This window comes from uncultured Duncaniella sp. (genome assembly GCF_910577345.1).
GTDB lineage: Bacteria > Bacteroidota > Bacteroidia > Bacteroidales > Muribaculaceae > Duncaniella.
Map to the genome: position 1 here is coordinate 1 of NZ_CAJTMT010000003.1, position 225,571 is coordinate 225,571.

158 protein-coding genes, 1 tRNA gene, 3 pseudogenes and 1 riboswitch are annotated in these 225,571 nt (G+C 49.7%); of the genes and pseudogenes, 86 read left to right on the top strand and 76 right to left on the bottom strand.

Annotated elements, in window-relative coordinates; genetic code table 11:
- Positions 1-735: 735 nt before the first annotated feature.
- Positions 736-1,950 carry a TlpA disulfide reductase family protein gene (locus QZ310_RS02000; RefSeq protein WP_297069839.1) on the top strand — a complete coding sequence of 405 codons (1,215 nt, stop codon included), beginning with the start codon at positions 736-738 and terminating at the stop codon, positions 1,948-1,950.
- Here QZ310_RS02000 and QZ310_RS02005 read toward each other — a convergent pair.
- From QZ310_RS02005 to QZ310_RS02025, 5 genes are all read right to left on the bottom strand, one after another.
- Positions 1,928-2,497: a hypothetical protein gene (locus tag QZ310_RS02005; RefSeq protein WP_297069841.1), complete on the bottom strand. Its 570-nt coding sequence runs from the start codon at positions 2,495-2,497 to the stop codon at positions 1,928-1,930. The two genes, QZ310_RS02000 and QZ310_RS02005, sit on opposite strands and share 23 nt — an antisense overlap.
- A 229-nt stretch (positions 2,498-2,726) precedes the next feature.
- Positions 2,727-4,745, bottom strand: coding sequence for an NAD-dependent DNA ligase LigA (gene ligA, locus QZ310_RS02010; protein WP_297069843.1), 2,019 nt, complete (start codon positions 4,743-4,745; stop codon positions 2,727-2,729).
- Between the two features lie 71 nt (positions 4,746-4,816).
- Positions 4,817-6,331 carry a glutamine synthetase family protein gene (locus QZ310_RS02015; RefSeq protein ID WP_297069845.1) on the bottom strand — a complete coding sequence of 505 codons (1,515 nt, stop codon included), beginning with the start codon at positions 6,329-6,331 and terminating at the stop codon, positions 4,817-4,819.
- 126 nt (positions 6,332-6,457) lie between these two features.
- Positions 6,458-7,369: an AraC family transcriptional regulator gene (locus tag QZ310_RS02020; RefSeq protein ID WP_297069847.1), complete on the bottom strand. Its 912-nt coding sequence runs from the start codon at positions 7,367-7,369 to the stop codon at positions 6,458-6,460.
- Between the two features lie 141 nt (positions 7,370-7,510).
- Positions 7,511-8,398 (bottom strand): helix-turn-helix transcriptional regulator, encoded by an 888-nt coding sequence (locus QZ310_RS02025; protein ID WP_297069849.1) that lies wholly within the window; start codon positions 8,396-8,398, stop codon positions 7,511-7,513.
- A 536-nt stretch (positions 8,399-8,934) separates the two neighbouring features.
- On the opposite strand from QZ310_RS02025, the gene QZ310_RS02030 reads away from it, so the two are divergent.
- The 8 genes from QZ310_RS02030 (at position 8,935) to QZ310_RS02065 (ending at position 17,254) form a co-directional block, all read left to right on the top strand.
- Positions 8,935-10,254 (top strand): TolC family protein, encoded by a 1,320-nt coding sequence (locus tag QZ310_RS02030; protein ID WP_297069851.1) that lies wholly within the window; start codon positions 8,935-8,937, stop codon positions 10,252-10,254.
- The gene (locus tag QZ310_RS02035; protein WP_297069853.1) at positions 10,251-11,285 is read left to right on the top strand and encodes an HlyD family secretion protein; all 1,035 of its coding nucleotides are present in this window, start codon (positions 10,251-10,253) and stop codon (positions 11,283-11,285) included. Before QZ310_RS02030 ends, QZ310_RS02035 begins: the two co-directional genes overlap by 4 nt.
- A 1-nt stretch (position 11,286) precedes the next feature.
- Positions 11,287-12,891, top strand: a complete 1,605-nt coding sequence (locus QZ310_RS02040; protein ID WP_297069855.1) for a hypothetical protein — start codon at positions 11,287-11,289, stop codon at positions 12,889-12,891.
- 427 nt (positions 12,892-13,318) lie between these two features.
- Positions 13,319-13,870: a UpxY family transcription antiterminator gene (locus tag QZ310_RS02045; protein WP_297069857.1), complete on the top strand. Its 552-nt coding sequence runs from the start codon at positions 13,319-13,321 to the stop codon at positions 13,868-13,870.
- A 91-nt stretch (positions 13,871-13,961) separates the two neighbouring features.
- A complete protein-coding gene (locus QZ310_RS02050) occupies positions 13,962-14,843 on the top strand; it encodes a Coenzyme F420 hydrogenase/dehydrogenase, beta subunit C-terminal domain (RefSeq protein ID WP_366141984.1) in 882 nt (293 codons plus the stop codon).
- On the top strand, positions 14,833-14,958 hold the full coding sequence (locus tag QZ310_RS02055) for a hypothetical protein (RefSeq protein ID WP_297069861.1): 126 nt from the start codon (positions 14,833-14,835) through the stop codon (positions 14,956-14,958). The genes QZ310_RS02050 and QZ310_RS02055 overlap by 11 nt, the downstream gene beginning before the upstream one ends.
- Before the next feature lie 84 nt (positions 14,959-15,042).
- Positions 15,043-15,444, top strand: coding sequence for a S24/S26 family peptidase (locus tag QZ310_RS02060; RefSeq protein WP_297069862.1), 402 nt, complete (start codon positions 15,043-15,045; stop codon positions 15,442-15,444).
- A gap of 55 nt (positions 15,445-15,499) precedes the next feature.
- Positions 15,500-17,254, top strand: a complete 1,755-nt coding sequence (locus tag QZ310_RS02065; protein WP_297069865.1) for an ABC transporter ATP-binding protein — start codon at positions 15,500-15,502, stop codon at positions 17,252-17,254.
- 110 nt (positions 17,255-17,364) lie between these two features.
- Here the strand turns inward: QZ310_RS02065 and QZ310_RS02070 are convergent, their stop codons facing one another.
- From QZ310_RS02070 to QZ310_RS02080, 3 genes are read right to left on the bottom strand one after another with little or no spacing between them, the layout of a single operon-like run.
- The gene (locus tag QZ310_RS02070; protein WP_297069867.1) at positions 17,365-18,333 is read right to left on the bottom strand and encodes a GNAT family N-acetyltransferase; all 969 of its coding nucleotides are present in this window, start codon (positions 18,331-18,333) and stop codon (positions 17,365-17,367) included.
- Positions 18,334-18,346: 13 nt separating this feature from the next.
- Entirely contained in the window at positions 18,347-18,973 is a 627-nt protein-coding gene (locus QZ310_RS02075; RefSeq protein WP_297069869.1) for an L-threonylcarbamoyladenylate synthase, read from the bottom strand.
- Between the two features lie 18 nt (positions 18,974-18,991).
- Entirely contained in the window at positions 18,992-19,663 is a 672-nt protein-coding gene (locus QZ310_RS02080; protein WP_297069872.1) for a phenylalanine--tRNA ligase beta subunit-related protein, read from the bottom strand.
- A gap of 161 nt (positions 19,664-19,824) precedes the next feature.
- Here QZ310_RS02080 and QZ310_RS02085 point away from each other — a divergent pair, with 161 nt between their 5' ends.
- From QZ310_RS02085 to QZ310_RS02120, 8 genes are all read left to right on the top strand, one after another.
- On the top strand, positions 19,825-21,102 hold the full coding sequence (locus QZ310_RS02085) for a glycosyltransferase N-terminal domain-containing protein (RefSeq protein WP_297069874.1): 1,278 nt from the start codon (positions 19,825-19,827) through the stop codon (positions 21,100-21,102).
- Entirely contained in the window at positions 21,087-21,959 is an 873-nt protein-coding gene (locus QZ310_RS02090) for a lysophospholipid acyltransferase family protein (protein ID WP_297069876.1), read from the top strand. The genes QZ310_RS02085 and QZ310_RS02090 overlap by 16 nt, the downstream gene beginning before the upstream one ends.
- Before the next feature lie 53 nt (positions 21,960-22,012).
- Positions 22,013-22,744, top strand: coding sequence for a 3-deoxy-manno-octulosonate cytidylyltransferase (locus QZ310_RS02095; protein ID WP_297069879.1), 732 nt, complete (start codon positions 22,013-22,015; stop codon positions 22,742-22,744).
- A 7-nt stretch (positions 22,745-22,751) separates the two neighbouring features.
- On the top strand, positions 22,752-23,738 hold the full coding sequence (locus tag QZ310_RS02100; RefSeq protein WP_297069881.1) for a glycosyl transferase family 90: 987 nt from the start codon (positions 22,752-22,754) through the stop codon (positions 23,736-23,738).
- Between the two features lie 140 nt (positions 23,739-23,878).
- Positions 23,879-24,892 (top strand): glycosyltransferase family 9 protein, encoded by a 1,014-nt coding sequence (locus QZ310_RS02105; RefSeq protein ID WP_297069883.1) that lies wholly within the window; start codon positions 23,879-23,881, stop codon positions 24,890-24,892.
- Between the two features lie 6 nt (positions 24,893-24,898).
- Positions 24,899-26,743 (top strand): LTA synthase family protein, encoded by a 1,845-nt coding sequence (locus QZ310_RS02110; RefSeq protein ID WP_297069885.1) that lies wholly within the window; start codon positions 24,899-24,901, stop codon positions 26,741-26,743.
- Positions 26,744-26,788: 45 nt separating this feature from the next.
- Positions 26,789-28,777, top strand: coding sequence for an LTA synthase family protein (locus QZ310_RS02115; RefSeq protein ID WP_297069887.1), 1,989 nt, complete (start codon positions 26,789-26,791; stop codon positions 28,775-28,777).
- 389 nt (positions 28,778-29,166) lie between these two features.
- Positions 29,167-30,063 carry a hypothetical protein gene (locus tag QZ310_RS02120; RefSeq protein ID WP_297069889.1) on the top strand — a complete coding sequence of 299 codons (897 nt, stop codon included), beginning with the start codon at positions 29,167-29,169 and terminating at the stop codon, positions 30,061-30,063.
- Here the strand turns inward: QZ310_RS02120 and QZ310_RS02125 are convergent.
- Positions 30,060-31,133, bottom strand: coding sequence for a GNAT family N-acetyltransferase (locus QZ310_RS02125; RefSeq protein ID WP_297069891.1), 1,074 nt, complete (start codon positions 31,131-31,133; stop codon positions 30,060-30,062). The genes QZ310_RS02120 and QZ310_RS02125 overlap by 4 nt on opposite strands.
- A gap of 148 nt (positions 31,134-31,281) precedes the next feature.
- Between QZ310_RS02125 and QZ310_RS02130 the strand changes: the two genes are divergently transcribed.
- Positions 31,282-31,521: a hypothetical protein gene (locus tag QZ310_RS02130; RefSeq protein WP_297069893.1), complete on the top strand. Its 240-nt coding sequence runs from the start codon at positions 31,282-31,284 to the stop codon at positions 31,519-31,521.
- 427 nt (positions 31,522-31,948) lie between these two features.
- Here QZ310_RS02130 and QZ310_RS02135 read toward each other — a convergent pair whose 3' ends face one another.
- The 4 genes from QZ310_RS02135 to QZ310_RS02150 form a co-directional block, all read right to left on the bottom strand.
- Entirely contained in the window at positions 31,949-33,439 is a 1,491-nt protein-coding gene (locus QZ310_RS02135) for a lipopolysaccharide biosynthesis protein (RefSeq protein WP_297069895.1), read from the bottom strand.
- Between the two features lie 32 nt (positions 33,440-33,471).
- A complete protein-coding gene (locus QZ310_RS02140; protein WP_297069897.1) occupies positions 33,472-34,173 on the bottom strand; it encodes a DUF2807 domain-containing protein in 702 nt (233 codons plus the stop codon).
- 2 nt (positions 34,174-34,175) lie between these two features.
- Positions 34,176-35,174: a tRNA dihydrouridine synthase DusB gene (gene dusB, locus QZ310_RS02145; protein WP_297069899.1), complete on the bottom strand. Its 999-nt coding sequence runs from the start codon at positions 35,172-35,174 to the stop codon at positions 34,176-34,178.
- 250 nt (positions 35,175-35,424) lie between these two features.
- Positions 35,425-35,622, bottom strand: coding sequence for an entericidin (locus QZ310_RS02150; protein WP_297069901.1), 198 nt, complete (start codon positions 35,620-35,622; stop codon positions 35,425-35,427).
- A gap of 300 nt (positions 35,623-35,922) precedes the next feature.
- Here QZ310_RS02150 and hisF point away from each other — a divergent pair, with 300 nt between their 5' ends.
- Entirely contained in the window at positions 35,923-36,681 is a 759-nt protein-coding gene (gene hisF / locus QZ310_RS02155; protein WP_297069903.1) for an imidazole glycerol phosphate synthase subunit HisF, read from the top strand.
- Positions 36,678-37,277, top strand: a complete 600-nt coding sequence (gene hisIE, locus QZ310_RS02160; RefSeq protein WP_297069905.1) for a bifunctional phosphoribosyl-AMP cyclohydrolase/phosphoribosyl-ATP diphosphatase HisIE — start codon at positions 36,678-36,680, stop codon at positions 37,275-37,277. Before hisF ends, hisIE begins: the two co-directional genes overlap by 4 nt.
- A 126-nt stretch (positions 37,278-37,403) precedes the next feature.
- Here hisIE and QZ310_RS02165 read toward each other — a convergent pair whose 3' ends face one another.
- From QZ310_RS02165 to QZ310_RS02195, 7 genes are all read right to left on the bottom strand, one after another.
- Positions 37,404-39,953, bottom strand: coding sequence for a hypothetical protein (locus QZ310_RS02165; RefSeq protein WP_297069907.1), 2,550 nt, complete (start codon positions 39,951-39,953; stop codon positions 37,404-37,406).
- 2 nt (positions 39,954-39,955) lie between these two features.
- A complete protein-coding gene (locus tag QZ310_RS02170; protein ID WP_297069908.1) occupies positions 39,956-40,615 on the bottom strand; it encodes a DUF4974 domain-containing protein in 660 nt (219 codons plus the stop codon).
- Entirely contained in the window at positions 40,608-41,096 is a 489-nt protein-coding gene (locus QZ310_RS02175) for a sigma-70 family RNA polymerase sigma factor (protein WP_297069909.1), read from the bottom strand. Before QZ310_RS02175 ends, QZ310_RS02170 begins: the two co-directional genes overlap by 8 nt.
- A 672-nt stretch (positions 41,097-41,768) precedes the next feature.
- On the bottom strand, positions 41,769-42,146 hold the full coding sequence (locus tag QZ310_RS02180) for a hypothetical protein (RefSeq protein ID WP_297069911.1): 378 nt from the start codon (positions 42,144-42,146) through the stop codon (positions 41,769-41,771).
- 246 nt (positions 42,147-42,392) lie between these two features.
- Entirely contained in the window at positions 42,393-43,820 is a 1,428-nt protein-coding gene (locus QZ310_RS02185) for a glutamate synthase subunit beta (protein ID WP_297069913.1), read from the bottom strand.
- Between the two features lie 108 nt (positions 43,821-43,928).
- Positions 43,929-48,437, bottom strand: coding sequence for a glutamate synthase large subunit (gene gltB, locus QZ310_RS02190; protein WP_297069915.1), 4,509 nt, complete (start codon positions 48,435-48,437; stop codon positions 43,929-43,931).
- Between the two features lie 38 nt (positions 48,438-48,475).
- A complete protein-coding gene (locus QZ310_RS02195; RefSeq protein ID WP_297069917.1) occupies positions 48,476-49,900 on the bottom strand; it encodes an ammonium transporter in 1,425 nt (474 codons plus the stop codon).
- A gap of 354 nt (positions 49,901-50,254) precedes the next feature.
- On the opposite strand from QZ310_RS02195, the gene QZ310_RS02200 reads away from it, so the two are divergent.
- The 4 genes from QZ310_RS02200 to QZ310_RS02215 all read left to right on the top strand — a co-directional run bounded on the left by QZ310_RS02200 (position 50,255) and on the right by QZ310_RS02215 (position 55,243).
- Entirely contained in the window at positions 50,255-51,424 is a 1,170-nt protein-coding gene (locus QZ310_RS02200; RefSeq protein ID WP_297069919.1) for an acyltransferase, read from the top strand.
- Between the two features lie 69 nt (positions 51,425-51,493).
- Positions 51,494-52,681 carry a metallophosphoesterase gene (locus QZ310_RS02205; protein ID WP_297069921.1) on the top strand — a complete coding sequence of 396 codons (1,188 nt, stop codon included), beginning with the start codon at positions 51,494-51,496 and terminating at the stop codon, positions 52,679-52,681.
- 12 nt (positions 52,682-52,693) lie between these two features.
- Positions 52,694-54,832: a Tex family protein gene (locus QZ310_RS02210; RefSeq protein WP_297069923.1), complete on the top strand. Its 2,139-nt coding sequence runs from the start codon at positions 52,694-52,696 to the stop codon at positions 54,830-54,832.
- A gap of 9 nt (positions 54,833-54,841) precedes the next feature.
- Positions 54,842-55,243: a 2-amino-4-hydroxy-6-hydroxymethyldihydropteridine diphosphokinase gene (locus tag QZ310_RS02215; protein ID WP_297069926.1), complete on the top strand. Its 402-nt coding sequence runs from the start codon at positions 54,842-54,844 to the stop codon at positions 55,241-55,243.
- A gap of 54 nt (positions 55,244-55,297) precedes the next feature.
- Here QZ310_RS02215 and QZ310_RS02220 read toward each other — a convergent pair whose 3' ends face one another.
- The 6 genes from QZ310_RS02220 to QZ310_RS02245 all read right to left on the bottom strand — a co-directional run bounded on the left by QZ310_RS02220 (position 55,298) and on the right by QZ310_RS02245 (position 61,164).
- A complete protein-coding gene (locus QZ310_RS02220) occupies positions 55,298-57,370 on the bottom strand; it encodes a ComEC/Rec2 family competence protein (RefSeq protein WP_297069927.1) in 2,073 nt (690 codons plus the stop codon).
- Positions 57,371-57,472: 102 nt separating this feature from the next.
- A complete protein-coding gene (locus tag QZ310_RS02225) occupies positions 57,473-58,231 on the bottom strand; it encodes a shikimate dehydrogenase (protein ID WP_297069929.1) in 759 nt (252 codons plus the stop codon).
- A gap of 100 nt (positions 58,232-58,331) precedes the next feature.
- Complete coding sequence (locus QZ310_RS02230) at positions 58,332-58,868, bottom strand: hypothetical protein (protein WP_297069931.1); 537 nt, start codon at positions 58,866-58,868, stop codon at positions 58,332-58,334.
- Between the two features lie 65 nt (positions 58,869-58,933).
- Positions 58,934-59,809 carry a carbon-nitrogen hydrolase gene (locus QZ310_RS02235; protein ID WP_297069933.1) on the bottom strand — a complete coding sequence of 292 codons (876 nt, stop codon included), beginning with the start codon at positions 59,807-59,809 and terminating at the stop codon, positions 58,934-58,936.
- A 34-nt stretch (positions 59,810-59,843) separates the two neighbouring features.
- Positions 59,844-60,932 carry an agmatine deiminase family protein gene (locus tag QZ310_RS02240; RefSeq protein ID WP_297069935.1) on the bottom strand — a complete coding sequence of 363 codons (1,089 nt, stop codon included), beginning with the start codon at positions 60,930-60,932 and terminating at the stop codon, positions 59,844-59,846.
- On the bottom strand, positions 60,925-61,164 hold the full coding sequence (locus QZ310_RS02245) for a hypothetical protein (RefSeq protein WP_297069937.1): 240 nt from the start codon (positions 61,162-61,164) through the stop codon (positions 60,925-60,927). The genes QZ310_RS02240 and QZ310_RS02245 overlap by 8 nt, the downstream gene beginning before the upstream one ends.
- Before the next feature lie 236 nt (positions 61,165-61,400).
- Here QZ310_RS02245 and QZ310_RS02250 point away from each other — a divergent pair, with 236 nt between their 5' ends.
- Positions 61,401-62,078, top strand: coding sequence for a DUF4136 domain-containing protein (locus QZ310_RS02250; protein ID WP_297069939.1), 678 nt, complete (start codon positions 61,401-61,403; stop codon positions 62,076-62,078).
- Positions 62,079-62,247: 169 nt separating this feature from the next.
- Here the strand turns inward: QZ310_RS02250 and QZ310_RS02255 are convergent, their stop codons facing one another.
- From QZ310_RS02255 to porV, 6 genes are all read right to left on the bottom strand, one after another.
- Positions 62,248-62,766 (bottom strand): dihydrofolate reductase, encoded by a 519-nt coding sequence (locus QZ310_RS02255; RefSeq protein ID WP_297069941.1) that lies wholly within the window; start codon positions 62,764-62,766, stop codon positions 62,248-62,250.
- Positions 62,763-63,557 (bottom strand): thymidylate synthase, encoded by a 795-nt coding sequence (locus QZ310_RS02260; RefSeq protein ID WP_297069944.1) that lies wholly within the window; start codon positions 63,555-63,557, stop codon positions 62,763-62,765. The genes QZ310_RS02255 and QZ310_RS02260 overlap by 4 nt, the downstream gene beginning before the upstream one ends.
- Before the next feature lie 63 nt (positions 63,558-63,620).
- Positions 63,621-65,183 (bottom strand): 4Fe-4S binding protein, encoded by a 1,563-nt coding sequence (locus tag QZ310_RS02265; RefSeq protein ID WP_297069946.1) that lies wholly within the window; start codon positions 65,181-65,183, stop codon positions 63,621-63,623.
- Positions 65,184-65,188: 5 nt separating this feature from the next.
- Positions 65,189-65,647: a 4Fe-4S dicluster domain-containing protein gene (locus QZ310_RS02270; protein ID WP_297069948.1), complete on the bottom strand. Its 459-nt coding sequence runs from the start codon at positions 65,645-65,647 to the stop codon at positions 65,189-65,191.
- A gap of 62 nt (positions 65,648-65,709) precedes the next feature.
- Complete coding sequence (gene ispF / locus QZ310_RS02275; RefSeq protein WP_297070138.1) at positions 65,710-66,195, bottom strand: 2-C-methyl-D-erythritol 2,4-cyclodiphosphate synthase; 486 nt, start codon at positions 66,193-66,195, stop codon at positions 65,710-65,712.
- Between the two features lie 12 nt (positions 66,196-66,207).
- A complete protein-coding gene (porV, locus tag QZ310_RS02280; RefSeq protein WP_297069949.1) occupies positions 66,208-67,401 on the bottom strand; it encodes a type IX secretion system outer membrane channel protein PorV in 1,194 nt (397 codons plus the stop codon).
- Positions 67,402-67,588: 187 nt separating this feature from the next.
- Between porV and feoB the strand changes: the two genes are divergently transcribed.
- The 4 genes from feoB to QZ310_RS02300 all read left to right on the top strand — a co-directional run bounded on the left by feoB (position 67,589) and on the right by QZ310_RS02300 (position 74,646).
- Complete coding sequence (gene feoB / locus QZ310_RS02285; protein WP_297069951.1) at positions 67,589-70,009, top strand: ferrous iron transport protein B; 2,421 nt, start codon at positions 67,589-67,591, stop codon at positions 70,007-70,009.
- 69 nt (positions 70,010-70,078) lie between these two features.
- Positions 70,079-71,326, top strand: a complete 1,248-nt coding sequence (locus QZ310_RS02290; RefSeq protein ID WP_297069954.1) for an FtsX-like permease family protein — start codon at positions 70,079-70,081, stop codon at positions 71,324-71,326.
- Positions 71,327-71,581: 255 nt separating this feature from the next.
- The gene (gene ppdK / locus QZ310_RS02295; protein ID WP_297069956.1) at positions 71,582-74,296 is read left to right on the top strand and encodes a pyruvate, phosphate dikinase; all 2,715 of its coding nucleotides are present in this window, start codon (positions 71,582-71,584) and stop codon (positions 74,294-74,296) included.
- 86 nt (positions 74,297-74,382) lie between these two features.
- Positions 74,383-74,646: a DUF3791 domain-containing protein gene (locus QZ310_RS02300; RefSeq protein ID WP_297069958.1), complete on the top strand. Its 264-nt coding sequence runs from the start codon at positions 74,383-74,385 to the stop codon at positions 74,644-74,646.
- Between the two features lie 341 nt (positions 74,647-74,987).
- Here the strand turns inward: QZ310_RS02300 and QZ310_RS02305 are convergent, their stop codons facing one another.
- The 3 genes from QZ310_RS02305 to QZ310_RS02315 form a co-directional block, all read right to left on the bottom strand.
- On the bottom strand, positions 74,988-75,260 hold the full coding sequence (locus tag QZ310_RS02305) for a type II toxin-antitoxin system YafQ family toxin (protein WP_297070139.1): 273 nt from the start codon (positions 75,258-75,260) through the stop codon (positions 74,988-74,990).
- Positions 75,253-75,471 carry a hypothetical protein gene (locus QZ310_RS02310; RefSeq protein ID WP_297069960.1) on the bottom strand — a complete coding sequence of 73 codons (219 nt, stop codon included), beginning with the start codon at positions 75,469-75,471 and terminating at the stop codon, positions 75,253-75,255. Before QZ310_RS02310 ends, QZ310_RS02305 begins: the two co-directional genes overlap by 8 nt.
- A gap of 300 nt (positions 75,472-75,771) precedes the next feature.
- Positions 75,772-76,593 carry a GLPGLI family protein gene (locus QZ310_RS02315; protein ID WP_297069962.1) on the bottom strand — a complete coding sequence of 274 codons (822 nt, stop codon included), beginning with the start codon at positions 76,591-76,593 and terminating at the stop codon, positions 75,772-75,774.
- 1,058 nt (positions 76,594-77,651) lie between these two features.
- On the opposite strand from QZ310_RS02315, the gene QZ310_RS02320 reads away from it, so the two are divergent.
- The 9 genes from QZ310_RS02320 (at position 77,652) to QZ310_RS02360 (ending at position 95,640) form a co-directional block, all read left to right on the top strand.
- Entirely contained in the window at positions 77,652-80,198 is a 2,547-nt protein-coding gene (locus QZ310_RS02320; protein ID WP_297069964.1) for a glycoside hydrolase family 2 TIM barrel-domain containing protein, read from the top strand.
- Between the two features lie 14 nt (positions 80,199-80,212).
- On the top strand, positions 80,213-82,576 hold the full coding sequence (locus QZ310_RS02325; protein WP_297069966.1) for an alginate lyase family protein: 2,364 nt from the start codon (positions 80,213-80,215) through the stop codon (positions 82,574-82,576).
- Positions 82,577-82,589: 13 nt separating this feature from the next.
- Complete coding sequence (locus QZ310_RS02330; protein WP_297069968.1) at positions 82,590-84,317, top strand: DUF6377 domain-containing protein; 1,728 nt, start codon at positions 82,590-82,592, stop codon at positions 84,315-84,317.
- A gap of 308 nt (positions 84,318-84,625) precedes the next feature.
- Positions 84,626-87,658 (top strand): TonB-dependent receptor, encoded by a 3,033-nt coding sequence (locus QZ310_RS02335; RefSeq protein ID WP_297069969.1) that lies wholly within the window; start codon positions 84,626-84,628, stop codon positions 87,656-87,658.
- A gap of 16 nt (positions 87,659-87,674) precedes the next feature.
- On the top strand, positions 87,675-89,354 hold the full coding sequence (locus QZ310_RS02340) for a RagB/SusD family nutrient uptake outer membrane protein (RefSeq protein WP_297069971.1): 1,680 nt from the start codon (positions 87,675-87,677) through the stop codon (positions 89,352-89,354).
- Positions 89,355-89,419: 65 nt separating this feature from the next.
- Complete coding sequence (locus QZ310_RS02345; RefSeq protein WP_297069974.1) at positions 89,420-90,064, top strand: hypothetical protein; 645 nt, start codon at positions 89,420-89,422, stop codon at positions 90,062-90,064.
- A gap of 266 nt (positions 90,065-90,330) precedes the next feature.
- A complete protein-coding gene (locus QZ310_RS02350; RefSeq protein ID WP_297069975.1) occupies positions 90,331-91,605 on the top strand; it encodes a glycoside hydrolase family 5 protein in 1,275 nt (424 codons plus the stop codon).
- A gap of 14 nt (positions 91,606-91,619) precedes the next feature.
- The gene (locus QZ310_RS02355) at positions 91,620-93,872 is read left to right on the top strand and encodes a glycoside hydrolase family 3 C-terminal domain-containing protein (RefSeq protein WP_297069977.1); all 2,253 of its coding nucleotides are present in this window, start codon (positions 91,620-91,622) and stop codon (positions 93,870-93,872) included.
- 4 nt (positions 93,873-93,876) lie between these two features.
- A complete protein-coding gene (locus QZ310_RS02360) occupies positions 93,877-95,640 on the top strand; it encodes a glycosyl hydrolase family 18 protein (protein WP_297069980.1) in 1,764 nt (587 codons plus the stop codon).
- Positions 95,641-95,791: 151 nt separating this feature from the next.
- Here the strand turns inward: QZ310_RS02360 and QZ310_RS02365 are convergent, their stop codons facing one another.
- Positions 95,792-97,453 (bottom strand): LuxR C-terminal-related transcriptional regulator, encoded by a 1,662-nt coding sequence (locus QZ310_RS02365; protein WP_297069982.1) that lies wholly within the window; start codon positions 97,451-97,453, stop codon positions 95,792-95,794.
- A 383-nt stretch (positions 97,454-97,836) separates the two neighbouring features.
- Here QZ310_RS02365 and QZ310_RS02370 point away from each other — a divergent pair, with 383 nt between their 5' ends.
- Together QZ310_RS02370 and QZ310_RS02375 are read left to right on the top strand one after the other, a co-directional pair.
- A complete protein-coding gene (locus QZ310_RS02370; RefSeq protein WP_297069984.1) occupies positions 97,837-98,880 on the top strand; it encodes an alpha/beta hydrolase-fold protein in 1,044 nt (347 codons plus the stop codon).
- 249 nt (positions 98,881-99,129) lie between these two features.
- Positions 99,130-100,491 (top strand): MFS transporter, encoded by a 1,362-nt coding sequence (locus QZ310_RS02375; RefSeq protein ID WP_297069986.1) that lies wholly within the window; start codon positions 99,130-99,132, stop codon positions 100,489-100,491.
- Positions 100,492-100,620: 129 nt separating this feature from the next.
- On the opposite strand, the gene QZ310_RS02380 is transcribed toward QZ310_RS02375, so the two are convergent.
- From QZ310_RS02380 to QZ310_RS02395, 4 genes are all read right to left on the bottom strand, one after another.
- Positions 100,621-102,036 (bottom strand): PepSY domain-containing protein, encoded by a 1,416-nt coding sequence (locus QZ310_RS02380; protein WP_297069988.1) that lies wholly within the window; start codon positions 102,034-102,036, stop codon positions 100,621-100,623.
- A gap of 156 nt (positions 102,037-102,192) precedes the next feature.
- Complete coding sequence (locus QZ310_RS02385) at positions 102,193-103,599, bottom strand: DUF4374 domain-containing protein (RefSeq protein WP_297069990.1); 1,407 nt, start codon at positions 103,597-103,599, stop codon at positions 102,193-102,195.
- A 32-nt stretch (positions 103,600-103,631) separates the two neighbouring features.
- Complete coding sequence (locus tag QZ310_RS02390) at positions 103,632-105,929, bottom strand: TonB-dependent receptor (RefSeq protein ID WP_297070141.1); 2,298 nt, start codon at positions 105,927-105,929, stop codon at positions 103,632-103,634.
- A 297-nt stretch (positions 105,930-106,226) separates the two neighbouring features.
- A complete protein-coding gene (locus QZ310_RS02395; RefSeq protein WP_297069992.1) occupies positions 106,227-109,373 on the bottom strand; it encodes an efflux RND transporter permease subunit in 3,147 nt (1,048 codons plus the stop codon).
- Between the two features lie 225 nt (positions 109,374-109,598).
- Between QZ310_RS02395 and QZ310_RS02400 the strand changes: the two genes are divergently transcribed.
- The 3 genes from QZ310_RS02400 to QZ310_RS02410 are packed head-to-tail and all read left to right on the top strand — an operon-like array spanning position 109,599 to position 111,746.
- Positions 109,599-110,558, top strand: coding sequence for a histidine kinase (locus tag QZ310_RS02400; RefSeq protein WP_297069994.1), 960 nt, complete (start codon positions 109,599-109,601; stop codon positions 110,556-110,558).
- Positions 110,555-111,259 carry a LytTR family DNA-binding domain-containing protein gene (locus QZ310_RS02405; protein ID WP_297069996.1) on the top strand — a complete coding sequence of 235 codons (705 nt, stop codon included), beginning with the start codon at positions 110,555-110,557 and terminating at the stop codon, positions 111,257-111,259. The genes QZ310_RS02400 and QZ310_RS02405 overlap by 4 nt, the downstream gene beginning before the upstream one ends.
- A gap of 16 nt (positions 111,260-111,275) precedes the next feature.
- The gene (locus QZ310_RS02410) at positions 111,276-111,746 is read left to right on the top strand and encodes a PepSY-like domain-containing protein (RefSeq protein ID WP_297069997.1); all 471 of its coding nucleotides are present in this window, start codon (positions 111,276-111,278) and stop codon (positions 111,744-111,746) included.
- 138 nt (positions 111,747-111,884) lie between these two features.
- Here the strand turns inward: QZ310_RS02410 and QZ310_RS02415 are convergent, their stop codons facing one another.
- Genes QZ310_RS02415 through QZ310_RS02425 form a run of 3 tightly spaced genes read right to left on the bottom strand, consistent with a single transcriptional unit; the run spans position 111,885 to position 117,570 of the window.
- Positions 111,885-113,255, bottom strand: a complete 1,371-nt coding sequence (locus QZ310_RS02415) for an efflux transporter outer membrane subunit (protein ID WP_297069999.1) — start codon at positions 113,253-113,255, stop codon at positions 111,885-111,887.
- A complete protein-coding gene (locus QZ310_RS02420) occupies positions 113,252-116,410 on the bottom strand; it encodes an efflux RND transporter permease subunit (RefSeq protein ID WP_297070001.1) in 3,159 nt (1,052 codons plus the stop codon). Before QZ310_RS02420 ends, QZ310_RS02415 begins: the two co-directional genes overlap by 4 nt.
- Positions 116,407-117,570: an efflux RND transporter periplasmic adaptor subunit gene (locus QZ310_RS02425; protein WP_297070003.1), complete on the bottom strand. Its 1,164-nt coding sequence runs from the start codon at positions 117,568-117,570 to the stop codon at positions 116,407-116,409. Before QZ310_RS02425 ends, QZ310_RS02420 begins: the two co-directional genes overlap by 4 nt.
- A gap of 225 nt (positions 117,571-117,795) precedes the next feature.
- On the opposite strand from QZ310_RS02425, the gene QZ310_RS02430 reads away from it, so the two are divergent.
- The gene (locus QZ310_RS02430; RefSeq protein ID WP_297070005.1) at positions 117,796-118,707 is read left to right on the top strand and encodes an AraC family transcriptional regulator; all 912 of its coding nucleotides are present in this window, start codon (positions 117,796-117,798) and stop codon (positions 118,705-118,707) included.
- 116 nt (positions 118,708-118,823) lie between these two features.
- Positions 118,824-119,717, top strand: a complete 894-nt coding sequence (locus QZ310_RS02435; protein ID WP_297070008.1) for a hypothetical protein — start codon at positions 118,824-118,826, stop codon at positions 119,715-119,717.
- A gap of 204 nt (positions 119,718-119,921) precedes the next feature.
- On the opposite strand, the gene QZ310_RS02440 is transcribed toward QZ310_RS02435, so the two are convergent.
- A complete protein-coding gene (locus QZ310_RS02440) occupies positions 119,922-120,296 on the bottom strand; it encodes a helix-turn-helix domain-containing protein (protein WP_297070010.1) in 375 nt (124 codons plus the stop codon).
- 312 nt (positions 120,297-120,608) lie between these two features.
- Between QZ310_RS02440 and QZ310_RS02445 the strand changes: the two genes are divergently transcribed.
- The 6 genes from QZ310_RS02445 (at position 120,609) to QZ310_RS02470 (ending at position 126,500) form a co-directional block, all read left to right on the top strand.
- The gene (locus QZ310_RS02445; protein WP_297070012.1) at positions 120,609-121,280 is read left to right on the top strand and encodes an NAD(P)-dependent oxidoreductase; all 672 of its coding nucleotides are present in this window, start codon (positions 120,609-120,611) and stop codon (positions 121,278-121,280) included.
- A gap of 147 nt (positions 121,281-121,427) precedes the next feature.
- Entirely contained in the window at positions 121,428-121,829 is a 402-nt protein-coding gene (locus tag QZ310_RS02450; protein WP_297070014.1) for a pyridoxamine 5'-phosphate oxidase family protein, read from the top strand.
- On the top strand, positions 121,819-122,616 hold the full coding sequence (locus QZ310_RS02455) for a protein-ADP-ribose hydrolase (protein WP_297070016.1): 798 nt from the start codon (positions 121,819-121,821) through the stop codon (positions 122,614-122,616). Before QZ310_RS02450 ends, QZ310_RS02455 begins: the two co-directional genes overlap by 11 nt.
- Positions 122,609-123,460, top strand: coding sequence for a Sir2 family NAD-dependent protein deacetylase (locus tag QZ310_RS02460; RefSeq protein ID WP_297070018.1), 852 nt, complete (start codon positions 122,609-122,611; stop codon positions 123,458-123,460). Before QZ310_RS02455 ends, QZ310_RS02460 begins: the two co-directional genes overlap by 8 nt.
- 14 nt (positions 123,461-123,474) lie before the next feature.
- Positions 123,475-125,025, top strand: a complete 1,551-nt coding sequence (locus tag QZ310_RS02465; protein ID WP_297070020.1) for an alpha/beta hydrolase — start codon at positions 123,475-123,477, stop codon at positions 125,023-125,025.
- 281 nt (positions 125,026-125,306) lie between these two features.
- Complete coding sequence (locus QZ310_RS02470) at positions 125,307-126,500, top strand: multidrug effflux MFS transporter (protein WP_300878124.1); 1,194 nt, start codon at positions 125,307-125,309, stop codon at positions 126,498-126,500.
- A 221-nt stretch (positions 126,501-126,721) separates the two neighbouring features.
- Here QZ310_RS02470 and QZ310_RS02475 read toward each other — a convergent pair whose 3' ends face one another.
- From QZ310_RS02475 to QZ310_RS02490, 4 genes are all read right to left on the bottom strand, one after another.
- On the bottom strand, positions 126,722-128,434 hold the full coding sequence (locus tag QZ310_RS02475; protein WP_297070022.1) for an alpha-amylase family glycosyl hydrolase: 1,713 nt from the start codon (positions 128,432-128,434) through the stop codon (positions 126,722-126,724).
- Positions 128,435-128,523: 89 nt separating this feature from the next.
- Positions 128,524-129,303: a LuxR C-terminal-related transcriptional regulator gene (locus QZ310_RS02480; RefSeq protein WP_297070024.1), complete on the bottom strand. Its 780-nt coding sequence runs from the start codon at positions 129,301-129,303 to the stop codon at positions 128,524-128,526.
- A 974-nt stretch (positions 129,304-130,277) separates the two neighbouring features.
- The gene (locus QZ310_RS02485; protein WP_297070026.1) at positions 130,278-131,726 is read right to left on the bottom strand and encodes an ATP-binding protein; all 1,449 of its coding nucleotides are present in this window, start codon (positions 131,724-131,726) and stop codon (positions 130,278-130,280) included.
- Positions 131,710-132,405 (bottom strand): response regulator transcription factor, encoded by a 696-nt coding sequence (locus QZ310_RS02490; RefSeq protein ID WP_297070028.1) that lies wholly within the window; start codon positions 132,403-132,405, stop codon positions 131,710-131,712. The genes QZ310_RS02485 and QZ310_RS02490 overlap by 17 nt, the downstream gene beginning before the upstream one ends.
- Positions 132,406-132,728: 323 nt before the next feature.
- On the opposite strand from QZ310_RS02490, the gene QZ310_RS02495 reads away from it, so the two are divergent.
- From QZ310_RS02495 to QZ310_RS02575, 17 genes are all read left to right on the top strand, one after another.
- A complete protein-coding gene (locus QZ310_RS02495) occupies positions 132,729-134,996 on the top strand; it encodes an inorganic phosphate transporter (protein WP_297070030.1) in 2,268 nt (755 codons plus the stop codon).
- Positions 134,997-136,166: 1,170 nt separating this feature from the next.
- On the top strand, positions 136,167-137,180 hold the full coding sequence (locus QZ310_RS02500) for a hypothetical protein (RefSeq protein ID WP_297070032.1): 1,014 nt from the start codon (positions 136,167-136,169) through the stop codon (positions 137,178-137,180).
- Between the two features lie 64 nt (positions 137,181-137,244).
- A complete protein-coding gene (locus QZ310_RS02505) occupies positions 137,245-138,681 on the top strand; it encodes a flippase (protein ID WP_297070034.1) in 1,437 nt (478 codons plus the stop codon).
- 1,236 nt (positions 138,682-139,917) lie between these two features.
- Positions 139,918-140,838 (top strand): glycosyltransferase family A protein, encoded by a 921-nt coding sequence (locus QZ310_RS02510; protein WP_297070036.1) that lies wholly within the window; start codon positions 139,918-139,920, stop codon positions 140,836-140,838.
- Entirely contained in the window at positions 140,828-142,021 is a 1,194-nt protein-coding gene (locus QZ310_RS02515) for a Coenzyme F420 hydrogenase/dehydrogenase, beta subunit C-terminal domain (RefSeq protein ID WP_297070039.1), read from the top strand. Before QZ310_RS02510 ends, QZ310_RS02515 begins: the two co-directional genes overlap by 11 nt.
- An 18-nt stretch (positions 142,022-142,039) precedes the next feature.
- A complete protein-coding gene (locus QZ310_RS02520) occupies positions 142,040-143,128 on the top strand; it encodes a polysaccharide pyruvyl transferase family protein (RefSeq protein WP_297070041.1) in 1,089 nt (362 codons plus the stop codon).
- Positions 143,076-144,299 (top strand): glycosyltransferase, encoded by a 1,224-nt coding sequence (locus tag QZ310_RS02525; RefSeq protein WP_297070042.1) that lies wholly within the window; start codon positions 143,076-143,078, stop codon positions 144,297-144,299. The genes QZ310_RS02520 and QZ310_RS02525 overlap by 53 nt, the downstream gene beginning before the upstream one ends.
- The gene (locus QZ310_RS02530) at positions 144,296-144,847 is read left to right on the top strand and encodes a serine acetyltransferase (protein WP_297070044.1); all 552 of its coding nucleotides are present in this window, start codon (positions 144,296-144,298) and stop codon (positions 144,845-144,847) included. The genes QZ310_RS02525 and QZ310_RS02530 overlap by 4 nt, the downstream gene beginning before the upstream one ends.
- 9 nt (positions 144,848-144,856) lie before the next feature.
- Positions 144,857-145,972: a glycosyltransferase gene (locus QZ310_RS02535; RefSeq protein WP_297070046.1), complete on the top strand. Its 1,116-nt coding sequence runs from the start codon at positions 144,857-144,859 to the stop codon at positions 145,970-145,972.
- Positions 145,969-146,826, top strand: coding sequence for a glycoside hydrolase family 16 protein (locus tag QZ310_RS02540; RefSeq protein ID WP_297070048.1), 858 nt, complete (start codon positions 145,969-145,971; stop codon positions 146,824-146,826). Before QZ310_RS02535 ends, QZ310_RS02540 begins: the two co-directional genes overlap by 4 nt.
- The gene (locus QZ310_RS02545; RefSeq protein ID WP_297070050.1) at positions 146,823-147,554 is read left to right on the top strand and encodes a WecB/TagA/CpsF family glycosyltransferase; all 732 of its coding nucleotides are present in this window, start codon (positions 146,823-146,825) and stop codon (positions 147,552-147,554) included. The genes QZ310_RS02540 and QZ310_RS02545 overlap by 4 nt, the downstream gene beginning before the upstream one ends.
- A 7-nt stretch (positions 147,555-147,561) precedes the next feature.
- Complete coding sequence (gene rfbA / locus QZ310_RS02550) at positions 147,562-148,467, top strand: glucose-1-phosphate thymidylyltransferase RfbA (RefSeq protein ID WP_297070052.1); 906 nt, start codon at positions 147,562-147,564, stop codon at positions 148,465-148,467.
- A gap of 125 nt (positions 148,468-148,592) precedes the next feature.
- Positions 148,593-148,979, top strand: a complete 387-nt coding sequence (locus QZ310_RS02555) for a GxxExxY protein (protein ID WP_297070054.1) — start codon at positions 148,593-148,595, stop codon at positions 148,977-148,979.
- Between the two features lie 76 nt (positions 148,980-149,055).
- Positions 149,056-149,625 (top strand): dTDP-4-dehydrorhamnose 3,5-epimerase, encoded by a 570-nt coding sequence (gene rfbC / locus QZ310_RS02560; RefSeq protein WP_297070055.1) that lies wholly within the window; start codon positions 149,056-149,058, stop codon positions 149,623-149,625.
- 56 nt (positions 149,626-149,681) lie between these two features.
- Positions 149,682-150,548: a dTDP-4-dehydrorhamnose reductase gene (gene rfbD, locus QZ310_RS02565; protein ID WP_297070057.1), complete on the top strand. Its 867-nt coding sequence runs from the start codon at positions 149,682-149,684 to the stop codon at positions 150,546-150,548.
- Between the two features lie 151 nt (positions 150,549-150,699).
- Positions 150,700-151,833, top strand: a complete 1,134-nt coding sequence (locus QZ310_RS02570) for a dTDP-glucose 4,6-dehydratase (protein WP_297070059.1) — start codon at positions 150,700-150,702, stop codon at positions 151,831-151,833.
- 146 nt (positions 151,834-151,979) lie between these two features.
- Positions 151,980-153,359, top strand: coding sequence for a UDP binding domain-containing protein (locus tag QZ310_RS02575; protein ID WP_297070147.1), 1,380 nt, complete (start codon positions 151,980-151,982; stop codon positions 153,357-153,359).
- Between the two features lie 322 nt (positions 153,360-153,681).
- On the opposite strand, the gene QZ310_RS02580 is transcribed toward QZ310_RS02575, so the two are convergent.
- The 8 genes from QZ310_RS02580 to gyrA form a co-directional block, all read right to left on the bottom strand.
- Entirely contained in the window at positions 153,682-154,263 is a 582-nt protein-coding gene (locus QZ310_RS02580; protein ID WP_297070062.1) for a cob(I)yrinic acid a,c-diamide adenosyltransferase, read from the bottom strand.
- Complete coding sequence (locus QZ310_RS02585; protein ID WP_297070149.1) at positions 154,260-155,261, bottom strand: ABC transporter ATP-binding protein; 1,002 nt, start codon at positions 155,259-155,261, stop codon at positions 154,260-154,262. The genes QZ310_RS02580 and QZ310_RS02585 overlap by 4 nt, the downstream gene beginning before the upstream one ends.
- A 165-nt stretch (positions 155,262-155,426) precedes the next feature.
- The gene (locus QZ310_RS02590) at positions 155,427-156,683 is read right to left on the bottom strand and encodes a phosphoglycerate kinase (RefSeq protein ID WP_297070064.1); all 1,257 of its coding nucleotides are present in this window, start codon (positions 156,681-156,683) and stop codon (positions 155,427-155,429) included.
- 155 nt (positions 156,684-156,838) lie between these two features.
- Positions 156,839-158,281: a Na+/H+ antiporter NhaA gene (nhaA, locus tag QZ310_RS02595; RefSeq protein ID WP_297070066.1), complete on the bottom strand. Its 1,443-nt coding sequence runs from the start codon at positions 158,279-158,281 to the stop codon at positions 156,839-156,841.
- A gap of 330 nt (positions 158,282-158,611) precedes the next feature.
- Entirely contained in the window at positions 158,612-159,976 is a 1,365-nt protein-coding gene (locus QZ310_RS02600; RefSeq protein WP_297070068.1) for a BT_3928 family protein, read from the bottom strand.
- Position 159,977: 1 nt separating this feature from the next.
- Positions 159,978-160,535, bottom strand: coding sequence for a DUF1599 domain-containing protein (locus QZ310_RS02605; protein ID WP_297070070.1), 558 nt, complete (start codon positions 160,533-160,535; stop codon positions 159,978-159,980).
- A gap of 137 nt (positions 160,536-160,672) precedes the next feature.
- A complete protein-coding gene (locus QZ310_RS02610) occupies positions 160,673-161,899 on the bottom strand; it encodes a tetratricopeptide repeat protein (RefSeq protein WP_297070072.1) in 1,227 nt (408 codons plus the stop codon).
- A 78-nt stretch (positions 161,900-161,977) separates the two neighbouring features.
- Complete coding sequence (gyrA, locus tag QZ310_RS02615; RefSeq protein ID WP_297070074.1) at positions 161,978-164,611, bottom strand: DNA gyrase subunit A; 2,634 nt, start codon at positions 164,609-164,611, stop codon at positions 161,978-161,980.
- 393 nt (positions 164,612-165,004) lie between these two features.
- On the opposite strand from gyrA, the gene QZ310_RS02620 reads away from it, so the two are divergent.
- The 4 genes from QZ310_RS02620 (at position 165,005) to QZ310_RS02635 (ending at position 169,033) form a co-directional block, all read left to right on the top strand.
- Positions 165,005-167,638, top strand: a complete 2,634-nt coding sequence (locus QZ310_RS02620) for an ATP-dependent Clp protease ATP-binding subunit (protein WP_297070150.1) — start codon at positions 165,005-165,007, stop codon at positions 167,636-167,638.
- Positions 167,639-167,896: 258 nt separating this feature from the next.
- Positions 167,897-167,984: transfer RNA gene (locus QZ310_RS02625), tRNA-Ser, on the top strand.
- Positions 167,985-168,119: 135 nt separating this feature from the next.
- Positions 168,120-168,518, top strand: a complete 399-nt coding sequence (locus QZ310_RS02630; RefSeq protein WP_297070075.1) for an FKBP-type peptidyl-prolyl cis-trans isomerase — start codon at positions 168,120-168,122, stop codon at positions 168,516-168,518.
- A gap of 14 nt (positions 168,519-168,532) precedes the next feature.
- Entirely contained in the window at positions 168,533-169,033 is a 501-nt protein-coding gene (locus QZ310_RS02635) for an NUDIX domain-containing protein (RefSeq protein WP_297070077.1), read from the top strand.
- A 250-nt stretch (positions 169,034-169,283) separates the two neighbouring features.
- On the opposite strand, the gene fldA is transcribed toward QZ310_RS02635, so the two are convergent.
- On the bottom strand, positions 169,284-169,787 hold the full coding sequence (gene fldA / locus QZ310_RS02640; RefSeq protein WP_297070078.1) for a flavodoxin FldA: 504 nt from the start codon (positions 169,785-169,787) through the stop codon (positions 169,284-169,286).
- Between the two features lie 187 nt (positions 169,788-169,974).
- On the opposite strand from fldA, the gene QZ310_RS02645 reads away from it, so the two are divergent.
- The gene (locus tag QZ310_RS02645) at positions 169,975-170,478 is read left to right on the top strand and encodes a hypothetical protein (RefSeq protein WP_297070080.1); all 504 of its coding nucleotides are present in this window, start codon (positions 169,975-169,977) and stop codon (positions 170,476-170,478) included.
- A 104-nt stretch (positions 170,479-170,582) separates the two neighbouring features.
- Complete coding sequence (locus QZ310_RS02650; RefSeq protein ID WP_297070083.1) at positions 170,583-171,578, top strand: class II fructose-bisphosphate aldolase; 996 nt, start codon at positions 170,583-170,585, stop codon at positions 171,576-171,578.
- A 131-nt stretch (positions 171,579-171,709) separates the two neighbouring features.
- Here QZ310_RS02650 and QZ310_RS02655 read toward each other — a convergent pair whose 3' ends face one another.
- The 4 genes and pseudogenes from QZ310_RS02655 to QZ310_RS02670 all read right to left on the bottom strand — a co-directional run bounded on the left by QZ310_RS02655 (position 171,710) and on the right by QZ310_RS02670 (position 177,614).
- On the bottom strand, positions 171,710-173,152 hold the full coding sequence (locus tag QZ310_RS02655) for a DEAD/DEAH box helicase (RefSeq protein WP_297070084.1): 1,443 nt from the start codon (positions 173,150-173,152) through the stop codon (positions 171,710-171,712).
- 184 nt (positions 173,153-173,336) lie between these two features.
- Positions 173,337-174,419, bottom strand: coding sequence for a hypothetical protein (locus QZ310_RS02660; protein ID WP_297070086.1), 1,083 nt, complete (start codon positions 174,417-174,419; stop codon positions 173,337-173,339).
- 24 nt (positions 174,420-174,443) lie between these two features.
- Positions 174,444-175,957 (bottom strand): annotated as a pseudogene (locus tag QZ310_RS02665) (SLC13 family permease).
- Between the two features lie 418 nt (positions 175,958-176,375).
- Positions 176,376-176,559, bottom strand: a riboswitch (cobalamin riboswitch).
- A gap of 254 nt (positions 176,560-176,813) precedes the next feature.
- Positions 176,814-177,614, bottom strand: coding sequence for a M48 family metallopeptidase (locus QZ310_RS02670; RefSeq protein WP_297070089.1), 801 nt, complete (start codon positions 177,612-177,614; stop codon positions 176,814-176,816).
- Positions 177,615-177,788: 174 nt separating this feature from the next.
- On the opposite strand from QZ310_RS02670, the gene QZ310_RS02675 reads away from it, so the two are divergent.
- Entirely contained in the window at positions 177,789-178,580 is a 792-nt protein-coding gene (locus tag QZ310_RS02675) for an alpha/beta hydrolase (protein ID WP_297070091.1), read from the top strand.
- Positions 178,581-179,160: 580 nt separating this feature from the next.
- Complete coding sequence (locus QZ310_RS02680) at positions 179,161-180,609, top strand: alpha-amylase family glycosyl hydrolase (protein ID WP_297070093.1); 1,449 nt, start codon at positions 179,161-179,163, stop codon at positions 180,607-180,609.
- Between the two features lie 873 nt (positions 180,610-181,482).
- On the opposite strand, the gene QZ310_RS02685 is transcribed toward QZ310_RS02680, so the two are convergent.
- From QZ310_RS02685 to QZ310_RS02745, 13 genes and pseudogenes are all read right to left on the bottom strand, one after another.
- The gene (locus QZ310_RS02685) at positions 181,483-182,259 is read right to left on the bottom strand and encodes a Rossmann-like and DUF2520 domain-containing protein (RefSeq protein ID WP_297070095.1); all 777 of its coding nucleotides are present in this window, start codon (positions 182,257-182,259) and stop codon (positions 181,483-181,485) included.
- 8 nt (positions 182,260-182,267) lie between these two features.
- Positions 182,268-182,792, bottom strand: a complete 525-nt coding sequence (locus tag QZ310_RS02690; protein WP_297070097.1) for a nitroreductase family protein — start codon at positions 182,790-182,792, stop codon at positions 182,268-182,270.
- 64 nt (positions 182,793-182,856) lie between these two features.
- Positions 182,857-183,810, bottom strand: a complete 954-nt coding sequence (locus tag QZ310_RS02695; protein ID WP_297070099.1) for an SPOR domain-containing protein — start codon at positions 183,808-183,810, stop codon at positions 182,857-182,859.
- Positions 183,811-184,148: 338 nt separating this feature from the next.
- Positions 184,149-185,510, bottom strand: a pseudogene (locus QZ310_RS02700) (glycoside hydrolase family 125 protein); the annotation flags it as partial.
- 98 nt (positions 185,511-185,608) lie between these two features.
- Positions 185,609-187,909: a GH92 family glycosyl hydrolase gene (locus tag QZ310_RS02705; protein WP_297070101.1), complete on the bottom strand. Its 2,301-nt coding sequence runs from the start codon at positions 187,907-187,909 to the stop codon at positions 185,609-185,611.
- Positions 187,909-190,404 carry a DUF4965 domain-containing protein gene (locus QZ310_RS02710; RefSeq protein WP_297070103.1) on the bottom strand — a complete coding sequence of 832 codons (2,496 nt, stop codon included), beginning with the start codon at positions 190,402-190,404 and terminating at the stop codon, positions 187,909-187,911. Before QZ310_RS02710 ends, QZ310_RS02705 begins: the two co-directional genes overlap by 1 nt.
- Positions 190,405-190,561: 157 nt before the next feature.
- Complete coding sequence (locus QZ310_RS02715; RefSeq protein ID WP_297070105.1) at positions 190,562-191,377, bottom strand: DUF3823 domain-containing protein; 816 nt, start codon at positions 191,375-191,377, stop codon at positions 190,562-190,564.
- A 36-nt stretch (positions 191,378-191,413) separates the two neighbouring features.
- The gene (locus QZ310_RS02720) at positions 191,414-193,495 is read right to left on the bottom strand and encodes a RagB/SusD family nutrient uptake outer membrane protein (RefSeq protein ID WP_297070107.1); all 2,082 of its coding nucleotides are present in this window, start codon (positions 193,493-193,495) and stop codon (positions 191,414-191,416) included.
- Between the two features lie 33 nt (positions 193,496-193,528).
- Positions 193,529-196,696: a TonB-dependent receptor gene (locus QZ310_RS02725; RefSeq protein WP_297070109.1), complete on the bottom strand. Its 3,168-nt coding sequence runs from the start codon at positions 196,694-196,696 to the stop codon at positions 193,529-193,531.
- A gap of 23 nt (positions 196,697-196,719) precedes the next feature.
- Positions 196,720-198,177 (bottom strand): glycoside hydrolase family 76 protein, encoded by a 1,458-nt coding sequence (locus tag QZ310_RS02730; protein ID WP_297070111.1) that lies wholly within the window; start codon positions 198,175-198,177, stop codon positions 196,720-196,722.
- Positions 198,178-198,296: 119 nt separating this feature from the next.
- Positions 198,297-200,105: a carboxypeptidase-like regulatory domain-containing protein gene (locus tag QZ310_RS02735; RefSeq protein ID WP_297070113.1), complete on the bottom strand. Its 1,809-nt coding sequence runs from the start codon at positions 200,103-200,105 to the stop codon at positions 198,297-198,299.
- A 568-nt stretch (positions 200,106-200,673) separates the two neighbouring features.
- Positions 200,674-202,410: a hypothetical protein gene (locus QZ310_RS02740; protein ID WP_297070115.1), complete on the bottom strand. Its 1,737-nt coding sequence runs from the start codon at positions 202,408-202,410 to the stop codon at positions 200,674-200,676.
- A 36-nt stretch (positions 202,411-202,446) separates the two neighbouring features.
- Complete coding sequence (locus QZ310_RS02745; RefSeq protein ID WP_297070118.1) at positions 202,447-203,280, bottom strand: hypothetical protein; 834 nt, start codon at positions 203,278-203,280, stop codon at positions 202,447-202,449.
- A gap of 444 nt (positions 203,281-203,724) precedes the next feature.
- Here QZ310_RS02745 and QZ310_RS02750 point away from each other — a divergent pair, with 444 nt between their 5' ends.
- Genes QZ310_RS02750 through QZ310_RS02765 form a run of 4 tightly spaced genes read left to right on the top strand, consistent with a single transcriptional unit; the run spans position 203,725 to position 209,382 of the window.
- Positions 203,725-204,831 carry an ROK family protein gene (locus tag QZ310_RS02750; protein ID WP_297070120.1) on the top strand — a complete coding sequence of 369 codons (1,107 nt, stop codon included), beginning with the start codon at positions 203,725-203,727 and terminating at the stop codon, positions 204,829-204,831.
- 43 nt (positions 204,832-204,874) lie between these two features.
- Positions 204,875-205,789, top strand: a complete 915-nt coding sequence (locus QZ310_RS02755; protein ID WP_297070121.1) for an endonuclease/exonuclease/phosphatase family protein — start codon at positions 204,875-204,877, stop codon at positions 205,787-205,789.
- 31 nt (positions 205,790-205,820) lie between these two features.
- Positions 205,821-208,379, top strand: coding sequence for an alpha-L-rhamnosidase (locus tag QZ310_RS02760; RefSeq protein WP_297070123.1), 2,559 nt, complete (start codon positions 205,821-205,823; stop codon positions 208,377-208,379).
- A 22-nt stretch (positions 208,380-208,401) separates the two neighbouring features.
- Positions 208,402-209,382, top strand: a complete 981-nt coding sequence (locus QZ310_RS02765) for a type I phosphomannose isomerase catalytic subunit (protein WP_297070125.1) — start codon at positions 208,402-208,404, stop codon at positions 209,380-209,382.
- Between the two features lie 218 nt (positions 209,383-209,600).
- On the opposite strand, the gene QZ310_RS02770 is transcribed toward QZ310_RS02765, so the two are convergent.
- On the bottom strand, positions 209,601-211,949 hold the full coding sequence (locus tag QZ310_RS02770) for a glycoside hydrolase family 31 protein (RefSeq protein WP_297070127.1): 2,349 nt from the start codon (positions 211,947-211,949) through the stop codon (positions 209,601-209,603).
- 465 nt (positions 211,950-212,414) lie between these two features.
- Here QZ310_RS02770 and QZ310_RS02775 point away from each other — a divergent pair, with 465 nt between their 5' ends.
- The 6 genes from QZ310_RS02775 (at position 212,415) to QZ310_RS02800 (ending at position 224,452) form a co-directional block, all read left to right on the top strand.
- A complete protein-coding gene (locus tag QZ310_RS02775; protein ID WP_297070129.1) occupies positions 212,415-214,025 on the top strand; it encodes a DUF6377 domain-containing protein in 1,611 nt (536 codons plus the stop codon).
- Positions 214,026-214,334: 309 nt separating this feature from the next.
- Positions 214,335-217,256 (top strand): SusC/RagA family TonB-linked outer membrane protein, encoded by a 2,922-nt coding sequence (locus QZ310_RS02780; RefSeq protein WP_297070131.1) that lies wholly within the window; start codon positions 214,335-214,337, stop codon positions 217,254-217,256.
- Between the two features lie 20 nt (positions 217,257-217,276).
- Entirely contained in the window at positions 217,277-219,007 is a 1,731-nt protein-coding gene (locus QZ310_RS02785; protein ID WP_297070133.1) for a RagB/SusD family nutrient uptake outer membrane protein, read from the top strand.
- Between the two features lie 25 nt (positions 219,008-219,032).
- Complete coding sequence (locus QZ310_RS02790) at positions 219,033-220,874, top strand: SusF/SusE family outer membrane protein (protein WP_297070135.1); 1,842 nt, start codon at positions 219,033-219,035, stop codon at positions 220,872-220,874.
- Between the two features lie 30 nt (positions 220,875-220,904).
- Positions 220,905-222,317 carry a glucan 1,6-alpha-isomaltosidase gene (locus QZ310_RS02795; protein ID WP_297070136.1) on the top strand — a complete coding sequence of 471 codons (1,413 nt, stop codon included), beginning with the start codon at positions 220,905-220,907 and terminating at the stop codon, positions 222,315-222,317.
- Positions 222,318-222,355: 38 nt separating this feature from the next.
- Entirely contained in the window at positions 222,356-224,452 is a 2,097-nt protein-coding gene (locus QZ310_RS02800) for a glycoside hydrolase family 97 protein (RefSeq protein WP_297070152.1), read from the top strand.
- A gap of 463 nt (positions 224,453-224,915) precedes the next feature.
- On the opposite strand, the pseudogene QZ310_RS02805 reads toward QZ310_RS02800, so the two are convergent.
- Positions 224,916-225,366, bottom strand: a pseudogene (locus QZ310_RS02805) (IS4 family transposase); the annotation flags it as partial.
- Between the last annotated feature and the right edge of the window lie 205 nt (positions 225,367-225,571).

The following is a 225,571-nucleotide window of genomic DNA, read 5'->3' on the forward strand; positions in this document are numbered from 1 at the left end:
CACCTTCGCGGAACGCAATTTCGCCCTACGGGCTTCATTGCGTTTCCGCTCGATGAGGGGCTACCACCGCATCGCTGCTACGCAGCTTACAGGCTGCCATCCGGCAAGGGAGATGACATAATACAGCTTTTCTGCTTACAAACTGCCATCCGGCAAGGTGATAACACAATGCTGCCTCTCTGCTTGCCGGTTGCCATCCGGCAAGGCTATGACATAACTTCGCCTCACTACTTGCCGGATGGCAGCTTACAGACTGCCATCCGGCAAGATGACATAATGCAACTTCACTGCTTACCGGTTGCCATACGGTATGATAATAAAATAATATTTCCAAAATTAAAGGTTCAATCCGAAAATCCGGTTCATGTAAGATGAAAAGAGATACAAAAGTCCCTATAACACGTTCTGCATTAGCTTAAAGCGATACAACAAATTGTTTTATGATAGAACAGAATAAACAAAAGTCCCTATAACGCGTTCTGCATTAGCTTGAAGCGATATAATAAATTTGTTATATGATAGCAACAGGAGTATAACTTATTGAAAATTAATCTTTTTGTATCTTCTGACCCTCTGTCTTTATGTACCCTTTTCAGATGTTGACGGATTTAATACACCATAATTACGACTTGCACTAAATCAAATTATAGTTGCAAAATTAAATCATATTTATTAATTTTACCGCGTAAATTTATTTCGTTTACACAATATTCCCGTCACATTATTAATTTCACCATGAAAAGAACTATTATTATTCTGGCCGTGCTGCTTGCAACCGCGCCATCGGTATTCAGCCGGACAGAAAGCGATCAGACCACGGCTATCCTGCAAAAAACCGCTGAGATTTTGAAAGGCATTCACACGGCAAGCTATGACTATTCCAGAGAAATGTATTATGAGCCTACCGATTCTTTCTACTATTCAAAAAAGTATTTCCATTGTCTCGAATGTGAGAATCCGGCCGATACCGCCCGCAACGCCATGATGGTCGAATATTATCCCAACGGAAATTTTTACCATGCGTATGACGGTGAATACAGCTACTATCTGCAACAAGATAAATATATTTCAAAATCCATTCCTATCGGATTTAACGGCATCAAAACCGCAAAACCACCATTCTTCAATTTTGCGACTTCATTGGTCGACTATTTTCTCTCGCCTAACCCCAAGCTTCAACTTGAATTGGAAGACGGTGGCGACTACTGGATTATCGACGGTAAAATCCGTGAATTCCAACAGATAGCATTCTTTGGAAAGCCATACCAAATGCCGTCATTGCCATACCCAACCTCTCATTTTCGCCTGCGGATTCAGAAATCAACCCATCTTCCCGATCGGATTTCCTACCTGATGGGACATCCGCAGCAACGCTGGGTGGATGAGTGTTACAACGTCAGTCTGAATCCATTCCCTGCGGAATCATTTTCCGTTGCAGACCATATCCCCGACTTGCCGGAACCCGACGGACAGGAAAAAAGTATGAGAACTCTGCTAAAGGAACAATTTGCAAGAATAAGCGGGCAGCCTGCTCCCTCCGACACCCTTCTCGTTTCAGACCGCACAACACTCTCACTGACTCAACATATCGGCCACCCGGTATTCCTGCTGTTCACCTCGACAAGCTGCGGTCCATGTATCACCTCTTATCCGGTAATCAATTCTTTTGCGAAAGATTATGCCGACAAGGGACTCCATGTTCTCGGTGTAATGAGGGAGGCCGACAGTCAGATTGAAGCAATCGAAAGATATAAGCAAAAACACAATCTTGAATTTCCTCTGATGCGCGACAACAACCATTTCCATGAATATTTCTCACTTGGAATCACGCCTGTTTTTGTCCTCATTGACCGTGACGGTATTGTCCGCAATGCTTATTCCGGATTCGACATCATCCAGCCGGAAAAGACGGAGAAAAAACTTCGTGCTATGATTGAGGAGGCGCTCTAAAATCTGACCGCCTTAAGTCCCCTTCACATAAACTGTTCTCCACTTCCGGGGGACAGTTTTTGTTCGTATTGATGGCAGAGGTAATCTCCGTTGAAGAGTTTGTGCATTCCTCAACAGGCGCTAACTGATTGCCGCCAATCGATTCGCCTTGCGATTGCCCGGAAAATGCCTTGGCGGCAGACTTCAACGCACGGCGTTCAGCCGCGCGTCGCCGACATTCGGCCGAGCGGTGAATGGCCGCATCAATGTCATGTTTCAGGCAATAGAATATCGCCAGAATCTGCTCCTCGCATCTCCATTGACGTGTCGGGCGCGTACCGTCACGAAGATACAAATCGACATATTCCATGATTTCCGAAGTCCATTGCGGCATATAGCCCAAGGACTTGTAGATGGCTGCAACCTTAAGTTTCAATTTCTCGTAAAAAGCCCGCGAAACAGGTTTATCCCACTTCGGTTTCGCCTCTTTACGCAGTTTGGCGGTTTTCGGCAAGGTTTTGCCTGCCGAGATAGCAAATTCTTTTACTGTCATCTCCTTCTTGTTCATGGCATTTTCAATTTTACAGATTATTAGAGGGTGTTTAATAATGCAAAATTAATCCGCGATTTCCCCAAAAAGGTGCGATAATGCAAAAGCATAGACACAAAAGAGCATAAGCGACAAAAGAATATAGTAAGGATTCCGAAGACAACTATCAGTCTTGCAGAAAACTATATATCTTTTGTCGCTTATGCTCTTTTGTGCTTTTGTATCAAAAAGACAAAAATACAGCGCCTTATTTTCCGATCATTGCCAAAAACTCATTCTCATCAATGACAGGAATTCCGAGCGAACGCGCTTTTTCGAGCTTGGAGGGACCCATATTGTCACCTGCAAGGACAAAACTTGTCTTCTTGGAAATCGAGCCGGAATTCTTGCCTCCGTTTTTCTCAATCATCTCCTTGTATTCCTCTCGCGAATGTTTGGAGAACACACCGCTTATCACGATTGTCTTACCACTCAAAAGGTCAGTGCGGTCCGACTTATCCTCCTCCGGAAGAGCCATCTGCAGCCCTGCCTCGCGCAAGCGTTCGACAATAACCTTGTTGGAAGGCACACAGAAATACTCGATTACAGCATCGGCAATACGCGGTCCGATGTCGTCGATAGCCACAAGCTCATCTCGGCTCATCGACATGAGTGTGTCAATGTCTCCAGTCCCTCTCGCAAGCTTACGGGCAACCGTCTCACCCACAAATGGAATTGACAATGAATAGATTACTCGGTCAAACGGCACCGACTTCGATGCCTCGACACCTTCGAGAATCCTCTGAGCCGTGCGCGGACCGACGCGTTCGAGCGCTTCAAGGTCGGCAGCCTTAAGAGTATAGAAATCAGCAATGTCACGCACAAGTCCTGCATCGTAGAGCAAGGCGGCATTCTCTTCGCCCACACCGTCGATGTCCATTGCGTGACGGCCAACATAATGCTCCAAACGGCCAATAATCTGCGGACGGCAACCATATTTGTTGGGACACTGCCATGCAGCTTCGCCGGGAATGCGCACCAAAGGTGTCCCGCAATCCGGACAGTGGGTGATGAACTTCACCGGAGCCGCATCGGGTTCGCGGGCTGCCGTATCCACTCCTGTAATCTTCGGGATAATCTCACCACCCTTTTCGACATAGAGCATATCCCCCTCATGAATGCCGAGAGTCTTGACAATATCCTCGTTGTGGAGCGACGCGCGTTTGACAATCGTGCCCGACAGCAAGACCGGTTCGAGATTCGCCACAGGAGTGACGATGCCCATGCGGCCCACTTCAAACGACACGAAGCGCAGACGGGTCAATGCCCTTTCGGCTGCAAACTTATAGGCAATCGCCCATCGGGGTGATTTCGACGTGTAACCGAGGTTGAGCTGCTGACGCAGATTGTTGACCTTGAACACAAGACCGTCTGTCGCCACCGGCAACTCCTTGCGCTCGACATCGAGGCGCTTGATGAACTCGTCGACTTCGGAAATGTCGTCCATGAGCGTCATCAGATGGCTCACCTTGAATCCCCACTTGCGCGCCATCAGCATATTGTCATAGTGATTGTCGCAAGGCAGTTCATCGGCAAGCAGATAGTAGAAATAAGCGTCCAGTCCGCGGCGCGAGACCTCGGCGGCATTCTGCATTTTCAGCGTACCGGCTGCGGCGTTGCGCGGATTGGCGAAAAGCGGCTCCTCATTGAAGGCACGCTCCTCGTTCAGACGGTCGAAAGCCTTCCAAGGAAGCACAATCTCTCCTCTGATTTCAAACCGCTCCGGGTATCCCTCGCCGTGAAGCACGAGAGGGATACTGCGGATGGTCTTGATGTTTTCCGTCACATCATCGCCCTTCTCTCCGTCGCCACGGGTCACTGCGCGCACCAGACGGCCGCCCTCATAGATGAGCGAGATGCTCGTGCCGTCGAATTTCATCTCCCCGACAATCGGGATGGACTTCAGTCCGTCGGGATTTCCGAGCGAATCATTGCAACGGCGCACCCACTCGTCGACCTCCTCGACACTGTATGTGTTGCTGAGCGAGAGCATCGGACGTTCGTGTGCCACCTGCTCGAAACCTTTCGTGATGTCGGAACCGACACGATGGGTTGGCGAAAACGGGTCGTCGAGTTCCGGATGTTCCGCCTCCAGTTTTTCAAGTTCCTTCATCAGCATGTCATAATCATAGTCGCTGATGACGGGACGGTTGTCGACATAGTAGGCGTGGTTGTGGCTGTTGAGCTCATCACGGAGCTGTTGGATGCGTTGTGCAGGTGAGGACATGGGCAAATTGATGTTACGTTAGTGGATTGGTAATTGTTCCGGAAGCATGGTGTATGCCTTCAGGCATACCCTTAGCCGCAATAGAAGTAACGGCTGACGAGCTTCTGGAGTTCTACGGGATCAGTTTTCAGTTGCTGTGCGAGATTCTTGTCATCGAATGCGCGCAACTGCTTGATGACATCGTCAATCATCGCGGGCGAGAACACATTGCGCGATTCATAGATGGCGCGCTGGCGTTCGAGACAATCGGCTGACTCGACACAGCATGTGGGGAGAGTTTCGAGACCGGCGAGACGCGAGGCGTTCTCCTTGGCGTGGATATTGACATCGACGTAAGTGCGTTTCGCAATGTCGAGCGCCTCTTTCTCGTCCATCTCGAAGCCGAGACGGGCACCGACACAGAGAGCGGCGAGAAGCTCATAGACATTGGCCGAGCAGTCGGGTGAACGCATTTCGAAGGTCTGCTTTGCGAATGTTTCCATTTCGCAGCGATCGGCGGGATTGACCTGCACACACATATCCTTGCCGGAGGTCCAGCCAAGCGGAACGCGGACAAGGACAGAGCGGTTGCGGTCGCCCCAGCAGATGTTGGTGGGCGCTTCCTGGTGAGGAACGAGGCGCATGTAGCTTGTCGGATTCTTGTTGCCGAAAGCAGTGATTGAGGGTGCGAGAATCATCAGACCGGCAATCACACGGCGAGCCTCGTCGCTGAGTTCGCGCTGCGCGTTCTGAGTGACGTTGTGACCGTCCTTCATCATGCGCATGTGGATATGGAAACCTGAACCGGCTTTTCCGACAGTGATTTTGGGTGCGAAGGTAATGTCAAGACCCTCTTTTGCAGCAAGTTCACGGATAATCCACTTCGCAAGCAAAAGCTGATCAGCAGCGCGGAGAGCGGGATTCGGGAGGAATTCAATCTCGTTCTGCTCATAGATGAGAGAGTTGTGTTTGAAATTGCCCACCTCGGAGTGTCCGTATTTAATCTGACCGCCAGTCGAAGCGATGAGCGACATGGCTTTTGTGCGGAAATCGTTGAACTTGGCGAAAGGAGCCGACTCATGATAGCCCTTCTGGTCAGTGGCAGGGAAGGTGCCGGGATCGGTACCGATGACATAAAATTCAAGCTCACCCATACACTCGAACTCCAGTCCGGACACCTCCTTGAACTCCTTGCAGGCACGTTCGAGAATCTGGCGGGGATCAGAGTCGAGGGGCATACCATCTTTGTCGAAGTAACTGCACAGAAGAGTCAGTGTAGGAATCTCGGCAAACGGGTCGCGGAATGCGGATGAATAGCGGGGAATGACATAGAGGTCGCTACGTCCGGCCTCGATGAAGGGGAAGAGGCTCGAGCCGTCGACGCGTTCACCTGTCGAGAGAATGGTCTCAAGATATTCGAGCGAATTGATGACGAAATTGAGGGTCTTCAGACGGCCGTCGGCGGCAACATACATGAAATTGACCATCTCAATTCCTTCGCGGCTGATATATTCGATGATGTCGGCCCGCGTAAAATCAGCGGAAGCCTTTCCAAGAGTCCGTTCAAGATGATTACGGCTCATGGCAAATGAATTCTTGCTTTCCATGTGGTAGATTTGTGCTATGTTCAGATATTAAAGTTAACTCCTGCAAATTTACAAAAAAACATGATTCTTGAATTCATTTATAATTAAAAATATCATAATTTGGGGATAAAGCAAGTGCCATCTGGATCAGTTGAGGTTCAACGACTCGCGGTAGGCGCTGGGGGTCTGGCCGGTCACCCGCTTGAACATGCGCGAAAAGTGGGCCGGGTAGTCAAAGCCGAGGGAATAGGCTATGAGGCTGACATCCTCGGCTGAAGCTGCGAGGCGCTGTTTTGCAACTCCGATCATGTGGAGGGTTATGATTTCCTTCGGTGTCTTTCCGGTCTCCTTGCGGATGAGATCGCCGAAATAGCCGGGCGAGAGGTTAGCCTGTTCGGCGAAATATGAGACGTTGGGCATCACTGTGACAGACTCACCGCTCTCATAATACTTTTTCAGACGCTGTTCGAACTGACGGACAACATCGGAATTGACCTTGTGGCGTGTGATGAACTGACGGTCGTAGAAGCGATGGAGATATTCGAGGAGAAGCTGGATGTTGGCCGACAGAAGCGAGGCCGAATGATGGTCGACGGGATGGTCAAGCTCGGCATCTATCTTCGCGAGGCAGTCAAGGAAGATGGCGCGTTCGTCCTCCGAGAGATGCAACGCCTCCATCTGGGAATAGTCGAAAAATGTGAACGATGAAATCTTATCGCCCAGAGGTGTGCCATAGATGAGGTCCGGATGAAACATGAGCCCGACAACATCGGGAGCGGTCTCGACCTTATCCATCGACACATCAATCACACGCCCCGGCGAGAAGCTGACAATCGAGCCTTCCTGATAGTCGTAATGCTTACGGCCATATTTGAGGGTGCAACTGATGCCATTTTTCAAAAAGAGCGCATAGACACCATAGTTTATCCTGACATTGTTGATCGACCGTGTAGCTTTCTTCAAATCAATGACTGTCACGAGAGGATGGCGTGTGGTCAGACCATAGATTTTGTTATAGGCATCTATCGAATCGAGATTAATGACTTTATTATTCTCCATGTGGGTGACGGGTAAATATTGATGAGTGTTGAATCTTTTACAAAGATAGTCCTTCTCATTCAATCCGCCGCAATATCAGACAATATTGGTAAGCAAGTCCGCAATTATGTGAAGTCCCCGCCTTCCCGACACAGTCAAAACCTATTGATGGGGATTGACATCCTTAAGCTCGACAAGATGATGGAGAATGGCGAAGATCGTGAGGCCGGCAGGGGAATGGATGCCGAGTTTGGCGCTAAGGTTGCGACGATGGGTGGTGATTGTGTGGATGGACAGACAGAGTTTATCAGCAATTTCCTTGTTTGACAATCCGTAGGCCACACACTTTATAATATCCTTCTCGCGGTCGCTCAGCGAATCAAGCTGAGAATCTTTTTCAGACTCGTCCTGCTGCTTCGGACTCTCCATGACGGCCAGTTGCGAACGCAAGCGTTTCTCAAGATCCTCGACAGCGGGGACAAAGAGATTTGTCTCAACCTCAAAATGAGCCATCAGATCGCGTTCGCAACCGATTATGTCGTGGAGGGCGCTGCTTAGGAGATCGTTGTCACGCTGATTGTAGGAATAGATGAATATATCCTTGAGTTCGTTAAGCTTCGAGGCCATGTGGCTGTGGTTCAACGAGAATTCCGATATGCTGAATTCCTCGTCAATCTTGCCTTCGAGGAGTTTGTCGACGTAGGAGAATATGTATTCATTCTCATAGTCCATGTGACGGCGCACCTCGACAACATAGTCATCATAGAATTTCATCAGAAGGAAAGCGACATCGTTTGTGTCGGAATAATTTATGGCCTCTATCAGCTTACGGCGTATGGCCGGAAGAATGAATTCGACAAACGATGAGTGGGCGTGACGGAGGTAGCCCATGAGCGTCGGGAGTGAAATCCCGAAATCAGAGAAGGGTTTACCGCTCAGGAGATTGGAGACAGCAAGGAATGTGTCGACATCAACGTTGTGTTTCTCACATATTTCCTTGATGGTCCCGTCGCCGAACCCGAACGCAATGTCGAAGCGGCTTATCGCCATAAGCAATAAGTTATTGTCAATGATTATTTCCCTCATCCTATGATGCGGACCGTATGCTCGCTGCTTTTCCATCTTAACATATTAAGGTGTCCTTTTTCACCTATGCAAAGGTAGTGCCATCCTGCCGTCCGCGCCATACCCAAAAATAATGAAATTCAAGGTTATCTGTAGACAAAATTTCACATTCTGAGTACAAATCCGTGACTTACACCCTACTTTTAGGTATTGGATTCAATCTCGATGACCCATTATCAAAAAAATTATTTTATGGTTTTTCAGCCAATTTTTTGTACCTTTGCACCACGGTCACACAGACCGCCGCTTATGAACCAGATATCACATTTCGCCGGTGAGATACCGGCAGCCGTCAGAAATTTCGCGTACAAAGAGAACTGGAAAAGTACGCAATAATCTCTACTTACATGAACCGGCCAAGAGGTCGGTTCGCCACCTTATATATCCAATAATCTATATGATGCAAGGTGGCTGAAAAACGCAACAATCACTAATCACATATTTTCTATCCAATCTACCTTATGAACAATCCAAGATTGCTCACAGGGCTGCTCGTGGCAACCCTGTTGAGCGGTGGAGTGTGCGCACGAGGTTCGTCTCCCGCTGTCATCACGCTTGATGAGATTTTCGCAGCGGCCGAGGCAAACAGCGCGCAACTGCGCCCGTCACTCACAGCCGTCGAGGAAGCTGAGAAAGAGATTTCAGTCGCTCAAAACGGCCGTCTTCCGGAAATCAACGCCAACCTCAACTTCAGCTATATCGGCGACGGATTCATCACAAAGCGCAATTTCTCAGGCTACGAAAAGGCACCTATCCCCCACTTCGGCAGCGGTGCAGGCGTCAACGTAAGCCAACCGGTCTACACAGGCGGCGCCGTGACCAACGCCATAAAGATGGCGGAACTCAAATCCACCGCCGCCCGCTATGCCGCAGAGTTCAAGCGCGACAATATCCGCTTTCAGCTCACAGGGTTCTACCTCGACATCTACAAATACACGAATCTGCGCAATGTGGTCGAACAAAACATTTCGCAGGCGCGTCAGGTGCTTGCGGAAATGAACGCACGCTATGAGCAAGGGACAGCGCTCCGCAACGACATCACCCGCTACGAACTCCTCGTGTCCAACCTCGAACTGCAACTCATCAAAATCAATAATGTCATCGACATCCTGAACCGCAACCTAGTCGTCACGGCCGGCTTGCCCGACGAAACCAAGGTTATCCCCGACAGCACCATCCTCTCGCGCTCACTCCCGACCGACGGCGAAGCATGGTGGCAACAGGAAGCAAGCTCCAACGCTCCGGCTCTGAAGCTTGCCCGGTCAGGAGAGGAGATAAGCAAGGTTGCAGAGTCGCTTGTAAAGGCCGACAAACTTCCCAAAATAGGCCTGCAGGCCGCATGGACCATCGACGGCCCGATTCTCGTTGAGATACCACCTATCAACCGCAATCTCAGCTACTGGTATGTCGGGGTAGGCGTGAGCTACAATCTGTCGTCACTTTATAAGACCAACAAATCGCTTGCCAAGAGCAAAATAGCCACACGCAAAGCCTCGGAAGAACTTGATGCCACACGCGAAAACATCCGTCTGGCCGTCAGCAGTGACTACGTCAGCTATCTCGAAGCATACGAGGAGCTGAAAACGCAGATGAAGAGCGTGGAACTCGCCGAACGTAACTATCACACCACCTCAACCCGTTATTCGGCTGACATGGCACTCATCACCGACATGCTCGACGCCGCCAATTCAAAACTTGATGCCGAGCAGCAGCTCGTCAATGCCCGCATCAACATCATCTACTATTATTACAAACTTCTATTCACTTCAGGAAAGATATGAACCACAGAGCAAAAAAAATCATCTCATACGTCATCGTTCTCATCATCATCGTCGCAGCCATCGCCTGGATATGCAGCAAATTCGTCCATCTCGGTAATGTAGAGTTCACTGACAACGCACAGGTGTGCCAGCAGATTGTTCCGGTCAACAGCCGTGTGCAAGGCTATATCAAAGAGATTCGTTTCAAGGAGTATGAACAGGTGAAGAAGGGTGACACACTCGTGATAATCGACGATGCCGACATGCGCCTGCGCGTGGCTCAGGCAAAGGCCGACTATCAGAATGCGCTTGCCGGACGTGATGTCGCCGACCGCAGCGTAGGGGTCGCTTCGGCCAACATGGCTGTCAGCGAAGCTTCGATTGCAGAGGCAAAAGTGCTGATGGACAATGCAGCCACCGATCTCAAACGCTATACAAAACTGCTTGAAAACGATGCCGTGACACGTCAGCAATACGACGGAGTCAAAACCGACTATGAGGCCAAGAAGGCCCGGTATGAGATGCTTGCACGTCAGCGGTCGGCAACCTCATCGGTAGTCACCGAGACACGCCAGCGCATTGCACAGAGCGATGCCGGAATCGAGTTGACAAAGGCCCTGCTCGAAACCGCCGAACTCAACCTCTCCTACACTGTCATCGTTGCTCCCTGCGACGGCTTCACCTCGCGCAAGGAGATTCAGGTTGGACAGCTCGTGCAACCCGGACAGACACTCCTCGACATCATTGACTCGACCGACGTATGGGTAACCGCCAACTATAAGGAGACCCAGACTGCGAATATCAAACCCGGAAATAAGGTGGAAATCAAGGTAGACGCAATTCCCGGTGTCATCTTCAACGGTCAGGTCGTATCGCTTTCAAAGGCAACCGGAGCAAGCCTCTCGCTCCTGCCGCAGGACAACTCGGCGGGAAATTTCGTGAAGGTGCAGCAGCGCATACCTGTAAGAATCGAGTTCACATCCGACAACAAGCCGGAAGATATGGCCCGTCTGAGCGCCGGAATGAACGTGGAATGTGAGGTGAAATACTGATATGGGTGACTGGCATGTTCCTCAGGGAAAATTTGACATCCCTGACATCCCGAACTACATTCCACGACGGCTGAAACCGTGGTTTTTCATCCTCTTCGTACTCATCATCCAGTTCTCGGGAGGTGTCTATCTCGCCGCCGCGACCGACATGGTCGGGACAACGGCACTGATGCAGGAGGACATACTCATGGCCGGATATGCGCAGCTCGTCGGCATGTCCATCAACTTCGCGGTGATGTTCAGGTTGAAATTCAGGTATTCCAACCGTTTCAGCCTGCTCCTCTGCTGCGCGGTGCTTATTGCAGCCAACATGATTTGTGCCCACACCCGTTGCGTGCCTCTCCTTGTCGCCACCTGCTTCGTGGCCGGATGGTTCCGCATGTGGGCAACCTTCGCCTGCAACTCGACCATACAGCTATGGCTCACACCGGTGCGCGACATGGCGATATTCTTCTGCTATGTCTACCTCGTTGTCGACGGAGCAATCCAGTTGAGCGGAGTCGTCACCATCTACACGGCCTTCTTCTCGCAGTGGGAATACATGCATCTGCTGATGACGGGACTGTTGCTGCTGATGATGCTTCTCGTGATTATCTTTGTGAAACCCTTCCACGGTATGCCCTTCATCCCCCTGCTCGGCATCGACTGGATAGGCGCCGGGCTCTGGAGCGTCACGATGCTATGCTTCACATTCATCTGTGTCTACGGCAACTTCTACGACTGGTGGGAAGCGCAGGAAATCATTCTTGCAGCAATCCTCGGCCTGGTCTGCTTCGGTCTGAACCTCTGGAGGGCAACCTTCCTTCACCATCCATACGTCTCGATCCGTGCGCTGACCAACCGCAATGTCGTGCGCGCCACTTGCATCTACCTTGTGTTCTTCACGCTCCTCGCAACCGAACATGTGTTTGAACACAGCTATGCGGCCGCTATCCTCGGTTTCGACGAGACAAACCTGATAGACCTCAACTGGTATGTGTTTGCCGGAATCATCGCAGGCGTTGCGCTGACCTATTTCACCTTCGCTACCCGGAAGTGGAGATACAAGACCATGACGGCCATCGGATTTTTCGGAGCCGTGGTCTATCTCGGTTATTTCTACTTTCTGATTGACTATGGAGTGGAAAAGGAGATGCTCTTCATCCCGCTTTTCGTGCGGGGCATGGCCTCGGTCATCATCTCGATTGTGTTCCTCACCTCAATCGTGCAGAGCGGATTGCCGTTTCAGGTATTCCCCCAAGCCTTGACCATCAATGGTTTCACCGGCGCAGTCATGGGCGCGACATTCGGACCTGCTGTCATCGGCGAGTTTCTGAGGCATGTAATGGCTAAAAACGCCGTGCTTCTGAGCGCCGGAATCACGGATTTCAATCCGGCCGTCAATCCGATGCGGCTCGGAGAAATCTACGGTATGGTCCAGATGCAGGCCCTCGTGGTATCCATGAAAGAAATCTATGGATGGCTGCTGATAGCTGGAATCATATCACTCGCTGTCATACTCGTCAGCTACGGCCCTGTCCGTCCCTCGGCCTTCATCCCCAAATGGAGCAAAATCCGCCGCATCTTCCGCCACAACGTCAGAATGCTCGAACGCGCGGAAGCATAGAACAAAAAACTTAAGGGGACAGATGGATTTTCATGAGCACAAAGCAAGGACGCTTATATTAAGTTGATTCCCTGGGCTTTTACCCACAGTCATTTCCATCTGTCCTCTTAACATTTACAAACTTATTTCCAACTATAGTACCGAGCGACAATCTTGTCCATCTCAGCATGAAAAGAGCCCTCTGTTAATATGTCAAAAAAGTCTTGGCCATTAGAGCGATTTTTAGTAATTTTGCAGCATTGGACGACTCCCTAAAAGCAGAGATAAGCCAACGCTTATGTCACAGTCCTGGGTTCAGGAATTTTGGCACGATTCGAAACTCATATATTAGATAGTAGACGAACAAGCGCTAATTGCTTGCCTTTCAAATGAATACACACAGGCAAGGAGGGAGAGTTATGCCCAATTAAAGTGAAGAGAACATCCCATGGCCGATAATACTCTTGAAAACAAACATAATTGGTACGTCTTTCGTGTCTTTGGGAACAGGGCCTTATCCTGTGAACAAAAATTGAAGGCTATTGGTTTTGAGACGTATGTTCCGGTGCTGACGCGTTGGAAAGAGGGAGAAAACGGCAAACCTGAAGCCAAAATAGTCCCTGCAATTTCCAATTTAATTTTCATTAACACAACTGAGGAGAAAATCCTTGAGCTTGAGCAAGACAAAAGCCTATCCGTCTATGCGTTCCGCACGCTTGAGTCAGACCCGTCAAAGCGTAAACTGACAGTCATTCCCCGCCAAGAGATGGAATCATTCATATTCATCTCGTCATCGGGAGAAAAAGGCCTGGAGTATTTTCCGGCAGACCAGTTGGCTTACAAAAGCGGAACCAAGGTGCGTGTCACAGCCGGATTACTCAAAGGATCAGTCGGTGAAATCAAACGCATAAAAGGCAACCGAAGATTTGTCGTTGAAATCCAAGGCATCTGCGCCATAGCCACCTCTTATATCCCATCAGAATTTCTACAGAAACTTTGAACTGTCTCTGCATTTATGACCTAATTTAGATGAATTGACAGTTCCAACACATCTTAATCATCAGAATAACACCGCCCTTAATTATTCCTATATGTCAGTTGCCTCTAAAAACAAACGTGACTGTTGTGGGTGCAATGCCTGTGCTGAAATTTGCCCTTGCAAATGCATAGAGATGAAATCAGATTCAACCGGATTCCTTTATCCTGTTGTAGATTCCACGATTTGCATTGAATGTGGAGCGTGTGAAAAAGTATGCCCGTTCCCGACTGAAAATTCCACGTTCAAATATCCACTACATGCCTACGCGGCCCGTATGAAGAACGCTTCCGAGCAAAGCGGAAGTTCTTCAGGAGGAGCCGCATTCGCTATCGGACGACAAGTCCTAAAGAACCAGGGTGTTGTGTATGGTTGTGCGGCCAATGGGCTTGACATACGCCATGTACGCATCGACGACATTGAACGCCTAAATATACTGCGTGGTTCCAAGTACGTACAAAGCAATGTCAACGGACTATTCTCGCAAGTAAAGTCAGATTTGAAAAATGGACGTAGTGTTGCTTTTATCGGGACGCCATGTCAAATTTCCGGCCTACGAAATTATCTTAGAAGAGATTATGACAATCTACTGACAATCGACCTCATCTGTCACGGGACCCCATCTCAAAAAATGCTGCGGGATCATGTGAAGTCAATAACAAACGGCGCGGATATTGACACTATATCTTTCCGGGCCGGGAATTCATTCATATTCAGTCTCAAATCCAAAGGTTGCGAAATATGGAAAGCTGATGTCTGGTCGGAACCATGGAAAGACATGTATTACCGTGCGTTTATGGATGGTATTTCATACCGTCCAAGTTGCAATATCTGTCCATTTGGACGACCTGAACGCACATCGGATATAACAATCGGGGATTTCTGGGGGCTTAAGGACAGCAACCTTTTCCCCTCTGGACAAAATCTTGGGAAATGAATTCGGTGTTCCCGCAAGCCGTCTCAATGTAAGCTGGAAGGGTGGCGTAGGCAACATGTTCTATAACGACCCCGCACTCTCTCGTGTTGCCATCATTACTCCCGACACCAAATAAACATTGTGATCTGACTCAACCACAAATCACAAATCACAATAATTTGAATTGAACTTATCAGTCAATCCGAAACAACTATATGAGATGGCCCGCTCCTCCACTGCGGAGGGCCGGGCCTTCTCTTTCATTGCTAAAGGTGACAGTATGCGTCCATTCATCAAGAACGGACAACAAGTTACCATAATCGCCAAGGATAGATATGCCCCCGGTGACATCGTTCTCGCCCACACATCCGATCCTGATGGCATTTTCCTCCACTACCTCACCGGAGAAACCATCAATAACGATCCTTCGGATTATCTGCTGATGGGTTCGGCCAATCTTAGGCAACGTGAAAAAGCATACCTATGTGACATAGCCGGAGCCGTTATCAATCCGACTTGCAACCGTCATCTTCTCATGCTATGGCATCGTCTGCTCCCACTTCGACCACTCCTCATCAGACTGATCAACATCGTCTCACGAGCACGACACAAATCACGCTGAGCTACAATAATGTAGAACCCATCTATAACCTGAATCACTCCTCACCAACAAACCAATGACAACATCAATATCCCGCAAATCAGATGAAGGCTTCTCGTTTTTCTCTACCATAGTCAATCTTTGGAGAAAAGCGGACGGTGTCCGTCGCGGAATCATTGGAAACATAGTCTGTGGCATTCTCGCAACCGCAGCCTCATTATCATTCGTCTGGCTTACACGCGAAGCTGTCGATATCGCAACCGGACGCAATTCAGACTACGAGCTCTTTTTAGTTGGCGTCTTACTGTGTTGTGCCCTCTTTCTTCAACTTTTGCTGACAAATATCTCACGACACATCGAAGCATGGAGCATCATCCGTTGCTCCTCATCAATGCGCTCACGGCTATTCAGACAGATGCTGTCAGCTCCATTCAGTGGCCGAAGGCAGACTCACTCGGCAGATGCTGTCAACCGTCTCTCATCTGACGTCTCCACCGCCTCTTCCGCTCTGTGCTCCACAATCCCTGGTGCCATCATCACGCTCATTCATCTCGCTGGAGCCTTCATATTTCTCAGTTTGATGGATTTTAGAATAGCGGTCATCGTCACAGCCGTCATGCCTGCCGCTCTCCTCTTAGGGAAAATCTTCATGCAGAAAAACCGTGCACTCACAAGGAAGATACGAAATGAGGAAACCAGTCTTCATAAAATCATGCAGGAGGACCTCCAGCACCGGTTGCTCATACTGACACTCGGACGACGCGAAGCTACAGCCGATGAATTCGACGAATGTCAGTCCAGATTCTTCAGCCTTTCCATGCGTCGTAATGACATATCAATCTTCACCGGAGGTGCAGTAACAGCCGGATTCATGACCGGCTATGCCGTGATGTTCCTGTGGTGTGTCGCAGGACTGCGCGACGGCACTGTCTCCTACGCAATGATGACGGCGTTCCTGCAACTTGTAGCTATGGTTCAGCGCCCTGCCGTAGACCTTTCCCGACGCTTCTCACCGATTGCCCAAGCAGGGGTAGCACTGGAACGTCTCGCTGACATAGACACTGACGCCGCTTCTGCAATGTGCAATAGCCATCTGCCTGCAAGCAACTTCCCGACTGCCGACAATAGCATTGACAAAACGACACCTGATGAACCGGACAAGAGTGGATCGTCCAAAAAAAATCTGAACGGGATTTCATTCGAAAACGTGACATTCCAATATCCCGATTCCACAGCTCCCACTTTAAAAAATTTTTTCCACACCTTCCCTCCCGACAGTATCACAGCCCTCTGTGGGGAAACCGGTGCAGGAAAGACAACCCTTACAATGCTTCTGACAGGAGCTTTTAAACCGAGTTCGGGTTCAATTCACCACCGTTGTTCCAATATCGTCTATGTCCCTCAAGGTAATAGTCTTATGAGTGGCACAATTCGCAGCAATCTACTTATGGGCGACAGCAATGCCACGGAAAATGACATGCGCAGAGCCCTCCGTATCTCCGCAGCTGAATTTGTCTACGATTTGCCGGATGGAGTTGACACGCCTTGCGGCGAACGCGGACATGGTCTGAGCGAAGGACAGGCTCAACGCATAGCTATTGCCCGGGCTGTCCTCAGGCTACACTACCTTTCCTCACGGACCTCTGCCAGTTCTTCAATGGGAATAATGGTAATTCTTGACGAGCCTACCTCCGCTCTTGACACAGAAACAGAATCAATACTGATGGACAGACTGATTCCCGTGCTTAAAGGGACGATAGCAATTATAATAACACATAATCCCCGGATAATACAGTACTGCACAGACAGTATTACGATTGATGCAAACTGACAAATTTTCACGTCCGTTTTGGACATGTCAGTAAAGATAGAGAGAATTCGTCCTTCCACATTGGAGGAATCAATGTCGGGAGGATTGATTGGGATCATCCATCCACATTGTCAAGCGGTCAGATCTATTTCAAATATATTATAGACGATTCCTCTGCCGCCGAAGCCGTTTTTCTGGAGGAGCAGACCTTCGTTGAGATACAAGCCGTGGTCTTCGTTGCATGTCCCGAAGTCGAAATACTTGGCTCCGCCACACTCCTGAGTGATAATGTGATGGAAAAGCAGCGACAAGGCCCCTGTCTTCCTGCCACTCTCGGATGCAGCTATGTATTGCGCATGTACGCATGTCGGCGTGTAGTAGAGCAATGAGCCTGCTATTATCTCCCCGCTACTGTCGGTAGCCGTAAACAGCCTTATATTTTCGGGGAAGCGGGCCTTCAGCAATTGGATTTCAGCCAGACTGTGGACTGGTTTCACAGAATGACGCGACATTAGCACTTCCTCAAGAATATGCCAGTATCCACCGAAATCTTCGCTCTCCTTTACGACGACACCTGCCCTCATGGCCTTTGACATGTTGCGTCTGCTGCGCTCATCAAAACGATAGGCGTTGTCAAGCTCTATCACCGACGACAGGTTCGTCTCAACCAATCCGGCCGAGGCTCTGAACAAGGCATAATAATCTTCGTCAGAAGGATAACGGTGATAGATATAAGGTATCATCTTGTAGCGCAACTTCTTCAGCCCCTTCCCACGATAGAAATCCACGGCAGCAGCCATGACATTGAGAAGTTTCCCGCCATCAAGGCCATCGGGAGGCATGATGAAGCCACCGTAGGTAAGACCTCCGTGTGACACGACAGTCTCCCCGCTGACAGATGCAGGGAGCAGACAGATTATCCTGCCGTTCTTGCGCTGTCTGAAGACAAGAGAGCAATCCGTGAACCGGTCCTTATGGTAGTCCATGTAAGGACGCTCGAACAAGAAGGTCCCATTACGCGACTTTCTGACAAACTCATCCCACTCCTGCGCACAGACATCGCTGTAGGATTCGACAATTATAGAGTCCTGCTCATCCATATCTTCGATTTGCTTATTGCAGTTCGCCCCTTCCCTCGCGGATGATTTCAGGCGATGAACTGTCGGTGAGGTCAACCACGGTCGACGGACCGGGCACCCAACCTGCATCACCGTTGCCGCTCTCGCCGTCGTCAATCAGCAGCGAAGCCACGCCCTCAAATGCGTTGGCAAGCTCATGAGCATCGAATTCAGGAACTTCATCGTCAACCTTCAACGACGAAGAAAGTATCGGATGACCGAGACGCTCGGCGATTGCACGCGTAATAGGATTGTCAGGCACTCGTATGCCCACCTCCTTGCGTCCCTTGAACACTTTCGGGAGGGATGTGGCAGCAGGAAGAATGAAGGTGAACGGTCCCGGAAGATTGGCACGGAGGATGCGGAATGCCTCATTGTCGATACGCGCATACTCGCTCGCCATTGATATTCCGTCGCACACCACCGACAGGGTCTGCTTCTGCGGGTTGACACCCTTTATCTTACACAGGCGCTCAATCGCCGAATTGTTGAGGGCATCGCAGCCGATGGCATAGAGCGTGTCGGTCGGATAGATGATGACACCGCCATCTTTCAGACAATCGACAGCCTCGTCAAGATAGCGTTCATTAATGCTGGTCGGATACATCCTTAGAGTCTTCATGGGCATGGAATTTGATGATTAAAGATTAGGCTTATACATATTGACCGAAATATCTGTCGCATCGGCATACTTCTCAAGAAGCGCGACAGTGAAGGCGACGACATCGTCGACAGGCATCTCAATGCCATAGATATTGATACAGATGAGCAGACGGGTGGTGTCGATGTCGAGTTTCGTGCGCTCATTATCGCTTGTCGGCGTACCGACCCCACCTGTGCCGTCGCGATAGACGGGCATGTTCGCGATGTTAAATTCACCGCGGCCTATACCCTCGAACGGTTCACCCTCGCGCCCTACGCCGAGAGTCATCACATCGCCATCAATCTTGCCGGCATCGAAACCTCCGATGGAATAGCCCGATTGCAGCGACACGAGATTGATGAGGTCAACAAGGGTGTTGATGCGATACAGCTCCATCCCCTTCACGGCACGACGCGAAAGCGCCTCGGCCGACGGACGGTAGCGATTAGGTTCCTTTCCACAAGCCTTGTAAGCCTCACGGGTGGCTTTGATTCCGGGACGTTTGTTTATGTCGGAAAGCTCCGTCACTTCGCGGAGATCCGATGCGGCGCGGTCAATGAGAGCCCAAAGTTCGTCAGGAGTGGGCTTATTTACCACTGTAGCCTCGATGGCAACAACCTGCAGTTCGGGCGCAATCTCGCCTATTATCGGTTCAAATCTGATTTCCATATAAGCATGTCGGTGATTCAGATGCAAAATTAGAACATTTTTATTGAATTAATTCAAACATTTATCGTAATTTTGCGCTCTAAAATGAGGCTTCTCTTCCGTTTTTCAATGCGAAAAGCGGCGAAAAGCCATACATTTCACTACCCTACCGACCGGACTCTATGCTTGAGATATACGATTTAGGAATGAGAATGGGACGTCGCGCACTGCTGACAATCGCCGGCACTGTACGAGGCGAGAAGCCGTCGAAGTTCATCCGCTTCGCGCGCGGGCAAAAACAAGCGTTGCGCGAAGCTGAAAGTATTCTCGGCAATCTTGACCGGAACCGGCCAACGGTATGGATCCACGCCGCTTCGTTGGGCGAATTCGGCATAGCCCGTCCCATCATCAACCTACTGAAGGAAAGCTGCGACTACAACATAGTCCTGACCTTCTTCTCCCCGACCGGCTATGAAGCACTGAAAAATAAACTTCCTGCCGGAGTTGACGCAGTGCTCTATCTTCCCTTCGACACCTCGGCCAATGTCAACCGTTTTCTCGACCTTCTGCGCCCCGACTGCGCAGTTTTCATGGTTTCCGAATACTGGCACTGCTATCTCAACGAGCTACACCGGCGCGCCATCCCCGCCTATCTCGTATCATCCGTCATCCGCAAGGACAGTGCATTCTTCAAATGGTATGGCAAGCTCTACCGCAAAAGCATCGGATGTTTCAAGGAGATTTTCGTTCTGAACGATGAATCACGCAAACTGCTCGAAAGTCTCGGAATTGAGAATGTGACAGTCAACGGCGACCCGCTCTTCGACAATGTCACCCTCGTCGCCTCCACGCCCTGGAAAGACAAGATTGTCGAGCAATTCACCGGCCACCACAAGGTCTTTATCGCAGGAAGCCTCCACGATGACGAGGACCTGGAGATGGTGACACAACTTGCCAACAGACACCGCGACACCCGCTTCATCATAGTCCCCCACGAAATCTCACCTTCAATCCTCCGTCACCTTGAAGAGAAACTGGAAGGCAAGACACTTTTCTACTCCAAATGTGACAAGCACACTGATTTCAAGGACGCACAGGTGTTGGTGATAGACTTCGTCGGAGCTTTGGCCTACATTTACCGCTACGCGACATGGGCCTACGTCGGGGGAGGCTTCACCAAGCTCCTCCACAGCGTCATCGAGCCTGCGGTCTACGGCTTGCCTGTCGCTTTCGGCCCAAACGTCAAGCGCAAGGTGGTCACACGCGAAATGATGGAACTTGGAATAGGCAACATCACCGCCACTCCCGAAGAGCTCAACAGATGGTTCAGCAGTCTTAAGGACAACGATGCCCGGCTCCGAGAAATCGCCGAGAAAGCCGCCTTCTATGTAAGCAAAAATGCCGGTGCCACCCGGCGAGTAGTCAATAAAATCAAAGAGGAACTATGCGCGAAAAACTGAAATATGCTCTCTACCGCGGGACATTCGGCGCACTCTCCCTGCTCCCCTTCCCCGTGCTTTACGGTATCAGTGACTTCCTGTATCTCATCCTTGCCAAAGGTCTGAAATACCGCCGCAAAATTGTCAGGCAGAATCTGCGCAATTCCTTCCCAGAAAAAGACGAGAAGGAACTCCGTGAGATTGAAAAGGATTTCTACCGTCAATTCACCGACAATATTGTCGAGACTGTCAAACTTCTCCATATAAGTGACCGTGAGGTCGACAAGCGCATAAAGGTCACAGGCGGAGAGATTGTCGACCGTCTCATCGAAGAGGGTCACCCCGTGGTCCTCTACCTCGGCCATTACGCAAACTGGGAGTGGGTACCGGCTATTGTCCGCCACTTCAATACCCCTGAATTCTGCGCTCAGGTCTACAAGCCTCAGCACGACAAAGCCTTCGACCGCCTGATGCTCAAAGTGCGCTCCCGATTCAACCCGGTCTCGGTGCCGCAGAAACAGGTGTTCCGCACACTGATACGATGGCGCAACGAAGGACGGAAATTCATCACCGGCTTCATCTCTGACCACCGCGCAAACATCTCCGTTTCCCATCACCGCACCACATTCCTCAACCAAGTCACTCCATTCAGCCCCGGTGGAGAGGAAATCGGCAACCGCATCAACGCCGCCTATCTCTACCTCGATGTCGAGAAACCAAAGCGCGGCCACTATCATTTCACGGTCAAGGAGATAAAGCCCTCCGACATGACAGAGGAATCGCCCTACACCCGCCGCTACATGGAGATGCTCGAGGAAACCATCCGCCGCCGTCCCGGCCTCTGGCTGTGGTCACATCGCCGATGGAAATATCAATAATCGTCAATCTAAATTTCAACAACTATACTTTTTTAACCCGTAACTCCTGCAAAATGAAAATAATCTGTGTGATTCCGGCCCGTGCCGAATCAAGCCGCTTCTTTGAAAAGCCCCTCGCACTCATCTGCGGAAAGCCCATGATTCAATGGGTCTATGACCACTGCAAGGAAGTGGAAATGTTTGAAGAGGTCTATGTCGCTACCGACAGCGAAAAGATCAAGGCCGCAGCCGAATCCTTCGGAGCAAAGGTTGTGATGACCCGCTCGGACCACGACACGGCCACCGAACGCCTCTACGAGGTTTCAACCCGCATCGACGCAGACCTCTATGTAATGGTAAACGGCGACGAGCCTCTGCTCACTCGCGATGCCATCATCCAGTGCATCCCTGCAGACCTGAAAGCCGACGACTTCTATGTCAGCAACCTCATGACCGACTTCACAAACCCCGTCGAGGTTGTCGATGCCACAAATCTGAAAATCGTCACCGCCAAGGATGACCGCTGCCTCTTCATCTCGCGCAGCCCCATCCCCTATCCCAAGGGAGCGATGGACTATGTGTTCCACAAATTCGTAGGTGTCGGAGCATTCACACGCAAGGCTCTTGACTTCTACCACAACACTCCGCGCGGTCCCATCGAGAAAATCGAGGAAAACGACTCATTCCGCTTCCTCGAAAACCACAAGCCCATTTACTACTACAACTGCCACTGCAAATCGCTCTCGGTCGACAACCGCAAGGACATTGACGGCGTCGAGGCATATCTGAAGGAACTTAACAAGTAGTCAGCCAATGAGAATCCGCACCGATTTCCGCTCCCTCATAAAAGGCTATCAGCGCATCTCGTTCTTCACGGGAAATTTCTCCCGCTACTTCATGCCTGATGTCCTTTTCCGCGCAATCTACCGCTTCGATGTCAAGCGTCTCAGCTCCAAGGAGCTTGAGGCGATTGACCGACGCGTGGACTACTATGCCCGCTGCGGAGAGGGTGCGAAAATCGATGAGTCGGAAGCCGTGAGAGTCGGCGACTTCCACTTCCCGTGGAAGGCCAAACACAAGCTGACCACATATTTCTTCGATCTCTACGAATGTGTGCGCTGCTTCCCCGACAGATGCCGTTTCACATACAAATTCGGAGATGTCGATTGGGACTTCCCAACCGTGACCTTTGCCAAAGCGCGCCCCATCACCAACGGCAAAAGCAACACCGTCCTGATGCCGCTCAATAAAGTGCGCCATTTCCGCTTCATCACCGACACCCGCCGTTTCAGGGACAAGAAGGACATGATGATTTTCCGCAACGTGGTCCGCTGTCAGCCCCAGCGCTCACTCATGCTCGAAAAATATATCGACCATCCGATGTGTGACATAGGCCAAATCAATAAGGATGCGGCCGACCCGCGTTTCATCAAACCCTACGTCCCGATGGAAGAGCAGCTCGACTACAAATTCATTGCAAGCATCGAAGGCCACGATGTGGCGACCAATCTGAAATGGGTGATGTCGTCCAACTCCGTGGCAGTCATGCCGCGTCCCCGCATAGAATCATGGTTCATGGAGGGAAAACTCATCCCGGATTACCATTACATCGAGATAAAACCGGACTACTCCGACCTCATTGAGAAACTGGAATACTACATCGCTCATCCTGAGAAAGCGGAGGCAATCATTGAACACGCCCACGCCTACGTTGATGAATTCCGTGACCGCGAACGCGAACTTCTGATAGCACGTCTGACCGCCGCCCGCTATTTCCGCCTCACCGGCCAGTTGCACTGATCATACAACCCATCAGCCCGATATATTTCACATCTTCCCGATATATTTGTAGGGACGCGCTGCAGCGCGTATGCCAAACCGCACCCACAATTGGTATGCGGAACTAAAAACTAAAAACTCAAAACTCACAACTCTCCCAAATGGCAAACGAAGATAAACGCATTCTGATAATCCGCCTGTCGGCTCTCGGCGACGTTGCAATGACCGTTCCGGCCATCTACTCCCTCGCCTTGCGCTATCCGGCTCTGAAAATCGACGTGGTGACACGCCCCTTCTTCGCACGTCTTTTCATAAATCCCCCTGCCAATGTCAATGTCATTGGCATTGATTTCAAGGGAGAGTACAAAGGTGTCCGGGGCACATTGAAACTCCTCAAACGCCTCGGCAAACTGAAACCGGACTATGTTGCCGACCTCCACAACGTGCTCCGTTCATGGATTATCGACAACTACTTCCGTCTGCGCGGCGTGAAAGTCGAGATGGTCGACAAGATGCGCGACAAGCGTAGGGAACTGTTCCGAACCGGAGAAACGCAACCGGCTTTCATCGACCGCTATGCCTCGGTGTTCGCACGCCTTGGCTATCCGATAGAACTGACGTTCAAGAGCCTTTACGAAAACTCCACTCCGACTTTGCCATTTGAACCGGCCCGTCCTGCCATAGGCATAGCCCCGTTCGCACGCTATTTCAACAAGACCTACCCGGCAGAAATGATGCAGGAAGTCATCAGCAAACTCAGTGCGGAGGGCTATCACACCTATCTTTTCGGCGGACGCGGAGCCGAAGCTGAAGAGTTGCAGAAATGGGCTGCAAAAGCTGAGAACTGCACATCACTCGCAGGCACCTATCCCCTCGAAGATGAAATCGCGCTCATGGGAGCCATGAGTGCAATGATAAGTATGGACTCGTCCAACCAACACATGGCCTCACTCGCCGGTACCCCGGTCATCAGCATCTGGGGGAGCACCATACCGGCCTGCGGATTCATGAGCTACGGACAGACGGCCGACCGCGCCGTATACCTCGACATCCCTTGTCAGCCATGCACTGTCGGCGGTTCACCGGAGTGTCCGAAGGGCCATTTCGACTGTATGCGCAAACTATCCCCCGACATCATTGTCGAAAAAGTCAGACAAGTCACCGGCAAAAAATAATCTTGCATGTTTGGATTCGCTCTTTTCACCATTATATATTTCGTTTTCTGCACTGCATTCTTCGAAATCGTGCAGAAACCGCTTTTCGGTCTTTACAACCGGAGTGTCAACCCCGAGAAAACCACATTCAAGGATGTCCGCCAGGTCTATTCCCACGGCCTTGTATCGGACCTCATCATAGCCTCATATCTCACGGCTCTCCCACTTCTCATCAGCGCGATCCACACCATGCTTCCCTGTTTCAACGTCGGGGTTGTACTGACCGTCTACAATGTCGTCATCTCTCTTGCCGTCGCGCTTATTTGTATCGCCGACACCCTGCTCTACCGATTCTGGAACTATAAGATAGATGCTTCGGTGTTTGTCTACCTGCGGTCGCTCAAAGGAGCCTTCGCAAGCGTATCGACGACATATCTCATCGTTGCATTCTCGGTGGTGTTTGTCTGCGCCGGAATTTTCTTTGCAGGAGCGGAATTCATATCCGCGAAATGCTCATCCGCCCTACTGTCAGGCTCTTGGCTCGAATGGTGGAAGTGTCTGCTTGTCTTTCTCGTCATGGCAGTGATGATTGGTTTGCTTTTCGCAATCATCCGCGGGTTGAAAATCCGCCCGAACAACCCGAGTGTGGTCTACTACAGCAAAACTCCGTTTTTCAACCACTGGGCATTGAATCCGGCCTACAACATGATTTACTCCCTCGGAACGAAGGATGAATTCAAAGGTAAATTCCGCTTCTTCGACGAAAAGGAATGTGAGGACATCCTCAATCCGCTCTTCCCGACCTCCGGCACTCCGGAAAGGAAACTGCTGCGCACCGACAGGCCAAACATCCTGCTTGTGGTCTGGGAAAGCCTCGGGGCGGAATTCGTCCCCTCGCTCGGAGGGAAGAAGGATGTGGCTGTCAACTTCGACCGCATCGCCGATGACGGGGGCGTCCTTTTCACCCGTTGCACAGCCGGAAGTTTCCGCACTGACCGTGGACTCGTCTGCATATTAAGCGGCTACCTCGGACAGCCGACAACGAGCGTCATACGCTACACCCGCAAACTCCCCAACCTCCCTGCCCTGCCACGCCGGTTAAAGGAGGAGGGCTATGTCACCACTGCCGTCCACGGAGGAGAACTGACGATAATGCATAAGTCGGACTATTATCTCGCGTCGGGCCACGACACTCTCGTCAGCCAGAAAGATTTCCCGACATCCGCACCGACATGCAAATGGGGCATTCAGGACGGCTACATGTTCGACTTTATCTATGACGACATAATGGAAAAGACCCGCAAGGGGGAGCGCTGGTTCACCACCTTCCAGACCCTCAGCTCCCACGAGCCTTTCACCGTCCCCTACAACCGCCTGCCCGACGATGAGGTCGGAAACTCATTCGCCTACACCGACCACTGCTTCGGCGAATTCGTCGACAGGATAAAGAAAACTCCCGCCTGGGACGACCTGCTCATCATCTGTGTGGCCGACCACGGCTACAATGCCTCCCACAATCCCGTGTCGCGTCAGAAATATGCCCATATCCCCATCCTCCTCACCGGAGGAGCCTTGGCTGAGAGCGGACGCATCGACACCATCATGAGCCAGACCGACCTCGCAGCCACACTGTTGGGACAGATGAACCTTCCGCACGATGAATTCATCTTCAGTCGCGACATTCTCGCCGACACATATAAGGAACCATTCTCTTTCCACACATACACCAACGGCTTCATGCTGACCGACGAACGCGGCTCGACGATTGTCGACAACGTATCCGACGAAGCCATCGAAGGAGCCGACCCCGGACGCGAACGCAAAGGACGCGCCATCCTCCAGAAACTATATGAAGATTTAGCGAACAGATAAGAGTGGGTCTAAACCGCAAAACAAGACAATCAAGTGAAAACAACAATGTATAATTCAGGTAACTATTACACAAGAAAAAACTACAGATTCATCCACTCCAACCCTGTCGGGCTGATTCTCAACCTGCTTTGGGTCTACATCTGTTATGAAGTGTGCCGTCTGTGTTTTCTTTTTGAAAACTGGAACCTCTTCAGCGCCAACATGTCATGGTCAACCTTCTACCATATCACCCTCGGAGGTTTCCGCTTCGACACCTCGGCGATTTTCTATACAAACGCAATCGTCATACTTCTCTATCTGTTTCCTTTGCACTTCAAGGAAACACGATGGTTTCAGATGTTGACCAAATGGCTCTATATCATCATCAACTCTATAGCCATTTTTGCCAATCTCGCTGATTCGGTATTCTTCGAGTTCCGAAAACACCGTTCGTCGATGGCACTCTTTCAGGAATTCCAGGGCGACAACAACATTGGCGGCATCGTCGGGGTCGAAATCGTAAGCCATTGGTATTTCGTCGTCATCGCCGCCCTGATGATTTTCTTCCTATGGAAATGCTACCGCTTCCCGGAAACTCCGGTCAAGCCACGAAAGCGCTATTACATCACTCAGATTGTCACATTGCTCCTGATTGCTCCAATAGCAATCTGCGGAATGCGCGGCAACACCTTCATGACAGCTACCCGCCCCATCTCGGTCAACTATGCCCACAAGTTCGTCACCGAACCTATCCAGACCGGTATTGTCCTCAACACTCCATTCTCGATGATACGCACGGTCAATCAGATTGCCGTACAGACACCACGACTGTTTGAGAGCGAGGAGGAACTGGAAGCAGTCTACAGTCCCTTGCATCTCCCCGCCGATTCGCTTACGCTCCGAAAGAAAAACATTGTAATCTTCATCGTCGAAAGCTTCGCACAAGAATTTGTCGGCGCACTCAACAAGGATCTCGACAACGGTACCTACAAGGGTTACACCCCCTTCACCGACTCGCTTCTCCAACAAAGTCTTTATTTCGACCAGACATTCGCCAACGGCGGTTTCAGCATCGACGCAATCCCATCGGTACTCGCATCCATCCCCCGAATGGACCGTCCCTTCGTCCTCTCGCCTCACTCCCTCAACCACATCAATTCACTCGCAAGCGAACTGAAGAACATGGGCTACTCCACAGCCTTCTTCCACGGAGCCGACAATGAATCGCTTGGCTTCAATGCCTTCGTGAAGCAGGCCGGTGTCGAGAAGTATTTCGGCAAAAACGAATTCGTGGCTGATTCCCGTTTCGGTGGCATGAAGGAGTTTGACGGCAAATGGGGAATCTGGGACGAACCTTTCCTACAGTTCTTCTGCGCTGAACTCAGCGAACTTCCGCAGCCGTTCATGGCAAGTGTGTTCACCCTGTCCTCACACCATCCCTTCGCTGTTCCGGAAAAATACAAGGATGTGTTTGTTGACGAAGGTCTCCACAAGCTACATAAGTGCATCCGCTACGCGGACTATTCAATCAAACGCTTCTTTGAGAGCGCACGCAAGCAGCCTTGGTTCGATAACACAATCTTCATAATCACAGCCGACCATGCCAGCAGCAAGCGTACCCACGATGTCTACATGGGTGAGGTTGGAGGCTTCCGCGTTCCCATCATCATCTATGACCCGTCCGGCGAACTCCCCACAGGCCGTCAACCCGGCATCATGCAGCAGATGGACATCATGCCCACCATGCTCAACTATGTCGGCTATGACCGTCCCTACATTGCATTCGGCAAAGACGTACTCAACACTCCTGCCGAGGAGACCTGGGCCTTCAACTGGGATTTCTATCCCCAGTTCTTCAAGGGCGACTATGTGATGCGCATGGAGAATGGACGCGACATTTCCGAAATCTACAACTACCGCGAGGACCCTCTCCTCAAAAATAATCTGAAAGACAAGCTTCCCGGTAATATCCAGCAGGATATGTACACTGAAATGTGCGCCATAATCCAAAGCTACATGGACCGCATGAACGCTGACAACGTATCAGTAAAATAAACTGACAACGTATCAGTAAAACAAGCTGACAACGTATCAGTGAAATAGATGGTGTCCGCAGGACACCGATTTACTCGTAACCCCGTACATCAAGCGCAGCGATGATGTGCGGGGAGAAGAAAGCAAGTGATGAAATGGTGTCCGCAGGACACCGATTTATTCGTAACCCCGTACATCGAGCGCAGCGATGATGTGCGGGGATATGAAAGCAAGCGATGAAATGGTGTCCGCAGGACACCGATTTATTCGTAACCCCGTACATCGAGCGCAGCGATGATGTGCGGGGATATGAAAGCAAGTGATGAAATGGTGTCCGCAAGGACACCGATTTACGATCCTGCACAGCAACGTAATTTTATAACACATACAGAAACATACGATTTGACACTATGGCACTAAAGCATGTTATCAAAGACATAAAAAACTTCTTTGGTATCGGCAAACTCCGAAAACGTATAAAAATTGACGATTACCGCATACTCCTTGACTCGGAAACCCTCTACTCAAAAGAACCCGGTACAAGCGAACAGATGTATTGCGACCATGAGATTGTAATATCTCTCACCACATACGGAAAGCGAATCGAAACCGCATATCTGGCCATCTCATCCCTCATGCGCCAATCCCGCAAAGCAAACCGTATCATCCTGTGGTTGAGCGAAGAGGAATTTTCAGGGAAAGAGCTACCCGCAACCCTCACACTTCTCGAAAAAAGAGGTCTTGAAATCCGTTTTTGTCAAGATCTACGTTCTTATACAAAACTGATTCCCACACTCAGACTTTGCCCCGAGGCAGCCATTATCACTGTAGATGATGACGTGATGTATGACATAAGCCTGATTGACCGCCTTGTAAGAGCACACTTGGCCGAGCCCGATGTAATATGGGGTAACCGTGTAACCAAAATTGCATTCGATAAAAATGGCAAACTCAAGCCATATAAAAAATGGCGGAATGCAAAACCGCTGGAGGAATCTGACAAAAATTTCGCTACAGGAGTAGGCGGCGTAATCTATCCGCCTAAGGTGTTCAATGATGAGATACTCGATGAAAGCAAGTTCCTGACCCTCGCACCTACCGCTGACGACCTTTGGTTCAAGGCCATGGCTTTGGTAAGCGATGCCAAGGTAAAACGAATACTGCCTCTGGATTCATCCGGAGAGGACGAACACCTCGGAGGAATTGTCGGATTCTCTGACGGACTTGCAGGCGAAAATGTCATTGGCGGAGGTAACGACCGTGCAATCGCCGCCCTTATGGACTATTTCAAAAAAATCCAACCTTAAGCCTTCACCACCACACGGCAGACCGGCTCATTGACGGCTCCCATCTGCTGTTTGTAAGGCTCCTCTCCACGGCATAGGTCGAAATCCTTTACACCGCGCTCATAGCACCATTTCATAATCTCCTTTAGCATGAGAATTCCGGGTGCGTGGGCGCGTTGTTCGGTATCTATGGCAAGCTTCGGGACGAGGATATAGCCGTCGTGGAGATAGAGGAAAGCGAAAGCCGCCGGCTCGCCGTTGATTTCGAACGAAAACAGGACTGTCTCATCAAGCTCCTTGAAACTCTCCATCTTCAATCCACCCGAGCATTCCTTGCGCACTTCCCATGCGCAGACAAGCTTGCGTAGAGCGGTAATCTCACGTTTGCGCCACACATTCTTGCGCATAAAGAAAAGCTTCCATATCTTCCTCCAATACTCTGCGGAAGGTGCTGAATGGCGGGTGAATACCTTCAGTTCACAGGTGAGGTCGCCATGCTTGAAATGATTGCTGCGCGTCTGGATATTGTGGCGCAGCTTTTTGTTGAGTGATGCATAGTAGGCATCGAAATTTTCAAATTCACACAGCGGGATATGATAACTGCCACGCTCCGAATAGGATGCACCGGGAAGAGCAGCCAACGCGCGGGTAAAATCAGTATCGGTCGGCATGTCAAACAATCTGAGTTTCTTCCCCTTGTATCGCGCACGGATAAAATCGGCAAGCGCGATGAATACCTCTTTCTTTTCAGCGACTCCGTGCCACGGAGAAACCACATTATTGACACCTGACGTGCGCCATGATGTCATCTCGACCTTCCCGGACGACACCATCAGAGGCATTATTGCCACAGGCTTACCATCCTGTTTTGCAAGGATGTATTCAATATGTTTGAGTCCTAACCTCACGGCAGCCTTCGGGCTATTGTAGCGCTCAACAAACTCATTCCATCTGTAGGTCTGATAGAATGTGTAGTCGATTTTAGGCATTCTGCTATCAGCGATTCTGATGTTGGCTAAAGCATCAAAATCGTTCCAAATTTCCTTAAGCGGTGCGATACTTTCGTGAATCTCGAAGGTTACTTCTCCCATAGCGGTCGGTTAGTGAATCATATCAATAATACTATGCAAATTTAGCCCAAAATAACCACACCGCCAAATCCAAATAACACCATCTCACAGGAGATAAGGGCAAGCTCCACACATGTGACCGCAGACATCCTGACTACACACTACACACATGCTGACGGCACACAGCCGACTCCACACTGCTGACTTCACACATGCTGACGGCACACTGCCGACTCCACACATGCTGACTCCACACATGCCGACTCCACACTGCCGACGCTACACTGCCGACTCCACACATGCTAACTCCACATATGCTGACGGCACACAGCCGATTCCACACTGCTCACGCTACACACATAGGATAGCAACACTCGCGGGTGTCCGCAGGACACCGATTTTTCCGTAACCCCGTACATCGGAGCGTAGCGCAGATGTGCGGGGATAGATAATATCTCAAAAAAGATGTCCGGAGGACATCGATTATCGTGGCAGCACGGCCAGCCAGAATGGTAAATCGGTGTCTTTCAGACACCTTTCAAAATAGAGCATGGACTTGCCCTGCACATCTCCGCTTCGCTTCGATGTACAGGGTTACGAAAAAATCGATGTCCTGCGGACATCCAATCCTGATCCACATTTCCTTGATTATAGTTAGCAGATAGCCCCAGCCACAAATCCTACCATACTTCACCCCATACATAGGCCCTACCATACCTCACCTCATTCATAGGCCATACCATGCATCACTCCATCCATAGACCCTACCATACATCACCCCATCTATAGCCATCACCATTCATCTCTTCCACCATCAAGCAGCCCAATGACACATTTCAAAGCCTACCCCGGAAATAGGCTATTGCGTCGCGCTGGATCTTGGAGCGCATCAGATAATTGCAGCCGAGATAGAGGGCCAGAGCCGTCAAGCCCTGCATCACGCAGATGGCAAGCGGATGGACATCAAGTTGTCCTATCAGCAAGCACGGCACCATTATCAATGCCGTCAACACGCAATAAGGCGCAAGGTCAAAAAGATAAGCCCACAGCGACCGGTGGGTAAGACGTATGACATAATAGAGCGTCGCTCCCCACGTCAGAGCCGACGCAATAAACTGGCCGAAAAGCAGGTATTTCAACCCCTCGACGGGCGACTCCGGAGTCTCCAAGCCAATGTAAGGCAGGACAAGAATAATCGCGACAACAGCCGTGACATCGCGCACCACCTCCGTCACGACAAGCAACTTCGCCTTGCCGAGCCCGAGAATGAAATTGCGGTAAAGGAGCATCAGCACAGTGAAAATACCCTGGCCGAGCAGAATCTGAAAGAGCGGTATCGACGGATCCCACTTCGTCCCGAAAAGAGTATGGAAAATCGGAGCAGCCATGACGACCAGCAGCCCCATTGCCGGAAACAGCAGATAGGCTGTGAAACGATGCGTCTTCGCACACATACGCGCATAGCGCTCCTCATCGTCCTGCACCTTTGAGAGAAGAGGGAGGAAGGAAGCCGTCAGCACCTGCGAGAGCGACATGACTCCCATTTTGCTCCACTTGTCGGCCTGACCGTAGTAGCCCAAAGGCGCGAGTCCGACTTTAAGACCGATAAAAAATCCGGAAATATTCTGGAAAGCGGTATTGAGAAACGATGTGACCATCACTCCACTACCTACGGCGAAACAGCTTCTCAGCGACTCCATCGAGAACGCATATAGAGGCCTCCAGCCACCTGTCAACCAAAGGATAAGCGACTTGACCGACGCGATGGCTATGTTCTGCCACACTATGGCCCATGCGCCCCACCCCGTGACGGCCATGTATATACCGATGACCGACCCCGCTATAAGCCCAACGGAATTGCTGACCGCAACCATCTTAACCTCCATCCGCTTCATCAGCATATTGGTCTGCACGATAGCGCTTGCATTGAGTATGAACGACAGAAACATCACCCTCGCAAGCGGAATCAGACGCTCATCCCCGCCAAAAAGCGTTGCAATCCACGGCGATGCGAAAAAGAGGATTATATAAAGCACAACGGCCGTGCCGAGGTTGAACCACAGCACGGTCGAGTAGTCGAGGCGGGTCGGATCCTTGCGCTGAATGAGCGCCGACGAGAACCCGCTGTCAATAAAAAGCGATGCAAATGCCTGAAAGACAAGAATGGCGGTGACGAGGCCGAAGTCCTCCTGCGAGAGCATCCTTGCGAGTACTATACCGGTGACGGCATAAAGCACCTGGGACGACACACGGTCAATCACGTTCCACTTTATGGTACGCGCGACCGCAGTCTTCAGATTCCCCTCCTCACCGGAATTTCCGCTCATCTGTCAAGTCAGTATGTATTCGGACGGAGGATTTATTTACCAAATGGGAAGGTCTTGATACCGACAGAACGGTTCTTGATTTCAGGCGATCCCTTGTAGTAGACCTTTGTGCTTCCGGCACCCATAACTGTGAACGATTTGGTTGCCCACAATCCGATTGAGCCCGTTCCACCGGCTTTCACGCTTGCAGTCTGAGCCTGCAGGTCGTCAGCTTGAATCACGCCGGTGCCCATGAAATTGAAATTGGCATGGTCACACACACCGGTGATGGCGAGAGTGCCGTTTCCGGTCGAGATGGCGGCGCTCACCTCGGTAGCTTTCACATCGTGGACTGAAATGCGGCCGTTGCCGATGAGTTTTGCAGAAAATTTCGGTCCTTGAGCCACATTCACCACCTTCACGAGCGAATCGCCCGAATTCTCGACCTTGGTGAGATAGGTCGAATAGACAGTGATTACGGGAAGATTGGCCACTCCGACATGCTCAGTCGAGACCTGCATGGAGAGTTTGCCTTTCTTGTTATTGAAAATGAAGGCCGAAGCCTGAGATGAAGGGCAGGTAAATACCGCCAGACCGGCAGAGTCGGGATGGCAGGAATAGACGACGTTGATACCGTCGACCACCTTGAGTTCATGGAATTCACCTACATTAAGCTCATACTTCACGAGGTCAGCTGAATATGCGCTCACGAAGCCAAGCAAGAGCAGAAGAGAGAAAAAAGCTTTCTTGTTCATTTTCATTCTTGGTTTGATTGGTTTTCTGTTACTATTTCTTCGACGCGGGCAAGCACGGCGAGAAGGTCGTCGAGCGTGGAGGCGCGGAGCATTTCAATTCGCGTGTTGCGGAAATTGGCAATCCCCTTGAAAAGAGGTGACGCGGCAAGATGACGGCGGATATGAAGTATGCCACGATATTCATCAATCCTGTCAACGCTTTCGCGTATCTGACGGCGGATAAGATCAAACTTCTCCTTCACACCAAGCGGCGCATTGCCGTCGGAGTCAATCAGACTGCGGATGTCGCGGAAAATCCAGGGGGCGCCTATCGACGCACGGCCAACCATCACACCGTCCACTCCGTAACGGTCAAAGGCATCGCGGGCAAGCTCAGGGGTAGTGATGTCGCCGTTGCCGATAAGTGGGATGGTCAGACGGGGGTTCTCCTTCACCCGTGCAATCATCTCCCAATCAGCGGAGCCGTTATACATCTGCGAGCGTGTCCTGCCGTGGACGGTCAAGGCGCGTATGCCGCAATCCTGAAGCTGTTCGGCAAGGGTGACGATAATTTTTGATTCATGGTCCCAGCCGAGGCGCGTCTTCACAGTCACCGGAAGCTTCACGGCATCCACCACGGCACGGGTGATCTCAAGCATCTTAGGAATATCGCGGAGCATACCGGCACCCGCACCCTTTCCGGCAACCTTCTTGACAGGACATCCGAAATTGATGTCGATTATGTCAGGCCCGGCTGCCTCGACAATCCGCGCAGCCTCAACCATAGGCTCGACCTCGCGTCCATATATCTGGATGGCCGTGGGACGTTCACCGGGGTCAATTGAAAGTTTCCGCGTTGTCGACGGGATGTCGCGCACAAGTGCATCGGCACTCACAAATTCAGTGTAGACCATGGAAGCCCCCTGCTCCTTACACATCAGGCGAAAAGAGCGGTCGGTCACATCTTCCATCGGAGCGAGCATCACCGGACGCTCCCCTAAATCTATATTTGCTATCTTCATGAGTGAAATGAAAAAAATCCTTTCCATCGAAGCCTGTCGCGACCGGTTCAAACCGCCCGGACCGACTTCAAGGACAAAATTAGCTATTTTTTCTTTATTTTAGCCGTTAATAATCGTCAAATGCCATCAATGTGGTCAAAAATACAAATTTCAATAGAAAACCGCACAAAAAAAGAAGCTGGTCGCTCTGTCTGAGCAATCAGCTTGATTTTTTCTTTTGTCTGTAAAAGTGCGACTATGTCGGCTGAAATTATTCAGCAGCAGCTACAGAGTCAGCGGGAGCAGCTACGCTGTCAGCGGGAACTGAATCAGCAACAACTACTTCTTCAACAGCAACTTCTTCTACTACAGCAGCAGAGTCAGCAGCAGCGGCAGCCTTGTCAGAAGAACCGCAAGAGAAAAGTGATGCGCTGAAAACAACAGCGAGTAATAAAACTAACTTTTTCATTTTTTCTTTTTGATTAAATTATAAAACAATTTTAAGCTTCAAAAACACCGCAAAGGTAAGACATTTTATTTACTTACCAAACTTTTTTTTAGAGTTTTTTCTTTCAGTCCCTATTTTTTAGCAAAAAAGTATAAAAATTTGTCATTTATCAAACCTTATTTTAACATTTGGCCACCGATATAGCCATTTTAACACTCTGTAGTCACGACAGCAAGCTTTTCGCAATTTCATGGAAAAACACTATATTTGTAGCTTCCAAACAGAAATTTCTACACATATTTTAAATAAACAATATTAATAATGCTTGCCAAACGCATAATCCCATGTCTTGACGTCAAGGACGGACGCACCGTGAAAGGTGTGAATTTTGTAGGGCTAACCGATGTCGGCGACCCGGTTGAACTCGGTGCGCGCTATGCCCGGGAAGGAGCCGACGAACTGGTGTTTCTCGACATCAGCGCAACCCTTGAGGGCCGTAACACCTTCGCTCAGCTCGTGGGCCGTATTGCCGACCGCCTCAACATCCCCTTCACAGTCGGTGGTGGCATTGCCTCGCTTGACGATGCCTCTCGCCTCCTCGATGCAGGCGCCGACAAGATCACCGTCAATTCTGCCGCCGTCCCCAATCCTAAACTGATTTCGGAAATCGCCACCCGCTACGGAAGCCAGTTTGTGGTCGTGGCGATAGACGCACGCCTGACCGACGACGGCATCTGGCACGTCACCACCCACGGAGGAAACCGGCTGAGCGACCGCGAGCTCTTCAGTTGGGCGCGCGAGGCCGAACAGAACGGCGCGGGAGAAATTATGTTTACATCCATGAACCATGACGGCACCCGCTCAGGCTACCCCTGCGATGTCTTTGCCCATCTCGCCGCAGAAGTCAATATCCCCATCATCGCCTCGGGAGGCGCCGGATCGGTGGACGACATTGCCGATGTGCTCACTGCCGGCAAAGCCGATGCCGCCCTCGCAGCATCCATCTTCCACTATGGTGAAATCTCCATCTCCGAACTCAAACAAGAACTCAACAAACGAAATATACCCGTTAGACTATGACTTTCGACGATTTCAAACTCGATAAATGTGCGGACGGCCTCCTACCCGTAATCATTCAGGACTCCGTCACACTCCGTGTGCTCATGCTCGGCTACATGAACCGCGAGGCATTTGACCTCACGCTATCATCCGGCCATGTGACATTCTACAGCCGCACCCGCTCCTGCCTCTGGACCAAAGGCGAAACGAGCGGCCACTTCCTTGACGTGGTCGACATGTATGCCGACTGCGACGGCGACACCTTATTAATAAAGGCCGTCCCCCACGGCCCGACCTGTCATCGCGGCACCATCTCTTGTTTCGACACCCCGGCGGAGGACGGCTTCATCCGTTCGCTCTCACGGCTCATCCAACAGCGCCACGCCGAGATGCCCGAGGACAGCTACACCACCAAACTTTTCATAAAAGGCGTGAAAAAAATCGCCCAGAAAGTCGGCGAGGAAGCGGTCGAGTCAGTCGTGGAAGCCGTCGACGGCAACAAGGACCGCTTCTCCTACGAAGCCTGCGACCTCATCTACCACCTCCTCGTCCTCATCGAACAGATGGGCCTCACCCTCCCCGACCTCGAAAAAGAACTCCTCCACCGCCACTCGTAATCACTTTCCTCAGGACTCATTATATGGAAATGCCTAGAAAGCCATAAAACGCTATGTTTGTCAGTGAACTCGGACGCCGGCAAAAATAGCGTTTTATGGCTTCTGGGCATTTCATACTTCAAAGGATTATTTGAGGATGGCGGAGGAGGGGCCTTTTTGTTCGCCGACTTCGTTGCCGCGCTTCACTTTCTTTCCGTAGCCGAAGGTGTAGACTACGGAAAGGTTGATGGAGGGGTGATAGGTCGGGGCATAGACTTCGCGGAATTCGGAATAGTAGGGTGATTCAAATTCGCGGGTGTATCTCAGCCATCCACGGTTGAAGATGTTGTTGGCTGCAAACCTTACATTCAAATCACCGTTGCTCCATCCTGCTGTGAAGGAATACTGCGGACGGTTTTTCTGGATAACATTGCTTGAAACGCCGTTGACTTCTTTGAAAGGCAACTTGTAGGCAGCCTGGAAATACCAATCCCTGACATAATAGGAAGCTGAAGAATTGAAATAGAACGACTGCAGGTCCACTCCATATCTGCCGGAGATTCTATAGTATAGGTATTCTGGATTTGCTGAAATCTGAAGATTTCGGTCAAGGAGGGCAAGATTGAAATTGAAACCGGCTGCGAGATAATTATAGTCTCCGTCGTTGAGATAGGTGCGAAGGAGGGCCTTGCCATCGTCATACGGAAGATAGGCCACCGTCATGCGGTCATGAAAACCACGGTAACTACCGTATATGCTCGTGTAGAACCGGTTGGTCGGAATCCATACGTATCCCAAGGCAAGCTCATAGACTCTGTAGTTGTCCAGACCCGGATTACCGCTGATATACAACAGCTCATTCTGCTTCAGCACCTCCGGAGTCTTCTCGCTTATCTCCGGAGTAAAACTCGCGAACTGCGAGAAGAGCGATACACGGTTCTTTTGGTTAAAGGCATAGCCAAGTTGAATATGAGCGGCAGGATAACAGTCATTCTTGCTCCGACCGTTGATTATATTTCTCTCCCAGACGAAATCCACATCAACGTCAAGCGACAGTGACTGCGTTTTCAACTTATAGCCAACCACTCCTGCCGCGCCTGAGAGGGTATAAGTATCATCCGAAGTGTTGGTGCCGTTGTAATCAATACTGTTGTAACGCCTGGTATACGAACCTCCAACAATCATGGAATTTTTCTTATCGAACTGCTTGGTCAACGTCACATTGACCTTCATGGCATAAGCTTTCTCATCGGCATTCCTTACGACAGGCGATGCTGCCGTTGTGCAGTAATCCATATTATCCTTTATCCTCGAATATGAGAAGGCCGGATTGGCATTGATGGAGAACTTATTTGGCAAAGCAAAGAAGTAGGCGCCGGAATATGAAAGGGAATTATCACGCTTGGAGTAAACACGCGAGAATTCATAGTCTGTCCCCAACGACGGATAATAGGAAAGAGAACCGTTCTCATTGTTTTCGGGTTTAGATAGATGGGTGAAACCTATGGTGTTGCGAATCTGAGCATTTTTCCCTGCGTAACTTGCACGGAAAGTGACAGGATACCGGTTCTGCTTCAAATGCGAATCTTCAAGGTTCTCGACACGTCTGACTGTTGTGGGATTGCCATCGTTATCCGTCAGCGAATATGTGGCCTCGACGCTATTGCCGTTGTGATGATCATTCTGATTGGTCGCTCCGACATAGAGGTCGTAGGTCATCTTCTTATATACGAACTTCGAAAACAGATTGGCATTGCTCGCAAGTCCGGTCAAGAACCCTTCTTTAATGGTAGCCTTTGTGTAGCCGCCATATTCGTACTCCTGGACTATGATGTTGATGACACTCCGGTCCCCTTGAAAACGCGGGTCGGTCGGGCCATAGATAAATTCCACGCGCTTTACGTCGGCAGTACGCAGTCCGGTCATATCTTGCAACGATGCCCGCATAAAATTGATATAGACCGGAACAGTCGCTCCGAAATTATCTGTAATAGCACCCGACATCGCATCCACCCTGAGTTCGGGAATAGCCATTACTTTCAGAAGATCGGTGGCATCCTGAGCCACGCGTTTCTGACGGTTGGTCGGAGTGTAGACCGAACGGTCAGAAGCAAGTGAGGCGTTCTGACCATTTACGGTTACACCTTTAAGTCCGATAGCGCTGGATTTGAGCAACAGATTACCGAGTGCGAAACCGGTGCATGGATAGACGACGGTCGTGTAGCCTACACCACTTATTTTAGCAAGAATATTCTTGCGGTCACAGGGAATGGAGAAGCGTCCGGCTTCATCGGTAATGCCGTAGGTAATCACCGTCGAATCCTTCGGTGCAAGGAGCATGACCGTGGCAAACGGAACCGTCTCGCCATGCTCGTCAATCACACGCCCGGTGTATTTGAACTTGCCCTGCTGCAGAGCCTCTATGTAGATTACATCACCGGTTTCGATAACCGAAATTGGATTGTAGGCAACAATCCGACGGATAGCATCGGCAAGATTATCGGTGTCGATGTCGGCACTGATTTTGTAATCCTCAAGCTGATTATATATGAAGCTGAGATTGACCTCGGGATGCTCTTTGCTGATAAGGGCCAAGGCCTGCGACACAGGGGTGTTTTTGAATGAGTAACGATAGTCGGATGCGTAGCTGTTAATCAACGCCACACCCGCAAGAAATGTGAGAAGTGAACGTTTCATGATCAGTCTACAGTTATAGTCTTTCCCTTAAGTGAAATTTTTATTTGCTCAAAATTATTAAGCTGGTCGATGGTTTCCTGTGGAGATTGAGCCGTATTCCACTTGAAGTACAGACGCAGAGTGGGGGCAGACGGATTGGCGAAACGTACCCGAAGATCCTTCACCGCTGCAATGTGGGTGAGAATGGTTTCAAGTGTCTCGTCTTCGAAAACAACGACCTCCTTTACGGTGCTTACAGAGTCATGACGGACAAGCATGTTGTCATGTGTAATTACCGATATTTCGTCACCGGCTTCGATGTTGACGGGAGATTGGACAACAGCATCATCATCGTCAGTGGACAAACCATAATGACCGATTCCAATTCCAATTGCGACGGCCACAAGAGAGCTGACAGCTATCCCCCCGATTGCTGCCGCGCGACTGCCAAACCAACGCAGGACAGTCGGACGGGAATCCAGCCGACGTTCCACCATCTTCCACTCCTTATCAATGTCAACCGGATGGAGGTCAGCATCATGCGCATTAAGTGCAGAAGCGGTTTCAGCCATAATGCCATACAACTCCTTAACCTCCCGATCAGCTAAGAGCTGTTCCAGGTCCTGCGGTGAATACTTTTCGGGATGCTCAACGATGTCAAGCACTAAATCATACTTATCCATGTAACTTGAATTTTTTACGCATTATTTCTATGGCATGACGCAGATGCTTATAGACAGTAGACTCACTGATGCCCAAGCCGGATGCAATCCCGGTATATGACAATCCATCGCGGTAGCGCATCTCCACCACCCTACGGCATTGTGGGGTGAGGGCGGAATCAAGCATTTCGGAGAGACGACGCAGTGTTTCCTCATCGGGCCAGTCTTCGCGCTCGGAATCCTGAAGTTCAAGCAGGTAAAGACTGCTGAGACGATCGTGAATACTAAGGTCGCGCAGGTGGTTAAGACAGCGGTTCCTTACTCCGGAGAGGAGATAAGACCCGGTAATCTTTCCGACGGAACCGTTATTGAATAGCGAGACAAACACATCTTGGACCACATCGCGTGCGATGTCATCGTCATGCAGCAACGCTCTGGCCAGTCGATACATGGCTGCATAATGAGTCCGGAAGAGCAGTTCTATGTCAGTTTTCTTTGTCATACATGGATAAGACACATGACTTTCCCAAAACATTACCTCTAAGCAGAAAAAAATTTAAAAAAGTTTTATGGAAGGGGGGTGATTGATGGGGTGGTACAGATGGTTGGATATTGATGGGGTGAGTGATGACAGGTGATTGATGACAGATGAGTGGTTGGTCATTGATGGGTGCTTACAGATAGGTACTTTGTTACAGATGGATGATTACAGACGGATTGGTCACTGATGGGCGGTTACGGATGGGGTGATTGATGACGGATGGGCGGTCACAGATGAGTGCTTGACTACTGATAGGCGGTTGCAGATAGGTTAGTCATAGATGGGTGGTTGCAGATGATTGGTTATAGATAGGGGGGATATCGCTAACTAAAATTATGGAAGAGCGGGGCAGGATTGGATGTCCGCAGGACATCGATTTTTTCGTAACCCTGTACATCGGAGCGAAGCGAAGATGTGCAGGGAAAGTTCATGCTCTATTTTGAAAGGTGTCTGCAAGACACCGATTTACCATGATGGATAGCATGGCTGATGCGATAATCGATGTCCTACGGACATCTTTTTGGAAGGGAGAGATGGACTTTCCCCGCACATCTTCGCTTCGCTCCGATGTTCGGGGTTACAGAAAAATCGGTGTCTATCGGACACCTGCGGCTGCACCTGTCCGTAGTGAGATCAACGGATGCGGTAGAGGTCGCCGTTGTCGAAACCGGTGGTTATGGCTCTGTCGCCAAAGAAATTGATTATTGCAGGATCGTTAGTTAATATATTCTTCAACGCTGCGAAGACATGATTCAGAGCATCCTGCCAATTCATTGCACTTACACTGTCCGCAGACAATGGGAAGTACTTGTCGACAGGTTGATAATCCTCATCACAAGCCCAATCATCGTCATCCGGGTCATATTCTTTTGAACCAATCATGTAGAGGCAGTATCCTCCACCCTCTTGTTCAAACAAGCCGAAATTTATTCCCTTGATGTCTGCCGGAATCGTCTCGGATTCGACTATTCCACGGAGCCAGCAGCTAATATTTTCTTCAGTGGTAACCATAATTTTTAAATCTTTGAGAGTAACTTATATAGATATGTCAAACGCCATGCGTTAATCCGGAGGTTGCAGATCTTTTACGGCAATAATTATGAATATGGCCTGCATATCTATCCGCAAAGATAGCATATACAGGCCATAATAAAAAAACAATAGCCGTTTTTATTGGTCACGCACAATTCATGCATGACTTGTTCCTATAAAAGTGACGTATACTTATAAAGACGTATCCTTATAAAATAGCACTTCCTATCTGCCGGTCAGGAAATTATGGATTCCTTGGGCGGATTTGCGGCCGGAAGCGATGCAGCGGACAACGAGTGAGGCTCCGGTGGAGACATCGCCCGCAGCAAACACTTTCGGATTGCTCGACTGTCCGTTCTCATTGACTTTGACATTTCCTCGCGCATCTTTTTCAAGCCCGAGAACGTCAATTACACCCTCTGCTACCGGTTGAGTGAAACCCATCGCCAGCAATACGAGGTCGGCCTTTATGGTCTCGGTGCGGCCGGTGTGGATGAGATTCATACGTCCGCTCTCCTCATCCTTCTCCCATTCAACCTCCTCGACCTCGACCTCCCTCACATGACCATCGGCATCCGCAACGAAGCGGCGCGTGTCGAGAAGCCAACGGCGCTCACATCCTTCAAGATGGCTGCTCGAAGTCTTCAGTACTACAGGCCAATAGGGCCACGGGGTGGCAGGGTTCTCCCCTACCGGCGGTTTCGGCATAATCTCAATCTGTGTGACAGACAATGCACCTTGACGGCGGGCTGTACCCACACAGTCACTACCGGTGTCACCACCTCCGATGACAAGCACATTCTTCTTTTTTGCAGAAATGCGTTCGTCACGGCTGATTTCCGCCCCGGCATTCACACGGTTTTGCTGCTGAAGAAGTTCCAAAGCGAAATGAACCCCTTTCAGCGTCCTACCCTCAACCTTAAGGTCGCGAGGCACCTCAGCACCCATCGCAAGACATACGGCATCGAACTCTTCGAGAATTTCCGAGGCGGAAATATCGGTCCCTACCTTCACTCCGCACCGAAACTCGATACCCTCCTCTTTCAGAAGCTCAAGACGACGGTCAATCACACTCTTGTTGAGCTTGAAATCCGGAATACCGAAACGGAGAAGTCCGCCGGGAGCCTCATTTTTCTCAAATACGGTCACACTATGCCCCCTACGGTTAAGCTGATTGGCGCAGGCAAGCCCTGCAGGACCTGAGCCTATGACCGCAACACGGAAACCGGTGCGTTTCTTCGGAGGACAGGCTATGACATAGCCCTCGCTGAAAGCACGTTCGACAATCGCTGCCTCATTCTCGCGGATGGTAACAGGCTCATGCTCCTTGTTGAGCACACAACCCTTCTCGCAAAGCGCGGGACAGACACGGCCTGTAAATTCAGGAAAATCATCCGTCATTGTCAAGAGCTGATAAGCCCCCTTGATGTCATTTTTATAAAGGCGGTCTTGCCATTCCGGCTGACGGTTGCCGAGCGGACAACTCCAGTGGCAGAAAGGCACGCCACACTCCATGCAGCGCGAGGCCTGCAGACGGCGGTCCTCAGTGTTGAGCGTCTGCTCAACCTCACCATAATCATTGACGCGGTCATGGACGGGACGATAACCCGCCTCCTTACGCGGTATATTCAGAAATGCTGTGGGATTTCCCATATCTATTTTAGTCTTAATACTTTATACTTAATACTTAGTACTTAACACTTGTGCGCAGCACTTAATACTTTATCCTTAGTGCTTAACACTTGCGAAGCAACGCTTCGCTCAGTCTGTCTGCATGGATGCGATTCGCTGCTGCAATTTTGCAACCTTCTCATCGTGAAGTACCTTCTTGTATTCGATAGGAATAACCTTGATGAACTGCCCGACATAGTTGTCCCAATCGTCAAGCATCGCGCCTGCAAGAGGGCTGTGGGTGTGGCGGAAATGATTGCCGATAAGGCGGTAAAGTTCACGGTTGTCGGCCATCTCTTCGATGAGTGAAAGTTCCACCATCTCCATGTTGCAGAAATAATCGAAATTACCATCCGGATTCCAGACGTAGGCTATACCACCGCTCATACCTGCGGCGAAGTTGCGACCGGTAGAGCCGAGCACGACCGTGCGGCCTCCTGTCATATACTCGCAGCAGTGGTCACCCACACCTTCGACGACGGCTGTCGCACCGGAATTGCGGACACAGAAACGCTCACCTACGCGACCGTTGATGTAGATTTCACCTGCAGTAGCACCATAGAGGATGGTATTGCCGGCAATGATGTTGGCTTCGGGAGCAAAAGTCGAACCGGTCGGGGGGACAATCACTATCTTACCGCCGGAAAGGCCCTTGCCTACATAGTCGTTGGCATCACCCTCAAGACGGAAACTGATACCGTGGGCAAGGAACGCGCCGAAACTCTGACCCGCTGCACCCTTGAACGTGCAGTTGATTGTATTGTCGGGCAGTCCGGCATCGCCGAACTTTTTGGCAACCACGCCTGAGAGCATAGCGCCGACCGAGCGGTCAGTGTTGCATATCGGGAACTCCAGTTCGACAGGCATGGCAGACTCTATGGCCGGATAGGCACGGCTGATTATCTCGCGGTCAAGCACATGGTCAATGTCGTGTTTCTGACGGGTGACATTAATAATCGCGTTGGTGTCACATTCCGCAGGCCGGTGAAGCAGACGGCTGAAATCAAGCCCTGAAGCCTTGGCATTCTCCATCCCTTCCTTCACGAAGAGCAAATCGGCACGTCCGATAATCTCGTCAAGTTTCCTGACACCCATCTCCGTCATTGTCTCACGGATTTCGCGCGCGAGGAAGCGGAAGAAGTTGACCACATACTCTGAACGGCCTTTGAAACGCTTGCGCAGTTCCTCATTCTGTGTGGCCACACCGACAGGACAGGTGTTCTTATGGCACTTGCGCATCATCACACATCCGAGGACAATGAGCGCACTCGTGGCAAAACCGTATTCCTCCGCGCCGAGCATCGCCATGATGATGACATCACGCGCGCTTTTGAGCTGACCGTCGGCCTGAAGTTTCACCTGTCCGCGCAGATTGTTGATGACGAGCGTCTGCTGAGTTTCGGCCAGTCCGATTTCTACCGGGACACCGGCATAGCGGATGGAACTTGCGGGAGAAGCACCGGTGCCTCCGTCACTACCACTGATGGTGATAAGGTCGCTCTTGGCTTTGGCAACACCGGCAGCGATTGTGCCGACACCGCTCTCAGAAACGAGCTTGACACTGACGTTGGCGGAAGGATTGACGTTTTTGAGGTCGAAAATGAGTTGTGCAAGGTCCTCAATCGAGTAGATATCGTGGTGCGGAGGAGGAGAAATGAGAGATATGCCGGGGATTGAATGACGGGTCTTTGCAATAATCTTGTCGACTTTGAAACCGGGGAGCTGACCACCCTCACCGGGTTTTGCACCCTGCGCAACCTTTATCTGGATTTCGTCGGCATTGACGAGATATTCGGTAGTCACTCCGAAACGACCGGAAGCGACCTGCTTGATTGCCGAACGGGCCGACGAACCGTCGGGACGCGCGGCGAAACGCTCCGGATCCTCACCACCCTCACCCGTGTTGCTTCGCGCACCGATGGCGTTCATGGCGATTCCGAGAGCCTCGTGAGCCTCACGGCTGATTGAGCCGAACGACATCGCTCCGGTCACGAAACGCTTCATGATTGCCTCCTCCGGTTCAACCTCATCGACTGGAATCGCCTCACCCTTGCGGAAATCAAGAAAATCGCGGATGAAGATGGGTTTAGGCTTGTTGTCGACAAGCGACGTGTATTCTTTGAATTTCTTATAGCTGCCAAGACGTGTGGCAAGCTGAAGAGTTGCGATTGTTTCGGGGTTCCATGCGTGTGACTCACCATCCTTGCGGAATGAATACTGTCCGATGAAAGGCAGTGGCGATTCAGTATCGAAATCCTCGTCAAAAGCCTGTGCATGAGGCCGGACAATATCCTCAGTCAGTTGCTCAATGTCCACACCACCAATCTTGCTGACAGTGTTGCCGAAATATTCACGGCAGACCGAATCGGCAAGTCCGACAGCCTCGAATAGCTGCGCGCCTTTATAGCTCGTGATGGTAGAGATACCCATCTTTGACATCACTTTCAGCAGACCCTTGTCAATGGCCTTGATGTAGTTCTTGGAAGCCGTGTCGAAGTCAAGCTGTATCTCATGGCGCTTCACGAGGTCGTCGATAACGGCAAATGCAAGATATGGGTTGATGGCACTTGCGCCGTAGCCGCTCAGAAGTGCGAAGTGCATCACCTCGCGCGCATCGGCGGTCTCGATGACGAGGGCTGTCTGGGTGCGCTTCTTGCAGTTGATGAGATGATGGTGGACAGCCGCAGTGGCAAGCAGCGAGGGAATCGGAGCGTTGGCAGCATCAACATCACGGTCGGAAAGCACTACATAGTTGCATCCCTCGTCGACAGCCTGCTCGGCTTCCCGGCAGAGGCGTTCGATTGCCTTGACCAGACCTTCATGACCATCGGCAGCGGGGAAAGTCATGGCAAGTTTGCGGGTATTGAAACCCTTGTAGCGAAGATTGCAGAGAAGGTCGAGCTCGCGGTTGGTGATGATGGGACGTTTCAGAAGCACCATCTTGCAAAGTTCCGGTGACGGGTCGAGAAGATTGAGCTTCACTGCACCGATATAGCTGTCGAGGCTCATGACGAGTTCCTCGCGCAGAGGGTCGATGGCAGGATTTGTCACCTGAGCGAAATGCTGACGGAAATAATTGAAGAGCAACTGCGGTTCCTCCGAAAGCACTGCGATTGGAGTATCCTTGCCCATCGAATTGACAGGCTCCTTGCCGTCGGTGAGCATCGGAGTGATGATTTTCTCAACCTCCTCACGATTGTAGAGGAAGGTGTGGAGCAGACGGCGGAAATCACTGACTGTATTCTCCACCTTTCGTCCCGAGATGATGTTGTCGAGGCTGATGCGGTTGCGGGATAGCCAGTCGCGGTAAGGAAATTCGCTTGCAAGCGCCTCCTTCAACTCCGCATCCTGATAGATTTTTCCCTCCTCCATGTCGACCATCATCATTTTTCCGGGGCGGAGACGCCCCTTCTCCTTGACTTCCGAAGCCTCGAAGGGAAGGACACCCATCTCGGAGGCGAGGACGACAGTGTCGTTGTTGGTGATGAGATAGCGCGCGGGACGAAGGCCGTTGCGGTCAAGCATACCTCCGGCATAACGGCCGTCGCTGAACAGAAGGGCCGCCGGACCGTCCCATGCTTCCATGAGGATGGAATTGTATTCGTAGAACGCCTTGAGTTCGGGCGAGATTGGATTCTTGTCGTTGAACGATTCAGGAATCAGCATCGAAAGTGCGCGCGGAAGACTCATACCCGACATGACAAAGAATTCAAGCACATTGTCGAGCGAGGCAGAATCGCTCATGCCCGGCTGGACGATGGGTGTCATGTCGCGGTCACCGAACGCTTCGGGACGGAGCATACATTCGCGCGCTTTCATCCAGAGGCGGTTGCCCTGAATGGTGTTGATTTCGCCGTTGTGGCCGAGCATACGGAAGGGCTGTGCGAGTGACCATGTCGGGAATGTGTTGGTGCTGAAACGGGAATGGACGAGCGCCATCGCCGTCGTGAAGCGCGGATTCATCAAGTCGGGGAAATAGTAGCGGAGCTGAAGGCTCGAAAGCATACCTTTATATATAATGATGCGCGACGAAAGCGACACGATGTAGAAATCATCCTTCCCTTCGAGCGACAATGAGCGCACTTTTTTCTCGACCGCCTTACGCAGTAGATAAAGACGAATCTCAACCGGACGGTCGCTCTCCTCGTCGGCCACGAAAATCTGCTTGATGACAGGTTCGGCAGCGCGGGCCACGGAACCGAGTTGCTCGTTGTTGGTGGGGACATCGCGCACGGCAATCAGTTTCAGCCCGAGTTCGATGGCCTCGCGCTCGATGATTCCGAGAATAATCTGAATGGTGTCCTCATTGCGGGGAAAGAATACGAGTCCTGTGCCGTAACGTCCCTTTTCGGGGACAGGGATACCTTGAAGCAGGATGAATTCATGAGGAATCTGCACCATGATACCGGCTCCGTCGCCGGTCTTGGGGTCGGCACCCTCGGCTCCACGGTGAACCATGTGTTCGAGAACTTGCAGACCTTTTTCCACGAGATGATGCGACTTGATGCCGCGCACGTTGACGAGAAGGCCCACGCCGCAAGCATCATGCTCGAAGCGCGGGTCATAGAGTCCTTGTTGTGTAGGGGTTAACATTTGCATATTATGTCTCTTTCAATTATATATTCCTAATTTGTCAATCAGTTTTCTTCCACTCCCTTGAACCAATCGCTTTCCGTAGGCAGACCAGGAGCGCTTTCATAGCCATATTCCTCGCCATGCTGTGAGGAGTCGAGCCCTACGCGCTCGTTCCAACCGGAAACTCGCATGGGAATGATTTTGTCGGTAAGCCAATATAGGCCATAGCTCATCACGAAGGTGTAGACAAACACCATTCCGAGGACAAGGATATGATTCCAGAAAAATTCACCGCGTGAAATCATGTCGGGATCGTTGCGGGCAAAGAAATCGTAGGCGAAAATTCCGGTAAGCACTGTGCCGATGATTCCTCCGAGACCGTGAGTCGGAAACACATCGAGGGCATCGTCGAGAAGATTGCTGTAGCCCTTCCATGCTACAGCCATATTGCAACACACGGTGATGAAAAGTGCAATGAAAATGCTCTGTCCGGCTGTGACCCATCCGGCGCAGGGAGTGATTGCGACAAGACCGACGACAGCACCGATGGCAGCACCCATTGCCGACGGTTTGTGGCCGCGTATGGCATCAAGAGCTATCCACGCAACCATTGCAGTGGCGGCGGCAGTGTTCGTGTTGAGGAAAGCGGAGACCGCAATGCCATCAGCAGCAAGCGAACTGCCACCGTTGAATCCGAACCAGCCGAGCCACAGAAGTGCGGCACCCAGCAGCACGAAGGGGACATTGGCAGGCTTGTTGGTCTCCCCTTTCACCTGACGGCGGCGTCCAAGGAACATGGCACCGGCGAGAGCAGCGACACCCGAGGCCGCATGAACCACGATACCTCCGGCATAGTCATGGACATGCATCATGCCGAAGAGTCCGTCGGGATGCCATGTGCAGTGGGCAAGCGGACAGTAGACAAGCACAGTCCAAAGCACCATGAACAGGAGATAGCCGGAGAAATGCACTCTCTCGGCGAAGGCTCCGGTGATGAGCGAGGGGGTGATAATGGCAAATTTCATCTGGAAGAGAGCGAAAAGAGCCAAAGGAATGGTCGTGGTGGCTATCCCAATTTGGGAGATGTCACCTTTGGCAGTCACATTGTTCACCCCGACATTCTTCATCATGAAAAAGTCGGCGGGATTTCCGATGACATGGGCAATATCATCGCCAAAGGCCAGACTGAATCCGAAGATTACCCAGATGACACTGACAAAGCCCATCACGATGAAACTCTGGAGCATCGTCGAGATGACATTTTTCGGACGGACCATGCCACCATAGAAGAAGGAGAGTCCCGGGGTCATCATCAACACGAAAATTGTGGCTGTAATCATCCATGCGACATTTGCCCAAAGGTGATCTCCGGGGAGGTCGAAAAGGGAGTCGGAGAACTCCGTCCTCAATCCGAGGACGCCCACTGCAACAAGTGCGACTAAAACAAGCAGCCAGCCTGCACTGACTTTTTTACCATTCAGAATCATACCTTAAAGTGCATTATTAAAAATAAAACGAAACAAAAACAATCTTAATTTTTATTTAGAACATCGCAAATGTAGCAGTTTGTTTGTTAAATGCAAAATATTTTAGCAATTTTCTTTATTTTACCGATAAAACGAAGCATTTTTCTACATTTTCACCACACATAGACGGTACAAATGACATTATGCATTGAAAATAGTATTGACTCCCCGCCATCAGGTTTAAAAATTTCTTAATTCTAAAGCCCCATATCCAATAAAACCTTAAATCATTTGCAAAATTTACTAAAATCACATACCTTTGAGCCAACTATTGTTTCATCTATTTGGTTTATCTAAATAAACCCGCAAAGCGTAATGGACGCAAATAATTTAGATTTCACTGATATAGCTCCCTACGACGACAGTCAATTCAAGGAAGTAATTAGCAAAATGGTGTTGGAACCCGGATTCGAACATGCGATCCGTTGGATTCTGCCCGATATAGACTATACCCAATTCACCGCATTGCTCACAAGCTGTAATTCCAAGCGTGAGTTCCAGTCACGTGTGATGCAGAATTTCCTGAACGAACTCGAGCGCAAGACAACAGCCGGAGTCACCGCTACAGGAGTGGAAAAAGTCGATCCCACCAAATCATATACTTTCATCACCAACCACCGCGACATTGTCCTTGACGCATCCTTCCTCAACCTCATCTTCCTGCGTCACGACATGAAAACATCCGAGGTGGCCATCGGCGACAATCTGCTCATCTATGAGTGGATTACCGACCTCGTGAAGCTCAACGGCAGTTTCATCGTCAAACGAAACCTCCCCACCCGTCAGGCACTCGAAGCCGCACGCGAACTTTCGGGCTACATCCATCATGCCATCTGCAACAAGAACGAGAGCATCTGGATCGCGCAGCGCCAAGGACGTGCGAAAGATTCGAGCGACCACACTCAGGAAAGTGTACTCAAGATGCTCGGGCTTGCCGGAGGGGGCTCACTGCCCGAAAATCTTGCCGAGATAAATATCTTCCCGGCTGCCATATCCTACGAGTTTGACCCCAACGATTATCTGAAAGCACGGGAATATCTCCTGCGCCACCGCGATCCCGAATTCAAGAAGTCGCAACACGACGATCTCTTCTCGATGGAGACAGGACTGATGCAATACAAGGGACGTGTCCACATCTCATTCGCCGGCTGCATAACTCCCCTCATCACCTCCATCCCCTCTACAGCCGACAAGCAGGAGACAATCCACCGGATATGTCATCACATCGACTGCGGAATCCACGGAGGATACAAAATCTATCCAATAAACTATGTGGCCTACGATCTGGCGTTCGAATCAGACATGTATCACGACCGTTACACCGATGCCGAGCTCCAAAACGTCAAGGACTATATCGAAGGTCAGCTCGACAAGATAGATATCCCCGACATCACGGCTCAGGAAAGAAATTTCATGCGCACATATATGTATATGATGTATGCAAATCCGCTGCGCAATAAACTCCTTGCCGCAGGTAGTTGTTGATATGAACAGATAGATGAATTCCAAATCCATCCGGACAACAATTAACAACTAAAGTCAATATCCACAGCTATGCGACTGCCACTCGTTCCACTCTTCGTTTTCCTTATTATAAATATATTTGTCGACACTTATATTTATAAGGCTTTGAAACGCAGATGCAGGAGTCTGTTGCCCCGAAGGGTACAGTTGTGGACAGCCATAGCGCTCTTCATCCTCATAATTGCCGTCATCTGTATGCCGAGGCGCAATTGCTCCAACGTGACACTGCTGGCAATAATGTGGATGCTTTTCACATACCTGTCGGTCTACATTTCAAAATACATCTTCGTCATCATCGACCTCATCGCAAAGATTCCCGTCCTCTTCAAGAAAAAACGCGTGAAGTGGCTTTCGGTCTGCGGAGCCACATTGGGAGTCATTGTATTCGGTGCGATGTGGTGGGGAGCGCTCATCAACCGCTTCCGCATAGATGTGAAGGAGGTGACAGTCGTCATTCCCGACCTGCCCGATGCCTACGACGGCTACCGCATAGCACAGTTCTCCGACATGCATGTGGGAACCTTTGGCAACGACACTACATTCGTGTCCACCTTCGTTGACCGAATCAACTCACTCAACCCCGACCTCATCGTATTCACCGGCGACATAGTGAATTCAAAGACTGAGGAACTTCCGCCACAAGTCGGTCCGTTCTCCCGCCTCGACGCGCCCGACGGTGTCTACTCCATCCTTGGGAACCACGATTACGGCGATTATTCCGAATGGCCTTCCACCGAGGCCAAAAAGGCCAACATGGACCGACTCAAGGAACTTCAGGCTGCTATGGGCTGGCGACTCCTGCTCAACGAGACAGCCATGCTCCACCACGAGGGTGACTCAATCGCGCTCATCGGAGTGGAAAATATCGGTGACCCGCCCTTCAAAGTCTACGGATCGCTCACCCGCGCCTATCCGCAACTTGGCGACAGCGTCACAAAAATACTCCTCACCCACAATCCGGCACACTGGGTAGACTCCATCGCCGACAATCCTGCAATGAGAGTACCCCTGTCGCTTTCCGGCCACACCCATGCGATGCAGATTGAACTGCTCGGATGGTCACCGGCCGAATACCGCTACCCGACCTGGGGCGGCCTGTATAATGACACTGACAACAAACATCAGCTATATGTCAATATCGGTGGTGGCACTGTTGGCTTTCCCGCCCGCATCGGAGCCACACCCGAAATCACACTCATAACACTCAAAAAGCATTAAACCACATCTTTAATGGCAAACGTACACGCCAACGTAATCACTGCCGAACTCGGCACGCACCTACGCAAACATGTAGCCGCCTGTCTCCGTCTGCTCGACGAGGGCGCGACAGTTCCATTCATCTCCCGTTACCGCAAGGAAGCAACAGGCGGGATGGACGAAGTGACAGTCCATGCCGTGCAAATGCGTCACCAAGAGCTTACTGAGCTTGACAAACGCAAGGAGTATATAATTGATGTGATAAAAGAGCGTGACATGCTCACTCCGGAACTTCAGGAAAGGATTATGGAGACCCTCGACCCTGTTGTCCTCGAAGATATTTACCTTCCCTATAAGCCCAAGCGCAACACCCGCGCACAGGCAGCCCGCGCTCTCGGTCTGGAACCGCTTGCCCGCATGATAATGGCACAGAACTCCTCCGACATTGAGAAGCAGGCCAAGAAATTCGCCAAAGAAGCCGGAGGCATTGAGGCCGCCATCGCAGGCGCATCGGATATCATCGCCGAATGGGTCAGCGAAAGCGAGAAGGCAAGAAACCTCGTGCGCTCACGCTATCAGCGTTCCGCAACCATCAAGTCAAAGGTGGTGGCAGGAAAAGAGGAGGAAGGAAAGAACTACCAGAACTATTTTGATTTCTCGGAACCATTGCGTCTCTGCAACTCCCACCGCTATCTCGCCATCCGCCGAGGTGAGGAGGAGGGAATCCTCAAAGTCGGCATCTCCATTGACGACGATGAGATGATTGACCGTCTGAGCCGCATGTTCGTGAAATCGACCGCCACTCCCGAAGCTGCAAATCTGGTGAAAACAGCCGTGAAAGATGGCTACCGCCGACTGATGCGACCCTCGATTGAAAATGAAATCGCGGCTGCGACCAAGGAGAAGAGCGACGAAGGTGCAATCCAGATGTTTGCCGACAATGTCCGTCAGCTTCTCATGTCGGCACCTCTCGGACGCAAACGTGTGCTTGCCATAGACCCCGGATTCCGCACAGGCTGCAAACTCGTCGTTCTCGACGAGCAGGGCAACCTTCTGCAGCACGATGTCATCTACCCCACTCCTCCCGCCAATGACTTCGTAGGGTCGGCAGACGCTGTCTGCTTCTACGTCGACCGCTACCGCATTGACGCAATCGCAATCGGCAACGGCACGGCAGGACGCGAGACCGAACGCTTCATCCGCGACGTGATGCTTCCGCGCAAAGTGCAGATATTCATGGTCAACGAAAACGGAGCTTCGATTTACTCAGCATCGGAAGTCGCCCGTGAGGAATTTCCGAATGAGGACGTGACGGTGCGCGGAGCCGTGTCAATTGGCCGTCGTCTTCTCGACCCGCTTGCCGAACTCGTGAAGATTGATCCGAAGTCGATTGGTGTCGGACAGTATCAACACGCCGTTAACCAGGCGAAACTCAAAGACGCACTCGACTATGTGGTTGAAAGCTGCGTTAACACCGTGGGCGTCAATATCAATACCGCTTCCAAACAGCTCCTCTCCTACGTCTCCGGCATCGGCCCATCGCTGGCTGCAAACATTGTCAAATACCGCGCGGAAAACGGTGATTTCACATCGCGCGATCAGCTTCTCGACGTGCCCCGCATGGGTGAGAAAGCCTTCCAGCAGTGCGCGGGCTTCCTCCGTATCCCCGGAGCCAAGAATCCGCTCGACAACACCGCCGTACACCCCGAGCGTTATGCCCTCGTAGAGCAGATTGCCGAGGATGCAAAGGCTGACATCGTGCGTCTGACACGCGACCGCAATCTTCTCCACAGCATCGAGCTTGACAAATATGTCACAAAAGAGGTCGGTCTGCCTACCCTCACCGACATCATTCTTGAACTTGAGAAGCCCGGACGCGACCCGCGCGAGACAGCCGAAGAGATACCCTACGATGATTCAGTAAGAAAAATCGATGACCTACACATCGGACAGGAACTGACAGGAAAGGTAAACAACATCACCGCGTTCGGAGTATTCGTAGACCTCGGAATGAAAGAGAACGGCCTTATCCATATCTCTCAGCTGAGCGAACGCTTCATCTCGTCGCCGGCCGACGTGGTGAGCATCGGACAAAACGTGAGAGTGCGCGTCATGGACATCGACATCTCACGCGGACGCATCGCACTCACAATGAAAGGAGTCACCCAATAAACATATATAATGGAAAATCACCACGCCTGCACCATCGGGCTCGGAAGCAACACACCCGACCGCGAGTATCAGATCACCCGGGCCATCGAGCATCTATGCGGCTATCTCCAAAAATGTTCGGTTTCGTCGGTCTATGAAACGGAAGCCATCAACGGAAAGGACGCATCCTACATGAATGCTGTGGTCCACGGCTATTCGCAACACGACTACGACACCACGGTCAAATTCCTAAAAGATTGGGAAGCTGAATGCGGACGGACACAGGTTGCAACGGTTGAAGGCATCATTCCCATTGACCTTGACCTCGTCATCTGGGATGAGCATATCAAACGCCCCAAGGACTTTGAACGCCATTACTTCAACCGTGGCTACAGAGAACTTCTTGCCAAAGGTGCATACGAAACAATGTAACGACAATCGACAGTCTTGACAGACTGTGTCTTCCGAACAGGACATTTCACATCATCAATTCTGACTCTCCGTTTGCATGACGAACGGAGAGTTTTTTAATGATCTGACATTGAAATTTCCCTCGGTCAACGCCTCATGGTAGCGGGAATGCAATCGGCTGTTCAAATCGGCTGAAAGGAGTATGGAATCAGCGCGGAGCAGTTCTGCAAGCCGGACAACATCCCCTCGGAAGCCGTCGCAGACAACGGCATAATCGAGGTGGCGACAAGAGGAATCAGCCGTCAAACCGCGTTCAAGAGCAGAAAGCTGACGGGAACTGCAGATAAGGGCAAAACGTCTGCCATCGACCTCAACAGCATCGACCATGTTGGAAGATGCGGTCCGGAACTGCAAGGAGTCAATCTTACGGGTCAAGAGATAGCGACGGTATCTGACGGTGTAGTCATCACGCAACTCTTCGTGCATCCGTTGGGGTGCGGAGGTCAGGACATGGAGCTTGCTTGCATCGCGGATGAGCAATGACGTGTGTTGGCGCGAACGTGGAATGAACATCTCCGTACCGGCGATATAATCGCTGTCGGCAAGTACGGAAGTCGACACGGTGAAAATCATGCAGACAAGGGTGGCAAGCATGTAGACCATCCGTTTTTTATACAGCCACAGCGCAAATGGAATCAAGGTCAGGAAGCAGGCAAAGAGAGTAAAGCCACTGACGTAGACATCCGTGAGAGAAGCCAATGGCAGACCGTTCAACCATCCGGCAGATGAATACAGAATATCAAACATACGGTCGATGCACACAGCCAGAAAGCCACAATGGAAACCGAACGCATTGAGGGCAAGCAGGATTACGGAACCGGCAAGTATGGGAGGGAGCAGCAATGCACCTATAAAATTAGCAGGGAGGAAAGTCAGCGGCACAATATTGAAATAGAAGGCGCTCACAACAGCCGTCCCCAACATCGCAGCCAATGTCACGGACGGATAAGCAGCAAAGCCGTAAAGCAGAGATTTCCGACGCGGGAAAGGATTGAGTTTTTCAGCAAACAGAAGTATCGAGGCCACGGCCAGAAATGACAATTGAAATCCGACTTCATAAATCGAGGACGGCGAGAAGACAAGAATGAGCAAGGCCGCGACACAAAGTGAATTGAGAGGCGAACGCTGACGTTGGATTGAGTATGTGATGAAGAAAATGGTTGCCATTACCACTGAGCGGACAACGGAAGGAGTCAGTCCGGTCATTACGGCGAAGCCCCAGAGAAAGATAATGGCCATAAGGGTCCTCAGCCACCGAAGTCTCAACAACACAAGAGGAAAAAGTATGACCGTTATGACTCCTGCGATAATGGCGACATGGAGTCCGCTCAAAGCAAGGAGATGCGACAAGCCCGTAGAGGAGAACAATTCGCGCATATCAGCCGTGAGCATGGAACGGTCGGCAGTAAGAGTGGCGTTGATAAATTCCCGTGTCTGTGATGAGACCGGCAAATCGATAATGGCAAGAGTGACATCCGTGCGGAAACGACGGATGGAATTCAAAATCCCCGGTTCGGGATATAGCACCCGCAGACTGTCGGGGTTGAGAAAGACTTCGGCAAGCACACCCTTCCGGCGCAAAGAAGCATTGAAATCCATCTCTCCCGGTAAATCGGCCGTTGACTGAATAGGCTCCAATATGGACGAAAACCGGATACGGTCTCGCTCATTGACCTCGGGAATTGAGGATGGTACTGTCAGCTTGACACGCAGAGGAGCGATTTCCATACCGTTGCAGGAATCAATCTCAGCGATAACAACCTGCGTTGGCTCGTAGGATTTCACATCAATCGCCACTGCCGAATAGCTCTGCTCGTGACTGTCGGACAGCCACGACGGGACGGCAGGTTCATGGGCATATCCGACAGCGTAACCGACAAGGACGCCGACGCACATCAATGCCGGATAATTCCGTCGGAACACAACCATCCCTCCTGCAAGCATTGCCACAGCAAGCATCCACCACGGAGCTACACCACTGCCGTGGAGCAGGACACCGATGATGAAGGTCACGGTGAATGGCAAGAGCGGGACGAGCGAGAGAGGAAACATCCGGATGAAGCGGGATTGGAATTTTAGAAAAAGCACACGTCATCCTGTAAACTTGATAAAGATTGCAGAACGACGTGTGTATGTGGAAATTCTTGTGAGGCTCACCCACTTGTCAGGCAGGCCTGCGGACATCTGAAATCAGAGATTCCAGATGTTCCAGGATTCGAATGCCTGAAGAAGAAGCATTTCAAGACCATTCTTGACCTCGGCACCGTTTGCACGTGACTTTCTCATGAATGTGGTCACATCGGGGTTGTAGATAAGGTCGTAGCAGAGATGCTCGGGAGTAAGAAGCTCGTAGGGAATATCGGGACAACGGTCAACGTTGGGATACATGCCAAGCGGAGTGCAATTGACAATCACCTTATGGGATGCCATAATCTCGGGAGTAAGATCGGCGTATGAAAGCTGACCTTCCGAGGGAGTGCGGGATACATAGACAGGCTCTACGCCAAGATTGATGAGCGCACGGCGGATGGCCTTGGATGCACCGCCGGTTCCGAGGATGAGCGCGCGGTTGCGCTTATCGTTGATGAGAGGTGCGATGGAGTTCTGGAAACCCATTGCATCGCTGTTGAACCCTTTGAGTTTGATGTCACCGTTCTTGCCCTTGATGAGCTTTATCACATTGACAGCTCCGATAAGAGCGGCTTCCTCGTCCATCTCGTCCATGTAGGGAATCACCTGCTCCTTGTAAGGAATGGTCACATTAAGACCGGCGAGATTGGGATTTTCGGAAACGACCTCCATGAGGTCACCGATTTCAGGGATTTCAAAATTGACATACTCGGCATCAATGTTTTCCGACTCGAACATATTGTTGAAATAGTTCATGGAGAAGGAATGAGTGAGAGGGAAGCCAATGAGGCCATATACTTTGCTATGCGGTATTGACATGACTTTTGAAATTAGAGAGTATGGATAAAATAAATAGTTTTGGTGCGTGATACGTGCAAAGGTAATAATTTTTTCCTTTGCCGGATGAAGTTTTTTATGCCTATACTTCCTTTGTAATCGCCGAATGTGGAATAAGCAGGAAATTAAGGCGCGGACCGCGGAGGAGATAGACAGTGAAACGGGAGGTGTATTTGACACCCACGACATCCTGCCATGCAATTTTCTCAGGTTTCGGCAGAGGTAGCGGAGGCAGAGGAGCCTTGTCCTCCTCCTTTGCTATCGGGAGGAGCATCCGTCCTGCACGGTCTGCCTTTTCATCGGCACTCTTCTTCTCCGGGTCAAGATAGGTCAGCTTCAGATAGTCACCTTCGGCAATTTCAACCTCCTTTCTGATGACAGCGCGGCGAGCTTCCGGCGCAAGCATATAGTAGGTGTAGAGAAAGGACATGAGCATCGGCACCACAATGAACAGTAGCATCAATGCCACGAGTAGCAGGCGCTCGTCAAAGACAAAGCCGGCCACTGCGCAGACAACAATCGGGAGGAGTACCAGCCAACCGTAGCGCGGAAGCCAAAGTGAGAGGAGGACCGACAGATAGTCGCCCGAGGTCGTGTCGAATGGAAGAGTTTTTTTCAAAATGCGATAAACAGGAGATTTTTCAACTTTACGGTTCTTATCATCCGATAGATGGAAACGGGAGGTCAATCGATGAAACGGCGGGTGATGTCGCCATAGTTCTCGATACGGCGGTCACGGAGGAAAGGCCACCAACGGCGGACCTGCTCGGAGCGTTTCATGTCAATATCGACGATTGTCTCGGCTTCCTCGGAATCAGGGGCAAGGTAGAGAAGCTCGCCCTGCGGTCCTGCGACAAAGCTCGAACCCCAGAAAGTGATGCCGTTAGTGACACCGGAGGGATCAGGCTCGTGGCCAACGCGGTTGACAGTGACGACCGGGAGACCGTTGGCAACGGCATGACCACGCTGGACAGTCATCCATGCCTCGCGCTGACGGGCTTTCTCATCGGGAGTGTCGCTGCTCTCCCACCCGATGGCAGTAGGATAAATCAGCATCTGCGCACCGTTCATCGCCATCAGTCGCGCTGCTTCGGGATACCACTGATCCCAGCAGACGAGAACACCAAGACGGCCAAGAGAAGTGTCGATCGGCTTGAAGCCGAGGTCGCCGGGAGTGAAATAGAATTTTTCGTAATAGGCCGGATCATCGGGAATGTGCATCTTGCGGTATTTTCCTGCAAGTGAGCCGTCCTTATCAAAGACAAGCGAAGTGTTGTGATACAGGCCTGCGGCACGACGCTCGAACAAGGAGGTCACAAGGACAACTCCTGCCTGTCGGGCAATGACAGAATAAAATTCAACAGACGGAGAATCCAACGACACTGCAAGGTCGAAATTGTCGACACTCTCCACCTGACAGAAGTAAAGCGAATCGTGAAGTTCCTGAAGAACGACAAGTTCCGCACCCTCAGCGACAAGATGAAGGATTTTTTCGCCAAGGCGAATGCGATTGTTTTCAATATCCGCAGTGTTGTGCTGCTGTATAATTCCTACTTTCATTTTTTTCTATCAGTCAAAAAATCAAGATAATTTCTCAATCGAGAGAGTTGTTTTCAATCCACACACCGTTTTCTATGCCTGCGACCGCACCGACGGGGAACTGCATGGTCACGCAATGGAGCGAACCGTGCTGACGGATGAGCGGAGTGCAGTCAATCGCCACGACCTCATGGTCGGGGAAAGCGATTTTCAATGTCTGCGCGGCAAGGAAATCCTTGCGGGGCTGACCGTAGACAGGCAGGAGGATGCGTGTAGGGGTGATGAGGAAATTCGCGTAGGTGGCGGGAAGCACCTCGCCGTCAATCTCTATTTTGTCGGGGAGAGGAAGCTCTATGAGATTGTAGGGCATACCGGCGGGAGTGCGCAGAGTCGTCAGTTCCTCCTGCATCTTCAACAATTCAGCATGATTGGGATTTTCAGGCTCACCGGCGCCACAGTAGAGGATGGTATCGTGGGGAGCGAGACGCGCAAGAGTGTCGATATGACTGTCGGTATCATCGCCGATAAGAGCGCCATGATAGAGGAAGAGCTGATGGGTGAAGCCGAAAGCCTCCGCAAGGTAAGCGGAGATTTCCTCTCGACCCCATTGACCGTTACGGTTTGGTGAGAGGAGACATTCGGCAGTGGTGAGGAGCGTCCCCTCCCCGTCCGATTCAATCGAACCCCCTTCAAGGACAAAATTCAGACGGTTTTCCATCGGAGCGGCGAAATGGCCGAGTCCGGCAAGACGTGAGGAAATGAGATTGTCCTTGTCGGCTGCAAATTTCAATCCCCAGCCATTGAATTTGAAATCCAGAAGACGCAGAGAGCCGTCGACTTCAACAGTAAGAGCGCCGAAATCACGCGCCCATGTGTCGTTAGTGGGCATATCCACAAACTTCACGCGCTTCGGGTCAAAACCCTGCTCACGGATGGAGGGCAGACAAAGTTCAGCCGGACCGACGAGCATAACGCACTCATCTACGGAAAGCGCCTTTACAATCTCCGCGATGCAACGGCGTGCATCCGGAAGAATATAGTTCCAATCCGTCTCCTCATGCGGCCACGCGAGCAGAACGCAATCATGACGCTCCCATTCGGCAGGGAAACGGCGGAGAGAGGGAAAGGAGTTTGATTCATTCATCTTCGTAATCATCTTTCAGATTGTCCCAGATCGAGTCCTGGGAATCAAAATACTCTTCACAATAATCGAGGAAACCCCGCTTTTCGGAACTGCCCACCTCATCGCACCATTCGCGATAGCGGGCCCTCAACTCAGGGTCCTCATGAATAAGTTTTTTAAATTCCGCCTCGGCAATGTCAGTGCTTCCACAATGGTGGAGCATGTCGTTAAAAAGGTCGGTAATAGAATCCATTATACATTAGGTTTAGGGTAAGAAGATTAGGTGTAACCGCTCCGGCTCATGCCGGTTGAATTTTACTTTGTTAAGTATCGTACAAACAAATTAACAAAACTGTAGTTTCGAAGTTCAAATTTAAAGTTTATGACCGAATTAAGCAAATTTTAGACGTTTAAAAAGCCAAATAACCAACCTTTTAGTAAAAAACAACGTTTTATTTACATATTCATTCTCTAATTAATGTTTTAACTATGAAAAAGTTAATAGGATTAATCGTGCTGATGGCAGCATTGCTGACGGCTTGCAGTCCGTACAATCTCGTCACAAGCACGACCTACAATGACGCAAATCTGAGAGCCTATACCACTTTCAGGATTGTCACGCCTGACGAGGGGAAACTGCCTCCCGGAATGGAGATGGTGACATACTACAACATCGCCGCCGCCATCCGCGAACAGATGGTGGAACGAGGATTCACCGAAGATCCGAATTCGCCCCTACTCATCAACATCGGCCTGACCATCAAGAAGGAACTTGCAACAGCGCCTCTGCTCCCGCCAACTCCTCCGGCTGCACCGCTTCCACCAGCACCCCCGATTCCACCGATGCATCACGGACCGGTCCCACCACCTGTAAACGTATGGGGACCTCCATATAACGGCATGTCGCCGTGGTTCATGTATCCGCGAAACAATTACTGGCCTGTGGACTATGCGAATGCCCAAGTCGTCACCGGTATATACCGCGAAGGAGTATTGACAATGGACATGGTCAATATTGACAGTAAAACTCCACTGTTCTCGGCTTCTGTCGGGACTATTCTGGACAATGGTGATTCACAGTTCAGGAATCTGAAAGGGATAGCTGAGGCTGTCCAGACACTTTTCTCGAAGTTCCCGGTGCCGATGCTGGCGCAGTATAGGAAATAGGGAGAATAAGGGAGAAGAAGGCTAATAGGACTAATAGGACTAATAGGGCTAATAGGACTAATAGGGCCAATAAGGCCAATAAGCCTAATAACTTTTACATTTTCCTTAACTATTATCCTATCCTTGTTTTCTATTTTATCCCTATATACTATTCTCTATCTTCTATTCCCTATCTTCTATTCAATGTAAGGAAGGTGTAGGGGGTGCCGGTTTGGGGATCGGTGCGGTCGAAGGAGGGTGTGAGTGGAAGAGTCCATTCATCCGACGACAGGACCGGGAAAAAGGTGTCGGCATCCTCCACACTACAGTCAATCAACGTCAATTCAATCTTAGAGGCAAGCGGGAGAGCTTGAGAATAGATCTCACCACCGCCTATCACAAAACATTCCGAGGAGGTCCCGCACATCGCGAGGGCCTCCTCTAATGATTTTGCGGTTTCAATGCCGGGGGCAGTATAATCCGGATTGCGGGTCACGACAATGTTACGACGGCCGGGAAGTGCGCCCTTCGGAAATGATTCGAATGTCTTGCGACCCATGATGATTGGATGTCCCATCGTCAAAGCTTTGAACCGCTTGAGATCGTCGCTGATATGAAACAGGAGGTCGCCTCTGCGGCCAATGGCAAAATTGCGTGTAGTGGCGACGATTATGGTCACCTGCGGATTCGTGGAGTGAGCTGTCGTCATACGGCTACTGTTGCTTTGATATGGGGCTGCGCCTCATAGTCGCGCAACTCGAAATCTTCATACTTGAAATCAAAAATATCCTTCACTTCCGGATTGAGGTGCATGACGGGGAGTTTGCCGGGAGTGCGGGCAAGCTGAGTCCTCACCTGGTCGAAATGATTGTGATAGATATGCGTATCGCCAAGGGTATGGATGAATTCACCCGGTTTCAAGCCTGTTACCTGCGCGACCATCATGAGAAGCAGAGCGTAGGAGGCAATATTGAATGGCACACCGAGGAAGCAGTCGGCGCTGCGCTGATAGAGCATCAGCGACAATCGGCCGTCGGCAACATAGAACTGAAACAACAGATGGCAGGGAGGAAGAGCCATGTCGGGAACTGAGGCTACATTCCATGCACTGACAATTATGCGACGCGACTCCGGATTCTCCTTGATGGTCTTTATGACCTCTGAAATCTGGTCGATATGGCCTCCGTTGTAATCCGGCCATGAACGCCACTGATAGCCGTACACCGGGCCAAGCTCACCTTCCGGAGATGCCCATTCGTTCCAGATACGGACACCGTTGTCCTGAAGATACTTCACATTGGTGTCACCCTTGAGAAACCAGAGGAGTTCATGGATGATTGATTTCAAATGAAGTTTCTTTGTGGTCAGCAAGGGGAAACCTTCGCTGAGATCAAAACGCATCTGATAGCCGAAAATGCTTCGTGTGCCGGTGCCGGTACGATCGCCTCGGTCCACGCCTTCGGTCATAATCTTGTCGAGCAGTTCAAGATATTGCTTCATCGAAATCCTGGAATATTTATGATTATAATGATGTTTTCTTTACGAGTGAGTCATCGGAATACGTCAGGCAAGTCCTCCGACCTTTATAGCTTTCGGTTTTGAGGGACAGACGTACTGACAGGCACCACAGCCAATACATTTCTTCGGGTCGACAACCGGATATGGCCCCTTGCCGTCACTGTCGGGAGCGGTCATGGTGATAGCTCCGGTGGGACAACGGCGCGAACAAGCACCGCACTTCACGCCCTGAGTATAGGATATGCAATATGACTTGTCGGTGTATGCCTGCCCAGTGGACGAACGGAGTTTCTCAGCGACGGTGAGCGGATGCAAGGCTCCTGTCGGGCAAAGGTTGGTGCAAAGAGTACAGTTATAGATACACCATGACTCATCATAGTCCATCACCGGATGGAGAGCGCGGAGCAAACCATATTCCTTCAGCGCGACCTTAATCACTTTCTGCGGACAGCGGTCAACACAAAGCCCGCAAGCCGTGCAACGGTCAAGAAACTCCCGACGGGAACGTATGCCCGGAGGAGTGACGGGAAGCAGACCGCGATGACGTGGGGAAGATTGCATCTTATCGAGCTTGTCGACAGCACCCGCGACCTGCGCGACAGCCGGTGCAGCTGCAACTACAGCTCCTGCCATGAGGAAACGGCGACGGTCAAGCGGCTTGCGGTCAGCCGAGGCTGATGCAGAGGAGGAATTTTTGGTGTGAGTGGCATCAAGGTGACCGCTACCCATTCCGGCAGCCGACCCGGCGACAGGGCCTTTGACCCTTTGCATAAGCGGGATAGAAAGCTGATGGCGGTTGTAGGTGTAGCTTATGGCATCATTGGGGCAATCGGTGAGGCAGTCGAAACAGACCACGCAACGCGACGTGTCGACCACATGGCTCGTCAGGTCAATGCACGAAGCCTTGCAGCGATGCTCACAGCGCCGACACTGGATGCAACGGTCGGTGTTAATGTCGATGCGGAAGATGGAATAACGGGAGATGAAACTGAGGGTCGTGCCAACCGGACATACGGTGTTGCAGAACGTGCGCCCGTTGCGGAAGGCGATTGCCCCGATTATCACCATTGTCAAAACCGAAACAAGCATTCCGGCCAGGGAGGCTACACCGAAACGCAACTGCGGTGTGGTTCCCCACAGATTCAATATTGAAGCCCAAAGAGGCTTTATGACATAGAGCCCGAAGCGTCCGAAGATACTATAAGGGTCAAGCAACGATGACAACGCCGAGATGCCAAGGACAATCGACAATGCCACAAGGAAAAGCATTATGGCACGAAGACGCGTGAATGGAGCGCTGTAGTGGTAATGCCAACGCGGACGCACACGACGGCCAAGACGCGGGAGACGGGCACATATATCCTGAAAAACTCCGAGCGGGCAGACAGTTGAACAATAGATACGGCCAAAAACAAGAGTGACAATCAGCCATATCACGAATGTGGCTATCGCAAACGACATCGCAGCCGGAAGGAACTGCACATGGACAAGCCATGCAGCCACCGACGGGATAGTCATGCCGAAATCTGCAAAAAGGCCTACAAAAACAGCGAGAACAACAATCGCCACCAGAATACGGACCAACCGCAAGAGGGAACCTACAGCCATAATCGTTACAATTGTTGACAACGTAAATCGCGCAACACGTCAGTGAGCGCCGTTATTTCCGACATCTGTTCAGGGATATTGATCCCGACAGGACAGGTCCCGAGACATTCACCGCAAGCGATGCAGCGCTGGGTCTGCGCGACATCTGGAATCGAATCCTCATAACGTGCAAGAAACTTCGTCCCTTTCTCTGAGAAATCAGGGTCGTCGAGCGCACCGGGCATCCAGTCCTCCTCATGAGCGCGGTCGACGAAAAGCAGGTTTGAGGGAATGTCGATATTATACGGACAGGGCATACAATTGTCGCAGGCCACACATCCGTTGGTCTTCACAGGGGTATAAGCATCGGCGAAACGCTTCCCGACAGCCTCGACATCGCGCGAGATTTCGGGACGACATGAAGAAAGGAATGCAGGCACAAGCGCCGCACTCCCCACTCTAAACAGCCATTGTCTACGGGTCATCTGTTGCATACAGATGCAAATTTAGGCATTTTTTTTCAAATGCCAAACGACTTTAACGCTCCTCAACGGGAGGGATCTGTCAAAGTTGCCACGGCCATGGCAGAGATACCCTCACCCCTACCCTCAAAGCCAAGCTTTTCGGTCGTGGTAGCCTTTACAGACACACAGTCCACAGGTATCTGCAAATCAGAGGCTATATTCTCGATCATCTGCGGAATAAAAGTGAGCAACTTCGGGCGCTGGGCGATGATGGTCACATCCACATTATTTATACTGTAGGACTTCCCGCCTATCAGCTCGACCACCCGGCGCAGAAGCACACGCGAATCGGCGCCTTTGTACTCCGCAGCGGTATCGGGGAAATGATAACCTATGTCACGCATGGCAGCAGCTCCGAGAAGCGCATCGGACAGAGCATGGAGAGCCACATCGGCATCGCTGTGACCGAGCAAACCTTTTTCGTAGGGGATTTTCACGCCGCAGAGAATCAGATCGCGATCCTCGACAAGACGATGGACATCATAGCCCAAACCGGTTCGTACCATAATATATATTAGGTGTTATTTGCGGCCGAAAATTTCTTTCAGGCCATCCATGTCAAATGTGAGTGTAAAGCGGAGAGTCTGGTCAAGCGGGGAATTCTGGGCGGTCGCCACCATATAGCTCGCATCGAGGCGCAGCACGTTAAGTGCAAAGCCGGCTCCAAGCGCGAAATACTGGAGATTGCCCTTGGTCGGATTCTGATAATAGTAACCGCCACGGAGGAAGAACTGGTCGTTGTAGTTATACTCGGCACCAAGCGAATAAGAAATTTCGCGCAGCTCCTCCTTCATGCCACCGGGAGCATCCGAAAAGGACTTGAATATACCGGTGATGGACGACATATTCTGCCAATCCTCGTAGGCTTTCAGATAATCAAACTCCCCTTCCGAGCCTTCTCCGTAGTCGACACGGCGTGGCATCGACGGAACAAGGAGCTTGTTGAGGTCAAGGTTGAGAGAGAGATTATGGTAATCGGCAAGCGGGAACGTGAACGAGGTACCGATACGGAGGTTGGTCGGGAGGAAGGCAGGATTGTCGCCGTGGTTGTAATTCACCTTAGATCCGATATTCGAGATGTCGAAACCCCACGACCATTGACACTCGTTCCGACCGATTATCGGATAAGTGGTATAGTAACCTGAAATGTCGGCAGAAAAGGCCGATGCACCGGTTGACTGATCACTCGCATAGCTGTCGCTGAAGCTGAGATCGGAATAGATGTAGCGGAACACAATACCCATCGAGAACTTTTCGGACAGCTTACGGGAATAGCCGATGTCGAAGCTCATCTCGTAGGGATTGACAGTCTGAATGCCAAGTCCACTGTTATCGTCAGTGACCTCGCCAAGTGAAAAATAACGGAGTGAGGCCGAGACTGCCTGATTGTCCTCAGAGCCGATTTTCCAGTATCCGGCAACATTCGCAAGAAAAATATCATTGACGAGCTTGCGGAGCCAAGGGGTATAGCTCAGCGACACCGCTCCACGGGAATAGGCAAAGGCGTATTTCGATGGATTCCAGAACTGGCTGTTCGCATCAGGATCAGTCGCGGCACCGAGATCGCCCATTGAAGCGCCACGCGCATCGGGGGCAATTCCGAGCGAGTTGACACCTGTCTGAATCGGATTGAATTCATTTTTTTGAGCGAAGGTTGCCAGAGAGCCACAGGATCCAACGACGGCCAAAGCTACGATATGCTTGATAGAAATCATGTATGTACAAGATTTTTAGGTGGTGGGTTACATTCATTATAACTTGAATAATCCGATAATATTGCCCACCGCAGCGAGATTTTGAAAGAGTCACAGAAACGCCTCGCAAAAAATCACTACTTTTAGGTATTTCCAATTATATAAATAATGTGTAAGTTTGCGGTCAAATTTTGCCTATAAAGAATCAATGCTAACGAGACTTTCAGATTTAAAACCGGGCCAGGAAGCCACAGTTGTCAAAATAGTAGGCCACGGAGCCTTCAGAAAAAGAATGCTCGAAATGGGATTTGTGAGAGGGCGCAAGATCCGCGTGTTGCTCGACGCCCCCCTCCGCGACCCTGTAAAATATCAGATTATGGACTACGAGGTCTCGCTGCGCCGTTCGGAAGCAGAGCTCGTCGAGGTTTCGGTCGATGAAGCGCCCGAAGAGGCCTCGCTCAACTCCAAACACACAAACAAGTCACCGGACTCAGACATATCCGCCCAGCCGGTAAATCAGGCAAAAGCCGATAGCGGTCACCAACGTACCATAAACGTGGCCCTCATCGGAAATCCGAACTGCGGAAAGACTTCGCTTTTCAACATCGTGTCAGGCGCCCGCGAACATGTCGGGAACTACAGCGGTGTGACTGTCGATGCCAAGGCCGGAAGTGTCAAATACAAAGGATTCAGGATTAATATAATTGACCTCCCCGGCACATATTCCCTCGCATCATATTCTCCGGAGGAGCTATATGTCCGCCGCTATCTGCAGGATGAGACTCCCGACGTGATAATAAATGTGGTCGACGGTTCAAATCTCGAACGCAACCTCTATCTCACTACCGAGCTTATCGATATGGACCGAAGCATGGTCATCGCCCTCAACATGGCTGATGAGCTTGAGCGCGCGGGCGTGGAACTTGATTGCAAAATGCTCGGCGAGATGATTGGTGTGCCCATCATCCCGACCGCCGCCCGTACAGGTCGCGGAGTCAACGAACTTCTCGACACGGTCATCCGCGTCTATGAGGGAACGGAGCCTTCGGTGCGCCACATCCATGTCAATCTCGGCAATGACATCGAGAAAGCCGTCACCCAAATCAAGGACATGCTGAAGGCGAATCCGCATGTCGGGCTGCACTTCTCGCCACGCTATCTTGCCATCAAACTACTCGAAAAGGACTCTCAGGTAGAGGAAAGCATCCGTGAGCTGCCGGAAGGAAAAGAGATTATCGAGCTCCGCGACAGCCTGCTCGAACACCAGCCCAAGTCCAACGACGACATAAACATGTCAATAGCGAACGCGAAATACGGCTTCATCGCCGGTGCGCTCGCTGAAACAATGGTGACAACCGAAAAGGAAGAGATAAATTCGACCAAAATAATCGACACCATCGTCACCAACCGCCTGTTTGGCTTCCCAATATTCCTTGGGATAATGTTCGTGATATTCTGGGCCACCTTCCAACTCGGCTCCTACCCGATGGAGTGGATTGAATCATTAGTCGGATGGCTCGGCGACCTGACCCGCGAATATCTGCCCGACGGAGCAGTGAAAGACCTCATTGCCGACGGTATCATCGGCGGTGTCGGCGGCGTCATCGTCTTCCTACCCAATATCCTTATATTATATCTGTGTATCTCCTTCATGGAGGACTCCGGCTACATGGCCCGTGCGGCTTTCATCATGGACAAGGTGATGCACCGTCTGGGACTTCACGGCAAATCCTTCATCCCGCTGGTGATGGGTTTCGGCTGCACCGTCCCCTCAATCATGGCGTCACGCTCAATTGAAAGCCGTTCGAGCCGTATAATCACCATACTTATAAATCCGTTCATCAGTTGTTCGGCCCGACTCCCGATATATGTATTGCTTATCGGCACCTTCTTCCCGGAACACGCCACATTGGTGTTCATGTGCATCTATCTGCTCGGAATCCTCATGGCAGGAGTCACGGCCCGTCTGCTGCGCAGATTCTACTTCGGTGAGGATGTGACCCCCTTCGTCATGGAGCTTCCGCCATACCGCGTCCCGACCCTCAAGGCAACCCTGCGCCACATGTGGGGCAAGGGTGAGCAATACCTTAAGAAGATGGGTGGAATCATACTCGTGGCAAGCGTCATCGTCTGGGCCCTCAACTACTTCCCGATGCACGACGAGGATGCCTCGGTTGAAGATACTGAAATCACCCTCGCGGACGACTCGGCAATCGATACTTCAAAGGACAGCTACCTTGAAATGGCCGGAAAGGCAATCAACCCTATTCTTGAACCTCTCGGTTTCCATTGGCGCGCATCGGTAGCCGCACTCGCAGGCGTTCCGGCTAAGGAAATCGTCGTGTCGACCCTCGGAGTGCTCTACACCGGAGATGAAGAGGCCTCGGAGCAGACACTCTCTGCCCGCCTGACAGCTCCCAACCCGATTACCGGCAAACCGGATTTCACAGCGGCTGCCGCACTCAGCTTCATGGTATTCGTGTTGCTCTACTGCCCGTGTATCGCCACAATCACGGCCATCATCAAGGAGACAGGCAATCCGCGCTACGGACTCTTCTCCATCATCTACAACACTCTGCTTGCATGGGTGGTGGCCTTTATCGTCTACCGCATAGCCCTGCTGTTCTGACAAACCCGATATGATGCAGGGACAAAAACGATGAAAAGTCAATAAAAATCCCTAACTTTGTCCCCCGTCATGTCACTTGCCCTTTTCATAGCCAACCGTCTCACGCTGCGGTCTGCATCCGGAAAGATGCAGACCGGCGTTGTGATAGCCGTCACCGGCATTGCGCTGTCGGTGGTCGTGATGCTAATATCAATAGCCGTAATGATGGGTTTCAAAGAGGAAATCCGGCGCAAAATCATGGGGTTCGACTCGCAGCTCACCGTCACGGTCCACGGTGCGGACAGCAATACCGGGACAAAGCTCGTGGAATTGAGCGAACTCCGGAATGCACTCAAAGTCCTTCCGCCGGAAGCCTCTTCGGCACTGACCATCCGTCAGCCCGTGATACTGAAAACCCCTGCGGATTTTTCAGGCGCGGTGGTCAAGGGAATGAGCCGCGACTATGACTGGGAATTCGTCAGGGAAAATCTCGTCGAGGGGGAAATCCCGGATTTCAGGGCCGATTCCACCCTCTATCATATCATCATTTCCCGCAATCTCGCCAAAGACCTTGATGCGAAACTCGGCGACAAGATTGATGCCTATTTTCTCGGAGACGGAAGCTACCGCACACGCAGGCTTAAAATCGCGGCTGTCTACGACACACATTTCGGAGAGTATGACGACAATTATATTTTCAGCACCCTCGGCCTCCTGTCGGGACTGGCAGGTCTTGACGAAAACGAAGGTACGCAACTTGAAATCTATGGGCTGAAGTCAGACCGTGAGATTGCCGATTGCGGAAGAGAACTGTCGGCAGCACTTCTCGAAGAACTGTATACCGGCAAAATCAGCACACTCTACTCAGTCACCGATGTCCATACGTCTGCCGCACTGTATTTCAACTGGCTTGCCCTGCTTGACACCAATGTGGTGGTCATCCTCACACTGATGGCACTGCTGACATGCCTGACACTCGTCTCCTCCCTATACATATTAATATTACGGAGAGTTAACATGATCGGCATACTCAAAGCCCTCGGAGCTACCGACGGCCTTATCCGCCGGGCGTTCATCTACCTCACATTGCGCATTCTTGCTGCAGGGCTTCTGATAGGCAACGCAGTCAGCGTGTGTCTGATCGTCATCCAGGACAGCACCCGCATCATTCCGCTCAATCCCGAGGCCTATTATCTTGACCATGTCCCGATGCTGCTTTCAATCCCGGCATTGCTCATCCTCAACATCTCTATCATAGTGGTAGCCTCACTGGTGCTTGTCCTCCCGTCGGCTATCATCACCTCTATCCCACCCTCCAAAGTCATTAACTATGATTAACCGGAGGGCAAAGAATCGCGCCCGAACGCAAAACAAGCATAATTTTGCTAAAAGAACAGCAAAAAGATTGGGATTGGCAAAAAAAATCCCTATCTTTGCATTAGTAACGTAGCAAGGACGACTGCCACTGACGCAATGTGGCGACAGATGTTAACCTTATACTTCTCATCCTCAAACACATCACCCCGGCCCATCGGGGAACTATGATACCTACAACGTAATTCACAGATTAAATTATCAATATCTAATTACAGAATGAAAAGAGTTTATACTTTTGGAGACGGCAAAGCAGAAGGCAATGCCTCAATGCGCAATCTCCTCGGCGGCAAGGGTGCGAACCTCGCCGAAATGAACCTTCTCGGTATGCCCGTACCTCCCGGTTTCACAATCACTACCGAAGTCTGCACCGAATACACCCAGTATGGTCGCGACAAAGTTGTCAAGGATCTTACCAAGGAAGTGCAGGAAGCTATCGCTCACGTTGAGCAGCTCACCGGCAAGAAATTCAACGATCCCGAAAATCCCCTTCTCGTTTCTGTACGTTCAGGCGCACGCGCTTCAATGCCCGGCATGATGGACACCGTCCTCAACCTCGGTATGAACGACGCCACCGTAGAGTCTCTCGCAAAGAAGAGCGGCAACGCCCGCTTCGCATGGGACAGCTACCGTCGTTTCGTGCAGATGTATGGCGACGTTGTTCTCGGCATGAAGCCCAAGAGCAAGGCCGACATCGATCCCTTCGAAGAAATCATGGACAAGGTGAAGGAAGAAAAGGGCGTGAAGCTTGATACCGAACTTACCGTCGAAGATCTTCAGAACCTCGTCAAGCTCTTCAAGGCTGCCGTAAAGGAATACACCGGCAAGGACTTCCCCAACGACGCTTGGGAACAGCTCTGGGGTGGCATCTGCGCTGTGTTTGACAGCTGGATGAACGAACGCGCTATCCTCTACCGCCGCATGAACCAGATTCCCGAAGAATGGGGAACTGCCGTCAACGTACAGGCTATGGTCTACGGTAACATGGGCGACAACTCCGCAACAGGTGTGGCCTTCAGCCGCGACGCAGCAACAGGCGAAAACATATTCAACGGCGAATACCTCATCAACGCTCAGGGCGAAGACGTGGTTGCCGGTATCCGCACTCCCCAGCAGATCACAGTGGAAGGCTCACGCCGTTGGGCTGCCCTCCAGGGTATCAGCGAGGAAGTACGCGCAGAAAAATATCCTTCACTTGAAGAGTCTATGCCGACTTGCGCTGCCGAACTTATCGCAATCGCAGGCCGTCTCGAAGACTACTACAAGGACATGCAGGACATGGAATTCACCATTCAGGACGGCAAGCTCTGGATGCTCCAGACCCGTAACGGCAAGCGCACCGGCGCTGCTATGGTGAAGATTGCCATGGACCTCCTCCGTGCAGGTGAAATCGACGAGAAGACTACCCTTCTCCGCATGGAGCCCCAGAAACTCGATGAGCTTCTCCACCCCGTATTCGACAAATCAGCCCTCAAGCGCGCTAAGGTCGTTGCCAAGGGTCTTCCCGCATCTCCCGGTGCAGCCGCAGGCCAGATCGTATTCTCAGCTGACGAAGCAGAAGCTTGGAGCGAAAAGAAGCGCAAAGTCGTTCTCGTGCGTATCGAGACTTCTCCCGAAGACCTCCGTGGTATGGCTGTTGCTCAGGGTATCCTCACAATGCGTGGCGGTATGACCTCTCACGCAGCCGTTGTTGCCCGTGGTATGGGTAAGTGCTGTGTGTCCGGCGCAGGCGAAATCCGCGTTGACTACAAGAACAAGACCGTTGAAATGGGTGGCAAGACCTACAACGAAGGTGACTGGATCTCACTCAACGGTTCAACAGGTGAAGTTTATGACGGCCAGGTGCCCACTACCGAACCCGAACTCGGCGGTGACTTCGGCGCAATCATGAACCTCGCAGCCAAATACACCAAGACCCTCGTCCGCACCAACGCCGACTCACCCCGCGACGCCAAGCAGGCTCGCCACTTCGGCGCACAGGGCATCGGTCTCTGCCGTACAGAACACATGTTCTTCGAAGGCGACCGCATCAAGGCCGTGCGCGAAATGATCCTCGCTTCTGACGAAGAAGGCCGTCGCGCAGCTCTCGCCAAGCTCCTCCCCATGCAGCGTGGCGACTTCGAAGGCATCTTCGAAGCTATGGACGGCTACGGAGTGACCATCCGTCTTCTCGATCCCCCTCTGCACGAATTCGTACCTCACCAGACCGCAACTCAGAAGGTCATGGCTGAAGAGATGGGCATCACCCTCGAAGAAGTTAAGGCTAAGGTTGACTCCCTCGAAGAATTCAACCCCATGCTCGGTCACCGTGGCTGCCGTCTCGGCATCACCTACCCCGAAATCACCGAAATGCAGACCCGCGCCATCATCGAGGCAGCTCTCGCTGTCAAGGAACGCGGCATCGACGTTCACCCCGAAATCATGATTCCCCTTGTAGGTTCACTCAAGGAAATCCAGAACCAGGCAGACGTCATCAACATCACTGCTGCAAAGGTATTCGAGGAAGCAGGCCGCAGCGTACCCTACAAGGTTGGTACAATGATTGAGGTGCCCCGTGCAGCTCTCGTTGCAAACCAGATTGCAGAGGTTGCTGACTTCTTCTCGTTCGGTACAAACGACCTTACCCAGATGACCTTCGGCTTCTCTCGCGACGACGCTCCCAAGTTCCTCAAGTTCTACAAGGAACATGGCATCATCAAGACCGATCCCTTCGAAGTACTCGATCAGGAAGGCGTTGGCCAGCTCGTGAAGATGGGTGTTGAAAAGGGTCGCGCAACCAAACCCGAACTCAAAGTAGGTATCTGCGGCGAGCACGGTGGCGAACCCTCATCTGTCAAGTTCTGCGCCCGTCTCGGCATGAACTATGTATCCTGCTCACCCTACCGCGTGCCCATCGCCCGCGTAGCTGCGGCTCAGGCTGCAATCGAAGAATAATTCTCTGAGAGTTAAATAATCAAATAGGTCGTAATTCTTTAGATACTTTCTATAGGAATTACGACCTTTTTCCAAATATACATTGGATGAAAGAGGAGATTGATCCCCATACAGGAGAGAAATGGATTGAACTTAGCAAGGAGGAAATCAAGATGGGTTTTCTTGCTCTGTGTGTGGAGGCTCTTGCTGAGATTGAGGGTTGCGACTACACAGATATGTTTAATCGTATGGAGGCGGCAGATATTACAGAAGGATATATCCTAAAGCATTACGAGCCGATTCACACGCAAAGTTGGGAAAACGTCATAAAGGAGCTAAAAGAGCTTCTCGCAAAACGGGAATCTAAATAATTAACGATATGTACATCCTCGTTAAAATAGGGACAAATGAGTGAAAAAGAGAAAGAGCTTCATCGCATATTGACCGCCTCGCAGACAGGGACAATAGTATGCCGCATTGCTAAATTGCTCGGTATACCCACTTATGAAGCATTCCGTCGCTTCATAATGAGCAAGACGTATGCAAACTTTCGTAAGCACGGATCCGTCCTCTCAATGTGTGGAGACCCTGCAATTGTGGAAGAATTTCTCAACGAAAGCAATTAAGCTATTAAAGCTTTGACATAATCTTTGATGCCCTACATTTTGTATTGTCATCAAGGCATCATAAATTATAAAATTGATTTCGCCTTCTAAAATAAGTCGGAATGCGTGCCGGTGCGCACAAGTGTCAAAAGATTAATACCATTGTCAACTGAATATACAAGAAGCCAGTCCGGAGTGATATGACATTCGCGACAACCTTTGTAATCGCCCGTAAGAGCGTGATCCTTGTTTTTTGCCGGAAGTGGTTTGCCCTGAATCAAAAATTGGATAATATAATCGAGTAGATTTTCATCAAGCCCGCGTTTACGAGCCAACTTGAGGTCTCGCTTGTATTGGTTAGTGATACTTAAATCAAACATCATCCAGATTCGCTACCATTTTTTTATAATTTTCAAATGACCCACAATGAATTGTTTCACCTTTGCGGGCAGCATCAATGGCTGCAACGGTAGCAGCATTGGGCTTTGGCTTCTCAGCCTTCACCGAAACCACGCCACGAATCATCATGATAGCCTTCTTGATGTCACGGAGCATGTCGGGGTTTTCTATTGAAACAGTCAGTTGGGTCATAAATCCGGATTTTTGTGATTTTCAGTCAGTCGCCTCATGGTGAGACTTTTTGTTTACTTTTGCAAAGTTATCAAAAGTGCTTTAAAGTAACAAATATGGAACAGAGGAATGTATCGGAAAGTTCATATTTTAAGCAGTTGCAATATGGCAAGTTTTCATGCCTCATAGAAGGCCGGAGATTCCGTTAACGAAAACAGCTTCCGACATTTGTGTCGAAAGCTGTCGAATACTTTATATAAAGGTAAAGCTGTCTTGTAAAATCAAAGCTGTACTATAACAGTCAAATTCTTCTAAAATATATCAGTAGTCAGTCTCGATGGAATCAATTTCTTTGCGAGATTTGTTCTTTGCAGAATTTGGAGCTGCCGAAATTGAAATGCCAAGGCCGCTTAATTGTGCATTCATCTGGGAAACCGTGTTGTCAATCATTTTTCTTTTGATTTTCAAATATTCCTTACGGTCAATTTTAGTGTAGGATTCGGATGAATACACCGGTTTGATTTCTCGCGATGTCTGCTTGAGGCCGGTTGCAACAAAATTATACAATCCGGTTGGTTCGGCTGCCTCCAATATAAGGCCGGGAAGTCCCCCGAGTTTCCAAGGGCCATTCGTTACAGGAATTTCCGGGGTGAACCATACTGTCCATTCCCGACCATTGAAAACCGTCGTTGCCATCTGACATTCATATCCCAAGATATTTCTTGTACTGTCGGCAAGCTGCCAGTCATAATCCGGCATCGATTCCTCCATGACATACTTATCAAGACCATTAACATCGTAAGTCTTAATAAAATTATCAGCAGTCGATTTCAAGACATAGTAACTACCGTCACGACGCGGAGCCTTGTCCAATTTGCCACTCGCGAAAGCACCACGCATTATATCCTTATATATAGCCTCTCCTTCCGGAGTTGACTCAAGCGAATCTATATACTCCGTCATCGGTGAGTAAAACTTAGAGTCTGTGGCATTTGCCACAAGAACATACTGATTCCCTTTTACTCGGCCGGTCTTAAGATTCGGCACAGAAGCCGTATAACTCACCTCTATGTCCGCCCTCACTTGCGCGAAAGAAGAGGCCGCAAAAATCCACAGACCTAACACAACCACTAATTTATTCATCTTACATCTTTTATTCATCTTACATCTACAATTATGAATTAACATCTCTTTGAATCATCATTTCGCCGATGATGATACCTTAATAAGCAATTCGAAATCCTACATTTTTATTATTGTGTTTATAAGTGTACAAGTTAAACTATAGAACCGTTCAACAACGGCATTCAAAGATCAATTTAGCTTATAGCCAATTAAAAATCGCATATTCTTCGTAGCACCAAATGCCATAATTCCTTAACTAAATGCCATAATCCCTAAAAAAGTAGATTCCCCTTAAAATTATGGCGAACTTTATTTTCAGAAAGTAAGCATAAAAACATAGGACTAAGAATACAGTATATAGGTTTCTTTATTATTCATAAATTTACTTCATTATTAATTTCGTAATTTCATATACAACTGTTTATTAAAGACTAAAGTAATTCAATATAGTAGATACAAGTATAGCAATGATAACTCAACATAACCTACATATAGAAATAGCCTAATTATTACCATAATACCAATAATTTATTATTTCTCCCATACCAAAATCTCAGTAATTATTATATATAGTCTGACATATCATGAGAGATGACATCCTATTAATGGCAAAGGTACGAAATTTTTGTCATATTCATCTCTCAATATAAATTAACATTAAAAAGTGAGCGTCTCTAAACAAAAAACGAATTGCGACCAACATGGAAGGACTGACTATATTTAATCACACTAATTTACTATTTTCACTGGTTATTCTCACACAAGTCTGTATGTGAGATTCAAATATAAAGTAGCGATATTAACAAACATTAAATCTATGAATATCAAATCAGGCATTTTATCTAAAGTAAATTTTTAAGGCAAAAATACGGTTAAAAAGTTTACTTTAAATAACGGTATGAAATATAATAAAACTCTTATTAACAATAATATAGTTAATTTTTGAGTTTACTTTTGAAAGTTACCGTGTCTTGTGTCCAAAATAAATAAACCATACCTTTGTAATATCACATTAATCTTCACCCATGAAAATAGAATTTGTCGTGAAAATTTGGTTATTCATATTACTGTTTTCTATGATTGGCAAAGTGACCTCTGCTCACGAGACAATCACCATGAATGACGGTTGGAGGTTCAGGTATGGAACCGACAGTGTGGCCGTGCCGGTCCATCTGCCCCACAGTTGGAACGGGGATGCGTATCATTCGAGAGATTACAAGCGCGGCTCCGGTGAGTACACGAAACAGATCCGTGTTCCTTCAAATTTCAACGGCAAGCGACTCTATCTGAAATTTGATGGCGCAGCAACAAAATCAGAGGTAAGGATTGATGGAAAATCTGTGGGTTCCCACATCGGGGCTTACTCATCACATATAATAGATGTTACTCCTTACCTTACTCCCGGTGCAACTCATGAACTGAACGTAAGGGTGGACAATGCTGACCGCAACATTCCTCCACATTCCGCTGACTTTACTTTCATGGGTGGTCTTTACCGTGATTCATGGTTGATTGCTGCCGCTCCCGTTCATTTTGCCATCCAAAGTAAGGCTTCCCATAAGGTCACAACTCGCGTTGGAAAGGACGGTGTAGGCAGTGCTGACATTCGCGGCACTATTGTCAACGCCACCGGCAAAAAGTGCCGTGCTGAAATCAGGGCATCGCTATATGCACCCGATGGAACATATCTGACATCTCGGGTAAAGAAAGTGACTCTAAACAATGGTTTGGAGCCTTATAGTCTCTCCTTTAATAATATATGTGGAGTAGATTTGTGGACACCCGAAACTCCGTCGTTGTATAGGTTGGTCCTCGACTTGTCGGTTGACGGTAGTGAGGTAGACTCTCTGCGCGAGAATATAGGTTTCCGTACCTTTAGCTTTGATGATCAAGGTCGCTTTACCCTTAATGGCAAGCCTTATAAGCTTCGCGGTCAATGTCGTCATCAGGACCAAAGCCCTATGGGAATAGCACTCACGGATGAGCAACATCGCCGTGACATTGGTATGATTAAGGAAATGGGGGCAAACTTCATCCGCATAAGCCACTATCCTCAGGATGATGCCGTGTTGGAGATGTGCGACCGCCTTGGCCTCATTGCATGGGAAGAGATTCCGGTCATAGACTATGTCCCTGAAAGCGGGAAATTTGCTGAAAACTGCGAAATAATGTTGCGCGAGATGATACGCGACCATTACAATCACCCATCCATAGCTATGTGGGGATACATGAACGAGATTCTTCTCCGTATGCCCGGCGAGAATAAAGACCTCACAAAGCAGCGCACACTTGCGCTTGCCAAGCGCTTGGAACAAGTTGTAGCTGAGGAGGATTCAACCCGTATGACCACAATGGCATTTCATGGGAGCGACGTGTATCATGGAGCAGGCCTCTCCGACATTACCGATGTGAAGGGGTGGAACCTTTATCAAGGGTGGTATGGCGGTCGTTTCGACGGCTTTGAAGAATTCCTGTCACGTCAGCACCGTGAACATCCTGACCATCGTCTGATTGTCAGCGAATACGGAGCCGGATCCGACCTGCGTATCCATTCGCTGAATCCCGAACCCTTTGATTTCAGCATGGAGTATCAGCAGAAGTATCTCGAACATTACCTCCCGGTGATTGAGGACTCGTCTTTTGTCGCAGGTGCATCACATTGGAATTTCATTGACTTCTCGTCGGCCAACCGCGCAGAGTCCATGCCTCACATCAACAATAAAGGTATTGTCACCAATGACCGTCTCAAAAAGGATGTGTCCTATTACTACAAATCTTTATGGCATGATGTCTCTTCCGACACCGTGGCCCACATCGCAGTGCGCGATTGGCCGGAGAGAACAGACATCCCGAATCGAAACGGACACGTGGAGCATCCTGTAAAAGTCTATACCAATCTCCCGGCTGTAGTGCTAAAAATCAACGGAATGGCCCTCGGCCGCAAAGAAGTGGATAATTGCCACGCTATTTTCAACGTACCGCTTACTCCGGGCCACAACCTGATAGAGATTGCATCTGACGAATCACCCGAAAAAATTCTCGATGCCGCGACTGTCACACTCCACACCATCGGGCGCACCGGTTCATCCATCGACCTGACAACAGAAGAACTTGCTGTCAATGTCGGCTCCGGATGCTATTTCCGTTCGGACGATAGCGGTCTCTCATGGATTCCGGACCGTGAATATACTCCCGGCGGTCTTTATGGCCACATCGGAGGCAAGCGTAGCGTAAGTCAGGACGAAATTTCTCTCACAGCGGATGGGCCGCTCTTCCAACGGTGTGTCACCGGACTGGAGGAATACCGTCTCGACGTTGCTCCGGGAGACTATGAGGTGGAACTGTTATTTGCCGAACTGGCCTCACCGTCGGCACAATCGGCCTATATGCTTGGACATAATGCCGGCTCTGACGGCAACAAATGGACAAGCATGGACATCCTCATCAACGGACGGAAAGTGGAGGAAGCCTTCTCGCCCGGCTCGACGGCGGGAGTCAAGACTATGGTAAGACGAAAATACACGGCTCACGTTGATGGCGAGCGGGGTATTTCTATCAGCTTTGCCCCTTCGACCGATGGTGTCACAACCTCTCTTTCAGCTATTAAGATAAGAAAAATCTAATCCCCATATCACTCATGAAGAAATCAATCATATCGGTAATGACCCTGTTGCTGACGACATTCGGCACCGCTTATGCTCAATCGGTCTGGAGCCGTCAGCATCTCGACATGGTCAAAACACAGCTCGAACGCCCGATGTACTCGCAGGCCTACTCCTCGCTCATCAATGAAGCCGACGGTCTGCTCGATGCCGCTCCGCTAAGCGTGATGATGAAAGAAAAACCATCGCCGAGCGGCAACAACCATGACTACACAAGTCTTGCCCGTTATTTCCACCCGGACCCATCGAAAGCTGACGGTCTTCCATACGTCAACCGCGACGGTGTGACCAATCCGGAAATCAATCTTTACGACCGTAACCGTCTCGGTCAGACTGCACATCGCATCAGCACTCTTGCACTTGCCTGGCATCTGAGCGGCGACGAACGCTATGCTGCCAAGGCCACCCAACTGCTTAAAGCATGGTTCCTCGACCGCGACACGCGCATGAACCCGCATTTTGAGTACGCACAGATGGTCCCCGGAATTAACGGAAACAAAGGACGGTCATACGGAGTGCTTGACGGTTACTCCTTTGTCGAGATGCTCGATGGCGTGGCACTGCTGTCCGGTTCGAAATCATGGACTAAGAAGAACGACAAGGAATTGAAACGCTGGATGGGATCTCTCCTTGACTGGATACTAACATCCGAACAAGGCATCGAGGAATCGCGCGCGGCCAATAATCACTCAACCGCATACGATGCACAGGGCATAGCAATCGCCATGTATGTCGGACGCAACGATCTTGCCCGTAAGATAATCAGCGAGGTGCCTGCCAAGCGCATCTTCACCCAGATTGCTCCGGATGGCACACAACCCCACGAAATGAGACGGACGCTCTCGTATCATTATTCCCATTACAACCTCACGCATTTTATCGACATATTCCAGATGGCCAATAAGTTGGGCGATGTGAAAATCGACAATGCCACTGATGCCGAAGGCCGCAATTTCTATAAGGCAATGGATTTCATGGCTGCATATCTCGGCAAGGATGTCACCGAATGGCCGGGACAGCAGCTCAACGGATGGGAAAGCAAGCAGCAGGATGTGGTGCGCGACCTTTGGAGAATCGCAACTATGGTCGACACCACACGCACCGATTATAAGACGCTTTACCGGACCCATCGGGTCTTCAATCCGACCGAACGTTTCACACTCCTTTACTATACCCCCGATGACATTGATGATGCTTTTGCCAACGCATCCGTCCAGCTCAAACATGCGATAAAGCGCACCAAGGCGGAAAAGAAAAACGAAGCCAATGCCTCAAAGCGTCGGGTGAGTCCGCGCACGCTTAATCCCGACGGCACACTTGCGTTGGTGCATCCCCACGACTGGACATCCGGTTTCTTCCCGGGAGAACTATGGATGATGTATCAGTTCACCAACGACCCCTACTGGCGGGAGCAAGCAGTCACATACACATGGCCCATCGAGGAAGCCAAAATGCACGGTGGTACCCATGACCTCGGATTCATGATTGGCGACAGTTTCGGTAAGGCATGGGAAATCACCGGCGAGAAGAGCTATTTTGATGTGGTCCATCAGGCTGCCAAGACCCTCTGCACACGTTTCAATCCGACAGTCGGTGCAATCCGCTCCTGGGACCACAATGCGCAGAGATGGAAATATCCCGTCATCATCGATAATATGATGAACCTTGAAATGCTCTTCAAGATGGCAGAAGCAACCGGCAACAAGCGCTTCCGCGACATTGCGGTGAGTCATGCCGACGTAACCCTTAAAAATCATTTCCGTCCCGACCGCTCATCATTCCATGTCGTTGACTACGACCCCGAGACCGGAGATATAAGGATGAAAGTCACAGCTCAGGGCTATGCTGATGATTCCTTCTGGAGCCGCGGTCAAGGGTGGGGGCTTTACGGCTACACAATGTGTTACCGCTACACGAAAGATCCGCGTTACCTCGAACATGCCAAGGGAATAGCCGACTGGTTCCTCTCGCTTCCCAACATGCCGGTCGACAATGTGCCTTACTGGGACATGAAGGCTCCCGGAACGGAGACCAACGATAATTCCGAAGTGCCACGCGATGCATCGGCAGCCTCACTCATCGCGTCCGGCCTTTATGAACTCGCTTCATACGTTAATTCCGACAGAGCTGCAAGCTACCGCACGACCGCCGACAGCATCCTCGCATCTCTTACCGAAAGATATACAGTGGCTCCGGGTGAAAAGGAAGGATTCCTTCTTGACCACTCTACCGGTCATCATCCGGCCGGAAGTGAGATAGACGTACCTCTCGTGTATGCCGATTACTATTATCTTGAAGCTCTGCTGCGCAAGCGTGATGGCGAGAAGTATTTTAAATAATAATAAGTTATATATGATGTCAATATACCGTATAATACTATTATTGGCTCTTCCGGCACTGGCAGGATTTCTCCTGCCGGTGTCGGCGCATAATTCCGAGACGGAGGCCATATTGCAGAAACTTGACGCCGCACTTGAAAAATCCGAGGAGTGGGAAGGGGTCAAGCGTCATCGGCTGTCCGAACTCCACAAGAAGGAATCCCAGGCCCGCACCATTGAAGAACGCTATTGGTCAAACAAAAATCTTTTTGACGAATATTCCGTCTACAATGCCGATTCCGCGATGGTCTACGCCAACCGCAACCATGCTATTGCCATCAGTCTCGGGGATAACTCCCGCCGGATAGAGTGGGACATAAACCGCTCCTTTATTCTTGCCGTGACAGGTCTGCTCAAAGAGGCGCAGGACGTGATTGATGGTATCGACCCGACGGAAATTCCGGCCGACCTCATGGCTGATTACTACAATCAGTTGGCATATCTGTATTCTCATTACGGGCAGTATCTCGGTCAGGATCTGACCGGAACCGTGGATTACTACATCCAGAGCCGTGCCTATCAGGACTCCACACTGCGCCATGCCTCTGCCGATGACCCGATGTATCTGTGGTACCGGGGTTGGGTGACCCTTAACGCATCGGAGGAGGAACGCCGCAACATGATTGAAGAACTGAAAGCCGATGTCGATTCTGCGGCGATGGATTCACGCGCGGATGCGATGAAAGCCTATGTCCTTGCCCGCCTCTATGAGCGTCAGAATGATCGGGACAACCGCATAAAATATCTTGCGGTATCAGCCATCTGCGATGCGCAGATTGCCAACAAGGATATTGCTTCGCTTGAAGAACTCGGCAAACTCATGCTTGCCGAGGACAATATCGACCGTGCTTACACATACGTCAACTATTGTCAGCAACAGGCACAGAGCTTTCATAACCGTGTGCGCGCTTTCACTCTTGCCAACCTTGAGAAAACCATCCGCGAGGAGTATGGCAAGCGTGATGTCTCGCAGCGTATGCGTCTGCATGTCTATCTTGTGATTCTCGCAGTGTTGTCGTTGGTACTTATTGTCGCCATATTAATAATCGTCCGAAAGAACAAGGGTCTCAACGAGTCGCGGACCCGCCTGTCGCGCCTCAACGAAGAGTTGAAGACCAATGTGGCCGAACTCACGGTGTTGCGCGAGTCGCAGGACGATACCAACCGCCGCCTTAAAGAGATAAATTCCGAACTCAGTAATGTCAATTTCCAACTGAAGGAGTCCAATCTCATCAAGGAGGAATATGTCGGACAGATGTTTTCGATATGCAGTGACTACATCAACAAACTGGAGTCGTTCCGCAAGGATGTGTCGCGCAAACTTAAGACCGGACAGATTGAAGCCCTTCGCAAGACTGTCGATTCCTCATCGATGGTCCAAAGCGAACTGAAAGAGTTCTACCACAGTTTCGACACTATCTTCCTTAATCTCTTCCCCGATTTTGTCAAGGAATTCAACAAACTCCTGCGCCCCGACGAACAGATTATCCTTGGGGAAGGGGAGTTGCTCAACACGCCTCTGCGCATCTATGCCCTCGTCCGCCTCGGCATCACCGACTCCGTCAAAATAGCCGCCCTCCTTCATTGTTCAGCCCAGACGGTCTACAACAACCGTCTCCGTATCCGCAACAAAGCCTGCATTCCTAAGGAGCATTTTGCAGAAACTGTCAGGACACTCGGTAAATTTGAACTCGGACAGTGAAATCCGATACCTTAAATCGTTCCACAACCCTTAATCAAGGTTGTCCGCACCCTTACTTTTTAAATCTTCAAAATATTAATTAACAGCTATTTGCTTTTGCAATGGCCTACTTTACCAAATTACTTGCATATCTGACTTACATTTATTAGATAGTAATTTTGCGGTGTGAACCTTAAACACCTACTTAAACAAATTCTCTTACATTTAAATCTAAGTATTGTATGAAAATTCAGTCGCAAAAACAGGATGCTCGGACCATAGCGCTCCTTCTTGGCTTATGGTTGTGCAGTTTCTGTCCTCTACTGTCGATGGCCCAAAGCCAATCTTTCCCGATTTCAGGTGATGTGGTCGACAAGACAACGGGCGAACCGTTGATTGGTGTGACAGTGATTGACAAGAATAATCCCACTGTCGGAACCTCCACCGACGTGGACGGTCGTTTCGATCTTAAGGTCAGCTCGGCCGATGCCATCATTCAGTTCTCCTACGTCGGTTATACTCCGGTTGAGATGCCGGCAAGAGATGTTAAGGGAACAATTACCATGGAAGAAACATCAACAATGCTCAATGAGGTTGTCGTTGTCGGCTATGGTACCCAGAAAAAAGTCAACCTTTCGGGAGCAGTATCGACTGTCGACGGTGATGCGCTTGCCAACCGTCCCGCATCCGATGCGCTTTCAGCTCTTCAGGGTCAGGTGCCCGGTCTGCAGGTGCTCCGCTCAAGCGGTCAGCCCGGCTCGGAAACTTCGGGTATGCGTATCCGCGGTTTCTCTTCAGCCAACTCGACTTCGACTCTCGTGCTTGTCGACGGAGTGGAGACAGACATCACACTCGTCAACCCCAACGACATTGAATCCGTTTCAGTCCTCAAAGACGCAGCCGCCTGTGCCATCTACGGAGCACGCGCAGCCGCCGGTGTCGTCCTCGTCACCACGAAGCGCGGCACCGAAGGCAAAGCCAAGGTCAGCTACAACGGTTATGTCGGTATGAACAAGCCCGGCCTGATGCCTGAGCGCGTAAGCGCATGGCAGGAGCAGGTGATGATCAATGAAGCACGTATCCAGGCAGGTGGCGGCACTGATGGCTCGCTTGAATTCGCATCATGGATTGGCAATCCTAACTTCAGCTACCGTCCCAATAACACCAACGGTCGCTGGGAATTCTTCGAAAGCACAAACTGGGTTGCAGAGGGCACACGCAAATACACCTTCCAGCAGAACCACAATGTGAGCATCACCGGAGGCAACAAGGCCACTAACTATCTTGTGTCAGGCGGCTACTTCTCAAAGAACGGTATCCTCAAATACGGTCCTGACAAGAACGAGCGCTATAATCTCCGCATCAACCTCAACACCGAGCTCAATCAGCACATCAATCTCGAAGTGCTCGCAAGCTACGACGGTAAATTCCTAAAGCAGAATCCCTACGGAGCTGCCAGCATCCTTTCGCGCCTCTATCGCGTGCGTGGCCGTCAGCCTATCTACAATCCTGAAGAGGATGAGCAGATCTACAACGGTGACCTTCAGGTCAACGCCATCGACATCATGAAGAACGGCGGCGAGAATGACACCCAGTATCAGTCATTCACCGGCAAGGGCTCGCTTATCATCAAAGACTACCTCCTCAAAGGTCTCGGACTCCGCCTGAGCGCAAGCCGTCACGCCGATTTCTACAGCGCGCGGAACTCAAAGCGTACACTTATATGGTATGACCGCCTCGGCATGGGTGTGCGTCAGTCAGCCAACAACCCCAACTCATATTACCGCCAGAAGAACAATGCATATCATGACAACGTGGAGGCATTGCTCACCTACAATGGCAAATTCGGCAAAAACCAGATTGACGTACTCGCAGGTACCTCTTACGAGCGTTACCGCAAGGACCAGATGGACGCCACCGTGAAGAATCTCAACAGCAACGATTTCTTTTCGTTCAACGCTTACAACAACGAAGAGGCAACCAACACCTCACTCTCCGACAATATTGAGACATGGGCCATGAGCTCCTATTTCGGACGTATAAACTATAATTTTGACGAACGTTACCTCTTCGAGGCCAATGTCCGCTACGACGGCAGCTCACGCCTCGCTCCCGGTCGCCGCTGGCACGCTTTCCCCTCCTTCTCGGCAGCTTGGCGTGTAAGTCAGGAGGAATGGTTCAATGTTGATCCCATCAACAACCTGAAGGTACGTGCATCATGGGGTCAGCTTGGCAACGGTGCCATCCTCGGTCTCTATGACTATATCGCAACCATCAACCGTGGCATCAACATGGGCGAGGCAAGCTACTATCAGAGCGCCATGGCTTCTGTCGACAAGACCTGGGAAATCATTACATCGACCAACATCGGTCTTGATCTCGGAATGTTCAACAACACCCTGACCCTTACAGCCGATTACTTCTGGAAGAAGAATGATAACATGCTTGCCAACGTCACCCTCCCGAATATCGTCGGTATCACCGTCCCGAAATCGAATGTCGGTACGCTCAAATCATGGGGTTGGGAAATCGAGCTTGGCTACCGCAACCGCTTCGGTGAAGTTGAGGTGAATGCAAGCGTGAGCCTCAGCGACGCCGACAACAAGGTGGTAAGCTACAAAGGTCAGAACACCATCACCGAGGGTTCGGTCGACATCCTCGAAGGTTATCCCCTCAACTCAATCTGGGGTTACAAGACCGACGGTATGTGGCAGAGCCGTCAGGAATATCTTGACTACAAGGCCGCTCATCCCGGCTACGAATCATTCAATGACGCGAAAGTGTCGGGCGGTGACATCAAATATATCGCACAGGGCAATCCTGACCACACTATTGGCCAGGGTGGCGCCACTCCCGAGAATCCCGGTGACCTCGTTTATCTCGGTTCATCCAACGGCCGTTACTTCTATACATTCAGCCTCGGCGCACAGTGGAGAGGTTTTGATGTCAACGTGATGTTCCAGGGAGTGGGTAAGCGCAGCGTGTATGTAGAGCCTGACCAGATCGCACCTCTCAAAAACACCTACGACATGCCTTGGTCAATCCATACTGACTATTGGACAGAGGACAACCCCAACGCCGCGTTCCCCCGTCTCTACAACGGCAACAACTTCAACTACAAGGCATCTGACCGCTGGATTCAGGATGGTTCCTATCTCCGTCTGAAGAACGTGACACTCGGCTACACCATTCCTATTCCGCGCAAGACCATCGAACGTCTCCGCGTCTACATCTCCGGCGACGACGTATGGGAACACACCAACATGCTGAAGGTCTTTGACCCCGAAGTAGGCAACAAGCCCTCGGCCAACTACTATCCTTTCTTCCGCACCTGGACATTCGGTGTAAACCTCACACTTTAATACCGTAAAAATCGCAATGAAAACATTTCATAAATACATACTTATCGGTGCGCTGACCTTGTCAGTGACCGCATGTGACCTCGACATGGTGCCTGAGACCACAATGACCGACAGCTCATACTGGAAAACCGAAGGCGACCTCCGCGGAGCCTGCAACCGCTTCTACGAGCAGATGAACGGCAACAATGACCTCGGCGACGGTTTCAAACATGACTACCGTTCGGATGAACTTACCACCGGCGGCGCGAATTCGATCAGCTCAGGAAATGTGCAGGTCCCTTCGACCAACGGCGCATGGACGGATGCCTACTGGCGCATCTTTATCGCCAACAATATCATCGAAAAGGCACCCCGTGCCGACGTGACACCCGAAGTCCTCAACAAGTATCTCGCCGAAGCCCGCTTCTTCCGTGGCTACTACTATTTCGAACTTACAAAGAAATATGGTGATGTGCCCCTGATGCTGAAGGCTGTCAACAATACCACCGACCCTGACATCATGATGCCCCGCTCACCGCGTGCCCAAGTGCTCGCGCAGGTCTATGATGACCTTGAATTCGCAGCCGAATGGCTTCCGGATATTGACAAGCTCGACAAATGGGGACATGTTGCACGTCAGGCTGCCATCGCTATGATTGCCCGTGTAGGTCTCTACGAGGGAACCCGCATGAAATACCACAGCGACCAAAGCTCTGACTACCGCACTCATCTGAAAAAGAGTATTGATGCTGCAGCCGAACTCATCGCGAGTGGCAAACACAGCCTCTATCCCGATTTCGAGAAGCTCTTCCAGGATGTGGCCGAAGGTCGTCAGAACCGTGAGAACATTTTCGTGAAGGAATACGGTCCCAACGGTTCGGCCGCCACTACCACCCACGGAACCATCCGCCAGATGGAAAACACTGTCAGCGTTACGCGCAACGTGGTGGATCTCTTCCTCTACACCGACGGTCTCCCACGTGAGAAATCTGCCTATACAATCACTCCCGAGACCAGCTATGATGACGTGTTCACCAACCGCGATCCCCGTCTGGGAATGACTTGCTATCAGATCGGCGAGGAGGCTTACAAAGGAGCCTTCACCCCCCACAACTTCCATCGTGGCTACAGCATCAAGAAGGGTTTTGACCTCAACCAGTGGTCGACCAATAGCAAGGAGTGGACCGACTGGATGGCCATCCGCTATGCCGAAGTCCTTATAACCTACGCCGAAGCCCTCTACGAGTACAACGGTTCCATCACTGACGATCAGCTCGACCAGACCGTCAACGCCCTCCGCAAGCGCGTCGGTATGCCGGCCATGCTCACCAACGCCTTCGCAAGTGCCAACGGCCTCGACATGCTTGAAGAAATCCGTCGCGAGCGCACTGTGGAGTTCATTGATGAGAACAAACGTTACGACGACATCATCCGTTGGAAAATTGCCGAGAAGGTTCTTCCCGTCGACATCATCGGAGCTCTCTGTCCCGCGGAAGAGGTGGCAAGCCAGAGCAAATATGACGAGCTCAAGGATCGTCTGACCGTCGGAGGTCAGCTCCGTGGCAAGCAGCGCTACGGAACTCAGGATGACCTCTATGTGATTGAGTTTGCCGAAGACCGTCGCTTCAACACCAAGAGAGACTATCTCTATCCGGTGCCCCTCTACGAAATCGCTCAGTCAGGCGGTGCGGTGACACAGAACCCCGGATGGGAATAATCACTTCCTCCCGTGACACAACAAATACATCAACACACTTAATCTCTACCTAAAAAACAACTACAATGAAAAAAGCAATATATACACTTGTCGCTCTCTTCGCTTCCATGTCGTTTGCTTCGTGCAGCGATGATGATTGGGATTATGACAAGTCCGTTGAACATGAATACTTCTACGGCCCTCAGGTCTGGGGCTATGACAAGCCCGGAACGGCCAACGGCATCGGAAACAACAACGTGGTTTTCTACAATGTCAACCAAGGCGAGACCGTAGCCGTCCCCATGCAGTTCTGGAGCGAGTTCAACCGCAGTTATGATGTGGTCACTTACTATTGGACCGCACCCAAACCCGAGGGTGAAAAGTATATCGTGGCTCTCAACAAGTACAGCAACGATGATATGATTGCCTACGACGGGCCCGAACTCGTCAGAGGTGTGGACTATGAGGTTGTCGATGAGAACGGCAACACTCTCGCCCCCGGTTCGACAGGCGCTTTCGAGATGCAGTGGCCAAACGCGCTCAAGGGAGTCAAGAATATCTATATCAAGGCTCTCAACGGCAAGAAAGGCACCTTCAATATCATGACTTGTTCCCCCGATGCAACCGTACCGTCAAGCTCCGACGTGAGCAGCACCTACCAGCACTCGGCCGGCAAGTATTCGGTGCGTATCTTCTCGCAGAACTACAGAGTGAGCGTCAATATCCTCTGATTCCGCGACGACATGCACTGTCGATGCCAAGCGATATAAAGACGCGATAATATATTTTTAAGGTAAGACAGGTTGATTTATCGTCCTCTCTTGCGACTCCTATCATTCCGTGTGCGTCAATCCGGATCGGTAATACCGCAAGCAGGACAAGCTGTTAGTGATAATGGCATTTTTAAGACAACCGGACATTCCCGGTATTGACTACGGTACCGGGAATGTCTTATTTCTCTCATATTTTTCCACATTATCATAAATATCAGAAACCAATGAACAGATATATGACTTTATGCACCTCTCTGGCAGTGGCCGGACTTGTCGCATTTTCCGGTTGCGGCGATTCAAAGTCTACAGCCGACGGGATTGCAAACCACAATTTCGTCAGGGTGGAGGGCAATGACCTCATCACCCCCGACGGGTCGAAATTATTGATTGTCGGGACTAACCTTGGCAATTGGCTCAATCCGGAGGGCTACATGTTCGGGTTCGGACGCACTAACGCTCCGCGTCAGATCAACGACCTCTTCTGCGAACTTGCCGGTCCGGATTTCGCAGCCGATTTCTGGAGCAAATTCAAAGATAACTATATTACCCGCAAGGATATTGAATTCATAGCCGGAACCGGAGCCAACACAATCCGTCTGCCGTTCCACTACAAGCTTTTCACCGATGAGGACTATATGGGCCTGACTTCGGCACAGGACGGTTTTGCCCGTGTTGACAGTGTGGTCACATGGTGTCGCGACAATGGGCTGTATCTCATCCTTGACATGCACGACGCACCCGGGGGACAGACCGGCGACAACATCGACGATTCCTACGGTTATCCCTGGCTCATGGAGAGCGAGGTGTCGCAGAAGCAGTTCGCTGATATTTGGAAGAGCATAGCGTCGCGCTATAAGGATGAACCTGTGATACTTGGCTATGAACTTATAAATGAGCCTGTCGCAACTCATTTTGAAAATCGCGATGAACTGAATGCCAAACTGGTTGACCTCTATAAGCGCACCATCCCCGTTATCCGCGAAGTTGACAAGAATCATATCATCCTCATCGGTTCCCCGCAATGGAACAGCAATTTCACGCCGCTCGAGGGGGTTGATTTCAATGACCCTCAGTTGATGTATACCTGCCATCGTTATGGTGGAGAGCCGACTGCCGAGGCCATCAAGAGCTATATTGATTTCCGCGATAATACCAACCGTCCTATGTATATGGGTGAAATCGGCCACAACACGGACCAATGGCAGGCCGATTTCGTCAAGGTGATGGTCGACAACAATATCGGCTATACTTTCTGGCCTTACAAGAAACGCGACAGCTCCTGCATGATGGGTATCGGTATGCCTGAAGAGTGGGCTGAGATTGTGAAATATTCCGAAGGTCCTCATGCCACGTTCTCCGAAATCCGTTCCAATATGCCTGACCGCGACAAGGTGCGCAAGGCTATGACTGAGTTTCTTGACAGTTGTCAGATTGCCAACTGCCATCCCCAGGCTACCTATATCGCATCGATGGGTCTGAAACCCATTGAAATTAAATAGAGAACAGACATCCTATGAAAAAAATATTCATTCCGCTTTTTGCCGCTGCTGTCTGCGTCCTGTCCGCGACAGCTTCCACTCCCGTCTATCTTGATGACACTCGCTCAATTGACGAACGTGTCGAGGATGCCCTCTCACGCATGACCGTGAAGGAGAAGGTGGCCATGCTCCATGCCCAGTCAAAATTTTCATCTGCCGGTGTTCCACGACTTGGCATACCGGAATTCTGGACCACTGACGGTCCTCACGGTATCCGTCCGGAAGTGTTGTGGGACGAATGGAACCAGGCCCACTGGACCAACGACTCCTGCGTGGCCTTTCCGGCTCTTACATGCCTCGCCGCAACGTGGAATCCTGACATAGCGATGCTCTATGGTAAGAGCATCGGCGAGGAGGCCCGCTACCGTGGCAAGGACATCCTGCTCGGTCCCGGTGTCAACATCTACCGTACTCCGCTCAACGGTCGCAATTTCGAATACATGGGTGAGGATCCCTATCTTGCTTCGAAAATGGTTGTGCCATATATAAAAGGTGTGCAGTCCAACGGTGTGGCCGCTTGCGTCAAACACTATGCCCTTAACAATCATGAGGTGAACCGCCATACGACCAATGTCATCATTGACGACCGCACTCTCCATGAAATCTATCTTCCAGCATTCAAAGCCGCTGTCAAGGATGGTGGGACATGGTCGATAATGGGCAGTTACAATCTCTACAAAAATCAGCACGCCTGCCACAATCAATATCTGCTCAACGACATCCTCAAAGGCGAGTGGGGTTTCGATGGTGTGGTAGTCTCTGACTGGGGCGGCACGCACGACACGGCTGAAGCCATCACCAACGGCCTTGACATGGAGTTTGGAAGCTGGACCAATGGCCTGTCAAACGGCGCAAGCAATGCCTACGACAACTATTATCTCGCCAATCCCTATCTTTCGCTTATCGAACAGGGAAAGGTGGGAACGAAAGAGCTTGACGACAAGGTGCGCCGCATCCTCCGTCTGGCATTCCGCACGAACATGGACCGCAATCGTCCTTATGGTTCCATCTGCTCTCCCGAGCATATTGAAGCTGCACGCACCATAGGCGAGGAGGGGATAGTGTTGCTGAAAAATTCCGGCAAAGTCCTTCCCATCAATCCGAAAACTGTCCGCCGTGTGGCCGTTGTCGGTGAGAATGCTTTGAAGATGATGACTGTGGGTGGTGGAAGCTCCTCGCTCAAAGTAAAGTATGAACTTTCTCCCCTCGACGGTCTCCGTGACAAGTTTGGTCCGGATGTAGAGGTGGTTTATGCCAGAGGCTATGTCGGAGACCCGACCGGTGAGTACAATGGAGTGGTCACCGGACAGAATCTCAAGGATGACCGTTCGGCTGAAGAACTGATTGCCGAAGCCGTGGATGTGGCTGCAAATGCCGACTGCGTCATCTTTGTAGGTGGTCTCAACAAATCCGCTCATCAGGACTGCGAGGATTCCGACAGGACCGCACTTGAACTTCCTTACGGACAGGATGATGTGATACGCGCTCTCGCACGTGCCAACCGCAATCTTGTTGTGGTCAACATTTCCGGCAATGCTGTGGCCATGCCTTGGGTGAATGATGTGCCTGCTATTCTTCAGGCCTGGTATCTCGGAACGGAAAGCGGAAATGCGATAGCAAACGTCATAACCGGAACTGTCAATCCATCCGGAAAGCTTCCGATGACCTTCCCCGCGAAACTTGGTGATGTCGGTGTCCACAGCCTCGGCCTCTATCCCGGTACTCCACGCAATGACGGAAGCAAGATTGTTGATTGCAAATATGACGAAGGTATCTTCGTGGGCTACCGTTGGGTTGACAGAAATAAAGTCAAACCGCTTTTCCCCTTCGGCCACGGCCTGAGCTATACCGATTTCAAATATGGCAAGGCAAAGGTTGACAAATCTTCCATTGGCACATCCGGAAAATTGACCCTTACAATACCGGTTACCAATACAGGAGACCGTGAAGGCTCGGAAGTGGTACAGCTCTACATATCTGACCTCAAGTCGTCGCTCCCTCGTCCGGTGAAGGAACTGAAAGGCTTCAAAAAGGTAAAACTGGCACCTTCGGAAACCGCAGAAATCAGTTTTGAGATTGACCGCGACGCCTTAAGCCACTTCGACCCCTCGCTTCATGCATGGGTCTGTGAGCCCGGCTCCTTCGAAGCCCTTGTCGGAACCTCCTCCGCCGACATCCGTTCGAAAGTACGCTTTGAAGTCTCAGACACCCTCGCCGACAATAAATGACAGTATGAATATTCTCGAAAGTCGGAAAATAATCGGGATGGAGTGTGCTTCGGCTCTCCTCCTGATTATTTTCTTTTTTATTACACCGCGCGCCGTCTACGGCTCCTCACGGGTTGTGGCATATATCACATCGTGGAGCGAAGATATTCCCGATCCGCGCCTGATGACAAACATAAACTATGCCTTCGGGCATGTCAACGACACTTTCAATGGTGTGAGGATTGATAATCCGTCGCGGCTTCGTCAGCTTGTCGACTTGAAGCGGCTTAATCCGGATCTTGAAGTTCAGCTCTCCATCGGTGGATGGGGAAGCGGCCGCTTCAGTGAGATGGCAGCCGACCCGAAACTTCGTGGTGATTTTGCCGCAGATTGCCGCCGTATAATGGAAGAGTATAATCTTGACGGGATTGACATTGATTGGGAATATCCGACAAGCAATTCTGCAGGAATTTCCTCCTCTGTAGATGACACGGATAACTTCACGCATCTGATGCGTAATCTCCGCGACTCCCTCCCTGAGCGTGCTCTCCTGACTCTCGCTTCTGTCCACAATGCATCCTTCATTGATTTCAAGGCGATATTGCCATACATCGATTTCGTCAATATCATGGCCTACGACATGGCCCGGCCTCCGCACCACCACAGTCCTCTCCATGCCTCCCGAATCTCAGGAAGCAATAGTGCCGAATCTGCGGTGAAAGCTCATATTGCAGCCGGATTGCCTCCCGGTAAGCTCACACTCGGTTTGCCATTCTATGGACGTGGGACAGATCCATATTCCGATTTCGTTGACTATAATTCAATAAACGTTCTGCCCGGTCTTCATGAATGTTGGGACTCTATAGCCTCAGCACCTTATATCGCGGACAAGGACGGCCAATTGGTAATAGGCTACGACAACATTCGTTCCATCACGGCCAAATGTGATTTCGTCAAGGCCAACGGGCTGCTTGGTGTGATGTATTGGGATTATTCCGGAGACAACGACTTGCATGATTTGAGTTCTGCAGTGGCCGGTAACATTCTTCATGATTCTTATCCGGCCAACTATGCCAAAGCTCCACGTTTCAATACTTTGATTTACTACAGTGACACTGCTGAGAGCGCGCATGTCGATTTTGCAAAAGATGCGATTGAATTTTTCCATCGTCTTTCCTATGGAGAAGGCTACACCTACAGCGTGACCACCTCTTTGTCGGGATATGTCGACCGGCTTTCTGATTACGACATAATAATCTCAATCAACGCCATGCCGACACACCGGAACGAACGGGAGGCGTTCGAGAAATACATGGAAAACGGAGGAGGATGGATGGGTTTCCATGCAGCTGCCTACAACGATAGTTCTACGGATTGGCCGTGGTTCAACCGCTTTCTCGGGGCGGGTACATTCTATTGCAACACATGGCCACCGCAACCGGCTCTCCTTGAAGTGGTATCATCGGCTTATCATCCTGTGACGGGAAATATTCCGTCAACATTTGTTGCGCCGGCTTGTGAATGGTATCAGTGGAAGCCTGCGCCCGGAGAGAACGATGACGTGGAAGTCCTGCTCAGTCTTTCTTCATCGAACTACCCGATAGGCTTGAAGGATGTCATCAGCCACGGAGATTTCCCGGTGGTATGGAGCAACCGTCGCTACCGCATGATATATCTCAATATGGGTCATGGCGATGAGGAATTCACTGATGCAACCCAAAATCTTCTGTTCGTCAATGCCTTCCGCTGGATTGTAAGCCAATCTCCTAAAGGCAATCCATTCAAATGACATTTAAAATTTGACATTCTATAAATTTCCACCAAAGCGCAGACTCCATAAGCGGATGTATCTCGTTAACATTGTGCTTTAACCTAAACGAATTCGAAGTCACAACATCATTACGAAAGATAGACGAATGTATTCCCATCAAATATGAGTTTCACGACAACTCTTTGCGGAGAAATGCTACTATGTCCTCCTTTTCAGGTGTGGAGAGTTTCTTTCTTATTGAGGATTTACGGACATAGATTGTCGAGGTTGTCTGGCCGGTTATGACGCTGATCTCTTTCGTTGAGAAACCCGCCATCATCAATACGATTATCTGCTCCTCCTTATTGTTGAGCACAGCGCCATATTGACTGTGAAGCTTATCATAGAACCCCGAATAAAGATTGTTGATTATCTCAAAGATATTTTCCCAATCAACGAGTCCACCATCGGTCTCGCCATCAATCGATGATATTCGTCGGAGCATCTCGCGGTTCTGTTCCGTTGGAGTCTCAGCCACCATCTTGATGACGCCCAACTGCTGGAGCATCGCACGCCGGAGGGAAGCGAGATGGTCAACAGCCCCCGCAGCACGGGAGGCAGAATCTGCATTGAACTCATCAACCATTTTCTGCAAAGCCTCTATGCGCTCTTCATTCTCACGTTCGCGATGACGGCGCATTCTTATCACCCACATAGCTCCGACAGCAATAAGGAAAGTCACGAAGGCAACGACGAGAATCACCACCGTCTTATGCTCATTTTCCGCTTTGAGTGCAAGCGCACGGCTCTGCTGCTGCAACGCTCCACGCTCTGACTCCCATTGCGAAGCTTTCATGCGGTTGAAACGCTCCCTCTGACGATTATTGAGACTATTGACATGTTCAAGCTTCATCCGTCCGGTCTCCTTGAAATCAATCATGACATGCAGAAGATTGCTGTAGCTTCTGTAATAGGTGTCGTCATCACTCCTGAGCCGTGAAGCAAAACTGTCGGCCAAAGCAAGTTCTCGGCTTGCCTGTTGTCTGTCACCGAGATTCAAAAAATTCATCGCACGTTGCAGATGCAGATAGTCGGCTGCACCATTGTCGGGTGACGACTTTCTGAATATCTCAGCCACGGCCTCGTTGCTCTCAATATTCCGGCCCATTTCAGCCAATATCTGAGCACGCTGGAATTCAAAGAGAAATTGCTTATCACCCCACCTATTAGCGCGGGCATAATCGATGAGTCCGTCTGTGAGCATGAGAGCGGAATCAGGGAGATAGACATTTTCGTAGGCACTGACGAGCATACATGTGGCTTCTATTTTCCTCATGGAATCAGTCTCAATCTCCACAAGTCTTTTGGCCAAAGGAATAAGCTCCCGTCCCTGATACTCGGCCGCTCCGAGCAATACGCGAATACGCAGAGTCTGCACCAAAAGCGAATCAGCCACACCTTTCAGCGCGACAATCGAATCAAACATACTGATGGCACCGGGTGTATCACCGACCCAGAATTTATACCACGCCGATGCCGTCGAACTCCTTACGTCCCTCACCATATCCTTACTGCGATAATACTTATATGCGAACGAAATGAGCGAATCACCTATCATCGAACGATTCTGCCTCAGATGCCCCCACCCCTTCAAGTAGTGGTATTTCGCCTTGAGAGAATCATTCTTCAAATCGTATGGGTCAATCCGGTCAAGCATCGAGAGAGCACTGTCCGTATCAGTATGCAGCAGCCCCTCCGCGATGGTCAACACCTCATCGTGTGACCGCGAACGCGAGCAAGAAACGATGCCCACGGAAACTGCCGCTAAAAGAATAAAAATTAAATTTCGCATTGCCATTAACCTCTAAACGGGTGTAGAAAGATCCACATCATTCCACTGAAAACTTCTATCACACACTTTCTGTCTACAAATCTTCTGGAAAGGAATAGGGTGAAACCATTGTTGCAAATTTAGTTATTATTCCTTGTAATGACAAATGCCAAAAGCCTGACATCTAAAATTTAACACTTACTCCACCTATCAGACTTAAGACTGACCATCTTCCTCCCTACTAACTTAATGACACCCCACCCGTCAGCCATCAATAGCCATTCACCCTCACTCCAAAGTAGTTTGCCAAGAAAATTAAACTTTCCGACATTGTAGAGTCTTATCATCATAGACACGCTGCCTTATCTCCGGCAACTGTCAAGAAAATTGAAGAAATAAAAATTATGCACATCAGGAAATTCACATTCAATGCAGTCATGACTCTCGCGGTGGCATGTTCGTTGCCATCACTCGCCTCATGCAACAGTGCTTCCAAGACATCCGAATCGACGGATTCAATACAGGAAAACGATTCCACTCCCGGCAGGCCCGAAAAGAATGGCAAACGCGTGGGCGGGCCCCAACTCGGCTCCCCCGGCGGCGGTCCCGTAATCGACAAGACCGGCGATGCCGTCCTCCAGGCCATGATAAAAGCTGAAGTCCCGGAATTCAAACAATTGGACTACACCGACGCGACTACCGGCAAGACGATGAAATACAATCTCTTCTCTCCCAAGAATGCCGATGCTTCACGCAACTATCCCCTCGTGCTCTTCATGGCCGATGCAAGCACCCCCGGTGAAGACCCCACCACTCCCCTCACCCAAGGCTACGGCGCCCTTGTCTGGGCCACAGATACATGGCAGGCGAAAAATCCATGCTACGTGCTCGTCCCGCAATATTCCGGTGTCGCCGTCAATGACGCATACGAACACACCGACGAAGTCGACATGGTCATCCGTCTTCTCAAAGGCATCGTGGCCGACAAAAACGTTGACGCGAACCGTCTCTACACCACCGGTCAGTCCATGGGAGGTATGATCTCGATGTACTACAACATCACCTACCCCGACCTCTTCGCTGCATCACTCTTCGTAGACTGCCACTGGGACACTGACAAATTCGGCGAACTCGCACGCCACAAGTTCACCTACGTCACCGCCGGAAAAAACGGCAGTTCATTCGGCAACATCAAGGCTCTCGAAGAAGCGGCAGAAAAAGATGGCATCAGATACGAATATGAAACCTGGAGTGCAAAACTCCCGCAAGCCGAGCAGGACTCTCTTGCAAGCGCAATGCTCGCAAAAGGTGCGCCCGTCAACATCATCAATTTCACTCCTAAGTCAGTACTTCCCGACGACGGAAAAGGAAGCGAGCACATGTATTCCTTCGACTATGCCTACAAATTGACTCCGGTGTGTGAATGGCTGTTCCTACAGACAAAATAAGAGGTTTCCGAAAATCACCTCTCAGAAATCACAGTCCTCACAGAAAGACTATATACATCAGGAATATATTCAGGTAAGAAAGATTCGTTTTATGATCATCTGTTCGAGACAGGATTGCCGCGTCAGCGCGCAATCTTGTCTTTTTAGATGAATTTATATACACCGCCACCGCAACACATTCCGATAAACGACGTTGTAAATAAGAGTGAGTATAAATGTACGCGTCTCAAATTATAATCATCATATTCTATGAGCGAATCCGTTTCAACTAAATTCTCAATCCGTAAATACACCGCGGTCATCGCAATCCTCATCGTGCTTGTCATGACCGTGCTTGATGTCACGGTTGTCAACGTGGCTCTGCCTGTCATGGCATCGAAATTCGGCATTTCCGACTCCTACGCCGTGTGGATCGTTACAATCTATCAATTGGTCATCACCATGCTCCTCCTTCCGATGTCGTCGTTCGGCGACCGCTACAGCTACCGCCGCTGCTTCATGGTCGGAGTGACAATATTCACACTTGCATCGGCTATGTGTGCAGCATCGACCAACTTCGCACTCATCATCGCCGCCCGAGCCTTGCAGGGTATCGGCGCAGCCTGCGTAATGGGCGTAAACATAGCGTTGACACGTCTGATCTATCCCCGCAATGTCCTCGGCCGCGGACTTGCCCTCAACGGAATGGTGATAGCCATCTCCACCGCTGCCGGTCCTACAATCGCCGGTGCCATCCTTTCAATTGCATCATGGCACTGGCTCTTCCTCATCAACGTCCCCTTCGGCATCATCGCCTTCTTCCTCGGCAAGAAACTCCTCCCGCAGAATCCTCCGCGCGAACAGACCGGAAAATTCGACTGGATTAGCGCCGTTGAAAACATGATTGTCTTCGGTCTCATCTTCATCGCCATCGGCAACTTCGCCCGCCATGGCGACCTTGGTCTCAATATCATTCTGCTCGTGGCAGGATTGGTGACAGGATATTTCTATGTCCGCCGTCAGTTCGGACGCCCGTCCCCGATGCTTCCCATCGACCTCTTCAAAATCAAAATCTACACCCTGAGCATCTTCACCTCCGTGTGCTCGTTCATCGCCCAGAACGTGGCCATGATTTCCATCCCCTTCCTCTTCCTCAACAGCTACGGATTCTCGGAAATCACCACCGGTCTGCTGATGACACCGTGGCCACTCGCCACAATGATCATCTCACCGATGGCTGCACGCTTCGTCGAGCGCCACAACGCAGGCGCGACCGCCGCTGTCGGCATGGTGGTCTATGCAGTCGGAGTCCTGCTCCTCCTGTTCGCGCCCACCGGAATTTCAGAATGGAACATCGCATGGCGCATGGCTGTCTGTGGTGTTGGTTTCGGACTCTTCCAGACCCCCAACAACATCGTGATGGTAACGTCGACACCCGTCCACCGCACCGGAGGTGCAGGCGGAATGCAGAGCACCGCACGCCTTGTCGGCCAGACCCTCGGTGCAACCCTCGTCACAATTGTCTTCGCACTCACAACCTCCGCCAATTCATCTGCCCCCGTCCACGTCTGTCTCTACATCGCTTTAGGTTTCGCCATCATGGCCGGCCTCTTCAGTGTCAGCCGCAGATAGGACCCTTCCATGATTAATTTCAACAGAAAAGCCTGAGGGCCGAAATCGCAGAAAATCAAATTTGAGATTCATGCGATTTCGGCCCTCAGGCTTTTTTGTATATTCCTGCACTAACGTCAGGAAACGGCATCAATGCTTATGATGGTCATGATGTCCATCCTTCTTCCTTTTGAGATGGCGAATCCAGATATAGTAACCGGTGAGAGGAAGCGATGCGCCGAGCAGTGCGCCAAGCAACCAAAGGATGCGGGTCACGATTCCGCCGAGACTGCCGGTGTGGATTGCATAAATCCATCCGCGAAGCTTATCAGCCTCCTTGGAATTAGCATAGAGAGTCGAGGGAGAAATCTCACCTGTACGACGGTTGAACTCATAGCGATCAGCTGCGCGACCGTTGCCGGTAGTGCCGAGTGTCACAGAAGCGCTTTCAGAGCTGATGGTAATCTGTGGAGCATCAGGATTCTGGGCTTTCAGCTCGTCATAGACCTGCTGCCAACGTCCGAATTCTGAACGACGGTGACCGCCACGTCCTCCACGACCTTCGCCACGTTCGCCGGAGTTTTCACCCTCACCGCGACCATGCCATTCGCCGCCTTCGCCACGGCCTTCACCGCGACCGCCGCGACCTTCACGACCCTCGCCGCCTTCGCCGCGACCTTTCCATTCGCCACCTTCGCCACGGCCTTCACCGCGACCACCGCGACCTTCACGACCTTCGCCGCCTTCGCCGCGACCTTTCCATTCGCCACCTTCGCCACGGCCTTCACCGCGACCGCCGCGACCTTCACGACCTTCGCCACGCTCGCCACCTTCATTTTTGGAAGCGGCAGGTGCACCCTGACCGAAATTGCGGGGAGTGTGCTCAACACCACACACAGCATAGAAGGCAGTGCGATACCAGCCAAACGAATAAGTCAGACCAGTCAAGGCCATCGCAAGTACAAAAATCAAGGCATACATGCCACCTGCGACATGCAATCCCTTCCAGAAACCTTTCCAACCTTTGTCAAAAGAGATGCTTAGACTCTTTTTCAGATTCTTGCGGGCACGGGGTACCCAGATAATCACACCTGTAATAAGAGCAATGACAAAAATAATGGTCGAGATGCCCACGAGGGTCTTACCGACCTTCACACCGTCGACATGAGGATTGGCGCTGTCGAGGAGCCAACGGTGAAGCTTGAACATTGTGGAGAAGAAACCAAGACGCTCATACTTACCTGTAATCTCACCCGAGTACTGGTCGATGAACATCGACGATCTGCGGGGCTTGGAGAGGCTCACCTGATAGGTGCGTTCATTGTCGTCAAACACTGTCACACCCGTGATGGAAACACTGTCGGGCAGACTTGCCTTGACAGTCTCCATCAGCTCCCCGAGGGGTAAAGGCTGATCCTTGACGGACGACACATAGTAGACATCGCTTTTGATAGCTCTGGTGATTTCAGGCTCAAAGATGAGCATACCACCGGAAAAACATACAAGCGTGATGAAGATTCCGAACGGAACGGAAAGCCATAAATGGATTTTTCTGAAAAATTTCATCGCTGCGGCGGATTGAGATGTTTTTTTAATATAATTTGCCCGAATACCTTAATCGAAAAGAGTAAAAGAGCATAAGGAACAGGATGTGATTAAACATCCTCTCCCTTATGCACTTCTGTGAATCTAAGGAATAATCGGCTCATTCACTCTCCGGTTTTATTTTGCTACTGTCATGAAACCGAAACCATTGATTTCAGCAGCCGAGGTGACAGTGATGCCCTTCTCAGCCTTGGCAGTTGCAGGATCAATACGATAGATTGCAGGAGAGCTGGATTCAGAATTGATGGCGATATAGACAGAACCGTTGTGTACATAGACTGTCTTGCCGATTGAAGTAACGTCAGCGGGACCGCCGGTCACATATTTCAGAGTCTTTGCATCAGCATCGAAAATTGCGAGCGAGGTAGCCGATGTAGTGGCTTTGAATTCAGCTGTGTCATACATGACAAGGATGAAGTAGTTTCCACCGGCACTCCAGCAGCGCATGAACGAACGGCCACCTGAAAGTGCCTCGATGTTGCAATAGTAGTCATCAAATTCAGTCTTTCCGGCAGGAATACGGGCCACACCTGCAGGGAGAGTGGTCTTCTGGCGCTTGTCGGTCTGAGTTTTGGCGAAGCTGGGCGAGAAGACATAGATGTCACCGTTTTCAGCTGCCCAGATGGTCTGATAGTACTGTGAACGGAAACGGCCGGCTGCATAGCTGATCTTGTCTGTCTTGGCAATTATGGGGTTGAGGAAATCGCCGTTGTCATAGATTGCAACCCAGCATGAATTGGGATACTGTGTGCCCGAAAGCGCACCCTTGGTGTAGCTGCTGCCACCGTCGGCGGTAGCGACGAGATCTTCGTTGCCGGGGAGGATGTATTTACCATTGTCCACGTTCGTACCGTAAGCGCTGAGACCCATGGGAATCACACCGCTGTAGAGATGACGGCCACTCTGCTCAGCACCTGAAAGAGTGACATACTCGCCGTTGCCGAGATAGTTCTCGACTGAGTATTTTCCGCTCTCAGTATCGTTGGCGGTTGAAGTCTCTTCCTTGACATTAATCTTGGTGAAGAGGAGTGTCTGGGGAAGATTACCGTTGGCATCGGCAAACTTAATGGGGCCGTTGCCCGACGACATCGAGAGGATGTTGTCATCGTATGCACCGTAGGAAGAGAAACGCGACACCTTGTATTCAAGGTCACGGGCACGTACCTGACCATCCTCGCCGAGAACATAGCTGCGGGTGGTGCCGGCGTTACCCTGATTGTATGTGAGACCATAGAGATATTCTGTTCCGTGGAATACCCACTGGGTAGCACCGTCGTTGGTGAGACCGTTGCGTTCGAGTGTCACGCTGCCCTCGTCAATCGACTCGGCTGTGACAATTACGGGAACACTGCCTGCCGAAGCGGTTGTTGTAGCGGCGATGACGAAACGGCCTTCAGTATTCTCGGAAGTGTTGTCGTCGTCATTACCCTTGTTACCCGGCTCATCATTATCAGAGCAAGAAGTGAAAACGAGCGCGGGGAGAACGAGCGCACCCAATACGCGCATGAGAAATCTTTTGTCCATTGTGATTTTTTAGATTGTATTTTTTGTTATGTTTAATTTCCGAAATACACCCTCACCTTGCCGTAGAATGCACGTCCGGCTTTCTGAAGACTGAAGTTGTCATAGAGGTTAGCGTTGGTGAAGTTGCGGCATTCAAACGAGAGGTTGTAACGTCCGTGAGCTATACTGTAGCTGAATGTCAGATTATTGGCAAACTGCGTCGGGACGATATAGTCATTGTTCGCAGCACCGATATTGGCGGGATAGTATGAAAAACTGTGGGTGTACTGGTTGTCGTAGGTGACAGTCAGAGTGTTACCCTTGCCTCCAAGTCCGACCCAATAGAAATTGACATCGGAGTCAGCGAACAGATAGGGAAGGTTGGGCATACGTTCGCGGTAGGCGATGTTGTCGGCCGTCGATCCCATCACATGAGGCATATTGTCGCGCACATTCATCTGCGAGAAATTGCCGCCGATGCTGAGCCACTTCGAGAAGGTGTAGCGGGCAGAGATATTGAATCCCTTTGTATCGACCTTACCGTAGTTGATATATGTCGCCGCAGATTTGCCTCCGCTGAGTGCGAGAATGTTGCGCTGGATATAGTCGCGGGTGTCGCGGTAGATGAAACCGGCTTCGACATAAATCGAGTTGACACCGAAATTCTTTGTGAAGCTGAGGTTAAAGTTGAGATTGTGGCTCGATTCAGGTTTCAGGTTCACCTGTCCTTGCTCAAGGTCTTCATCACCGAAAAGTTCCTCTATCGAGGGCAGACGGTAGGCTTTTTCGTAGGAAGCCTTCAACTGGAAGCCGAGAGGCATGAACCATGTTCCTGCAGCACCATATCCGATATAATCATCTGAGCGGCTTGTGAGAGTGTAGTCGGTCTGTGAAGAACTTCCTGAATTGCTTGTCACAGGGCCGGACACATACTGATGATACTCCTTGCCGAAAACGGAGAAATTGAGTTTCTCGTTGGGCATGTAGCGGTATGAGACACCGAGGATATTCTTGCTCGTCACCTTATTATACTCATCCTCGCTTCCGGTGATGAGATTGCGGTTGCTGCGGTCAAAACCGTTGAATACATCGTTGACAGTGAACACATGGTGATCCTTTAGTCGGTAATTGGCGGTAAGGGCAGCCGACCAAGTGTCGTTGTCGGCGCGGGCATACTGATATGATTGCTCACCCGGAGAGTTGAGCTTTTCAGTCTGGCCGAACCAATTGTATTTGACCGAAGCGGTGTCGACGTTGATGTTGGCGTTACGGCTGTAGTTGGCGTTGAACGAAACGTCAAGACCCTTGGTGAAAAGATTGCGCTTGCCATATTCGAGTGAGGGCATCAGAGTGTGGCCGTGGCGGTGTTTCTGACCATAGACAATCTCCTGACGGACACCGGTCTGCACATCTTTATAAACGTGCGAATAGTTGAACCCGAGAAGAAGGCGGTCGGCCCAGGGCTTGTTGACAAAACCGATTTTACCGATGACGGCTTCATTGTGATATGTGTCGTTGAAACGCTTGACATGCTCTTTCTTGCGACGGTTGATGGCTCCCGTCTCGAAATTCTCAACAGGGGTATCGACCCAGTAATCATTGTCCGAATAGTTCTGGAAAGCATTTATCTCATACTTGAAACCGTTTCTGAGGGTCTGGCCGAAGTTGACGTATGACTTGTGGGTGTTGAACGATCCGTAGGAGTACGATGCATCCACAAACCATTTGCGCTGACGTTTTGGAGTGACGATATTGATGATACCGCCGATTGCATCCGCGCCGAAACCGACGGGGACAACGCCACGGTAAATCTCGATGCGGTCAGCGAAGTTGACCGGAATATTGTTGAGGCCGAACGCGCTTCCGACACCTTCCTGCGGAACACCGTCGATAAACACCTTGACATGCTTTCCGCTGAAACCGTCCATCGTCACGGCCATGTCGGAACCGACACCCCCGCTCTCACGGATTTTCATGCCCGGAGCCTTTGCAAGCGCCTCGCTGAGTGTCTTGGTCGTGTTGACGAGATCCTGAGTGTTGACAGCCGTTGCATTGAAGGCCGAGTTCTTTACCTTGCTGAGCTGACTGCCGACCACTATCACCTCGCCGAGTTGGGTGACAGGTCTGAGCTTCACGTTGAGTTTCCGGCGTTCCGAGGCGGAAATCTTCACTTTGGCCTCCTGCTGTTCGTAGCCAACGCAGGTGAAGACCAATGTATAGTCACCCGCCGGTGCCGACAGATGATAGAGACCTTTTTCGTTAGTCGAACAGGAATAAGATGTCCCTTTGAGGAACACTGTGGCGAAGTCGATTGGCTCGCCATCCACTGAAATAACTTTTCCGGAAATCATCCCTTGAGCTTCCCGGGCAAATGCTGTGGCAGTGATAATCAGAAGAGAAATACTACACAATAAATACCTTTTCCAAATTGTCATGTCGAATTAACTTTTTGTAGTGCAAAGGTCGGTAGTTTATAATCCTAAAAAAATACTCAGAAATAGGTATTAAAACCGCAATATATTGACAATCAACAAAATAAACAACCAATATTTCATGCCATAATTGGCAAACGACATATTTTCAAGGGTAAACAAATTCGCTGTTACCCTAATGGGCAACAGCGAATCACAAGAAATCGTTATTTATAATTATTCTTTAATCGTTTTTTGTGAGTTAGGCAAGCGTTTTTTAGGAGTGATGCGCTCATGGAGATACTGAAACACAATGAAAAACACCGGTACCAGGAAGAGCAAGGCCAAAGTTCCGAAGAGAAGTCCTCCGACCGTACCGACTCCGACAGAGATATTACCGTTGGCACCCACACCGGAGGCAAACATCAGCGGAAGCATACCGAATATCATTGTAGCCGAGGTCATTATGATCGGGCGGAAACGCGCCTTGGCGGCTGAGATGGCCGCAGCTACCAATCCCATACCCTCCTTTCGTCGGGCCGTGGCATATTCCGTAAGCAGGATAGCCGTCTTGGCAAGAAGTCCGATAAGCATGATGAGACCAATCTGCATGTAGATATTGTTCTCGATCCCCCACCATCGCGCGAAGAGGAAACTTCCGGCCAATCCCATCGGGACTGCAGCGATGACGGCAAACGGGACTGTCAGACTCTCGTAGAGCGCACATAATATAAGGTATATGAAGGCAAGACAGATGCTGAAGACAAGGACAGTAGTGTTTCCGGCCGACGACTCCTCGCGCGACATGCCTCCGAACTCATATCCGAAGCCCGACGGCAGATACTTGTCGGCAACCTCCTTGATGGCATTGATCGCCTCGCCTGAACTGTAGCCCTCACCCTGCTCTCCGAAGACTGAAATCGAAGGGAAGAGATTGAAACGCGAGAGGCTTTCCGACCCGTAGACTCGCGTCAGTGTGATGAAGTGGTCGAGAGGAGCCATCTCTCCTGTCGACGAACGGACATACATGCTTTTCAGTGATTCAGGACTGAGGCGGTCATCCGGAGCGGCCTGGACCATCACTCGGTAAAGTTTTGTGAATCGGTTGAGGTTTGATGAATAACTTCCTCCGACATAACCCGCCAAAGTCGACAGCACATCGGCCGGCGAGACATTCATCTGAAGGCATTTGGCTGCATCGACCTCGACCATATACTGCGGATACTTGGTGTCGAATGTCGTATAGGCGCGTGAGATTTCCGGACGCTTGTTGAGAGAGTCGATGAACTCACGGGTCACCCTCAGAAGCTCGTCGGTTGTCGTTCCCGATCTGTCCTGGACATACAGTTCAAAACCGCTGCCGGTTCCGTAGCCCGAAATCATCGGCGACTGCGAGGCGCGTATCTGCGCCGAGGCTATCCCTTCGGTGCGTTTATAGATTTCCTTGATGACGGCATTGATGTCCTGCGAGGCATCCTTGCGTTCGCTCCAGTCGCGCAGCCTGATGTTGAACGAACCGGCCGAGGCCGACTGGTCATGACGCGCATTCTTGCCGGTCACACGCGAATAGATGTAGATTTCCGGAATATCCTTGATGGCATTCTCCACCTCATCCATTATCTCGCTTGTCTCCGCGAGGTTACTGCCGGGAGCGACCTGCACGTTGAGGCTGATGGTACCCATGTCCTCCTGCGGCACAAGACCGGTCTTCGTTGTCGAGACGAGCCACACAAGTCCACCTATCGAGAGAAGGAAGAGCACACCGACAATCCAGCGGTTCTTGAAAAGGAACATCACACCTGTGCGGTATTGCCCGACGACAGTCTCAAGCGACTTATCGAAAGCATAGTGGAAACGCTCGACATAGTTGAGCTTCTCCCCTGCCCCTTTGCCGGGACGCATGAGCAGAGCGCTGAGCGCGGGACAGAGAGTCATCGCATTGATGAGCGATATGCCCACCGCAACCGCCATCGTCAGACCGAACTGCTTGTAGAACGTTCCGGAGGTGCCACCCATGAAACATACCGGGATGAACACAGCCATGAATACGATGGTGGTCGTGATAAGTGCGGCCGAAAGCCCTCCCATAGCCGAGACAGTAGCCTCGTAGGGGTCCTTCTTTCCGGCTTCGAATTTCGCCTGCACTGCCTCGACGACAACAACGGAGTCATCCACCACCGTACCGATAACAAGCACTATCGCAAACAGTGTCAGCATGTTCAGAGTGAACCCGACAGCATAGATGAATGCGAATGTTCCGGTCAGCGACACGATGATGGAAAGGGCCGGAATCAATGTCGCACGCAAATCGTGGAGGAACACATAGACCACCATCACCACAAGGATGAGGGCGATGATAAGCGTCTCAATCACCTTCCATATCGATGCGTCGAGGAAGTCTTTGGTGCTTGAAATGTCGGTCAGCACCATGCCTGCGGGCAACTTTGCCCTTATCCCGTCGAGGGTCTTGTCAATCTCGATTATGACCTCGTTGGCATTCGAGCCTGCCGTCTGTGCAATCATCGCGTTAGCTCCTGGGTGGCCGCTCGTCTCGCTCAGCATCGCATAATTGACTGCTCCAAGCTCAACGGTGGCAATATCCTTCAGGCGCAACACGCTTCCGTCGGGGAGCGCACGGACAACAAGATTCTCATAGTCCTCAGCATCCTCATAGCGGCCACGGTATTTCAGCACATACTGGAAAGTGTTGAGCGACTCGGCTCCGAGCGTGCCCGTAGGCGACTCTATGTTCTGCTCCGAAAGCACCTTGTCGATGTCGGCCGGAACAAGCCCGTATTGCGACATTTTCGACGGATCAAGCCAGATGCGCATCGCATATTCCGCGCTGAAGATATTCACCTCGCCCACACCCGCAATTCGCGAAATCTGAGGCTCGATGTTAATCTTCATGTAATTGGTCAGGAAGTTGGCATCATAGCTGTCATCCGGACTGTAGAGGGTGATGGATTTCAGAGTACTGTTCTGACGCTTGCGCACTGTCACACCGCTCTTCGTCACTTCCGCAGGAAGAAGACCCTGTGCGGAAGCCACACGGTTCTGGACATTGACCACGGCCATGTCGGCATCCGTCCCCTGTTTGAAATATATCGTGATGGAAGCGGTGCCGGTGTTGGTCGCCGTGGATGTCATATACATCATGTCCTCCACGCCGTTGAGCGATTCCTCAAGCGGGACAATCACGCTTTTAAGCACCGTCTCGGCATTGGCGCCTGTGTAGGTCGCCGACACCCTTACTGTCGGAGGCGCGATATTAGGAAACTGTTCGATAGGTAGTTGAAGCAAGCCTAAAACGCCCAGAATCACAATCAGCACGGAGATTACACCGGCTAAAATCGGGCGGTCGATGAATGTTTTTACTGTCATGATGCTATTGTTTGGACGCAAAATTAAGTGATTAAACCTTTGCCCATGACAACTGTCCAAACAGATAGTGACAAAAGTCATTGAAGTAGTGGTCAACGGTCAAACCGAAGCTACATCTTTAACTACAAAATATTTAACTTTGCATCGGAATTCCAGCCAACACAGCAGATGAAGAATGTGTCCCTCTACATAGATCTCGTTTTTTGCATTATCGTATTGCCGGTAATGGCAATGATTTTTCCCATCGAGCGGTGGTTTCACAACTTCCAGGCCTACATGATTACTGTCACCGTATGGCTATATGCTGTCTACTTCATCAATCGTACCGTGACGGTACCCTTCTTGTTCCGCGGTGAGCGCAAACGCATCTTCGGCATCCTGCTGATAGTGACTTCGCTGGTAGCGACCTACCTTCTGTCGGATGTGATGCTGTATAATCCCAAGCCAAACATCCACGATTTCGGAATCACCCGCATCCTCCCTCACATCCAGCAATACCAGCAGGCCATCTGGTCACTGTTCATGATTGTCGAGGCCTTCAGTTTCGCTGTCGGACTGCTCACCGAGGTAAACTTACGAAAATCCTATCTCCGCGAAGTGGAAGCTGACCGCGACAAGGCTGAAATCGAGCTTTACAAAGCCCAGATAAAGCCTCACTTCATGTTCAACACCCTCAATTCGCTCTACGGCCTCTTCCTCACGCAAAACGGGAAAGCTCTCGAATCACTGGAGAAATTCATCTCCATGATGCGCTATATCCACACCACTTCCGGCCACGATCTCGTCCCGCTCTCCGACGAAACCGACTATATCCGCCAGTATGTGGGTCTCCAATCCCTCCGACTTAACGAGATGACCACCGTCACACTCGATATAGACATCGAGCACGATGCGATTGAAGTCCCTCCGATGCTGCTCGTCACCTTTGTCGAGAACTGCTTCAAACACGGAGTCTCACCTGTCGAGAAAAGCGACATCGTGATTTCCCTCACCGAGAAAGATGGCCAGCTCCTCTTCTCCACCTCCAACCGCATCTTCCCCATGAAGCGCATCGGCGAACACATGGGCATCGAGAACTGCCGTCGGCGTCTGCAGCTCCTCTATCCCGGCCAACACCGGATAGAAATCGACAACGACGGCCATAACTACAACGTCAAACTAATCATTAATCTCAACCGTATATGATCAAATGTGTCGCTATCGACGACGAACCGATAGCCCTCAGCATCATTCAGGAATATTGCAAGCGATACGGCGACATTGACCTCCAATGCTTCACATCGCCAATCGCAGGAATGGATTGCATCCGTTCAACCCGCCCCGACATCGTCTTTCTTGACATCGAGATGAATTCCCACAACGGCCTCACCCTCGCCAAGGAACTCCCGGCAGGAACCTGCCTGATTTTCACGACAGCCTTCTCCCACTATGCCATAGACGGCTTCAATGTCGATGCCGTCGATTTTCTCCATAAGCCGATTTTCTATCCGCGCTTCGAGAGAGCGATGGAAAAGGCGAAGAAGTATATGAAACTCTCGGCTGAAGCTGATGAGATGTCGGGCACAATCACCCTGAAGGTCGAACATAAGAATGTCATCGTCAATCTCAAGGACATCATTGTCATCGAGGCGATGGACAACTATGTGAAAATCTTCCGTAAGGATCTCCCGATGGTCCTTTCGCAGATAACCATGAAAGAGATGGAGACCATGTTGCCGCCGGATAAGTTCATCCGCATCCACCGCTCCTTCATCATCTCGGTCGCCTCAATCGAGAAATTCTCCAACCGCACTGTCTATCTTCAGAAATTTCCGCGCCACATCCCCGTCGGGCGTAAATATCTCCAGACATTCAATAATTTCTACAACACATTTTTAACCAGATAAAACACCCGTTTTTACAATGAAAAAATTTTTCTCACTGATGCTTGTAGGCCTCGCAGCCTCCATGTCGTCTGCCGCTTTTGCCGGCACCCCTATCAACCAGTCTGAACTTCCCAAGGCCGCACAGACCTTCATCACAAAGTATTTCGGCAAAGACCAAATCAAGAAAGTCGAGAAGGACAATGGCCGTCGCGGCGTTGAATACGATGTCGATTTCGTCAGCGGCGCTGAAGTTGAATTCATGTCGGAAGGCAACTGGAAGGAAGTCAAGGCCGCTCGCGGAACAGCCGTCCCCACAGCTATCGTACCTTCGGCAATCGCAAAATATGTCAGCACTAACTTCAATGGCCAGACCATCGTTGAAATCTCACGCAAACGTGGTGGCTATGAAGTTGAACTTTCCAACGGCTCAGAGCTTAAGCTCACCGAGGACGCCAAGCCCATGCCCGACCGTCAAGGTGGCAGAGGCGGCAACCGGCCCCGCCGATAAATGCTCAGGCGTTTCCAAAATGCACTCTTGAATTGAACAAAACCCCGGAGGGGCAAAAGAATCAGAAGTTATCGGAATCCAATCCTGACTTCTGATTCTTTTGCCCCTCCGGGATTTTGTACTTTTTGAGATTCAAGTTCACTCTGCGCCACCGCCGAGAGCCTTGTAGAGCGTCACGACCGACTGCAGCTGATTCAATTTGTCGACCACAAGATTCAGTCGTGAGTTCAGAAGATCCTGACGTGACGAAAGCAATTCGAGATAAGTGGCATTGTTCGTGCGGAAAAGAAGTTCGTTGGACTTCACCGCTTTTTCCAGAGCCTCACACTGCACACTGTGATATTCAAGGTTATTGCCGTAGGATTCGATGGCATAGAGGGCATCGTTCACCTCCTGTCCGGCATTGAGAAGAGTCTGCTTATAGTTGAGCATTGCAATCTGCTCCTCATCCTTGGATATTCTCAGATTCGAGATGAGTTTACCACGCTGGAATATCGGTTGTGTCAGAGAACCGAGCGCCGAGAGAATCCAGCCGCCGGGATTGGTCACACCCTGCCCGAGCGCATTGGTCCATCCGGCTGAACCGCCGATGGTCAACGACGGATAGAAAGCCGCGCGCGATTGATTGGTCGAATAATATGCTGCGGCGAGAGCCATCTCTGCCTGCACAACGTCCGGACGGGCCGACAGCAGTTGCAACGGCACACCGACGCTTATTTCCGACGGCATCGCCTGACTGTCGAGCTTACCGCGCTCGATGCTCCTGTAGGTTGTCCCGAGAAGGGTGCAGATCGAATTCTCTGTCTCCCGCTGCTGACGCAGGAGAGTGTTGTGGGTGGCGAGGAGCTGATTGAGATTTGCCTTGGCCTGACTGACGGCATTCTCCCTCACGTCGCCGACCTTGAGTTGCAGTTCCATCGTGCGCACCTGCTCCTTCCATATCTCGATGGTCTGATTGCTGATTTCAATCTGGTCGTCGAGCATCAGGAGCGAGAAATAGCTGTTGGCAATCGAGGCAATGAGTTCGGACTGCACCGCACGCGCATAGGCACCCTGCTGGAGCAGGAGTGCCTGCGCTTCCTGCTTTGCGTTGCGTAATTTCCCGAAAATATCCACCTCCCAGCTCATCGCCACGGGGATTTCATACGTCTTGCTGACTTTTGAACCCTCAGCTTTCGTGATTGCCCCGTTCGGCGAGAAGGTCAACGATGGAAGATAGGCCAATTTGGCAGCCGTAAGTCCTGCCTTTGCCTCGTCAATGCGCAGCAGTGCTATCTGCATATCGGTATTGCTGCCGAGCCCCTCACGGATGAGCGATTGCAGATGCCCGTCGGTAAAGAGGCTTTCCCACGGCATTGTGCCGAGCGATGCGAGCGTGTCGGCGTGCGCCATTGTGGATTCGTCGTAGAGACCCTCCACAGGCAGTCCCTCGGGACGGCTGTAATTCTTGTAGAGATTACAGCCTGTCAGTCCCAGGGAAAGTATTGCTATGATTGGTAGGAATTTCATTTTGTGGGTTCTTTTTCATTTTCACGTTCTTTGCGCCGACGCCACATCACCTTCTCTTCAATATACTGGAAGGTTATGAAGAAGGCCGGAGTCACAAACAGAAGGCCGATTGTTCCGATGATCATACCTCCGACCACACCGACACCGAGCGAGGTGTTGCCGTTGGCCCCCACACCGGTCGCGAACATCAGCGGGAGGAGACCGAAAATCATGGTGAGGGCAGTCATGAGAATCGGGCGCAGACGCACCGAAGCCGCCGACATTGCTGCCTGTGTGAGCGACATGCCTGCCTTTCGGCGCTCGGTTCCGTATTCCGTCAGAAGGATGGCGGTCTTGGCCAGAAGTCCGATAAGCATGATGAGACCGGTCTGCAGATAGATATTATTCTCGATGCCCCACAGTTTCGCGAACAGGAAGCTGCCCATCAGACCGAAGGGAACAGAAAGGATGACCGCAAGCGGAATGAAAAGGCTCTCGTAGAGCGCGCAGAGGATGAGATAGATGAACAGGACGCAGATACCGTAGATGATGACGGTGGTGTGGCTGTTGCCTGTCTGTTCCTCCTCACGGGTCATGCCGGAGAACTCGAAGCCGAAGCCTGTCGGCAGAGTCTCGGCGGCAACCTCATTGATGGCATTGATGACATCGCCCGAACTGTAGCCCTGGGCAGGCATACCCTGGACATTGATGGCGGCAAACATATTGAAGCGCATCAGCGACTCCGCGCCATAGGTCTTCGTCAGTTTCACGAACTGGCTGATAGGAGCCATGCCGTTCTTCGTCTTCACATATATATTATTGAGAGCCTCCATGCCGTCACGGTAGTTGTAGGGTGCCTGCACGATTACACGGTAAATCTTTGTGAAGCGGTTGAAGTTCGAGGCGTAGATACTGCCGAAGTAACCCGAGAGCACGTTGAGCACCTCGCTGGTGGTCGTACCGGCGCGCTGACACTGGGCCTCGTCGACATCAATCGTGTATTGAGGGAAATTGGCGCTGAACGAGGTCTGGGCCATTTCCACTTCCCGGCGTTTGTTGAGCGCTTCAAGGAAATCGGTGATCACCTTGCTCAGTTCGTCATATCCCTTGCCTGCACGGTCCTGGATATAGACATCGAAGCTGTTACCCGAACCGTAGCCCTGAATCATAGGGGGAGCGAAGATAAACAGACGCGCGTTCTTGATGTGGGCCGTGCGGCGGTATATCTCGCTTCGGATAGCATCGACATTGTCATTCTTGCCGGTTCGTTCCTCCCACGGTTTGAGTTTGATGATGAACATACCGTGTGAGGCTCCGTTGCCCGAGGCCATACCGAAGCCGGCCACCATATTGAAGTTGTCGACCTGCGGCATCTCCTTGAGTTCCGCCTGGATTTCCTGCATGATGGATTCTGATTCGGCAAGTGTGCTTCCTGCCGGAGAGTCAAAGCTCATGAAGATGGTACCTGTATCCTCGTTTGGCACAAGGCCGGTCTTCGTCGTTCCCATGAGCCATACGAGCAGGGCGCAAGCCGCTGCAAGCGCGGACCATCCGAGCCACTTGTGTTTGATGATGAAGAACACACCACCGACATATTTGCGCACTATTCTCTTGAACGTGGCATCGAAAGCCATGCGGAAGCGGGTCGAGAATTCAAGCTTGTCGCCCTCCTTGATTATCTGGTTTGGTCGGAGAAGGAGCGCACACAGTGCAGGCGAGAGCGTGAGGGCGTTGACAGCCGAGATACCCACGGCTACTGCCATTGTGATACCGAACTGGGTGTAGAACACACCCGAAGTGCCACCCATGAACGACACTGGGACAAACACCGCCATGAAGACAAGTGTCGAGGTGACGAGTGCCGAGGACACACCGCTCATCGCATCAACCGCAGCCTTGTAGGTCGAGCGGTAACCTTCGTCAAACTTTGTCTGGACCGCCTCCACGACGATGATGGCGTCATCCACAATCGTACCGATTGCGAGCACAAGCGCGAAGAGCGTGAGGAGGTTAATACTGAAACCGGCTATATAGAGCACGGCAAACGTACCGATGAGCGACACGAAGATACTGATTGTCGGAATCAGTGTCGAACGCGGATTCTGAAGGAAGAAATAGACCACGAGCACCACAAGCACGATGGCTTCGAGAAGCGTCTCGACAACCTTGTCGATTGAAGCGTCAAGGAAGGTCTTGGTACTCATGAGCTGCACGAGCTGAACATCGTCGGGCAGCGTCTTCTCAACCTGCGCGAGATACTTCTCGATATTGATGATGATTTCGTTGGCGTTGGAGCCTGAAATCTGGTTAATCATACAGGTCGCACCCGGCAGACCGTTCACAAATCCCTTGTAGGAATAGCTCTGTGCGCCAAGCTCGACATCAGCGATATCCTTGAGCTTCAACACACGGCCATCGTCAAAAGCCTTGATGATAATTTCCTCAAATTCGCTCTCCTCTTCGAGACGGCCACGGTATTTGAGCGTGTATTGGAACACATTTTCCGAATCCTCGCCGATAGCACCTGTCGAGGCCTCGATGTTCTGGCTCGAAAGGGCGGCTGTCACATCATCGGGGACAAGCTCATATTGCGCCATGACATCCGGTTTGAGCCATATACGCATCGCGTATGCGCCACCCATCACATTCACCTCACCGACACCCGAGATACGTTGGATGCCCGGCTTGATGTTGATGTTCATGTAGTTGGTGAGGAATGTCTCATCGTATGTGCCGTTGGGGCTGAAAAGGCCGAACACCATGAGCGTACTGTTCTGGCGCTTGCGCGTCGTCACACCGACCTTTGTCACCTCGGCGGGAAGAAGAGCCGTGGCGGTCGAGACGCTGTTCTGGACGTTGACCGCAGCCATGTCGCCGTTACTTCCCTGCTTGAAGTAGATGGTAATCTCACCGCTACCCGTATTACTTGCGGTGGAAGTCATGTAGGTCATGTTCTCCACACCGTTGATGGCCTCTTCAAGAGGCACGATGACGCTCTTCTGCACAGTCTCGGCATTCGCACCGCTATAGGTCGCCGAGACCCGGACAGTAGGCGGCGCAATATCGGGATACTGTTCGACGGCGAGGGCGAAGAGGCCGATGAGACCTGCGACGACAATCACCACGGAGATGACTATCGAGAGAATCGGCCTGTCTATGAATCGTTTTATATTCATTTCTCTTCCTCCTGCTTATCTTGCTTGGGTTGCTCCTGCTGCTTGGGTTGCTCTTTCATTGCTGTCACCTTGGTTCCGGCTTTGAGAAGTCCGGCACCCTCGGCCACGACGGTATCACCCTCGACGATACCGGAAGTCACGATATATTCCTTGCCGTCATTAATCTTGAACACCTCGATGGGGGTGGAGACGGTGGTTCCGTTGACAACCTTGTAGGTGAAGATTCTGTTCTGGATTTCGTAGGTGGCTCCCTGGGGAATCACAAGCGAGGCCGGACGGTCGTAGGAAAGGATGACATTGGCCGACCCTCCGCTGAGCAACTGCCCACCCCCATTGGGGAAATTGGCGCGCAGCGAGACTGTTCCGGTCGTCTTGTCCACCATACTGCTTATCACGTCAATCTGTCCCTTCTCGCCATAGATGGCTCCATCCTTCAGTTCGAGCGAGATCGGAGGGAACGACTTGATGGCTTCGTCGAGCGAACCGTATTTCGATGTCATCTCAAGCGCCTGTTTTTCGGCGAGCGAGAAGTAGGCATACATCTGCGAATTGTCCGAAACATTGATGAGGGGTTCGCTCATGGTGGGCCCGACGAGCGCACCGATACGGAAAGAAGTCATGCCGGCAACGCCGTCAACCGGACTCTTCACCTCCGTGTAGGAAAGATTGTTCTCAGCATCGCGCAACTCAGCCTTGGCCTGCATCAGCGCGGCTTCCGCACTCTTGTAGGCATTCTGCGATGTGCGTAGCTCGAAATCGGAAATCACCTTCTCCTTGAACAGTTCCTCCCTGCCCTCAAGCGACAGTTTGGCATTGGCAAGATTCGCCTCTGCAGTCGCAACAGCAGCCTGAGCCTTCTGCAAGGCTGCCCTGTAGGGAACCTGGTCGATTATGAAGAGCACTTGTCCTTTCCGGACCTTCGCTCCCTCTTCGATACATACTTTAGTAATCAGACCGGACACTTCAGGGCGGACTTCAACGTCCTGCCTGCCTTCGAGAACTGCTGAATACTTGACCGAAAGGCTCCTGTCTTCCGGTTTTACAGCAAGCAGAGGATACTCCTGGGGAGCCTCTGTTCGTTGTTCACCGTTTCCCCCTCCACAGGACGAGAGAGCAAGGCCGGTGACTGCCATTGCAATGAGATTTTTCCTGTATGACATAGAATGTGATAATAAATTTTGCGCAAATTTACTGCCCATCAACCCCGATTGGCTTATACTATAGGGACCTAATATTGTCCATTGTGCGCATTAATGTGAAATTATGTGAATATTTCGACCAAATTTATTTTCCAATCTACGCATTAGCATTATATTTGCAAATCCAAAAATTTCTTTAACGAAAGATAAAATATTGTTTAAAAAGCTCTTGAATCCCTCCAAAAAATGACCCAAGCAGAATTGATTTCCATATTTCCGCCACAAAACTCCATTGTCGAGAGGATCTTGCTCATCGGACCCGACCTTTTCAGACGGTTGGAAGGGCTGGCCGTGCATGAGTGCAGGATATTCCTGCTTCTGACCCGCGGGACCGCAACCCTCTCCGTAGGCAACGAGACCATCCGCATCCACGCCGGACATTTCATGGATCTCCTTGTCTGGGAACCAATTACTTTCATGGCCATGAGTGACGATATAGCCGGATGGTGCATCCTCCCGAACTACGAATTCACAAACGAAGCGCTCAACGACATGAAACCCGCCAATTCCGAATCGTTCAAAAACCGCCACTCTGTCCCGAGGCTTACTCTGAACGAAAACGAAGCGGCCGTCATAGAGGCCCAATTGAGCCTGTTCCGCAAGTGTCTGAATGACACCGACCATTTCTACCGATCGGAACTCTGTCAGACATATTTCCGCAGTTTCATGCTTGAAATCGGCAATCTGATGCTCCGCAAAGGTCAGGCCGAGGAGGAAAGCGACGGAGTGGTCACCCGTCAGGACATGATTATAATGGGATTCCTGAAACTCGTCTGGAAATACTACAAGGAGGAACACAACATCGATTTCTATGCCGGACGGCTCTGCGTATCAGCGAAACACCTTTCGCGTGTCGTCAAGGACAAACTCGGCAAGACACCCTACGCCGTCATCCGCGACGAGCTGGTCCAGCAGGCATGTTTCCTTCTGAAAGATACCACCATGTCCATTCAGGACATTTCTGCCGAACTCCACTTCTCGGAAATGGCGGCTTTCTGCAAATTTTTCAAGAAACACAACTCCGTCTCTCCAACCATGTTCCGCGCATCGGCCAAGAAAGCACACCAGTCGCTGTTAACAAACATTAACCAAATCTAATTTCCTGATTTCCACCATTAGTTTCATCAAGGTAAGTATCTGAGAAAAAGGTAACATATTGATTTTCAATTTTGCGCACCTTAACTTTGCCGAAGTTTACCATCACTATCACTCACATGAAGAAACTATTTATCATGAGTCTTGGCGCCCTCGCACTTGTTGCTTGTTCGCAACAGAAAAAGGAGGCTGCCACTGAAGAAGCAACTGAAGTTGCAAGCACTGATTCCGTTTCAACCGGTCGTTTTGACGTGCGCGAACTTGACGGCTGCAAGCTCCACATCTATCTCACCGAGGATCAGATGGGCGATGCAAGCTACATCATCGAAGGCCCTGATTCGCTCGTCACACTCGAACAGCCCCTCTTCAAGGTCAATGCACAAGCATTTGACGAATATCTTGCAACTCTCGGCAAACCTGTCGCTGAAAGAATTGCCGACTTCCATCTCGGAAACACCGGCGACGCAACCCTCGTGATGCCGGAAGGTATGCCCGCCGTCGTCAAAGGCCCTGCCTACAGCGGAATGATGAGCCATTTTGCCGAAGAATATGGCGACGCTATCGAACCCCTCCCCACAGGAGCCACTGAAGAGGTCGCTTTCAATACGACCGTGACTTTCGGAGGCGTCCCCTTCACTTTCTATAAAGGTGCTTCGAATGACTTCCCCGGTGCCAACATCCTTATCGGCAAAGATGCCGTCTACTCCCACTGGGCACCTGAAAAGTCCCACATCAATAATCTCTATGCCGGAAATATCGAAGGCGTGAATGACCGCATCGCCGAACTCGAACAGATTCTTGGCACAGGCGCTACCCTTTTTGTCGGAGGTCACGGCAATCCCGCCACAGCCGACGATGTGAAATTCCGCATCGCCTACCTCAACAAGGTAAAGGAACTGCGCGAATCCCAGCCTGATGCCGAAAAATTTGCCGCCGCCCTCATCGCAACCTATCCCGACCTTCCCGGAGAGGATGGAGTAAAGGGTCTGGCAGATTCCCTCTACGCAGAATAATCAAAGCCCTATGGCTGAATTAATGAGTAATAAAATTTTAACTGACAACCTTTCTCTTATCTCCTACTGATTTGTAACCATCCTACTCATATCTCGATAAAAGTTACTTACATATTATAGCACTGATTATATTATAGCACTGACACACACCTATGATCCGCCGCCGGTACATGATTGAATCATGCACCGGCGGTTCTTGTCTGATTATTCGGATTTCGACAAAGCCTTCGTCCTGTCGAGCAGGATTTCATCCATGTGCTCCTTGGCCCATTGAATCAATTGATTTATTATAGGGAAAAGCGAGTGGGAACGCTCCGTGAGCATGTACTCCACCCTCGGAGGCACCTCGGCATAGACCTTTCGCTTGACGAATCCGTCGGTTTCAAGGGTGCGCAGTGTCAACACCAGCATTTTCTGTGATATATCCTGAAGCTCTGCGGATAGATCCTTGAAACGCATGGACTCGTGTCCGTTGAGCGTGTAGAGCACAAGCAGCGTCCACTTGTCGCTGATGCGGTTGAGGATATTCCGGATAGGACAATCCGGATACAACTCATTTTTATTGAAATTTCGTTCCATATTCGTTTGAACATCAGTATTACTTTACAAAAGTAAGGAATTATATTTAAACATAAATCATAAATAAAGGAATTATATCAAAGTTTGCAATATACCGTGCCTGTCTTGGTGGTTTTACAAATTAATGATTGTTAAAAACTCCTCTCTCCTGTTGCGGCTTCCTTTTGAAAATCAGCAATACTAACCTCAAGGAAAGCAATGGAATTCTGCTTCCGTACGGGAAAGGTTAAAACTTTTTACCTAAATTTGGGGTATATAAAGTATAGTAATGTTGAAAGACAGACAAATATAACTATACAAAACAATAATATTATGGATAAAAAAGTTGCACTTATCGGTGCGAGCGGATTTGTAGGCTCGGCCATTCTCAATGAACTTCTCAATCGTGGTTATCAGGTAGAAGCACTTGTCAACCATCCCGATAAAATCAAAATCACCAATCCGAACCTTACAGTGAAGAAAGTCGATGTTTCAGATGAAAAAAGTCTTGAAAACGACCTCAAAGGTTTCGACAATGTCATCAGCGCATACAATCCCGGTTGGGCCAATCCCAATATCTATGAGGAGACCCTTACCAACTACCCCAAGATTCTCGAAGCTGCCAAGAAAGCCGGAGTGAAGCGTCTGCTCATCGTCGGTGGTGCCGGCACACTGTTCGTGAAACCCGGAGTACGTCTTGTCGACACAGGCACTCTTCCCGCAGAATGGCTCCCCGGCGTCAAATCGCTTGGTGAATTCTACCTCAACACCCTTATGCCCGAAAAGGACATCGACTGGATCTTCTTCTCGCCCGCAGGCAATCTCGGCGACATGGGCGCAAAAGGTCCCGGCAAGCGTACAGGTGTCTACCGTCTCGGCAAGGACGATATGATTTTCGACAAAGACGGCAACAGCTTCATCTCCGTCGAGGACTATGCAAAGGCAATGGTCGACGAGCTTGCAGAACCTGCCCACCACAAAGAGCGTTTCACCATCGGTTACTAAACCATATCAACCGACAGCGTGAAATTCCTCTCACGCCATATACTCTTCATGCACTCCCCTCTCTCCTCACTCTTTTCTCACGATTTCAATACCACTATATATAGTATAATAGCTCCGGTATATTAAACTTTTAGATTGTAAATCATTATGGATGCACAATTATTGGAAATTTTTCATAAAAACAAGGAAGTTGCCTTCGCCACTTCTGTGGACGGACGACCCCATGTCCGTATCTTCCAAATCATGAAGATTGACGGCAACGACATATATTTTGCCACCTCCCCTAAGAAAGAGGTCTATGCCCAACTGCAGGAAAATCCCCATGTGGCCATCCTCGACCTCAAGGGAGCATCGTTCGCACGCGTATCGGGAACCATCGACTTCAATATCCCCGACGAAGTCCAGCGTGAGATTTTCGACACCAATCCTGTCCTGCCCCACCTCTACAAGACATACAAGGATCTGGTCTATCTGCGTCTCCCGGCTGAATCCGCCGACTACTTTGATCTACGGACAACTCCCCCAACCCTCATTCACTATGATTTCTGAAAATGAAAGATTAGATATACTGCTCCGGTCGCTTCTCAGTGAGCGTCCGGAGTATTCCCGTATAAAAATCCCCGCCACGATAAAGGAAAAGCGGGATTTACTGCGGGCATTGATGAACGTGCGCACTCCCGCACCGGTCGCCGACGACATCATGAAGCTGCAGGACGAGGAACTCGCCTTGCAGCGCGAAGAGAAAGGCGTTGTCACCCTCGACTCCATCCCCGCCTCGCCCCTCGACCCGCGTCTGCGTCTATGGCAGGGCGACATTACCCGCCTTCAGGTCGATGCCATTGTCAATGCGGCCAATTCTCAGATGCTCGGATGCTTCGTCCCGCTCCACAAATGTATTGACAACGCCATTCACTCTGCCGCCGGAATGGAACTGCGGCATGAATGTGACAGAATCATGCATGAGCAGGGTCACGACGAGCCGACAGGTAAAGCCAAAATCACTCCGGGCTACAATCTCCCGGCCAAATGGGTCATCCATACAGTCGGCCCGATAGTCTATGGTCCTTATCCCACCGAGGAGGATTGCCGTCTGCTAGCCGACTGCTACCGCAACTGCCTCGCGCTTGCCGACGAGCATGGACTCTCGTCGATTGCATTCTGCTGCATATCGACCGGCGAATTCCGTTTCCCGCAGGCCAAAGCCGCTGAAATTGCAGTCGACACCGTCAGGAAATATCTCGGCGACCATCCCGACTGTCCGGTCAGTGCGGTGGTCTTCAATGTGTTCAAGGACGAGGACTATTCACTCTACAAAAAACTCTTACACTATGAATAATTACGAAGAAAAACTCGCGTTGGCGAGACAAAGGATTGCTGAAGCCGATGCGATTGTCATCGGTGCCGGTGCCGGACTCTCGGCTGCCGCCGGACTCGACTATTCGGGGCCGGCCTTCAAGAAAGAGTTTGCCGACTACATAAAGAAATACGGTTTCCCCGACCTCTATACATCGAGTTTCCATGACTTTCCGACCGAGGAAGAGCGCTGGGCTCGTTGGGCGCGCCATATCGACTACATCCGTTTCCGTCCCGGAGCCATGCCCCTCTACAAGGAACTCTACGACCTCGTGAAGGACAAAAACTATTTTGTCATCACCACAAACGTCGATGCCCAGTTCCGCAAAGCGGGCTTCAACCCCGAAAAGATTTTCGAGGTGCAGGGCGACTACGGACAGATGCAATGCGCCGTCGGTTGTCATCCCAAACTCTACTCCGACAAGGAGACCGTCGAGCAGATTCTCGCCCATTCCGAAAACCTCACCGTCCCGAAGGAATATGTCCCCGTGTGTCCCGTATGTGGCGGAAATATGGATGTTCATGTGCGTAAAAACCAATACTTCGTCCAGGACGAGGCATGGCACGCAGCCGCCGACCGCTACGAACGTTTCATGGACAAGTATGCCGACAGGAGCCGCGTGGTCCTTCTCGAACTCGGCATCGGCTACAACACCCCCGCCATCATCCGCTATCCATTCGAACGAATCACCTATCAGAATCCCGGGGCAACCCTCATACGCCTCAATGCCGACTATCCGCAGGGTCCTGCCGAAACTGCCTCCCGCACCATCTCATTCACTGAGAACATGGGAGAAGTCATTGACAATCTAAAAGAAACCAAGTAAAGAAACCAAACAAAATGAACCACAAACAATTAGTGGCCGGACTCGTGCTCGGTGCCGGAGCGCTGACAGCAATGGCACAGACCGACCCACTGAGATTCGACCCGTCGAAATTCACCAACGGCTCCATCACCATGCCCGATGGCCAGGAAGTGACCTACAAGGCATACGAAGGGATTTTTTATGTCAAAAACGTAGAGGATCCGACCTATCAGACCCTCAACATCTATGTCCCCGACAAGATGGCCGACATAGCCCGTGTGCCCATACTTCTGCGCACCTACGTCGGCGGCTATGCAGCCTCGACTGCCAAGTCACCCTCTCCGTCCGATGCCACCGGACGTGCCTTGCAGGAGGGCTACGTCGTCTGTATCCCCGGCTCGCGCGGATCAAACTCCACAATCGAGCGTGACGGCAAAACCATCTATACCGGCACCGCCCCCAACGGTCTGCTCGACCTCAAGGCCGCTGTCCGTTATCTCCGCTACAACGACGCCCTCATCCCCGGAGAATCGGAACTGATTTTCACCGACGGCACAAGTGCCGGAGGCGCAATGTCGTCGCTGCTCGGTGCGACAGGCAACAGCAAGGACTACGACAAGTACTTAAAAAAGATGGGTGCGGCTGACGCGCGCGACGATGTCTATGCCGCCATCTGCTACTGCCCAATCACCGACCTCAACCATGCCGACATGGAGTATGAATGGCTCTACGGATGCACCAACACCGGTGTGCGCCATCTCTCTGAGGCTCAGATTGCCATCTCCGACGAACTTGCTGCGGAATGTCCGGCCTACATCAATTCGCTCGGGCTCACTGAAAAGGACGGCACACCACTAACAGCCGACAACTACAAGGACTATATCAAGAGTTTCCTCATCGAATCAGCCCACCGCGCACTGCAGGAAGGCTGCGAGATTTCCGACACAATCGGATTCACCTTCTATCAGGACAAATTCGGTCCTATGGGTGGTGGTCCGGGTGCAGGACGTGGCGGCATGAGACCTGCAGGCGATCAGCGTCCACCAATGGGTGATGGCCGTCAGGCTCCGTCATTCGGTCCCGGAAATGCTCCCCGCTTCAACAAGACCTCTGATTTTGTGACCGGACTCGACCTTGACAAGTATCTCGGCTATGTCGCATCAGTCACACCTCTGAAAACTCCTCCGGCATTCGACCAGATGGGTGTACTCATCGACACTCCTTCACCTGAAAACAAGGTGTTCGGCAACGACAAGGGTGAGGCTGCCAACTTCACTGATTTCAGTCTACGCCATCGTCTCCACAATCCCAATGCAAAACTTGACAAGGATATGGTCGAGCGCGTAGCCATAATGAACCCAATGAACTACATCGGGTCAGGCAAATCGGATGTTGCTCCCAACTGGTATATCCGTCATGGAGCCAAGGACCGCGACACCTCGTTCCTCGTGCCCATCAATCTGGCAACAAAACTGCAGAACTCAGGCAAGAACGTGGACTTTGCACTCCCATGGAACCGTCCCCACTCCGGCGACTACAATCTCGACGACCTCTTCCGCTGGATTGCTTCCAACCTTGAAAAGTAGACCGACCATAAGAAACTGTATCAAACCGACATGAGAGATACAAAAGCACAAAAGAGCATAAGAAACAGAAGAATTTTATAATAAAAGGTATGGAGATAACCCTCAATCATACAGACACATATCTTCTGTCACTTATGCTCTTTTGTGCTTTTGTATCTCTCATGTCGGTTTGATACAGCTACGATGCCTAAGGTTGGTTTTCACCATCATTATTCCGATATTGGCCATAAAGATTTGTTGGGTTATATGGCATTTTTGGTAACTTTGCAAAAAATTTTGTTATGTCTGATTTTTCCAAAAAGTACTATTTCTTTCTTGTAATTTTTCTTGGAATGTTGTCGGCTTTCGGCCCCTTTGTAACCGACATGTATCTTCCGACTCTCCCCTCGATGGCCGACGTTTTCCACACCACCCCGTCACTTGTCCAGATGGGTCTCGCGACGAGCATGTTAGGACTGGCTGTAGGCCAGATATTTTTCGGCCCGCTCAGCGATAAATACGGACGCAAGGCCGTGCTCGTATCGGCAATGATACTTTTCGCGGTTTCCACTGTTGTGAGCATCTATTCCCCATCCATAGAATTTTTCAATATCTGCCGTTTCCTCCAAGGTCTCGGAGGTTCGGGCGGCATAGTCCTCTCGCGCTCAGTTGCAACCGACTGCTATTCAGGACGTGAACTGGCGAAGATGCTTGCCATCATCGGAGCTGTCAACGGTATCGCCCCTGTCACCGCCCCCGTCATCGGCGGTCTGGTTTCGGAAGCTGTCGGCTGGCAGGGAATTTTCTGGATTCTCTTCGGAATCGGAGCCGTGATTCTGCTGATGTGTCTGATTTTCAAAGAATCCCACGCAAAGGAAAAGCGCTACACCGGCAGTGTCATGAGCCTTCTGAGCAAATTTCCCGACATTTTCAAGTTGAAATATTTCGTGGTCTATACGCTCATGTATGCCTTCACCTGCGGCGTTCTATTCTCATATATCTCCTCCGCTTCATTCATCATCCAGAACCATTTCGGTTTCTCGGAACTTCAGTTTGCCATCATTTTCGGTGTCAACGCCCTCGGTATAGGCGTAGGTTCGGCCATGTCGCTTAAATTCCGCAAAATGCCCAACGCGGCGCTTTTTGGAGCCTCCGGCATTGCACTTTCAGCAATCTTGCAGGGAGTCGTCTATCTGCTTCTCCCCACTTTCTGGCCCTACGAGATCCTCACGTTCATCATGCTTGTCAGTATCGGTTTCATACTCACATCGGCAACCACGCTCGCTATGGATGAGGGACGTCAGATGGTCGGTACAGCCTCGGCTATTTTCGGTGCGTCAGGCTTCCTTTTCGGAGGTATCGTCTCGCCCCTCGTCGGTATCGGCAACATCCTGACCACCACACTCCTCCTCATCAGCATCTGCGCCTTCTTCGCCCTCATCTTCGCCTTCATCTCATTCCGCAGACGGACACCTCAGGCTCCGGCGTGTGCATAAACCGGAAAAATATAAGAATCCATCTATCAAAACATTTTAGGCACACAAAGACAAAATCTCAAAAGTGACAAAGGTTTATATTATCGCCGTCGCAAACGCCAACGGTCATAATATAAACCTTTGTCCTATTTACACTACCTGTTTGATTCTTACCCGCCCGCAGCTAACCAAGCTACAGAGATTGTCATTTTACAGAGATTGTGTGTGTTTGAGATATGGGATTAGCGGGAGATTACCGCAATCTTGTTTTTAAAAGTCGGGAAAGTCACGGTGCCATCTTTTACGATAGCTGTCTGACCCGTATACAGTTCCATGAGTTCCTCACCGTCCGAAAAATATGGTGAGACCCGTATGGGTTTGCCGGCGGAAGGCAAAAGCCTTAGAATCACAGTGTCGTCACCGGCTGTGCGGACACAGGTATGTGTATCGATTGTCACCTGACGGCCGACACCGATTGCAGGATGATGTTTGCGGATGGTTCCCAGACGACGGAAGTGATCAAGCAGGGCACTATCGGCGGTCAGCCAGTTCATGTCAGAGCGGAATGCCTGATTGCTGTCGACGTTGTAACGCGCATCGCTGAGTTCGCGTCCGGTCTCGTCGCCATAGAAAATCTGAGCCGTGCCCGGTGAGAGCAAGAGGGTTGTCGCACAGTCAGTCATATTGTCCATGTCGGCTTCGCGGTTATAGGAATTGTTGAGATAATTGAAAGGTGGCCATTGCGGATGAAGGGAAAGACTGTCGGCGTATGCCTGCCAAAGATACACGATGCCGTCAAGATCCCCGCGTTTCGGGAAAGTGCAGTTGACCATGCTTGCAAAGCCTGCATCAGCATAATCAGGCTTGAAATCAATTGAAGCACCATCGAAGTCACCTGTCATATAGAATTTTTCGGTCCATCGTGAAGCCGGGTCGGCCGGATGAGTCCGACGCCATTTTTCAAGAGCCGTGTTGCAAGCCTCGTTGAGTTCTTTCCAACGGTTGAGATGGACATTCTCGACAATGTCGCAGCGGAAACCGTCGATACCGAACTCCTCGACCCAAGATGCAATCCAAGCGATGACATACTGCATCGGACTCCACCGGCGGTTGACACGCAGTGAGCGAGCTGAAGGGTTGACCCAGGAATCATTGGCACTCCCCTCCTTCCGCCATTTCCGCATCAGGAAGTCGGGAATCTCAACCGGACTGTCACTCTCATCCTTATAGTCAGGCATACCATAAAGGGTTGCTTCAAGAGGATTTGACTCATCCCAACCCTCATCCGGCATACGGATCCAACCACGGTCATACCACCCGTTCCAACCGGCACGTCCTTCATAGAACTTGTCGAAACTCCATTCGCGTATGTGGTTTGCCGCTTCCTCTTCCGTGAGTCCTGTGTCGGCAAACCCATACTGCACGGCATCGAGCAGCACCGGATAGCCCGGGTCGTTGAGGTTGGCACCGAGCATCACACGGATACCCTGGGCATGGAGAGTGTCGACAAGCTCACGGAACTCATCAACAGTGCCATAGTTCTTGTCAATCTGCGTGTAGTCGAGCGGATAATACCCATGATAACCATAGTACGGGAAATCATTTATAGACCCGCTGCCCGACATCCAGCCATGAATCTGCTCGTAGACATCTGTCATCCACACAACATCCACGCCCATGTCCGTGAAATATCCTTCACGGGCCTTCCGGAGCATACCCTTGAAATCGCCACCGTGGAAGGTCGCGGCGTTAAGGCGCTCGGAGCCGTAGTCGACGATACGCCCATAGTTGACATCATTAGTGGAATCACCGTTGCAGAAACGGTCTGTGATAACAAAATAGACTGTGGCGTTTCCCCAGTCAAAATCGGTGCCTGACAGGCGGTTTTCACCCCATACAGAAACGGTCGGGAGAAATGCAATGATAATGGAAAGGAATAATACAAAAGTTTTCATCGTAAAAAAAAGAATTTACGACGAAATTACCAAAACGCTTTCTCACGCGCAATACTGATTTATAACCATCAGCAGTGCAATCAGCAGATTCACAGCAGTTTCATCGCGAGCGCCGCTCTCACCGCCTCTATGGAATTGCCGACGCTCAACTTCTCAAGTATGTTCTGGCGATGACGGTTTACGGTGTGTATGCTTATGCCGAGTTCATCCGCAATGCGCTTGCTGGCATATCCGTCACGGATAAGACGAAGCACTTCTTTCTCCCTGTCGGTCAGGATGTTTGCACGACAGTCAGCAAGTATTTCCCGGATTACCTCACCGGTGGCGTTGTTCAGGATGCGTGGAGAAATACCCTCGGCATCACTTTGATCCGACGAAAGGTCGTAGCAGCAGAGAATCAGCCATATTTTCCCACGCGGGGATGTGCGCAGGATTTGCGTGCTGTTGTCAACGCGGATATAGCGTCCGTTCCTATCCTTGATACGGAAATTGCATGTGGCCTTGTAACGGAGCTTTTCACCACCGGGAAGAGGGTCGACAAATTTGAAAAATTCGTATTCAAGCATACGTTTGTCAACGAGATCTTCCGGATGAATACGATTGTAGATCTCATCCTCGTCACTCGATGAGAAATCACGGCAATAATTGGATTCAGCGCTGTCGCTCAGACCGATAAGATAAGCGAAGCGTCCCCCGACGACCGTACACAAATCGGCAGAAGCATCTGTCAGGACACGGCAGTCGCCATCAGTCCCTGCACAGGTCAGCAACGCTTCCCTACAGCGGGCTGCGACTGCAGAATCAAGCGCCTCATCGTCAAGACACTGTGCTGCATAAATTCCGGTCAGCTCCTTACGCAATACGTCCATTATTGTTCAATTTTTTCGTCAATCAGAGTGCAAAGATAAGTAACTTAATGAATATTCAGACTATTTTGCGTCTCCATTTGCATTATCGCACCTTTTTGGGGTTGAAATGGATGTATATTTGCAGAAAAAAAGAATTTTTCAGACCAACTCTTGAGATATAATTTCAACATTCCACTGATAAATAACATTTTTTCCCAGTCCCACCATTACTCTCTCCAGCCATGATAACAGAAAATACACAGAATCCGGTAAATGTAGTCGCAAAAGCGCCACGCTCGACAAAGAAAGCGTGGGAGTTCCCCATATCCAAAGCGTATTATGAAAAAGTGCGTGTCCGTGGTGAGAAAATCATGGATGAATTGGGCTATGGGGCTGAGTGGATGAAGTATCTGATGCCACACATCGACCGCTATCTTCTCAAAGGGGAACGACTCGGAAATCACTATGCCTACGAATGTATGCTGATAGTATTCACCTGCCTGCGCTTCGACCTTGACCTCGCCATCGAACGTTCTGCCAAGGCCAAAGCCCGCGCAGCCGAACGTCGCGCCCTAAAAGAAGCACAAAAAGCCGGAAAAGCGCGAAAAGCTGAAGGAGTGCAGATGACAGAAGAAGTGCAGAAGGCAGAAGGAGCGCGCAAAAACGAGGGGAAATGCAAGATTGAGGAAGGCATTGTTGTGGAATTGAGGGTGCAGTCTGACGAAGTGCAAAAGCAGGAGTATGCAATGCGGTCGGAGAAAGTTGCAATGATTGGCAGTGCCGATTCCAACGCAGATTCGACTCAGAAACAAGGTGTGGAATCCACCCGCTCAACCGTAGAATATTCCTCAACCGAGAAATGTAATCCGGCAAAATGTAATCCGGCAAAATGCGATCCTGCGAAATGTGATTCTGCGAAATGTGATTCTGCAAAATGTGATTCTGCAAAATGCAATCTTGCGAAATGTCATCCTGCAAAATCATCACCATACCTCTCAACCTCCACACGGGAGGGTGATGGTGAATTCGAGGCCGCCGGAAGGGAGGTTGCGGACGGTGACGGTGCCGCCGTGGAGGAGGATGGCATTTTTCACAATCGAGAGGCCAAGTCCTGTTCCTCCGGCCACTCTCGAACGTCCCTTGTCGACACGGTAGAAGCGTTCGAATAGATGAGGCAGGTGTTCTGAAGCAACTCCACAGCCATTGTCGGCAAAGGTGATGACAATCTTACCATCTTTGCAGGATGGGGCAGGGTTGATGGTGATTTCATTTCCTCCGCTGTAGGCGATGGCATTGTCGATAAGATTCCGGAACACAGATTCGAGCAGTGATTGATTGCCGGTTATCGGGATGGGATGCATGACATTGTTGACAATGGAAATACCGCGTCTCGCAGCCACCGGATCCGAGTCCTCAACAACTTCACCGATGATGTCGGTCAGATCGAGGTTTTCCTTGGAGATTGAGGCCGGAGCATCGTCCATCCGTGTTATGAGAGATACATCCCGCAGGAGACTTTTCAATCTTTCCGTGTTGGCCAGACAGCGGTGGAGGAACTCATCTCGCTTCTCTTCGCTGAGGTTCGGGTGTGACAGCAGAGTCTCGACACAGACTTGAATCGAGGCGACGGGGGTCTTGAGTTCGTGGTTGATGTTGTTGGTGAGGCGTTTTTTGATGCGTTCCTTCTCGCGCTGTTCATGGAGAGCAGCCTTATGCTCGCGGTCGCGGTCGGCGATGGCTGTCTGGAGATTGGCATAGAGCCTTACGATATGGTTGGAGATGGCTCCCAGTTCATCTTTCGGAAAGGGGGCATTGTCGTAGATGCGCTCTCCTCTTTCAGCTCTCTCCGCGAAGCGGTTAAGTCGAAGGATGGTAAGGCCGAGTCGGCGGGTGGCGAAATAGCCGAGGACACACATGACCAATGTCACTCCTCCCATCATCCAAAGGAAGCCGAAGTCGGCTTTCAGAAGTTCGCTGAGCGAAAGTGAATATGGGACGGCTGTACGGACAATGTAGCCATCCTCACCGAGTGTTGCGGAGTAGAAATAGGTGTTGCCGGTGCTTTCGCTATGACGGCGGACGGTGTATCCGCTGCCACGCCGTAGGGCGGTCGCAATCTCCTCACGCGAGAGATGATTGGCGTAGGGGATTGAATCATGGCTGTTGTCGTAGACCACCCGTCCGTCACTATCAATGATGCTCACGCGCAGTTCCTCGAATGGATGAGGTTGAGACAACGAGACGCCTGCCACATCTTCGCCATCGGCTATATCGTCAAGGATATGACGGTTGAGAAGCTGCAACTGGGCGTTGAGTTCTCCCGCCTTGAATTCTTTCTCCCTGTGGTACTGGAAACCGACGAAACATCCCACCAGAAGCAATGAATAGCCAAGCAGCCAGAGGAAAAGACGGCGGGGGTATGAGAGTTTACTCCATGAAGCCATAACCGTAGCCTGAACGTGTCACAATATTCTTTCCATACTGTCCGATTTTCTGGCGGATGCGGGTGATGTTGACATCCACAACCCTGTCCAGCACCACAACTTCATCGGGCCATATCTCCCTCAGGAGTTCCTCGCGGGAGAATATACGTCCACGGTTGGAAATAAGTTTGAGAAGGATTTCAAACTCCTTGCGCGGCATTTTCACTTCCTGACCATCGACGATGCATTGCTTTTTCGCGGGGACGACCGTCAAGCCCTCATAGCTGATTTTGCCTGAGTCAGGACTGACAGAGGATTCGCGTCCCGAAGCTCTCCGCAGGACGGCGCGCACACGGGCTGAAAGCCCACGCAAGGAATAGGGTTTCATTATGTAGTCGTCGGCTCCGAGATCGAGTCCGGCTATCATGTCTTCTTCCGAATCCTTGGCTGTGCAGAAGATTATGGGGGTCGAGGCTGTCACTGGATTCGATTTGATGATTCGCGCAAGCTGCGTCCCGGAAATCTCTCCCATCATTATGTCGAGAAGGAAGAGATTGTAGCGTGTGAGGTCAAGACTGAGGGCTTCCTCTGCGCTATGGGCAGTGTCGACGACATAGCCCTCGGCTTCGAGATTGAACCGTAGAGCCTCGCAGATGGTCTCCTCGTCCTCTACCACCAGTATGCGTTCAGCAGTTTTCATCTTGATTGAAGTTTTTGGTCAATTAGTGCGGTAAAGATACACAATATAATGATATTACATCCATCTCGTCCGATATGTTTAATAAAAACTTAACAAGTGGTTTTGCCGATGGGTGATGAATGGCGGACTAATGTGGTCATTCGCACTACTCTGAGCCAATAAACGGGATTGGCCGACAAGGATGCCATTTCACAATAGCTTAATCATTATGATATATTTTTGAAACAGAATCTGTCGAAATTTGCAATGATTAAACACACGAATCAATTCGGACAAAACACATCAATTCGAACATAAACACAAGCACAGGATATATAAATAAAATGGAAATTCTATTCTTATGCATCGTCATCTTTCTCTTCCTTCTGGCCGTCTTTGACCTCTCAGTAGGAGTGAGCAATGACGCTGTCAACTTCCTCACCTCGGCAATCGGCTCGAAAGCGGCATCGTTCAAGCGGATCATTATCGTCGCATCTATCGGTGTCTTCATCGGAGCCGCTATGAGCAACGGCATGATGGATATTGCCCGACACGGGATTTTCCGGCCGGAGCACTTCTCGTTTTACGATCTGATGTGTATATTCATGGCCGTGATGGTCACTGATATAATACTCCTCGATTTGTTCAACTCACTCGGTATGCCGACGTCGACGACCGTCTCGATGGTGTTTGAATTGCTTGGTGCAACCTTCGTGGTGGCGCTTATCAAGATGGCCGGGGGGCTTGACATGGGGCTTAACGATCTGCTCAATACCGAAAAAGCGCTTTCAGTCATCCTCGGTATCTTCCTTTCGGTGGCTATAGCTTTCGTGTTTGGCACGATTGTGCAGTTTCTGTCGCGAATGATTTTCTCGTTCAACTACCGCAGCAAACTGAAATGGAAAATCGGTATTTTCGGGGGTATCTGCGCTACTGCCATCGTCTACTTTCTTCTCATCAAGGGTGCCAAGGACCTTACATTCATGACACCGGAGGTGAAAGGCTGGGTGGCAGGCCACACATGGCTCATTATCGCAGGTTGTTTCGCCTTCTTCACGGTCGTGATGCAACTGCTCCATCTTCTGAAAGTGAATGTCTTGAAAGTGATTGTGCTGATGGGTACGTTTGCCCTCGCGATGGCTTTTGCGGGAAATGACCTTGTCAACTTTATCGGTGTGCCGCTCAGCGGACTGGCCTCCTATCAGGACTACATGGCAAATGGGTCTGGCGATCCGCAGGCTTTCCTGATGGATTCTCTCAATGGCCCTGCCGGTACTCCGGTCTATTTCCTTATCGGGGCAGGAGTGATAATGGTCGTGGCGCTTGCCACCTCCAAGAAGGCACGAAATGTGTCCAAAACGTCAATCGGGCTGAGCGCGCAGCAGGGTGGCGAAGAGATGTTCGGCTCGTCGAGAATAGCCCGGCGATTGGTGAGATGGACCCTCTCGATACTCTATTGGGTGAGACGCAATACTCCCAGACGGGTGCGCATCTGGTTCTGCCGACGCTTCAACACGGACGAGACAATCATGGAACAAGGTGCGGCCTTCGACCTCGTGCGCGGTTCGGTGAATCTTGTGCTTGCCGGAGCGCTGATTGCCCTCGGAACGTCGCTGAAGCTTCCGCTCTCAACAACTTTTGTGACGTTTATGGTGGCGATGGGAACCTCGCTTGCCGACCGCGCATGGGGTCGCGAGAGTGCGGTGTTCAGAATCACAGGGGTAATCTCCGTAATCGGCGGATGGTTTCTGACCGCAGGTGCCGCCTTCATCGGGGCGGGTGTCATAGTCTTCCTTATGCACGTAGGCGGTCACTGGGTGATGATTGCACTGGCTGCGCTCACACTTTTCCTCATCGTGCGCAGCAACCGCCGATTCCGCAACAAAAAAGAGGAGGACAATGGGGATGCTCTTTTCCAGACCATCCTTGCGACCGAGGACAAGGCGAAGACCTGGGAACTGCTCCGTATCTATGTCACTGAACAGCAACAGAAGTTTCTCCGTTTTGCGGAGGAGAGCTATTGCACAATCACCTCTGCTTTCATCAACGAGAACGCGCGTCAGCTCGGAAAGACTGAGTCATCTTTGCTGAGGCAGAAGAGCGTCCTGAAAAACGCACGCCGCAAGGAGACACTCTGTCTGCGGCAAGTGAGCCACGAGACGGCTATCGAAAAGAGCGCATGGTTTCATCTGAGTAACACATGCTGCATGGCTATCCTCTATAACCTGACCCGAATAAACGAGATATGCTATGAACATGTCGATAATAATTTCCATCCTCTGCCGTCGAAATACATCGCTGAATTCGATGGTATCCGAAACCGGATTATCGTCCTTTTCAACGACATATTTGAGATGATGGGCGCTCGGGTGCCTGAGACTGTGCCGACGCTGCGACGTAATTGCGATGAAATCAAGGATACGGTGTCGGAGACCTATCACCGGCTTTTCACGCAGCTCCGTGAAGGGGACCCGGCTTCGATGACAGTGGTCTATGTCTATCTCAACATGCTTCAGGAGACTCAGGAAATGGTGTCGGGACTTCGCAAATATCTCCGCGCCTACGCCAAACTCCAGGACAGCGACTTCAGCAGCCGCAGGAGAGCGGGGTAGAGGGACATGTATAAATATCCTGATATCGAAGCATTTCGCCGAAAAAACGATACTGAAAGGAATTTTAACAATTCCACGAAAAAACAGACTGCCCCAAATTATCAATGTGTATCAATGAAGTACCGACTGTATTAGTCTAATACAGTCGGTACTTCATTGATACACAATCAAATAAAGATTTACTATCAGTAGTCTAATTCGTCACTATAGCATAATCCAATCAGTCGCCTAATCTATCTATATCTCTTAATAAGAGATTTACATTTATGTTTATGGGGCTTATAATCAAATTGTTAGGTTGCAGTTGGCAAGGAATGACATCAGGAATCGTGTATTCATTTGAGAAAAATGTCTCACTAAAAATTAGATTATAGTGCTGATTATTAATAAATTTTTGTATCTTTGCAGCGAAGTAAACATCTCTTATTAAGAGAGGACTTCCATTCATTCTTTATAAACTACATTTTCATATCTTTTTATGGCATTAACAATACCCCCATCTACAACAATAACAACTAACCCTAATACCAAACAATAGTCGGGGATTGCAGTTAATCACTATCCAGGAGCTTTCTATTTTTTATCGGACCTTAGAACACACAAAAACCGAACATAATGTGGTCCTGACCGTAAGAATCATCCGCATGTCTTGTCCGATAATCCGGATTATTTACATTACGGCCCATACAGGAAGAATCCGATAGAGATGGTAGGTGCAAATACCGACATGAAAGGTTGTGACACATGCGAGGCGTGACACAACCTTTCATTTTAAATTCCAGTCAATTACACCAATCTTAGCAGCATTACATATACCATAAAATATGAATTCGCTGACCTAAAATGAATGAAAAATAGAATACCAATGAACTTTTCGGACCAATGGGCTGTTTCTATTGTAAGCAACACTTGTGGATTAATCTATATGTGCAAATTTCCCCACCACTATGTATGGAGAAATAAAAAGCTTGAAACTTATAGATTTTATGAAAATTCACTAACTTTGCACACGTTTTAATATATTTTTAATTATCTTGTCAATAATACCATGTCAAGTTTTCGGAGGTTTGAATATTACAATCTTGTAACACATTAACTATTAGCAGATTGTCATTTTCAGACCATATAAAAAACACCCTTGACATAGGATTATTGCTGCAACATTGACTCATGGATCCAACAGCACCACAATGGTTTGTGCTTAATTTCGTACCCCTGTCATCCGCTCATATCTCCACCGCACAGTCAATCATTGACAAATTCAATCATGATCGCGAAACTCCAATTGACCTCTTCGCCCCGACTTTTGTAAAAATGGTGGAAATTAATGGAAAAATGCAGCGGAAAAACATATCCCTCACGTTTCACTACATTTTTGTCCACGGAACGTTAAACGATGTCAAACAACTCTGTAGCCTCTCCAAAGGCTTCTCGTTTATAATTGACCGTGCGGCGTCCGCTCACTCCTATCTTACCATCAGCGACCACGAAATGAAATCATTCAAAATCATCGCACGCGCTTACGGACACAGTCTACCTTGTTATACATTAGACGAAATTAATCCAGTTGAGGGAGATCTTATTGAAGTCATTGATGGCGATTTTGCCGGTCTAATCGGCACCTACATTCCACGAAAGGGCTCGAAAACAGGGAATATCATACTGAACGTATCACAAAAATTCGCTACCATTGCCTACGACATCAAGGCCCGCTACGTCCGCATTCTTGAATTCGGACAAAATTCCCGTCGTGCTTACGACCAGATTGACGCTATAATCCCGCACTTACTCAAGGCTCTCAGACTTTTCAGCAAAGATATTATCCTCACGACACAACTTACCGCAACCCTATCGGTATTTACTCGACGTTACGAACTTACGCGCCTTGACAATCCCAAGATTGATGCAAAACTTTCAGCTCTGTTGGTATATGCAAACCATCTGCTTGGAAATGCGGAAGGAGAATCTGCTGCACGTTCACGTTTCAGAAAAGTATGTCATACAATGACCAACCCTTGGACAAGCGCACTTGTCGCTCTCCTAACGGCTGTCACATCCGAAGACAAAGCACTGTTTGACGAAAACTACGAAAAAATCTTGACGGAAGCAAACGGAAAGAAACTCTCTACTTTACAAAAAAATATCCTCTTAGAATACGAATATTATTCCACGTCTTTTAGTTGAGCCCCCTGATTAAACTCCACTTCTCAAAAAAAAGACAAAGATTCATCACCAATAACCATCTCTCATGGGATCTCTAAAGAAAAACTTTCTTTACAGCAGCCTTCTCACTTCAGCCAACTATATATTTCCCTTAATTGTCTATCCCTACGTTTCACGCGTCCTTGGGGTAAACAACATCGGCCTGTGCAATTTTATTGACAGCATAATAAACTATTTTACACTCTTCTCAATGATGGGTATTTCCATCATGGGCATAAGAGAAATTGCCGCACATCACGATGACCGTCCACGGATGTCGAAAGTGTTTTCATCACTCCTGCTGCTCAATACAATCACTACCGTTCTTTCCATTATAGTATTGATCGCAGTAACAGTCATTGTGCCACAACTTCATGCCAATTGGCAATTGCTAATGGTTGGAGCAATCAAGCTCCTATTCAACCTGTTTCTTATTGAATGGTTCTACAAAGGAATTGAGAATTTTAAATTCATAACAGTTCGTTCCATTGTCGTAAGATGCATATACGTCTTAGCAATATTCATTTTTGTAAGGACAAAAGATGATGTCTTTTTTTACTACTCATCCACTGCGCTTATTATTGTCCTTAATGCTATTATAAATATAATCTATTCACGCAAATTTGTCAGTTTTTCATTTTCCGGACTCTCCCTGCGTCCATTCCTCGGGCCATTCATAACACTCGGGCTTTATACCCTTCTCACCTCAATGTATACGACATTCAACATCACTTACCTTGGCTTCGCGAGAGGTGACACGGAAGTGGGATATTACACAACCGCAACGAAGCTTTACACTATACTTCTTTCACTCTACACTGCTTTTACGAGTGTGATGCTTCCACGCATGTCCAACCTGATAGCCAACGGAAACCTGACCGAGTTCAAACACAAATTTTCTCAAAGTGTTGACGGTTTAATCACATTTTCCATTCCTGTCATTGTCTTCGTGCTGATATTCGCCAATCGCCTTGTCCTCCTTCTGTCGGGTCCCGGCTATGAGGGTGCGACAACCCCAATGAGGATAATAATTCCCCTAATGTTTATAATAGGATATGAACAAATACTCGTGATTCAAACTCTTATGCCTCTCCAACAGGATAAGACCATATTTAGAAATTCAATCTGTGGAGCTGTTTTTGGCGTAGCTCTCAATGTCATTCTCGTGACATCCATGGGCGCAATAGGTTCCGCCATTGTATGGATTGGTGCTGAATGTCTCATCCTTGTCCTATCGCAAATTGCAGTCACAAAAAAAATTGGCACCCGTTTTCCCATAAAAAAGCTATTAAAAACCATTGCCATCTATCTTCCGCTTGCCCTCATTCTTTATTACTCAAACGAACTTGAGTTAAATTACATCCTAATTCTGACAATCGGGACAATTGTATCTCTTTTATACTTCCTTGCTGTCAACCTCGTTTTGTATCCTCAGGGGATAGTAAAAAAACTCATATCTTTAAGGTCTAAAATAAACAGATAGGACATTCCGATATTAAAACCAAATTACTGACAATGAAAAGAACGACTTATCTTTACATATATTATCTGGCAATCTCTAATTTTTTCTCTATAGTTCCGTTTGGCTATTTGACATCAATCGGACGAGGATTTCCTTTATTAATGTTCCAATTATTCTGGTTATTATTTGGATATCTTAAATACAAGCGAAATCCAAGCATACCCAAACTTAATACCAAATCTAACGAAAGTATTTTACTTTGGCTATTTATTGGAATAATTCCGTCTGTTTTTATGGCTAACGAACTGTTTGGGCAGACCTATTTACAATCATTCATATCTTATAGAAATCTTTGGCTATTTCTTTCGATACCAACATTGTTATCAATCAGACCCACGATCGATGAATTAAACAAATCCATTTTTTCTTTTGGCGTTACTTTTTTAATTGTCTGTTTATTAAGAACTTTACTACCTTTTCAATTCTACATATCTTCTTTACAAGAAGTCAATTACAATACAGAGGGAGGATCAAGGCTTCTAAATATGCCGTTATATGTATGCTATGAAATAATATTACTTCCTTTATATTTTTATTGCGTAAGTTTATGGAAAAAATACGATTCAAGGATTGCCCTCAAAGCTATTCTACTCTTTATTATACTTGTATTAATTCAGAACCGAAGCACTTTATTCCCCGCTCTTATTGTAGTAGCCATTACAATTTTGAAATGTAGGATTAGACCATATTTTATTAAAGCTGTCATCATATTGGGAACATCATTTATTCTGATTTATTCTGTCTCTGAAATAATTCTTTCTCTATTGGAAGAAACATCAACGCAACTTGGCAGCACCTATGACCCTCGAGTAAAGGCAATGAACTATTTCCTCGACTTCAATCGCCTATCCCTCAGCGAAATACTCTTTGGCACAGGAAATATTAGCTTTCAAACATCTTCTTATGTCGCAAACTTACAAGCTCGGCACATCCACTATAGCGATGTTGGCTTTATTGGCTTCTGGAGTCAATTTGGATTATTACCAATATGCGTCTTCGTTTACTATTTGTTAAAATGTATTTTTACACGATACATGCCTTGGTCTGAAAGGTTCGTTGCAATTCATATTCTGATTTGTTCCGCAACAATAAGTTATTTTGAATCACCGTCCCACATGATATGGTTCGTCCTTTTTTACTATCAATATTGTCTCTATAAATCAACCATCAAGAAAAAATACAAACTTAATTACAATAATGCACTCATTGGCCATTATAATCCCTGCGTATAAACCAACTTACCTAAGGGAAACCCTTGAATCAATTGCAAATCAGACGGATAAGAATTTCCATCTTTATATTGGTGATGATTGTAGTCCCTACGATCTGAAATCAATTGTCGATGAATTCAACGACCGGATTCCATTGACCTACCATCGTTTTGAGTCCAATCTCGGTGGACGCGATCTTGTAGCGCAGTGGGAGCGGTGTATTGGTCTATCAGAAGATGAATCATTTATCTGGCTCTTCAGCGATGATGACACAATGTCTGAAGATTGTGTAAGAAACATCAATTCCTATATTGAAAAAAATCCGTCCCACGATGTATTTCGTATTAACGTAAATGTTATTGATGCTGAGAGTCGACATCTGAGGAAGGTAAAATTTCCGCAGGAAATTTCTGCAAAAGATTTATATATTGGAAAACTTAACGGCTCATTGGAATGTTTTGTAGTGGAATACATATTTTCACGTAAAATTTATGAGACATCCGGTAAATTTGTCAAATTTGATCTGGCCTGGGGAAGCGATCTCGCCACATGGGTAAACATGGCAAAGGACAAGGGCATTCTTTCCCTTACCGATGGTGCCGTAAACTGGAGAAGCAGTGGCATAAATATATCCACCACACAAACTCCCACCATTTTGAAAAGGAAAGCTGATGCTCTGATTGAGTTCTTACTCTGGGGCGAAAATTTGTTTGGTGACGATCCAAAGATAAGAAAAATCAACACAAAAGGTCTATTGTCACGCATAACACAAATGGCTGTACAGTCTGACAGAACGATAGGGATTGCTCCGCTGAAAAAATACTCAGTGTCTAAGACCGACAAATTCAATCTGATGGTAAAATACAACATAATTTACTTTTTAAAAAAGCTACACCATGTTTTTTAATGGCCTGACACCATCTCCAGATGCTTGCTGTGGTTGCAATGCATGTGTGGAAACCTGTCCTCACGATGCGTTGTCGCTGACCTATGACCATAATGGATTCATAATGCCTATCCTCACTCCAAACAAATGTGTTGAGTGCGGAGCATGTGAAAAAGTTTGCCCCATGCTTCATCCGGATAGAATCCTTGCAGAAGAAGATGGTAAGGCATACGCTGCGGTCAATAGAGACATCCCTGAACTGATGAGAAGCTCCAGCGGAGGTGTCTTTTCGATAATCGCACGACATTTGCTCTCTGACGGAGGGATTGTCTATGGTTCAGCCTTTGATAAGAACATGCAGCTAATCCACACAGCCATTGAAGATAAAGACAAACTGCATCTGCTGCAGGGAAGCAAGTATCTCCAATCACTTAATGATGGAATATTCAAAGAAATAAGGACACATCTGCGAACTGGCCGAAAGGTCTATTACACAGGCACAGGATGTCAAGTAGCGGCCCTGAAACTTTATTTACGGAAAGATTACGACAATCTCTTTACGTCCGACATATTGTGTCACGGCACCCCTCCCCAGAATGTTTTTAATTTCACACTTAAATCCCTTGAAAATCGCTACAAAGGGCAAGTCGTTGACTATAAATTTCGTGACAAGAAAGTATGGGGCTGGAGTTGCAGCAGCAGCTGCAGTATAAAATCAGGCAACCGAATTAGGTATATCGGCTACGACAAATCAATGGATGCCTATTTCAATGCCTTCATAGATGCAGTTAATTATCGTGAATCCTGCTATAAATGTCCGTATGCCCAAAGCCGAAGATCGGGCGACATCACATTGGCTGATTTCTGGGGCGTTGAAAAATATATCCCTGTTCCGAACAAACGTAACGGAGTTTCTGCGATATTGGTCAATACGCCAAAAGGACAGAAACTGCTTCAAGAGATAGTGAATAGCATGGATCTGTATGATGCAGATATAAAAGACATCAGTGTCATCAACCGGACATTGACAGGCCCAACAACACGTCCACCCGAACGAGACTATTTTTTTACTGATTTTGAAAAGAATCCGGGAAAGACTATGGATGCGTATACCCGTCAGGACTTAAAACGTCACATGGTCTATCTCCTTAAGCGCAATCCACTGACAAATGCGCTGATAAATCGGATAAAATCATTAACGTAAATTTAAGTCAGTCAATAAATGAGAATACTACTTTCAACCATCATCGACAATATAAATTACGGAACATACCTGCAAGCCTTTGCTACAGCCTATCTCCTTAGAAAAAAAGGGCATCAGGTAGACATCCTGAATTATATACGACCTCACCTGACTGCAAAAGTCATGTTCAGCAATGCGCGAAAACACGGAATTGTCTCCCTGCTGAAGGTTCCGGTTATGATCGGGCTGGACGCAATCATGAAACGCAATCTGAAACGTTTCCTAAGCACACGAGTCCACTTGACAGCACCATTCACAGACTGGATTGCATTCAAGAAGAAAATAGGAGGCTACGATCTTTATCTCACAGGAAGTGACCAGGTCTGGAATACGACCCACAATCACGGCATTGACGAAGTCTATTTCTGGGGTGGAATCGCAGGTAAAAAGTGTTCGTATGCAGCCAGTGTTGGAATTGAATCCTTTCCGGCGCAAGAACAGGAATCCATAAAAAAACTTCTTGCAGAATACTCATTTATATCCGTGCGCGAAAGTTTCGGAATTGATGCCCTGCGACAGCTCGATATTCCTGATGCCACCCAGGTTCTTGATCCTACTCTTATGCTTGATTCCAAAGAATGGAAAAATGTGACTAAATGTCGATTCCGGAAAGAAGAACCATATCTGCTTGTCTATTCTGTCGAAGTGAATAAAGATCGGGAAGTGCTGAATATTGCAAGAAAAATAGCAAATGAGCGTGGATTGAAAATTTATGTCGTATCTCCTTATTTGAAATTCAATTCCCGTCTTAAAGTCGACAAGGTGTTTTCCATGGCTGATACCGATACGTTTCTCGCTTTGTTCCACAATGCTGACTATGCGGTGGTAAGTTCATTTCATGGAACAGCCTTCGCCATCAATTTCAACCGTCAGTTCGTCACGGTTGCACCCGAACGCTTTAGCACCCGTGTCCAAAGTATTCTGTCACTACTAAATCTTTCAGACAGATATGTCTCAAACGCGGAGTCAATCCCGACTGTAGAAATTGATTACAACCGTGTCAATTCGAGACTGGATGAAGAAAGGAAAAAATCAGCTGATACTCTCAAAAAATTACTTGAAGCCTGACTCATTAAAGACAAAGTTTGAATTTATGCCCATATCAGACTATCCCCGTACTCTTCTCCTCGCAACCACTTCATACGCCGGAATGGGTCCATATATAGCGTCGATCGTCAATTCATTTTCTCCAACTGACGATGTGCGATTCTTTCTTGTGGAAAGAGAGGACAAATACTTTTCTCGGAATATCCACAGCGATTTGCGGCCAATGTGTACGATCGTCAGCGAGACGACTCCATCGAAAATCAAGACATTGTATCAACTTACCATTAATGGAAACTTAGAATACGCAGATAAGATAAAACAAGTCTGCAAGGCTGATGGAATTGAAGTAGTCCATGCATTGACATCTCTCCCTGATGTCGACCTGACCAGCTATCTTGCCTCACACTACAATCTCATATATACTATACACGATCTCCACCCTCACGAAGCAAAAAAAGCCTTTTACCGTAAATGGCGACAGGATGTGCTTTACAAACGCATCTTCAAAGCCATCGAACGCTCAAAATATTTGTATACCAACAGTCTTTCCCAATTAGAAGAGCAGCAAAAGCTCTATCCAACCCACAAGAGTTTCTACACTCCTTTCCCAAGCTTGATTACGGAAGAAATTGCGGAGGGAACACTCCCTGTTCCGGAACTCGCAGGAATAAAGGATTACATATTGTTTTTTGGTCGGATTGAAGCCTACAAAGGTCTCGACACATTAGTCCGAGCCTTCAATTCATCTCAACTACCTGCGTCAATCAAACTGGTTATTGCCGGTAAAGGAGAGTTCGTTCTTGAAAAACAAAATGAAAATATCATATTCATCAACCGCTATATTGATGATCGAGAGATAGCGGAGATGTATCGTAATGCATCGTGTGTAGTCTATCCATACATCTCGGCTACGCAATCAGGAGTCCTTTCCGTCGCCTCATTTTTCGGGACACCAATAATTGCATCTGACCTACCATTCTTCAAGGAGGTCTTAGGAGCAGATTATCCCTATCTTTTCCCGGCCGGTGACCATCAAGCACTTGCTGAGAAGCTTAAGAGATACTACGCCGAAAAATCCACGGATGTCGAACAGTTCTCCCGCAATCTCTATAATGAAAAATATAGTCTCGATAAGTTGAAGGACAACCTTTTAAACATTTATTCAGAAGTATTCAAACATTCTTCAAAATGATAAAGACCAAGCACGACCTCCAAGAATACCTCCAGGCGGATTTCGAAGCTTTCGGATTCAAATATCCAATTTTAGCAAAATTCACATTCAGTGAAAATGGGACAATGTTCGCCTATGTGAAAAATCTCCGCTACCTCGAATATTATACAAATAAGAAACAGCGGCCTTGGGATAAGTTAATGCGTGCATGGCACTATCTGAAATGGCGAAGAATGAACCTTAAACATCAGCTTTACATATTACCGAATACTGTTGGTAAAGGGCTACATCTTGTGCATCACGGTTATAGGCGTGTTGGTTCAATTAAGGCTATCGGAGACAATTGCACAATTCTCCCCATGGTCTTGATAGGGAAGAAAACACCTGAGTCCGATGTTTCCGAAGCCACAATTGGCAATAACTGCTATATTGGAGTAGGAACAACAATCATGAATCCGGTAAAAATAGGTAACAATGTGACTATCGGAGCCGGAAGTGTGGTAACAAAAGATATACCTGACAATTGCATTGTTGCAGGAAATCCTGCTAAAATAATACGCTATAAATAAAAGCACCAAATGCGGATACTCTTCATCAACACGGTTCCTACCGAGCGTAACGGAATAACCGGTGTCATCTTCAACTATCTTGAATCGTTTCCAATTGAGAAAGACGATAAAATCGGCTATGTCGCAATCAATCAACCCGACGATTCATTCAAAAAACGGTTGGACAAAGTTGGCGCAGATCTATTTGTCATCGAACGAAAAATTTCCAATCCGGTTAGATATGTCAAACAATTAGCTAAGGTTGCCAAAAACTATGACATTATCCATGCCCATGGCAACAGCGCTACACTGACACTTGAGATGTTGGCAGGGAAATTAGCCGGTTGTAAATTGCGCATAGCTCATAGCCATAACACATCGTGCTCGGCAAAACTGATTGATAGGATTTTCCGCCCATTATTCTATACCCTTTGCAACGGGCGGATGGCCTGTGGTATTGAAGCCGGTAAATGGCTGTTTAAAGACAGGGATTTTACAGTGCTGAACAATGGGATCGATACTGAAAAATACCATTTCGACCCAACAATACGCAATCTGACGCGAAAAAAATTGGGACTCGAAAAATTTCACATTATAGGAAATATCGCCAACTTTGTTGAAGCAAAAAACCACGTTTTTCTGCTTACTCTATTTTGCCAGATTTTATCAGAAATGCCATCTGCTCGATTACTATTATTGGGAAATGGTCCACTTTTAGAAAAATCCAAGCGCTTGGCAAAAGAATTAAATATTTCAGATAAAGTTTTCTTTATCGGGAGTGTCAACAATCCTCAAGATTACATGTCGGCAATGGATCTCATCGTCATGCCATCGCTCTTTGAAGGACTTCCCCTCACACTCGTTGAAGAACAAGCCAACGGCCTTCACGCAATCGTATCAGATGCAATAACAACACAGGTTGACATGACAGGCAACATTTCATATCTATCTCTTGATGCTCCTATTGATACATGGATGAAACGGATTGTAGATGTCTTACAATCTTACAATAGAGATTCCATCTCGGCATCTGAAATCTCCAAGTATGCGATTTTCAAAATTAGGAATAATGGATATGACATATATTCCATTTCAGCTAATTTAAAGAGCTACTATCACACTTGTTTATCAAATATGGCAAAATGAAATTAGTATATTCATTAATGATCACATGCTTTCTTCTGGCATTAGTTTCAATTGATAGTTTTCCAAATAGCACAGCAGAATCATCTGAAAAGCCAACAATTTATGACTATTCATTAGTCTGGGTTGAAGACTTCAACTCCCCAGAACTTGATCCGTCAGTATGGGGAATAATGGAAAGGAGGAATGATGGTTCCCGAAGATACATATCCAGAAATCCAAATTGTTATGAATTTAGAGATGGATGTCTTATCCTAAAAGGAATAAAGAATCCAAACAGGAAACTGGATTCTGTACCCTACTTGACAGGAGGGATATATACTCGTTTTAGAAAAGCTTTTGCTCCCGGGAAAATTGAAGTATGCGCTAAATTAAATTGTGGCAAAGGATCCTGGCCCGCCATCTGGCTAATGCCATTTAAAGTAGAAAACGGTTGGCCAGAAGATGGGGAGATCGACATCATGGAACATGCGAATTGTGATAAATTCGTATATCAGACCCTACATTCTAAATATACAAAAACAGTTGACGGATCTTATCCTCAACATTTTGCAAAAACTTCTGTGGATATAAACAAATTCAACATATATGGCGTTGAAATAACAGAAAATTATGTTTCTTTTTTTATAAATGGAATAAAAACATTGACGTACCCTAAGATAAAAGATCTTACAAGTAAGGGTGAATTCCCCTTTTTCCGCGATTGGTATCTCATGCTTAATATGCAATTCCTGGAAAATGAAAACATTAAGATTGAAGATAAGGACCTTCCCGTTGAAATGGAAGTTGATTGGGTAAAATATTACCAACTGGAACCGAAAAATAATATCGATAGAAGTCCAAGAACTAAACAATGAATAATCGAAATTTAGTTGAAACCATCACTCATTCTGCCGCAGATTATCCCGATATAACATTTTCTAAAAAAAGGAAAATATACACCTGTATCAATCCTTTTTCTTATCATATCGCCCGCAGACACAGAGACATCTATGGGAAATTAGATGGCATATACGTTGACGGAATATTGATGTGTAAGTTTATTCAATTGCTTTGGGGCTATAGAATTCCCCGCTTGAGCTTCGACATGTCGGGAATGGCTGTTGATTTGTTTAAACGACTGAATGACAGTCAAGAGACTATTTATTTTGTCGGAGCCAAGCAAGAAGCGCTCGAACAATCAGTTGCCATTATAAAAGCGAGCTATCCGAAAATGAATATAGCGGGGTATCGCAATGGATATTTCCTCCTGCCCGAAGATAGGACGCAAGAAATAAAGAAAATTGTGGCCGAAAATCCTGACTTTGTAATCGTCGGAATGGGTTCTCCCTTGCAGGAACAGTTTGCCCTTGACCTGAAAGAGGCCGGATTCCAAGGGATAGTCTTCACATGCGGAGGCTTTTTGCACCAGACAGCCAATGGCATCAATTACTATCCCGACTGGATAAATCGCTATAACCTCCGTGCTTTCTACCGGCTATACAAAGAAAAAGGCCTCTTCAAACGCCTCTACAATGTCCTTATCGAATTCCCGATTCTGTTCACTTGGGATACATTTAAAACTAAAGTAGCAAAACAACAATAAAATCAATATGAAAGGAATCGTCCTTGCCGGTGGGTCCGGCACACGTCTCTATCCTATAACCAAGGGGGTAAGCAAACAAATGTTGCCAATTTTTGACAAACCGATGGTGTATTATCCGATCTCGACCCTCATGTTGGCCGGGATTCGCGACATTCTCATCATCTCGACCCCTAACGATCTCCCCGGTTTCCGTCGTCTCCTCGGCGATGGTGCGGACTATGGAGTGAAGTTCACATACGCCGAGCAGCCTTCGCCCGACGGTCTGGCGCAGGCCTTTATTATCGGCAAGGAATTTATCGGCGATGACGCGGCCTGTCTTGTCCTCGGCGACAATATCTTCCACGGAGCCGGTTTTTCAGCCGTATTGAAGAATTCTGTAGAGGCAGCCGAGAAGGATGGGAAGGCCACTGTTTTCGGCTACTGGGTGGATGATCCCGAGCGCTACGGTGTGGCTGAGTTTGACAAGGAGGGCAACTGTCTGTCGATTGAGGAGAAGCCTGAGCATCCGAAGTCGAACTATGCTGTCGTGGGCCTCTATTTCTATCCCAACAAGGTTGTCGACGTGGCGGCTCGTATCAAGCCTTCGGCGCGTGGCGAGCTTGAAATCACCACTGTCAATCAGGAGTTTCTGAAGGATGGCGAACTGAAGGTGCAGACGCTCCCGCGCGGTTTTGCATGGCTCGATACCGGTACACACGATTCTCTCGCCGAGGCTTCAATCTATGTGGAGGTCCTTGAAAAACGTCAGGGGCTGAAAATCGCTTGCCTCGAAGGGATTGCCTATCGTCAGGGCTGGATTTCCCGCGAACGCATGATTGAAATCGCAAAACCAATGCTAAAAAATCAATACGGTCAGTATCTCATGAAAGTTGTTGAAGAAATGGACCGCACCGATAACCCGAATCTTGATTAATCGTTTTTTGGGATACAAAAGGACAAAAGACCAAAAGTGACATAAGATTTTTTTTGACTGTTGAAACCCTCACATCAATGTGGCTAACTCAATAAGTTTTCATATCTTTGTAAAAACAATTGGTCATGGGAACTGAAGATTTAATAAAGTTAATCATTGATTGTGCTTTTGAGGTCAAGCGCGGCCTCGGGACAGGATTTCTTGAAACGGTATATCAAAATGCCTTGATTCATGAGCTTAAGCTTAAGGGCATCATGACCGAAAAGGAAGTGGCGCTCAATGTGGTCTATAAAGGTGTAAACGTCGGTAAATACCGCGCAGATCTGATTGTGGACCGTCGCGTAATTGTCGAATTAAAAGTCTGCGACACTATCATTCCGGCTCATGAATATCAACTTGTGAACTATCTGAGGGCAACCGGAATCCACGATGGTCTGATTCTGAATTTCGGGACGACTCCAATGGGAATCTGCCGGAAATTCAAGGATAAAAAACAAGTCCGGGATTACTGATGATAATCAAAAACTTCTGTTCCTTTTGCCCTTTTGTTCTTATGTATCTCCTCCCCAACCCAACCGCAATCCACTCATGGAAGTAATCAAAACCGCTATAGAAGGCGTGGTAATCATTGAGCCGCGCATTTTCACCGACTCCCGGGGATATTTCTTCGAGAGCTATTCGAAAAAAGAATTTGACGAGAAAGTCCGCCCAGTGGACTTTGTGCAGGACAATGAATCCTGCTCGACCTACGGAGTGATGCGCGGACTCCATTTCCAGCGTCCGCCCTTCACACAGTCCAAACTCGTGCGTTGCGTGCGCGGTGCCGTGCTCGACGTTGCTGTCGACATACGCAAAGGTTCACCGACCTACGGACAGCATGTGGCTGTCGAACTGACCGAGGAAAACCACCGCCAGTTCTTCGTGCCGCGCGGTTTCGCCCACGGATTTGCAGTGCTATCGGATGTCGCCGTGTTCCAGTATAAGTGCGACAACTATTACGCCCCGCAGGCCGACGGCGGTATCGCCATCACCGACAGTTCCCTCGGCATTGACTGGCGTATCGACCCCGCCAAGGCAATCCTCTCGGAAAAGGATATGCGCCATGCCATCCTTGCCGACTTCGACTCTCCCTTCGATTATAATATTGATTTGTATTAATAACCATAGCCAATGCAGATTTCGCATCATGCATTGTGCATCATGAATTAAATAAAGTGAACATACTTGTGACAGGAGCCAACGGCCAGCTCGGCAATGAGATGCGCCTCGTCTCCAAGGATTCAAAGGATAAATACATTTTCACCGATGTTGCCGAGCTCGACATCACCGATGCCGCAGCGGTTGCGAAGATGGTGAAGGACAACGATATAAACGTGATTGTCAACTGCGCGGCCTACACCAATGTCGACAAGGCTGAGAGCGATGCCGAGTTTGCTGAGGTTCTCAATGCCAAGGCTGTCCGCAACCTTGCGGATGCAGTCAAGGCAAATGGCGGCACACTCATCCACGTATCCACCGACTATGTTTTCGGTGGCTCGAAGGGCAACACTCCCCGCACTGAGGATGAACCGGCCAACCCGACAGGCGTCTACGGTCTCACAAAACTCCACGGCGAGCAGGAGATTGAGAAATCCGGTGTGAAGGCCATCGTCCTCCGTACCGCATGGCTCTATTCCGAATTCGGCAAGAACTTCTTGAAAACCATGCTGACACTCACTTCTACCAAACCGGAGCTGAAGGTGGTATTTGACCAGGCCGGAACACCGACCTACGCGCTCGATCTTGCCGATGCCATCTTTGACATCATCGAGAACCGCAAGATGGAAGGCAACGAGGGTATCTACCATTTCTCGAACGAGGGTGTCTGCTCCTGGTACGACTTTACCAAAATGATTGCCGACTATGCCGGTAACACCGCGTGCGACATCCAGCCATGCCACTCCGACGAGTTCCCATCGCCCGTAGTGCGCCCCTCTTACTCTGTCCTCGACAAGACAAAATTCAAAAACACCTTCGGCCGTAAGATTCCTTACTGGACCGACTCACTCAAAGTCTGCATCAAGAATTTGGGGAGTTGTTAGTTTTTTGAGTTTTGAGTTGTTAGTTTTGAGTTTTTAGCTTATCACTGATGGATAAAACTAAAGACTGAAGACTAACTGCTCACAACTCACAACTTAAAACTCACAACTTAAAACTCACAACTCAAAACTGACAACTGACAACTAATAACTTATGCCACACAACATACTTATCACCGGCGGTGCCGGATTCATCGGCTCACACGTCGTGCGCCTGTTCGTCAACAAATATCCCGACTACCACATCGTCAACCTCGACAAGCTCACCTACGCCGGTAATCTTGCCAACCTCAAGGACATTGAGGACCGTCCCAACTACACCTTCGTGCGTGCCGACATCGCAGATCTCGACGAGATGCGCCGTATCATCAGCGAATACAAGATAGACGGTATCATCCATCTCGCAGCCGAGAGCCATGTCGACCGTTCCATCAAAGATCCGTTTACATTTGCCCGCACAAACGTCATGGGCACACTCGCCCTCCTTCAGGCAGCAAAAGAATATTGGGAGTCGCTTCCCGAGAAATATGAGGGTAAGCGTTTCTACCACATCTCTACCGACGAGGTGTATGGTGCGCTCGAGCTCACCAATCCCGAAGGAATCGAATCTCCCTTCACTACAGCCGCCTCTTCGGAACACCACCATGCCTACGGCACGGAGTTCTTCCTCGAGACCACAAAATACAATCCCCATTCCCCCTACTCGGCATCCAAGGCATCATCCGACCACTTCGTCCGTGCCTATCATGACACATACGGAATGCCCACCATCGTGACCAACTGTTCCAACAACTACGGTCCCTACCAGTTCCCCGAAAAGCTCATTCCGCTGTTCATCAACAATATCCGTCACCGCAAACCGCTGCCGGTCTATGGAAAGGGCGAGAACGTGCGCGACTGGCTCTATGTCGTTGACCACGCCCGTGCAATCGACACCATCTTCCACGAAGGCAAGATTGCCGAGACCTATAACATCGGTGGCTTCAACGAATGGAAGAACATCGACATCATCCGTGTCATCATCAAGACCGTTGACCGTCTCCTCGGTAACCCCGAAGGCTACAGCGACGAGCTCATCACCTACGTCACCGACCGCCTCGGCCACGACATGCGCTACGCCATCGATTCCCGCAAACTCCAGCGCGAACTCGGTTGGGAGCCCTCGCTCCAGTTCGAGGAAGGCATCGAGAAGACCGTCCGCTGGTATCTCGACAATCAGGACTGGATGGACAACATCACCTCCGGCGACTACGAGAAATATTACGACGACATGTACAAGAATCGCTGACTTTTCTCCGTTATACTCTAAAGTCACAGGGACATTCCCTGCTGACTTCTCTCTTATCGGACCAAGACATGGTGGCAATCGGGCTTTCTCAGAGAATAACCCGATTGTCCCCATGTTCATAAATAAGTAATTCTAATCACATCCAAATCGTGAAACCTTACGAAATAGCAGTTGCCGGCACAGGCTACGTCGGACTCAGTATTGCGGTGCTCCTCTCTCAGCACAATCATGTCACAGCCGTTGATGTCATTCCTGAGAAAGTTGACAAGATCAACTCACGCATCTCCCCTATCCAAGACGATTATATCGTCAGCTATCTCGCGGAGAAACAGCTCAATCTGAAAGCGACTCTTGACGGCGACACGGCTTACAGTAACGCCGATTTCATCGTCATCGCTGTCCCGACCAACTATGACCCCGTAACAAACTATTTCGATACCCACCATATCGAGGAGGTGATTGACAGCGTACTCCGTGTGAATCCTCAAGCCACGATGATTATAAAATCCACTGTCCCGGTAGGCTATTGCCGGAGCCTCTACGCAAAATATGCAGCCAAAGGAGTTTCACGGTTAAATCTGCTCTTCTCGCCCGAATTCCTTCGCGAGAGCAAAGCCCTCTACGACAATCTCTACCCTTCACGCATAATCCTCGGAGTGCCCAAAGTCATAGCTGATGACCGATTCGATGAGGAAAACGAGGCCATCAAACGTCTTGCCGACCTTCCACACCTTCAGCAACAAGCCAAAATTTTCGCCTCGCTCCTGCAGCAAGGAGCCATAAAGGAAGAGATTCCCACCCTTTTTATGGGAATGAAGGAGGCTGAAGCCGTAAAGCTCTTTGCCAACACCTATCTTGCACTCCGTGTCAGCTACTTCAACGAGCTCGACACTTATGCCGAAGTCAAGGGGCTCGACTCACAAGCCATCATTGAAGGTGTAGGACTTGACCCACGAATAGGATCACACTACAACAATCCCTCCTTCGGATACGGTGGCTACTGCCTTCCTAAAGACACCAAACAGCTTCTCGCCAACTATGCGGAGGTCCCACAGAATATGATGACAGCAATCGTGGAGAGCAACCGCACACGCAAAGACTTCATTGCCGATCAAGTCCTTAAAATGGCCGGATGGTATGACTATTCGGACAATGTTCAATACACGATGCATGATGCACAATGCAAGTCTGACAACTCAAAACTCACAACTGACAACTCAAAACTTAACTCATCCGAAGGAAATTGCGTGATAGGAGTCTACCGTCTTACGATGAAGTCCAATTCCGACAATTTCCGTCAATCGTCGATTCAGGGAGTGATGAAGCGCATCAAGGCTAAAGGCGCTCAAGTGATTATCTATGAACCCGCTCTTGCGGACGGAACCACATTCTTTGGCTCACGCATCGTAAATGACCTCGATGAATTCAAACGGCTGTCCAATGCCATCGTCGCCAACCGCTACGATTCGATTCTCGATGATGTCAGCTCCAAAGTCTATACCCGCGACCTCTTCCGCCGTGATTGAAATAAAATTTGCAGCATGTTCATTTTATAATTTCATGCAATTTATATCTACACCGATGTGAGTTTAAACCGTGTTAAATTTTATTCTAACCGATTCTTATCTTTCTTTAGAAAAAATGAATTATCCATTTCTTACAGATTCTCTCTAACGGATAGAATTATTCAGGCCAAGATATGTCTGCCTTAAAGTTCGAAGAACGTTTTGAAATCAGCAAGTAATGCTTGCGAGGATTCCAATCCTTCTTTCATCTCATACCATAAGTAAGTTAGCAATCTTGCTACATTGATATAGAAAAGATACTATAAAATTGCTCTCTACCCTTTCAGGGATTGCCGGTGGGGTGGCGTTTGTAGGCGAAGGGGCGCCAGGGTTCTTCTTGGAGGGAGGAGGTAAGGAGCGATGTGCGGGCCATGATGAAGAAGAGGTCTGAAAGGCGGTTGACATAACGGAGGATGTCGGCCGGGAGCGGGTCAGTTTCATGTAAAGCCCACAGACGGCGCTCTGCTCGGCGGGCTGTCACCCTGCACTGGTGCAGGAAGGCTGACGGTCCGCTTCCACCGGGCAAGATGAAGTTTTCGGCGACCGGACATGAGGCTGCAATGCTGTCAATCAATGCTTCCGTATCGTCGACCAAACTTGCAGGAAGGGAATTTGGGTTTGCGTCGCGCATATCACTCCGTGTTGCTACAAGACTCATGACGGTCATGAGATTCATCTGAATATCCTTCAGCGACGTTTGCCATTCATGGTCGCCCGGAAGGAAGGTGCGGACAATGCCGATGGCCACATTAAGTTCGTCGAGAGTGCCGTTTGCCTCGATTCTTATATCGGTTTTGGGCACCCTGATTTTGCCGTTGATAGCAGTTGTGCCCATATCACCTGTGCGCGTATAGATTCTTCTCATGGTTGATATTTTTCGGTTTTCGTCACTGCATCAATAAGCTCCTCCACTGTGTGGAGTTCGCGTCCGTTAAATAAATATGCGTTGCCTTTTATCTCTATAATCTCCTCACTTTCGCCGGGATTAACAGCTTCAACTCCGCAACGGGCAAGAGCTTTCTTCACGAGATTATAGCGGCAACCATCGCCTGAAAGTGAGATTTTACGGTCAAGGCGGTTGTTGATTCTGAACAGACCGGTATCAAGGTCGAAAACGATGCCGTCGCGCTCAAAATACCGTCCCATCTGGCCGTCGAGCGCAAGATCCTCCGGTGTGCCAATCTCCACGCCGTGTTTCTTATCAATCAACCATATCTTATCAGCAATCTGCAAGGCAAGTTCAAGGTCATGGGTGGAGAGGAAAACAGTCTTGTCCTTAACGCGTGAGAGTTCCTGAAGTAGCTGCATGATTTCCACCTTGCTCGGATAGTCGAGAAAGGCTGTAGGCTCGTCAAGAAAGATTATCGGGGTCTCCTGCGCGAGAGCTTTGGCAATCATCACCTTCTGGCGTTCGCCATCGCTGAGAGTATTGACCATCCTGTGGCGAAGCTCGTTTATGCGTACCAATGAGATAGCCTCGTCCACAATACTGCGGTCATGCTCAGTCAACGCGCCCCAGAATCCGGTGTAGGGACTGCGGCCCATACCGACGAGTTCCTCCACCGACATGTTGCTGAGATTTATACGCTCCGTCAGCACCACGCCGATGACTTTTGCAAGGTCACTATCGGAATAGTCAGCGAGGTCACGGCCCTCGATAACAATCCGTCCTGCAAGCGGAGGGATGAAAGCGGAAAGAGTCTTCAACAGAGTGGATTTACCCGCACCGTTCGGTCCGAGCAGACAGGTCAGTTCGCCTGAAAAAAGCGAAGCATCAATGCCGTCGGTCACAACAATCCTGCGATGCTTGTCGTGATAGCCTGTCACCAGATTCTCGACACGGATGGTTTCCTTACGTCTCATCATACTTGTATGTTTCTGCGGTTGGATATGGAATGGGAAAAGGACAGAAGCCATGTCGGGGGAAACGACATATTGCTTCTGTCCTTGTTGTCATTTGTCCGTATTGTGTCCGTCAAATAGCGGGCACAATCTGCATCACGGCTTGTCTAAGCCGTAAGCGGACAATTATTTTTCAGAACCACGGATAGCTGCGATGCCGGGGAGCTCCTTGCCTTCGATAGCTTCAAGGAGGGCACCACCACCGGTTGAAACATAGCTAACCTTGTCAGCGAGACCAAACTTGTTGATGCAGGCAACAGAGTCACCACCACCCACGAGAGAGAAAGCACCGTTTTCGGTCGCCTCTACGATAGCGTCGGCGATAGCGCGTGAACCGGCAGCGAAGTTGTCGAATTCAAACACGCCTGCAGGACCGTTCCAAAGGATAGTCTTGGCACCCTTGATGGCGTTTGCGAAGAGCTCGCGGGTCACAGGACCTGCGTCGAGACCTTCCCACTCTTCGGGGATGTCCATACAGGATACAACCATTGTGTTGGCATCGTTGCTGAAGTCGTCACCGGCAACACAGTCAGTACCGAGAACGAGGTTCACACCCTTCTCCTCAGCCTTCTTGATGATGTCGAGAGCGAGGTCGAGCTTATCGTTCTCGCAGATTGACTTGCCGACTTTGCCACCCTTGGCCTTGGCGAAAGTATAGGTCATACCGCCACAGAGGATGAGGTTGTCGACCTTGTCCATGAGGTTCTCGATGATGCCGATCTTGGTAGAAACCTTCGAGCCACCCATGATAGCGGTGAAGGGGCGCTTGATATCCTTGAGGATAGCATCGACAGCGTTGACTTCCTTCTCCATGAGGTAGCCGAGCATCTTTGAATCATTGTCGAAGTAATCAGCGATTACGGCAGTTGAAGCGTGGCGGCGGTGAGCTGTACCGAAGGCGTCGTTCACATAAACGTCAGCATACGAAGCGAGAGTCTTTGCGAATTCCTTCTGACGCTCCTTCATTTCCTTCTTGGCTGCATCGTAGGCGGGATCTTCCTTGTCGATGCCGACAGGCTTGCCCTCTTCCTCGGGGTGGAAACGAAGGTTTTCGAGAAGGAGAACTTCGCCGGGCTTAAGGTTAGCGGCCTGTTCGGCAGCCTTTGCGCAATCTTCGGCAAACTGTACTTCTGTTCCGAGATACTTACCTACTGTATCCTTAATCTGAGCAAGAGACATCTTGGGGTTGACTTTGCCTTTGGGCTTGCCCATGTGGCTCATGATGATGAGGCTGCCACCATCGGCAAGAATCTTCTTGAGAGTGGGGAGAGCGCCACGGATACGGGTGTCGTCGGTAATGTTACCGTTTTCGTCCAGAGGTACGTTAAAGTCCACGCGGACAATGGCTTTTTTGCCGTTGAAATTGTACTGATCGATAGTCATTTCGAATGTGTATTTATAAAGAGTTATTTTCCTTATTCTTATCAACGTGCAAAATTAATGAAATAATTCTTTAATCGCAACACATTGCCATCATATTTAAAAGGTTAAAAAGCCTTTAGAGGGCTTGGGACACGACACGGCATATTGCAGGTTGCTTATTCCTCCTCCGGTTCATCGTCCTGCGAAGCTGCGGGCAGGAAACGAGAGAGAAGGACGTAGCCCAGCAATCCGGCAATCAGTGAACCGGCCACAATGCCCAGTTTGGCATCATTGAGGAGAGCCAGCTCGGCCGGACCACCGTCGCCAAACGAGAGGTTGGCAATGAAGAGCGAAACGGTGAAACCGATACCGCCGAGCATCGAGACTGCACCGATCATCTTCCAGTTGGAATGGTCGGGCATCGGAGCCAAACGCAGTTTGACAGTGAGCCATGAGAAGAGGAAGATACCGACAAACTTACCGACAACCAGACCGACAATGATGGCAAGGCTTATCCCGGAAATGATGGTGACAGGATTCATGTCGAGCAGATAGATTCCGGCATTTGCAAAGGCAAAAAGCGGGATGATGAGATAGTTGACCACCGGATGGAGCGAGTCTTCAAGATCCTGCAACGGAGAGATGACCTTATCCGACGCGCTCTCGATTTTCTTCAACCAGTCCATCTCCTCATGGTTGAGGAGTTTACCCTGGCCAAGTTCCTCATCGTCAGCCTCGTTGAAATGACGGATTGAACTGCGGATTATCTTGACATATTTACCGGGAGCGTACACGGGAACCGAGGGCACACAGAAAGCTATGAGCACACCGGCGATGGTCGGGTGTATGCCTGAATTGAGGACGAAGAACCAGACGACACCGCCGACCAGAACATAGAAAATCTTGCTCTGAATCTTCATCAAACCACCGCCGACGATAAGAATGGCAAGCCCAATCGCTGCATAGCCGATGAAGGCGAGGTCAATATGGGTTGAATAGAAAGCGGCGATGACGATGATACCGCCGATGTCGTCCACGACGGCAAGAGTTGTCAGGAATATTTTCAGCGAGAGTGGGACGCGCGACCCGAGTATGGCAAGCACTCCTAAAGAGAAGGCAATGTCCGTTGCCATCGGGATTGCAGCTCCGTCGATATAGTCAGTTCCGAGCGAAAGGAGGATGAAAAGTCCGACCGGAAATATCATGCCGCCGATAGCTCCCATGATTGGAAGGAGGGCCTGACGGAACGACGATAGCTCACCGACCAGCACCTCACGCTTGATCTCAAGACCGATTGTGAAGAAGAACAATGCCATGAGGGCATCGTTGATGAACTGCAGGACAGTCATGGGGTGTCCGGCATGGGAGAAGATATTGAAATCCCCGACCTGCAGGCGCATCTCCTGATTCCAGAAATCGGAGTAAAGGGTGTTTATTCCGGGGATATTTGCGACGACAAGGGCACAGACGGTAGCAAGGATAAGGATATTGCCACCCGTGGCGTGATGCCGTAGGGCCTGCCGTGCGGAGTAGAAAATATGGTGGGCGAAACCACCCGACTCAAAGTCGGACGGATTGAGATCGACTTTGCGATCATGATCTGAAGCGTGGGTTGACATAACTATCTATATAAGTGATGACGGGTTGTTAAGAATCTATATTTTTCTTAACAACCCGAGATGGTTTAAAGTTGCAACTTATATGTCCCACGCAACTGTATCAAATCGACACAAGAGATACAAAAGCACAAAAGAGCATAAGAAACAAAAGAATTTTTTCAATAAAGAATATGAAGGTAACTATCAATCCTACAGAAAAATATATCTTTTGTTTCTTATGCACTTTTTTACTTCTGTATCAAAAAACGGAAATATTGAATTCTGATACAGCACCATTTTGATGAATGAGCTTTAGCGCGTATGCTCACCAGCCGGATAGGCTTTCAAATGTCATTTCGACAATTGCTCAGAATCCTTTGAATCCGTATCTGCCGCCGCAGTCGAATCAACATTGTCAGTGGAGACGGCAGCAGTATCTTCAGGCGTTTTCTTTGCGGATGATTGTCGAACTCGTTTGGATTTGCGACGGCGGATGTGCCATGAGACAAGCCGGCCGCTTCTGTCAAGCACCATGATGACAAAAATCACACCGCCGAAGAACAATGTCAGGAGATTGAGATAGTATCTCGGCTCGGGGTCAAGGGCGTTGAGAAGTTCGGGGGCAGGGGTATCGGTGACGGTCGAATATGAAATTGACGACAGTGTCCGCTTCCATTTCACCTGTCCCTTGTGAAGATAAATTATGGCTGCATAACCGCGCGCAAGCTCCTTTATCATTGTCGGCTCGGCACTGTAGATGGGATATGACGCCATTGAAATATCCTTCCACCAGTCGATGCCCTTCTCATCACCGTTAACAAGGGCCACCATAGTGCCACCTCTTTCAGTGATATAGTCGTTGAGCTCGTTGAGAAGGTAGGTATATGAAAGGTCAACCGCCTCAAGATCCGGAATTGTCACGAGAAATTGGTCATTGTCCGGATCAATTATATCCGCTGCAATATCCTCATCATCAACAATTACCGAAAAGCCGTCGGAAAGAGCCTCATCGCCGCCGATGACCTTACGGTCAACGAAAGTCCATGTTGAATCCGGAAGATTATCTATTGAGAATGTCTCCTCACGGCCATCTTTCTCATAAATGAACTCATAGTCAACATCATCCTCATCCGAACTTTCCGAATCGTCGGGAATCAGAGAGGTTTCGGGTGCGAACCGACGGAAATCAATCATCGGCTGGACATTGAAGCCAATCAGTGATACTATAAATATGTAGAGCGAGAGCAGACCGCCTATCACCCATTGGACGTAAGGGACAAAAAGGCCCTCGACGCGCGCATTGAACATGATGAGATAGACGAGCATCAGTGTCAGGAAAATATTCTTGACAAAGGTGGCATTGTTGGAGATGACAAGGAAATCACCGAAACATCCGCAGTCAGCCACAGGGCTGGCAATAGCGATATAAAGGGTCAGCGGAAGCATGAAGCACATCATGAGCATCATGAGCCATACCCCCACCCTGCGGTAACAACCGAAGAAGAGCAGACAGCCGAGGACGAATTCCGAACATCCGAGCGCAAACGCGCCCAGCACCACAAGAGCGTGGGGTATGTCCCAACCCCACACGTCGAGATACTCGGAAATCTTATAGAAACTGCCCCAGGGGTCTATGCTTTTGGCAAAGCCTGAAACGATAAAGGTCGCTCCGACAAGAATACGGAACAACCATACAAGAGCAGGATGATAAATCACATCACGCTTGCTCGGTAAGTTTGATGATGGCGAAGACGGCATAATTTATAATATCCATGTAGTTGGAATCTATACCCTCGGAAACGGTTGTCGCACCGCCGTTGCCTTCAATCTCCTTGACGCGCTGAAGCTTGGTGAGGATGAAATCGGTGTAGGAGTTGACTCTCATGCCACGCCATGCGTCGCCATAGTCATGGGTCTTGGCAGCCATCAGGGCGCGCGAACCGGAAGCGTAGCGGTCATACAGCTCTATGGCTGTCTCTGCGGTGATGTCCGATTCATCGGCATAGCCGAGTTCAAGCTGAATGAGACCGATGAGGCCGTAGTTGACAATGGCCATGAATTCACCCAGGATACCTTCGTTGACCATCGCCTCCCCCTCTTCGAGAGTGCGGATGCGCTTGGCCTTGATGTAAAGCTGGTCAGTGATTGAGCGGGGACGCATGATGCGCCATGAGGCTCCGTAGTCAACGAGTTTATTGACAAAAACTGTGCGGCACGCGCTCAGCGCACCGTCAAACTGCTCTAAAGTCGAGATTGTCGAAGGGTTTGATGTCATGTTTAAAGAATTCTGAATGCAGGTGACAAAAAAGCCGTGGCGTCACCGAAGCGAATTCGGTTTGAGGCCACGGCTTATTCGGTAACTGCTTAAAAATTTATTTCAAACAATTTCTCAGCGATTGTCAGGATCCAATATTACTTGCCGAGGAGACCTTCGACGCGGAGGAGGTTGTCGCCGTCATTGAGAACATAGTAGATGTTCTTGAGGTAACGGAGAGCATCAGTCTGGTCATTGTCAAGCTGATAAGCTTTTTCGAGATACTTGACGGCCTCAAGGATGATGGGGCGCATGGTCTCGAAGTTGTACTTATTGTATTCCTGCTGCGACATGTTGGCTGCTGCCTGATCGAGGTCATTGTACTGCTGCACGAGCATACGGCCATAGTAGAGGTTGTTGATCGCGCTTTCGGGATCGATTGACACAGCCTTCTCGTAGGCTTCCTTGGCACCGTTGAAATCGTTCTGCTGCTCACGGAGCACACCGAGCGAGAGATAGTAGGCGGCATTGTTGGGATCAGCGGCAATGGCATTGTTGAGCATTGTGGTCGCCTTGTCGAAATCCTTGCTCTCGATGTAGCTGTTGACGAGACGCTGGAGGAACTTGGGATCAGAGGTGCCGAACTTGTCGAGGGCAGCCTGAGAGTAGCTGAGCTTGCGGGGCTCATCCTGCATCTGGTATGCTACGCTGTAGGCATAGTCGTAGGCGTTGGCATCGTCATAGCCCTTGGCGATGAGCTCGTCGAACGAAGCGGCTGCTTCGGGGAGCATCTCAGCCTGCCATGCAGCGAGTGCGCAGTTGTAGAGAATCTGAGTTGCGGTCGAATCGGGAAGTGCGGCGGGAGCGTTCTTGCCGAGACGGGGGTTACCGGGGATTACGAGATAGTCGTTGAATGCCTCGTAGGCTTTCTTGTAGTCATGAGCTTCCCAGTAAGCGGCACCGGCATTGAGGAAGTCGTTGGCATGACCTGCAATCTGGCTGACGATGTCCTTCGAGAATTTGGTTTTCTGCTTTCCCTTGGCATCAACAATGGTGTCGAGAGAGAGGGCCTTCATGCCGTAGGTGTAGCCATCGAGAAGAGCGTTGCTCATGTCGATGAGGTTCACGTCCTGTCCGAAAGTCTTCTTTGCAAAAAGGTCGTCGTAGAGTTTGAAGCCTGCCTTACCGGGAATCCAGTAGGTCTGGGCATCCTTGTCAGTTTCAGGGTTTGAGAATGCAGGTGTGATCACATTGAGAGCCTTCTGATAGGCAGCATAGCTGTCAGCGCTCTTGAACGCCTTTTCAGCTTCTTTGACCACGGCCACCTGGGCGGTCATGGAAGCGGCTGCGAAAAGCCCAACGGTTAAGACGCAGATTTTTTTCATAATAGAAATAAGTATTTTTTTGGTATTAATAGTTTTGCTGTTGTTTAATCTGTCTGAATAGCAGAAATATGGAGATTATCACTCTTCGGTGTCATCAGCGGCCTCCGACTCTGCGTCGGCATCATCATCAATCACCTCCTCGTCGATTTCCTCGACTTCGAGAAGTTCATCCTCGGGAAGTTCGGGGGCGAGTTCCTGAGCCTCTACCTGCTCGACCTCTTCCTCTGGATCGGAATCGACGCAGCAGACAGACGCGATGGTGTCGTTGCGCTTTTCAAGGTTGATGATACGGACACCCTGGGTGGCACGTCCCTGCACACGGATGTCGGCAACGTGGATGCGGAGGGTGATACCGCTCTTGTTGATGATGACAAGGTCATTGTCGTCGTTGACACTTTCGATGGCAACCAGACGGCCGGTCTTCTCGGTGATATTCATTGTGCGGACACCCTTACCGCCACGGTTGGTGACACGGTAGACGGGAACTTTCTCAGTCACGCCATCGGCATTTGTAATCTCAGTGTCGAGCGGAGTGCGCTTACCATAGCCGCGCTCACTGAGAACCATGACATCGTTGGTGGTGCCTTCGGGCATACAGATCATGCCTACAACCTCATCGTCTTCGCCGTCGAGGGTCATGCCGCGCACACCGGTGGACATACGGCCCATCTCGCGGACCTTGTTCTCGGGGAAGCGGATGGCACGGCCATTACGGTTGGCGAGGAGAATCTCGCTGTTGCCGTCGGTCATCTCAACGCTGAGGAGTTCGTCGTCCTCACGGATGATGATTGCGTTGACACCGCGGGCGCGGGGACGCGAGTAGGCTTCGAGGCGTGTCTTCTTGATGACACCCTTCTTGGTGGCGAACACGAGGTTGTGGGTGCGGACAAAGTCTGCATCGCCGAGCGACTTGGTGCAGATGAATGCCTTGACCGAATCATCCGACTCGATGTTGAGCATATTCTGGATGGCACGTCCCTTGGAGTTCTTGGCACCCTCGGGAATCTCGTAGACCTTAAGCCAGTAGCAGCGACCCTTCTGGGTGAAGAAGAGCATGTAGTTGTGCATCGAGGCGGGATAGATATGCTCGATGAAGTCCTCATTGCGGGTATCGGAACCCTTGGCACCTACTCCACCACGGTTCTGCGCACGGAATTCGCTGAGCTGTGTGCGCTTGATGTAGCCGAGGTGAGAGATGGTGATAATCATGTCATCGTCGGCATAGAAGTCCTCGGCGTTGAAGTCACCGGCCGTGTAGTCGATGTCGGTGCGGCGGGCGTCGCCGTATTTGTCGCGGACCTCCATGAGTTCGGACTTGATGAGCTCACGGCAGGTGTGTTCGTCGGAAAGGATGAGTTCGAGACGTGCGATTTCCTTTTCGAGAGCTTCGTATTCGTTGCGGAGTTTGTCCTGCTCCAGTCCGGTGAGCTGACGCAGACGCATCTCGACGATGGCGGCAGTCTGTGGGTCGGTCAGGCCGAAACGCTCCTTAAGAGCCTCGCGGGCACCCTGGGTGTCGGATGCAGCACGGATAATCTTGATGACCTCGTCGATGTTCTGCGAAGCGATGATGAGACCTTCGAGGATGTGGGCACGCTCCTGGGCCTTGTTGAGCTCAAACTGAGTGCGACGGATGACGACCTCGTGGCGATGCTTCACGAACTCGCCGATGAGTTCCTTGAGATTCAGTGTCTTGGGACGACCGTTGACGAGAGCCACGTTGTTGACACTGAACGAGGCCTGCATCTGGGTCATCTTGTAGAGCTTGTTGAGAACTACACTTGCGTTGGCATCGCTCTTGAGCTTGATGACGATACGCATACCCTTGTAGTTACTCTCATCGTTGATGTCGGCAATGCCGTCGAGCTTCTTGTCGTTGACGAGCTGCGCGATATAGGCGATAAGCTCAGCCTTGTTGACACCATAGGGAATCTCGGTGACAATTATATTCTCGTGGTTATCCTCAACCTCGATTTCAGCCTTCGAACGGATGACGACACGGCCACGGCCTGTCTCGTAGGCTTCCTTCACGCCGTTGTAGCCATAGATGGTACCGCCGGTGGGGAAGTCAGGAGCGGGAATGTATTTCATGAGGCCTTCGACATCAATCTCGGGATTGTCGATGTAGGCCATACATGCGTTGATGGACTCGGCGAGGTTGTGGGTAGGCATATTGGTAGCCATACCGACGGCGATACCCGAAGCTCCGTTGACAAGGAGGTTGGGGAAACGGGTCGGAAGCACCACAGGCTCGTCGCGGGTGTTATCGTAGTTGCGCTGGAAATCAACAGTATCGCTGTCAATATCGGCAAGCATTTCTTCGCCAAGTTTGTCGAGACGCACCTCGGTGTAACGCATCGCAGCAGCTCCGTCGCCGTCGACAGAACCGAAGTTGCCGTGACCGTCCACAAGAGTGTAACGCATGGCCCAGGGCTGGGCAAGGCGGACTACAGTGCCGTAAATCGACGAGTCGCCATGGGGGTGATACTTACCCATGACCTCACCGACACAGTTTGCGGATTTCTTGTGGGCACGGTCGGAGGTGTTGCCCATCTCATTCATTCCAAAAAGCACACGGCGGTGAACGGGCTTGAGTCCGTCGCGCACGTCAGGCAAGGCTCGCGAGACGATGACCGACATCGAATAGTCGATATAGGCGCTCTTCATCTCGTTCTCGATATTGATCTTGATAATGCGATCTTCTTCAATCATAGCTTTTTCAATACGGAGGCGCTGAATCCGAAGGAAAGCTCCGACGGCCAACAACCCCTTTAAAAACTTATCTTCTTACTATATTAATAATGTGTAGTCCGAGAAATCACAAAAGGATTTTTCCCGACAAAGGTAAGAAATATTTTGCAAAAATCGTATCTTTGCACATCAAGAAATGTTTTTTAATTGTTATTAGAAGAAAGTGGCAGACTTTGGCATAGTTTTTGATAGTAGAAAGCTATGTCGGGACTGTCCAAACGGCCTAAAGCCGACTCTTGCGTCAGCATCTACGACACAGCAATTCATCATCTCTCCCAACCGGCCTGCAAGCGCGATGTCCCCGCAGTCAAGGCCGGGAAAGTTCACCACTTAACAAAGAAAGGTACAATCAAGATGGACACAGTTTATTCACGAAAATTCAAGGAAATAATCTCCGATTCACCCCGCCAGGCAGCCCGGCACAACAACCGCTATGTCATGCCCGAGCACATCCTGCTGTCACTCCTGACAGACATGGAGGGGGAGCCGGCCCGACTTATAGACCGCGCGGCCAAAGGCGCGTCGGCCTACGAGCTGCGCGAGAATCTCGATAAGGCGCTTTTCAATGCCGCGACCGATGCCGGGTATCAAGGCACAGTCGGCGTCAACGAAGTGAGCCTCAGCGACCTCACCGGACGCATCATCAAGCTCAGCGTACTCGAAGCCCGTATGCTCAAAAGCAATGAGGTGGACGCAACCCACCTCCTGCTCGCAATTTTCCACAATTCGGACGCACAGAATTCCGAATTCATGGAGACTTTCAAGCGCGCAGGCATATCATACGAGGCGCTTTACCGCATCGTGGCAACCGATGCCAATATACCCACCGCGCTCAACGCCGAGTTTGCGGGCGATGATGACGAGGACGACATGCCTCCCCGCCAGTCACAGGACAACCAGAGCCAGCAATCGGCCAAAAGACAGGGCGCGACCACCGCACAGCGCCGTGGCAACGACACTCCGGTGCTTGACAAATATGGCAACGACATGACACTTGCCGCCGAGGAAAACCGCCTCGACCCGGTCGTGGGCCGCGATGTCGAGATCGAACGTCTCGCCCAGATTCTCAGCCGCAGGAAGAAGAACAATCCGGTGCTCATCGGTGAGCCGGGCGTCGGCAAATCGGCAATCGTCGAAGGTCTCGCCCTCCGCATCGTGCAGCGCAAGGTGTCGCGTATCCTTTTCGGCAAGAGAGTTGTGTCGCTCGACATGGCTTCAATCGTCGCCGGCACCAAGTATCGCGGACAGTTCGAGGAGCGCATCAAGGCTATCCTCGACGAGCTTTCGAAGAACAAGGACATCATCCTCTTCATCGACGAGCTCCATACCATCGTCGGCGCGGGAAATGCCGCCGGTTCGATGGATGCAGCCAACCTTCTCAAACCAGCACTCGCGCGTGGAGAGATACAGTGCATCGGCGCTACCACCCTCGACGAGTATCGCAAGAATATCGAGAATGACGGAGCGCTCGAACGCCGCTTCCAGAAGGTGATGGTCGAGCCTACCACCTCGGAGGAAACCCGCATCATCCTTGACAATATCAAGGACAAGTATGAGGAGCACCACAACGTAAACTATACGCCGGAGGCACTTGACGCATGTGTGCAGCTCACCGAGCGCTACATCTCCGACCGCAATTTCCCCGACAAGGCCATTGATGCCATGGACGAGGCAGGCAGCCGAGTGCATGTGACAAACATCGCTGTACCCAAGGAAATCGAGCAGCTCGAACAGCACATCGAGGAGGTGTCGGCACAGAAACTCCGCGCCGCACAATCGCAGAATTTCGAGAAAGCCGCCTCATACCGCGACAAGGAGCAGCAACTGAAAGCTATGCTTGAGGAAGCGAAAGCCAAATGGGAGGAGCAGCTCAACGCCATGCGCGAGACTGTCGATGCCGACAAGGTTGCGGAGGTCGTGGCCATGATGACAGGCGTACCCGTCCAAAGAGTGGCACAGGCCGAAGGCAAACGACTCAAAGAGATGTCGCCCGCCCTCAAAAGCCTTATCATCGGCCAGGATCCGGCTATCGAGAAGGTGGTCAAGGCAATCCAGCGCAACCGCATCGGTCTGAAAGACCCCAACAAACCCATCGGCACCTTCCTCTTCCTCGGTCCGACCGGCGTCGGTAAGACTCACCTTGCAAAGAAGCTCGCGGAATACATGTTTGATTCCTCGGATACCCTCATCCGCATCGACATGAGTGAATATATGGAAAAATTCACCGTGTCGCGTCTCGTTGGAGCGCCTCCGGGATATGTCGGTTATGAGGAGGGTGGTCAGCTAACGGAGAAAGTGCGCCGTCACCCCTACTCCATCGTGCTTCTCGACGAGATTGAGAAGGCTCACCCCGACGTGTTCAACCTGCTTCTTCAGGTGATGGACGAAGGCCGTCTGACCGACTCGCTTGGCCGTCGCATCGACTTCAAGAACACTGTGATAATCATGACCTCCAACATCGGTTCTCGCCAACTCAAAGACTTCGGCGGTGGCATCGGTTTCAATTCGCGCCCTGCCGACGACAAGGAGTATAGCCAAGGTGTGTTGCGCAAGGCTCTCAACAAGGCTTTCGCCCCCGAATTCCTCAACCGAATCGACGACATCATCATGTTTGATCCGCTGTCAAAGGATGCCATCTTCAAGATTATCGACATCGAGCTTGCAGGCTTCAACAAGCGCGTCAAGGAACTCGGATATATCCTCAATATCTCCGATGAAGCCCGCAACTTCATTGCCGAGAAAGGCTATGACTCGCAGTTTGGCGCACGTCCGCTCAAACGAGCCATCCAAAAGTATCTTGAAGACAAACTCGCCGAGCTTATCATTGATTCGGAACTCACCGCAGGCGATGAAATCCGTGTGACATACACGCCCGGAGCCGAGGAACTGACAACCGAGATTATCAAAAGCTCCGAACGTGGCGAACACACCCTGACCGCCGGTGAAGGCCATACAGCTACCGGTGACAGCGATTCGGATGCAAACTAAGACTGAAATTTCAATCCCGTCGTGAGCCGTCAAGCCCACCGACTAATCATTAACTTTTGACACTGTCCCCATGTCGGGCTTCTTTTGGAGTAGACATGGGGGCAGCGTTTTTTTCAATCCAATCCACGTCGGTGTAGCACTTTAAAAGTTCGCAATCAATTCCACCGTGAAAAAAATTTGCACAATCCGAATTAATTACCTACCTTTGCAGCCGTAATCGTTTCCAACTACGGATTCATTACTCGGAACATCCATTTTGGAGTGATGCTCGAGTGGCTGAAGAGGCACGCCTGGAAAGCGTGTATACGTCAAAAGCGTATCGCGAGTTCGAATCTCGCTCACTCCGCAAAACCAAACGCTGATTATCAGACGCGAGACAGCCCTGAAAATCAGCGTTTTTTGTTTCTCTACCCTGCCCTATATGGCTCTCGCACCCCCGGAGAGGCTGACGGGCGCAAATACTTTTTATTTCTTTCGCGACATGGCAAAACCGGAATACATACAGAAAAACAAAGCGTGGCTTGAGGAAAAGTCGCGTGAAGAGGGAGTGTATCCCCTCGACAAAGGCATTTTCTATAAAGTCATCAAGCGTGGCAAAACCGATGGACCGACCCCGAACAGAGGAAGCGTCGTCGTGGCCCACTATGTCGGCAAGACCATCAACGGTAAGACTTTCGACAGCAGTCGCGGCGGTGTCGCACCCGCATTCCGATTGCGGGAACTGATTCCGGGCTGGATAATTGCGTTGCAAAAGATGCATGTCGGTGATAAGTGGGAAATTTATATCCCCGCTGAACAGGGCTATGGAAAATTCAATCAGCCCGGTATTCCCGGTGGATCCACTTTGATATTCGAAATCGAACTGCTCGGCATTTCATAAATCAAGACGCTACTATGCCCAAAGATAACGCACAGGAATTGTTTCCGCTCGTAGATGAAACGGGAAAGGTGATCGGTTCGGCAACAAGAGGGAAATGCCATGACGGGAGCAAGTTGCTCCACCCGGTGGTACACCTCCATGTGTTTGACCGTGAAGGACGGCTCTATCTACAGAAACGCCCTGAATGGAAGGACATTCAACCGGGGAAATGGGACACAGCCGTAGGCGGACATGTGGATTTCGGAGAAGAAATACCCTCTGCTCTGCGACGGGAAGCGAAAGAGGAGCTTGGGCTCGAAAATTTCGAGCCGGAATTCATTGAGAGCTACATTTTTGAATCCTCTCGCGAAAGAGAAATGGTCAATGCTTTCAAAACCGTTGTCACCGCCATCCCACAACCATCAGACGAGCTTGACGGAGGGCGTTTCTGGTCACGGGAAGAGATTGCCGAAGCAATGGGCAAAGGCATTTTCACGCCGAATTTTGAAAGCGAGTATCAGAAGTTGTTTCTTTAAAGGGGCAGCGTAAAAAAATAGATACAAAAGAACATAATAAACAAAAGAAACAGAAGTATAATTTACTGAGATTAATCTTTTTGTATCTTCTGACCTTCTGTCGTTCTGTGCCTTTTTATTTTACGGCTTACGCCTCTTTAAACAAATTCAGAGAGAGGAGCGGGGTGGCTGCCCCACCCTGCTCCTCCCGCAATCATAAACATCAATCGACAAATGGTCCATGACTTGCTCCTGCTGGACCAAGGAGAAGTTATAGCATCGGTTTAATAGAATCTATCCAAGCCGAGATACGCGCATCGGTCAGATCGCTTTCGTTGTCCTCGTCAAGAGCAAGGCCGACAAATTTTCCATCGACAACAGAGGTTGATTCATCAAACGTGTAACCATCCGTCGATACCTCTCCGACCATAGTCGCGCCCGCGCCCTTTGCGGCATCGTAAAGAGCTGACATTGCATCGCAGAATGTGGTGCTGAAGCCGTTGGAATCACCGCAACCGAACACTGCCACAGTCTTCCCTGCAAGATCGGCAGATTTCAGAATATCGACGGCATCATACCACTCGTCCTGCAAATCGCCACTACCCCAGGTTGAGGAGCCGAGGAGAATGTTGTCATACTTGCCAAGTTTATCAGCATCAAGTTCAGAAGCGCTGTAGACCGAGGATGAATCCACACCAAGAGCCTCTGCTATGCGACGTGCAATGCTCTCGCAATTGCCGGTCGTCGAACCATAAAAAATTGCAGTTTCTTTCATACTTTGTTTCGTTATAAATTATCCTTTGTTACGTTGTAATTTATCTGAAATTCATTGTAAGTTATCTGAATTTCATTGTAAAATTATCCGATGCAAAATTATGAAAGAAACCCACCACAAAAAATACCTAAAAATAGGGTATTTTTAACCGATACTTCATTTTTGAATTTTAACAGAATTAATAATCATGCAGAAAGTCATCATCATCGGTTGTCCCGGTGCCGGGAAGAGCACTTTCGGGAGGAAATTGGCAGATGTGACCGGTCTGCCTCTACATTATCTCGATATGATATGGCACCGGCCGGACCGGACCACTGTCAGCCGTGAGGAATTTGACAAACAGCTCGACAGCCTGCTTGATGGAGACCGTTGGATTATTGACGGTAACTACATCCGTACACTTCCGTTGAGGCTGTTTCGATGCGACACGGTTTTCATGTTCGACCTCCCGTTGGAAGTCTGCCTCGCAGGAGCGGAAGAACGGCTTGGAAAAGAGCGCGTTGACATGCCTTGGACTGACACGGTACTTGACGAGGAATTCCGTCAATGGATACTCGATTTCCCCAAGATGCAACTACCATTGATAAATCTCTTTTTGGACAGCTATAATGGAACAGTCGTAAGATTCAAAAGCCGACGAGAGGCCGACGAATACATAATCGCACTTAAATCAGCCTCGAAGCCCGATTAAAGAAATTTTTATTTATTTAATTGACTCAACCGAGAAATTTTTGCTATCTTTGTGGCCATACAATTCTAATTACTTTTATTAACCAAATAACCTCTTAACTAAAAATGACAAGTTATAAGGAATTAGGCCTCGTGAACACCAAGGAAATGTTTGCCAAGGCCATCAAGGGTGGTTATGCGATTCCCGCTTTCAACTTCAACAACATGGAGCAGCTTCAGGCTATCATCAAGGCTGCTGCTGAGGAAAAATCACCCGTTATCCTTCAGGTTTCCAAAGGTGCCCGCAACTATGCAAATCCCCTTCTTCTCCGCTACATGGCTCAGGGCGCAGTAGAATATGCAAAGAGCCTCGGTTGGGAAAATCCCCAGATTGTTCTTCACCTCGACCACGGTGACAGCTTCGAACTTTGCAAGGACTGCATCGAACATGGTTTCTCTTCAGTGATGATCGACGGTTCTCACCTCCCCTACGAGGAGAACGTTGCCCTCACAAAGAAGGTCTGCGACTATGCCCACCAGTATGACGTGACTGTAGAAGGTGAGCTCGGTGTGCTTGCAGGTGTTGAGGACGAAGTTTCTTCTGACCACCACACCTACACTGACCCTGAAGAAGTTATCGACTTCGCTACCCGTACAGGCGTTGACTCGCTCGCTATCTCAATCGGTACTTCTCACGGTGCTTACAAGTTCAAACCCGAACAGTGCACCCGTGACGAGAACGGCCGTCTCGTTCCTCCCCCGCTGGCATTCAACGTGCTCGACGCAGTTATGGAGAAACTCCCCGGATTCCCCATCGTGCTCCACGGTTCAAGCTCTGTTCCCCAGGAATATGTTGACGAAATCAACGAATACGGCGGCAAACTTCCCGATGCAATCGGTATCCCCGAAGAAGAGCTCCGCAAGGCTGCCAAGAGCGCCGTTTGCAAGATCAACATCGACTCTGACAGCCGTCTCGCTATGACCGCTGCTGTTCGCAAGGTCCTCGCTACCAAGCCCGCAGAGTTCGACCCCCGCAAATACCTCGGCCCGGCACGCGACGAAATGGAGAAACTCTACAAGCACAAAATCGTTGCCGTACTCGGTTCAAACGGTAAAGCTTAATCCAGAAATTCTCCGGAAAGCGATATAAAATTTCGCCCGACACTTCTCAATCTGAAGTGCCGGGCGATTTCTTTTTCTTAACGACCGACTGCCGAAGCTAAATCCAAAGCACCGCCAGTCGTACCCACGGATTACGATTCCACGGAAGAATTACCGTGGCGCTTTTCCACCGGTTTCTTATTCCGATGCTGATTGGTTCCTTTTCGGGCCGATGATTTCATCCCGGAATTACCGGTATGACTATTGCCGGGTGAAACAGTCGGTTTTTGATTGCGACTGTCATTTCGGACTGCCTTCTTTTGTCCCCCGCCGTCTGACTGTCGTTTTTGACCGCCTGACGATGGACGGCGCTTCTGATTTCCGGCAAATCCCCTGCCGCCACCACTACGCTGACCGCGGCCACCGTTTCTCAACCGCTTCTTGGGTTCGTAGGCCGGAGCTTCCCCAAGTTCTGCCGGGACCTCCTGCTTGCGCACTTCATATCCCAAAAAGTCCTCAATCTGACCGAACTTTTCCTGCTCACGCTGACTGATGAGTGTGACGGCCATACCATCGGCATTGGCTCGGGCTGTACGGCCGATGCGGTGAACATAATCCTCAGCCTCATGCGGCACATCATAGTTCACCACCATTGAAATATCATCTATATCGATACCGCGCGAGAGGATATCTGTCGCAACAAGTACATCCAGACGGCCAGCACGGAAATCATGCAACACCTGGTCACGCTCGCTCTGCTCAAGATCAGAATGCATCTCGCCGGTCTTTATCTTTGCGCGACGAAGCTCACGGGTGAGTTCCTTGACCTTCAATTTTGAAGAAGAGAACACGATGACCCTCTGCGAATGGGCTGTGTTGAAAAGATGACGCAAAATCCCGCTCTTCTGCCCTTCATGGCATACGAAAGCCGACTGGTCAATCTTCTCCGTCGGACGTGATACGGCAATCTTCACTTCCGCGGGATCATTCAGGATAGCCTTGGCCATCTGCTGGATTTTCGGAGGCATGGTTGCCGAGAACATGAGGGTCTGGCGCTCTTTGGGCAACTGTTTGACAATCTGCATGATGTCATCATAAAAGCCCATATCGAGCATACGGTCTGCCTCATCAAGAATGAAATACGACACCTTGGACAGGTCCACATAGCCCATCTGCAGATGGGCGAGCAAACGGCCAGGGGTGGCAATCACCACATCAGCCCCCATCTTAAGCCCGCGCTGCTGCCGGGCAAACGTAGCGCCATCCGTGCCACCATAAATAGCAACACTGCTGACAGGCACATAATAGGCAAAGCCCTCCATCTGGCGGTCAATCTGTTGGGCCAATTCACGAGTTGGCGACATCACGATACAGTTCACATAATCCTTCGCTTCCGGAAGATCAGCCAACATGTCGATTACGGGGAGAAGATATGCAGCCGTCTTTCCTGTTCCGGTCTGCGCTACGGCAATGAGGTCGCGTCCTTCGAGAATAACCGGAATTGCCTGTTCCTGTATGGGTGTGCACTCATCAAAACGCATCGCGTCGAGCGCATCTAATATATCGTCGCTTAAAGCCAGCTCGTCAAATTTCATATTTACCTGTGTATTACAATTGCAAAATTACTCAAAAGTTTCCTATGTGCCAAAAGAAGCCGACAGGCAATATGAAAGGCCGATGTAAAATCACCGTAACAGGTATCCGCTATCGCTATGATAAATGAAAAGAGTTTGGCAGAAAAGATTGAAAAGCGATAGCGGATGCCTGATCGGTGACAGGTCAAACGGCCGCGAGCTCTCTCAGCTTACGCCATTGATCCTCGTATATTAAAGCCCTTTCAGAATAGCTTGCCAATTTGAAACCGGTGCGTGTACTGATAGCCAGACGGGATGAATCTATGAACCGACCGACTTTACTGACAACACTCCTTAATGAAACCGGATTGTCCTGCAAGGGGCTGTGCGCATCAGCCAGGCCAATCACCACAGCTTTTCCATCCGGAATGTGGCGCATAACCTCAATGGCATAGTCGTTTCCGAGATCAAGGGGAATGAAAAATTTATCAACATTCAATGTAGCCAACGCATCCGGCATAATATTGTCCGGATAATTGACATACTCCCATTCCGGCACAATCTTATCACCTCCGGAGAGATATATAGCTTTTTCCATTCCTTCCGGAATACCGTCCAGTGAGTCATTTATCACTCGTAAGAGCTCACCGTGCAGTTTGAGCAGGTCAACCCCACCTTGAAGCAAGCATTTTGTGTAATTATCATCACACATGAGACCGAGTGCAGTATCATCATATTGCAGTGAATCGCAGCCGAGTTCATGCAGCTTCAACGCAGTCAGACGATACGATTCAGCTATGTCATCTATCAGTGTATCAGGTGAGGAATAAAGTTTTTCCGGATGTCCGTTGGAAAGCGCGTAGATTTCCAGCAACAAGTCGGCCGGCGAGGGAAGCGATTGACGGCATCCGGCTCTTTGCGCAACCGTGTCGTAAAGAAAACGGAAATCATCAAAGAATGGATGGTCAGGATTGAAGCCAATCCTTCCGATAAGGTGGATAAGATCTGTCGCACTCTCTACCGGCTGATATAATCGGCCTGTAGAGATATGTTCGCATGATATTCCATTCAGACCAAACCAAAAATCCTTGGCCCAATGCTTTCGCCTTAGCTCACCGGAGGTAACAAACGGCAGGCCACAGGCTATCTGCCGTTCCACTATCCTCCTGACAGCCTCATCCTCAATAGCGACAAGCGATTCGCGGTCAATGATGCCACGTTCAAAGTCCCGACGGGCTGTGATTAGTACTTCATCAGGCAGAATGCTGCCGATTGCTTCTATTATCATGGTTACAGATATATTTATTGTGTTTTAGAATATTCCTTTGATACCACAGAACATCAGCACGATATAACCGAGAATCAGTCCGACCACCCCCATTATGAGACCGGTCTTGACCATATATTTCTGTTTTATGAATCCGGTCGCATCGGCAAGCGCGTTTGGTGGGGTTGAAATCGGAAGGATCATTGCAACCGATGAGCAAATGGCAACCCCGATGAGCAGAGTCGAAACACCTCCGAAGGGCGCAAGCTCGTCGGACATTGAGCCTCCGGCAATAGCGAGAATCGGAATGAAAAGTGCAGCAGTTGCTGTATGACTTATGAAGTTTGCCATGAGATAGCATAGCAATCCCGAGCCTACGAGCACTATCATCGGTGGCCATGCGGCGAATGGTACGGATTGGATAAGATGGGTCGCCAGACCGGACTCTTTCATAGCCACCCCAAGGGCAAATGCTCCTGCTATCATCCACAGAATGCTCCACGACAACTGCTCAAGATCTCGCTTGGTGATGATGCCGGCCATACAGAGCACCGCAACCGGAAGCATAGCCACAACATTCGCATTGACCCCGTTATTGAATCCGTTAACCAAAGAAGAATGGTGACAGCGAAGGTGGCATATACCACCTTATCTTTCCAATGCGGACTATGATTCGATTCAATCTGAAGATGTATCTCTTTCTGCTTGAACGGGAACAGTTTTTTCAAGACCAACCATGCGATGAAGAGCAAAACAAGTGTCAGAGGGACCATTACCATCATCCACTTTCCGAAGCCTATTCCAAGATCCATACCGTTAGGATCGTTAAGAAATTTCAAGGCGATAGCATTCGGAGGCGTACCGATAGGGGTACCCATTCCTCCAATATTCGCCCCTACAGGTATTGCCAGCGCCAGACCGATTTTCCCTTTCCCGTCAGCAGGAAGTGCGCTCAACACAGGCGCAAGGAAGGTGAGCATCATGGCAGCCGTAGCCGTATTACTGATGAACATGGAGAATATCGCGGTTACCAAAATGAACCCGAGCAACACATTTTCCGATTTTGTTCCGAATGGCATGAGCATCACTTTCGCCAACTTCACGTCCAGTCCGGACTTTGTAGCCGCAATAGCAATTATGAAACCGCCGATAAACAGCATGATTGTCGGATCAGCAAAACAATGAAGGATATCGGTATTATTTATCAGATTGTCCATCTTCTTTCCATCGGGTCCTGACTGGAAAAACCAAAGGGCACTGTTTGACGTACAGAACAGCAGCAGGACCACTACGACAAGTGATGTTGTCCACGCCGGAACGGCATCAAAAAGCCACATCAAAGCAGCAAATACAAAGATGGCAAGCACACGGTGTTCCACCGGCGATAATCCCGGCAACCCATACATATCCGATGGGGCAATCCAGAAAAATAATGGGATAGCGATAGCAAGGAAAAGCTTGAGAGCCTTGATGCCGATAGGATTGCGTTTGTTGCGATTCGCTTTTTTCCATCTGTGATAATCCTCGACCAGATGGAATCCATGAAACATTGTAAACATATCCTCACAACACTACATGGTTGAGAATTTCGTACTTATCCCTGAAATACGGCTTTCTGCATCTGAAACAGCTTCACTGCGATACAGAACGCCACCGGAGTTGTAGACGGGAAACGAATTTTTGTGACACTCCGTAAATGATGGACTGTCACATCTTCTGGCAGCAAGGAATCCAAACAGGAACTCCTTTTCGCACCTTGAACACTTCATAAAATGATAATGAGGTTTTAAGGTGGAAAAGATTAAAGACGGAAGAAACGGAATATTCAAAGGACCGGACATGACAAACCGGCCACGGCATCAAGAGACCGTAGCTGCCATTCAGAACCATGCCGGAATTTTCGTCCCGACATTCAGCCGAAATTGCTTGTATTTGACTGTCGTTTCTCCTCACTTCAAAATCTAATCCACGAGATTATTGAAATAAAATCCGTCTGGCAGGTCTCCTGACTTATCCCATGTCACCGGCACCTTCCCATCGAAATATCCGACAGTGGCATAAAGCCGGTGATTTTTAGGAATCACAGTAGCGGGTCTGTCCCGGATTCTCACCGGGTTCCCTATTAATCGCGTCTCCGCGAACCAAAACGTACCGCAAAATTAAACAATAATATTTATTCGGCCAAATATCCATAGTGGCCAACCCTATTATCCGAACATCAATTTCATCTAAAATGACCCCGCGAACTATACTCCAAACGGACATATCAATCCCTCTATTTACAATCAGGGCTGACTCCTATCAAAAAAGGAATCAGCCCCTGATTTTATCATTCGGCGAATAATATTAACTGACGGTGATGAATTACACCTATATAATATATAATATTAAAGCCTCAAATCTTTCAATAAAATATTATTTTTCAGCAGCCGGACGGGGGATGCCGTCTTTCTCACAGCGTTCAGTCATCCTTTTTATACGGGCTGCTGTCTCGGGATGTGATGAGAACATCTTTGAAATATAGCTTGAGCTTCCTCCGGATTGGCCTTCCATATTCTGGAACTTTTCAAATGCCTGTACCATGCCCCAGGGATTCTTGCCATTAGCTTTCAAAAATTCATAGCCATAATCATCAGCTTCCGATTCCTGCTTCTGCGAATATTTTGCATCTATCAGTGACTGGCTCAAAGCCATCAACTGCGATTCTGTAAGAGCAGCCGCCTTGCCACCGGTTGCAGCAATACCGTCTTTCAAAGCATCGCTGAGGAGCGTTGTGCGGAACGCGTTTTTAGAATGATGCTTGGCGACATGGCCGATTTCATGACCGATAATGCCCAGCAACTCATCATCGCTCATTATATCCATGAGTGACGAGAACACACGGACACTGCCGTCGGCACACGCAAAAGCATTGACATCAATAACCTTATATACTTTAAAATTCAAAGGAATACCATCGGCATCATTGAGACCCTCAGTTAGCTTCATCAAGCGCACGGTATAGGGGTCATCGGCCTCAGCCACAGGATTATTCTTATCCATCCAGTCAACCGACTCTTTAACATAGGCAGCCATTTCACTGTCTGTAAGCGTGGCCGCTTTAACAGCCTTCACACCGGCACCGATTGCCTTTCCAAGATTGAACTGAGCTGAAACAGGAGCAGCAGCGCTGAGTGCCACTGCAACGGCAAATGTCTTTAATAAGTTCTTTTTCATTTGAAAAACATCTTTGAGTTTTTGTTGATTTGGTCTGTGCGTATGTCTTCTTTGCAGATGACATATATGTTTCGGAGGGACAAATTTAGATAAATCCAATGACTTTTGCTATATTTGCGGACAAATTATCCACACTTTAAAACTCAATCACCCTTCAATAACCGTGATAATATCATGATTAAAAAACTACTCAAATATCTGGCTGTGTGCCTCTCGTTCATTTCAATTGCCACAGTTGTAAACGCGCAGACCCGAGTCATCAAGATTGCAAATCCAAAGATGACTGTCTTTCTCCCTCCCAAGGGCCTTGAATCAGGAAAAGCACTTATCGCACTTCCGGGAGGAGGCTACTCCCATCTCGCCGTCAACCATGAGGGCTTCCATTGGGCTCCATTTTTCAACAAGGAGGGTGTGGCATACGCCGTCCTTGAATATTCAATGCCCAAAAGCGACCCATCAATACCGATGAAAGATGTCGAAGCCGCATTCAAAATCATGGCGGACAGCGCAGCCAACTGGGGCTTCCGCCCTGACAGCATCGGCATCATGGGCTCATCGGCCGGAGGACATCTTGCCTCGACTGTCTCCACTCACCCGACCGAAATATGCCAACCCGCCTTCCAGATACTCTTCTACCCTGTCATCTCGATGAACCCCGAAATCACCCACAAAGGCTCACGCAAAGGCTTCCTCGGTGAAAACCCCTCAGAAGAACTGGAGAAAACCTACTCTTCCGAACAGCAAGTGACCGCCTCTACCCCGCGCGCTCTTATGCTCCTCAGCAGCGACGACAAGACAGTTGTCCCCGCCAACAGCCTACGGTATTACGAATCCCTCATCAAAGCCGGCGTTCCGGCATCAATCCACATCTATCCCACCGGCGGTCATGGATGGGGTTACCGTGACACATTCAAATACCATCAGAACGTCCTCGACGAAATCTCGGCATGGCTTAAAAGCTTTTGAGCGCCATGCAGGACATAATACATGTACCACATTATAATATTAGAACTACCCTATATTACAACCACTACATGTCAGAACCGCTCCGGCCATCTACCACCGCTCTCTGATATTAGAATCACCCCGTCCACACCTATTTTACCGCATTAATTCAGGCAGATTTAAAAGGCAAATATCAAAATTTTCGCACCAAATTTGGAAAATCCCCAAAAACTTCATACCTTTGCATCGCTTTAGAGCAGACCATGCGTCTGCTTTGGGCACTAAGGATTGTCTTATGGTGTAATGGTAGCACTGCAGTTTTTGGTTCTGCCTGTCTTGGTTCGAATCCAGGTAAGACAACAAACGAAGAGGTCTAAGATTCTGAGAATCTTAGACCTCTTCGTTTGTTGTCTTACAAGTGGTCACCCATACACCAAACTCGAATTTGGGCATCTCATATTTTTTGCGTAACTTTACAAATGAGAAACCGCAGGGTGACTGCATCAAATTTCGCATATCCATGCTGCGGAGAGATTTGTCATACACGTATTTTATTTATTTTTTTCACCTTTCCATTCTTTTCAATCCAATCTTATCAACGATGAAATTCAAAATGATATTTTTCAGCCTGCTCGCATGGCTTCCGGGCTTCATCTGTGGCGCACGGGCGCAGAAGCCGGTGGAGGACCCACGCGAGCTCGTTATCTATCAGGTCATGGTGGCCTCTTTTCAGCATTCGCCCGACGGCGCTCCCGGCTACAAGGCTATGTGGGGACCTGACGATGCGATGAAAAACGGCAACCTGCGCGGAATCATCAACTCTCTCGACCACATCAAAAGCCTCGGAGCCAACGCTCTGTGGATGACTCCCATCTTCGACAGTTCGACGGCTGAAGGTGGCGAGAAGCTTCAGGCCACAGGATATTTCACCAACGATTATTTCAAGATAGACCCGCATTTCGGCACCGAGGCCGACCTCCGCGAACTCGTCGACAAGGCCCATCAGCGTGGAATCCATGTCATCCTCGACGGTGTCTTCGGTCATCACGGCGGCGTGACAACTCCCTCACCCGGTGGCCACAGAATCCACTCGGAACGCGTGTTCAGCGACCGTGGGGAACAGGGTGGCACAGGCAACGTGGCCTATCCGCAGTCGCTCGACTATTTCAAGGAACTTGCCACCTATTATATAGAAAACTTCGACATTGACGGATGGCGTCTCGACCAGGCATATCAAGCCACACAAGGTGGCCACAATTACTGGACCGAAATCCGCGCTGCCGTCGATTCGGTCTGCGCCGCCCGGAAAGCTCGTGGTGAACAATGGGGCACCCTCGGCTATATGGTCGGTGAGGACTGGGGCACGGCCGACGTCATCAACAAGGGTGTCTACAAGGACGGCGGTCTCGTCAGCGCCTTTGACTTCGATGGCAAGGAGCTCATCAGCGGCCCCATGCAGGAAATTGGTTCTGAGGGACTTGAAAACGGATGGAATGACGTAATCACCGTCCTCTCTCCCCCGACATCCCGCGGTTATCTCAACGATTCCGTGCAGCCGAATCTCTTCCTCTCAAACCACGATGGCTACCGTCTGGCCGACCATTTTGATACGGCTGACCCACATTTTTATCAGAAACTTATGACCCGCCACGCCATCCTCGCAGCTTATTCCGGTCCTGTCACGCTATATTACGGTGATGAATTTGCCGACCTCAGCCGCGATTCCAAGGGTGCGCAGAAGGACAATATCGCCCGCACGACAGGCCATCTCTCTCCGCGCAACAAAGAGGAAAAAGCCCTGAGCAAATACATTTCCAAGGCAATGAAATTCCGCGCAGAGAATCCTGCGATGTGGCGCGGAAAGGCTCAATTCCACACCCTCTCCCCCACTCCTGACACCAATATACTCGTCGTCACGAAGACCGACGAGACCACCGGAAACCAAGTGCTTGTCATCTTTAGTGACAATGACTATACCCTCCCCCTCCCTCAGACCGGAACAAGCGTAAAACTCAACGCCTGGGTCCCTGAATTCATCAAAATCAAGTGACCTTCCGGTTTCATAGATTAAAATCCCACCATACGCAACTACCGTGCAGAATGGCGATTAGCTAATGGATGGTGTTTACATTGCAAGCCAATGTAAACGCCATCCATTCCGCATGGCAACCGGCAAGCTGCGAAGTCCAAATGATGATTCCATCACCAGCTTAAATGAAAATAACAAACGGGTAGTTATATAGCAGCAGCGGTGCACTGGTAGCCCCGCATCGAGCGGTAGCGCAATGAAGCCCGCAGGGCGAAATTGCGCACCGCGAAGGTGTGGGGGGGTAAAGGTTAATTTCCAACAATGGGCATCGAAGATGTCCGATAATAGCATCCCGTTACACCCTAAATCATCATCCATAAAATATACCAATTCCCAACACAACGAAAATTGGTATATTTGGTATTTTCCGCGACCCAGCTACGTCAATAATAATTTGAATTTCACAAAAATACAATACATCCGGCGGCGGGTTATTATCGGACATCTTCGATGCCCGCTCTGGGACGACCGACAATCTACCCACACACCTTCGCGGTGACGCAATTTCGCCCTTCGGGCTTCATTGCATCGCCGCTCGATGCGGGGCTATGACCGCAACGCTGCTCCGCAGCTTACTGTCCGCCATCCGGTATGATATAATAACCGCTTGGTCAATTTCAGACTTTGTGGCGGGTCGATATTGAAGAGAATTTTTCCTCGCTTTTTGCATTATCGCACCTTTTTGGAGATTTGAGCTTGTAACTTTGCATCAGAAACTTCACCATTCCCCCTATCACGCATCCCTCAAAAACCGAATCTCTAACCTCCAACTCCCTCCTCAGACCATGAAACACGCCTATTTCCCGCGCTATTTCCAAGCCTTAAATCCTGAAATCACCCCTTTCTACGCTCCATTATGCACTCCGAGAGCAGGCGGTAGATTTCCTTCTCACGTCCGTCGAGCAGGGCAAGATGTGCATCCACAATTCGGCGGTCGCCACGCGCTGCCGGCCCAGTCTGCGAGGCGCCGGGGGTGTTCACCATCGCCTTGCGCAGAGTCTCTTCGAGCAAAGGACGCAACACGTCAAACGGCAGATTGTCCTTTGCAAGAAGCTCTGCGGCCAATGTCCACAAGTAGTTCGTGAAATTGCAGGCAAACACAGCGGCCACATGCATCTTTTTGCGTGTCTCGCTGTCGGCATGATAGACAGACTTGAACAGCACCGACGCGAAACGCCTTATCTCCTCCTCCACCTGCGGCGAAAAACCTTCGATAAAAAGCGGAACCTCAGCCACATCCAGCTCAACACCTTTCGAGAATGTCTGCAAAGGATAGAACACTCCATGGCGCTCAGAAGCCCCCGCAAGTGCCTCCATCCCCACCGAGCCTGAGGTGTGAAGCACAAGAGCACCGGTCCGTGGCAGTGAGTCAACAACAGCAGTGATGGCATCGTCGGCCACACTGATAAGATAGATGTCGGCATCATTCACAATCTCTTCAAGGCTGCCTGCAGCGACCGCCCCGGGAATACGGGAAGCAAGCGCAGAGGCCGACTCAAGGCTACGGCTGCAGACTTGGACTATATCTCCGGCACCTGCAAAAAAAAGAGCCGGAGCGATATGTGAGGCCACATTTCCCGCTCCGACAATTACTATCTTCGGTTTTGTCATAAACTATATCAGAATTTTCCGATGTGGACATTCTCCCACTTGAGCTTTTCAACATCCTGCGGCTTGCGCTGCTCATCCTTATGGCCGAATGTCAGGATGCAGACCACAGGACAGGTCTCCGGAATCCCGAGCGCCTCACGGACATACTCATCGGAAGGTGTGCCATCGGCCGCAAAACGGTCACGGACCTGAATCCAGCATGAACCGAGACCAAGGGCGGCAGCCTGCAACTGCATGAAAGAAGCTGCGACAGACGCATCCTCAATCCAAGGCTCAGTGGCAGTCGAATCAACGGCAACCACCACAGCAAGCGGACATTTGGCAATCGGTCCGGCTCCCATGGCCTTACACTGGCTAAGACGCAGAAGCATATCGGCATCCTCGACCACGACAAACTGCCATGCACGCGAACTTTTTGATGTCGGAGCAAGGAGACCCGCTTCAAGTATGAGCTTCACATCTTCGGGATCAATCTTGTCGGATGTGTAACGGCGTATGCTGCGGCGATCGATAAGGAGCTGATGAAAATCCATTGGAGGAACAGGTATTTAAAACAAATGAGAGGTAAAAATAATCTTGAATAAAAATGAGAGACAATCAGCGGCGGCAGACCCACACACTCGGATAACGGTCCGAAAGCGAACCGGCAAGCGCACGGGCTTCGTTGATGGTCGATGCTGAGGCGGCATAGATTCTATAGTTGCCTTCCATCTCGATGATGCGGAGCGAATCGTCGGCCATCTGAGCGATGTGGCGACGAGCTGTCTTTTCATTCGGGAACGATGCGACAACAAGAAGATAGCGTCCGGGCTCTTCGGCATCAGCGACCATGCTTTCAGCCTCCTGCGGAGCAGCCGTCTCCACCTCTGCCGGTGGCATCGCGATATTGAGCAGAATCTCACGCGAAACGGAAACGGTCGAATCAATCACACGCTCGATGTGGGTGCTGATACCGGTGTCAAGCGAAGCGAAATTGACGCGCGGACCGTTCACAAGACTTGTGGTCGAGTAAAGTATTCCCAGACCGACCATGACAGCCACAATGGAAGCCACAATCTTCAACGGGAAGGGAATCACTACCGGCTGACGGTCAGCACGAGCAACCTTCTCCTCCTCATCATCGTTGAATCCGAGACGATTTATCGCCAGAGGCTGAAGACCATCAAGAGCGCGAAGCGGCAGAGAATCCATTGCAGGCTCGAAGACCGGAAGATCCGTATTGCTATCCTGACGGAAAACGCCGAGACGGCCGATATGAACCTCGCCCGACATGCGCATCTGATGCAACAAGGATGCAAGGCCATTGTCAAGGGCAGAACGCGCGGCCTCGATGCTTATACCCTCACGGCGCGAGATGCTGCCAAGGAGGAGAGCGTCGTTATGGCGTACTTCCGGATTGAAGCCGAGACTGCGCGACGGCGGGAGGAAAATCCCTGCCGACGCATCATAGCGGGCAGCTTCATGGTTAATCATGAAAGCACCGAAACCGGGCACCACGACACAATCATGGTGCATCAGAAGATATTCTATATGTTGCGCTATGTCAATCACAATGCAAAGTTACTAAACTTCCACCATCCCTGCAAGCCCCCACCCCAAAAATCACCTACCGAAAAAAGTGTGTAGAGTCCAACAGCAAATGCAAAGTTAAGCGATTTTTCTCGATGATTGCTTAACTTTGCATTTGCTGTTGGACTCTACAATTCAACGTTAATCAATAGACCTCCTACTTTTTGCTTATCATCATTTTAATGATTTAAAGAACTTATATGGTTTTTTCGGTTTCTGCTTTTTTCTTTTTACAAAAAAATAACTTGCGCACCAAAAAAATTAAGGCCCACAAGTTACAATTCACTATGATTTAGCCACTTACATTTTTAGTATTGTCGTCAGAAGATGCTGTTAAGGAGGTCGATTTTACCCTCATTGACAAGTTTGAGGATTAGCTCTCCGAAAAGAGTGTTTTGCCATGCAAACCAGGGTCGGGTGAAATTGGCGGGGTTATCTTTGTGGAATGATTCATGCATGAATCCGGTATCGGCATCAGTTTCCATGAGCATTTTCACACATTCTTTTATCTCTCCATCATCGGTAGAGGTGAAAGCTTTCATCATTATACTCATGGGCCATATCATATCGTAGCCGATGTGCGGGCCACCTATACCTTCGCCGGCACTTCCTTTGAAGAAATAAGGATTGGCGTCGCTCCACACGAAGCGGCGTGTATTCTGATAAACCGGATCATTGACATCCACATCACCGAGATATGGCATGGCAATAAGACTCGGGACATTGGCATCGTCCATCAGCAGATGATTACCGAAGCCATCGACCTCAAAAGCATAAATCTCCCCATATTGGGGATGGTTGTAGACGGCATAGGTCCTCAATGCTGTCTCAACCTCATCGGCAAGCGCATCACACTCAGATGCCAGATCATCCCTACCATTCACTTTCATCAGAATCTTCGCTGATTTGCGCAGACTGGAGACCGCAAAAAAGTTGGATGGTATGAGAAACTGAAAAGTCGTCGCATCGTCAGAGGGGCGGAAGGCTGACGCAATGAGACCTACCGGCTTCACGGGGTTACCGAGACCATCGTTGGTCATCGTGTCGAGCGCACGCTCCGTCACACGCTGAAACTTATAGGCCCCTACCCCGTCCTTGCGCTGCTGCGCGCGGAAAGTCGAAAGGACGTTGGCAATCGCCCGCAACCATTCATCACCGAATATACTTGCATCTCCGGTTTCAAGCCAATATTGATAGGCCAAGCGAATCGGGTAGCACAGTGAATCAATCTCCCACTTGCGTTCATGAAGCTCCGGCCTCATGTCTGTCATGTCCGTCATCCAATGGCCGTCAGGGATAGCACCATCGTTGAAGGCATTGGCATACGGATCAATATTGATACACTTGAACTGGCGGAGGATAACCCCTGCGAGCATCCGCTGAAGCTCCTTGTCGGATTTGGCAAGCTGAACGTATGGCCACACTTGAGCGCCCGAGTCACGAAGCCACATGGCATGAATGTCGCCAGTATATACAAATGTATCAGGCTCACCATTCTCTCCGGTCCGATAGTGCACAGTCGTGTCGAGAGTATTCGGAAAGCAATTTGTGAACATCCACACAAGTTTCGGATTTTTCAGCAGTTTACTGACGCGCTTAATCTCGGCTTCGACAGCCTTCGACTTGAAAAGGCGATCGGGCTCGGCCGGACGGTTGTCAGTTTTTATAGCATCTGCCGCACAGACATTGCGCGGGAGCGACAGATTTGCGCCTAAGGTGTCAAAAGAGCCGAAAAGGGTGGCGGACAGAGCCGCCACACCGAAATATTTCAATACTTGATTCATTTTACTGCCAGTTTCTTTACATCGTTGGAGAATGAATACGGGAATGCCGACGGATGTGTACCGCGACCGGTATTGGGTGCCGATGCCATCTTGAAATCTATATCACCACCGGCTGTCAGCTCCTTGTGAGTGAAATAATTACGTTTATGCTTATGTCCATTTAGAATCACGTCATCCACATAGCGGTTGATCCGGCTATTGTCAGCCGCCGTAATCTTCACCGTCTTGCCGTTCTCAAGATTAAGAACCATATTTTTGAAACACGGTGTGCCGATGACATATTCGTCCGTGCCCGGGCAAACCGGATAGAAGCCCATAGCAGAGAAAACATACCAGGCAGAGGTCTGACCGTTGTCCTCGTCACCGCAATAACCGTCGGGGGTGGCAAAATACATCTTGTCCATGACATCACGCACCCAATACTGCGTCTTCCAAGGCTGTCCGGAGTAATTATAGAGATAGAGCATGTGTTGGATCGGCTGATTGCCATGAGCATAATTTCCCATGTTCATTATCTGCATCTCACGGATTTCGTGGATGACACTGCCATAATAGCTCTCATCAAACACCGGCGGGACATTCATCACAGAGTCAAGCATATTGTTGAACTCATCGCGTCCACCAATAAGATCTATAAGGCCCTGCGGATCATGGAATACCGACCACGAGTAGTGCCAGCTATTACCCTCGGTGAAAGCATCGCCCCACTTCAGAGGATTGAACGGAGCCTGAAACGAACCGTCCTCGTTGCGTCCGCGCATAAGCTTGTGTTCCGCATCGAAAAGGTTCTTATAGTTCATGGCCCGCTGTGCATATATCTTCAGCTCTTTTTCCGGCTTGTTGAGGGCCTTTCCGAACTTATATATACACCAGTCATCATAGGCATATTCAAGTGTGCGTGCCGCATTCTCTTTGATTCCGACATTGTAGGGAACATAACCGAGTTTGTTGTAATACTCATGTCCGAGACGGCCGGTGGACGGAACACTCGGATGAACTGCATTAGCGCCATGTGTCACAGCCTCCCAAAGCGTCTCGGCGTCATAGCCGCGCAGACCTTTGAGATAAGCGTCGGCCACAACCGATGCGGAGTTGTTGCCCACCATACAACCTCTGTGACCGGGGCTTGCCCATTCAGGAAGGAAACCGCTTTCCTTGTAGGCATTCACAAGACCGTCCTGCATCTTGGCATTCATTGAAGGATACATGAGATTGAGGAAAGGGAAAAGACAGCGGAATGTATCCCAGAAACCTGTATCGGTAAACATATAACCTGCAAGCACCTTGCCATTGTAAGGGCTGTAGTGCACCACGTTGCCCTCAGCATCAATCTCGTAGAAGCTGCGCGGGAAAAGTACCGAACGGTAAAGGCAGGAATAGAACGTCCGCAGCCTGTCAATGTCGGTATCCTCAACATCAATGCGTCCGAGGACTTCGTTCCATGTCTCACGGGCCTTCCCTTTCACCGTCTCGAAGTCGTCATTTCCAAGCTCCTTAAGGTTGATCTCCGCCTGCTCGGGGCTGATGAATGAAGAGGCGACACGGGCGTTGACAATCTCACCTCTGCGGGTCTTGAAACCGATGATCGCACCTGCATGTGAAGCCTCCGCAGAAACCGATGATGCGTCAATCTTACCGTCAGTCACTGATGCGGTGTAGGTGAAAGGCTTGTCAAACTCAATCACAAAGTAATTCTTGAAATTCTCAGGGACACCGCCATTGTTTTTGGTAGTGTAGCCAACGATTTTGTTTTCACCGGAGATTACTGTGACCGACGAGCCATTGTCAAGCGCATCGACAACGACGTATGATCCGTCACACTCCGGAAAAGTGAAGCGGAAGATTGCCGCACGTTCTGTCGGAGTAATCTCGGTCACAACATCATGCTCCGCGAGATATGCGCGGTAATAGTAAGGCGTGGCAACCTCGGCCTTGTGTGAGAACCAGCTCGCACGCTCATCCTCATCAAATACCGGTTTGCCTGTGACGGGCATGATGACGAACTGCGCATAGTCATTAATCCAGGGACTGGGCTGATGCGTCTGTTTGAAACCGCGCAACTTGTCGGCATCATAAGTATAGGCCCATCCGTCGCCCATCTTGCCGGTCTGGGGTGTCCAGAAATTCATGCCCCACGGAAGGGCTACAGCCGGATAAGTGTTACCGGTTGAAAGCGAGTGTTTCGACTGCGACCCGACAAGGGTATTTACATAATCTACAGGCGACTCCACCGCCATTACGTCGGTGACCATACCGGTCACCAACGCTATGATTGCAGATGCTATATATCTCTTCATTACTTGTTATCCTTATTTTTATTGTCAAGCATTTTGATAAAGTAACCTCCGACCACGGCACGGGCCTTGAAACCACGGCGGTTCTGACTGTCGGTAAACACCCAATCGCTCATAGGCACACGGTCGATGGTCTCGTTGTAGAATGAATGGAGCGGAGTGATGAAAGCCTCAAACGATTCCTGATCAGGAGCCATTGTAGCTGTCCATACAATCCAGTCGGACTTGGTGTAAGTCTCGCGGTTGTCAAGAGGCAGACCGTACTTGTTCTGCTTGTTCTTATAGTATGCAATCTCTGTGGGGATGATATTTTCAGGGAATACATTCAGTCCGAGGAGCTTGTCCCACACAATGTTGTATTTCTGGCTCCAAGTGCCCTCCTTGTCAAATGTAAGCCTGTAGTGGTCACCGTCATTAGCCATCTCTTCCCATTTCAGGGCGTAGTCGCGGGCTATCGCATAATATTTCTCTGCGACCTCATTCATGCCTTGCATCTCGGCCATCTGAGCGTATGCAGCGATTGCCACAATAGCTTTGGCTGAAAGATTCACATTGTGAGCGAAATGACCGGCGAAATCATCAGTGCACAGTTGATTTTCCGGATCAAGACCGTATTCCACAAGGTAATCAACCCAGGTGGTCAACATCGGCCAGTGCTTTTCGGCATATCCGGCATTTCCCTCCTGCTGACAGACTGCATCAGTGATGATAATCATGTTGCCACCCTCTTCAACCGGCATGTCGCCACCGTAGGTCTGACCATTGGCCTGGGGATAGGTTCCGACATCATGCGCGGGGAAAGGTTTATTCCAACGTCCGCTCTCGCTGTACTCATAGATGTGGTTCATCAGCCCTTTGGCAAGCTCGGTATTGTAATATAAGAAAATCGGAGCTGAGGGATAAGTGATGTCGACCGTGCCGATTGAACCGTTGCTGTCATTCTCCTTAGAGAGCCACAGAAGTTCACCCGAGGGAGACTCGACGAGCTTGTGGGCAGCAAGTATCTGACGGTATGCGAGAGCGCAGAGCTCGGCATATTTTTTGCCTCCGGCCGCAGCGGCATCCTCCATTAGCTTCTTGTCGAAAGCATAGCAACGGTCAATGAGCTGTTCATACTCGGCATTTGCTGCTGCAAACTGACTTTCGATTGTCTTGTCTCCTCTCCGGTTCCAATATGGGCGCAGATTCTCACCGAAATACTGGATGGAATAAATGTCATCGTAACCGACCATAATCTTACCGGCGGCTTCCCTGACATTTCCCAAATCACAGACGAGAGCCATCTGCCCGTCAGAGTTCTCGCCGGTCACTTTTTCGGAAAGCTTCGTACCATTGACGAAATTGGCGCGCAGCTCCTCGCCAGAACCGACTCCGTAGCTGACATTCCCGACAGGAGCGGACATGTAAAAATGACCCCAGTCAATCCTTACATGGTCTCCAGTCTTTGCAAGAATATTCTGGTCCTTGCTACCGCTTTTCAAGAACACAAGACCATCCTTTTCGTAGGCCTCTGTAGTTGAAGCCTGATATGGCTGGTCGAGAGCCCAACGAGGCGATGCCTCAAAATAAATCTCAACATCATGGGCCTTCCCATCAGTCGAATTAACGTCATAGCTCACATAGTTGACAGGACGGCTGAGGAGGTCGAGATCATCCATAAACATGGGCGCTGAGAACGACAGGGCAAGGTCGACATCACCACAGGTAAATGTATAGTGGGTCTGTGTTGCCTGCACATCGACCGAGGTCTGAACAGCGGTGTTGTCAAACACAGTGTGAAGATTCTTGGGGATAAGAAGACCGAAGTCGAGCAGGCCGTTTCCAACCGGATTCACACATTCGGCCGAAATGAGATTCTCACCCTCCTTGAGCGCCTTGCGGGCCGCTCCGGAAAGTTTCACTATTTTATTTTTATTACATGTGCTTCCGGTGCTGTAAGCCTCGACACCGTTTATATAAAACACAGCGTCATCGTCATTTGAAAATTCAAGATAGACAGGGAGGTCTGCAATATCGCGGTCAATGTTGACGGTGCGGCGTACCCAGATATTGGGTGTACCCCACTGTGTCTTTGCTGTCGGTTCATTCTCCTTAGTGCCGAAAGCACCACGGTCACTTTTCCACTTGGAATCGTCGAATGAAACCGAGGTCCAATCGGATGCAGGTTTCTCTGTGGTGTAGCGACCTGTCCAGTCACCCTGTTCGGATGTCGGAACAAGAGGAGTCATCTCAACCTCCTCCACACCCATGAAACGATACGGGACTCCGTCGACCTTCAACACACCGAGGAAAGGAAACTCTTTCGCGGTCCAATGTTGCACGGATGAGTCATAAAGCGTATCGCTTGCCGACCATGCGCTCGTATAGGGGTCAATGGTCACAAGAGGATAGGCCGGAGCTCTGAGATCATTTTTTATCACATCATGCGCAGTTCTGTGGGAACAGCTACATGAGAAAATACATGGAACAATAAATGCCGATAATATCAGTTTATTCATGACTATAGTTTCTGTTTGTGACTTTGATTTGTTGGGAAAAATGCAAAGAGATGCGTTTCACAGGCCATCGGGAGCGGGGAATTTACCGTTGAGGGTTAATAATCCACCCGCTCCTGACAGACTGATGAAAAAATTAGCGGGAATTATCAGATTATATTCACGGAATCATGACTTCCATGGGTGCGCTGTAGTTCCAGCGTCGTGTACCGCTTCCGACAGGAGTGTCGAAATTGATGCGGGCGGCGGCACGGACAAATACTTTGCGTCCGGAAGGTATGTCGCCGATAGAATTGATGGTCACAGGTTTTCCAAGGAGTGCGTTGAACTCATTGCCTGAATACTCGATTTTATTTGACCAACGGTCATCACGCGCACGGTAACCGACTGAGGGTGAATAGCTGACAAAGAGTTGAATATCCGTCACATTAAGATAGGAGTCATCCCATGCGCCCATCGGTTCAATCTTGTCGCGGAAAATCTGATCGGAAACACCGCGCTCAACCACGACTTTGGCTTTGATGACACCATTGCTTACCACAGGGTCACCGTCAAATCTGACATTGAGGAATGGCTGTACCTTAATAGTCAACTCCTTCTTACCGTTCAGTTTGATTATGGGCGACTCATCAGCAAGCGGAGTTCCATTCTCAGTCTCACGGACAAGGGGAATGAAAGGTCCGTCGAAACGGCAGTAGTATTCACCCTTGAAGAGCTTTGTGTTGCGGAATGAACCGTCAGCCATGCAGTAGAAATCGGGATTGTGTTGCACATTGTCTCCCCAGCTCAATTCGGTCAGACGGACACGGATGCCTTCGCTGCCCTGATCGGTGAGCACAGGGTCGCCTGTAAGGACATCGACCACCTTGCCTTCGAGCGTGCAATCGGGCTCGTCATAGTTATCAACCTTGAAAACATCGCAGGAACTCAACATACAGAGTGCTCCAAGAATGCCGGCATATAATTTGAATTTCATGATTTTATTGCTGTTTTTAGATTTTTGGAAAGGGAGTTAACGGTTGGGCTGCTGGTCAATGACAGGACTTTTAGAAACTTCACCACCCGGGATTTCAAAGTAATAGTCGAGAGCTGAGTAAGAGAATGTCTTGTCATTGGGAGCATACTGATAGTGAATATCGAAGAAATATTTGCCGTCCTGAGCTGAATAGAATGGATAGATGCCGCGCAGACGATATTGCTGCTGGTTGCTATAGCGGTTCTTGTCGCGGTTTTCACCCCAGAATCCATCGCGACCTTCATAGTGCTGCACACGCCAGCGACGGAGATCCCATTTTGCAATGTGTTCGAAAGCAAGTTCCTTGCGGCGCTCTTTGCGGACAATATTGCGGCTATTCTCGTTGCCTGTGAGGGCGGAAGTCAGGAGGATTGCACCTGCACGCTCACGGATGTCATTGACAGCATTGGTCGCAACTTCAAGCATATTGGTTCCATCCGGCGATGGTGCACCGGCCATTGAAAGCTCGACGGCAGCCTCTGCAGCGTTGAGAAGCACCTGGGCATAGCGCATGAGGATGAAATGCTGCTCCGATTTTCCTTCTCCGGTAACATCCGCCGAGAGATCCTCATTGAGCCACTTGCGGCAGAATATACCTGTCATGGCGCAACCGCCGTCATCATAGAAGGGACCGTTTTCTCCTGCCGCATTGATGGTACTTCCGTCGGGAAGCGTCACGGGCACTGCGAACTGCTGACCAAGGTCAAGGGGTTTCGCGGCGACAATGAGTGTGGGATTCTCACCCTGAGCAATGTCAAGCTGCTGATATTTCGGGCTGAAAGCCTTGTCGTAGGAATAGTCGTTGAACAGGGGCTTGATTGGAGTTGAGCCGGTGTAGACACCGGTGCGGATTTCAATGGTCTTACCTCTGAAGTTGTCACCGGGGAGGATGGCGTATGCCTTCAGACGCGGTTCCACATTCTTGTAGATACCGTCGGGTCTATCATACATAATATATGTGCCCTCGGTGTTCGAGTTGCCGGTTGTCACCTTTATTGTTCCGTCGGGATAACGATCGAAACCGTCGAAAAGCTCGCAGAAATCTTCGGTGATGTTCTGACCGCAACAGAGAGGTGCACCGAAACCTCGGGGAAGATTGTAGGCATCTATCGCATGGGTCGAGGTCGGATAGAGATACTCGCGGACGAAGATGTTCTCGCTGCTGGTCTTGTCGGTGAGCATATCGCGAAGATTCTGCACCATCGCATCGGGATCATTTGCAGCCCACTTATTTTTGTAGAGCGAATAACCGCCGTTGCGGATTACCTCCGAAGCAGCTTTGTATGCTTCCGAGAAGTAGCGGGTCGAAGCGGCCTGCCATCTGCTTTGGTCGAAACCGATGACGCGGACTCCGGTCTTGGATCCGAGACCTGTGAGACGGCCTGTCACTGTCTCATTGTATTTCGCCACCGAACCGGCATAAAGACCGGCCTGCGACTTATAGGCAAGCGCGACATACTTGTTTGCGTAGCCCGACTTGGGACTCTTCGGCATCATGAGGTCGGCTGCCATCTGGAAGTCGGCAAGAATCTGGTCCCATGTATCCTCCTCGCTCGCACGGGGTACCTCAAGAGTCGAGGCTTCAGCAGGATAGTCGATGACGTGTGTCACCAGAGGAATACCACCGAAACGACGTGCGAGAGCATAGAAAACGGTAGCGCGGACAAAGTAGGCCTCACCGAGATAGTGATTATAGAGAATCTCAGCGAAATTGTGTTTGTAGGACGGAAGTGTCTCGATGAGATAGTTGGCATCATGAAGTTCCTGAAAAGCCTCTCCCCAATAAGGATTTGACTCACCGGTGAACGCGCGACAGACGCCATCGCGGTTGAGACATTCGCCCGAGCCGTCCCACCCGAAGCCTGCAAGCCATCCCTGACGGTTCAGGCCTTCATCGGGACGATATTTGAAATCCTCGAAGGGCATATAGCTGTAGAGGCGCGCCATGTAGATGTCCATACCCGACTCACTGGTGAGAAGATCATCGGAAGTGACTATATTTTTCGGTGGTATATCCATGTCCTGACATGAGCTTAACACTGCCAGACCGAGGATTGCCGATGCTATTATCTTTTTCATATATGATAATCTGTTGTGGTTTCTTGATTAAGGTTAGAATGAAACGTTGAGACCGAAAGTGAAGGTCTTGTTGAGTGGATACATGCGTCCGAGGTCATCATCAGGATGCTCCGGGTCTACGAATTTGACCTTTGTGAAGGTCAGGAGGTTGTAGGCGTTGAAATAGAGGCGCATGTCAACCGTGCGTGTGAGATGGCGGGGGATTGTGTAGCCAAGTTCGATGCTCTTCAAGCGGAGGTAGTCGGTGCTCACGCGATTGTAAGCTGAATTTGACATTGCATAGCGACCGGTGTAGGCGTAGTAACCGGGAATCCATTTAATCGAGGGGTCCCAAGGATCGGCGTTGGGGTCGGCCGGATGCCAGCGGTCAGTGTACTGTTCGAGAACGCCACCTCCGTTGTCACCCCAGATCTCGCGGAGAGGTTCCTTATATTCCATCGAACCGAGTGCGGAACCCTGCCAGAGCATACTGAAATCCCAGTCACGCCACTGGGTGGAAACACTGAGCGAATAGTTCATCCACGGTGTCTGGTCGAATGCGTAAGGATGTTCATCAAGCGAGTTGATTTCACCGTCACCGTTCCAGTCCTCATAGATATAGTCGCCGGGGAGAGTATTGTTTTCAACATATTTGTTGTAGTTCCAGATTTGCTCCCAGCTTTCGAAGCGACCGCCTTCGGTGTAGCCGAACTGGACTCCCTGATAACGGTTGTTGAGGTTATCGTTGCGCCAGCGGTCGTATGAATTGGCCCAGGGGCCTTTCTGCACGGCTGTGAGATACTTGTTGCGGGTGACTGTCACGATACCCTTGACGTTGTAGTTGACAGTGCCGATGCGGTTGCGGTGTGAGAGTTCAAGCTCAAGGCCCAGATGCGCGTCGCTGTTGACGTTTTCAAGAGGAGCAGTCGCACCGACAACGGTGGGCATATCACCCGTGCGGCGTTCGAAAAGACCGGTACGTTTGCGATAGAAGTAGTCAAATGATGCTCCGAAAATGCCGTTGCGGAGTTCGAAGTCAACACCGAGGTCAAGAGTCCGTGACTTATACCACGAAAGGTTTGCATTGGGAATTGACTTTGGAGTGGCTGCGAAGATGAAGTTTCCGCCAAACACATAACCGGGTGAATAACCGTTGTAGTCACCATTGTTCATATTGTTTGAGGTAGCGGGATAGGTGTAGCCCATGGCCCATTCATAGTCGATACCGCTGTCATCGCCAAGTTCACCATAACTGCCACGGAGTTTGAGCTGGTTGACCAGACCGTTAACGTCGAGATCGCGGAAGAAAGGTTCCTCTGAGATTCTCCAGCCTGCCGACACGGAGGGGAAGAAGCCCCAGCGGTGTCCTTTGGCGAACTTTGACGAACCATCGTAGCGGAACTGTGCTTCAACCAGGTAGCGGTCATCGTATGAGTAGTTCACACGGCCGATGAGCGCGTTGTTGGCATACTCGTAGATGTGATCCTTGTCAGATGACATCGAACCCTCCTCACCATCCTTCACACCTGCGAAGAGATAAGGCATCGAGAAGGCGAGATCGCGCTGTGCATAGAAGTTGTCGCCCTTGCGGTTCTGTGCTTCCCAGCCGATGAGAGCGCCGACATGGTGGACGTTGTTGAATGTGCGGTTGTAGTTGAGAGTGAACTGCGAGAGCACCTGCTGCTTGTCATAGAACTCGCGACGGCTGCGGCTCGGTGAGCTTTCTCCGTAGATAATCTTGTCATAGCTGTCGGCAATCGGATCATAGCGGTAAAGGGAGTATTCCTTGCGGTAGTGCTCATTGTTGTCCATTCGGTAATCATAGCTGATGAGAGCCTTTGCCGTGAGCCCCTTAAGGGCTGAGAAGTATGCACCGAAATCGAAAGTGAGATTGGCTGATGACTCGAAAGTCTTCTGACGGTACTTTCTGTAACCGGATATGTCGGATGTCATTTCAGCCACGGTATTTTCATAGTCCTTCAGACCGGCATAGTTGAGCATCGTGTTGGCCTCATCCGCGTATGCGGGATTGAGGACACCCTGACGCCAGTAGTTGCGGATGATGTCCACTGCGCTTGTCCACGGAGTGTTGCGCTCATCAGCCATACCGGCGACGTTCGCGTCAAACTTGAGACCGCGGAGAATTTCAGTCGAGATATTGGCACGGAGATTATACTTGCTGTAATTGAGATCGCCCGACTTGAAGATACCCTCCTGATAGAAGTAGCCGAAGCTGACATAATACTGCGTGCGGTCGTTTCCGCCCGATATGCTCAGGTCGTGCTGGGTCTGGGGTGCGGTGTCGGCTATGATGAGGCTGTTCCAGTCGGTGGCACGGAGCGAACCGTTCCGGTAAGCATCGATGGTTTCCTGACTGAATACCGGAGAACCGCCGTTGATGTTGTTTTTGCGTTGCTCATTGACGATTGTCATCGCATCGACTGCATCGGCGAGTGCGGGCATACGGTTGGGCTTCTGAATTGTGTAGGAACCACTGTAAGAGACCGTAGTCTTACCTTTTGACCCACCCTTCGTGGTCACGAGAAGCACACCATTGGCAGCGCGCACACCATAGATGGCTGCGGATGCGTCCTTAAGAACCGAAATATCCTCGATGTCATTGGCATTGATGCGCTGGAAATCCTCAACCGTACGGGGGATACCGTCGATGACCACGAGTGGCGATCCCATGCCGCGGATGTCCATATTGTTGTTATAAGTACCCGGCTCGGAACTTTTCTGCCATACACGCACACCTGGGATACGACCTGTGAGCATGTTCTGCGGGTTTTCGTTTTTGGTCTTTATCATGTCGTCACCCTTAAGGCCGGACACTGCTCCTGTCACGGAACCTCGACGCTGGACACCGTAGCCGACCACCACTACTTCATCGAGCATCTTGCTATCGGTCGACATGACTATATTAATGGTGCTACGGTTATTGACGGCCTCCTCGATTGTTGAATAACCGATATAGGAGAAAACGAGAACTCCATCCGAAGGGACATTGATTGTATAGTTGCCGTCCATGTCGGTGACAACCGCCACTGTTGAATTCTTCACCGAGACGGTGGTGCCGATAAGGGGCTCGTTGCTCTCGTCGACCACTGTACCTGAAACAGACAGTGTCGTCTGCGCGAGGACTCCGGCCGGCAACAGCATCGCTACCAATACCATCATCACGGCTGCGAACCCGCTTTTGAAACTGTGTAACTTATTCATAATGGTTTTTTAATTTAAGATTTTCACTTATTAAGCTGATGGCGTGCGAGGACGGCATATTCAGCGGCATAACCGAACTCAAACATTGCCTCTGTATTGTTCTTTGCCTTATCGTAGTTCCAACCGACGAGAAGATTGGTCGGAAGCTGATGGTTTTTCCGGAAATTATCGTATGCATAGTCCAGATTCGCCTGGAAGGCGTCGGCACAGGTCGCTGCGTTGTTGTAGACGGGAGCTGCCTCAACGTATGCCCGCATAAGCACTCCGTCAAACCAAGGACGGAAACCGGTGATGTTGAAGGCATAGTGGTCGGGGATGACTGAACCGAGGGTTGCAAACTTGACGAAACTATTGTCAGTGAGCGCTTTTATGTCTGTGAGATAAGAAGCATCGGAGGTGACACGGTAGAGGTCCACAAGGCCCGAAAGTGTGCTGCCGCTATTGTAGGTGTAGTGTTCACCGACGCGGTCACGGAGCGATGAATGAGCGCGGTAAAGTTCACCATCCACTGTCTCATATTTGATGTTGCCTCCATTGTCATCACCACCCATCATGTCGGAATAGACACCGTTGGATGGGTCAAGAAGATGGCTCTTCTGCCAGTCGTAAGTTGCCTTGGCTATTTCAAGATAGCGGTCGGCTTTGGATTTAGTAACCTCGACACGCTTGTTGTCGGCATCAATAATCTTGTAGGTCAGCATGTCGGGCTTGCCCTTATAGATTTCATGGAGCCATACGAGCGGACTGATGATAGGGCCGTTGCTGCAGGCATGTTTCGTCACATAACCGGGTCCCCAGGTGAAACCGCCGTTTTCCTTGCCGTTCTCATCGAGGGTACAGTCCCAGCCGTCGAGGACGTAGGAGGTAAGGTATTCGGCTTTTTCGAGATACTTATTTTCTCCTGTCACATTATACGACTCGACCATCTCACGTATGAACCACATCTGATCGTCATACACATTGTGGATTCCTTCGGTGAAAGCTGCCCCGGGAGCAGAACCACGGTCGACACCGAGGACGTTCCATGTGTTGGTGCCTGTATATGATGTCAATGAGAATGAGCCACGGTAGTATTCCGCTCCCTCGACGAGCTTTGAGAGAAGTTCCTTGTAGCGTTCGAAATTGGCATCATAAAGTGATGAAGAGCCATTATCCTTAAGTGTTTTGAGCGAATGGAGCACAGCGTTGACGGCCTCGATGGAGCTGGTGTACATCCACACGCTTCCGAGTTCCTGTGACTTTTGGCCTGTGTGGGGATTGTAGTATCTCGACATAGCCATTGAGGTACCGGTGAAATAATTGTCGACTGCCGCATCGATAATCTCGATTGCCCGTCCGACATTCTGCTCCGCAAGGTTATCGCTTACGACAGGTTTGTCGGTAGATGAGCTATCAGGTCCATCGTTGTCATTGTCACTGCAAGCCGATGACATCAAGGCCAGCGACGAAAATACGACAGGTAATATTTTTTTTATAATCATAGCTGTTGGTATTTGATGGTTACAGGTAAGTTACTGATTTGTTTTGATATGTGGGGCCATGCCGTTGACACGGCCCCTTTCATATCTCCATTGATTATTATAGAAGTTAAATGCACTGCTTAATTCAGGTCTATGGCACGGAAAACAAGCTTGTTCTCATCTCCGTTTGCCTCACCCTTGAAGATGCCGATGGTAATCATCACGTTCTTGCCATTGAACTCTGAAAGGTCGTAGACAAACTTGGCATAATCATCGGGATGGCTCTTATCGCCGGACTCGTGGATGAACTTCCAGCATCCGTCTGCTGCGGCCTCTGCCATCTGGGCGGTGTTCTCGACCGGGGAGAGATGCTTGAGGGTGCCATCCTCGGTTATCGCCGTCATTTTGAAGAAAGTCGGGTTGGATGAGCTGAAGTTGCGGGTGGTGAGCGTCAATCGGTTGCTGCCCTCGGCGATTGCAAACTTGGCGTAGAAGTAGGCCTGCGGGAGTGTGGTGCTCACTGTCGCGTCCCCACCCTTGGTCTTGATAAGATAGCCTTCGGAGGGGAAGACCTCAGGATCTTTCTGAAGAGGCATGAACGACCAGTTGGCAGCCACATGGTTTTTCTCACGCCATTCACGATAACCGGGGAAGTAATTGTCACGGTTTCCACCGATTTCACACATTCCGGTGAAAGATTTTTTTGTATGAGGCATTGTCGAGCGTACCATTTCCATTGTCATCTGCCAACCGCTGAGGCCTTCGACCGGAGTACCCGGAAGCCATGACCAGAGGTCGTCGCCGATTGAATTGGCCGTGAAACGGATGGTACGGAGCACAAGCTGCTTCCAGTAGTCGCCGCTCTGCTGACGGAAGATACCTATTGCGATTATGACTTCCTTGCCATCGTAGGCACTGAGATCAAATTCACGATTAACGTATGGTTCGGAATTGAGGGTCTTGACACCTCCGATGAGAGTTGCCTTAGGTTCGGCCGCGCTGAGGTCGACAACCTGCACACCATAATATACCGGAGCATCATCGCTTGCGCTGTGTGTGCGGAGACTGAGCGTCATCGTATGGTTGTCAGGGGTGATGAGCTTGCTTCCATAGACAAATGAATCAAAGATTTCAAGGTTGGCAGGATTGTTACGCTGATCGTCAGAACTATTTCTTATCTGAAGAGTGGTTCCCTCGTTCTGTTCCTCCCATGTACCGGCAAAATCGAGAGTACACATGTAGTTGCAGGCCCAATCCCAATGGGGATAAGCATCGGCATTACGACCACCGCGATATTCATTGAAGAACCACTTGTCGGCCGAAATGAGATCATCTTTGGTCAGACCGCGCAGGAGTTCGGTCGAACCCATCGCCACATTTAATGTAGCTGTGCCGTCGACAAACATGTCCATACCGAGGTTGCGGCTTACGCTGGTGTAACCCTCCTTGGCAAAAGTTACTGTATAGTCTTTAATCGGGAGATTGTCGATTTCATACGAGCCATCCGCACCAGTGGTCACGCTTCGTGACGCACTGATGCTTACGGTAGCTCCCGCGAGCGGTGCGCCGCCGGCCTTGGAATCAGTCACGATCCCTCGGATCTTTGCTGCGGCATATTCCATTGTCGCCTTTATCGTGGCAACTTTTTCATCATTGAACTTTTTTGCATAAACAGTTACGCTCGCGGTCTGATAGTTTGCCTTAGAAAATGTAATTATATGTGAACCTATTGATATATTTTTGAGGGTGAAGGCTCCGAGCTCGTCAGTTGTGGCTGTGACCTCGGACTCATCGGTCGCTACGGTCACTCCCGCAAGGGGAGCATCGAACTCGTCAGTAACAGTTCCGGTCACTGTTCCGAAACCGGCAGGACCTTCATTTTTGTCATCATCTGAACAGGATTGGGCTACAGTTGCTATTCCAAGCATGAGAACTGTCAACCACACCATTTTTAAAACACTTTTTAATTTCATGGAGTATTAAGTTAAATTAATTCTGTTACTGAACTTAAAGAAGTGTGAGCGGAAAAATGGATTACATGGCATTTCTTTGCAGGTGATAGATTTTCGCTGCTCACGGTGCAAAATTGAAGCAACTGAGGTTATGTTATGGGTTAATTTGAGGTTAAATTGGTGAAAAAAGCATTAATCCTTGCGAATTAACCATGCTTTTCCGGCAAATACTACATTTCATGTAGCTATACCGTTGAATAAGTGTAGAAACTACACTTACATCAAGATTATCAGCATTTTAGATTTCACATCATCACCGAAGCATCTTACCGGCAATTTCCATGGCAGCAATCATAGGGGATACATTATTATAATTACACAATTACCTACACATATATCATACAGACATTACCATTGCATGATAGCAGAGATTTGCCCCACATATAAATACATACTTATAATGTGGAGAAAAAGGGACCTTTAACAAAATGCAAAGTGAATAACCCGGTGATTGCGCAGGAGAAGGCCGGATGGCAGACTTAAATCACGGGCTATCCGCCGACGGTCAAGCCTCGCAATAGTCGTCAAACGACTTTGCGAAACGTTCACCTGTCGTGTGACGATACTCCTCGGCAAATTTATGATAGAGCGATCGCGCCTCGTTCTTCTCATGCAGTTTCATGCAAGCCTTGATTGCATAAGCGAGCACAGGTTCGTTGAGAGGATCGATATTGAATGCTGTCCGGCAAAATGCGAGCGCAATCTCATATTCTTCACCCTCATACGCTTGCTGAATGCAGTTGAGGACAGCAGCATCAAGACGCACCTCGACCAGACGTTTGAAATCATCAAAAATCGGTTCGTCAAAATTTTTCAGAAACTTTCCGCGACTGACAATTCTCAGGAAGTCGTCGCGACGTGTTACGGTCATCGGCGTGTCATCGGCCAGTATCCTGACAAATTCAAGATAATCGCAGCTCACATTCTCTCCGGCCACGAACTTGAAACATCCGGCTTCGTAGCGCAATTCTGCCCCATCAAGTTCTGTCAGAATCTTCCGGAGATGATTGACGGCTACACCACGCGAGTTCTTCACCTTGTCCTTCTCCTTGTCAGGCCAGATGAGCGAACTGAGACGGCTCGAAGATATGCCCTCGCAATCACTGTATTGCATGACGAGACCGAGAATCTGTTTAAGTCTGGCCGTGAACATGTAGGTCACGTCGCGCCCGTCCTTATTGAACACGGTAAAATCACCGAACAAGTATATGCAATTACCCTTGGATTCCGTTTTGACAGAGGACTTCCCCGGAGACTTGACAGGAATTTCCGGCACAACAGGTGTAACGTCCGAATCGGCCGGCTTTGTTCCGGCCGTGCCTCCGATTTTATGTCTGAACACAAACCATGCTCCCGCACCTGTCGCGGCAAGCAGGCCAATCACCGCCCATATCAGCACCTTTTTCATCCCCCGGCCACTTCCGGGATTGCCGGACGCATAATATTCGTCATGGCTCACAGGTGGAAAAGCAAGAGAATAGACTTTCAAGGTCGAAGCCACATCGTCAGGCGATTCCTGAACCGTGACCACGAGTTTTCCCTCACGTTTATTATAATATAGGTGGGCATTGGTCGTTATTTTATCCGATTTTATAGGGATGGAATCGCTAAGTATCTCGAAACTGCCGTCGGCTATCGAAAAACGGTAAAGACGGAGGGTAGAATTGGAAATACTTTCAGCATAACGCAGCACATAGAATGTAGAATCGTCTGTCACGACCATTCCGCGCGCAGGCACGGTGTTGCCATTCTGATTCCTCAACTCCCACAGTTTATCCACCTTATAGGTAGTCAGATCTACACGATAGAGATCATAGAAATATCTGCGTCCCACCGTCTGCTCACCTGACTCATTGCCCATGCCACCAAACACATAAGCAGAATTATTATCCTCAAGATAACCCATAGCAGCAAAATAGCGTGGGGCAATCCTGTTGCCGGCCAACGAATCAATGATAACCCAGCCGTGTTGACCGCCGTCATGCACATAAAACTTGTTGCTGAACATCATGTTGCCGAATCCGCCGAATATCACATGATGCTTGCATTTCGGACTGTAGAAATAGTCATGATGATGGAGCTGCATTTTGAATTCCTCGTCAGACACCACCCGCCAACTGAAATCGCCAAGATCAAGACTCGCAATAGTCGGATTTACAATTCCCTCCTGATGAAGCGCCTCATAGACAAACAGGCGGCCGCTCTCAGGATCAACGAAACAGTTGACCAGAAAAAGCGGCACAGGGCATCTCTCCTTGTAGACATGGACGCTCCTCTCTCAGGTCGCAGTATCATAAATCTGTATGGAATCTGCATTTACATAGTAGACTTTGCTGTTATCACGGTCATAACAGACTCCGGCCTGCGTTGCGGAACTCATCTCAGCTTCTTTTTCCCACTTATATGAGTCGTTGACAAGCCAGTAGGCATTATAGACCTTGCCCACACACTCTCCGCTACTGTCATGAACCTTCTCTCCGGTCTTCTCCGAAAGTGGAAAATCGTATGTCTTACCTCCACCGCTCACATGGAGATTATCTATCGATATGGCAGGAACATCTATCACATAGTCATTCCTGCCGAAAGTGATGAACGGAGCGACCGTCTCAGGAAGTCCCGGAACCTTGACAACCGAAGATTCGCCGTTGACATCCATCCTTAGTTCAGCAGTTTTCAGATTGAAGCCGAGCTTCACCCGGAACCAGTGGGAAGCAATCAGCTTATCGCGGTCAAGAGCCATTGCTATGAGCACACTGTTGCCCTCCTGATTGAAGCGAAACTGGACTTTGTCACCGAGATTATCGTAAAATAGATTAAAAATCAGATTGTCGTCCGCCTCTCCAAGCCCTATCCGCACCACATAGCCCATCTCAGCGTGAATATCAGCCCCACTGTTATTAGCCATATCGAACTCTATGTTAAGACTATCAGCATATTCCGGGCTGACATGCTCGAACACGTTAAACGATGTGCGCTTGTCAATCTCGTAGCCGGAATGATAGAACTTTATGCCGTGGGCCATCGAGGCCGGTGCAATGACAAAAAGCAAGACAATCACAGAAATGAACAAAGTGACCACCCGGAGACTTGCGTCCGGTAAGTCATGGTCCATAGCTGTATGTTTAAGACAATTCATGTGCATTATGATCTTGAGGTATAAAATTTATTTGCCCTGAGCCACATAAAAACAACAGCTCTTAACATCTATTCTTATATCAAGCTCTATTTGTAAAGCAAAGTTAATGATTATTTATTAGTTTGCAAATTGAAGACATGATTTTAACTATGATAAAATTCGTCTCACAGGCACATAACGTGAAAAATCCGCACGAACCGACACCTCCATCCATATCCGACTTTTCGCACCGGGTTAATTTCAGGATTAACCAACGGTTAATTAGCGATTAAAATTCAGATAATCAGACAGTTTTATTCCAAAACGTTTTGAGCTTTGGAAAGTTGTATCTATCTTTGTGCGTGAGATTCGGAGGTTGTTTGACTGAACTGACAATACCTTTTCCCATCACTGATAAACCATTCAACTAATATAATCACCATGTATAAAAACGACAACAGAATAGTAGCCACACTCGATGCCGGTGGTACCAATCTCGTCTTTGGCGCCATGCGCGGATGTGAGTTTATCACCGAACCCATCACACTTTCCTCCCGTGCCGAGAACCTTGAAAATTGCCTCAACAGCATCGTCGAAGGCTTCACCCGCATATTCAAGTCACTTGATGAAAAACCTGTGGCCATAAGTTTCGCCTTCCCCGGACCGGCCGACTACCGTGCCGGAATCATAGGTGGCTTCCTTCCAAACTTCCCATCGTTCCGCGACGGTGTGGCGCTCGGACCTTTTCTGCAAGAAAAATTCGGGCTACCGGTGTTCATCAACAATGACGGCGACCTCTATGCCTTCGGTGAGGCCACAGGAGGTATTCTTCCTGAAATCAACCGTCGCATAAAAGCCCTTGGCGGACAGCGCCAGTATAGGAATCTCCTCGGTTTCACATTCGGGACCGGACTCGGAATCGGTGCCGTCATCAACGGTCAGCTCAACACCGGCAATAATTCATGTGTCGAAGTGTTCTGTCTGCGTCACCGTAACGACAATTCCATCATCGTCGAGGAAGGCTCGTCAATACGTGCGATCATCCGCGAATACGGCAATCTCACCGGATGTCGCGACCACGGTCTTAGTCCCTACGACATATTTCTCATTGCCGAAGGCAAAAAGGAAGGAAACCGCGAGGCAGCCATCCGTGCCTTCGAAATGTTCGGAGAGGTGACCGGCGATGTCTTCGCTACCGCTGTCTCACTCATGGATGCCATCGTTGTTGTCGGAGGCGGACTGACCGGCGCGATGAAATATATCAAACCGGCTCTTCTGCGTGAGATGCGCTCTTCAATAGAGACACTCAAGGGCGATAAAGTGTCACGCGTGCAGATGCGGGTCTTTGATCTCGACGACGAACTTGAATTTGCAAGCTTCGTTACCGGCGACTCCCGCGACATCAAAGTATTCGGAAGCGACAAGACCGTCACCTACGATCCAATGAAGCGAACCGGCCTCGCCGTATCGAAAATCGGAGCGTCAAAAGCCATCTCAATCGGAGCCTACACCTACGCACTCTCGCAGATTGATGCTCAAAACCAATAATGCAGAAACTTACAAACATACGCTTAGAGGGTGTTTAATATAAATGAGAAAGTTACACTTAGTCATGATTATAGCCGCATTGTCAATGGCTCTTCACTCAGGAGCCATGACAATCGCGACATACAATCTGCGCAATGCCAACAGCGGAGATTCGATAGCCGGAAACGGTTGGGGACAACGCTGCCCGCACATAGCCAATCTCTGCCGCTTCCATGGCTTTGACATTTTCGGCACACAAGAAGGCAAGTACTCTCAGCTTCAGGATTTGAAGAAGGCCATGCCCGGATATGACTATATCGGTATCGGGAGGGATGACGGCAAACATGCAGGCGAACACTCGGCCATTTTTTATCTGACTGACAAGTTCGATCTGCTCGACTCCGGTGATTTCTGGCTGTCGACCGACATGAGTCATCCCAACTTAGGCTGGGATGCGGCATGTATCCGTATCTGCACCTGGGGCAAGTTTCGCGAGAAAAAATCCGGTTTCACATTCGTATATTTTAATCTTCATCTGGACCATGTCGGAGTGGTGGCAAGAGCTGAAAGTGCCAAACTCATTCTTGACAAAGTTAAAAATTTCCCGGAGAAATATCCCGTCATACTATCCGGTGACTTCAATGTCGATCAGAACAGTGAGTCGTATCTGCTGCTCGAAAACTCCGGCATCATGCGCGATGCCTACACCTCCGCTGAATTCGTGTACGCCCCAAACGGCACATTCAACGCCTTCCGCACCGACGGGTTTACAGAAAACCGTATTGACCACATCTTCCTTTCGGATGATTTCAAGGTGAGAAAATATGGTATTCTGACCGATACTTACAGAATTGAGCCGAACGGAGGAGCCTCAGCAGAACTGACCCCGAATTTTCCTAAAGAAGTCGAACTCCGGCAATATGTCCCACGCACCCCTTCCGACCATTTTCCGGTCATGATTGTAGTTGACACTCCATAAAAGCAAGTTTCCCCGAAAAAAATAGATTAAAGTGAATAAGATTGTTTTAGGTCTTTTATCCGTAATATTTGCGTCGGCTTCCGCGGTTGGAGGACCGCTAAAGCCCGTAAACCTGCGTTGCGAGTACCGCAACACGCCCATAGGCATCGACGTCGAGACCCCACGACTCACTTGGGAATACGACGGGACTTCTCCTGACAATGTCACCGGATGCCATATCGAACTCATCGACAACGATGGGAAAACCGTCTGGCAATGTGACACTACGGCTGTCAACCGCATCGTCTATGACGGTCCACGACTCACATCTCAGTCGCGCTACACATGGCGCATCATTGCCACCGATTCCAAAGGACGCGCACATAGGTCAAAAAACGCTTCTTTCGAGACCGGCAAAATGGATATATCGGACTGGAAAGCTTCATGGATCAGCGATGGCCTGCCATACGAGACAGAAGCGGCACCGGTTTTCCGCAAGACCTTTACCATAGATTCTCCGATCCGTAACAGTCGAGTCTACGTCTCGGCCGTCGGGTACTACGAAATGTTCATCAACGGTAAGCGTGTTGGCAAAAGTCATCTCGATCCCGGTTTCACGGCCTATAACCACCGTTCGCTCTATGCAGTTCATGATGTGACGGACCTCTTACATAAAGGCTCGAATGAAATCTCAGTGACTTTAGGCAACGGCTTTGCCAACCTCCAGAGCCGGGACGCATGGGGATATGAGAAAGCGCCCTGGCGCGACCGTCCGCAACTGATATGCGAAGTGTGGAATAATGGTGAGCCTCAAACAGTCACCGATCCCACATGGCAGACAGCAACAGGAGCAATCATCTACAACAATTTATACAGCGGTGTCCACCGCGACCACCGTATAGCTCCCACAGAATGGAAAAGCGCCACAGTAGTCGCGCCAAAGTCTGCAAAACTCCTGTGGCAGTCAATGCCGTCAATAAATGAGACCGCACGTCTGCGGCCAAAACTGCTCAATTCATGGGGCGACACTATTTTTGTGTTTGATATGGGCAAGAACATTGCCGGCGTCTGCGACATCAAACTCAAAGGTGAGACCGGCACACAGGTGAAAATCAAGCACGGCGAACTTCTCAAATCCGACGGACGGCTCGAACAGGGCAATCTTGCCATCTACTATCATCCGACGAAAGAGGATGAAGCTTTCCAGACAGACCGCATCACCCTTGCAGGAAATAAAAACGGAGAGCGCTTCATGCCTGATTTCACTTACCACGGCTTCCGCTATGTGGAAATCTCAAGTGACAGGCCGATCAAACTGACGGAATCTGACGTGAGCGGAGTGATGATTCACACCGATCTTCCGAAAACCGGATATTTCAAATGCTCAAACCCGCTCCTCAACCGCATCTACGATGCCACAATGCTTTCCTACGTCGACAATATCCACTCTATCCCAACCGACTGTCCGCAACGGGAGAAAAACGGCTGGACCGCAGATGCACACGTTGCCATCGACCTTGGTCTGCTCAACTATGACGGTATCACGCTCTACGAGAAATGGCTGCGTGACCATATCGACAATCAGCATGACAACGGCAATATCGCCGGCATCATCCCATCAGCCGGATGGGGTTATGGCGACTCACCTGGTCCGGTCTGGGACGCAGGACTCTTCATCATTCCGCTTGCCATCTATGATTATTACGGCGATATTTCACTCCTTAAGGAGCTATATCCGACGATGGAACGCTATATGAAATGGGCCGATTCGCTCGTAAGACCTGACGGCACCCTCGGATGTGGAATCGGAGACTGGCTCCCCTACTCCACTCAGACTCCCACCGACTTCACATCAACGCTCTACTACTTCGTGGACTATCATCTGATGGCCCGCGCGACGGAATTGATGGGAATGGATGCCACCACATTCCGTCAGAAAGCGGAGGAAGTACGCAAGACGCTCAACACGAAGTTTTTCGATAGCGACCGAAACCTCTACTCCAACGGCTCGCAAGCGGCACAAGGCATAGCCCTCTATTGGGACATCCCCGACAGTGAGACTGCACCGAAAGTTGCGGACAACCTCAACCGCATGGTCGTTGAAAATGATTATGCCCTCGATTTCGGTTTGCTCGGAAGCAAAAGTGTGTTGAGGATGCTGACAAAATACGGGTATCCGGAAACAGCCTACCGTATGGCCACACGCACCGCAGCCCCATCGTGGGGACACTGGATTGACGAATGTGGCTACACGACACTTGCTGAAACATGGACTTTAAGTCCTGAATTCCGCGACGCATCACTCAACCATGTTTTCATGGGCGACATAGCAGCCTGGATGACAAATGACATCGCCGGCCTCAATTTCGATCCTGACAACCCCGGCTTCAGAAATGCCATAATCCGCCCCAATTTCATGGAAGGACTCGACTTTGCAGAAGCCGAGTACCGGAGCATAAATGGCCCGGTCAAATCTGCATGGCGACGCAGCTCCAACGGCGACATCGACTTGAGGATAACCTTACCACAAGGATGCACAGCTACCGTGATTCTCCCCGACCGCCCGATTACCCGAATAAACCGAAGCGAGACATTCAAAATCAAGAAGTAAACGAAAACAATAAAACCAGACTATGAATACCTCTGAAAATATCGAACTTGCCCCAATTTCTTTCACCCCATACCTGAAAAGTGTCATCTGGGGCGGAGACAAAATATGCACTTACAAACAGATTCCTCAGACCGAAGCCAATATCGGTGAAAGTTGGGAAATATCCGCTGTTCCCGGACATGAATCTGTGGTTGAGGGCGGCATGTATGCAGGCATGTCACTTGTTGAGCTAATCAGACGTTTCGGTGACCAACTTCTGGGCAAGAGTGTTAATGAAAAGTATGAAGGAAAATTCCCCCTCCTCATAAAAATCATTGACGCCAACGATAATCTCTCAGTCCAGGTCCACCCCGACGATGCTCTTGCAAAAGCCCGTCACAACAGTCTTGGCAAAACCGAGATGTGGTATATCATTGATGCCAATGCCAATTCCAAAATTTACTCCGGCTTCAAAAGCTCAATAAATGCAGCTGAATATGAGCGCAAAGTAGCTGACGGCTCTTTCACTGACGTGATTGCAGTCCATGATTCTGCACCCGGCGACATCTTCTTCCTACCCGCAGGTCGGGTACACGCCATAGGAGCAGGGAATCTTCTTGCTGAAATCCAGGAATCAAGCGACATCACCTATCGCATCTTTGACTACAATCGACGCGATGCCAAAGGAAAGCCGAGGGAACTGCATACGGAACTGGCCAAAGATGCCATTGACTACACGGTCCATCCGGATTATAAATCCGTAGCTCCGTCTACTGACATAAAGGATGCAGAAATTGCCAAGTGTTCCCACTTCAATGTCCACCGTATTCTTATCGACGGAAAGATTAATCTTGATTTGTCATACGATTCTTTCACAATCATCATGTGTCTCGAAGGAAATGTAAATTTACACTACCATAACGGAATGCACGGGATGAGAAATGGCCATACCGTATTGCTACCGGCCCTCCTTACATCCTTAACCGTATCCGGAACCGGAACATTGCTGCTGGTCCATGTCTGACATCCGGATATGAGAGCAGTAAACCTTATTAATAAATTAGGTACTTCTCTCATATCGGGACGAAATATAGATTAGACAGAGTGTGATTACCGGTGGTGGCATTCCTTATCCAGTTGCACAACCTCGCTGTGCATCAGAATCCGGTATCGGCAGCCGGTTGATATATTCTTTGTTTTCAACCTGAGATACTATGAATGAATCAATGTCGGAATGAGGAATCATCTTACAATCACACGGATTTCAGAACTGCAATCGGTTTCGGGAACGCTTACAACCAATGTCCTTGTTGCTGGATTATATTTATACGCATCTGCAGTGATGATGTTGCCTGAGACAGTGACACTTTCAGGAGCGTTGCAGTTATAGATGTTGAAGGTATAAGACCGAGCATCTTTCAGACCGGAAACTTCACCGACGGTCCTGCGTGGTGATATTACAAATTCATGAGCATCTGCATTTGACATGCCGGTCAACTTGGTTGTGGCATAATTGTCGGCATAATCCGAATTATTGCCGTCATCTTCATAAATTGAACTTTCGCCATCTGCACCTGCAACGACGTTGATAATCAACCCGTCAGGACGTTCAGTCACATTCTTGACAACATCCGGATTAAATGGTATCATGGCACCTTGCTTGAAAAAGTAAGGAATTTGTTCCTGCGTGAAAGACATGGTTCTGACACAGGGGCCTTCTATGAGTTCATTGGTCGATGCACTCCACCAATTACCCTCAGGGAACCATATTTCCTTAGTGCTGAGACCGTTTGACGAGGCTTCAGTAATCGGAGCAACGAGAATATCGTTACCAAACATATACTCACCCTCATAAGTATATGCTTCTTCACCGTCAGGATAATCATAATAGAGAGGACGACAGATGGAGATGCCTGTATCGTATGCCTCTCGTGCCATAGTGTAGATGTATGGAAATAACGCATAGCGCAATTTTACAGCCTCAAGCATGGTAGGGAAATTGGAGAATTTCCATATTTGCCGTTCTATGCGGCTATCTTTTGTGGCATGAGTACGGAAAATCGGGGTGAATACGCCGAACTGAAGCCAACGTAATACAAGGTCAGGGTTATTTGCGTTCATTTCATCAGTCCAGGCATGACCGCCGAGATCATGACCCCAGTAGCCATAGCCGACATTGGATGCCGTTGCGGTGAAATACGGCTGGAATGCAAGTGTCGGGAAATTAATAAGAGCGTCGCCTGAAAAACCGATTTGATAACGATGGCTGCCAAGACCTCCCCAACGGTGGAATATGACCGGGCGGACATCCGGACGGTTCTTAACCATATCGTTGAAAAAGACATGATTGCACCAGAAAGTCTCGCCAAGGCCATTGGTATATGGACTTGTCAGATGCTGCTGCCAGTCAAGCCACCAGAAATCAACACCTTCGCTTTCATGGTCCCGGAGAATAGTGCTTGTGAAGGACTTGGTGAAATCTGTATTGTCAAGCATCCAGGGAATATTGTTGCTGTCGCCATATTTCCCATTGAGAGATGCATTCATTTGGGCGAAATATTCCGGCGATTCGGATTGAGTGATACCATCCGCAGGGTGAAGATTCAAACCAATTTTGAAGTTTTTTGAATGAATGTCATCAAGAAGGCCTTTGGGGTCGGGAATAAGTTTTGTGTTCCAACTCCAACCGGTCCAACCTCCTCGTCCGTTAGAATCGTTTTGGTCACCGTTCCAATGCCAATCCATATCAAGTATCATCACGTCACAGGGAATATCGTTTTTTGCCAGATCTGCCATTATATTACGATAATCGTCAGAGGTATATGACGCATACTTGCTATACCAATAGCCGAACACAAACGCCGGAGGCAGAGGGATTTTTCCAGCTATTTTTGTAAAGTCGGCAAGAGCCTTCTTATAGTTGCTTCCATAGCCGAGAAAATAGATGTCAAGGGCATTAGTGTCATTACGTTCCGCCCACCAGTCAAATCCGATTTCCTCGGCAGGCTGAAGTGCAAACGAGCGGCTGCCATCAGGACGGCCCGTAGTCCATGAATCGTCAATAACAGACCAACCGGAGCGTGAGATAAGTCCGTTTTCAAGTTCGGAGCGTTTGTTGTCACCGTTGCTGCTGTCAAGAGTGCGGCAAGTACCCTTAAGATTCAACGGGTCCGGTTTGCCTGGATACCAAAGGACTTCACGACCATTGTGATTAATCGTGACAGACAGATTCCGGGCTGAAGCCGGGTGTGTCACGGGGTCAGAACCTTTCCGGTACTTCAGTGAGAGCTTGTCAGTATTGATATAGATATATTCGCTATCCTCCAACTTTTCGAAGACCGGGACATCAAGATTGCGATTTATAATAGCAAATGTGGCCCTATCCTCAAAGAGAGCCTTATCGCTATACTCGATACGAACCATTTCAGGGGTCAGGACTGTGAAACGGGCATTACCGGATGTGACTGTTGCATCCAGATTTGCTACCGGGTTGTTTTGAGCATTTGCCCACAAACCTGTGCTCAAAACAATAAAGAGAGCCACAAGCAGCCCACTGCTATTGAAGGCACGAAATGATGATTTTTTGTTCATTGATTATTGATTTAAGTTTTTCGCAAATTTAGCATCATGACATTATGCAGTCAATGCGAGGTAGTGAAAATGTAGTCAGATTATGATACGTTCACGTTGTCGGTCAACATATTAAGCCTGCTAACACGTCAGATAAAGTAGCATATCCGTACGAGGATGAGATATACATATCGACACTTACTTATAAAAAGCAGGCATTCCGTATTCAATGTATTCAAGCCAATATGCACATCGTCGCCATTTAACATTTTGAATACATTGGATTTTAACTATTAACTATTATGCCATTCTTAAAAAAATTGTACCTTTGTAATTGGAAACATTATGCGCAGATACTACCTCATATTACTATTCATTATCACTTGTTTGCCGAGCATTTACGCAAACAAACAGTTTACGACTGAGCAACTTTTAGCTCAGTTGGACAGTGCCATATCTAATCGTGACCGGTATCTTGAGGTTAAATTGGCACATCTATCCGAGTTAAACCAGGATTTGGCCAACGGGGTCAAAGATGATAGAGAACGATTTGAAACGTTGGGCAGATTGTATGCTGATTACCATTCATTCAATGCCGACTCTGCATACACGATGGCGCAACGCCAGCTATCCTTAGCTCAGAATTTAGGCGACAAGAATTTGATTATGAACGCCATGTTGAACAAAGCCAATATCCTGTGTAATGTGGGCATGTATCATGAGGCCTTGTCGGTGGTCGACTCAATTCCCGTTAAAGAACTTCCTGATTATTTACGCGCATATTACTTCCATTCAAAAAGAACTTTATACGGCAACCTTGCTAATTTTTCAACATTCAAACCGGAAAAGGAGCTATATGAAAAACTGACGGATAATTATCGAGACTCCCTTTTGACTGTTAACGATCCTCATTCGGTGTTCTATGTATTGATTAAAGCAGACCAACTCAATGTCCATCATAAACCCCAGGAGGCAATAAATTTGCTTGAGTCTTTCATCCGTGACAATGATTTATCTGAGCATGAGATGGCGATATGTGCCTATACCTTATCAGAATCATATAGTCATATAAACGACATCGAAATGCAAAAAAGGATGTTGCTTATCTCGGCTATTTCTGATATGAAAACGGCAGTCAGAGAGTATGTTTCGCTTCGCCAACTGGCGCTCTTGCTCTATCAGGAAGGAGATTTGGAACGCGCATACAATTTCCTCACGATTGCCGTGGACGATGCAGCAAAAAGCAACTCGCGCCAAAGAATAATTGAGCTCAACGACTCATATCCGATGATAAACCGGATATACGTCGAGACCGTGCATAATCAAAAAAAGACATTAGAACGTACCATACTGATAATAACCATCCTGTCAGTCATGCTAATTGTGCTTCTTTTCTATATGCGCAAGCAGATGTTGAAGATTGCCGACGGCAGAAGAAAAGTAGAGGAGATTAATAACAAGTTAAGCGACCTCAACCTCCAACTATCGGACTCAAACAGCCGATTGAACGAAGTGAACACCCGGCTTAAGGAATCGAATGACAAACTCAATGAGTTAAATCATCAACTTGTCCACTCAAACAACAAACTACAGGAAGCCTATGCTGCCATTGCGGATATATCGGAATTGAAAGAGGTTTATATCTGCCAATATATGGATCAGTCACTTCAGCATATTGAAATGCTTGATAACTATCGGAAAGTTATCGGCAAGCTTGTCAACGCCGGAAAAACAGACGACTTAAAGAAATTGGTAAAGTCCGACAAGATTGTCGAAGATGAATTGAAATCATTCTATGATCAGTTTGACAAGACCTTCCTTAATCTATTTCCGACATTCGTCGAAGATTTCAACAGCCTGCTTTTACCGGAGGAAGCGATTATTCCTAAAAGAGCCGGCTCATTGAACACAGAGCTGCGAATATTTGCACTCATCCGGCTCGGAATCACAGATAGCGACAAGATAGCGAAGTTCCTCAGATATTCGCTAACAACAATCTACAATTACCGCACCAAGGTGCGAAACAAAGCAAAGGGCGATAGAAATCATCTGGACGGAGAAGTCGCAAAAATAGGTCAGCATTCATCTATCGACTAATCGTGATTAATTTACGGTCGGGGCATATCTCGTCCACACAAACCATCTATAAAAACACTGTATACAAGGGCTAAACAGGCTCATCTATCACTATATATTTTCGGGTGCTTTCCAGAGCTACACACCGCATTTTCAACAGATTAAGCGCCAAGAATCACTACTTTTTGAATACATGCCATTGACATGACTGTTTTAGTGGGTTAATTTTGCGAAACAGAAAACCCAAAACAAACTAATATCACGAAAATGGAAAAATTAAAACCATTAAGAATTTGGTCCCTTCTGCTTTTTGTGATGGCGACACTCACAATGTCGGCACAGCAAATAGGCATATCGGGTACGGTCAGCGATTCGTCAGGAGAACCGCTGATTGGTGTCAGTGTAACAGTTCCGGGAACTAAAATCGGAGCAGCCACCGACATAGACGGAAACTTCAGCCTAACAGTTGATGCAAAAGCTACTCTACGTTTTACCTACGTTGGCTACACACCACTGGATATACCCGTCAACGGTAAGACAGTTTTTAATGTTGTAATGGAAGAAAATTCCGAAGTGCTTGATGAAGTCGTTGTCGTAGGTTACGGCACGATGGATAAAAAGGAGCTGACCTCAGCCATCTCCCACATAAGCGAGAAGGACTTCCTTACTGTAAGTTCTCTCGATCCTTCGATGATGATTCAGGGCAAGGTGCCCGGTGTTTCGATTACCAACACAGGCGCGGGCGATCCAAACAATCAGGCAAGTATTCAGATTCGTGGCGTGTCATCACGTTCAGCCGGACTCGGCCCGCTGATTGTGATTGACGGTGTGCCCGGAGGCAATCTCACAAACATTAATCCAAATGACATTGCGTCATTCGACATCCTCAAAGACGGTGCAGCCTCGGCCATCTACGGCACCCGTGGTTCTAACGGTGTCATACTTGTTACGACAAAGAAAGGAAGTAAAGACGGAAACACTCACACGTCTTATTCAGGTACATTCGCATGGGATGTTGTAAAAAAGGAGCTCGATGTTATGAGCGCACAAGATTTCAGGGATGTTCGCCTTGGATGGGGCGACCGTGGGGTTGACCTTGGCGGCAATTTAGATTGGTTTGACGCAGTGACACGCACCGGCTTCACCATGCAACACACCCTGACCGTAAGCGGCGGCAACGAGAAGAGCAACTACCGTGTCAGCGCGGACTACAGGGATGCCAACGGTATCGACCTGCGTTCCGGCCGCGAGGAATATGGTGCGCGAGCTTCCGTCATGCACACAACCAAAGGTGGACTGTTCACAATTCAGATGAACGTTGCTCCACGCATCATCTACCGTGACAATGCGGACTGGAGTGTATTCAAGGATGCCCTTGAAGCCAACCCCACCACCCCGCTCATGAATCCGGAGAACCCGGCACAATATTATAACTTCTACGGTCAGATTGTCGGTAGCAACCCCGTCGAGCGTCAGAAACTTGAAAAAGACCATGCTGACACAAAACTGCTTGATTGGGACGGAACTGTCAAGTTAAATCTTCTGCCTCTGCTTGCCAAGAACGGACAAAGCAATCATCACCTTACAACACAGGTCATGTTTGCCGATCATCAATACAGCAATAATAATTCCTATTTCCGTCCTTCAACCAGCACAAACTCAATCAATGACGGACACGACGGTGTGGCCAGCCGCTCCTACTCAAAGGAACGTCAGTATGTACTTGAATGGCTCACCAACTACAATGCACGTTTTGCCGACAAGCACAATGTTAAAGCAATGGTCGGCTACTCCTATCAGTATTCTCAGTACTCAGGCTTTAATGCCGAAAACAAAGACTTCCCCAATGACGGTCTTGGAGCAGACAATCTCGGTTCAGGAGAATGGGCCAAGGAAGAAGGTGAAGTCATGATGGGTAGCTACAAGAATGACGCAAAACTAATCTCCTTCTTCGGTCGAGTAAGCTATGACTTCGAGGGGAAATATCTCTTCACCGCCTCTATCCGTCATGAAGGCTCCTCAAAATTCGGTCAGAATCATAAGTGGGGTGACTTCCCTGCGGTTTCGGCCGGTTGGCGCATCTCGCAGGAATCATTCATGAAAGACATCGAATGGATCAACGACCTTAAAATCCGTGCAGACTATGGTGTGACCGGTAATCAGGACTTCGGAAGTTATCTGTCAATCAACACCATGTCGGGCTTCGGCTACTATTTCTACAATGGCAAATATTTCCAAGTCTGGGGCCCCGGCAAGAATGTCAATCCTGACCTCAAATGGGAGAAAGGCAAAAACTGGAACATCGGTCTCGACTTTTCGGTGCTCGACAACCGGATATACGGTTCGTTGAACTACTTCAATCGTCGTCAGCAGGATCTTCTTGGAAACTACAAAGTGCCTGTTCCGCCGAACATCCATGACGAGACATTCGTCAATGTGGGTACCATGAAGAATACCGGTTTTGAGTTCGACCTCAATTTCAATGTTGTGGATACCAAGGACTTCTCCTACAACTTCGGTGTCGTAGGCACAGTGATGAGCAATAAGTTCGTAGAGTTCAGCAACTCACAGTATGTAGGTCAGGACTACTATAACGTGTGTGGTACTGAGGATCCGTATCCCTTCTACAATCTCCAGCGCATCGAAAAAGGAAAATCGCTCGGCAACTTCTATATGTGGCGTTATGCGGGCATCACCTCCGACGGCAACTGGCTTGTATATGACAAGGATGGGGATATAATTCAGGCAGCCCAGGCCACTGATGAGGACCGCACGATTGTCGGAAACGGTATGCCAAAGTTCACAATGTCGACAAGCCACAATTTCCGCTACCGCAACTTCGACCTCTCGCTCTTCTTCCGTGGAGCGTTCGGATATGACATCTTCAACATCCATGATTTCTATTACGGAACCCGCAACTTCAACGGAAACGTACTGAAAAAGGCCTACGGTAAGAATTTTGACATCTCGCCCAACACGGCTCCCGTCGTGAGCGATTATTTCCTCGAAAAAGGCGACTACTTCAAGCTCGATATGGTGACTCTCGGCTACACGCTTAATGTCCCCAAGTGTCGTTTCCTCAATCGTCTCAGGGTCTATGGAACGGTGAAAAACGTGTTCACCCTTACAAAGTTCAGCGGAGTTGATCCTTCCACCTATCAGGTCAACGGTCTTCAGCCGGGTGCTCAGGGCAGCCGTTCTTATTATCCCTCCACCCGCCAGTTCATTGCCGGCATACAGGTTGATTTCTAATAACATCAAAAACTCAGGAAATGAAATTTCTCAAAAACATAGCGGTTGCAGCGGTATCGGTCATGGCCCTCGGAAGCTGCACCAACCTGGACGAGACTCTCTATGACCAAGTCGGGTCCGATAACTACTACAATACCAAGATGGACGTGATACGCGCGACATTCCGCCCCTTTGAACATGCTTTCTGGAGCATCGGAAGCCGCCACGTCCTCAACGAACTCACTGCAGACCAACTCATCACCCCTACCCGCGACGGTTGGTGGTATGACGGAGGAAAATGGGAACGCCTCCACTACCACACATGGACAGTCGATGACCTCGGGGAAGCCCAGACCGAATGGAACGGATGCTTTCAAGGCATCATGCAGTGCAATCTCGTGATTGAGGACCTCAGCAAGTTCACCCCTGAACGCTTCGGTTTCACCCAGCTCGAATTTGACAACCTCAAGGCCCAGTGCCGCGCCCTCCGCGCATGGTTCTACATACGTCTGCTTGACGCATTCCGCAACGTGCCCCTCGTCACTACCTACAGCGATATGCCCAACAATCCTCAGGCTGATCCTAAAGACGTGTTCCACTTCATTGAAACGGAACTTAAGGATTGCACCGGCCTTCTCATCAAGAAATCCGGTCTTGGAACCAACGCTTCAATTCAAGGCCAGTGGACACAGGCTGCCGCCGCTGCCCTCCTCGTCCGTCTATATCTCAATGCAGAGGTTTATATAGGCGAAGACCACTATTCCGACTGTGCGGCCTATGCTCAGGACATTATCGATGGTGTCTATGGCGACTATGCGGTTGCCGACCGCTGGGATGCCGCTTTTGACTGGGATAACGACAACTGCGACGAAGTCATTTTCGGCTTCCCCGCTTCTAAAGGCTATACCCACTGGCAGTATGACGGGGACAGCTACGGCTGGACCGTTCCGGCCAAAGCTGCAGATTTCTTCAACGACACGAAATCAGGCGTAGGTCACAACACCAAGTATGCAGCCTCACCCAGCTATGACCTTGACGGTAACCTCTATGATTATGAGCTTGGAATGCCGATTCAGAATTTCCGCAAATATCCCGGCGATGTGCGAATGACCCTTTACAAGAATCTCGGCAACAGCCGTCGTGAAGGTCTGTTCCTGTATGGCTATCTTGAATATAGTGACAAGGAAACCGGAGCGACAAAACGTCTTCGTGCCCCGGAACTGCCTTACGATCTTTATATCCGTGATGCCGTCGGTAAGTTCCAGTCGCTCGCTCCCGACAAATGGCCTACCGATAAAAGCAGCGTGCTGATGAACGGGGACCATAACTCGGGCTGGCATTTCGTGAAATATCCCTTCTATGACGACAATGACGCAAACCAGCTCGAAAGTGACTACACTGAAATCCGTCTTCCCGAAATCATCTACTCCCTTGCCGAGTGCAAGATGCGGGCAGGCGACCGCAACGGGGCTGCAAAATTGCTCAACTCGGTGCGCAAGCGCAACTATCCCGCCGAGAATCTTGATGACGTACTTTATTCTCCCGAAGGAAAGATTCGGTTCGATGAAAACGAGATGCTTGCTGAATGGGGCCGCGAATTTTTCGCAGAAAGCCGCCGACGCATTGACCTCATCCGCTTCGGTAAATTCAATTCCGGCAAATGGTGGGATAAAAATCCGGACTCCGATAACCATACGGCTCTTTTCCCGATTACACGCACAATTTTGAACTCAAATTCAATACTTGTCCAGAATCCGGGTTATGGCAGATAATAGAAACTGACAAAATCAAAAAATCATGAATATCAAAAATATAATCTCCATATTATCCGGACTCCTGATGCTTGTCGCTCTTACAGGATGCGAGGGGGAGAAAGATTTAATCATAATTGACGGCAATTTGCCGATTAAGACGTCTACACTCTACATGGTCGGCGATGCGACTCCAAACGGGTGGAGCTTGGATGCGGCGACAGCACTTACTCCCACTGATGAAGATCCGCTCGTCTTTTCATGGGAAGGACCGCTCAATGTCGGCGAGATGAAACTGTGTCTCGCTACAGGAAGCTGGGACAATCCTTTCATCCGTCCTCAGAATGCCGGTGAAGAAATCAACAAGAAGGGTCTGACCGACGAGACATTCAAGATGCACGCCGGAGATCCGGACGACAAATGGAAAGTTTCGGAAGCAGGTATCTATAACCTGCGTTTCGACCTCCGCAACTGGACCATGAGCGCCACTTACGTCCGTGAGCAGGATGCGCCTGTCATCGACCCGATTGTTGCCGATGCACTCTATATCGTCGGTGATTTCAATGGATGGAACATTGATTCGCCCACTCAACTTGAGAAAAAATCGGATTATATCTTCGTCTACGAAGGGCCCCTTACGTCAGGCGAAATGAAAGCCTGTCTCACAACCGGAAGCTGGGATGCATCATTCATCCGTCCGGAAACAAACGGATGCAGAATAGACAGGAACGGTGTGGAAAGCGGAAACTTTGTCTACTCCGTCAATCCCGACAATAAGTGGAAAATCGAAGAACCGGGCATCTATCGTCTGACATTCGATCTTCAGAACTGGACCATTGCGGCTGAATATACGGGTGACTTCAAACCGGCTCCCAAACTCTATATGATTGGTGAGGCTACCGACGGTGGCTGGAGCTGGGATGCAGCGACTGTCATCGAGGCAAGCTCCGAAAATGAGAATATCTTCGTGTGGGAAGGCGAACTCGGTCGCGGAAGCTTCAAGGCAAGCGAGGAGAAGGACTTCGGAGCTCCGTTCTACCGTCCTTCAACCCCCGATTGCGAGGTTTCGGACAAGGGTGTCGCTTCAAATGAAATGGTCCACACCACCGGACCCGATGACCAATGGCTCGTGACTGTGGCAGGTAAGTATCGACTCACCTTCAACACCGCCGACATGACTTTCAATGCCGAGTTCCTTGCAGGCTCAACCACCCTACCCTCGCTCTATATGATTGGCGAGGCTACCGCAGGAGGTTGGAGTCTTGACGATGCCACCGAGATAAGCACCTCCACTGAGAATATCTATGTATGGGAAGGCAATCTGAAGGAGGGAACATTCAAAGCATGTCTGACAAAGGACTTCAGCGCTCCCTTCTACCGCCCGGTGACCGCCGACTGTGAGATTTCCGAAAACGGTGCTACAAGCAGCGGCATGGTGTTCACAACCGGACCGGATGACCAGTGGAAGGTTGTAAAGGCCGGAAAATACAGGCTTACTTTCAACCTTGCCGATATGACCTTCGAGGCCAAATATCTTGAAGCAGCCGTCACTGTCGCGCCTCTCTACATGATTGGTGAGGCGACAGCGGGAGGCTGGAGCCTCGATGCCGCCACAGAATTTACCCCGGTGGACGGAACGGAGGGTGAATACACCTGGACCGGAACTTTGAAGACCGGCACCTTCAAGGCCTGCAGCGAGAAGGATTTCTCGGCTCCGTTCTATCGTCCGTCGAAAGCGGATGTCGAAGTATCCGAATCCGGAGTCGCCGCCAACGATATGGTCTATACCACCGGCCCTGATGACCAGTGGAAGGTCGTGAAGGAGGGCCGATATGAGCTTACGCTCAACATTAAGGCAATGACAATTAATGTCAAATATCTTGACTGATAAATCTTTTAACCATCGAATATGAAAAAAATGAATATAACGGCAACGCTACTGGCCGCTGCAATGCTTGCAGGATGTGCCAACGATGATTACTATGAAATGCGTTATCCGCCAAAATACGAACTCCCCGAACTTCCGGCCATAGAAGGAATCCATCAGTATAAGGCACCGCTCTATTGGAGTGTCTATGAGTACTGCTATGTGAATGAACAGAACGGCATAGCCAATTCCGATCAGGACATCACCCCTGCGGAATGGGACAAAATCATCGATTGGGTCTCAAGCGAGCTGAAACCCTATGGCTACGATATGGTCTGCACGGACGGCTTCATCCCTATGCTCTCAAACGATGCCACTGGCTACATGACGCACTACGGCTCCATGTCACTGAAGGAACTGGTGGAGAAATGCAAGGCAAAAGGACTGAAAGTAGGCGTCTACGACAATCCCCTATGGGTCCACGGACCGCGCGAAACCAAGATAGAGGGCACCGACTACACCTTTGGCGGACTCTACTGGAACGGCACCACTGAAATCATGAATCCATCAACCGACAATCTATGGTTCAACTGGGCCGTTGCCGAAAATCCGGGTTGCAAGGAATTTATCGACGGTTTTTTCAAGCATTACAAGGAACTTGGCATAGAGTATATCCGCATGGACTTCCTTTCGTGGTATGAGGACGGCAAGGACCGCAACATCGGCATTGTCGGTCACGGTTATGGCCGTGAGTCCTACGCCCGCGCTCTCAACTATATAGCAGAAGCAGCCAAGAAATATGGCATATTCACGTCACTTGTGATGCCTCATCTCTACAATGATGCCGAAGTGGAAGCCAAGTATGGCAATATGGTCAGAATCGTTGCCGACACCGCCGGTGGAGGATGGTGGCATTGTTCGGCGGCCGACAAAGGAAGGTCCTACACGACATGGCCCAACTGCATGAACATGTTTGACGGGTTCACTTACTGGTCACATATCGCCGGACGCGACAACGTTATTCTTGACGGAGACTTCATCCGCCTCAACACCTTCTCATCGGATGCTGAGAAAGAGACCGTTGTCTCCCTCCAGTTGATGGCCGGTGGCCCTGTCACGGTTGCGGATCAGTACAATACCATCGGCGACAACCTTAAGTTCTATCAGAATTCCGAGCTTCTTGCGCTCAACAAGGATCGTTTCGTGGGTAAGCCATTGAGCGATAAGCTCAATGACCCCGACAATCAGGTCTGGTATGGACAGATGTCGGATGGCAACTACGTTGTCGGCCTTTTCAACCGCGATGATAATGCCAAAAATGTGAAAGTGGATTTTTCCACCCTCGGTATCTCCGGTGAATGGAATGTCCGTGACCTGTGGAAACATTCCGATGAAGGAACTGCCTCATCCATTTCGGCGACCATTCCTGCCCACGGATGCAAGATTGTGAAACTCACCAAATAATAATCAGTTGACCAATGAAATATAGAAACTTGTCGGTCATGGCGATTGCCATGGCAAGCGTGAGCTTTGCTTTTTCAGAAGCACATGCCACACAGATCAGCTCTCCTTCAGGAACTGTTGTCCTTAACGCAGAAGTCGTTGACAGTGTGCCTGTCTACTCAGTGACCTATAAGGGTAAACCGGTGATTCTCCCTTCAAAACTCGGCCTTGAGCTTGCCGACGGGCCTGATATGATGGACGGATTCTGTCAGACCGCCGTCGAGACAAAGACCTTCGATGAGACATGGAATCCCGTCTGGGGCGAGAACAAAAGTATCCGCAACAACTACAACGAGCTTCTCGTAAAGCTCGATCAGCCCCGCTGCTACCGCAAGATGAATCTTCGGTTCCGCGTCTACGACGACGGCATCGGCTTCCGTTATGAATTTCCGCAGGATGGCGTGCTGACCTACTTCATTATCAAAGAGGAACATTCGCAATTCGCAATGGCTGGCGACCACACAGCATGGTGGATCGCCGGAGACTACGACACGCAGGAATATGACTATACAGAGAGCCGGCTGTCAGAAATCCGCGGCAAGATGTCGGAGGCCATCTGCAGCAACGCCTCGCAGACCCAGTTCTCCCCCACAGGTGTACAGACTTCATTGCAAATGAAAACTGACGACGGTCTGTATATCAATCTCCACGAGGCTGCTTTGGTCGATTACTCCTGTATGCACCTCAACCTTGACGACAAGAACCTTGTCTTCGAGTCATGGCTGACACCTGACGCGCAGGGCAACAAGGGACACCTCCAGACCCCCTGCCATTCACCTTGGCGCACCGTCATGGTCAGCGACGATGCCCGCGACATGCTCGCATCCAATCTTATCCTCAACCTGAACGACCCCTGTGCCTATGACGATACCTCATGGATCAAGCCAGTCAAGTATGTTGGTGTATGGTGGGAAATGATTGCAGGTCCCAAGGAGTGGAGCTACACGAATGCGCCATCTGTCAGAATCAACAGCCTTGACTATACATCCGTGGATTGCCACGGCAAACATGCGGCAAACAATGAGAATGTGAAAAAATACATTGATTTTGCTGCCGACCACGGTTTTGATCAGGTATTGGTCGAGGGCTGGAATGTCGGCTGGGAAGACTGGTTCGGCCACTCGAAAGACCATGTGTTTGATTTCCAGACACCTTATCCCGATTTCGACATTGCAATGCTCAATGACTACGCCCACTCCAAAGGTGTGAAACTGATGATGCACCATGAGACTTCCGGCTCTATCCGCAACTACGAGCGCCATCTGGAGCAAGCCTACAACATGATGAACAAATATGGCTACAATTCGGTCAAGAGCGGCTATGTAGGCAACATGATTCCGCGTGGAGAACATCACTACGGTCAGTGGCTCAACAACCACTATCTCTATGCCGTGACAGAGGCTGCAAAACATCAGATTATGGTCAACGCCCATGAGGCTGTGCGCCCGACCGGCCTTTGCCGCACCTATCCAAATCTCATCGGCAACGAAAGTGCAAGAGGCACGGAATATGAGGCTTTCGCCGGCAATAAGCCCTTCCATACGACCGTCCTGCCCTTTACCCGTTTGCAGGGTGGCCCGATGGACTACACTCCCGGTATCTTTGAAATGGATATGAAGACAGTCAATCCCGACGGAAACGGCCATGTGAACAGCACCCTTGCCCGTCAGCTCGCACTCTACGTCACTATGTACAGCCCCCTGCAGATGGCCGCCGACCTTCCGGAAGTATATGAGCGCTATCTCGATGCCTTCCAGTTCATCAAGGACGTGGCTGTGGACTGGGACGAGAGCAAATATCTTGAAGCCGAGCCCGGACGTTACATCGTAGCCGCCCGCAAAGCCAAAGGGACCGATGAATGGTTTGTAGGTTGTACGGCAAATGAAGATGGTCATGAATCATCTCTTGATCTCAGCTTCCTTGATGGAGACAAAAAATATGAGGCAACCATCTATGCAGATGCCGACGACGCACACTATGCCACAAATCCCCAGGCTTATAAAATCAGCAAGAAAAAGGTAAATGCAAAGACCAAACTTAAGATGAAAGCAGCCCCCGGCGGAGGCTATGCCATTTCATTAAAACCAATCAAGTAACAAACCCAACCGCATATCAACCATAAAAGTCCCTATAAGGCGATCCGCATTAGCTTTAAGTGATGAGGGTGTTGCAGAACATTGATTTTTCAATAGTTACCAAAAGATAGCACTTACAAATCAATATATTACAAAAGCAGATTTCTCGAATTTGTGAGTTCTGCAACACCCTCATGATAGGACAAATGCGAAACCTAATAGCACAAAAGCGAAACCTAATAGCACAAAAGCGAAACTTGATAGCACAAAAGCGAAACTTGATTAGGAATTATTGCTTTTACCGAATTTCATCGGACAGCAATAATATTTTAATCGGATTGCAATAAGTTTTTTTAATCGGATTACAATAAGTTTTAAGGTAAAATCATAGGTTCGGATGAGGAGTTCCTGAAAAAGCGAACTCCTCATTCTTTATTATATTGTAAGCCCAGTATCATTAGTGTCCCGTAAAAATCGGGACGAGTTAAAAATCAAATAAATTTGGCCCGTCGGGTCTGAAGGGTTCTTTGACATTTTGAGATTTAGTTTTGTCGAGAAGGTCTTGCAGATGAGTTTTGTCGGTCAGGGATATTCCCAAAATCTGCAAGACTTCATAGGTGCTTCTTTCAAGCTGCATATCCTTTTGGTCAATCGCAACAAGGCAGTAGGCGATGATGGCGCAGTAGATTTGTATTCGGACAGCGTTCTCCGATGGACCCCAAAATTTCTTGATCTTGAGGTGCTGATTGAGCCACTTGAAGAGACGTTATGTGCGTAGCATTGTTGAGGAAAACGAACTCACGCTTTTGCTCGTCATCCCAATAAACTACACGTCGCAATAACTCCGGGTAGTCCTTGGATGATTTGTAAACCGTCAGCCGGATAATGCTGTCTGAGCGCACGTTTTAAGGTAATCTCCGCTTCCATGACACATTTATTCAAATGATAATACAAGGATCTGTTTCCTACAATTATATTCTTTATTGTTGGGATATTACCTGGTATATATGATATTATTAAACTTAGTGCAATGTGCATAATTCCTTGTTTGAGTTATTAGAACTGATTTACTATAACAATGTTGATCACTTTCCCTTTCCACTCGATTTGCTCCTTTTGGTCGTTGGTGATGACGAGGAG

Coding starts and splice junctions, on each gene's coding strand:
- QZ310_RS02000 (WP_297069839.1), top strand. CDS start 736: ATGAAAAGAACTATTATTATTCTGGCCGTGCTGCTTGCAACCGCGCCA.
- QZ310_RS02005 (WP_297069841.1), bottom strand. CDS start 2,497: ATGAACAAGAAGGAGATGACAGTAAAAGAATTTGCTATCTCGGCAGGC.
- ligA (WP_297069843.1), bottom strand. CDS start 4,745: ATGTCCTCACCTGCACAACGCATCCAACAGCTCCGTGATGAGCTCAAC.
- QZ310_RS02015 (WP_297069845.1), bottom strand. CDS start 6,331: ATGGAAAGCAAGAATTCATTTGCCATGAGCCGTAATCATCTTGAACGG.
- QZ310_RS02020 (WP_297069847.1), bottom strand. CDS start 7,369: ATGGAGAATAATAAAGTCATTAATCTCGATTCGATAGATGCCTATAAC.
- QZ310_RS02025 (WP_297069849.1), bottom strand. CDS start 8,398: ATGGCGATAAGCCGCTTCGACATTGCGTTCGGGTTCGGCGACGGGACC.
- QZ310_RS02030 (WP_297069851.1), top strand. CDS start 8,935: ATGAACAATCCAAGATTGCTCACAGGGCTGCTCGTGGCAACCCTGTTG.
- QZ310_RS02035 (WP_297069853.1), top strand. CDS start 10,251: ATGAACCACAGAGCAAAAAAAATCATCTCATACGTCATCGTTCTCATC.
- QZ310_RS02040 (WP_297069855.1), top strand. CDS start 11,287: ATGGGTGACTGGCATGTTCCTCAGGGAAAATTTGACATCCCTGACATC.
- QZ310_RS02045 (WP_297069857.1), top strand. CDS start 13,319: ATGGCCGATAATACTCTTGAAAACAAACATAATTGGTACGTCTTTCGT.
- QZ310_RS02050 (WP_366141984.1), top strand. CDS start 13,962: ATGTCAGTTGCCTCTAAAAACAAACGTGACTGTTGTGGGTGCAATGCC.
- QZ310_RS02060 (WP_297069862.1), top strand. CDS start 15,043: ATGGCCCGCTCCTCCACTGCGGAGGGCCGGGCCTTCTCTTTCATTGCT.
- QZ310_RS02065 (WP_297069865.1), top strand. CDS start 15,500: ATGACAACATCAATATCCCGCAAATCAGATGAAGGCTTCTCGTTTTTC.
- QZ310_RS02070 (WP_297069867.1), bottom strand. CDS start 18,333: ATGGATGAGCAGGACTCTATAATTGTCGAATCCTACAGCGATGTCTGT.
- QZ310_RS02075 (WP_297069869.1), bottom strand. CDS start 18,973: ATGAAGACTCTAAGGATGTATCCGACCAGCATTAATGAACGCTATCTT.
- QZ310_RS02080 (WP_297069872.1), bottom strand. CDS start 19,663: ATGGAAATCAGATTTGAACCGATAATAGGCGAGATTGCGCCCGAACTG.
- QZ310_RS02085 (WP_297069874.1), top strand. CDS start 19,825: ATGCTTGAGATATACGATTTAGGAATGAGAATGGGACGTCGCGCACTG.
- QZ310_RS02090 (WP_297069876.1), top strand. CDS start 21,087: ATGCGCGAAAAACTGAAATATGCTCTCTACCGCGGGACATTCGGCGCA.
- QZ310_RS02095 (WP_297069879.1), top strand. CDS start 22,013: ATGAAAATAATCTGTGTGATTCCGGCCCGTGCCGAATCAAGCCGCTTC.
- QZ310_RS02100 (WP_297069881.1), top strand. CDS start 22,752: ATGAGAATCCGCACCGATTTCCGCTCCCTCATAAAAGGCTATCAGCGC.
- QZ310_RS02105 (WP_297069883.1), top strand. CDS start 23,879: ATGGCAAACGAAGATAAACGCATTCTGATAATCCGCCTGTCGGCTCTC.
- QZ310_RS02110 (WP_297069885.1), top strand. CDS start 24,899: ATGTTTGGATTCGCTCTTTTCACCATTATATATTTCGTTTTCTGCACT.
- QZ310_RS02115 (WP_297069887.1), top strand. CDS start 26,789: ATGTATAATTCAGGTAACTATTACACAAGAAAAAACTACAGATTCATC.
- QZ310_RS02120 (WP_297069889.1), top strand. CDS start 29,167: ATGGCACTAAAGCATGTTATCAAAGACATAAAAAACTTCTTTGGTATC.
- QZ310_RS02125 (WP_297069891.1), bottom strand. CDS start 31,133: ATGGGAGAAGTAACCTTCGAGATTCACGAAAGTATCGCACCGCTTAAG.
- QZ310_RS02130 (WP_297069893.1), top strand. CDS start 31,282: ATGCTGACGGCACACAGCCGACTCCACACTGCTGACTTCACACATGCT.
- QZ310_RS02135 (WP_297069895.1), bottom strand. CDS start 33,439: ATGAGCGGAAATTCCGGTGAGGAGGGGAATCTGAAGACTGCGGTCGCG.
- QZ310_RS02140 (WP_297069897.1), bottom strand. CDS start 34,173: ATGAACAAGAAAGCTTTTTTCTCTCTTCTGCTCTTGCTTGGCTTCGTG.
- dusB (WP_297069899.1), bottom strand. CDS start 35,174: ATGAAGATAGCAAATATAGATTTAGGGGAGCGTCCGGTGATGCTCGCT.
- QZ310_RS02150 (WP_297069901.1), bottom strand. CDS start 35,622: ATGAAAAAGTTAGTTTTATTACTCGCTGTTGTTTTCAGCGCATCACTT.
- hisF (WP_297069903.1), top strand. CDS start 35,923: ATGCTTGCCAAACGCATAATCCCATGTCTTGACGTCAAGGACGGACGC.
- hisIE (WP_297069905.1), top strand. CDS start 36,678: ATGACTTTCGACGATTTCAAACTCGATAAATGTGCGGACGGCCTCCTA.
- QZ310_RS02165 (WP_297069907.1), bottom strand. CDS start 39,953: ATGAAACGTTCACTTCTCACATTTCTTGCGGGTGTGGCGTTGATTAAC.
- QZ310_RS02170 (WP_297069908.1), bottom strand. CDS start 40,615: ATGGATAAGTATGATTTAGTGCTTGACATCGTTGAGCATCCCGAAAAG.
- QZ310_RS02175 (WP_297069909.1), bottom strand. CDS start 41,096: ATGACAAAGAAAACTGACATAGAACTGCTCTTCCGGACTCATTATGCA.
- QZ310_RS02180 (WP_297069911.1), bottom strand. CDS start 42,146: ATGGTTACCACTGAAGAAAATATTAGCTGCTGGCTCCGTGGAATAGTC.
- QZ310_RS02185 (WP_297069913.1), bottom strand. CDS start 43,820: ATGGGAAATCCCACAGCATTTCTGAATATACCGCGTAAGGAGGCGGGT.
- gltB (WP_297069915.1), bottom strand. CDS start 48,437: ATGCAAATGTTAACCCCTACACAACAAGGACTCTATGACCCGCGCTTC.
- QZ310_RS02195 (WP_297069917.1), bottom strand. CDS start 49,900: ATGATTCTGAATGGTAAAAAAGTCAGTGCAGGCTGGCTGCTTGTTTTA.
- QZ310_RS02200 (WP_297069919.1), top strand. CDS start 50,255: ATGGACGCAAATAATTTAGATTTCACTGATATAGCTCCCTACGACGAC.
- QZ310_RS02205 (WP_297069921.1), top strand. CDS start 51,494: ATGCGACTGCCACTCGTTCCACTCTTCGTTTTCCTTATTATAAATATA.
- QZ310_RS02210 (WP_297069923.1), top strand. CDS start 52,694: ATGGCAAACGTACACGCCAACGTAATCACTGCCGAACTCGGCACGCAC.
- QZ310_RS02215 (WP_297069926.1), top strand. CDS start 54,842: ATGGAAAATCACCACGCCTGCACCATCGGGCTCGGAAGCAACACACCC.
- QZ310_RS02225 (WP_297069929.1), bottom strand. CDS start 58,231: ATGTCAATACCGCATAGCAAAGTATATGGCCTCATTGGCTTCCCTCTC.
- QZ310_RS02235 (WP_297069933.1), bottom strand. CDS start 59,809: ATGAAAGTAGGAATTATACAGCAGCACAACACTGCGGATATTGAAAAC.
- QZ310_RS02240 (WP_297069935.1), bottom strand. CDS start 60,932: ATGAATGAATCAAACTCCTTTCCCTCTCTCCGCCGTTTCCCTGCCGAA.
- QZ310_RS02245 (WP_297069937.1), bottom strand. CDS start 61,164: ATGGATTCTATTACCGACCTTTTTAACGACATGCTCCACCATTGTGGA.
- QZ310_RS02250 (WP_297069939.1), top strand. CDS start 61,401: ATGAAAAAGTTAATAGGATTAATCGTGCTGATGGCAGCATTGCTGACG.
- QZ310_RS02255 (WP_297069941.1), bottom strand. CDS start 62,766: ATGACGACAGCTCACTCCACGAATCCGCAGGTGACCATAATCGTCGCC.
- QZ310_RS02260 (WP_297069944.1), bottom strand. CDS start 63,557: ATGAAGCAATATCTTGAACTGCTCGACAAGATTATGACCGAAGGCGTG.
- QZ310_RS02265 (WP_297069946.1), bottom strand. CDS start 65,183: ATGGCTGTAGGTTCCCTCTTGCGGTTGGTCCGTATTCTGGTGGCGATT.
- QZ310_RS02270 (WP_297069948.1), bottom strand. CDS start 65,647: ATGACCCGTAGACAATGGCTGTTTAGAGTGGGGAGTGCGGCGCTTGTG.
- porV (WP_297069949.1), bottom strand. CDS start 67,401: ATGATTTCTATCAAGCATATCGTAGCTTTGGCCGTCGTTGGATCCTGT.
- feoB (WP_297069951.1), top strand. CDS start 67,589: ATGCTAACGAGACTTTCAGATTTAAAACCGGGCCAGGAAGCCACAGTT.
- QZ310_RS02290 (WP_297069954.1), top strand. CDS start 70,079: ATGTCACTTGCCCTTTTCATAGCCAACCGTCTCACGCTGCGGTCTGCA.
- ppdK (WP_297069956.1), top strand. CDS start 71,582: ATGAAAAGAGTTTATACTTTTGGAGACGGCAAAGCAGAAGGCAATGCC.
- QZ310_RS02300 (WP_297069958.1), top strand. CDS start 74,383: ATGAAAGAGGAGATTGATCCCCATACAGGAGAGAAATGGATTGAACTT.
- QZ310_RS02305 (WP_297070139.1), bottom strand. CDS start 75,260: ATGTTTGATTTAAGTATCACTAACCAATACAAGCGAGACCTCAAGTTG.
- QZ310_RS02310 (WP_297069960.1), bottom strand. CDS start 75,471: ATGACCCAACTGACTGTTTCAATAGAAAACCCCGACATGCTCCGTGAC.
- QZ310_RS02315 (WP_297069962.1), bottom strand. CDS start 76,593: ATGAATAAATTAGTGGTTGTGTTAGGTCTGTGGATTTTTGCGGCCTCT.
- QZ310_RS02320 (WP_297069964.1), top strand. CDS start 77,652: ATGATTGGCAAAGTGACCTCTGCTCACGAGACAATCACCATGAATGAC.
- QZ310_RS02325 (WP_297069966.1), top strand. CDS start 80,213: ATGAAGAAATCAATCATATCGGTAATGACCCTGTTGCTGACGACATTC.
- QZ310_RS02330 (WP_297069968.1), top strand. CDS start 82,590: ATGATGTCAATATACCGTATAATACTATTATTGGCTCTTCCGGCACTG.
- QZ310_RS02335 (WP_297069969.1), top strand. CDS start 84,626: ATGGCCCAAAGCCAATCTTTCCCGATTTCAGGTGATGTGGTCGACAAG.
- QZ310_RS02340 (WP_297069971.1), top strand. CDS start 87,675: ATGAAAACATTTCATAAATACATACTTATCGGTGCGCTGACCTTGTCA.
- QZ310_RS02345 (WP_297069974.1), top strand. CDS start 89,420: ATGAAAAAAGCAATATATACACTTGTCGCTCTCTTCGCTTCCATGTCG.
- QZ310_RS02350 (WP_297069975.1), top strand. CDS start 90,331: ATGAACAGATATATGACTTTATGCACCTCTCTGGCAGTGGCCGGACTT.
- QZ310_RS02355 (WP_297069977.1), top strand. CDS start 91,620: ATGAAAAAAATATTCATTCCGCTTTTTGCCGCTGCTGTCTGCGTCCTG.
- QZ310_RS02360 (WP_297069980.1), top strand. CDS start 93,877: ATGAATATTCTCGAAAGTCGGAAAATAATCGGGATGGAGTGTGCTTCG.
- QZ310_RS02365 (WP_297069982.1), bottom strand. CDS start 97,453: ATGCGAAATTTAATTTTTATTCTTTTAGCGGCAGTTTCCGTGGGCATC.
- QZ310_RS02370 (WP_297069984.1), top strand. CDS start 97,837: ATGCACATCAGGAAATTCACATTCAATGCAGTCATGACTCTCGCGGTG.
- QZ310_RS02375 (WP_297069986.1), top strand. CDS start 99,130: ATGAGCGAATCCGTTTCAACTAAATTCTCAATCCGTAAATACACCGCG.
- QZ310_RS02380 (WP_297069988.1), bottom strand. CDS start 102,036: ATGAAATTTTTCAGAAAAATCCATTTATGGCTTTCCGTTCCGTTCGGA.
- QZ310_RS02385 (WP_297069990.1), bottom strand. CDS start 103,599: ATGGACAAAAGATTTCTCATGCGCGTATTGGGTGCGCTCGTTCTCCCC.
- QZ310_RS02390 (WP_297070141.1), bottom strand. CDS start 105,929: ATGATTTCCGGAAAAGTTATTTCAGTGGATGGCGAGCCAATCGACTTC.
- QZ310_RS02395 (WP_297069992.1), bottom strand. CDS start 109,373: ATGACAGTAAAAACATTCATCGACCGCCCGATTTTAGCCGGTGTAATC.
- QZ310_RS02400 (WP_297069994.1), top strand. CDS start 109,599: ATGGCAATGATTTTTCCCATCGAGCGGTGGTTTCACAACTTCCAGGCC.
- QZ310_RS02405 (WP_297069996.1), top strand. CDS start 110,555: ATGATCAAATGTGTCGCTATCGACGACGAACCGATAGCCCTCAGCATC.
- QZ310_RS02410 (WP_297069997.1), top strand. CDS start 111,276: ATGAAAAAATTTTTCTCACTGATGCTTGTAGGCCTCGCAGCCTCCATG.
- QZ310_RS02415 (WP_297069999.1), bottom strand. CDS start 113,255: ATGAAATTCCTACCAATCATAGCAATACTTTCCCTGGGACTGACAGGC.
- QZ310_RS02420 (WP_297070001.1), bottom strand. CDS start 116,410: ATGAATATAAAACGATTCATAGACAGGCCGATTCTCTCGATAGTCATC.
- QZ310_RS02425 (WP_297070003.1), bottom strand. CDS start 117,570: ATGTCATACAGGAAAAATCTCATTGCAATGGCAGTCACCGGCCTTGCT.
- QZ310_RS02430 (WP_297070005.1), top strand. CDS start 117,796: ATGACCCAAGCAGAATTGATTTCCATATTTCCGCCACAAAACTCCATT.
- QZ310_RS02435 (WP_297070008.1), top strand. CDS start 118,824: ATGAAGAAACTATTTATCATGAGTCTTGGCGCCCTCGCACTTGTTGCT.
- QZ310_RS02440 (WP_297070010.1), bottom strand. CDS start 120,296: ATGGAACGAAATTTCAATAAAAATGAGTTGTATCCGGATTGTCCTATC.
- QZ310_RS02445 (WP_297070012.1), top strand. CDS start 120,609: ATGGATAAAAAAGTTGCACTTATCGGTGCGAGCGGATTTGTAGGCTCG.
- QZ310_RS02450 (WP_297070014.1), top strand. CDS start 121,428: ATGGATGCACAATTATTGGAAATTTTTCATAAAAACAAGGAAGTTGCC.
- QZ310_RS02455 (WP_297070016.1), top strand. CDS start 121,819: ATGATTTCTGAAAATGAAAGATTAGATATACTGCTCCGGTCGCTTCTC.
- QZ310_RS02460 (WP_297070018.1), top strand. CDS start 122,609: ATGAATAATTACGAAGAAAAACTCGCGTTGGCGAGACAAAGGATTGCT.
- QZ310_RS02465 (WP_297070020.1), top strand. CDS start 123,475: ATGAACCACAAACAATTAGTGGCCGGACTCGTGCTCGGTGCCGGAGCG.
- QZ310_RS02470 (WP_300878124.1), top strand. CDS start 125,307: ATGTCTGATTTTTCCAAAAAGTACTATTTCTTTCTTGTAATTTTTCTT.
- QZ310_RS02475 (WP_297070022.1), bottom strand. CDS start 128,434: ATGAAAACTTTTGTATTATTCCTTTCCATTATCATTGCATTTCTCCCG.
- QZ310_RS02480 (WP_297070024.1), bottom strand. CDS start 129,303: ATGGACGTATTGCGTAAGGAGCTGACCGGAATTTATGCAGCACAGTGT.
- QZ310_RS02485 (WP_297070026.1), bottom strand. CDS start 131,726: ATGGCTTCATGGAGTAAACTCTCATACCCCCGCCGTCTTTTCCTCTGG.
- QZ310_RS02490 (WP_297070028.1), bottom strand. CDS start 132,405: ATGAAAACTGCTGAACGCATACTGGTGGTAGAGGACGAGGAGACCATC.
- QZ310_RS02495 (WP_297070030.1), top strand. CDS start 132,729: ATGGAAATTCTATTCTTATGCATCGTCATCTTTCTCTTCCTTCTGGCC.
- QZ310_RS02500 (WP_297070032.1), top strand. CDS start 136,167: ATGGATCCAACAGCACCACAATGGTTTGTGCTTAATTTCGTACCCCTG.
- QZ310_RS02505 (WP_297070034.1), top strand. CDS start 137,245: ATGGGATCTCTAAAGAAAAACTTTCTTTACAGCAGCCTTCTCACTTCA.
- QZ310_RS02510 (WP_297070036.1), top strand. CDS start 139,918: ATGCACTCATTGGCCATTATAATCCCTGCGTATAAACCAACTTACCTA.
- QZ310_RS02515 (WP_297070039.1), top strand. CDS start 140,828: ATGTTTTTTAATGGCCTGACACCATCTCCAGATGCTTGCTGTGGTTGC.
- QZ310_RS02520 (WP_297070041.1), top strand. CDS start 142,040: ATGAGAATACTACTTTCAACCATCATCGACAATATAAATTACGGAACA.
- QZ310_RS02525 (WP_297070042.1), top strand. CDS start 143,076: ATGAAGAAAGGAAAAAATCAGCTGATACTCTCAAAAAATTACTTGAAG.
- QZ310_RS02530 (WP_297070044.1), top strand. CDS start 144,296: ATGATAAAGACCAAGCACGACCTCCAAGAATACCTCCAGGCGGATTTC.
- QZ310_RS02535 (WP_297070046.1), top strand. CDS start 144,857: ATGCGGATACTCTTCATCAACACGGTTCCTACCGAGCGTAACGGAATA.
- QZ310_RS02540 (WP_297070048.1), top strand. CDS start 145,969: ATGAAATTAGTATATTCATTAATGATCACATGCTTTCTTCTGGCATTA.
- QZ310_RS02545 (WP_297070050.1), top strand. CDS start 146,823: ATGAATAATCGAAATTTAGTTGAAACCATCACTCATTCTGCCGCAGAT.
- rfbA (WP_297070052.1), top strand. CDS start 147,562: ATGAAAGGAATCGTCCTTGCCGGTGGGTCCGGCACACGTCTCTATCCT.
- QZ310_RS02555 (WP_297070054.1), top strand. CDS start 148,593: ATGGGAACTGAAGATTTAATAAAGTTAATCATTGATTGTGCTTTTGAG.
- rfbC (WP_297070055.1), top strand. CDS start 149,056: ATGGAAGTAATCAAAACCGCTATAGAAGGCGTGGTAATCATTGAGCCG.
- QZ310_RS02570 (WP_297070059.1), top strand. CDS start 150,700: ATGCCACACAACATACTTATCACCGGCGGTGCCGGATTCATCGGCTCA.
- QZ310_RS02580 (WP_297070062.1), bottom strand. CDS start 154,263: ATGAGAAGAATCTATACGCGCACAGGTGATATGGGCACAACTGCTATC.
- QZ310_RS02585 (WP_297070149.1), bottom strand. CDS start 155,261: ATGAGACGTAAGGAAACCATCCGTGTCGAGAATCTGGTGACAGGCTAT.
- QZ310_RS02590 (WP_297070064.1), bottom strand. CDS start 156,683: ATGACTATCGATCAGTACAATTTCAACGGCAAAAAAGCCATTGTCCGC.
- nhaA (WP_297070066.1), bottom strand. CDS start 158,281: ATGTCAACCCACGCTTCAGATCATGATCGCAAAGTCGATCTCAATCCG.
- QZ310_RS02605 (WP_297070070.1), bottom strand. CDS start 160,535: ATGACATCAAACCCTTCGACAATCTCGACTTTAGAGCAGTTTGACGGT.
- QZ310_RS02610 (WP_297070072.1), bottom strand. CDS start 161,899: ATGAAAAAAATCTGCGTCTTAACCGTTGGGCTTTTCGCAGCCGCTTCC.
- gyrA (WP_297070074.1), bottom strand. CDS start 164,611: ATGATTGAAGAAGATCGCATTATCAAGATCAATATCGAGAACGAGATG.
- QZ310_RS02620 (WP_297070150.1), top strand. CDS start 165,005: ATGGACACAGTTTATTCACGAAAATTCAAGGAAATAATCTCCGATTCA.
- QZ310_RS02630 (WP_297070075.1), top strand. CDS start 168,120: ATGGCAAAACCGGAATACATACAGAAAAACAAAGCGTGGCTTGAGGAA.
- QZ310_RS02635 (WP_297070077.1), top strand. CDS start 168,533: ATGCCCAAAGATAACGCACAGGAATTGTTTCCGCTCGTAGATGAAACG.
- fldA (WP_297070078.1), bottom strand. CDS start 169,787: ATGAAAGAAACTGCAATTTTTTATGGTTCGACGACCGGCAATTGCGAG.
- QZ310_RS02645 (WP_297070080.1), top strand. CDS start 169,975: ATGCAGAAAGTCATCATCATCGGTTGTCCCGGTGCCGGGAAGAGCACT.
- QZ310_RS02650 (WP_297070083.1), top strand. CDS start 170,583: ATGACAAGTTATAAGGAATTAGGCCTCGTGAACACCAAGGAAATGTTT.
- QZ310_RS02655 (WP_297070084.1), bottom strand. CDS start 173,152: ATGAAATTTGACGAGCTGGCTTTAAGCGACGATATATTAGATGCGCTC.
- QZ310_RS02660 (WP_297070086.1), bottom strand. CDS start 174,419: ATGATAATAGAAGCAATCGGCAGCATTCTGCCTGATGAAGTACTAATC.
- QZ310_RS02670 (WP_297070089.1), bottom strand. CDS start 177,614: ATGAAAAAGAACTTATTAAAGACATTTGCCGTTGCAGTGGCACTCAGC.
- QZ310_RS02675 (WP_297070091.1), top strand. CDS start 177,789: ATGATTAAAAAACTACTCAAATATCTGGCTGTGTGCCTCTCGTTCATT.
- QZ310_RS02680 (WP_297070093.1), top strand. CDS start 179,161: ATGAAATTCAAAATGATATTTTTCAGCCTGCTCGCATGGCTTCCGGGC.
- QZ310_RS02685 (WP_297070095.1), bottom strand. CDS start 182,259: ATGACAAAACCGAAGATAGTAATTGTCGGAGCGGGAAATGTGGCCTCA.
- QZ310_RS02690 (WP_297070097.1), bottom strand. CDS start 182,792: ATGGATTTTCATCAGCTCCTTATCGATCGCCGCAGCATACGCCGTTAC.
- QZ310_RS02705 (WP_297070101.1), bottom strand. CDS start 187,909: ATGAAGAGATATATAGCATCTGCAATCATAGCGTTGGTGACCGGTATG.
- QZ310_RS02710 (WP_297070103.1), bottom strand. CDS start 190,404: ATGAATAAACTGATATTATCGGCATTTATTGTTCCATGTATTTTCTCA.
- QZ310_RS02715 (WP_297070105.1), bottom strand. CDS start 191,377: ATGAAATTCAAATTATATGCCGGCATTCTTGGAGCACTCTGTATGTTG.
- QZ310_RS02720 (WP_297070107.1), bottom strand. CDS start 193,495: ATGAAAAAGATAATAGCATCGGCAATCCTCGGTCTGGCAGTGTTAAGC.
- QZ310_RS02725 (WP_297070109.1), bottom strand. CDS start 196,696: ATGAATAAGTTACACAGTTTCAAAAGCGGGTTCGCAGCCGTGATGATG.
- QZ310_RS02730 (WP_297070111.1), bottom strand. CDS start 198,177: ATGATTATAAAAAAAATATTACCTGTCGTATTTTCGTCGCTGGCCTTG.
- QZ310_RS02735 (WP_297070113.1), bottom strand. CDS start 200,105: ATGGTGTGGTTGACAGTTCTCATGCTTGGAATAGCAACTGTAGCCCAA.
- QZ310_RS02745 (WP_297070118.1), bottom strand. CDS start 203,280: ATGGACCATGACTTACCGGACGCAAGTCTCCGGGTGGTCACTTTGTTC.
- QZ310_RS02750 (WP_297070120.1), top strand. CDS start 203,725: ATGTATAAAAACGACAACAGAATAGTAGCCACACTCGATGCCGGTGGT.
- QZ310_RS02755 (WP_297070121.1), top strand. CDS start 204,875: ATGAGAAAGTTACACTTAGTCATGATTATAGCCGCATTGTCAATGGCT.
- QZ310_RS02765 (WP_297070125.1), top strand. CDS start 208,402: ATGAATACCTCTGAAAATATCGAACTTGCCCCAATTTCTTTCACCCCA.
- QZ310_RS02770 (WP_297070127.1), bottom strand. CDS start 211,949: ATGAACAAAAAATCATCATTTCGTGCCTTCAATAGCAGTGGGCTGCTT.
- QZ310_RS02780 (WP_297070131.1), top strand. CDS start 214,335: ATGTCGGCACAGCAAATAGGCATATCGGGTACGGTCAGCGATTCGTCA.
- QZ310_RS02785 (WP_297070133.1), top strand. CDS start 217,277: ATGAAATTTCTCAAAAACATAGCGGTTGCAGCGGTATCGGTCATGGCC.
- QZ310_RS02790 (WP_297070135.1), top strand. CDS start 219,033: ATGAATATCAAAAATATAATCTCCATATTATCCGGACTCCTGATGCTT.
- QZ310_RS02795 (WP_297070136.1), top strand. CDS start 220,905: ATGAATATAACGGCAACGCTACTGGCCGCTGCAATGCTTGCAGGATGT.
- QZ310_RS02800 (WP_297070152.1), top strand. CDS start 222,356: ATGGCGATTGCCATGGCAAGCGTGAGCTTTGCTTTTTCAGAAGCACAT.